The sequence below is a fragment of the Alteromonas stellipolaris genome (assembly GCF_001562115.1).
Classification (GTDB): domain Bacteria; phylum Pseudomonadota; class Gammaproteobacteria; order Enterobacterales; family Alteromonadaceae; genus Alteromonas; species Alteromonas stellipolaris.
On record NZ_CP013926.1, the window covers coordinates 3,344,949 to 3,575,634 of the forward strand.

Sequence of the window (230,686 nt, forward strand, 5' to 3'; positions counted from 1 at the left end):
CAGTAAGGTACTTCGCTACGAACAGCGTTTTGAAGATTATAAAGCTTGGCAAGAAGAGCAAGCTGAAATGAAGAAAAAACAGACCGAGGAATAAGTTAAAACAGGGCTCATAAATCTCGCTGAACTTAACTCCATGTCATGCCTAATACGGCATGACATGGAGTGGATAGCACGTAGATTAAGGAGCTCTTACTTATGTTGGTAAACTGAACCCTTAAATTCCTGTTACCGATATTTACCGCTTCTTGGTGATAGGAATAACCCCATTGCGACTTTCTACCAACTCTTCTAATGCCACACCGGGGTCTTCTTCCCCAGCCACTGACGTAGCATAGGGACTAGCAGCCTCGGCTTCAGCATCTGAAACGGGTGTGACGTTTGTATCACCGGTGCCACGGGTGCCATTGCTTTTGCCGCTATTAGCTTGATTTTTATCTTTTAAACCACGCATTAATTCCTCCAAATAGGGTACAAACTCTAAGGCTAGTGCTACCAATAGCACCGTAACTAAATACCATGTGGGTAAAGGGTCTTCTTTAAGTTGAAGGGCGAAATCGGCGGGGATACCGCCGATACCAAACAGCGCGGTGAAATGAGGCCAATGTCGGCCCACCACTAAAACTAAGGCCAACAGCGGGATCATTTCTAAAAAGCTATGAACATGCTGTTCAATGGGCCCTACACGGCGCTTAGTTACCGCGTAAGAGACATCCCACATGGCGGTAGCTTCATGCACAAAAAAGAGCACGATACTAATAGCGATGATTAAGCTGTTTACTTCGAAGATCAGCACCATGAATAGTGGGATGCCAACTTCGGCGAACATCAGCAAATGAATGAATGATTCTTTTGCGCCGCTGGTTCCAGAAATATTACTCCGCCTATGACAAAACCAGTCAACAATACCTGCCAGAAACCAGATAGGAATGATGAAGTACATTAGGATAATTAGCGTAGGATCGTCCATAGAAACTTGCCTCTCCTCGGAACATGGCTTACGTCAAGTGACGTAAGCGAAGGTGTATGAGGTTATAAACGGGCAAGTAACCAGAACAGATTAGCAGTTCATTAAACTTTTTTAACATTTACGGATGGAAGCGAATTATTTTATCGTTAACGACACCCAAACCATTCTATGGTCAGAGCTTGCTTGCCTGTCTTTTACCAGCCTATATAAATCACTGTCTTTGGTTGGCCAAAATACACCAGCGTCTTTTACGTCAAACCCATATTGTGAAGGCAGCACATAATCGGCTCTTGCCCCCCAGTAGGCAGTGAAACGGTTACTGAAATCTTCGCTGGAGGCTTCTGCACCACCCGCACTTGTGGGAATAAGGCTATTGTTCACTAACGGGCTTTCAGTTAATTGCTCAATCACATCGGGTCTGTATTTATCGCCAATATCAGCAGCATTAAAATCGCCGACCAATACGAATCGGTCATTGTCGTTTAAGCTAACCTGCTCGCCAGCATCGTCATAAATATAGCCACCACGATTTGGCGTTAAATAATCTGCCATTAGGCGAATTTCATCGTGATTACGGGTACCGTTTCTATCTTCCTCGCCATCAAAATTTGGCGGTGTGGGGTGCATGGCTAACACATGCACTATTTTTCCGTTCACATTGACCGGAATATCCCAATGAGATTTTGAACTTAAACGAAAGGTCTGCCACTCTTCTTCTGAATACCAATGCGTACCTGCATCTTCAGTACTGGCAGCAGGTAGCATAGGCTGTTGGGCATCAGGCATATCTTGCCATTTGAAAGTTTGAAAAGTACGTGCATTAGCATGATCAATAGGATACTTAGACAATACCACCATGCCATATTGGCCTGGGTATAACCCATAACCATAAGCATCACCGCCGTATTGTTCTTTTTTGCCATTGTTGTCTAAATCAAAATGCGTGGGCTCGCCCGTATTCACGGTATTAGTATAAACATAGCCATAATCCACTGCTTTTTGACCAACTTGTGAAACATTTAAATAATGCTTTATAAAATTCTCAATTCCTACTGACTGGTCGGCGATATAATCAAACTCATTGAGTAGCAGAATGTCGGGGTTAACACGTTGAATAATTTCAGCAATATTCTTAACTTGCTGGTTTTCACCATTAGATAGCACTTGCTGTAAAACCTTAGCACTAGGCGCTAACCCAAGCGCTTTGTAGTTAGTCGATTCCATGCTTACGTTAAATGTGGCTACTTTTAGTGTTTGCGCTACTTGTTTGTCTTGAGCTTCAAGAGATTGTAGTGCTTCGGCGTGTAGGGCAAACGGTAGCAAGGTAAATAGCGATAAAAGAAGCCTGTGTTTCATGGGTTTACTCAGTGGTTATTCTACTTTCTATAAGACTACCAATATTACGGTGATTACCAAGCGGTTTTAACTCATTTATTCGTCGCTTGAAATCTTAGTATCAGCTAACATTTTTTACTCGCTAAATCAGATGCAGTATAGTGAACGTCCATTTTTAGGTAGTAAATGAATGTCGATTAACCTGCGTAAAACCAGCCGCAATTTTCACTTGTGGCTTTCATTGGTCATTTTTATTCCTGTCGTTGTTGTGATTGGCAGTGGCCTTTTGCTGCAGGTAAAAAAAGAATTCGACTGGCTACAACCGCCTACCCAAAAAGCACTTGGCGATGCGCCATCTATTAGCTTTGATAACATTATTGAAGCGGTAAAAAATGTCCCCGAAGCTAAACTGAACAGTTGGGGCGATATCGACCGCTTAGACGTGCGCCCCGACAAAGGCATTATAAAAGTACGCGGTAAGAATCATTGGGAAGTTCAGCTAAATGCAACCAATGGCGAAGTACTTCAGGTTGCTTATCGGCGCACCGATACCATTGAAGCTATTCACGATGGCAGCTGGTTTTTTGAAAGCGCCAAACTATGGCTTTTTTTGCCCGCCGCCATTTTGCTTTTCATTTTGTGGCTGACGGGCTTAGTCATGTTGTTTACTACGCTAAAAAGCAAATATTTAAAGCAATATTACCGCTCACAGCAAAAAGGTTAGTGCGAGCTGCACGCTTTCACCTTGAGCAAATGCAGCTTTATCGTCGGCACTCACATAATATTGCTGATTAGTAAGATTCCGCCAACTCGCTTGCACCGACATACGTTGATTGAATTGCCATAGCGCGCCAATATCTATGGTGGTTACATTGCCGAGTTCCTTTTCACTATCACCAATATCTCGCTTGCTTGCACGATGAACCAATGTTGAAAATAGCCGAACATCTTCTAGCTCATACCCTAATGTTAATCGCTGACTATTAGGCGGAATATCGGAAATAGCGCTTCCCAAAGTATCTTCGCCGTCAATCCAGGCTCCATTTAACTGAGCAAACCAATACCCTTGCTCTGTTGCTTTATTTTGCGCTTTATTTACAGCTTGTGACTGCTGCCAATCTAGCTGATAGCTTATGCCTCGAATCGTCGCACTGTCTAAATTGCTATAAACCTGCACATTTTCAGATACCGTAGTACGTTCAATATAGTGATTAATTTTCTGATGAAACACTTCAACTGAGCCCGTTAAATCAATGCTGTTGTACGATAACGAAGCCTGTACATTTGTGGCCTGCTCTGTTTCTAAATTGTCATCACCTAAGACAGTGCCCCGAGGGGTTTCTCCCGAAAAATAACGCTCGGTTAAAGAAGGATTTCTAAAAGCGCTAGATAAGTAAACACTTGCCGACCATTGAGGCGAAAGCGTATGGCTGGCCCCAATAAACCCGCTAACGTTGGTATTAGTAACATCATCAGCATTGTTAGACTGCTGCTGCCAATCAAGCCTGCCTCCAAAGGCTAGCGAAGTAGCACCAAAGGTACGCGATGCATCGGCAATACCTGCCACTGTGGTTTCACTAGCATCCAATGTACGAAGTTCGTAAGCCAATTCAGAAGTAAAGAATGAGTCAGTTAGATTTGAAGCTTCATCTAAGACAGGTTGATTTATAAGAGATTCATCTACAGTCAATTCACTAGCAGAGGAAACCAAGGTGAACTCTCTTTCATCAATAATTACCCCTTCTCGCCCCATTAATTGAACTTGCCAGTTTACTTGCCAATTATTTATGCGTGCGTTACTGCCAACATCAAGCCCGAAGTCTAACGCCTCGCTTTCACTTTCGTTTATCCGATCTTCTGGCCTTAAAATGTGGGTGTCCAATGTGGATTGGTGCCACCAAAGGTTGCTAACTAGGTCTGTGCTAGATGTGTCAGGGCTAGCCATGTCATCGCTAAATAAGTCAGAGCTAAATATATTAGAAAATGCAAAAGTCATTTTGCCTAACCAATGCGTATTTTCTGGGTAGGTAGTTACTCTATCTTCAGGAAAGTCACTACTCGACTTACCAATATCACTGTTGTCTGAATACAAGGTCCAGGCTTCTTTCAGCACCCCACTTACCGGACGGTGCCTTATGAATAGCGCGGATTGTTCGAATTTATCAAACAGAGTATTACCTTGCGCGTCATTACCGTTATTGCCTTTACGGTACGACAGGTTCCAGTCCGTATTGGCTGCGTAATCGGCATAACTATAGTCTTGTGCCTGTTGGTTACTGCTCCACCCTATTTGAAGGTTAGATTCTGTGTTATATGGAAGTAACAAATCTACAGCGCCACCAATAGCGCCCGAGCCTAAATAGGTAGATGCAGCCCCTGGAATGACGGCAACACTTTGAATAAAAGAAGGTGGAACAAAGCCAACACTCGCCCCCGCTCGGCGGTCACTCACAATAGGTACGCCATCAAGTAAGGATTGAATTCGCCAGCGAGAGAAGCCGCGAATATTAATATTTTGAATTTGCCCACCTTGCCCATTTAAATTAACTGACGGCGATTGCAGCAAAATGTCATTGATGTGAGGGCTACCCACAAGGTTTGATTTATCGTAGCTATATTGGGGAAAAATGCTGTTTAAAGTTTGATTGTAATACGGGCGCTCTGCGGTGACCGTGTACCGCTCTAGCGCTTCAATACTCTTATTGTCAGTGCTCTCGTTGTCAGTGCTCTCGTTATCAGCGTTCAGGCTCTCGGTACTTGTATTTGTGCTGGCACTGGCCGAAAAAACGGGGGCAGCTAAAAATGAAATGGTTAAAAATAGCTTAAAAGGGGCTAATCCAAAAGTTGATAACTTAGCTGAATGTAATTCAAAAAACTTTGAACGAAATATAAAACAGAAAAAATACGACAGGCTTTTCATTGGGTCTTGCTACGGTAATAAAGCTAATAAAAGGAAGGGTAAGAATAAAAAATGCGGCAGCGTAATGCTGCCGCATCTGTTTTTACTAACACTCGTTAGTTTGTAATTACCGGAATGCCAGCGGTCCAAGGGCCACCTTCATTCACTACGGCTTGCTGTAGTGCAGGCACTGTGGTTTCTTGCAGTGTTTTAATACGTGCACTCACTTGGTTTAATTCATCTTCAGCATAACCAAGTTGGTCTTTATGCTGTTGAGTAGGCCCGTAAGATGAACCCAGTGCCGATCTTGCATAGCGTAAACGACTCATAATATTCGCCGGTTTAATGCCTTTGCGATTACGCGATTCTAAGCCACTAAACGCCTTGTTAATGTCGTTCAATTCACGTTGAATACTCGCAAACTTAGCTTCAAGCTGGCTTACATCACTAGGGGTACGGTCAATAGCAACACGAAGCAATTCCATTGTCTCTTTCACTTGCCCTAGTACAGTAGTTGCAGACATTGCACGTTTCTGCAATTTAGTAACAGCGTTCCCATACGCTGTAATGTCCTCAGCAGAGGCCCCTTTCAAAGCACCTTCATAAATAGACTCTAGCGTAAACTCAACCGGCTCTGCTAGCTGAGTAACAGTTGCACCCTCGCGCTTAAATAACGTAGCGCTATAAGTGCCTGGCAATGCCATTAAGCCATTATTTTTGCTATCTTTCTTAGTAAGCGGTGTGGTGTTTGAATACTTCATGTCCCATGTAATGCGGTGAAGTCCTTTCTTAGTGCTACCCGCTACGCGATTTATTACGTCGCCCGCATTGTCACGAATTTCAACATAAACTGCAGGTTCTGGCTCTTGAAGTTCAGCTTCAATCGCTTCCCAACTTGGATACTTAGGATATTTGTCATCTTCAAGTAGCTTTTTCTCAGCTTCTTGACGCTTACCCTTCGCGGTTTGCAAGCTGTCTTTCAAGAAATAAGTTAACGTAGCACCATGAGCTGGGTTCTCTGCCACAAAACGGTCATCGCCGTCTGAATCAGAATGCTTGGTGTCTAGCTTAAACCATTTCACGGGGCGGCTAGGCGCGAACAACAGTGCATCTTGCTGCATCGACTTTTCAGTTAATGCACGAAGCGGGGCGTAATCATCTAGAATATAAATTCCACGGCCAAATGTACCGGCCACTAAGTCATTTTCTCTGCGCTGTATTTTCACATCGCGAGTAGAAATGGTTGGCATACCGCCATCAAGTTCAACCCAATTTTTACCGCCGTTAACCGTAAAGAAAACGCCAAATTCGGTACCAATGAACATCAAATCTTTGTTCACATGATCTTGAACAATACGCCAAACAAGGTGTTTTGCAGGTAAGTCATCGGCAAGTGATGTCCACTTTTTACCTAGGTTAGTCGACTTGATCAAGTAGGGTTTGTAGTCGCCATATTTGTGGTTATCTAAAGCAACATATACGGTATTCGGATCGTATAAATCAGCGCGAATATCATTCACATAAGCGGTAGCGGGAATACCTTTGATATCGTCTAATTCAATTTTCTTCCACGACTCACCGCCGTTGGTAGTGACTTGAATAATGCCATCGTCTGTACCTGCCCAAAGAATATTCTCATCCACTGGGCTTTCAGAGAAGTTAGCAATGGTGTGAAATTCTGTCATGGCATACAAATCCCAACCCGCTTCTACCGACCACGTTCTGCCCATCATAGGCATATGCATACGGTTTCCGTCTTGGGTCAGGTCGCCAGAAACGGCCGTCCAGCTATCGCCGCGGTTGTCTGAACGCCATACGCGCTGGGAAGCAAAGTAAATACGCGCAGGATCGTGGCTAGACACATTAATTGGAGCATCCCAGTTGTAGCGCTCTGCTGGGTCGCCTGGCAGTGGCTGCGGCTTAACGTAAACGCCTTCTTTGGTGGTCATGTCTACGCGGGTAAGGTTGCCCTGTTGCCACTGAGAGTAAATAATATCTGGGTTACCCGGCTCAACTGCAGGCTGATGCCCATCTCCGCCTAGAGTTAAGAACCAATCTTTGTTCTTAATGCCATCTGCGCGTCTAGTACGTGATGGCCCGCCTTGGGTCGAGTTATCCTGTGCACCCGCATAAATCATATAGAAAGGTTTCGAATCATCCGGTGCTACTTTATAAAACTGGGTTAGCGGCAAATTCGCCATAAAGTGCCAATTCGCCATTCTGTCATGAGACATATAAATACCACCGTCTGATCCCATCAAAACAAAATCAGGATCAGTAGGATGGAATGCCATAGCATGGTCATCTACGTGCTTGCGCTTAGTATTGATTGGCGTCCACGTTTTACCGCCATCGTCAGACACTTTACTGTAGTTACTGGCAATATAAACACGGTCGAACTGGTGTTGGTCAGCAAAAATTTCTTGGTAATAATGAGGGCCTGTTCCAGCACCTATCTCATCAGACACTTTGGTCCAACTTGCGCCTTGGTCGGCTGAGCGATAGAAACCACCTTTGCGGTTATCAGTTTCGATAGTAGCGTAAAGCACATCAGGGTTCATAGGCGATATCGCCATACCTATTTTACCCATGTTGCCTTCTGGCAAACCGGTTTTAAGTTCTGTCCAAGTTTCACCGCCATCGTCAGAGGTATGAATGCCTGCGCCTTCATTGGTCCCTACATATACGGCAATAGAACGTTGGCGAGCCCACGTGGCGGCATAAAGTTTATCAGGATTTCGCGGGTCGATAAGTAAAGAGGTTACACCGGTCCATTTGTCAGCAGGCGTTAGCACTTGCTTCCAAGTATCACCACCGTCAGTCGTTTTGTACAAACCACGCTCGCCACCGCCAGACCACAATGGCCCTTGAGCTGAAACCCACACAATGTCAGGGTTTGTTGGGTGAATAATAATGTCAGAGATATGTTCAGACTTCGCTAAGCCCACATTTTTCCATGTTTGACCGCCATCGACAGATTTGTATACGCCGTCACCAAAGCTGATATGGCGCCCGCCGTTATTCTCTCCTGTACCTACCCAAATAATATTTGAGTTACTAGGCGCAATGGTCACATCGCCAATTGAATACACTGCTTGGTTATCGAAAATGGGCGTCCATGTGTTGCCTGCGTTCGTGGTTTTCCACACGCCACCAGAACCTACTGCGGTATACCATGTTGAAGGATTATTTTGATCAATAGCAATGTCTGCTATCCGACCAGACATGTAAGCGGGTCCAATATTTCTCAGCTCCATTGCTTTAAAAGTTGAACTGCTAAAAATAGATTTGTCGTCGTTAGGTTTTTCTGCAAAAACAGTCGAGCATGAGAGTGCAAGAGATACAGCTACTGCAGCTTTAAAAAGCTTATTCATTATTATTGTCCACAGAGTGTTTATTTGAATTTAGAATTATAGGAAGTAACACTATATAGAGTTACTAATAAACCTATGAAGTTTCAATAAACACACGACCAACTACCTAATATAGAGGTTAAAAAATAGTCGTGAGTGGAAAAGGATTTTTGGTGGGATAATAAGAGAAAAATACTTTACCCAGTTGAGTGGCTACCATTTAAAAAAGAGCCAAGCTTCTGATGAAAACTTGGCTCTTTTAAGATCGTATGCGCTAAGCAGAACTAAGCTGTTTTTAGCAGGTACAGCCTGAGTATAAGTACGTGCTTATTTAAGCGCCTGATTTTATCAAAAAGTGACGATGTCATCATTTATTAAATGGCCTACCACAGAGCTGTTCTCAGCATCGATAAAACCATTATCAATTGCTTTAGCACGGCCACGTGTGACCTTACGGTAGTTAGGATGCGTGTAAATATACGTCTGTTTTGAACGTAAAGCTTCCAATACGCGCTCGGCCAACATCGATACAGGAATTCCAGATTCCACGGCCATAGTGGCAGCTTTGGCCCCTGCTTTTAGTTTTTCTTTATCGATACGCTTTGCAGTGGCTACCGCATACTTTTCTTGTCTATTACGATAAGACTCATGAATACGGGTTTTTACGAATGCAGGGCACAACACCGACGTATGAATATTGAAAGGTTCTAGTTCTGGCACCCAGCCTTCTGTCATCGACACTACTGCAGCCTTAGAAGCACAATACGCACCAGCATACGGCATACCCAACATGCCCGCCATCGATGCCACGTTTAACACCCAGCCCCCTTCACCGTGCTCTTTTATAGCAGGCACGCAAGCTTGAGCACCGTATAGAACGCCCATCACATTCACGTCCATCACCCAGCGCCAGGTTTCAGCTTCTGAGTCTTCTATTTTTCCAGGCGAACCACCAACACCCGCGTTATTGATGATCATATGTATTTTGCCGAACGCTTCTTTGGCTTTCGCAACAACCTCTTCCCACTGGGCATAATCGGTGACATCAAGTGAGCAGGTTATTAGCTTATAACCCTTAGCGCGTAAATCTTCGCTAGATTGTGCAAGAGCAGCCGCATCAATATCGCCCATCACAATATTCATTCCCTGCGCCGCTAATGCTTCACTTAGGGCTAAGCCAATTCCACCCGCTGCGCCAGAAATAACTGCGGTTTTACCTGAAAATTCATTAGACTGAGACATCTGCTCTCCTGTTGTCTTTATTAGCGCAGCAAATACGATTGTTGCAACGCCTGCTTGCCGCTACCACTACGACCAGATCAAAGTAAGGTCAACAAAGAAGCGGAGCTCAATGAGTTATATAATCGATAAGTAGAGTAGTCTGCGGATGTAAGGGTAGATACTTTATTTGGCTAATTTCAGATACTTCATGAAATCAATAATGTGAAGAAAATAGACTACTGCTTTTTAGTGAAACTAATAAAACCAACGCGTTTTTATTATTTCAAAATATGACTTCTTAATAAAATATGACTGATATTCAAAATATATTTAGGTTGTAAGCCACAATTGAGTGCTTCTACTCATCGCAAAAATCGGCTTACTTAACCGTTATCCCAACTTACTTCGTGCAAGCCAAATCACGCGGAAAAACAAAACATTAAATTAACAAAATCGAATCTGAGCGGTGAGTTAACTATACAAGTCGAATGCACACGCCCAATTTACCGAGCTTTCAACTAACAGCAGCACCTCTACTCTCAACCCTATTAAAGATTAATTATTTGTTAACACGCGTGAAAATCGAAAGTTTTTATTGAGGTGCGTTTTAATAAAGTGGGCATACTCCCCCTTGAGATAAATAGAATTAATCATTACTCTCCCTCGCTGAAATAGCGACTCAAGTTCATTTGATTGCCCCGGCAATTTTCGAGGTTTTTTTACTTAGCATGGCTAATCGACCCCCTTCAATTGATGTTTTTCTGCAGCCTGCTTTCGCAGCGTTTGTGCAGAAGCTTCAACGCTACACAACAGGTGTAGGGGTATTCCTATGGATTGCAAACGCAGCCTTATTGCTTAACGTAGCGTTGATAGCCAGCGGCACAATGGCCGACTCAGGCGAGTTTGTTAGTGCACTCCACGACAATATTGTTATTGAGCCTTTTTTCATTGCCGCTTTTAACCAAGCGCTTTCCCTGTTTTCTCTTCCTACCATTATATTGGTGCTGGTTGGCCTTCAAGTTCATGCTTGCGCCACCGCTAGAGCCCATTTTATTGGTAATGATCAACCTGTTCCTTTCGTTTTTCACGAATACCCTCACCCCTTTATTCAAAAAATTGGTAGCCGAGCCCCTCCTACTCTTAGCTAACCGTTTTTGATGTCGATGTGTAAACACTAATCGTTACCCGAAAACGCTAAATTGCGTGCTTGTCTTTGCGGATTAATCACCACGGCTATCGATTGTCTTCGATGTGCATATCCAGGCTTTTGTTCTGGTTATCGGTGCTGTTTAATCGCGGAATTCCCTTGAACTTACGGGTTATAGGAAAAATGTTTTTGTCTATTCGTAACCTCTTGAAACTAACTTTTACCACAATCGTGCTGATGCTGGCCGGTTGCAGCGGCGGCGTACTCGATCCTAAAGGGCAAGTAGGTGTGGATGAAAAGAATCTAATCATTCTTTGCACCATTCTTATGCTCATTGTTGTGATCCCCGTCATTGTGCTAACACTTTATTTCGCTTGGAAATATCGCGCCAGTCGCGACTTTGAAATTTACACCCCGAAATGGGCCCACTCTACCAAAATTGAAGCCTTGGTATGGTCGGTTCCGGTACTCATTATTATTGCGCTAGGCGTTATTACTTGGCGTTCAACACAAGCGTTAGACCCCTACGCGCCGCTCGAAGGCAAAGGTGAGCATCTCACTGTAGAGGTGGTGTCCTTAGACTGGAAGTGGCTATTCATCTATCCAGAGCAAGGCATTGCTACGGTTAACGAATTAGTTTTTCCTGCTAACAAACCCATTGCTTTCAAAATTACCTCTGAAAACGCCATGAACTCGTTTTTCATTCCTCAGTTGGGCAGTCAAATCTACTCAATGGCCGGAATGGAAACCAAGCTACACCTCATTGCAAATGAGCCGGGTACGTTCAAAGGCATTTCATCCAACTACAGTGGCGCTGGCTTCTCCGGCATGAAATTCGATGCTATTGCCACCCCTACTGAAGCTGATTTCGACGATTGGGTACAAAAGGTTAAGCAAGAAGATACAGCATTAACTTCTGGCTCTTACAAAGAACTTGCAGAGCCCACCGAAAATCATCCTGTGACCTACTACGGCGATGTAAGTGATGGGTTGTTCCACGAAATACTAATGAAATATATGAAAGACCACGGCTCGATGGATTTTTACAGCAAGCCTGATAACGCTGCCACAGGCATGCGAAAAGCTATGCCGGATATGCACAAAGGTCATCATGAAGAGGTTAACGAATAATTATGTCTTTTTTAGGTAAATTATCAATAGAGTCAGTGCCTTACCACGAGCCTATTATTATGGTTACGTTGGCAGTGATTGCTGTAGTGGGTACTGCTATTGCGCTGCTCATTACAAAATACAAGCAGTGGGGAACACTGTGGAATGACTGGATCACGTCTGTGGATCATAAACACCTAGGCATTATGTACATTGTACTGGCTATGGTGATGTTACTACGTGGTTTTGCCGACGCTATTATGATGCGTACCCAGCTTGCGGTAGCAACGAATGGCGCACCAGGCTATTTGCCACCGGAACACTACGACCAAATTTTCACTGCCCACGGCGTGATTATGATCATCTTTATGGCCATGCCATTTATGATTGGTTTAATGAACATTGTGCTGCCACTGCAAATTGGTGCCCGTGATGTGGCCTACCCTTTTTTAAATAACTTAAGTTTTTGGCTTACCGCTGGCGGCGCCATTCTCATAAATATTTCATTAGGTATAGGTGAGTTTGCAAAAACAGGTTGGGTAGCTTATCCGCCAATAGCGGGGCTTGAATTAAGCCCGGGGGTTGGCGTCGACTACTACATATGGGCCTTGCAGATATCAGGGCTCGGCACGCTACTTACTGCGGTTAACTTTCTAGTGACTGTATTTAAGATGCGTGCACCGGGCATGAAATTGATGCAAATGCCAATCTTCACGTGGACATGCACATGGGCAAATATCCTTATTGCTGCGTCGTTCCCTATCCTTACGGCAGTGCTAGCTATGCTAACACTAGACCGCTATCTAGATTTCCACTTCTTCACTAACGAAGCTGGTGGTAACTCTATGATGTACATTAATTTATTCTGGGCATGGGGCCACCCTGAAGTTTACATTTTGGTGCTACCTGCTTTTGGTATTTTCTCAGAAGTTATTTCCACCTTTACGGCAAAACGCTTATTTGGTTACACCTCAATGGTGTATGCATCGGGTGCAATTGCTATTTTAGGCTTTGTAGTATGGCTGCACCACTTCTTTACTATGGGCTCAAGTGCCAATGTAAATGCGTTCTTCGGTATTATGACCATGGTTATCGCTGTGCCGACAGGGGTGAAACTATTCAACTGGTTATTCACCATGTACCGCGGCCGTCTCGTACTTAGCGTACCTGTTCTATGGGCGTTGGGCTTTATGGTGACCTTTACCATAGGCGGAATGACAGGTGTTTTATTAGCCATTCCTGGTGCCGATTATGTACTGCATAATAGTCTGTTTTTGATTGCTCATTTCCACAACACCATTATTGGTGGAGCGGTATTTGGTTACTTGGCAGGTTTTGCGTTTTGGTTCCCGAAAGCCATGGGCTTCAAGCTTGATGAAAGAACCGGTAAAGCTGCATTTTGGTGCTGGCAAATTGGTTTCATGATGGCGTTCTTACCACTGTATGTGCTGGGCTTCTTGGGCATGACCCGCAGACTTAACCATACCAACAACCCTGACTGGAACTTATGGTTATATATTGCTGCAGTAGGGGCGTTTATTATTGCCTTTGGTATTTTCTTCCAGCTATTACAGTTGTACATAAGCTTCAAAAATAAAGACAAGCTTGATGACACCACTGGCGATCCATGGAATGGACACACACTTGAATGGTCTACGGCGTCTCCGCCTCAGTTTTATAATTTTGCGCACATTCCTCACATTAAAGATATTGATGCGTGGACAGACGCAAAAGAACGAGGCGACTCTTACCAAAAGCCTGAGAAATACGCACCTATTCACATGCCAAAAAACACCTCTGCTGGCGTATTCATGAGCATGAGTTTCACCGTAATGGGCTTTGCGCTTATTTGGCATATTTGGTGGTTAGCCGCTGCAGCGCTTATTGCTGGAATAGGTGTATTTGTTAAGCGTTGTTATACCTCTGATGTTGATTACTACGTTCAGGTAGATGAGATAGAAAAAATTGAACAAGCGCATTTAGCTGCCAATGCGAGAGGAGCGTCTGTATGAGCGCATTAGCAAATGATATAGCTCAGGATATACACGAAGAGCAAGCGTTAGAAAGCGGTCACAGCCACGAACATCACGAAAGCAATACGGTATTTGGCTTTTGGCTGTACTTAATGACCGATTGTTTGTTATTCGCGTCGTTTTTCGCAACTTACGCTGTGTTGTTTATGAACACGGCCGGGGGCGTGTCTGGAAAAGACATATTCGAACTAAACTTTGTGGCGGTTGAAACCGCCGCGCTACTGGTAAGTAGTATTACCTTCGGCTTCGCCATGATTTGTGCGCACAAGCAAAACAAACGTGGTGCATTGGCATGGCTTGCTATTACGTGGGTGTTGGGTGCTACCTTTATAGGTATGGAAGTGTATGAATTCCATCACTTAATCGTGCATGGTAACGGCCCTCAAGAGAGCGCCTTTCTTACTGCCTTTTTCTCACTAGTAGGCTTACATGGTATTCATGTTACGTCGGGGCTTATTTGGATGACCATTTTGTTTATCGAGGTGTCGCGCAGAGGTTTACCTGAGAAAACGGTCACAAGACTAAGCTGCTTAAGCTTGTTCTGGCATTTCCTCGATATCGTATGGATTTGTGTTTTCACCGTTGTTTATTTAATGGGGGCAATGTAATGGCGCATCAAGATAAACACACCACGGCTCATGCTGAATCGGCTCATAATAACGGCGCTCACTCACAAGATCATGGCGATGTGAAAACCTATCTAATTGGTTTTGTGCTTTCAGTGATTCTGACGGTTATCCCGTTTTGGATGGTAATGGAAGGCGACTTCTCAAAAGTGACCACCCTATGGAGCATCGTCGCTTTTGCACTTGTACAAATTTGGGTTCATCTAAAGTACTTCCTTCACCTTAACTTTGTAACTGAAGACGGTCGAGCCAGTACCATTTCGTTTTTATTCAGCGCACTCATTATCTTCATGGTAGTAGGGTTGTCGATTTGGATTATTTACGAATCAAACGCCATGATGATGTACTAGTGCTTCGCTAGTACTGCAGCACTGAAAAAAGGTAAACAGTAAGATGAACGTTATACTTCGCCGTTATTTATCGGTGACCAAACCCGGCATTATTATGGGAAATTTAATTTCCGTAGCAGGTGGTTTCTTACTTGCCGCCCGTGGGAATGTTGACTGGCCTTTAATGGTAGCGACCTTGGTTGGCCTGTCTTTGGTAGTAGCATCAGGATGTGCAGTTAACAACTGCATAGACAGCGACATCGACACCAAAATGCAGCGAACACGTACTAGGGTGACAGTTACCGGCGAAATGTCGTTGAAAGCAGCCTTCTGGCACGGTGTCGTACTAGGGGTTGCGGGGTTCGCTTTACTGGCTTTTTACACCAATCTAACGGCAGTGTTTTTTGCTGCCTTAGGCTATGTGGTTTATGTAGGCGTATACAGCTTATACATGAAGCGCAATTCTGTGTATGGCACCCTTGTGGGTAGCTTATCAGGGGCAGTACCGCCCGTGGTAGGCTACTGTGCAGTAACGGGTGAGTTCGATACGGCCGCTGCGATATTACTGGTTATGTTCAGCATATGGCAGATGCCCCATTCTTACGCCATTGCTATCTTTCGTTACAAAGATTACGAAGCTGCCAATATACCAGTACTTCCCGTAGCAGAAGGCATTGCAAAAGCTAAGCAACACATTGTGTTATACATTGCGGTATATGCCATGGTAACGCTGCTGTTACCCATTAGTGGCTATACAGGTGTGGGCTTTTTGGCCGTCGCCTTTTCCACTAGCTTATGGTGGCTGATAATGGCGCTACGAGGATATCGCCGCGATATTAATATTGAAGGCTGGGCTCGCCAAGTGTTCGGGTTTTCGATTATCAATATCACGGCGCTCTCAATTGCCATGGCTGTGGATTATCACAGCAATGTTTTAAGCCTTTTTTAGTTAAACTTTTTTACGTATCGATGTAGGTGCTAGCTCGCTTCTATGGGAGAGAGGTGGCGAATTTCAGGTGCTGTTGCCAAAATGGTTTCATACAGTGCAAATACCGACTTGGTATATTCTTGCGCGTAATGAAAATCTAAGTCGGCCTGGCGTTTAAAGTGTTCAACCAAAATATATTGGCCATTTTCTCTATCTTCAAAAACATCAAAACGAATACACCCTGGTTCACCTCTAGTGGGGATGAGAAGGCGTTGTAGTGCCTCGATTCCCTTTTCATAGTAGCGCGGCTGTGGTTGAATAATGGCAACAATATGCACCGGTTTGTCGGCTTTTGTCATGAATTTGATCCTATGATTTTTTGGGTTAATAATTTAATTGGCTTAGCAAGGCCATACGCAGCCACAAAGGCCATAGGGTAAGCCTTAATGAATGCTATTGACCAATCTGAGAAAAACGTATCTGTGATCCCTAAATTAATAAATGTCACCCAACCGGACATCAGTCCTGACAGACAACATGAAAACAGCGCAGTAAAGATTATTCTTTCCATCCAATCCTCCTTTGAGCGATGTTAGTGTATACATGTGTCGCTTGGTGAGAATAAACGAAATGGAAACCTTAGATTGCAGGAAATGATGTGCTAGATGACTTAACGCTTTTTATCGAAGTAATCCAAAGAGGCAGTTTCGCTAAAACGGCGGAAGATTTGCGTATATCTCCCTCAGCATTATCAAAACGTATCGCAAAACTTGAAATGCGATTTGGTGCCCCTTTACTGTCTCGTTCGTCTAGGGGCGTGGTATTAACTGCATTCGGTAAAATGATATACGATGATGTTGCCGATGTTATTTTACGCGTAAAACAAAAGGTGCAAGCATACGACAGCACACAACTTAATATGCTTAGTGTGTTATGCCCACAAAATTTGGTAGCCGGCCCATTATTTACGCCATTCAGTGAATTTCAATTTGCTCACCCAACATTACAACTGCGCATAGAGCCTAACAACCGCAACGTATTAACGAGTCAAAAGCAATTTGATATCGCGTTTCGGGTAGGAGAACAGCAAGATTCTTCATTAATACAGAGAAGAATGGGCAGTGTTTCCGTTCACATTGTTGGAAGGAATAATAAACTCAATACATCTCATCTTTTTGTACCCTACACCATCAAACAAATTCCCAACGCTGAGCAGTTTACTAATTTATCCGACACGTATGATAATGTGCATTTCGTGGGTGATATTACGCTAGCGAGACAGTTTGTAGCGTCAGGGAATGGGGCTGCACTGTTACCCAGCACTGAGATTCAGATACTCATAGATGATAAAACGCCTGATTTGCAGTTTCATAGTGAGCAGTTATTTGCTCGCCCCATCTATGCATTGTGGCCTAATTCATCTAGCCCAAGTATTCAAGCGGCTGAATTAATTGAAAACGTTCATCGCTACTGTAGTGCCACTCCATCGTTGTGCGGCGAGGCCTTGTCTACACCAAATGAAATTGACTATGCATACCTGAATCGCGAAGGGAAACAATAGCCTGATACGCCGCACTGTTGTACCACGCCTTTGCGCTTTCTTTGTCAGGAAACGCAATGACAGCTTTCATCGGATGCTCAGACTCACCATGTAATACCTCTATGTGACCTTTGGCAATAAATTCACCGCTAAACGGCTTTAATGTTTCGGCAGCTAAAGCGCTATATTCAGCTATGACGGTTTTGTTTACTGGGGTTAGGTCAACGACAACTAAACTTTGCATCTTTTGGTTCCTTATTAATGACTATTTAATAACTGCGTTTCATCTGTTTTCGTTGACTCAAGATAAACCCGTAATGCATATTGAACAATACACACTATTTGAACACTTTGTTTAATATTATGAACACCGTTAAAATGGCCCCGTTATTACTTATTTTTGTTGAAGTTGCGCACAAGCGATCGTTTACATTAGCCGCTAAAAAGCTAGGATTGAGCAAGTCGGCGATTAGCCAACAAATTACAAAATTAGAAAGTGAAATAGGGCAACAGCTCCTTATACGCAACACCCGTGGCGTAATTCTGACTGCCGTTGGCGAGAAGCTACTTGCACGCAGTGAGCTCCTTAGTGAGCAGATAGATCTCACCGTTCTAGAATTGGACAACGCAAAAAGCTACCCCAGTGGCTTATTTAAAGTATCGGTTCCCCCTTTTTTCGAAAAAGACATTGTTGTCCCTGCATTGAGACAGCTATGTATAGAATTTCCAAAGCTTAATCCACAATTATTAGTAACAGGTAGATGGCAAGATTTAATAGAGAATAAGTTGGATGCCGCCATCTTCGGCGGCAACATCAAAGATTGTGATTATCGAGCGCTGTCAATTGGTAAAGTGTCAGAAATATTTTGTGCTTCGCCTCGATACATAAAGCAGCACGGCAATATAAACAACATAGAAAAATTGCCAAATCACAAATTTATCGCCACCGAATGGCAACATGACACGCTACATTTATTTGATAATAACCATGCCAATGAAGCGCTAATTGACGTGAAGCATTATGCAAAAACCAACACCCCCACCACGGCCTTAGAAATGGTACTAAATGACATGGGCGTGGCTTTACTTCCTGAGTTTCTAGTTCACTCTCTTTTAGCCGAAGAGCAGATTAAAAGGGTGATACCAAGCGTTCGAGGAAAAGCGTGGCATTTTTATTTTCTTCACCACTATAAGGGAGAGAAGCCACTTCATGTGACACGTTTTTATCAACTTTTTAAACACTATTTTACTAAAGTAAATAATTAAGCTTATTTGCTAAGTATGTGCGATCAATGAGTGGGACATGTTGAACATTTAAAGTATATGGCAGCGGAAAGTTCTACACCCGCTGCCATATATACCGTGAAATTACACATATTAAGCTTGTAAGTCGTCTACGACGTTGGCATAACGTACACTTCCCGTACGCATGCCGAATCATTAGCTGAAAGGGCAAACAACACCGATTTGGCAATATCTTCAGGTTGTAGTTTGTCTTCTTTGGGCTCATCGAAAAATGGTGTATTAACCATACCAGGGCAAATAGTGGTGCATCTACCGCCCCACTCTTTCATTTCTTCCGCTAAGTTTTGCCCAAAGCCATAAGCAAACCATTTACTTGCGCCATATACAGAACCTTTTAGCGCAATGCGTCCTGCTACCGAACTGGTTAATATAAAGTGTCCTTTAGTTTGTTTAAGTAAAGGCAATGCTAGTTTAGCAGTGTATAAAAGCCCGTTTATATTGGCGCCCAGCATGCTTTGCCATTCTGCAACGTCGCCATTTTCGATACCAGCGCTTTTGGCTCCTGTACCCGCATTCGCAAATACACCATCTACCTGGCCGTAATGTTTATTGACTTTACTGAACGCCTTTTCTAAATCATCGAAATCGCTCACATCGGCAGTAACTGCGAATGCATTTCCATCGCCAAGCTCTGCCACTAGGTCGTTAAGCTTGTCTTCGCTTCGAGCAATTAAGGCAACTTTATTGCCTTCATCTACCAACGCTTGCGCAGTCGCTTTGCCAATCCCGCTTGATGCGCCGGTAATTACAATAACCTTTGAATCTGTTTTCTGATTCGACATTCCAACTCCTATCCAATCTATTTATTTACCCATCTAAATCTTTGCTAGTAAGTGCGTATCTCACCTACAAATCTTAAGCAATGAGCTGACTAATCTTCTCTACGAAAGCAGGAATATCATCAGGGTTTCGACTGGTAACGAGTTTGCCATCTTGTACAACTTGTTCATCTTTCCATGTTGCGCCCGCATTTATTAAATCGGTTTTAATACTTGGGAAAGAGGTAACCGTGCTATCTTCTGCCAGTTCAGATTCAACAAGTAACCAAGGCCCATGGCAGATAGCGGCAAGGGCTTTTATACGAGGCTCAGCGTGCGCTTGCTTTATAAATGCAACTGCGTCGCTATTGGTACGTAAAATATCAGGGTTAATTTGACCGCCTGGCAATACCAGCGCATCGTAATCGCTTGGCGCTACCGAAGAAACTTGGGCATCTACCGATATCTGTTTACCCCAATTGCCTTCATTCCACGCAGTGATACTGCTTTGATCGTCAATTGATAGTATCTCTACTGTCGCCCCCTGCTCTGTAAGCATATCTCTTGGCTGCACAAGCTCACTTTGCTCAAAACCATCGGTAGCTAAAATTGCGATTTTTTTGCCTTCTAAATTTTGTTGGTTACTCATAATGAAGCTCCTATTTCATATTCAACATTGTTGCCATTTTCTATTCAGGTGTCTGCGTAATGCAAAGCTGAAAAGTGAAGATTACTGGTGCGTATGCTTTTCTAAGCTGGCAACTCGGATAACTAACTTGTTTGTGTGGCTTTAAGACTGCAATAACCAAACCACTGCCATAAAAACCTTAAGCATCTGTTTATATTTAATTTTCTCTAATACATGAAAAGTTAAGGTGCTTTGGCCAGCACCTTGAGCGTGCGACTTTTTCAGTACTTATGAAGGTTTTACATGAGGATGAACCCTGCTACATGTAGAAGAACATCAACAGAGCACCAGCTATCATAAACAGATTTTCAGTTAGCGATACAAAGCCCAATGGCACATTACTGTCGCCACCTACACATGCACACTTTAGCTCCCGCTTGTCGATATACACCGCTTTAATAACTGAAACTGCTCCTACCGTGCCGATAAACAGAGAAAACGGCGCCACTAGCAATGCGGGCAATTGAGCCACCATTGCTATACCCGCAAAAGCCTCGATAAACGGATAGATATAACCGTAGCGAACCCATCGCATGGCGAGTAAATCGTAGGTGATAAATGAATTGGTAAAACTGAATAAATCTTTAAGTTTTTGTACTGCTAGTAACGTCATTGAAAACGCAATAAATAACATTAAAGTACGCAGTGAGAAATACGCACTCGCTACAGCATATTGAGATGCTAAAGCTAATAACGCTGCAACAGAGAATATGGCTATTACTGGGGTGTAAGTTGTACCGGTTTGGCCTGCCTCGCCTTTTCCAAAATACGTACGCAACTCATCGTACCCACCTATCCTCTCGTTGTTTATAAAAGCTTGTGGCGTAGTTTTTACATCGTGCTTAGTTTTAAACGCATCGGTTTCTTCTCTGGAAGTAAGCGGTCGATCGTCTATCTCATAGCCTTCTCTTTCGAGCAAATCTTTCGATCGTAAGCCAAATGGGCAAATATGATTGTCGGTGACCATTCTGTAAAGGATTGCCGTTTTACTCATGTTTCTCCCCTTTTTTCATCTTTGCTAATAGTGTTGGAACGATTGCATAAAACTCGCTAATAGCATCTTTTGCTAACGTTGCAGTGCAGTACTCTCAGCGAGTTGCTTGACAGTATGTGGTGATATGTAGTGATATTTACCATCGCTGTGAATGACGGCCGATGGTTGCGAAGCTTCACAAAAGCCAATTCAAATAAGCTCCATAAGAAACACTTACTTGATAGCATCCCTAAGCCTGTAAATTGCTCACACTTTAACCGCTCAATACGTCAACAGATAGGTAGTTACAATATTCGTACCGACTACACCGCGCACCACCGAATTGGTCGGTATAAGCGCAAAATTACTCTTCTATCCACGTTTAACTCACCTAAAAATAAACACAGAATTAACATTTGCGTTACCATTCAATTACAGATGGTTGAAAGGGAAGAACGACATGGCGTCAGTGCAACATGATGATATACCGCATTTTGATGTACTCATTATTGGTGCAGGGCTTTCGGGTATTGGCACCGCTTGTCATATTAAAAATACATTCCCCAAAAAATCTATCACACTACTAGAACGGCGAGAAACACTGGGTGGAACCTGGGATTTATTCAAATACCCAGGTATTCGCTCAGACTCTGACATGCTTACATTTGGCTACAACTTTCGCCCTTGGAACAAATTACATACGTTGGCCGATGGGCCTGCAATTAAACAATATATTTCTGATACTGCAGATGAATTTGGGGTAACAGAGAAAATTCAATTTGGCGTTAAAACGATAAGTGCTAATTGGGATAATGAAATAAGATGCTGGACGGTTATAGCGCTTCACGATAAATCGGGTGAGAAACGCAAGTACACCTGTGGGTATTACATAAGCTGCACCGGCTACTACAATCAAGATGCGGGATATTTGCCGGTTATTTAAGTACATGCAAGACAAGGAGTTCGAGGTAGCCGTACCTGAAGATCATGATAATTGCGCACTCGATGACGGTATCATGGATTCTTTGCAAGCCGGCTACGTGCAAAGAGGCAAACACCAACTCCCCCGCCAAGGTACTAAATACCCTTGGAAAGTCACTATGCACTACGGAAAAGACAGAAAAATGTTACTAGACGACCCCATCGAGGACGCTGCTTTGAATTTCTTTAAAAAAGAAAACAGTACGTATAAAGCCGCTCCCTTAAACAACATAACAACAAAAGAGGCATCAGCATGACCTTCGTTTTTTTACACGGCTCTGGTTGCACAAGTAACGTGTGGGAACATCAAGTTTCGTTTTTCAACAATAGCTTGGCGCTTAATTTTCCAGGCCACCCTGAAGGGGAAGCATTGCGCGATGTGAAATCTATTGCGAAGTGGGTACTTAACACCGTTGAACAACACGATTTAACAGACGTGGTAGTCGTGGGCCATTCTTTGGGAAGTGCTGTTGCCATGCAAGCTGCTCTGCTTGCTTTAAGCAACTCAACGACATTTGATGCCAATAGACTTAAAGCACTGGTGCTCATTGGGGCTGGCGCGAAATTAAAAGTAATGCCTCAACTGCTTACTTCGCTATCCACGCTTATAGAAGAAGGCGGAGAATTTCCCGATTACCTGCTGGCTTCAAACCAACAACTGCAAGAGCCTTTAAGAACCCAAGTGAATACGGCAATTATTAACAACGGTGTAGCGGTTATGTTGAACGACTTTACTGCTTGTGACCATTTCGACGCTATGCAAGAGATAGGCAGCATTAATTTGCCTGTACAACTCATTGTGGGTGATAAAGACATTATGACCCCCGTTAAGTACTCTGAATACTTACTCGCGCAACTGCCTAATGCCCAATTAGAGATTGTAGAAGCCGGCACCCACATGGTGTTTGCCGAACAATATGAAAAAGTGAATGCATGCATTCAACGTTTTGTTGATAGGTTAATCTAAGCAGTAATACGGTAAAAGCAAAAAAGGCGTTACCCTCACACAGGTAACGCCTTTTTACTTTGTAAATTAAGTGTTTGTTTGCAGCGTTTAGATCTAACTTTGCATCGCCAATTTTTGCTTGCGCTATTATTGAACGCTGTTTATAAGCACTTTTTAATTAAGCGTATCTTCAATATAGCCGTCAACTATTTGTGCTAATACATCTAATGGCACGGCACCATTTTTCAGTACTGCATCATGGAATTCACCTAGAATAAACTTATCACCTAACGCTACTTTCGCCTTTTCACGCAGTTCTATAATTTTCATCATGCCCACTTTATACGCAGTGGCTTGGCCCGGCATAACGATGTAACGTTCAATTTCAGAGGTTACGTCAGATTCGGCCATACCTGTATTCGCTAGCATGTACTCTATGGCTTCTTCACGCGTCCAGCGTTTCGCATGAATACCGGTATCAACCACTAGTCTTACTGCACGGAAGAGCTCGGCTTGCAAACGGCCGATATTGTCAAACGGATCGTCTTGAAACCCGAGTTCCCATGCCAAGCGTTCAGAATAGAGCGCCCACCCTTCGATATAAGCCACAAAAGGCGCAACCGTTCTAAAAATAGGTAAACCTTCTAGCTCCATTGCAATGGCAATTTGGAAGTGGTGACCAGGAATGCCTTCGTGATACGCAAGTGTTCGCATGCTGTAGGTAGGTGTTGCTTTAATGTCGTAAAGATTAGCAAAGAAAACACCAGGACGAGAACCATCGAAAGCAGGCGGTTGATAATATGCACCAGGCGCCGTTTTCTCTTTAAACAGTGGAATGCGTTTCACTTCCATACCCGCTTCTGGGCGTACTAAAAATGCATCGCCTAGGCCCGCATCAATTTCATCTAAAATAGTTTGGTAATCGGCTAGAATTTGCTCCCGTCCTTCATCCGTATCTTCATAATAAAAGCGCTCATCTTCTGCTAGCGTATTTATTGCCGCGGTAAAGCCTTGGCTAACATCAAACCCTTCTTGCGCTAAAATGGCTAAGATCTCAGCTTGAATACGATCAACCTCTGATAAACCCACATTATGAATATAGTCAGCAGAATAATTCGTGGTAGTGAAGAAACGCAGGGCAAGTTTATAAGCCTCATCTCCGCCGTCTAAATGCCATAAACCATCATCTGTACCCGCTTTTTCCTTAAGAGCAGTAAAGTAATCGATAAGCATTTGGTAAGTAGGATAAACCGTATTTTCTATTTCTGTAGCAACGTTGGATAAAAGTCCGTCGTAATCAGCTTTAACAATGGCTTCAGACTCTTCCATGCGGCGCTGAACCGAGGTATACAGAATATTTTCTTTCACTGGCTTATCGATAAAGCCCTGCATTTCATCTATTACCCTTTGAATAACAAAGCGTGGTGGAAGGATATTTTTCTCTTCCCGCAGGTACATACCTTCAAGCATTTGCGTGAAATAGCGCTTACTCTCACTTAAGCGATTAATGTAATACTCAACGCTTTCTACATCAGTAATAGGATGTTGACCATCCATGAAGCTCGGAAAGTTGCTTTGGGCTCCAGACATTTGATTAAACGGGTAACTATGATATTGATATTTTTCGAACCCGCTCAATGTGTTAAGCAAGTAAAGGGCGATGTCTTTGGATAATTGCTGATCTTCATCCAAATTTTCGTATTGCATAAGCACACTTTTAACCTGCATAAGCTCATCAAATGTGGCTTGTGACGAGGCTAAGCTGGCATCATCAAGGTGGGCGTTATGACCTGTAATACCCATGCCATCCAACACACCTATAGACGTTAACGTTTCTGGGCTCTTCAATGCCTGCTTGATAAGGGTTCTGTCTAGAAACACACGAAATGAAAGCGGCTTTTGCGCATTCCATTCATACGTTCCCCACGCAGCTGCACCCAGTATAATTACCAGCACACCTATGCCTAACCATTTAAAAAATGTTTTCATTCTGTCCCTTATTATTTTATTTGTTTTATAGAATATAGACGCTGAAGTTCGCGCTTTGCGAGCTCTACATTTATTCAGCGGCGCAGGAAAGTCAATAAAAAGGCTTTTGAGGTGTGGCTTTACGTTATTAAAATATCAATACACAGTGCGGTGACAACGATAGAGCGCCTCATGTCTAGTCGCTTACATCTAATTTAGTACTGTCACAGGGAAGATTCGATTTAATCTGACGGGCAGGAATAGACAAGGAGCGGACGTTCAGGTATTAATTCATGAGATTCTGCATTTTGCCAATTGCAGCCGTTTAAAAGAAGTTCTCTGGAAGGCAGATGTGAACCTAAGTGGACAGACGAGCGTTAAACCTGCCGAAGATGTTTATGTCATTTGCGGATCTTCATTCCACCTTGATTGAAATAGTGGCAATCGTAGCATTCTGGATAATCAGTTCCTTATTGGTGGACACACTATCCAGTGATCATTTTCAATTATTTTGAATTTTAAGACGAAAAGCACCGTATCTTCTTAAATACGGTGCTTAACAATCACACTTTCGTTGATTTCGAATGCATTACCCGATACAAAATAGGCAAAACGACCAATGTTAGAATGGTCGATGAGATGATCGGAAACAGATTTGGGCTGAGAAGAATTTAGCTCAAATCTAATCTGACGCTGGCACCAGAAAAACTGGGTAACTGTCAGATCAGGTCTGAGCTAGTACACTAAAGTACAGTATTTCCCAAGCTTATAATCTGCTATAAAAATGGGTTTTAACTCCTTTTTATATTTTGGAGTCCAAACCACTCTGAATTCATGTTGCCCCGAAAACTCGGGGCCTTTAATAAATGCCGGGTTCATTCCCAAGTTTTTACCGTCCCAGTGCTCTTCTCTGCTTTTGTAAACAACAGGCATCCAATTAACTCTTTTAATCAGAACCTTATGATTAATTGCAAGAGTAAGCGTTTCAATAAACCCTTTAATATCATGTATTCTGACGCAACTATTAGAGCCTTCCAGTTCTTTCAAAACATCTGTATCGCAACTCGTCGAAAAACAGAGTACATAGCAATCAGCTGCATTAACACTACTGCTATAGCTCAAATTTTTGACACTCTTAAGGTCATCTTCTAATGAAGTAACTGCTCCGTACTCATACCCGTTAACATCCTTTTGAAGGTAAGCAACCATATCTTCTCCATCTGGCCCTTTCATTTCAACTCGACGCCCTGACTTGACCCTACTCCCAGTCATATTAGTAAAAAGTTTTTTTGTTCCCTCAAATTGGTCTTGGATCCCCTTACCGTGTTCCATGCGTCTAAAATCGTATAGGGTTCCTATTCTTAGTATTCCTAGCGCACACAAACTAGTATTGAATCTGCGTTCTGTGAATCTATAAATATACTTCAACTTGTAATTCCTTTTAACATGGGCTCTCTACTCCTAGCAGGAAGTACTCTGTAATACACTGCTTATTTCGAGCTCTTCACTTCTAATCGGCGCAGGCCGCTAACTGATTATTAATTACTCTGCGTTCGCGGGGTTTAAATTCCAATTTAAAAATTTCTGTAATTTTAATGAACTTGTCTAAGTACTTGCATCAATAAGAATAGTTCGAAGGCATCCACTTAGAGGGTCACTTCGCCCCCTTTGATCGATTGGCTCTGGCATAAACAGCGATTGTGTTAATAGGGGCGTTCGCAAATTCTCTTCTTAGTACAAGTGGCCAACCATCAGCGCCATGCTCGTAACCCCACTTTAGAGGCACTATATGGTCAATATCAAGGTCATCATCGTAATAGACTTTATCAGTGTAGTAACTGTATATCTAGACAGACACCTAACTCTCAATAATGAAAATAGCTTGGTTAGCTATGGCAATTAAAGCAGAAGGCCGGTATCAGTCGGGGGGGCGTCAAAAATTCACGCACTGACGCCATCAAGTAATCAATGCGCTAACTTCCGCTGCACGTACACAGGAGCTGCACACGCAACCCCGTACAGCCAAAATTTCAATAGATTCCGATACTTCCAAAGCGTCGTCCACCTCGATGCCTGTCACCGACAAATGAGTCTGTTGATAAGCCATTTTTTTTTACATTTAGAGCGTTTGGTGTAATATCGCACCACCTCTAATAAGTTGGACATTAGTCATGCCTAGACAAAGTATTTCACTAACTGAAAAAAATGATGCTTGGTTAAAGCATCATGTAGAAGGCGCCAAAGAATATGCTAGTAAAAGTGAACTAGTTAATGAACTGATTCGCCAAGCACGACGGAATGAAGCCATTAATCAAAAGTTAATGGATGTGGAGTCTTCCAGGTTCGTCCACCAATCGAAAGAACAGATACTAAGCGAATTCAAAAGTGTGCTGAATTCTAAGTGAGCGATTATAAGCTCTCGGCAAACGCTAAAGAAGACTTAAAACGAATCTACATCTTTGAATTCGAGCACTTCGGTGAACAACAAGCTGATGTGCATTACGATGCGTTTTTTGATGCATTTGAGCGCATAGCAAGTAACCCCAATGCTTACCCATCAGTAGACAATATTCGTGCTGGCTATCGACGTTGTCCGTGTGGTTCAGATTCAATTTATTTTCGAATCCGCAACAATATTGTTGAGGTCATGGCCATTATCGGAGGACAAGATACGGACATGTGGCTCTAACCTTCGAAAAGCCACTCACGTCTCCATGGCTCCGTTGTGCCGGTTGCCAGAGCAACATTTATGATAATCAGCTTTTCACTCTTAGTCTGTTCAAATTAATCCAATAAATTGCCTATCCACCTTCACACAAGGCTCTCTGTTGGCGTCTAATAGAACGTCTATATAAGCAATGCTTTTCTTTCGTACTCCGCAATAGCGTTTTCTTCCAGTAATGTTCTTCCTATTTTATCTACTCCAGTTATCAAATTTTGTTTATGGTGAAGCGGAATAGCAAAACTGAAAACATCACTGTTAAAACGAACCTGCTGATTGCTTAAATCAACAAATACCAATTGGTTCGGATTCTGCCGACATTGCATTGCAATATCGTCAACCACATCGCGGGGTAACGTAATCGGTAAAATCTGATTATTAAGGCAATTCGCATAGAAAATATCAGCAAACCCTTTGGCTATAATCACTCTAAATCCAAAATCAGCGATAGCCCATGGCGCATGCTCACGACTAGAACCACAACCAAAATTTTCACCTGCAAGTAATATTTCAGCGCCAGCATACACAGGGTCATTGAGCACACAATCTGGGTTCAAAACGCTTTCATTGGAGTCGAGGTAACGTACATCATGGAGAAGATGCTTTCCAAAACCTTGACGCGTTATTTCTGTCAGAAATTGCTTTGGCAGTAGTTGATCAGTATCCACGTTATTTTCTACAAAAGGTATTGCCTTAGATTCAACCGTTATTAATGGCTTCATGGCTGCCTCCTTAATAGCAATCTAACATCGGTGAGTTTACCTTTTAGTGCCGCACCAGCGGCCATGGCTGGACTGACTAAGTGCGTTCTAGCGCCTCGCCCCTGTCTGCCTTCAAAGTTTCGATTGCTAGTAGACGCACAGCGGTCGCCTTCTTTAAGCACGTCATCGTTCATCCCTAAACACATTGAACATCCGGGCAATCGCCATTCAAACCCTGCATTGATAAACACGCGGTCTAGCCCTTCTTCTTCCGCAAGTTTTTTTACTCGCATCGAACCTGGTACCACAATAGCTTTTACTTGTTCGGCCACTTGTCCATTTAATACCACCGCAGCGGCTTCTCTTAAGTCTTCTATTCGACTGTTTGTACACGAACCAATAAATACATGGGAAATAGCAACATCGCCTATGTTCTGACCAGCGTTAATATCCATATAATGCAGTGCCTTTTGCATAGCGCTACTGTCGCCGTCAGAATAACTGTCAGGCAATTGAGGTACGGCTTCATCGATGCCGATAACTTGCCCTGGGTTAGTTCCCCACGTCACCTGAGGGGATAAACGAGACACATCAATGTCGACTGTTTTATCAAATTTTGCATCAACATCTGAAAAAAGCATCGACCAAGCGGCTTTCATTGCCTCGAACTTCTCTCCTTTAGGCGAAAATGCTTTTCCGTCTAAGTAGCGAAATGTGACATCATCCGGTGCAATCATGCCTGCTTTCGCGCCGGCTTCGATACTCATGTTGCAGATTGTCATTCGCCCTTCTATCGACAAACTCGATATCGCGTCTCCGCTATACTCCACAACAAACCCGGTTGCACCGTCGTGTCCAATTTCTCGAATTAAGGCTAAAATCATATCCTTAGCGAAGACCCCTTCGGGTAGCTCGCCATTAAAATTAACCCGCATATTCTTTGCTTTGGTTTGACGAATGGTTTGGGTAGCTAACACATGCTCCACATCTGATGTGCCAATGCCAAACGCTAGCGTACCCAAAGCGCCATGGGTAGCGGTGTGCGAGTCGCCACACACCACTGTCATACCAGGATGGATAAGCCCCATTTCCGGCCCCATAACATGCACAATACCTTGGTGACTATCTCCTACTGGATATAAGACGATATTATTAACTTGGCAGTTTTTAATTAATGTCTTTAACTGCAACGCGTTCTTTGGACCACATGCATCAAGACTCGTCGACTGCGTAGAAATGCTATGATCCATTGTCGCTATCGTTAAGTCAGGTCGTCTTACTTTTCTGTTGAACTGTTTTAAACCATCAAATGCCTGAGGTGAAGTCACTTCATGAATCAAGTGCCTATCAATGTAAAGCAACCCGTCACCATCAACTGAAGTAACAAAGTGCCTGTCCCAAAGCTTGTCATAAAGTGTTTTAGGCATGGTCGTCCTCCGCTTCTCTCTTAGCAAAATATGACGACACAGTGTCAAGACTGACAACTTCAGTATACTTTGCGTGTAGGTCGTGCAAGTTCGCTTTGTGAGCGTCAATGTTTCTGTCTCCGCAGGCTTCTTCGACCACCCATACAGGAAAATTACACGACAATGCATCTACTGCGGTTGCGCGAACGCAACCGCTGGTTGTTAAGCCACACACCACTACGCTGTCCACCCCGCCGGCTTTTAACTTCTCGTTTAGCTGGGTGCCAAAAAAAGCACTTGGGGCGGTTTTCTCAATTAACGTAGCATTATCAGAAAACGATAGGCGGGGGTCTATCTCAACCCACCGGCTACCTCGAGCAAGCATATCTAAGTCAGGCAAATGCTGTCTGAACACCGATTGCTGGCTGTCGTTGTCATACACAACTGTGGAGAAATAAACGGGTAAGTCTGCGCCATAGAAGTCCTGAATTAGTGCTTCAGCGGCGGTAATTTCACTATCAAATACACCGCCAAGAGGACTTTCGGGTGACGCAAAGCCTACTGTCATATCGACAACAATTAACGCAGGGCGCACGCCAAAGACGACACCTTGCGAGAGTAAATCGCTACTACTAAGCTGCATACTATTGTCTCGCAACGTTGAACGATGGTGATACAGGTGCGTCTAAGCCTGTTTCCTCTTTCGCTTTGGCTTTAATTTCTTCTATTGTTCCGCCACGATCAAACAGCGACACTTCACCTCGCTGTTCTTTCAATGTCGCTCGCAAGCGCTGGGTTTCGGTGTCGTTTACCGAACCATTTTCAATCACCACACCGTATCGACGCGCGCCTTCTAAAGACACTAATCCCCTGGCGACATCATCGGCTACCGCATTGGGGTCACGATCAAATGGATCGCCCCAACCGCCACCGCCCCATGTATCGAAATACAATACATCACCCGCTTTTACTGCAATGCCCTCACATTTGGCAGGCAGAACTTCTGTGCTGCCATCTTCTCGAATGAGGCGTTTTGTTGAACGTTTACCTGGCAAGCCCCCATTAACGCCCCAAGGGTAAGTTAACCACCTGTCATCATGAATAGCGATGGCGCCATCACACAGGAACCGATACCCCACCGACAAGCCATTACCTCCGCGATGCAAACCAGGGCCACCGGAGTCTGGAATAGTTTCATACGTTTCAACACGTAGGGGAAAATACGCTTCAATAAATTCGTTCGGTACGTTAGTAAAACCAGGCCATAAAGAATGTCCGTCTGGCCCATCACCCACAGGCCTGCCTGGGATACCACCAAAGCCAATCTGGAAGAGTTGGAACCACTCTCCTTTATCGTCATACCCAGAATAAAACAGATGGGGAGAATCAGAGAAACCAGCTGCATTCATGGCATCAGGCGCACCTTGCCCTAGTAGCCCTCCCATTACGTCAAAGATACGGCCTAATGCGTGCGTTCTTCCCGAAAGGGCGGCTGGAAAGTTTGGTTTAAGTAAGCTGCCTTGAGGAATACGCACGTCAACTAAGTCATAAAACCCATCATTGAACAGTATTTGAGGGTCCACCAAATTGATAGTAAATGAGCCGAAGAACATCTTGAACATGTCTTCATTTAAGTAGAAATTTATTGAGCTTTTCGCTTGCGGATCGGTGCCTTCAAAATCAAAAATTGCCTTTCCATTTTCCCGCCACATCTTGCAGCGTATTTTGTATGGCCCCATGCCCACACCATCGTCACATAAATAATCTTCAAATACGCGAGGCTCTTCTGGCACCAACATATTGATAATGGCTTCCATCGCAACATGGTTACGCTCGAGCATGATTTCCATGGTGGAATAAAACATATCGTCACCGAAACGCTCGGCTATTTCTTGGCAGCGTTTTGCCGCCGTTTTACATGCTGCCACAAGTGCGTTTAAGTCAAAACGGTTCCACTGAGGCGTTCGCACATTGTGCAAGATGAGCTCTAATATATCGCTTTGAAGCACACCTTTTTTATAGAGTTTTGTGGGTGGAATTCGAATACCTTCTTGAAATATGGTCTCCGCTTTAATGGGTATTGAGCCTGGCACCATTCCGCCGTTGTCTGACATATGACCAAACATGGCAGACCACGCAATGTGTCGCCCCTCTTTAAAGATAGGAACAAGAATAATCCAGTCGGGTAAATGAGAAACGGCTGCATTTGTCATGTAAGGGTCGTTGGTAAGGATGATATCCCCCTCTTCTAACTCGCCCTCAAATGCACTTAAGAAACCATGAATGAAAGAACCAAATTGCCCTACTACCATTTTGCCGTCTTTATTAGCAATCATGGGAAAGCAATCACCCTGCTCGCGGATCCCAGGGCTCATTGCGGTACGAAATAGCACCGCATCCATTTCCTCTCTGGCATTACGCAATGCATTCTCAATGATATCCACGGTAACCGTATCAACGTCAATTCTGGTCAACTCAGCTGTGTTGGTTTGTTTAATTTTATTATTCATAACGCCTCCTTATTTGCCAGTCGATTCAGGGTTGCTTAACGGGTTAAGTAATAGATTGCCTACCGAATCAACGGTTGCAACGTACCCAGGGAGAACCACTGTCGTTGAGTCCATTTCACAAATAACAGCAGGTCCCTTCACCGATAATGCTTCGTGAAGTTTTCTACGCTCGTAAATGACTGCATCGTGGTAGCTGCCTTCATAATAAATTTGGCTATCGGTTAACATGCAATCTTCAAGGGTATAGCTTGTATTAACGGGCGGATGAGTGGGAAGTGCTTTGCTTTTTGCGGTAGCGACTGCGCGCACCATCACAACTTCATGGCCCTCTTCTAACGCAAAGGTGAATAGCTGTGTATGCTCTGCATCAAAGTGCTTTTTAAGCAAAGAAAGGCCCTTATCTTCAAGATCTTGCTTAGAGAAAGGAACGCAAAGTTGGAAGGCTTGCCCGGTGTAGCGAACATCTGCTTCATAAGTAATAGTTTGCTCGTCCATCGAAATTCCATCGGCGAGCAGGGTAGAAGATGCTTTTTCTGCTAATTCGGTTAGTACTTGCTTAAATGCATCGTCGGTGAGGTTGTCGATAAGCGAAACCAGTGTTTGGGAGGCCTCATCACGTACCTGAGTGGTGGCATCACCATAGGCACATAATACGCCAGGACCAGGAGGAATAATGGCAGGCCACGCTTGTGTTAGAATACCCAGTGCATTGGCGTGTAATGGGCCAGCTCCGCCAAAACCTACAAGGGCAAACTCTCTTGGATCAAACCCTTGCTCTACCGACACTAACCGAAGAGCACCGAACATAGCTTCGTTAGCAATCTTAATGATACCTTCAGCCGCTTCTTCAACAGAAATATCCATGGCGTCTGCCACTTTTTTTACCGCCGCTACCGCAGCGTCTCGATTGATAGCCATTTTGCCACCAAGCTGCACATCTGAAGGAAGATAACCGAGTACCACATTGGCGTCGCATACCGTTGGTTCTACACCGCCTTTCATATAAGCCGCCGGGCCCGGTTTAGCGCCAGCTGACTCTGGGCCTACGCGCAGTGCTTTGGTCAGTTCAGGTACAAAAGCTATGGAGCCACCACCAGCGCCAACGGTTCTTACGTCTACCGATGGTGCGCGAACCGTGACATCTCCAACACGGGTTTCTCGTCTTACCCGAGCCGTTGCATTTTGAATAAGCGCAACATCAGTAGAGGTGCCGCCCATATCAAAAGTGAGTATGTCGTTAAATCCACCTTGTTTACAAAAATGGATAGCCCCCGCTACACCGCCAGCAGGACCAGACATGAGTAAATTAACGGGGCTTTCTGCAGCTGAACGCGCAGACGCCAGTCCGCCATCAGAGCGCAAGATAGACAGATGAATATCGCTGCCCATACGCTCTGTTAGCGCGCCATGTAAATTATCGACATATTTGGCTACTTCAGGGCGAACGTAACTGTTTACCACTGTGGTTTCAGTTCGCTCGTATTCTTGCAATTCAGGAACAACATCAGAAGAAATAGAGATTGGCATATCAGGGAAAACACGCTGTGCAACCGCTTGAGCTTGGCGCTCGTTCTCTCCGTTTACATAAGCGTTTATAAAAGAGATAGTGAGAGCAGTAAATCCACCTTTATCTCTTAATGCCTGTAAGCTTTGCGTGAGCTTCTCTTCGTCAAGGGCTTTAACAATGCTTCCATCTGCGCCCACTCTTTCACTTGCTTCAATAGTGAGTTCTAACGGTGCAAGCAAAGGCTTCTTCATGTAGCTTACCCAACCTCCAAGCCCCCCCGGACAGAATGAACGAGCCACTTGCAGCACGTGCTTGTAGCCTTGTGTGGTAACCAGTGCGACACTTGCCCCCTTGCCCGTCAATACCGCATTGGTTGCAACAGTAGTACCGTGCATAACACGAGCGATATCAGTAACATTAACACCTGACTCTTCACAAATACGGTCTATACCGTTAAGTACCCCAACGGAAGAATCGTGCGGTGTAGAAGGTACTTTTGCAGTAAAGGTTTCCCCAGATATTTCGTTAATTAATAGTAGGTCGGTAAAGGTTCCGCCCACATCAACCCCTAATCGATAACTCATTTGCTTCCCCTTTTATTTTCTTGTTGTTCTAACCAGGTTTTAGCATGTCCACCACGTGCTGTGCCTGTTAATGCCTTGGCTTTGTCCGACGCTGCAAGTAACAGGCCCATATCTATGCCTGTGCTATAACCCATTTGTTCAACCAGCAGCACCACATCTTCTGTCGCTACATTACCGGTGGCGCCCGGTGCAAATGGACAGCCACCCAATCCCGCAATTGATGCGTCAAATTGTCGAATACCCGCTTCAATCGCGGCATAAACGTTTGCTACGCCCATTGCGCGTGTATCATGAAAATGGCACGACAATTTGTTAGCGCCAAACTCCGATACCATTTTGCTCATCAGCACATGTACCTGATCTGGAGATGCCGCACCAATCGTATCGGCCACCACAATGTGAGCAGCCCCAGCATCTAATAATGCGGCTGATACTTTAATCACTTCATCCACGCTAATGTGCCCTTCAAAGGGGCATTCCCATGCTGTTGCAACATAAGCCTGCACTCTACGATTTAACTGTGTGGCCAGCGCAAGCACATCTGATGACATAGACAATGCTTGGTTAGTGGTCATACGAATGTTTTTTTCGTTCATCGTTGTACTTGCCGCCACCACCAATGACATAAGAGGTACATTCAGTTCCACCCCAGTGCTAAACCCTCTTTCGTTGGGTATAAGCACTGAGTACGCCACCTTATCTTTGGCCTCGAGTTGATGAATGACCTCATCTGTACCAGCCATAGCAGGAACCGCTTTAGGCGATACAAAAGCCCCGACTTCAATGGCAGGTAATCCAGCTGCAACTAATGCATTTATTAATGCAACTCGCTCATCCACACTTAGGTGCTTTTTCTGATTCTGTAGGCCATCTCTGGGGCCAACATCGTTGATGATGATTTTTCCTTTCGTTTTCATCAGCGAACTACCTTTTTCTCAAATAAAAGGGCTAGCTCACTTTCGCTCATGCCAACTAAACCTTGCAGCACATCTCTTGTGTGCTCGCCAACTTTGGGCGCAGGCGAGAATATTTCGTCGGTGGTACGCGAAAACTTAATAGGATTACCCGGCCCTTTGGTTTTGTTACCATCACCGGAGGTAAGCTCAACCACCATATTGCGGTGCTTCACTTGTTCATCACTAAGGGCTTGAGAGAACGTATTGACAGGCGCACAAGGAATACGCGCCGCTTCTAGCTTTTCAATCCAATAGTCAGACGTTTGTGTTTGCAGTGTTTGGTTAAGGGTTTCGTCGATAAAATCTTTCTTCGCCCACCGTCCTGGCTGGGTATCGAATTCGGGTAAGTCCAATGCATCTATCTTCACCACCGTTTTTAAGTTTTGCCAAAAGTTATCGGTGATAACCGCAATGACAATAAACCCATCTGCTGTTTTAAAGGTGTTGTAGGGCACGTGTACAAAGTGCGAATTGCCAATGGGGAATGGGTCTTTCTCTGACAGAAAGTACATTGTAGCCATGTAGTTAAGCAGTGATATCTGACAATCTAACATTGAGATATCAACGTCTTGTCCTTTACCACTTTTTGCCCGTTCCAAAAGCGCGGCTTGGATTCCCATGACGGCAAACATACCGCCGCCTAAATCGCCAATTGGAATACCGGCTCGAACAGGGTGATTTGGATCGGTACCAGTGATAGACATACCGCCACCAGTAGCTTGTGCCACTTGATCAAACGCTGGACGTTTGAATTTGGGTCCGTTGCTACCAAACCCCGTAATTGAGCAGGTGATTATTTCGGGGTTTATTTTACTTAACTGTTCATAGTCGATTTTTAAACGCGTTGGTACACCTGCACCAAAGTTGTTGACCACCACATCGGCTTTTTTTACCAACTCATAGAATACGTTTAAACCTTCTTCAGATTTTAAATCGATGCAGACACTTTTTTTGTTTCGATTCAGTGTAATGAAGTAAGCGCCCATACCATCCAACGAATTATCGGGATCGGTTGCGAGAAGCTTTCGAGTGCCTTCCCCTTGCAATGGCTCCACTTTAATCGTCTCTGCCCCTAAATCGGCGAGTATCATTCCGCAGTATGGCCCTGACAGCATATGCGTAAGGTCAATGACAGTAATGCCTGACAATGGTTTATTCATAAATTCATCCTGATTAAAATTCAATCTTCGAAGCGTAGGGATTAGAAGCTCATACTAAGTTCTAAACCGTAGGAGCGTAGCGCCGAGGGGTGAACAAACGAGCCGCCGAATTCTGGCGCAGGGATCACCTCTTGCAAATAAGCCTCATCTGTTAAGTTTTTGCCCCACAATGCGACCGTCCACATTTCACCTTCTATGGAAATGCGAGCGTTAACGGTGCTATATGCATCACGCTGAGCGTTACTGAAGTTTTGAGAGTGAGGGCCGGGAGGAACACCGCCACCTAGCGTGCCGAAGAAATCCCAGATAGTAGGCGTTTCTTCACCTTGCAGCGTATGGAAATGGGTTTCTCCCACATATTGATAATCAATTCGTGTGGTAAGTTGTAAGTCGCTGGTAATCTCGTGATCGTAAGAAATACCTAAGGTGTAAGAGGATTTTGGTGTTTGTGGTGCTTCATTGCCGACAGAAAGTGGTCTGTTCTTGTTCTCGATGATTTCACTATCAATAAGCCCCATTCCAGCAAAAACACTCAGATTGTCGTTAACCCGATAATTAGCGTCCATTTCGAAGCCCTGAATTTCTAGCTCATCAATGGTGGTAACCGCTCTTAATAATCCAAACGGACCAGCGAAAAACTCAAAGAACTGGTTATCTTCAACTTTGGTGTGAAACACCGCGCTGTTCACTTTTAATCGATTGTCTAAAAACGTTCCCTTGCCGCCGAATTCAATACTTGTGGTAATTTCCTTGTCATAGTTATCGGGTACGATAAGTTGAGCATCAACCGCATCACCGGGCGTACCGGCTCCACTTGCATTGAACCAAAAATCTAACGTGGCTTCAGTGCCGATAGAATTGAATCCACCACTTCTAAAACCAACGCCATAACTGGCATAAAGGTTTAGGGCATCGCTTGCTTCGTAACTAAAGGTTAGCTTTGGCTGCCACTGACTAAAGCTTTGCTCTCGATCGGGAATACCATCAGGGTTGGCCGTAAATGCAGGGTTGATAGGCCCTACTACACCGTCAACAATGGTATTAACATTAAAACCAGAGGCAGATACATTGGGTACATTATTTGCCACTTCTCGCGACTCGTTGTCATATCTGAGTGCGAAAGACACTTCCCATTTATCGTTAACGTCGTATTCAATTTGACCAAACGTAGATAGCACGGTGGTTGAAAACGTATCATCAAACAATAAGTCTGTAGGGTTTGGCCCGTCGGCCGGAACGTATGCTTGACGTAAGAAGCCTTGTCCTAAATCTGCACCGTAAGCTACAACAACATCTCTATCTATATTGGCGAAATAGACGCCCGCTATCCATTGCAGGGGCGAATCTGTGTCGTTCGATGTAAATCTAATTTCTCCGCTGTAATCTTGTTGGCTTCGTTCTTGATATTGATAACCATCACACGAAGATGGCGTATAAGGTCCATATACGCCTTGAAAATCTTGTCCTGGTGGAAGCACTACAAAAGGAGATAGGAAATCGCCAAACAAGTCGCTTCTTCCCGCGCCACCGAAATCAACTGGAAGGTTATTTAATGTTGCACGATCGGTTTGGCATTGCTCTGTCAATTCATAGCCATAAAATGAAGCGCTTGTACCATCTGATAACAGATATTCTTCTAGATTGTTGTACGCAACCACGGTAGTGACATCAAATCCCTCGTTGCGCCAATCGGCTTTTAACGAAAGCTCTGTGGTCTTTTGTTCATTTTCACCAGGTACGTTAAAAGCAAAGATAAACTCGTGATCATTCACGTCATTAAAAAACGCACTTTGACCAAAATCTTCTACAAAACTCGGTAGTGCGAACACGGCGTTGAAGTTTATTGCTCCGCCTTTAGCCTCGCTGTACGAGCCACGAAAATCGTAAGTAAGATCATCAGTCGCTTCCCAAATAAGCCGCCCTTTGACCGATGTATCTTCTAAGTAATCTACCGCGTCATCACGCCCCAGATACACATTTTCATAAAAGCCATCTGTAGTTGAATGCGCTACCACAATGCGCCCAAATACATTGTCAGCAAGTGGCCCAGTAAGCATTCCAGAATAGCGCTGCGAATTGTTATTACCAACGCCACCTTCAATTCTGGCCTCCATCACGTCTGAGGGCTTTTCCGTTGTTATCAGAATGGCACCGGCAACCGCATTTCTGCCATATAGCGCCCCTTGCGGCCCTTTTAAAACTTCAATTTGCGCAATATCAGTTAACCCTTCGTTAAAACTATTCGGATTCGTCTGCAACACCCCATCAACGACATATGCAAAAGTAGATTCTGCATCGCGTGTAGAAATAATTCCCCGGATATTTACTTGTGTATCACCCACGTTGGCCGCATCAACAATACTTACGTTTGGAATTAGGCTAATAAAATCGGAAGGACGCTCTACCCCCGCAGCCTCTAATTCCCTTGCTGACAACGCCGTTACCGCAATCGGCACTTCCTGAATACTTTCAGGACGCTTTCGTGAAATACTGATAATTTCAACGAGCTCAGACGTTGCTTGCTTTTCTTCTTGTGCAAAAGCAGGAATGGCTGAACTTCCTATGGTTAACGCGAGCGACACTTGTAATGCTAAATATGTTTTTCCGGTGGTTTGCATGACTATCTCCGAACACTAATTATTGTTGTGATTTATTGTTTTTAACCTTCGCCACAATGTGGTTTGGCTAATTCCTAAGTCCTGAGCTGCTTTACGTTTATCACCCTTCCATCGCGCCAATGCGGCTAGAATGAGTTCGTTTTCTTTTATTTTTATTATTCCTTTGTCTGCCAATACAGGCTGACGCCCCCCACTTAACTCTGGCGCAATTTGAGGTAATGCTGTTTGCAATCGACCAAGGTCGTTTACGGTATGAAGATAAGCCACGACGCGCTCTAACACGTTTTCTAACTCGCGTATATTTCCCGGCCAGTTGTGCGCAATGAAGCTGTCATTGAGATGTTCAAGAATGGTTGATGGGCTGTGTGAAACCCCATAACGATTTAATAGCTTTTCAAGCTTGTGCGCCGCAATGTGAAGAATATCGTCGGGGCGCTCGCGCAAAGGAGGAATAGAGATATTGAATACATTGAGTCGATAGTAGAGATCTTCACGAAACGCGCCTTCATTAACCATTTCCGATAACGAACGGTTTGAAGCGGCGATCAGTTTCAAGTCAACTTCTCGCTCTTGGTTTCCCCCCAAAGGACGGTAGCTTCTTTCTTGTAAAAACCTCAGCAATTTAGCTTGCTGATCTAGCGCCAGCTCGCTAATTTCATCAAGAAATAGTGCGCCGTTCTCGGCTTCCTCTATTAACCCTTTGCGACCACCTCGCTTTGAGCCTGTATACGCGCCATCCTGATGACCGAACAGTTCACCTTCAAACAACTCAGATGGGATAGCACTGCAGTTAAGGGCGACAAACTTGCCACCCGCATAGGGGCCTTGATGATGTATTTGTCTGGCAACTAGTTCTTTCCCCGTACCCGACTCTCCAAACAGCAATACGTTACTTGGCGATGTTGAAAACGCCTTTACCTGCTGCAACACCGCTTCAATCTCGTTAGATTGGTAAACTAAATCGTGGCGAGGAGACGCCGCTTGCTTCGAAGGCGTTTTTTTAAGTTTTTTGCGATAAAGTTGGTAAACAAATTTATTCGTACTGCCTTCGGATAACGTGTCTAGATGAAACCACCATTCCTCGCCGTTAATTTCACATTCGCCATCAGTTTCACGTTTTCCACCCCTTGGGTGAATAAGGGCATCTAAATCGACTTCTGCATTTGTACTTAGATTCAAGTGATGCTTAGCAGCGCTATTAAGGGTTAAGGCATCATCGCTCTCATCGACCATGATAATGGGGGTTTGAGATTTAGTGAGTAACCATGATACCAACGCTTGTTCTTTGGCTAACAAACGGGCTTTCTTAGCTTCGTCGATGGCGCTTTGAAGAGTTTTTCTACACGAGCGTTCTGTATAGATTAAGAATGAGGGAATACCTTTGCTATTCGCTAAACCACATACCAAGCTAGCTCCCACTACAGCTATGCCTTCAGACTGACTCGCAATATGAAACTGCTCTCTTGCTTGGTCGGCCGTTAAGTAAATCGACTCTACAATATCGATATTGAGGTGGGAATCAGCAAGTTTTGCTGCGCAAGATGCTTCTGCAAAAGAAATGATATGAATTGACTTTGAGACCTTAGAGGCTTTTTCAACCGCTTCGAATACGTCCCATTCTGTTGTTTGCATCGATACTACTGGAATAGACAATGCAGATTGTAGATATCGCGCATTTGAACCTGCGCTGACTATTACATCAGGGTCAAATTCTGAAATATGCTGTTGAATTTCTTTCGTACTTCCAACGATGGAATCTACAATCTTAAATTGGGCTTCACCGACGTATTCAGGTAGCACGCTCCCCACCAGCTGGCTAAATTCGTTATAGCCAACGATAAGGATACGAAGTTGAGGCTGATCCAATCTTACCGATTTCACGTTGTTGTTTTCCATCACATTTCTCCAATAGGTTGCCCCATGAAGTAACGTGAATTTTTATTATAGTTACACTGGGTATTGCACCAGTTGTGCCAACTTAATAAAAAAACAGTGTGCGGTAGGTTTCACGGGGGCTGTACAATAATCAAGCGCCCAGTGTAGTCATATCGATGAGAAAATAACCAGCATTAATATTTCAATTTGAAATAAATAAATTTCAATGTGAAATATTAATATGAGTGTAAATATTAATGCGTTTCACAAAGTTGCAGTATCGGACCGAATTCATAATCTAATGAAATATCTTGCACATACCAGTTGTCCAACCCTTTACGCATTTCACTATTGCGAGGGTTTCCCGTTAATCCAGCTAGCGTTTTTGAAAGATCGTCACTACCAAATGAAATGAGAAAAATACCTTCTCCTTTCTCTTCTAAAATCGACGCGATAATGCCGTTTTCATCAGTTGGGCTGACAAATACAAGCCACGTATCGCCTAATTGGAAACGCGCCGAATTAGCCCCGCGGCTAGAGAGTGGCTCAAATATGGGTTTGGTATTGGTGAGTTTGGCGAATTCCGCTACGGCTTTATCTAACTCTCTGACTAGAAAGTTAATGTGATGTATGTTTTGTACCACAGAGAAGCACTCCTACGTTATTTGATATATATAAATTGTTGCAACTTTAGTATTGTGCCCACCTTCTCTTTTGTGCTTAACTCAGCCTCATAAACGGAACCCGTTTATCACATCTAATAATAATAAGTCTAATCAGACAAATCGGCGTTTAGCTGTACCCCACATAAAAAGAAAGTAATCGCAATAACTGCGGTGCAGTATGCGTACCAGAAATACGCATAAAACAGACGCGCTTTTAGCGCCCTGTAAATGCAGTTTATGCTCATGTTGAAATACATTTATAAAAATTCAGGAACACACAATGCAACAGGCAAAATTTAACGCTTCTGCTTTTAAGCTTTCCTTAATCGCTGGCGCAATCGCTGCTATTCCTTTTTCGACTTCACCCTTCGCTCAAGAACAACAGAGCATTGACGAACAAGATGTTGAACAGATTCAAATTGTTGGTTCGCGCCGTGTAGGCCGCACTGTTAATGACTCTCCGGTTCCTATCGATATTATCGATGCGTCTTCTATTGAAGCCACTGGTTTAACCGAAACCAACATGATCCTCAATTCGTTGTTGCCAAGCTTCAACTTCCCGCAGCCTTCTGTTACTGATGGAACAGACCATGTTCGCCCCGCTCAGCTTCGTGGCTTAGCGCCAGATCACACACTGGTATTAGTGAATGGCAAGCGCCGCCATACTTCAGCACTCCTTAACCTAAACGGTTCTGTGGGCCGCGGCTCTTCTGCTGTGGATTTAAATGCTATACCCGCTAATGCGATTAAGCGCATTGAAGTATTGCGCGATGGTGCAGCGGCTCAATACGGTTCAGACGCCATTGCTGGTGTTATCAATATTGTATTGAAAGACGCTAGCGAAGGCGGTGAAGTATCAGCCACTTACGGTGCAAACGTAACTACTATGGACGGCGTGCCTAACCTTGAAGGCGTTAGTGCAGATGCTGATGGCAACCTTGCATTCAATACAGGTTCAGATCGTGAACTGACCGACGGTCAAACTTTTACTCTTCGCGGAAATATGGGTTTTGAGTGGGGCGACGATGGTTTTGTTAATGTTTCAGCTGAATACCGCGACCGTGGTGAGTCGAACCGTTCAGACTTCGATACTCGCGAAAATTATGCTCGTGATGCCGATGGTAATTTAGATGAGAGAGAATTCACGGTTAACCGCTACAACCACGTATACGGTAATGGCGAAGTAGAAGATTACGCCCTGTTCGTAAACGCGGGCAAAGCCATTAACGACAGCATCGAATTTTACGGTACTGCGGGCTTTAGTTCACGTGATTCTATTGGCGGCGGTTTTTACCGCAGAGCATCAGATAGCCGTAACATCACTTCTATCTACCCTGACGGCTTCTTGCCATCTATTCAAACCGATATTCAAGATATGTCGGTACTTGGCGGCATTAAGGGTTACGGCGATGTGTGGAACTACGATTTGTCACTTACCCACGGTGGCAATGCTTTAGAGTACAGCGTAGTGAATAGCTTGAATACCTCTCTTGGTCCAACAAGCCAAACAAGCTTTAACGCGGGTGAGCTGGAGTACAACACTACCATTATTAACGCTGATGCATCGCGTTTGGTGGATACAGGCTATTTCTATAGTGAAATGAATTTCGCTATGGGCGCAGAATACCGCCACGAAAGCTATGAGATTACCGCTGGTGAAGAAAACTCTTACATCCAAGGTACGTTTGGCCCAGGTGGCGTAGTTACCGACCCTGTTGATGGCCCTTTTGGCTCAGCTGGCTCACAAGTTTTCCCTGGCTTCACGCCAGAGTCAGCAGGTGAAAACACTCGTCACAACTATAGCTTTTATGTAGATGTAGAAGCCGATGTACTAGAAAACTGGAATGTGGCAGTAGCTGGTCGTTATGAAGACTATTCAGATTTTGGCAGTACCTTTAACTGGAAAATGTCACACCGGGTAACCATTACTGATGCCTTGGCTCTTCGCGCCTCTGTATCGACTGGCTTTAGAGCACCGTCGTTGCAACAGCAGCACTTTACTTCTATTGCCACAGTATTTGTGGATGGCGAGCCAACTGAAACGGGTACGTTTGCCGCTTCAAGTGATGTTGCACAGGCATTGGGTAGCCCAGGTCTTGATGCTGAAGAATCAGATAACTACAGCGCTGGTTTCACTTACTCGCCTACTGCCAATTTCAACCTAACCGTAGATTTCTACCGTATTGATATTGACGATCGTATTGTGTTGTCGAACAACCTATCGGGTGATGCTATTGAAGCGTTGCTTGAAGGCACTGGTGCTAACCAAGCTCGCTTCTTCTTAAACGCGATTAATTCTCGCACGGAAGGAGTAGATATTGTTTCTACTTACACGTTAAATACGGCTGATTTTGGTGCGTTTAACTTCAATGCAGGAATTAACTTCAACGACAACGAAGTAACCGATATTCTTGAAGCGCCAGAAGTGCTCCAAGGCGCAGGCTTCGATCAAAGTAACTTGTTTGACGATGTAGAACTGCGTCGTTTCGAGACTAGCTCGCCAGATAGCAAAGTGAACCTTGGTGTAACTTGGTCTTATGACCGTTATAACGCTACTTTGCGCACTACTCGCTATGGCGAGGTGGAAGACCCATCTTCAATTGAAGCACGTAACGAAATTATACCTTCTGAGTGGATCACAGATTTAGATGTACGCGTAGCCCTTACCGACAACTTGGCGGTGTCGGTTGGTGCGAATAACATCTTTGATGTATACCCAGAAGCTACACGCGATTTAGTTGATGACGTAACTACCTTCTCGATGATTTTCCCATACTCAGGCTTCTCGCCCTATGGATTCACGGGCCGTTATGTTTACGGAAAAGTGACTTATAGCTTTTAATTAATCTTGTAAGTTAAAACTCAAAAAAAATGCCGGATGTGAAAACATCCGGCATTTTTTATATGCTAGCAATATTAGCAGCCAAAATTACATTACAAAATCACATGCCATAAAACCGTATTTCGTTTTTGTATATAACAAGAACTATTCCCAAGGTCAGTTACCTTTGTTAGCAAGCATGAGTATTCTAAGTACTCCCACTTTTGGGTTAACACTTTTAGAAGGAATTAATAATGGAAGTGCTTACGAATAATGAGGTAAACCTTGTATCAGGCGGTTGCGCAGAACATTGCTGGGGCGATTTTAGCGTAGCAGGATTAGCTGCATCAATGGGAGCTGGAGCTCTAGGCGGTGTCCGTGGTGGTGGCTGGGTTGGTGCTGCTATAGGTGCTATTTCTGGTGGGTTAGGATATGCAGGTAGTAAAGTTGGCGACAAGATGTCCGAGCGCACCACATCCACAACTGATGAGTAATTTTAGGGCTAAGGCCCCTTATTAGGAGCCAATATGCTGAAGAATATTAAACAGATTATAAGCTATATCCTTTTTATGGCATGTATTATTGTTATCACCGTAACCACCGTAAAGATTGTAGAAATGATCTGGCCTTTAGAGAATGCTAAAACGCTCTTGGTGATTGTGGTCGTTTTTTTGACCACGTTAATTTGCACCCAAGTAGCAAAAAAGTATGGCTTATTTACCCGTTAGTTTCCGCTTTCGATAAACACTCGGCTCAAGCCCTTGGTCATTCTACTTTGCTATTCATACGTATGGTGACGGGTAACGCTAAAGCGATTTAAAATATGATGCATGACGTAAACGGCACTCAAACTAAGGGCAATGGCTACGGCCACAGAGCTAAAACGGTAAAGCGCGCTGTAAACTAAATCTTGGTTGGGTGTTAGCGAGTTTCCAAACAAAATACCAAACGTGGTTAGCACACCAAACCCAATGCCCGGCATCCCGCCACCTAAAATATGATAGCGGCTAAAAATGAACGCTAAAATCCACAACACAAGCACCGGAAAAAGTAAAAAATCACTGTGATTGTACAAAAACAATTGCGCCAGCAGTGCTAAATTACAACCAATGAGTGTACCAATAGCCCGTTGCCACCCAGCGAGACTTGCCGCTTTCCAGCAAAGCGAAAATAGAATAAGCACCGATGACGCCTGAGCTGATATCGAGTCTTGCAGATCCAACGCTTGAAACACCACAAACGATAAGGTTGCCACACTTGCACATAACAGCACTTCGTGACGAATACTTTCTTTCGCCTTAGGCGGTGGAACACGAGGTATGCGCGGTGCAACATCCGGAAATATGCCATGCATGAGAACCGCAATAACAATTGATAAAAGCGTAGCTGCACCGTTACTCACTATTAACGGGTATACAGTATCTACGCCGGTTACATAGCTTGAAAAGTGTAGCTGTATTGAAAGCCCTACTGCACCTAACGCTCCAAACAAAAAGCCGCCGCCACTGCTCATTTGATAGAACAAGATACAAAAGCATAGAAACACAATAAGGGTCATCACCACTGGAATGTGGGAAAACAGCCCTTGCAATACCAATACAATAAAGGCGCTAAACCCCGCGCTGGCGACGAACTGCTTTATCACTGGCTTGCTAATAACAGGTACTAACCCCAGCAACAACATGGGATAAACCGTAAAGAAAATACCATAAGGCCAGTTCATCAAGTTACTGATGGCAAAGCCAAGGGTACAGCCACCCGCTATACGTAATGCTTGGCGCAGACCGTTGGCATCTAACTGCGGCCCTTGGCTAACTGTTGTCGACATTTAGCCTCCGCTAGTAAATGTAATGCAGCCAACTAATGGCGTTAATTTGCAACGTACCAAACCACTGGCCTAATGTTGATTCAGGTAACAATTGAACTGTGGCACGGGCACCACTTGGCATACCTTCTACTAAGGCTTCGTTGTCTTGCAGGACAATATGAACCCGTTGACGCTGAGCATCTCGCACCCATCGATTACTTGTTTCGGTAACGCTTAACGTACCATTTGCACTTAACTGGCCATCGCTAACCCCGGCCTCAAACGAATCAATATGCGCATCAAATACTTCACCAGGTAAGCTATCGAACACCACTTTAGCAACACTGCTTTCGGCCATGTGCGTTAACGACTTTTCTCTAAAATCGGCTACCAAATCGGTCTCGCTGGTAACTATAGCAAGTAGCGGATTACCCTTTACTGCATAGGCCCCTTCACGTAGCTGCATGTTAGACACAACACCATCATTTCGCGCACGCACTTGGGTATATGATAAATTTAGTTTGGCTTCGGCAAGCTGGTTTGCGGCATGGCGAACAGTGAGGTTATTTTCACCCGAATCACCTCTTGCCAATAAGGCTTCAGATAACTGCGCTTCAAGGGCCGATTTATTGGCAACACTCGCTTCATAGTTAGCCCGCATAGCCTCAAGTTCTTGCTCTGAAATCGCGCGTTGCTTATATAACGCGGTGCTGCGTTGTTGAAGTAACTTTTGCTCGTGCAGCTTGGCACTAGCAGCCTTAATTTGAGCCTCTAGCGATTTAATATTGGTATCAAGTCGTTTGTTTTGTAATTTGGCATCATCTAACGCTAACTTTGCTTGCGTTAGCGCTATGTCGTAAGGCCCTCTATCAATTTGAAATAGCACGTCGCCAGCTTTTACCGTTTGATTGTTGCTAACAAAAACCTGTGTGACTTCGCCACTTAATTGAGGCGCTACTTGTACAACAGGATGATAAATTCGCGCTTGGGGCGTAACTGGCATAAAGGTGTCAGCAATGAGGTAGTAAATAAATATCAACACAAAGCCGACTAAGGATAACCTTACGTAGCGAGAAAATTTCTGATCAGGCGTCATTATTCATCTTCCTCTGTGTTACTTTTAGCTCGTTTCTCCTGTTGAGAAATGCAGGCTGAGGCATTTTGCTCTATTTGCAACAACGCGCGCGCCATTGCATCGAGCTGTTCATGGGTGAGTCCCGCATAAAACTGCTGTTTTACATCCGCTATTTTTTCATTTAGCGAATTCAAAACAACACGGCCTTCCTTGGTGAAATATAATTTTTTACTGCGCTTATCGTTGTCGTCAACTTGGCGGCTAATCAGCGACTGCTCTTCAAGCTGCTTTAATGTGCGGGTTAGCGAAGGCATTTCTATGCCCAAGCTTTGCGCTAGCGCTAATTGGGTAACCCCTTCTCCAATTAAATTGATGTGCATTAACGCAAGCCACCTTGATTGCGTTAACCCCAAGGGCTCAACAGTCAAAGTAACGGCCTCTCTGCACAACCGGTGTACTCGGCCCATATTTCCAATAAGCGTAAAATCTAACGTTTCGTGAAACGGCTTTTGTGCAGACATGCACACCCCAACTTACTTAGCATGCTAACTATAATAGCACTAGTTAGCATGCTAAGTAAATAAGGCGGAGTGATTTAGCCCTTCTATCAATAGATTTATCTGTCCAATTTATGATCGTTATAAAAGCCTAAACCTTACTCATCCTAGGTTCGCCTTATTTTGCAAGGTTGGAAACGGTAAGGATGGTAAGGGACGCATGACAATAGATAATGATAATTTTCTGCAGATACGCGGAGCACGGGTTCACAATTTGAAAGGCGTGGATGTTGATATCCCCCGAAATAAGATTGTGGCTTTTACGGGTATTTCTGGTTCGGGTAAGTCCTCACTTGCGTTTGGCACCCTATACGCTGAAGCGCAGCATCGTTATCTAGATTCGGTTTCACCTTATGCTAGAAGGTTAATCGAGCAAATTGAAACGCCCGATGTAGATAGTATTGAAGGCTTGCCACCCGCGGTTGGGTTACATCAGAACCGAGGCGCCCCCTCTATTCGTTCATCGGTAGGCAGTATCACCACTATTTCAAATAGCCTTCGTATGCTGTATTCCCGAGCAGGTGATTACCCTGCTGGTCAAAAGATTATTTATGCCGATGGGTTCTCGCCAAATACCGTTGAAGGTGCCTGCGGGCAATGCCATGGTATTGGTACTGTGTTCGATGTTACCGAAGATAAACTTGTTCCCGACCCCACCCTTACCATTCGTGAAGGCGCTATTGCCGCGTGGCCAGGAGCGTGGCAGGGTAAAAATCTAGTTAGGGTATTGCTGTCGTTAGACATTGATGTAGATATACCCTGGCAGGCGTTACCCGAATCTACCCGAGACTGGATTTTATACACAGACGATACCCCGCAAGTGCCTGTTTACAGAAACTACAATTTAGCGCAAACCCAAGCGGCGAAGGAAGAAGGCGAACCTGCCAGTTATAATGGTAAGTTTATTGGCGCTAAACATTATGTACTTGAAACCTTTAAAACCTCTCAAAAAGAAAAGATTAAGCAAAAAGTCGCCCAATATCTTGCCGTTTCAACCTGCCCACAATGTCATGGAAAGAAGCTAAAACAAGCTTCACTTTCGGTGACGCTTTGTGGCTTAGACATCACCGCCTTCTCTCGGCTTTCTTTAAGCGACGTGGTGGAACATTTACAAACACTTCTTGAAACCGCCGAAGCGCAAAATAACGAACGGGCGCTAGTTATCCGCAATATTGGCAAAGACATAGTAGCGCGTATTAAACCTATTATTGCCCTTGGGTTGGGGTATCTTTCTCTAGAGCGAAGCACCACGACTATTTCAGCAGGTGAACTACAACGGTTGCGGCTAGCCACCCAAATAAAATCAAAATTGTTTGGTGTGGTATATATCATGGATGAGCCTTCGTCTGGCCTTCATCCTAATGATGTAAATGCGTTACTAGAGGCATTTGATGCACTGGTAGAGGCGGGAAATAGCGTATTTCTGGTTGAACATAACCCGCGAGTCATTAAACACGCCGACTGGGTTGTTGATATAGGCCCCAATGCCGGCACAAATGGCGGGGAATTAGTTTTTAGTGGGCCAGTAGGTACGTTACAGCAAGCATCTAATTCAATAACCTCGCAGTATCTATTCGATAACGCACTAGCCCTTAGGCACCACAACCGCAAGCCCACTGGCTGGCTTTCATTAAAAGCCATTACCAAAAATAATCTTGAAAATATGGACTGCGCATTTCCTCTGGGGACTATTACCACAGTAACGGGCGTATCGGGGTCAGGTAAATCGAGCTTGGTCAGCCATGCATTGGTAACGCTGGTGAAAGCGTCACTTGATGCGAGTAAAGCATCAGATAAAAACTCAACGGTTAAAAACGCGCCCACTGAAAAAAAAACGACGGATATTACCGAAGCTACTTTGTTAGAAAGCAACGACGAGCAGCCCGTAAATGGCTATATTGATAATGCTAATAAAAATGATGTAGAAAAAATAAAACGTTTAGTAGTAGTAAACCAATCACCAATTGGCAGAACGCCCCGTTCGAATTTAGCGACTTACACAGGCCTATTCGACCATGTGCGCAAACTATTTGCCGCCACACCATTAGCAAAAAAACGACGTTACGATGCAGGTCGATTTTCGTTTAATACTACCAAAGGAAGGTGCGCCAACTGCGAGGGTGTAGGCTTTGTATCGGTGGAGTTACTATTTATGCCATCAGTGTATTCCCCCTGCCCCGTGTGCGACACAAAACGCTACAATCAAGACACCTTAGACGTTACTTGGAACGAATTATCGATAGCCGATGTACTGTCGCTAAGTGTGGCCGAGGCACATAACATATTCGCCAATGAAGCTCCTGTTTTTCGTGCACTAGATGCGCTGGTAAAAGTCGGCTTAGGCTATTTGCGATTAGGCCAACCCGCCACCGAACTTTCAGGAGGAGAAGCGCAGCGAATAAAGCTAGCTACCGAGCTAAAACGCGCCGAAAAGAAACACACGCTCTATGTACTAGACGAACCCACAACTGGGCTTCACCCCGCTGATATCGCACTACTCATGAAGCATCTAAATACGTTAGTGGATGAAGGCAGCAGCGTGGTAATGGTAGAGCACAATATGCAGGTTGCTTCGGCCAGTGATTACTTAATAGATATCGGCCCTGGTGCCGGTGATGCAGGTGGAAAAATAGTCGCTAGCGGTACACCAAAAGATGTTGCTAGTTGTGCAGAAAGTAAAACAGCCCCGTTTATCACCCCAGTTTAGCATTGCTAGATGCGATACTGGTGCGTGTTAATTGTAAGTACAAATGAGCTAGCAGTTTTTTTTATAATCTGACTTGTCCTGCGCTCTGTATAAACATTATCAACGAGCAAAGTGAACTGCATTACATGAGCACAACGCAATCTACTCAGGCAGAGTCTGCTTTGGGATTAACGCTAAAAAACTGGTGGAGTATTGTTAAACGAACCTTTACCAATATCCAAAGCCATAACATTCCACTTATTGCCGCAGGCGTTGCGTTCTACTGCTTGCTGGCAATATTCCCACTTCTTGGTGCAACCATTTCTTTATATGGCTTAATGGTGTCGCCGGAAGAATTACAAAACCACATGGCCTTATTGGTTAACGTAGTACCTAGCGATAGTAGCTATATTATTGAAGAACAGCTTAAAAATCTTACCCAAAAATCGAATTCAGCACTGGGTTGGGGCTTCTTTCTTACGCTCTTTTTATCATTGTGGAGTAGTAGCAAAGGTGCCAACGCACTTATTACTGCATGTAACATTACCTACATCGAAGATAATGGCAGAGGCTTTTTTAAAGGCTTGCTTGCCCGCATAACCGGCACCATCAGTATGATAGCTACCGTTATTGTTGCGCTAGTTTGCATTACGGTACTGCCGGAAATGATAAGTTGGGTGTCTGGCGGCTTAATAAGCTTTAAGCAAGCTTCATGGATAACCTGGCCTGTGTTGCTATTGCTCTTTAACATCGGACTATCGGCACTATACCGTTACGCACCGCATAGGCGTTCAGCGCAGTGGCGATGGGTTACACCAGGATCTTTATTCGCTACCTTATTGTGGATTGCCGCATCTTATGGGTTTTCTATTTATTTGAATGAATTCGCCAGCTACAACAAAACCTACGGTTCGGTAGGTGGCATTATTATTCTACTTATGTGGCTGTACTTAAGCGCCTATATCATACTTATTGGCGCGGAAGTAAACTCGTCCATTGAGCTTCAAACCTCGGCAGACAGCACCGTAGGCGAAGACAAACCTATGGGTGAACGAGATGCCGTGGTGGCAGATAACACGCCGGAGGATTTGAGGGGAAGTTGAAGCAACTAATGAATTTTAAGTTTGGATTAGTTTGTCAGGTTCCTAGCTTCAAACTTTGGGCATGGGTAGAGGATGCAGCACTATTCAATAGGGACTTTCATTGATTGCCTTCTCTCATCCCAGAGGGAGCTAAATCTGTGTAAATAGTCTTTTCTTTCCGATGCGCACTTTACGAACACAGTCATATCTCCGCTATTGTTCATACAGTCCGGTGATTCTTTGTAAAAATTATCCCAGGCTTCTCGTTTTGCACCTTTGAAATTGTGATAGCTGCTTACTGAGAAATTGCGGGTTGAAGGATATTTGCGAACACTCGATTGTTGAGACCTACTTGTGTTTCTGCGTACATTCAAATTTTTCTGCGTGTAAACCTGTGTTTTAACGCTACTATCGCGACTATTTACACTTCCTAAACAAGCCAAAAACGTAGATTTAGCGTCGCGATGTTTTGAACGTCGATATTCCGTCACTTCATGCCTTAAGAGCCCATTCCAATGATCTACAGCCGCTTTCTCCTCAACGCATGTTTCGACTGCGAATGCGCTAAAAGAAAAGGTGATTATTATTAAAAATAAAGAAAAATACTTAAGGCAATCCATGCTTATAATTCCTTGTTCTACTACTTAGGCAAGTTTGCGGTGAAGTAACACTGCACCGAAAAAACGGTATCATCTATGACGATATTCATCATTATAGTAAAAGCCTACATTCGATTATGTCCAGCAATAAGAATAAATATTTTACTACTACTTGTTTGTTTTAAAAGACTTATTAGAGAATACATACCAAGAGCCATGTACAGAATGTGCCAACTAATAGCTTTTGCGCAAACGCATCTTTTATTGCTGTATCATAACCTCAAATACATCAAGGCTATGCGCAGCTAAATGACCACAGACTACTCTTCACAATTACAAAACCTGTTTGGATTTCCCTCGTTTCGCTCCGGCCAGCAAGAGGTTGTAGATGGTCTGTTAAATCAGCGCTCATCGCTTGCCATATTTCCTACCGGTTCTGGGAAGTCGTTGTGTTATCAGTTTGTGGCAACCCAACTGCCCCACTTAACCTTGGTGGTATCCCCGTTATTAGCCTTAATGAAAGATCAGCTCGCTTTTCTACATAGCAAAGGCATTGCTGCCGCGAGCATCGATTCAACACTAACTGCTGAGCAAAATAAGCAAGTCATGAACGATGTTCGCTCTGGTGAGTGTAAAATTTTAATGGTGTCGGTAGAACGTTTTAAGAACGAACGTTTCAGGCAGTTTATAGAGTCTGTTGCGGTTTCAATGTTGGTTATCGACGAAGCGCATTGTATCTCTGAGTGGGGGCACAACTTTCGCCCTGATTATTTGAAACTGCCAGCCTATCAACAAGAATTAAATATCCCTTTAGTGCTGCTGCTAACCGCAACGGCCACTAAAAAAGTGAAACTCGATATGGCACGCCGGTTTGATATTGCGCCCGAGAATATTGTCCAAACCGGTTTCTACCGCCCAAACCTTAATTTGAATGTGCTGCCGGTGGTAGAAGCAAATAAAAACCAAGCGCTATTAGATGAACTTAAGCGCCAGAAAGGCGCAGGCATTGTATATGTAACACTGCAACAAACCGCTGAACAAGTGGCCCGCTATTTACAACAAAACGGCTGTGCAGCAAGTGCATATCACGCGGGGCTAGACAGTGATGTGCGCCAGAACATTCAACAAGATTTCATGGCGAACAAGCTACAAGTGGTAGTGGCCACCATTGCGTTTGGCATGGGCATTGATAAATCTGACATTCGTTTTGTTGTGCATTACGATTTACCTAAGTCTATAGAGAACTACAGCCAAGAAATTGGCCGTGGTGGGCGCGACGGACAAAACGCGAATTGTACTGTATTGGCTAATCTTGATGGTCTGGTGACTATTGAAAATTTTGTTTATGGCGATACGCCAGACAAATCCGCTATTGAGCGGGTAATTAAGGACATTGCCAGTCAAGCGCCAGAGCAAGGCTCTGGCGCTTCAAGCAGTACTGCAAACAGTGCATCGGACAAAGGTATGTATCAATGGGAAACACAAATTAATAGCTTATCGACGTTAAGTAATATTCGTCAGCTACCCCTTAAAACGCTGTTAGTACAGTTGGAACTAGCCAAAGTTATCCGTCCGTTATACGCCTATTTTGCTGAATTCAAATACCGCTTTAATACCGAAAAAGCCGATATTCTCAACTTATTTGGTAAAGAACGAAGCGATTTCCTAAACGCCGTTTTCACCCATACCGATATGAAAAAAGTATGGGGCGTAGTGAATTTCGACAGTATTTTTGAGCATTACGGTGCCGAGCGTTCAAGAGTGGTGACGGCGTTAGAATATTTACACGAACATAATCATATCGAACTCGCCTCGCGTTTAATCACCGATGTGTACGAGGTGAATCAACAAGCACTGTTAGCAGATGATCTATCAGAAAGCTTGGCCGAAAGCCTAGCCCGGTATTTTGCTGAAAATGAGCTTAAAGAAGTAAAACGTATTGCTGCTCTGGTACGGTTCTTCGAGCTTAATAGCTGTTTAAACTATAACTTATCGGCCTATTTTGATGACCAACAGGCGCCAAAAGAATGCGGCCATTGCAGTGTGTGCAATGGTAAAGTGGCCAAACTAGACTACTCAACACCTATTCCCTTACCAAATAAAACCCAAGTAGCCGAGTCGATGGCAGCGCTTAATGCTCACCTTAAAGGTAAGTTTAACGAAACCATTACTGAATCTATCTATTGCCGTTTTTTAACCGCGATGACTATGCCTTTATTTACTCGTTTAAAAGTAAGGCAAGTTCCAGGGTTTGGAAGTTGTGAGTTTTGCAGGTATGGGGATGTGAAAGCCGTAGTTACTGAAATTTTAGATGAGGGCACAAGGCTTTAATACCTGTTACCATATGCAATAAATAAGCGCAGTAAATAAGTGCTGTAAAAAGGCAGTGCAAGAAATTTTATACTTGTACAAAAACGCCAAATGAATATTAAGATAAAAATAAAACTAGCGTTAAGCATTACATAACGCACTTGGCATAATACTCAGGATTACCATGGCCCTTAAAGCAACCATTTTTAAAGCGGACATATCAATAACTGATATGGACCGTAATTACTACAATGAGCACAATCTCACTATTGCTCGTCACCCTTCTGAAAATGATGCACGCATGATGCTTCGCATCGTGGCCTTTATTGTAAATGCTCACGAACAATTACAGTTTACAAAAGGCCTATCTGATGATGAAGTGCCAGACATTTGGCAAAAGGACTTCAGCGACGTAATAGAACTGTGGATTGAGTTGGGGCAACCATCTGAACAACGTATTAAAAAAGGCTGCAATCAAAGCCAGCAGATGATGATTTATGCTTACGCAGATAACAGCTTCGATGCTTGGTGGAAGAAAGAACAGAACAGCTTGCGTACCAGAAAGAACTTATCGGTGTTTACCTTGCCTGAGAGCTTATCTACCACTCTGGCTAATGCCGTAGACCGTTCGATGCAAATGCAAGTAACGGTGCAAGATGGTCAAATCTGGCTAACTATCGAAAGCGCGGGCAATAGCGAATGTATAGAAGTGGAAATTGAAAAGCATTTATAACAATAAGGTGAGTTAACTCACCTTTCATCTAAATTATGTTTGAATGTAAGTACTAGTTTCTTAAATATCTCTTTTTCTTCATCGCTAACATCTTTAAGCATGTCAAAAAAAACGCGCTCTTCTATTTCTACGAATATCTCAAGTGCGCGTTTTCCACTTTCCGTTAGCGATAGAATTTGGCTACGTTTATCTTCTTCACTTTGTACTTTACGCACTAAGTCGTTTTCCACCAATTCCTTAATTAATCTATTTATCTGAGCCTTATCTCTACCCAAAAAGTCTGTCAGCTTTTGCCCTGTACAAGCATCTATTTGACTAATGATTTTTAACGACTTCAACTGCATTGGCGCCAATGCTAAAGGGGTATTTTTTATCTCAGATAAGATCGTATTACGAATAGTATTGAGAAGATTGAACAAGGCATCATTGAATTTCATAGTACGAACAGAACCCATTTAGTTGACATTGTCAACTTTTTTCATTAAGGTTGACATTGTCAACTAATAGAGTGAGCGTGGTCATCATGAACCATATAAAGAAAATCTTAATTCTGCTGCCGGTAGCTATGCTACTGATTGGATTACTAACAGCCATAATGACATCTGTGAGTATTCTACCAGAACAAGCATTCATTCCAACGTGGTTAAGTGCGTTTACGTTCGCATTCTTAATAATGCTCCCCTTCGGCGGCGTAACTTTTTATTTCGTTAACAAACTCGTTCAGCGTATTTTTTCCTCTCTTTCAGTGTTGCAGCGCAATGTAATTCACGGTTTGACCATGGCCTTTATTATGGAGTCGGTTCTAGCGCTGATCACAACGTTTAATAACCAAGGCTTTCCGTCGCTTGAGCTATTTGTAAAAGAGGCATCGCTAAGCTTACTTGCCGCTTTACCTATTGGCATAGCAATGGCGTGTTTGATGAGTTTGGTAATTAAGCCAAGATTAGAAGCGCATTTTTCCTCGGCTACTTAAAAGCACTCCACTTTGATAAGCACAGCTTATCTCCCATGTTAGATAGCATGCCCTTTGAAGCGCTGTTCTCACAAGTATCATCTGTTCCATTACTGTCAGCGCTTTCAACGTTAGCAATATTATCACCTTGTAAAGAATCTCGTTTTTTCGCGTAGTCAAAACTGCCTGCAAGCTTATCTTTTATTGCTATTAAATATGAAACCGCCCCACTTTTTTTCGTATTCACGCCACTAGCTCCTTGTCATTTAGTGTAGCTAGTGTCGCGATTAGCTCTTTACTAAACCAACGATTAAATCTAACTTATAAAATAAGCTGAACTTATATGATGGAAAATAATGGATAAGCGATTACGATGGCTAAATAACCTGCTTTGTTTTGAAGTAGCCGCAAGACATGAGAGTTATAGCAAGGCAGCAGAAGAGTTATATATTTCACAAGCGGCAGTTAGCCAACAGATGAGACAACTAGAAACCAATCTAGGCGTAAGCTTATTTCGTAGGCAATCACGAAAGATGATTTTAACTGGCCCTGGCAGAACACTTTATGCATCGTGTGAAAAAGGATTTAGCGAAATCGTTAATGGTATGAACCAAATACACGAAGAGCCTTTAGAGGGAAGCTTAACAGTTACATCTACTCAAGCTTTTTGTTCATTGTGGCTTATGCCTAATTTATTCGAGTTTTTTAATGAGTTCCCCAATATTAATATCAATATTCAAGCATCTAATCGCATTGAAAGTTTACATAAAGGCGATATCGACGTAGCCATTCGTTTTTATACCTCAACCACCGCATCTCAGGATGACGGCCTTATTACGCGAAAATTTGGTGAAAATGGCGTCGTACCTGCTTGTTCGCCTGCCTTTCAAACTCAAAAGCAACTGCATTCTGTTGAAGATATGCTAGGCACGCGCCTGCTAGCACTTGCTGGAGAAGAGAAAGCAAGTTGGGAGTCATACTTCGAACACAATAAAATAAATCTATCGAATAAAGTGTTGAGAAAAACAGTGGTGTCTTCTAGCGATCTGGCCCTTAGCGCAGCGCTGGCAGGTCAAGGCGTCATGTTAGCCTCTGATGTTATGATAGGTCAGTATTTAAAATCGGGGCAATTGGTGGTGCCCGTTGATATTCCACATCCTGTACGCTGGAAATCTCACTTTGTTTATCTTAAAAACTCGCCGAAGCAGCAACGTATCGCACATTTTTGCGAATGGCTTAGAAAGAAAATGGCAAACCACGAAGCACTTCAACTGCAATAATAGGGTTAAAAGCGCATTAGCCGGCGCTGAAGATTTTCGTTCTCTTCTGTCAGTTTTTCTTTTTGTTTCAGCAACTCGACAATCATCGCGACCGCTATCCAATCCAATTCTAATTGGGAATATAGTGTTATAGCTTTTTTCACCCACCGTACACTATTGGTATCGAATACCCAGTTACGCGTATTGTCGCCTGAAACGGGCTCAGCAATACCATAATCGATAACTTCAATAATCATGTCTTTGCTTAGCTGTTCAATGTGGCAAAGTTCTTCAAAGGAAATAATGAGCAAGGTTTCAGACATCTTTTTGACTCCATTTTGAACGAGGATCATCGTGCGCTAATTGCGCTAGTTGTTGCCACAAAGCCTTGTCTTCGTCGGTCGTTTTATCTGGAGTAACGATTTTTAAAACAGCAATCATATCACCAAGGCCAGTTTTCATTTTAAGCCCTTTACCCTTAACTCGTAATTTATGACCCGTTTGACTATTTGGCTTTATATTCAGGTTAATCTTTCCTGCCAAGGTAGGTACTTCAACTTTACATCCAAGTACGGCTTCCCAAGGCAATATAGGCACTGTGAGTACGAGATTGTGCCCTTCTACATCAAACAGTGGATGAGGCACTAGGCGAATGTGCAAATAAAGATCGCCGCTTCTCCCCTTCCCCAGCCCTTTGCCGCCTTGGCCTTTTAGCCTGATCCGCTCTCCGTCAACCACGCCGCTAGGTATTTTAACTTTTAGGGTTTTATTGACGTGTTTAACGTTTCCATCTTCTAATGATGGCATCGAAAATTGAATCGTTTTTGGCGCTTCTGAAAAAAGGTCCTCAAGAAATACGGGAACTTCAATTTCGGCGTCTTGACCCTGACTATTAAATCCTGAAAAATCGTCTGGCTGATGGCTACGCTGCCTTTGGTCGAAGCCTCCACCACCAAATACTGAATTAAAAAAGTCGGAAAAGTCACCACCGGAGTGAGCGCTATTAGAATCATTACTACTTTGCCAGCCAGGAGGGGGTTGAAAATTGTCGTGCGAAGCAGTGCCATATTTTTTCAATTCATCGTATTCAGCTCTGCGTTGTGGATCTTTAAGCACCTCATAAGCTTCGACTAATTCTTTGAATTCATCATCAGAATTCTTTTCAGGTTGCATATCTGGGTGCAGCTTTAACGCAAGCTTTCGATATGCTTTTTTTATTGCTTTTAAATCAGCATCTTCTTCGACACCAAGAACCTGATAATAATCTTTAAATTCCATGCAATGGTGCTCAGCGTAATGACTATAGAATTAATAATATAGCGGATGCCGACAATGCATCGTTTGATACTGATCAAATATCATTGCGACTGCAAATTAAACGTACTTTTTAGCATAAGAAGGTCAGATTAAGCTCAACAATAGCGCTTACGCATCGAAAGTCTGCGTAATAACTTACCTGAAATGGGGCGCCAATCAATAATGCTGTACGCCCCAGCTATACTTTGTTTGGTTATAAATCTTGATGAGGACCGAAAATTTCGTAATGTATATGCTCGTTTTCAACTCCTAACTCTAACAACTGCTTTTTCACAAATGCCATAAATCCTGCAGGCCCACATAAATAGAAATCGCCATTTTTAATCGGTAACTGTGCTTGTACTGCGGTTAAATCCATTTGCCCTGTAAAATCTACACCGCCACTACTTTGATTAAACCACGTCATAGTTTGCAAACGGCTATACACTGCACTTAATTCATTTAAATAATTTGAAAATGAGTGCTGCTTTGTATTCTCGCATGCATGTAAATAAACAATGTCTTGGTTGGTATTATCGCTTAATAATGTTTCGAGCATCGCTACCATTGGCGTTTGCCCAACACCTGCTGAAATAAGCACCACAGGGTTAGCACTAGTGCGTAAAAAGAAATCTCCCGCAGGCGGGTAGAGTTCAACTATGTCACCTTGAGCTAGTGAGTGTAGATGATTTGACACCATGCCAGGCTTTGGCATTAGCTCTTTCTTAACGCTAATGCGGTAGTTTTCACCATTGGTTTTTTGTGAAATTGAATACTGACGAATTTCTTCGTATTCAGCGCTCTCAGGCTGAACTTTAATACCCAAATATTGACCTGATTTATGAGCAACAACTGCTTTGCCATCTACGGGCGTAAGTGTAAAACTTGTTACAAATTCAGATTCGAGCTGCTTATTAGTTATTTCAAATTGACGCGTACCTGCCCAGCCACCAATAGTGTTTTTACTATGCTCATACAATGCAGCTTCTTCGGTTATGCATATTTCAGCAAGCAGAGCATAAGCTTCACGCCATGCGTATTCTACGTCTGGGGTAAACTGCTCAGGAATTAGCTCTTTAAGAGTGCCAATTAGATGTGCGCCTACAATCGGATAGTGCTCAGGTAAAATATTTAAACTGGTGTGTTTATGATTAATGCGTGCTAATGCCTCTTTTAATACCGATAAATTATCAATATTTTGAGCGTATGCGGCTAATGCGTTAAACAGCGCGAATTGTTGGCGTCCACTCTCTTGATTCGTCATATTAAAAATATTCCTGAGCTCAGGATGCTGGCTAAACATACGCTTATAGAAATGATCGGTAACCACCGTACCTGCTTGCGCTAATAATGGAACGGTACTTTTAACAATCTCAATAGTTTTATCAGATAACATAATGTATTCCTGTTGGTAAACTAACCACTGCGCCCATCGACGCGACATCGCGTTAATATAGGTGTGCAGTGAATTAAAAATAATAAGAAAGCCGCTAACCACAGCAAAGCGCTAACCCGCCAAGCGAAGTATGGGCCAATAAAATAAGGTAGAATTGAGCGAGTAATGCCTGCCACCAGCACAAGAACAAAAGCAATGGACATGTAATTAGGAATGATGAGCGCGCGTCCCGTGTGACCAAGCGATACTCGGGTCATCATGGCTAAAATCATCATTCCTACTGCACCAATAGTGATGAGATGCAACGCGTCTTTAAAAGATATGACACTTGTGTAAAAGCTCAATGCTATCAGTAATAAGCCAACACCTAGCGCAAGGTAAGAAAAGTGCAAAGACCACAACAAAGGTACTTTCAGCACTTTTTTATTCCACCAAATACCGGCTCTAATTAAGTGAAGCGAAGCAACGACTAACACAATTAACGCAGGGCTAATTGAATCTAAAAAAAACTTGCTGATAAAAAACAAAGTGATTCCTAACATTGATAAATAAAGCAGTGCTTTATCAATGTTAGGCGTGCGCACTTGCTCGCTCAGCGCTAATCCCTTAGCGGTGAAAAAGGGAAGCACTCTTCCTGTCACCACGCCAATAAGTAAACTAATAACGAGTACCGCAGTATCTACCACCGCCAGTGCGAGCTGAATGTTGTTAATTAAAACCAGAATTAAGTAGAGTATATTAAGTGCGCACAGCACGCTCAGAATGGCTAAAAACTGATAGTTATTTTTACTTCTCGCTTTTAGAAGCATATTAGCCAGCACACCGATTGCGCCTAACCACCATGCTAGTTGCAGCACAACAACAGCCAATAAATTAGCACTGGCAAAATTAGGTAATACAATAAAAAAAGCTAAACGGGCACTAACCCATATAAAAGTAAGCACCATAAGCGCCTTGCCATTAATACTAGGAGCGCCCGTCCATGTTTGTGCAGCAGTAAGTAAAAACCCCACAACTACAACACCGGTAAAGCCAAATAGCATTTCATGGGCGTGCCAGATTGTTGCAGGCATTGTTAACTGCCAAGTCACATAACCTGTTAAAATAAGTAGCCAATACCCTATCGACAAAAATGCAAGCAAGCCTCCGGCTAAAAAACCAGGTCTAAACGCACGCATCCACAGCGGCCATGTCGTGATTTGATGGATAGTCGAACGTGAATGCATCAACGAACTTCCAGCCCTAAACCATGCTGAGCAACACAGCGCATCACATAGCTCACCTTTAAAATAGCTGCCATCACGATAGTACTAATATGGGCTAATAACTGTGCATGCATCGAAAAGTACTCTGCATACGGATAGCTAATTAAAATACTCACAATGATAAAAGCGAAGCTAAGCCCCAATATGGTATTAGCTGCAAACAAGAGCGAATGAAAAAAAGAGCCTAACTCAGAATTTCTGCTGGCATTACTTATTGTCAGAGTGTTCATAACCACCTCAGTAACCGTTAACGTTACTTAGCTATTACACATACTGTGCCACTAAATTAAATGACTATTTATCAATACGTTAAATATATTAACTTTACATAATATGTCTTTATGACCTACTCTAATTTGAATCATAAACACACGTAAAGGTCATTTTGACATGAGCCAACAATTCAATCTCACCCAAGTCGCGCTAGAACTAGCTCAAAGCACTCTGCACGAGCACAGTTTCGACCAGTTATTGGCAACGGTTGAGCGTGTAATACCAAGTGATGCTAGTGCACTGCTTGCCCTACAAAGAGATCAACTTAAGCCTCTTGCTATTAAGGGCCTTATGCCCGACAGCCTAGGTCGGCGCTTTACAATATCTGAGCACCCTCGCCTACAAGCTATTTGCAGTGCAAACCACGCATTACAGTTTGCACACGACTGTCCCTTACCCGATCCGTACGACGGACTGCTGTTGGCCAAAACCGGCGATATTCCTGTGCATGCTTGTTTAGGTTTACCCCTTTACGATAAAAGCGCGTTACTTGGTGTACTTACGTTCGACAGCCTTGATGCAAATGCCTTTAGCAACATTAGTGCAGATACACTCAATACCTTGCAAACATTGTGCAGTGCACATTTTAAAACGGCCTTAGAACTTGCCCATTACAAGCAAAACGCTCAGCATTCGCATGCACTTGTGCAAGAACTAACACGCGATACGTTAACTCGCGATGGCGGCGAAATTATTGGCCAAAGCGGGGTAATGCAAACACTTAAAAACGAAATAAAACTCGTTGCTGCATCTAATTTTAGCGTATTGGTTTTGGGTGAGACTGGCGTAGGTAAAGAATTAGTAGCACGAAATATACATATGAATTCTGCCCGCAAAGATCAGCCACTTATCCATTTAAATTGCGCCTCACTTCCCGAAAACCTGGCAGAAAGTGAGTTTTTTGGACACGCAAAAGGGGCTTTTACTGGCGCACAAAATGCGCGCCAAGGAAAATTTCAGTTAGCTGATGGTGGCACATTATTCTTAGACGAAATAGGTGAATTACCGCTGGCAATGCAAAGTAAATTATTACGCGTATTGCAAAGCGGTGAAATTCAAACAGTAGGTGAAGATACCCCAAAATATGTAGACGTGCGCGTAGTAGCCGCCACCAACCGTGACTTAAAAAACGAAGTGGCACAGGGCCGGTTCAGGGCTGACTTATATCATCGCTTAAGTGTTTACCCTATTACCGTGCCAGCACTTAACAAGCGCGAGCAGGACGTGACTTTGCTTGCTGGTTACTTTATTGAGCAAACAGCACGTAAATTAGGTATTAAGCAATTAAAACTGAGTGCAGAGGCAAACCTATTGCTGAACCAGTACAATTGGCCGGGTAATGTTCGCGAACTTGAACATGTGATTAGCCGCAGCGCACTGAAAGCTAAACAAAGCCAATGGCAAAACCCAATAGTGACTATTACAAGTGAACATTGCGACTTAACGCCGCAACCAAACGCAACCATGCTAGTTAGCGCTAAAAACACTATTCATACTATTACCAATCAACCTTTAAAACAGGCGGTCGAGTCATTGCAATTTGCGGTTATAAGCGAGCAGTTAAAACAGCATGATTATAACTGGGCCGCAACAGCACGAGTACTTTCGCTAGATCGGGCCAATCTAGTACGTCTTGCTAAGCGCTTAGGCATCGAAGTAAAAAAGACGATATAAGGCATCATGAATTACCCGTTCAACCCTTCAGAGTTAGAGCACTTTATACATAATGAACGCTGCCTCTACAAATTATGCTTCCGGCCCTTCTACAGTAAATACTAAGTGCCTTCGCATATCTTTTAAAATAACCCCTTTTTTTACCATAGCGGCACTTAACCGCTTTCGCCATTTTAATAATTCCGGCTCTGAAGCTGCTAGGGCTTGCTCATTTTCAAACTGAAAGCGCAGCAATAAAGAGCTTGGGAAAAGCTCATATTTCATATCAAACCAGCATTGCACCATGCCAGGAATTTCAGCGCGCCCTTGCTCTTCAAGCATATTGGCAACATCAAGGACAAGTGCTTGTTGTTTAATTTGCACTTTAGAAAGCTTTTTCATCTATGGTGTCCATCTTAAGGATTAGCGTTCACAGGCGCTAAACTTAAACGAAAACCTAGACGAATACCAAGAAAGCAGAGCTAATCAAAGCAAAAAACTCACTGCAGAATATTCTTAACATACCTTTTAGCTGCGTAAAACAGAACTCAACTCAATATATTCCAAACTCACTCAAATCTTTCAACCAATTGAATAATTTATACTTTCCCACCCCGTAAGTTTGACTTCATGAAGTATTTTCAAACCGTTAAGTTTCCGTAAGTTCTTTTTCTTGGTATCCGACAATACTCATTCCAACACCAATCGCTTTAAAGGCGCAGGTTGATGTCGCGACAAGAAGGATTGGTCTTTTCCACCCTACTTTAAGGAATGAACATGAAACCGTTAATGCTAGGTTGTTGCGCAATAATCTTGGTATTTCCTACCTGGGTAAGCGCAGTTACACATACAGATAATCACTATGCTGCCAATAAAAGCAATGGCTATGTTGCCTATATGAGTGAGCCAGAAACTCTGGTTATAGAGCTGGGAACCAGTACGTCTAAACGTGAAGTTCACCTTCCTCGTGTTCAGCAAGCCAGTGAGTTTAGTTGGTCGAATGACAATCGCTATCTTACCTTTACGACGCATAACCAGCACCTGTGGTTATATGATACACAGCTTGCCACGCTCCGCCTTATTGAGTCGATGCCAAGTACAGCATCAAAAAGCAAATACTCCCCCCAATGGTCAAACGCAGGAAATTGGTTGCTGTTTATATCGCACAACCAAACGGAAACTCGCCCTCGCGTTTATTCACCGTTACGTAAACACAGCTATGCCTTGCCCATCTCAGCCGATGATTTCACCCATATTGCGTGGGCCAATCACAAAAACGAAATAACCTTATTGGATTTCGTTGGGAAGCGTGAGCGACTTGCCTCATTTAAGTTGTTTGGCATCACCCTTACCGCCACTGATGCTCGCAGTTTAATGGCCTTAAAAAATTAACTTAGACCCTAAATTTACTATCGAAATTTATAGAAAAAGGAAACGATAATGAAAAACGTCATTAGAAAAGCAGCCTTTAGCCTACTTCCTGCAGTATTCCTATTCACGGCCGTTCAGGCAGCAAATTTTAACGAGTTGAACAAAGTGGGTGTGGTGAATAACAATCTAGATGCGCCGCAGCAAATGGTTATTTATAACAGCGATGAAACTAAGTGCTTGTCGACCTACGGCCATAATCGTAAGGGCACCAATGTATTAACTTATGAAACCTGCCGCATAGATAGTTACGATACTTGGACAATAACAAGCTCTGGCAAGATTAAAAATCAACGAAGTGGAAAATGTCTAACTTCACCGCAAGGCAGAAGTACCTTAACGCTTGCCCGATGTAATACGTCCATTAAACGCGGTTACACCGCTTACGACTTCGTTATTCTGAATCACTTAGACACTCCCACAAACAATAGCATCGAAGTAGCCCAGCTGGATTAATCATGGCGTATTGGCTTCTGCCGCAGAGTTTTTTGCGGCAGGGCTCAACCTACTTAAAACCTTAGAATCGATGAATAGTCTTGCAAACTCACCCGCTCGGTTTAGACTTATACATGGCAAATTGATGACCCAAAAAAAAGAACCATCAAGGGGTTGGAGTTCAGTCTGTCTTGGATATGGGATATCTGTAGACATGAGCGAAACCTTTCAACTTGGTGACTGGGAAGTCAATACATCGCTGAATTCCCTGTCTCGTAACAACACATCTGTTCACCTAGAACCTAAGATGATGGACGTGCTTGCCTACCTGTCAGCCCATGCGGGCGAGGTGATAAGTACCGAACAACTGCTTATAGAATTCTGGCAAGGTACGTTTTATGGCGATGCCCCGGTACAAAAATGCATTGCTATGTTACGCAAGAAGCTTGGCGATAATTCAAGGCAACCTTCATACATAGAAACCGTTCAGCGCCGAGGCTACCGTATTATTGCGAAGGTGGTGCGATTAGACGAACGTCAGCGGTGGGGCAACCTTCAAAAACTCACTCAGTGGAACCAAGGCTCACCGTATCTGGGATTACAAACTTTTCAACCCCAGCACGCGGCTATTTTCTTTGGTAGAAACAAAGCTATTGCTGAAGTGGTTCATCACCTCAACCAAGCAATGGATGATAACTTCAGCTTCTTATTATTAATGGGGAAAAGCGGCAGCGGTAAATCATCATTGCTGCGTGCTGGCGTTATTCCCTTTATTACCCGAAGTGAAGGTTTGGCGGGTATAAAAGTGCAGCACTACACCGTTATCACCCCTACCCGCGGCAAAGCCAGTAGTATATTCAGGCAGTTATTAGGTGCCCTTAACGATATGGGCATGCTGGTTGATACTTGGAATTTAGACGCCCATGCCTATGACCTAAGCCAACACCCGTCCCACTTAAAAGCACTGCTTAAAGAAAATGATAGCAATACTGAATTAAACGACAATGCGCCATCAACTCAGCCAGTAGCACGCCCTAACAATCTAATTGTTATCGACCAATTTGAGCAAGTGTTGCAAGACGCAAACTTGTCGAAAGATGACGCGGCTAGCTTAATTAGCTTTTTAACCGTGCTAGTAAAAACCCAGCGCCTTATTCTAATTGTGTCGTTACGAAACGACTTCTACGCCAACAGCATGGAATTAGAGGGGTTCGCAGGGCTTAAAGACGAAGGCCAGCAATACGATCTTCAACCTCCAAATGCTACAGATATTGCCCGTATGATACGCCTGCCGGCACTTTCCGCAGGGCTTAGCTTTGAAGAAAACCTACAAACGGGAGAAAAGCTTGATGAGGTATTGCTAGAAGCGGCGATTGGGCACCCCGATGCACTGCCCTTAATGGAGTTCACCCTAGACTTGCTTTACCAGCGTCGCGACAAAGAAAACACGCTGCTGTTTTCTGCCTTTGCCGACATTGGCGGTTTAGAAGGCGCAATAGCGCAACAAGCCGAAAGTACTTACCAAGGTATGAGCGACACAGCTAAAGCGAGTTGGAAGAGCGTAATGCACGAGTTGGTAAGCGTTAACGATGTTAATCAAACCGGCTTAATTGCTAGAAAAGTACCGTTTGAGCAATTCAGTGATGAGAACGACTTAGCCTTTATTCAGCAGTTTGTTGATGCTCGATTATTTGTTACCGAGTCTGACATTGCAGCCAATGAACATGCTTCTAATAATCCGGCCCCTGATGTGAAAAGCAATAAGCGCGTTTGTGTTGCCCATGAAGCCTTATTAAAACACTGGGATCGCATTACCGACTGGGCACAAAAAAACCGTGCGGCGTTGCTAAAAAGAACGGAGCTAATTACAGATTGCAGTCGCTGGTTAAATGCGGGCAAACCTCAAGACATGTTGCTGCCCTCTGGCAGAAAGTTAGACGACGCTCGCTGGATGGCCAAACAACCCCACTTGCACTTAACACCGCAGGAAACACTATTCATTCGCCTGTCTGAAGGCCAGCATAAAAAAACGCAGCGCTATAAAACCACGGCCATCGCCGCGCTAGCGATATTGGCTGTGGCCACAACGGGCCTGGCTATTTATAGCAATAATCAAACTCAGCTAGCCGTTGAACAAAGTCAACAAGCACAGGTACTGCGAAACAAAGCTGAAAGCTTAGTCGATTACATGCTGGGCGACTTACGCAGTCAGTTAGAGCCCATAGGAAAGCTGGACGTACTCGAAGGCGTTGGGCAAAAAACATTAGATTATTATGCAGGTATTGAAACCGGTGATGGGCTAAGGCAAGCCAACTCGTTGAAGCTTTTAGCCGAAATAAACATTAACCGAGGAGAGTTCGATCATGCCGGCGAACAGTTATCTCAAGCGTTAAATATTTTGAATAAGCAGGACACTCTGCCACTAAAACCGTCCTTTGGCTTGTCGCAAGAAACGGCACTAGATGGCATAGTTTCAGCAAATGCGACTTCACAAGGTACAGCACAAACTAGCGAGCAGGTGCTGTTCTTAAAAGGGAATATTCATTATTGGATTGGCGTCATCGCCTACTTTAAACAAAACTATACCACTACCATTGAAGAGTGGACGAAGTACCTTAACTACTCACAACAACTGTTAGCGCTTGATGAGCTAAATCCCAAGTGGATGCTGGAAGTGAGTTCTGCTCAACACAATATTGGTAGTTTAGCGCTTCGTATTTCCCAATACCAAAAAGCCAGCCAAAGCTTCCGTGATTCCATCGCTTTAAAACGCAAAATGCTAATTTCGCAACCTAATCATAGTGAAGTTCAAACTTCGCTGCGAGGTTCTTTATTGGGGCTAGTGGCTGTCGCCTTTCAAACTTTTGAATTTAAAGACGCCGAGCAACTGGCACAAGAAGCCTATACCCTTGCTGGTAAGTTGCTACTAGAAAACCCTGAAGACTACAACATTGCCTATCAAACCTTGTCATCTGCTAATTTGCTGATACAAGCCCAAATGGCGGTTGGCAACAAGCCTGGTGCAGAAAAAACAATAAACGACGGTGTAGTACTGGCACAAAAACTGGCTAAACAAGAACCTGAAAATGAAGCCTGGATGACCAAAGTTGCTACATTAATGTTCTTCTATTGGGATTATCATTTGCTCTTCGACACACAAGAAAAGAAACCTGACCCAGAACTGCTTAACCTCACTCGTGGTGCATATAAAAAAACTAAAAATCTGCCTATAAAACAAAAAATTTACAGTGTGAAATTGGGGTTCGAAGACCGCGAACATTCACGGGTGATATTAGATATTGCTAAGCCATCCCTAGACTTCAATAGTGAGTCTACCCCGCGCCTACTTTGGGAACTGCATTTAAAATGCAGTTATCACTCCTGCACTATTGGTAAGGATACCGGGAAAGATGTAGGCAAAGGAGAAAGTGAAAGCTTAGCCCTCGCACATTTCACATCAGCGCACACTAACAAACCATCGAAAGATATGAATGATTCATTAACTGAATTCTATTTTTTACTTGTGTCATCTAAGCGAAGTGCGGCTAAAGATGTGCTGCTAGGTCTGCAAAAACAAGGGTATTTACATCCTCAGTTAACAGACGCCGTTAATCGCGCTCAAGACGACATTTAACCCCTGAAAGGAGTTTCAGATGAACCATCAAGATGATCTTAGTCAAAAAAAGGCGCACAGCTACACCTTATATTTATCAGTATTTACCGAAAACCTTTTAGCTCAGACATTAAAAGAGGGCGAAGGCACTGAAGAGGGGGAAGCCTACTTTTTCAAATACGAAGGAGAAGACTATACAAACGGAAAGTTAATAATACCGCAAAGCAAGTTTGACGAGGGGTATGTGAAAATCACTATCATATTAAATCAAACAGCATCGGGTAATAAGCTCGAGAAATCCGGCTATAAATTCGCTTGGATCCATGCTCGCCGAGCTGGTGAAAAAGAAGACTACATTGGCCGAGGCCAGAGATTCGAAATGCAAAGTTGGGAAAACCACAGCGTTTCATTCTTCTTAACCGATAAAATGCAATATAAAACGGCGAAAGGTTGGAAAAGCCTAAACTCCTGCGCGCTGGCGCTGGATGTATGGGTACAACATACTTACCAATCGCAACTCACCAAGAAACTCACTGTTGATAAAATTAACTGCGACCCACAAATTGAGATTCAACCTGTGTAACGATGAGATTTGTTAGAACAAAAACTAGTGGGTGAGAATAATACTCTTTACACTTTAAGGGTTATTTAAGCTAGACTGGCAATATCAAATATTAGTTATATAAGCTAGCTGCATAATCTGGTTTTGCGCTAATAGATGAATGCAACATTTTTACTAACCTTAATACTTGCACTAAATTCGGCAAAAGGAGTTTCACCATGAAAAACAAAGCAATTGCGTTAGCATTATTACTTACTATTGTAGGCTGTTCTGAGTCAAACGAAGAGTCAGCAGAAGAAGCCAAAAAAGAAGCCATGATGGAAATGGAGAAAGCTGGCGACGCGACAGCTGAAGGCTACAAAGAAGCAAAAGAAAAAACAGTTGATGCTTGGGACGAGACTAAAGATTCAGCATCAAGTGCTTATGAAGACGGCAAAGACATGGCCTCTGATGCGTATGAAGATGGCAAAGATATGGCGTCTGACGCGTATGAAGATGGTAAAGAGAAGGGTGCAGAGATGATGGATGCTGGCGCTGAGAAAGTGCGTGAAGCATGTATTGCAATGAAGAAGAAAATGGGTGGTGACGTAAGCGAATGTGATAGTAAAGACTAACTTTACGCCCCCAACATTGTGTGTTTGGTACGTTTGTTACCAAACACATAATGCTTTCTTGCCTTTCTTATTTAGGCTAATGTCTCAATCAGTGCACCAAGCAATTTTATACTCTCAGTGCGAACTTCCTGTGAGCCGTCAATAAAGTTGAAGCGTAAGCAATTTCGGTACTTCCCTGTAGCCGAAAAAAGCTGCCCTGGCGCAATATAAATACCATATTCTTTGGCTTTATCTGCCAGTTTAACCGCGTCATATTTCGTATTTAATTCAACCCAAAGTACGTAGCCACCTTGTGGGTAACTCACACAGGTATCTGTGGGGAAATAACGCTTTATATCTGCCCTAAGTGCATCTCTTGCACTTAAATAATAGTGGCGCATTGCACGTATGTGTTTATCGTAACCGCCTTGCTCAATGTAGCTTGCTATAGCTAACTGAGGCAATGTGGGGCACATGGAACTGCTAACATACTTTGCATGAAGTACTTTGTTCCTGAAGCTTCCGGGAGCTATCCACCCTACTCTAAACCCCGGCGCCAGCGTTTTTGAAAACGACGAACACAGCAATACTCGACCATCCTCGTCAAACGATTTAACCGTTCTGGGCCGCGGATATGAATAGGCAATGTCGCCATAAATATCGTCTTCAATAATAGCGACATCGTATTCTCGTGCCATATCGTAAAGCGCTTTTTTCTTATCATCAGGCATAACAAAGCCTTGAGGATTATTGACGGTAGGGGCTACTAGAATAGCTTTCACAGGCCACTGATCTAGTGCCAGCTTTAGGGCATCTAAACTCAAGCCAGTTTCGGAGTCGGTAGGTATTTCTAGTGCTTTTAAATTCGCACCTTTTATCGCTTGCATGGCACCGTAAAAGCCTGGTGATTCAACCACAATCACATCACCCGCATCGGCTACCGCACGAAGGCATACCGACAATGCTTCTTGGCAACCAGAGGTAACAATGAACTCGTCAGACTGTAGTCTGCAACCCGAGGCTGCGGTAAGTCGGCTAAGCTGCTTCCTGAGATTGCGATCGCCCTTCACATCACCATACACCATGCCATCAAGTGGCCGGTTTTTCGTTAGCTCATGCAGGCGCTTTGTTAGTGGCTTAAGGGTTTTAGCGGTCATATTAGGCATGGCGTGCTGGAACTGGCATCGCGTTTCAATATCACTGTCTTTGTTGAACGTATTCAACAACATGTTGAGTACATCTTCCCACTGAGACACATCCATAGGCCGTTGCGGCGGCTTGGTCATTTTAGGCGTGTTATTCAATGTGGAATTTGACGATACGAAATAGCCTGATTTAGGCTTCGCTTCAACGTACATTTGAGACTCTAAAACCCGATAGGCTTCTTGCACGGTAGCGATGCTAACGTGATGCTCTGCAGACAATTGCCTTACCGAGGGAAGCTTATCCCCTTCCCCAAATAGGCCGCGATCTATTTGCGCTTTTAGTTCACTCGCAAGCGACTCATACAGTGTCATTTATATTTCTCAATACAGACTATCCCCATACAGATAACTATACCTTAAATTATCACCATAATTTACCATACAGTTGTAATGGTTATAGAGCATACAGTCGCCTAAAACGCGTATCTGTATGGCAAACTTTTAGCACTTTTGGCTCTAATGCATACACACATTTCACCGTACTATTCTTTGGCGTTATGAGTAACGCTGATTAATCTGCTACTCAACTGTCACTTATTAGTTTGAATAAAGAATAGAGAAAGGATTACCATGGAAACTTCGTTACTTTTTGCACTGGCCACGTTTGCTTTTGTTAGCACAGTAACGCCGGGGCCCAATAACCTAATGCTATTGGCATCAGGGGCGCAGTACGGTTACAAAAAGTCGATTCCGCATATGATCGGAATTGTTATTGGCGTAGCAGGCCTAATGATTAGTACGCTGTTGGGTGTAGGGGCACTTTTCACCTTATTTCCCGCCTTGTATACCGTACTAAAAGTACTGGGCATTACTTATTTATTGTGGCTGGCTATAAAAATTGCTACCGCCCCTACTGATGAAATTGAAATTAAGAAAACCACCCGACAAGGGCCACTAAAATGGTGGGAAGGCGCATTATTTCAATTAATTAACCCTAAAGCGTGGATGATGGCATTGGCTAGCGTGGGCACATTTACGTTACCTGGCGAACACTATGCAGAATCTGGATTAGCTATTGTGTTAGCGTTTGCCTTAATCGGTTTTCCGTGTATTTCAATATGGGCTGCCGTGGGCGCAAAAATTAAAATTTGGCTTAGCTCGCCCATGCGCAGAAAGCGTTTCAACTTCACCATGGCCGCAGCCACCGCTGCTACCTTGTTTTTGATTGTGTGAAAAGCAGTAAAGAACATGAGAGTATGTTAACGACTAGACGATGGACTCCCCCATACCAACGCCCTGATAAAAATGGTTTAGCCGCTTTGGCTTGCAAGTAAGCTAAGGATAACTTGCTGCGGCTAAACCCGTTTTAAAAAAGCATTAAGGCGCGAAAAAGAAGCCTTTATCTACCCCACTAAAATTGTTTTTATGATTCAACAAGTACCTTTTGTTCTTCGCGCCATCTATCAATCGTAAAATATTGTTCTGTGAGTCGTTGTTAGCCATATTGCTGATACTAAAATTCAACTGCGTAACATTTTCTGGCATACCGAGAATTTCAAAGATAAACACCGACAAATGATCATCGAGTTTTATTTTGCCTTCGCCCAAATGTAATTGGCTTTTGATGACTTCTTGCGTTTTTTCACCTCGGCTAAACGCCTTCACATCAAAGGCTTGTTTAATGTGGGCCACTAATCGTTGCTTATACGCCGTGCTGTCTTTTGATATTGTCTTTAACTTGGCCTTGTCGCTACTGCTGGCAATAAGCGACTGGTCGATACCGTACAGTGGCGTCATTACTTCATATATCCAGCGGCCATCATCTAAATGACGAATTTGAAAAGTGGCAATATTGCTATCGTGCGCATTACTTACGCCTGAAAACATCAATGCACAAATCAATAAGATAAATTTAACTTTTTTACGCATTTGCAGCACCTGTAAGCCTTATGCCGATATATCTAAGGGCATAAGGCATCAATTTGAGGTTATTGAACAGAGAAGTCGTTTCTATCGACGTAGCTTCCCATCAAACAGACCGGTACAGTTGGCGCCCCCGTTTCTAATGCATGGTAATGGTATGCGCCATCTGGGAACTCTTCGGTGGCATGGGTATGGCCATTACACTCATCAATAGTGGCTACATCAGCAGGAAGGGTGTTGGTCCCGTCAATCAGATCGTAAGCAGCGTAGATAGGAAAACCGTCTTTCGCTAAGCCCGCAAACGCAGCGTGATCTTCGTATTCAATATAAGTATTGGTACAACTAATGCCGTACAGATTAGTGAAGTTGTATTCTGGTGCATCGAACACCGTATTGATAGATTGAGGAATAAAGTGCCAATGATAATACCCGGCAGGATCAGCATGACCACCGCAATGATCTAACGCGGGGATGTTTCCGCTACCTGTGCCACCAATACCCGCTTCAGCAGTTGTCACACTGGGCGGATCGCCTTTAATTGGAATACCATTAATACCTAAACCGATACTGCCAACGGTAGGAATATAATAGGCTTCAGAGCGAAATTCTGGGGTGACGGGAATTAAATACGTTACTGTTAAACTTGAGTCGAAAGCCATAGATAAACAGTAACTGAAGTCGCCACCGCCACCAGAGCGAATATTCCCATCCTCATCAACAATATCGTAGCCGTCTGCGTCCATTCCTTGTGCCGCATCAACTAGCGATTGAAAGCCAGGGTTGGTTTCACCGTCGTAAACTCCTAAACCAGCTTCAATTCTAGGCGTAGATATGGAATCGGGGCAATAAGGCCCAACGGTCCCCTCACCTTCGGTATCACCCACGGTATTGGCTGCAAAGGTTAGCTCATAACAGGTGGTTTCGCTGCCGTTTTCAAGGGTACAGCTCACTTCGTTCTCGGTAAGTGGTAATACGGTAAATAAATCTACGTTGTAGTAAGTAGTTATCTCGTCATCCACTGTGTCGTCTACAGAATCATCTTGCGTATCATCATCGACAATGACCTCATCCACAACACTTGTATCATCACTTGACCCACCACAACCAACTAAGGTTACAGAGAATATGAACGCAATTAGAAACACTTTAACACTATGCATATTGGCAAACCTTTTAATTCCCAGAATGAGATGGTATGCCTAATTTTTTAGTTTTGGGAGTTTGAAAGGAAAACTTCACAGTAATTGCACATTTCGTAAGTGCTGTAACGCACATGACTGATCAATACGTGACTAAGATATGATGGCGGCACTGGCGGGTAAATACTTCTGACATACTGACATTCTGTCGTGAGAACTTATCGGTAAGGATTTTCGCCCATAGCAACCACAACACAAAACAAACGTAAATCTAGTTCTAACTGGTGGTAATCCGGCTCCATATAACAACAAAGTTGATAGAAGCCCTTGTTGTGATCTTTTTCTTTGAAATGAGCAAGTTCATGTACCACTAGCGCCTTTAATAATGGTTCGGGGGCGTGCAATAAGTCGCTGTTAATGGCTAAGTCATGTTTACGTGTTTTACCCTGCATACGATAGGTATGCGTACCTAAGGCATTAGTAACCATATCACCTTGCTTTTTAAAGGCCGCTCGGCCAAATGGGGGCGCATTTTTTACATAACGCTTTTTAAGGTCGGTAGCATAATTATAAAGTAACTTATCGGTCGTTATAGTATGCGCATTGGGGTATTTTTTAACGAGGTAATTGCTTAACTTGTTGTCAGCTATTAGTTGAAGTGCTTGCGCAACAACACTTGCAGGGTAGCCATTAAAATATCGTGCGTAGTCACTCACTTCACTTTCTCCTTAGTACGCACAATTATAAAGGAATCCCAATCAAGCCTCTATCGAATCCCCACATTAATTTAAAGTTACTATATAGTCAGGTCTATCCTGATGTGGCAGTATTTATTTAATTCGAAGGCCTGCGTTTTGTTGGCCGACTAGATAAGGGAAATCTATGCTGATGAACGCGCGTAAATATACTGGTATTGCTCTTGCAGTAACTGTTGCCATTTTAAGTGGTTGTGGCGGCGGAGGGAGTGGCGGTAACACAGTTACACCCGTAACAACTACACCACCTGTTAGCAGCGGGCCGTCATGGGAGCCCGGTGTTTTTGAATCACAGTCAACGTTCATCGCAAAGTGTGAAACACCAAGAACAGGCACAGATCCTTTTACGGGTAGTGCTTACCCTGATTCGCAAGGCTCAGCACTAGAAGAAAAGTTATGGCTACGTTCATGGACTAACGATACCTACCTTTGGTACGACGAAGTTGATGACAACAACCCAGATAACTTTTCGGTATTAGGCTACTTCAATCAATTAAAAAGCAACGAATTAACCCCAAGCGGAACTGCAAAAGATAACTTTCACTTTTCTCAGGATACCGCTGAATACAACGAACTAACCCAAACCGGTGTCTCTTCTGGCTACGGCTTTGACTGGGAGTTTGTTGCTAACACTTCGCCCCGTGAGCTTGTGGTTCGATTTACTGAACCAGACTCTCCCGCAGCGTTAGCCAATGTTCCTCGCGGCGCTTCATTGATTACAATTAACGGGATTGATTTCGTTAACGACAACAGCCAAAGCGGTGTAGATGCCATTAACGCCGCACTTTTCCCCGACAACGCAGGCACGGTAACTAGCTTCGAGTTCGAACTTATTGATGGCAGTCCACTGGTGGTAGATATCACATCTTCTGATATAAGCGTAGCGCCGGTGCAAAATGTGAACATTTTTGACACTACAAACGGTAAAACTGGCTACTTTCAGTTCAATACGTTTATTCGCACGGCCCAAGATGATCTTATCGATGCGTTTGACTTATTCGTAAACGAGAACGTAACCGAACTGGTTATAGATTTGCGTTACAACGGTGGTGGCTTGTTAGCACTGGCTTCTCAGGTTTCTTATATGGTTGCGGGGCCAAGCCAAACCAATAACGCTATTTTCGAAACCACCCGCTTTAATGATAAGAGCACAACAACGAACCCAGTGACCGGAGAGGCGCTACAATCCACACCATTTTACCGCAATGAAATAGACTACAATGCAGGCGTATTAACCAGTACCTTGTTGCCTAGCTTGTCACTCACTCGCGTATATGTGATCACCACAGGTTCAACATGTTCTGCCAGTGAAGCGGTAATGAACGCCTTACGTGGTATAGATGTAGATGTGGTTCAAATAGGATCCACTACCTGTGGCAAACCCTATGGTTTTTACCCTACCGACAACTGCGGCGAAACCTATTTTACTATTCAATTCCAAGGCGTGAATAATAAAGGGTTTGGTGATTATGCCGACGGCTTTATGCCAACAGATTCACCAAACTTCGACTTTGAACTACCAGGTTGTGCTGTAGAGGACGACTTTACAGCAGCACTAGGCAACCCCGAAGAAGGTATGTTGGCAGCAGCGTTAGGATATTCTGCGACAGGAAATTGCCCAGTAGTGACTTCAGTAGAAGATTTAGCCGATGCTTCGACCGGTAAAGAGAATATGGCGAGTACTTCGGAAAACGCTCAAGCTCAAGGAAGCGCTTTGCTAGCCATCGACAACCCAAACACACAAAGAGAAACGTTAATTTTACATAATAAAATTAACGAACCTGTTATTGAGGAGCGCAAATAATGGCGCTTAATAAGCCCCTCATGATTAACGCTGTAATAGGTTTAGTTGCCATTCCACTTGCCTTCGCAAGTGGTTGCGCAACCACCGCGCCCAACCAAGAAATCGACTTAGTTGTAGCTTATGCTAGCAACTTGAACTTAGCGCAAAAACAGCAAATTGAGAGTAAAATAAGCAGTTGGTTTGGCGGGCTAAAAATTACCCTTGCCGACGATGTTTTTTCTGAGTCTTCGCTGGTCAGCATTGAGCGTAAAGCACATATGGATGAGCGAAGATTACCTATTGAAGGAAGGCACAACAACCCTGCGTTTACGTTTACTTTGCTGACCGATGGTAAGCATTGTATTTTACGCAACAATCAAACCGGTGAAACCGAAACGCTTTCTGGTATAAGTTGCAAATAAAAAAGGGCAAAAATGGGATCAGAGTACTTTTCAAGCAAAGCAATAACGTACTCTGACACCATTAATTTAGATTCTTACTAACCGCAGCACTTCTTATACTTTTTGCCGCTACCGCAAATACAGGGTTCGTTACGTGCAGGAACTTTCTCTACAGTTACAGTGCCCTTTTTATTAAGAAGCACTGTTAATTCTTGTATAGATTCTACCGCGCCTTCCTTTGTATCAACGGTAATATCGGCATACAAACCAGCTTCAGCCACTAATGCATCTACTTCTTGTTTTCGAGCTTCATTGGTTACCACTAATTTAAGCGGGTATTTTTTACTGCCTGCAATACGGCTAGCGTTTCTTTCATAACCGTATGTTAGGGTCGTTTGACGGGCGTCTTTACGACCTTTAAAAAAAAATTTATCTGACATTTGGTGTTCCAAATATTTAAAAGTAGAAAGTGGGTATCATCATTCAATCGTCACAAAAATTAGCTAACTAACCTAAACCTTGGATAAGGAATATCAAAACGCAGTGATTCCGACCAAACATTTCAATTAGTGAACTATTGGCTATCTATTTTCAATCCATGCTGGGCGGTAAAAACAGAGAGGAAAACTTGGCTTACAGGCGTTGCTTATCTGAAATTAAGGTTAAATAACACACCATAATTACTAAGTGATGATTTGCTTATGCGTATTCTACTACAAGTGCGAAGCTCACACACAATCTACCTGCGATTAACGTAGCCTTTATAACAAAATACAAGCGGGAAGGAAGACTATGGGAAGGCAGATCTTCAAGCCTCGACGCTGTTGAATAAAACGCAAATTTCATCTAAAGCGCTCTGACTAATGTACTCAGCTGATGTATTCGGTTAATGTGCGTGGTTACTATATTCTGAACCCATTAATTCTGGAAATAAGACTACAACATGCAACCACACGACCACTCACCGCTAGATGACTTTATTGAATATCCAGAAAATGAAATGATGTCGCGCAGCGCTGATTTCTTGCAAACCATGCAACGCAGGCACAGCATTCGCCATTTTAGCGACAGGCCTGTAGACAAAAAAATTATCGAAAATTGCCTACTAACGGCGGGCACTGCACCGAGCGGCGCCAATCATCAGCCTTGGCATTTTGCGGCGATTAACTCTTCTACCGTGAAACAAAAAGTAAGGGAGCAAGCTGAAGCCCATGAGCGTGGGTTTTATGAGGGGCGTGCTGGAGAGCAGTGGCTTCAAGACCTCAAACCATTAGGCACAGACGCAAGCAAACCCTATTTGGAATTGGCACCTTGGCTTATTGCCGTATTTAGCCAGAAGTCTGGTGAAACAGAAAGCGGAGATAAGCGCCAGAATTATTACGTTCACGAATCGGTAGGCATTGCGGTTGGAATGCTGATCACTGCCTTGCACAATGCGGGTTTGGCTACGTTAACTCATACCCCAAAGCCCATGAACTTTTTAACGCAAGTGTGTAACCGGCCAGAAAATGAACGAGCTTATATGCTAATCATTGCCGGCTATCCTGCAGCCGACGCCACCATTCCGGCTCACGCTAAGCATAAGAAATCACTTGAAAGTATCGCCAGCTTTCTTTGATAGAATGAATAAAATGGGGGCAGAGTACTTTTACAAATAATTGACTCTGACCCCATTATTTATCTACTTGTTGGGAACAATAAGGTATTTCTCGCCTGTTTTCTTAGCATTGTATAAGGCCACATTTTCAGGCTGTAGTGCTTCCTCAAGGGTTAACTCTTTGGTATATGAAGACGCAAAAGTAGTGTTAATTTCAGCAGCAACTTTCTGATAAAGTGCACCTACACGTTTTTTGTCTAGTTTGCCTAAGAAGCGCATTAGCAACCAGCCACCAATTCCCCATGTCATGCCAAATGCGCGATTTAGAATAGTTGGAGAGAAGTCTAAGCCGCCGTAGATATAAACTTGCTTGTTGCTGTCTGAACCATAAGTATTGAAGCCTTTAGCATCTTTACTGCCAGACGCTTCCATCATGGTAAGAATGTCGCTGACTAATTCGCCGCCGCCAATAGCATCGAAGGCCAGCGTAGCGCCCGTTTTATCGATGGCTTGATAAAGCTCTGCTTTGAAATTCTCACTGGTAGAATCAAGCACAATTTTAGCGCCTAAATCTTTAAGAATATCGACCTGTTGCTGACTACGCACAATGTTAACCAAATCTACGCCTTCTTCTAGGCAGATTTTGTTTAGCATTTGGCCCAAGTTAGATGCCGCTGCGGTATGTACTAAGGCTTTGTGACCTTCCATACGCATGGTTTCTACCATACCCAATGCAGTCAACGGATTTACAAACGAAGACGCTGCTTGCTGCGCCGTTGTGCTTTCCATGTGCGGCAAACACGCCTGGGCAGGAACACATGCATACTCTGTGTACGCGGCACCAGTAAGAATAGAAACAGTTTTGCCCATTAACGCCTGAGCTTCAGGGCTATCGCCAGCCCCAACAACCGTTCCCGCACCTTCGTTACCGATAGGTAAAGTTTGATCAAGGCGCGACTTAATACGCATCAACATTGATTTATGGACCGGTGCCACCAACGCATTTTTGCTGGCATCAAAGGTGGCTTTATCAAGGCTGGCAGGGCCGAACATGGGCCACATATCAGAAGGATTGATAGGAGAGGCTTCCATACGAACGATAACTTCGTGGGGCTTAGGCTCAGGGACGTCTACCTCTTTAATAGATACCTCTAGTTCGCCTTCCGACTTGATAAGAGTAAAAAGCTGTTTGGATTTATTCATTTTGGTTGTCTCGCTATGTTAATCAAGATCTACGTGTGAGCTAAGCTAACATGTCGTTAACATCAGTAATATTTATATTGGTAATATATATAGGTGCAGATGAGTTATAGAAAAATAACGGGGTCAGAGTCCGTTTTATGAAAAAGTACTCTGACCCCATTATTTAATCCGTTTTGGGCGATCCATCTTCGTTAAATTCAGCAATTGCTTCGCCGGAACTCTCCCAACGTTCACGTTCTTCATCGGTCGCCTTTGGAGAAAACAGCCCTGTATACGCATAAAAAATGCCTATTAACGGTGCGGTCCAACATGCAAAGGCCAAGGGTATATACAAAAGATTTTCTAGATTATCGCCCGATACGCCAAGCCCCAGTGCAGAAATAACAAATGCCCCACCCGCATTCCATGGAATAAGTGGCGACATCAATGTGCCACCCTCTTCAATTCCCCTGGCAAGGTTCAAGGTAGAATATCCCATTCCACGATACACCGGTGAGTACATACGCCCGGGTAACGCCACAGACAAATAAGGGTCGCCAGCTACCAAGTTAGTCGCAAATGCGGTTCCAACTGCGGCAGTTTGTGTGCCTGCAAATGTGGTTGCTTTACTTTTTATTGCATTAATAATACTTCGCAAACACCCTGTAGTTTCAAGCGCGCCACCAAAGCCCAGCGCAATTAATACAAGCGAAATGGTCCACATCATCGACTGTATGCCACCGCGATTTAATAAACCGTCTATCTCTGCAATGCCGGTTTCAATTGAATATCCGTTATTTGCAAAATCAAAGACCGACTGCAAATTTTGCCCTTGGGTAATCATTGCCATAGCACTCCCCACCACTACACCAGCAAAAAGCGAGGGCAATGGCGGGCATTTCTTAAGTGCCAACGCCATTACAACAACAGCGGGTAATAGTGCCCAAGGAGAAATATAGAAATTGTCTTCTAGCGCGTTCGTAATACCCGCAATCTTCGCAAATGAAACGCTTTGTGTATCGATAACGAAAAAGCCAACAGCCACATAAATAGCCAGCGCAATTAACATGGCAGGAATAGTGGTGGCCATCATATTCTTAATATGAGAAAACACATCGGTGCCCGTCACTGCTGGGGCAAGGTTGGTAGTGTCAGACAACGGCGATACTTTATCACCAAAAAAAGCGCCGGAAACAACCGCTCCGGCGGTCCAATACATGGGAATATCGAAGCCTTCACCGATACCCATTAATGCCAGCCCTACTGTACCGACACTTCCCCAACTGGTGCCTAGGGAAACCGACACTACTGCACATATAATCATGCCAGCAGCCAAGAAAATTTCAGGAGAAAGCGCTTTTAGACCGTAATAAATGATGGTGGGTACGGTTCCGCTGGCTATCCAAACTCCGATAATCATACCAACGGTTATCAAGACCGATACCGATGGTAATGCAACATGAACAACGTGGAAGATACCTTCTCGGATGTCTACCCAAGTGAGGCCTAAATACATGCCAACTAAACTGGTTAGCGCTAAACCGAGGGTAAGAGGAATATGAGGCTCGAATACCCCGAAGTAGAAAATTTGTGTACCCAAAATAATCAGGGTTAACACCACAGGAGTTAAGGCAAGTAACAAACTAGGTGTGACAGGTTGCTTATCATTCATGTCGATGTCCGTTATTTAGAAATCCATTCCTAAATCAGATACGGGTATTAACTGTTAACAGATCGGCTGGAAAAAAGTGTCATTGCATCACTGCTCTTAGTTTTCAACACTGGTATACTAGTTAAGCAAATTGAATAAATACATAGAGCACCTTTATAAACAATGATGAAAACACAACACCATTTAGCAGGCAATGAGTGAAAATACCTAAACGCCTCCAACCTCTTGTCGATGATGGTTTAATCGATGAAGTACTAAGCCGCTTGATGAGCGGGAAAGAAGCCGATGTTTTTGTTGTTCGCTGCGGTGAACATATTCGCTGTGCAAAGGTTTATAAAGATGCCGTTAAACGCAGCTTCAAAAAAGCGGCGCAGTATCAAGAAGGCCGAAAAGTAAGAGGCGGACGCCAGGCACGCGCCATGGGTAAACGTTCTAGCTACGGTCGCCAAATAGAAGAAGAAATTTGGCAAACAGCAGAGGTGGATGCCCTATCACGCTTGAACGAAGCGGGCGTGCGTGTACCAGATACATACTGCTGTATAGACGGCGTGCTGCTGATGGAGCTGGTGTCGGATGAACACGGCGATGTAGCCCCCCAATTAGGGCACGTTAGCTTTAGCAAAGAAGACGCCATAGAACAGCATAAAATCATGATGCACAACATTATGCTCATGCTGTGCGCGGGTATTATTCATGGCGATTTATCCGAATTTAATGTACTTGTTGACAACAACGGGCCGGTGATCATCGATTTGCCCCAAGCGGTTAATGCTTCGGCCAATAATAATGCCGAGGCCATGTTTGCCCGCGACGTTAACAATATTCGTCGTTATTACGGCGAGTTTGCCCCCGATCTTTTGCAAACTAATTACGCGAAAGAAATGTGGGCGCTGTTTGAAGAAGCCAACCTAACCCCTAACTCGGTGCTTACCGGTGAGTTTGAAGATGACAGCGAGGATGCTGACGTAGACGCAATACTAGAAGAAATACAAGCCGCTGCTGATGAAGAGCAAGAGCGCTTAGCCCGCATTAATTTTTCAGATGATGATAACTAATAGACGGATAAAACAATGAGGCAGAATCATTTTTTAAAAGAAATGTACTCGGCCTCTTTGGTCTACGCTCTATAAATTTCACCGCCCTCCGCTACGCCTACCCCAAATTGATTAAATTTAATACAATCAATAACTTATACTGTCAGCTTTACTTACACATTTTTATCATTCACATCAAATGATAAAAATTACCTATTATAAATCAGATAGTTACCTTGTGGCATGGAATTCGCTATCTCTCGGCGCGCTACACCATGAATAAAAACAAAAAATTAACTATAAGGATATAATTTATAATGAAATTTAAGAACACACTCCTTGCCGCCTCTCTCTCTTTTGCTGCACTCTCTTTTCAGTCTCACGCTGACGTTATTATCTCGGGCATGGGAGGCGAAGCTGGCTATGGTTCCGACCAAACGTTTTCCGAGTTTGCTCCTACGTTCAACCTCCCTTTCGATGTAAATATAGATGGAATAAACTTCAACACATTTAGAGCATTTACAAACGGAAACGTCGATTTATTTGGCGGTGAGTCAAACTTTGAACCAATGGTAACTAGCCTGACTGTGTTTGAGGCTCGAGGGAATTACGATTGCGCCAGCTGCGGTGACACTTATATTGGCTCACCGTCAGAGGGTGTTGTCGCCGTTACTTGGTTAGACATGAGCACAGATGCATTTTATAACGGCGACGACGAAACCAATCGTCAAAATACCTTTCAAGCATTAATCATCGACCGCTCTGACGATACAGGCCAAGCTGGCGACGTAGATATAGAGTTTCGCTACGACGAGCTTTCATACCGCGATGAAGGGTTCTCGCTTGATTCGTTTACTTTTGGGCAATCAGAAGCTGGATTTTTTCTACCTAACGAAGAGTTTATCGCGTTGCCAGGCAGCGGTACTGCTGACATTTTAGAACTCGTTAACACCTCAAATGTTGGTGAGGACGGTATATGGGCATATTCTGTCCGTAATGGCGAAGTAACGCTAGCCACTGCGCCAACAGGTAGCGAAGGTACAGGAACTGAGCTTGACCCTTTTATGCCTTCAGATGATGTAGATGGTAGTTGGGAATTCGAGTTTAGTATTTCAGATAATGAAGTGGTATTTATCGACCCTGACGTAGCGATTGGTTACGACTATGTGGTGGAGTCTGGCCCAAACATGGCATCCGTTATTTTGCCTACTGGCTTCGATGCTGATTACGAATTGTGGTTGAACGGCTCTGCTGGCTGGGAGTTCACTGACAACTTAACAGCTGAACAAGAGTACTTCTTTGGTCCTGACGGTGTAACTGAATTTCGCGTTTTAGGTATCGACACTACGAACATGATTGACCCAGACGATGCATTGGCATTTGTTACCGGTTTATCATTTGTTGAATCTGGCGATGTGGTTATGACGCAAACACCTATCACTGAATTTGTTGCCAGCCCAACATCAGTCAGTGAGCCTAGAATGTTTTTCGTTCTGCTAACAGCTTTTGGATTATTCGCCATCCGTGCTCGTAGGAAAACTAAATAAACTGCTAGCAGTTTATATTATTTGCATTTTTTGGGGCTTTACAGCCCCTTCTTTTTACCCTGGAAATTGTCAATGAGTTACATATTATCGCAAAGCAAAGTTGCGACATTAGCCGCCCTTTTTCTCTTCTTCACCCTAAACGCTGGGGCTCAAACTTCCCCCAACTCAAGCTCTACATCAACTGATGCCCCAATGCCTTCGAAGAACAGTGTTTCAGAAAGGTGGAGCTATCAGTGCAAAGAGAAGCATTGCTTCATTAGCCAAGTATTGATTGCTCGCAACAACGAAAAGGCCGGCGTTGTAGGTGCTATAAACATTGCACTTTCCGCACAAAAACAACCTATTCTTACTCTAAGATTTAGCAGCACTGCAAAGAAAGAGTTCGGTTTAGGAATAAAAATAGATGAAGGTAAGCCGGTTCGAGTTAGCATTCAGCAGTGTGACACTAAAGTGTGCGAAACCAACATTGTTGTAGACGAAATCATGCTAGCAGAACTTAAAAAGGGCGAGCGCTTTATGGTTGCTTTTATGAATGCAGAAAAAGAACAAACCACTCTCCCCTTTTCTTTAAGTGGCTTCACACAAGCCTACGAAAAATTGCTAACTCACGGTAACTAATAACAATTAAGAAACAGGCTAAAACAGTAGATATAGATTTTATAGGCCTGAATGCCCATTACGCGTTTTAACGGATTGGTAGGTAATTAAAGCCCGAATTACTCGGGCTTTTTTGTGCTCTTTCAATTTAATCTAACACATTTTTACCTGCTAATTATTCGGCTGAAGTTTTATTAAGCGGCCGCCTTCTTTGTCTTCAAGTACGTATATGTTGCCCATATCATCTTGTTCCACTTCACGAACCCGTTTACCCCATTCGTAACGCTCGGCTTCTTCCACACTCCACTTTTGACCGTCTTGACTAAACGTAACACGCACTAACGCTTCAGATGATAAACCGCCTATGAAGCCATTGCCTTTCCAGTCTTTATGTAAATCACCTTTATAAATAATAAAGCCCGCCGGACTTATGGCAGGTACCCACGCATTTTCTGGTGCTTTATAAATAGGAAACTCTTCGTGGTTTGGTATTTTAACGCCTGAATAATGGTCGCCTTGCGAAACGATGGGGTAACCATAGTTGCGCGCTTTTTCAACAATATTGAGCTCATCACCATGACGGGGGCCCATTTCGTGGGACCACAAGTTTCCCTCCTCATCAAAATCGATACCGAGGGGGTTGCGGTGCCCTAGCGTCCATATTTGTTCTGTCACGCTACCGTTACCATAAAAAGGATTATCTTGGGGCACACTACCATCAGCGTTTAAACGCAATATTTTTCCCAAATTCATTGCCATATTTTGGGCTGGCGTAAATTTTTGTCTGTCTCCAGACGTAATAAACAAGTAGCCATCCGGCGAAATTACCATTCGATGCGAATAGTGCCCATTTCCGGTTACTTTGGGGGATTGGTGCCAAATAAGCTCTCTGTCAGACAAGTTTGCACCGCTATCAGAAATGGTTAGCGTTGCGCGCTCAATCACTGCCCCGCTGTAGGCATCGTCTTTAGGATCGCGCTCTATGTAAGAAATATAGATGGTGCTATTCGTTTTAAAATCAGGGTGAACAATGACATCCCCTAAACCGCCCTGCCCTCGCGCGGTAACGTCGGGAGTACCGGTTACTGCAAAGCGTTTCTGTTGGCTCTTATCAAGCAACCACAGCGTGCCAGCCTTTTCTGTTACTAAACTATGTCCATCAGGCAAAAACGCCATTGCCCAAGGGTTATTAAATGAGGCTATGGCTTCTCCACCAATTATAGTGCCCTTACTACCTTTCATTTCAACCTTAACGGGCAAGTCTGACTGAGCCAATGCAACGAAGGAGGTTGCTAGCATAGTAATAAGAAGAGTGATTTTTTGTCGCGTGATACGTTTTCGCATAGTCGTGGTTACCTTATAAAAAAGGTTCGCGTAATACTCGTCACACCATAATGTGGCACGCAAATAATAATTAATAACGGTGTTTACGCGTGTTTATTGGCTACGGCTCACTTGCGCTAACATCGGCTAATTTTGCTTTGTTTCATCGCACGCTATTCATCTACCGATACGATGATGGCGGGCTGTTGTGATATCTAGCCCAAAGGCGCCTAAACTGCCTTGAGTCTTCAAACCCACAGCGCTGAGCTATTTCTTCTACTTGCAACGGCGAGTGCTGCAATAATTGCTGGGCCAAACTTAATCGCAATTTGTAAATATACTCTTTACTGGTAATGCCGGTGCTGTCTTTAAATATGCGCGCAAAGTGGCGTTTACTGCAGTGCCCTAAATCAGCCAGTTCGTCTACACTCCAATTTTTCGCAGGGTCTTGCTGAATTTTATCTTGAATTCGATGTATTCTTTGCTGTAAATGGTTTCTGTGCTCCAAATACGGTGACAAACTAGGATCTTGCATACCACGGCGAATAAACAATACCATCTGCCTAGCTATCTTTGCTGATATTTGGGGGCCAACTTGCTGCTGTACCAAGTGAAGCGCCAAATCAATTCCAGCCGATACGCCAGCGCTGGTATAAACATTACCATCTTGCACAAACAAACGATTTTCGAGTACTTGCTTAGCGGTAAGTAAAGCAGATAACTCATTGCAATGCATAAAGTGCGTGGTGCATTTTTTATTATTTAACAGCCCCGCTTTCGCCAACACTAACGCCCCCGCACAAACACTGATCACTTTGGAAAATTGCTGCTGTGCTAACCACCCACATACCTTTTTCATCAGAGTCGTATCAAGCTTGATTTCGTTACCCACCATGCCGGTGACTAAAAGCCAGGCGTTCGGTTCAACGGTTATTGGTAGAGGGTCTACCGTTAAGCGCATACCAAGGGAGTTTTTAAGCGTGGTTTCTGGCCCAACAAAATGTAGTTTAAAATGGTTTTTTCCGTAGCGATTAGCATAAGCGAACACTTCTGCGGGCCCTACCACATCTAACATCAAAAGTTCTGGTAGTAATACTATATAAATGGGAATAGTGTCATTTTCGGTGCAAGTATTGGCATTTGTACTTATGCCAGCGCCGAGAATGCCAATATCGAGAGCGCCAGAACCGAGAGTGCCAGCTTCAGAAGTATGAGCTTCATGAGTGTTACCAGACTCAGCCATCACACAGTCACTGCTACTTTACGGCGAAAACGACCACCAAAAGTATTAAGTAGCAGGCCAAATAAAACCAAAATAATGCCTAACCACTGCATGGGCGTTATGCTTTCATTAAGCATTAGCGCAGCAGAGCTTAGCCCTACAACAGGAACCCCTAACGACAATGGGGCAATTTGGCCAGCGGGGTAACGAGTTAGCAGGTAACTCCAAAGCCCATATCCCGTAATAGTGGCCCCAACCGCCAAATACAATAACGCGCCAAACGACACCCAACTAAACCCACTTAAACTGGTGATAATTTGCTCGGGCCCTTCAATAAAATAACTGCCGATGAAAAATGGTATAGGCGGTACCCATGCACTCCACACAACTAAATTAACGTTCGAATTAAAACCCCGATTGCTAATGCTTCTCGCGCTAATATTACCCAAAGCCCAGCTTGCCGCGCCAGCCATCGTTAAGCCGAACCCCAGCGCAGTAATGCTGTGTTCATCTTTACTCAGTGCAATAAAAGTTAAGCCAAACGCAGCAATAAAAAAGGCCCACACCTGATAATTTTTTATTGATTCTTTCAAGAAGAACATCGCAAAAATCATGGTAAACAATGCCTGTGCTTGTAGTGCAAGCGACGCTAATCCGGCGGGCATACCATACGCCATAGCAGAAAACAGAAATGCAAATTGCAGGAAGCTTATGGGCACGGCATAGGCCACCCACCATATAAATGGGGTGTTGGGTCGTTTGAAAAACAACGCTCCCACCGAAGCTACCAGTAAGAAGCGTAAACCGCCCATTAATAAAGGAGGCATACCTTCTAACCCCCAAGCAATGGCAACGAAATTCACGCCCCATATCACCACGATAAATATTGCGATCAATAAATCTTTACCTAACATACCCTTCCCTTTTCGCTGCCATTAATTGATTAGCGCTGATGCGCCGGAATATGTCTCATTTTGTCTACAAATGTAGTGATCTCTTGGTCGCTACGTTGCCCTATTACCCTCTCTTCACTTGCACTGTGATGCTGTAAACCCAGCCCTGGCCGATAGGCTTTTTCAGGGCGTATAGGCCTTCTTTGCAAGTCACCGCCGCAGTTAGGGCAAACCCCTTGCAATATTCCCCTTAAACAATCTTCACAAAATGTACATTCGTAAGTGCAAATGTAAGCTTTTAATGAGTTTGCAGGTAATGAAGCATTACAACATTCGCAATTAGGTTTAAGTATCAACATACTGGTATGCCTAGATGATTGTTGATAAAGATATTATGCCTGTTTGCACATGGATGGTAGGGCAAAAACTTAATCTTAGCGGGTCAAAAAGGACATAACTAAGAAATGATGAGTTAGAAACAGGATTACAGAAACAGAATTCAAAAGAATAGTCTTCAAGTAGAAGCAGCGCAGAAATGAAACCTGAGTAATTTTAAGTAGAGTAAGAACTTTTTGGGAGATAACGTACTTTTGGCTAGCCAGTGTACTATGCCCCCTATATTCAAGTATCATGGCGCCAATTTTAAAGCGTTGTAGGGTTCCCTCTTATGTCATTTAGCGATTTAGGCTTATGTACTGAACTTTTAAACACCGTTGCTGAAAAGGGCTATACCTCAGCCTCCCCAATTCAGCAGGAAGCCATTCCAGCAATATTGAGTAAGCAAGACCTTATCGCGATTGCACAAACAGGAACGGGGAAAACCGCGAGTTTTTCATTACCCATTTTGCAGCTATTGGTAGACAAGCCGCGCCTAGAAACCAAGGGTATAAGGGCGCTTATTATTGCCCCTACTCGCGAGCTTGCCGCGCAGGTTGCTCAAAACGTTGAACAATATAGCCAAAATCTAAACATTCGCTCAACGGCTGTATTTGGTGGCGTGCGAATTGAGCCTCAAAAATATGCGTTAGCGCAAGGTGTCGATATTCTTATTGCAACACCAGGGCGCTTGCTAGATTTATATGAACAAGGTGATATTAACTTCGACCATCTTGAAATATTGGTGCTAGATGAAGCCGACCGCATGTTGGACTTAGGCTTTATTGACCATATTCATCACATACAAAAGCTACTGCCTAAGCAACGTCAAACGCTACTCTTTTCAGCCACGTTTTCAAAAGAAATTAAAACACTCGCCACCACGATGCTAAATACCCCTGTGACTATTGAGTTAGCCAGGGCCAATGATCACATCGAAAAGATCACGCAAATATTGCATCCGGTAGACAAGGAGCGAAAAAACGAGCTTCTTATTCATCTTCTTGAAAATAATGACTGGTCTCAAATATTGGTATTTACGCGCACCAAACGCGGTGCGGATAGCTTAAGGAACGAGCTTGAAGCGAAAGGCATTGCGGCAGAGTCTATTCATGCAAATAGAACGCAGCAAGCGCGCACATTGGCGTTAAATGGTTTTAGAGATGGCAGCCTTAAGGTTCTGATTGGAACAGACCTTGCCGCTAGAGGTATCGATATTCAGCAATTGCCCTGTGTTATTAATGTCGACCTGCCCTATGTAGCTGAAGACTATATTCATAGAATTGGTCGTACAGGCAGAGCGTCGTCAGAGGGCTTGGCTATTTCGCTATTCAGCGACGACGAAGCCAAACAGTTAAGGTCAATAGAACGCCTTCTTGGCAGACAGTTTAAAAAGACCTTTATTTCCGGTTTTGCGCCAAAACCAAAACCGAAGCCACCTGCAGCTAAGGTAGAGGAAGACTTATACGGGAATTTTGAAGCTGACGATAAGCCTAAGGGTAAAGGCAGATCGAAAGGACGGAGAAAGCGCCGCTAGCTTATAGAATCAAGAAAAAATGGGGGCAGAGTACATTTAACAAGTAAAAAATGGGGTCAGAGTACATTTAACAGGTAGAGCACTTTAGATAGCCTAAGAAAAAATGGGGTCTAAGTAATGTACTCTGACCCCTTTATTTAGCGCTCAAAAAAAACATCAACCAAATCGGCAAGGGTTTCTTCCAACTCTTCTTCGAAAACATCAATATCAATATCGAAGCTGTTCATATACTTGTCAGCATTCTCTCGCGATACCGTAATGTTTTTCATCTGGAACTCTAGCTCGGGAAGTGATTTGTCGTAACGAGGTTTCACAACCCAACGTAAACAATGACCGCGGTTGTCTTTCAGTTTTTGTTTGGCGAAAACGCAAAATTCCTCAACGTAGTCTGTTCCTTGAGGCCCAAGACAGCCAGGTTCAATACGGCACATCACCAACAACTTTTTGTACAGAGGGAGTCGAGTTTCCATTATATCTTTGAATAGTTTAAAGATTTGATTATCAGCAAATTTTGTTCATTTTTCCAGTATGGAATAGAGTCAATGTTAATTTTGTAAGTATTGAGTCCGCGAAATGGCTTCTGACCTTATAAAGTAAAGACTGTGAGAAAACCCTTTTCTTTTCTTTTAATTTCAAACCGGCTTCCTACACCTAAGGTATAAGTAGGCGTAATGCGATTTGTCAAACTTCTTTACAATTAATTTTAAAACTCAAATAAAAACACTACAAATCAATGCTTTAAACAATGGTACACTTCATGCTTAAGGTAAAATTAAAATATAATAGAGTATGGCTTAAATGTTGTCGTTGAAGCAGTTGTTATGTGTAGTTTTATGTGTATCGTCAGCAAATGTGCTGGCTACGGTCAGAGTTGTCGATTTCGATTTGGATGCAAATTTAAATAGAATTCAAAATGGACAGGTTATCGATGATGAATACGCTGATTGGGGCATATTAATCTCAAGCTGTAATACAAACGGCGTCGCCGCTGCTGGTACAGACAGAGTTACAGGCGTATGTAATGACGACCCTAATGCTGCAAACCCTGACTATAGCAATAGACAAGCAGCTTTCAATACGCAAGCTAACAACACACAAGACCCTGACCTTGAGTTTGATAAGATTAACGGCAGCTGGGTAGGCAGTATTTCGGGCGATGAATACGATCAGCTCACAGATTACAAAAGCTACTATGCTGATATTAAAGCTCAAGCGGGCACCGGGGGCGGTTTATGGTCTCGCCCAGGCAATGCGTTAATTTTAAATGAGCAACCGTGCAATGCAACAAGCTGTACAAACCCTGACGACGAAGGAACACGTCCTGGTGGATTCTTTGTATTCGATTTTACCGATGGCCCAGTAGATATCCTTAATTTAGACTTTTTCGACGTTGAAGGCGTTGAGCGTACAGATACAACATCTCCTCAAAACCTTATCTACTTTTTCTACGCAGACGGCACGTCAGGTAGCACCCAAGTGCTAGCGCCGGGTAACAATGAATACGCAAGGAAAGACTTTGTTTCTACGGAATTGGCGTCGCTGTACACTAATGTGACTAAATTGGTTGTTAACCTTCCAGGCTCAGGTGCCATCAATAACCTTATTGTAAAAGCCACAGAGGTTCCTGAACCTGCTGGCATAGCGTTATTTTTAAGTGCTGGTGTTATTTTACTACGACGTAGAAAGTCGAAGTAGCTTGCTATGAATTAAACACAACGGCGCTGTAAAGCGTCGTTTTTGTTTATCCACTTTACCTTTTTTCGTAAACTGAAATCCCCCTTTAGGCCAAATGGTTGCTCCATGTATTACAATCGTATTGTCATAATCACCTTAATGTTTCTACTGTTTTCTATATCGAGCAATGCCATTGAGGTTGAAGAGCAGTATTTTGAGTCTGCTTTGGAGTCTATGTCACAACAAGACTCGGAAAGCGCATATATTCATTTAAAGAATGCACTTGCGGCCAATCCAAACCATGTGCCCTCGAAGATATTGATGGGGAAGATCCTTTACAAAAAAGGCTTTTTTGATGCTGCGCTACAAGAGTTACATGATGCAGAGCAACTAGGAGCAGATAAAAACCTTACCGCTGTGACAATTGCGCGAGCGTTACTTGTATTAAAAAGTTACTCACGTATTTTGAGTATTGATACTGCTAGTTTGAAGCAGGATATTGCATTTGAAGTACTTCTTATTAAAAGCAGCGCGCAGCATCAATCGCCAAAACCTAAAGAGGCTATTCAGTATTTAAACCAAGCGAATGAACTACAGCCCAATAGCTTACGCGTTATACAAACTTATGCGTCGCACTATCTCAACCTAAATGATTTCGAGAGAGCCAAATCTTATATCCAAAAGGCATCGAGCAAATATGGAGAAAACCCTCAAACACTTCATTTACGTGGCCAGTTAGCTTATCGACAAGGTGATACACAAGAAGCGGTGAGTTTCTTGGAACGCGCCCACTCTTTATCTGCGGAAAACCCTATTATTATGCGCTCGTTGGCAAGTGCCTACATGGCTATCGACAATAATGATGACGCATTAAAAATTGTACAAACAATAGTAGATCAAACCCCTGGAGACCCTTACGTTAAATTGCTTTTAGGGCAGCTTCGCGCTAAAAATAATCAAACCGAAATAGCCAAGCAAGTATTCGATGAACTTTTAGCGGCACTAACTTTATTGCCTGAAGATATTATGCAAAGCAGCCAAGAGCTGCAATTTATCAATGCATTTGCGTCGTACTTAAATGAAGATTATGAAAGCGCCGTGAAGGCATTTTCTACTTACCTTGCTAATAATGAAGACAGTGTAAAAGCGCTAGCCTTGCTAGCTGATACATATATTAAGCTAGATACGCCGAAAGATGCCCTCACGCTATTAGATAGACGGCAAACCTTGGTTACTCGCAATATACCTCTGACGGTGACCTTGTGTAATTTATTTATTGAAAACAATCGCAGTTTTAAATGTGACAGGCTTATTGAACAAGCAGAATTCATTCATGGGCCACAAGCAACGTTCAGTTATGTACGTATGAACTCGTTAATAGAGCGCAGCCGTTTTGACGATGCCTTATCGGTATTTAACGAAACCTTTAGCGAAGCACAAGACGAGAAACTAAAGCTGTTGGGCATCCAATTAAAAATGCAGACGTCTTCATATCAAGCGGCTTTGGATGACATTAAAGACCTTTATCCTACGACCGAAGATATGAATCGGCTTAAATTACTTGAAGCAAAAGTTCAGGATAGTTGGGGTAATTTAGAAGCGGCGAAAGCCATCACGCAAGAGATTGTAAAACACAATCCCAACGCACCGGGAGCTTTAATTTTACATACGGAAGTTTTGCTCAAGCTGAATGAAGTTGACGAGGCGCTAGTCATTGCTGAACAGCTATTCCAACGCAACCCCAACCTTGCACATACTCTACTCTTAGGCGAAGCGTTGGCAAAATCTAATAATATCGAGGCCGCATTGTCACTCTTACTTGCCGCCAAAAGGGATATACCGCAAAGTACCCCCATTTCAGGCTTACTGTTAGAAATTTACATCAATTCTGAACAGCATGAAAATGCACTGATAGAAGTGGGTGAACTGCTGAAGCAAAACAGACTAGATCAAACTGCATTGGTTGCAAAAGCTTCGCTTTTAACAAAAATGGGACAATATGAAAAAGCCAGGTTAGCGCTGAATATTTTATATGGCCTTTGGAGCGACAACCCTAGGCTTTTGGTTAAGCTTAGTAAATTACAGATTAACGCAAATGATCTAACTGGCGCACGTACCTCGCTAACCGACGCTAAAACTATTGCACCAGACAGCGTAACAATAGCATTAGAAGAAGCTAAACTTAACTTAATGGCTAATCAGCTTGATGGTTTGGAAAAAACAATTGACGCTATTCAGGCCAAGGCACCTAACAGTCCTGAAGTTTATCTATTAGCCGGCAATTTTTATAATGCGACAAACGATAAACAAAAGGCGTTCAGCGCATTTTCCCACGCGTTTGAACTTGACCCTCATACATCTATACACGCAGCCTCACTATTTCAAAGTGCGAGCAGTGAAAGTATGTTTATAGCCTTTGAAGAACTTATGCTTCCTTATGTTGAGAAATATCCCAACGCCTATTTCCATAAAAGACTATTAGCAGATTTCTATTTAATCCAAGGTGAACATGATAATGCAAAGACGCTATATGAATTTTTATCAAAGATAGACGCACTTTTTGACAAAGCCACCGTCTTAAATAACCTTGCTTATATAGAAACGAAAGACGATTTACCAAGGGCACTAAAATACGCAGAAGAGGCGTTATCACTTTCACCAAATACACCACAAATTTTAGATACATATGGTTGGGTTTTGGCACTTCAGGGAAATTACACCGAAGCGCTGCCTAATTTAAGAAAGGCCTATTCTTTCGATGCCGTCGACCCTAATATTATGTACCACCTAGGTTTCGTTTTGTTTAAACAAGGGAAGCATCAGCAGGCTAAAGTAGAACTTGCCAATGCACTTGCGTCAGACTTGCCTTTTGCAGAAAAAGAAGAAGCCAGAGCTTTATTCAACTCTCTTTAACGCATATATGCTTTACATCCTTTATTGCCAGCATATTGCTTCAGTCTGCTTGTTTTTCCCAGTAATAGCCCACACCAGATTCGCCAAAGGTAACGATTAGTGTTTCTTGACGTTGAGGGAGAGGAATTTGATCAGTACATCCTTCAATCATCCAATAGCCCTGTTTGGTTTTTGTTGAAATGTTCGCTAAACAAACAACGAAGGGGCCTTCGGGAGTAGCCGTGTTGAAGACTCCTCGAGAATCGAGAGATGTTATTATCCACCCCTGCTGCGCTAACTGAACGGAAGACTCAAGCTGTTGTATTTTGGCTATATCGAACGACGAGTTCTGGTTTTTTCCATAATCGCCCCAAAATGTAGTCAGTGTTTTTGGTTCGTTAATAACCAATATATCCGCGTTAGAATAAAACTGATTAGCCATGGAAGAGACATCGCTGACATACTCAACTTTGCCTGAAAGTATAGAGGGGGGGGCAGAAAGAGCGGCTTGCTCTGGGTGTATATTTGTCTCTTCACTACATGAGAAGATGACAAAGATACCAATGAGAAAACCGCCCTTCAACTTCATTAACATGTCGGCCAACGCGTTACCACCTTAGCCGCACCTTACTAATTGACTGCACAGGCTGAACGAGTACAAGCGAGAGTACAGAAGCGTAAGTCAAGTGCATTGATAACACCGTCATCGTTCATGTCACATTTCGCACCACAACTACTGCCATCAGTCGGCTTACCGAGATCTTGTCTTAGCAACAGGATGTCATTGCGGTCTACATCACCATCGTTATCCGCATCACCTTTAATTTGTTGCTGGATCAGGCTTACGGAAATGGAAATTGTATCTTGTGCAGACAAGCCACCGCCATCAGTACAGTTCATAGTGATGATATGTGTACCTTCGCGAAGACGACGAATACCAGACGCATTTATTCCAGTCCCCAATTCAGTTTGAATGGTTTCTCCGTTACCCAGATTGCCATCTAAGTTACTGCTCCATTGAATATTACTCACTGTACCCTCTTCGGTATCATGAGTAAATACGCTTAGATTGATAGGCTGCACACCTACAAACGACGCACCATTTACAGGAGAGGTTATCTGGCAAGACGGCGTTGTATTTGGCGTAGTAAAGATACCATCAGACTCATCAGTATCAGACAGAAAACCATCAGAAGCAATTACGCGTACCAGCCCCTGTGTTGTCTGACCCAGGTCAAAAAGAGATACGTTGAGCGTATTTCCTGAAAAGTCTGTCACCAATGTTTCCCACGTTGTGCCCGAATCTGGGCTGAACTGCACAGTATGTGTGAGCACGTCAGAAGGGTCATCATCACTGCTAGTCCAAACAATATCCACGTCAGGTGGGTTTAATATTTCTCCACCATTTGGGAAGGTAACTTCCACCACAGGGGCATTCTCACTTGCCGTTTGTGTTCCAACAACATCATTATTGGTTGCACGTCTGACAGTGATCGTAGAAATATCTAAAGAACTCATGATTGGCACTAACATGAGAGCTGTGCCATCGTCGGGCTGACCTGAGCCTCCACCAGTTTCACCGTCGCCTTCCAGCATCGCCGGTGTAAATAGCACTGAATCTATAATGTTACCCGATGAATCTTTAACTTCGAGGATGTAGTCCGTTCCGTCTTGGTTAGGTGGGATCACCCCTGCTGGTAGCTCAAATGGTAGCGCAGGTAAGAACTGAATCGAATAGTTATCCAAATCGATAATACCCCGAATCAACTTCCACTGAGTGAAACTCGCCACTTTTGTCGAAAAGCTTTTCACAGCAATTGGAGATGGCGCAATAAGGCTTGCCGTTGAAAAGTTCGTGTTAATGTAAGAGCGGATACCTTCGTAACTGAAATCTGAAGGCCAGCGGAAACCACTACAATAGCTCATCATCGCAAAAGTTTTATTTGGGTCGACGACTGAATTACGTTGGCTATCCCAGCCATAAACCAACTTGTTATCGCCTGAACTCATTGGACCAATAGTTGCGCGCTGTGCTCCCGATACATTGAAGATATTCGGGAAATTGGGCGCACTTACTTCCGCAAATGAACCACAAGCTCCTTTTTCATAGGTTTGGGTTCCAAAAACTTGTGTACCAACTAATGCCGCGTTTGAAGCATGGTGGCGCCCCATGGTATGAGCAATTTCGTGTCCGTGACGGTTACGGCCGTAGCTATTTCCATCTCGAATCACCCCCGCGGAAACTGCTCCAGGAATACCGTTGGCTTTTCCGCCAGTGCCACTCCCGCTTGCTGTTAGAAGACTACCGGTTTGATCAACTGCACCGTAATAAAGACGTTCACATCCGTACAGATCCCAGCAAAAGTCTAAGAAGCGCATGGACTCAAGACGGCTAAGCACATCATCTACTTTCGGATCGCCACTGGCGCCCATATCTAAGGTACCGGTAGTGCGGTCAATTTTAGATGTTGGGAAAGTGGCGAGTAAACGTTGTTCTAACTCGTTTAAGTCGGCATTACTTGGCTGGATTGTGGAACCCGATTTTTCATATTTCACTTTAACGAATTTCACTTCAAGCTCAGAGCCTTGGTTGAAGGTAACCGTAGACATACAATCATTTGCAGTTGGGCCTGCACTCTCCATACATTCAAGAGTGCCACCAACCGCCTCAAGCTCCAGTTCTACAGTACCAGAGAGCCAAGAGTCAGGCAGTTGAAAATTCAGGCTGTCGCTTAAGATGTCGCGACGAGATAACGCATCAGGTTTAGCCACAATTGAGCCACCAGAGTTGCTGGCTGTTAATGGCGAACCTGGAAGATCTACTCCACCACGGGTGCCTTTCAAGCGCGCGGTTGCTTTTACAGGGTCAGTACCGTCTTTGGGTTCAATGTAGGTTCTGACTAAGGTTTTCTTTTCCTCAATCAGCATCACTTTGTTATCCAAATCTTGAACAACTTGTGTAACTTCCATACCCACAAGTTTCAACGGTTCACCCATACAAAGTGAGCCAACGAAACCTGCAAACTCGGTAAAGCTCGTAACGACGAACACTGCTCCCCCGCCGAATACATGCGGTTCATAGTTGTTAATCGCGTCACTCTCATCAAAGAAAGGTGGATCTTCTATAGCGATCACACTGAAACGGTCAAGACTAAAATTAGCGCTTTGCGCATTGCTTATTGCGCTTGGAACAGTAGCGCCTGTATTGCGATTACCATCGGTAGATAGACAGTAGCTTTGGAAATCATCCTCCAAGGCGCCCATTGAGATAAGATGACTTGTTGCGGTGTTTATTCCGTTACCAGGCCCTGTTGACCCACTAAACTGACTCATTGACTGAACGGCAGAAATTGCAGCTTGCGCGTCCGCTTCTGAGTCAATGAGACGATATGGGAACTCTAACCGCGTCGAGCTAGCAAACTGGACGACAGCGATTGAAACACTTCCGTCACGTGGTACAACAAGAGTATCTTGGATTGCAGCAACAATACCTTGTCTCTGAATATTCCAGTCACTACTGTTAATACTGCCGGAGCCATCAACAATAAACACGAGGTCGGTTTTGGCGTTAGCAAATGTTGCCGCGCATATGGCGATCGCGATAAGCAGCGATTGGCAACACCGTTTAAATACATTCATGGTGATATCCTTATTTCTCTTTTGTCGGCACAACAGCCCCCAAATCACACGATTCCATACTGTGTGTGGGTTGCTCGCACTTTTAGAACGGCTAAGACAAAGTAGACTGCGAGAACAGTGCCTATTAAACGCTATTTATTGATGCTCTACGACGGTATTGCCGTTAGCATCGACATAAGTTATCTTCCAACTTAGCGTGGGTGGTTCGTCTGCAGCCCACTGAAGATTGACGTATCTACCTTCCTGAGAACCGGCTGATAAGTCACCGTAATTAAGTTGTGGGATTTCATCAAAGCTAGGTTCAATGATGACGTTATAGATGGGTTGGGTACCGATATTCTCGGCAAGTAAATTGAATTCCACTTGGCTACTAGACTTAGCAATCACATCGAAGCTAAGGCCAATAGAGTCGGCAGAGGCAGCTATAGTAACGCCGGACAACAACACTCCAGCAACGGTTTTAGTGACGAAATGTTTCATGATCATATTCCTTCATGAAAAAAAGTCGCGTATGCCTTATGACACACGGCGACGGCGATTGGTTGCGAAAAGTCCAGCAACCAAAGTGAGTAGTAATGCTCCTGTAGCAGGCTCAGAAACGGGGGTCGGTCCGTTAGTGACGCTGACGCTAGTGGTGTTTAATGCGGTAATATCAATCAATCCTGTATTATCTGAGTTCGAGAAACTAGATGATAAGGTGTCGATAGTGAACCCCCCAGTACCCATGTTTATCGCTTGAAATGTAATAGAGAACATTGTGAAGCTTGCTGGCTGGTTGATATCTAAAAATGTGGGCGTTTCAAATGTTGAATCTAATACGCTCACAATTCCCGGTGACACTAAAGGAGGTATAAACTCTGCAGGGCTGTTTAATGAAAAACCCAAATCCGTACTGTAGTTAAAAACACTGACGAAGTTAAACAATGCATTATTAAACAATGCATCAACAAAGTAGGCCGATAGGCTTGGTGCACCGCCAGATGCTAAATCACTAATAACAAAATCGATGGTTACATTGTCGCCAACATTCAAGATTGAAGAGCTGGGCGTTAGTGTAATGATGGCGGCATTAGCAGTTGTACTGAAACCTATTAGCAATACAAAAGAAAGTATTGTTAGACGGAGCTTAGACATGCTTTTTGAGATAGACATAGTTATTCCTTTTTTAACTAGTTATTCCGAGTTGCGCGTTAGGGCGATTGAGAGAGCAGGCGGAGGTTTAACCAAACTACAGTAGCATTCCGTTGCTAAATCCATTCAAAGGCTTGATTTATATGTGCGCAATCCGCGAATGACTATGCATTACGCAGACCAAATCGGTGAATATTTGTGCAGGCAACATAGTTAATTTGTAGAATTAGGTTTTCACAAAGGGGTTTATACGATTGAAATTAAATAGAATTTCTATCCATGTTAATGAGATTTAACTTTTGAGTTAAAAATAATTTTTAATGAATGGGCAACATAATTGGCGCTCTGAATTAGCGCTTTACTAGGTATAATCGAGGATAATTGTCAGCCTTTTTTACGTACATAGGCCAATTGCAAAAAAACTAACTAACACTCTGCTTTTAATAGGTTTATTAGCATTTAGATGCTAAGGCGACGTTAGTCTAATGTCGCAGTTCTTTACATTGGTGATCCAAAACTATCCTCTTCGGTCTTGCCTATCGTGAAGTAATGAGAGCCCCGTTTACTTACTTCCCTCCCCCTATTGCTGGTTAGTGAACTTAACCCAATAATCACCGTTTAAAACCTTGTGCGTATATTAATTTTTAGCACCGTGGTTTCGTTCTAGTAAACCTAATCTAGCGCGCAAACCTTCGCTATCATTTACACAAGGATTTAAAATGAAACATTATGCTATTAACACAGAAGTAGAGTGGGAATGGGGAAAAGGTAGCGCCACAGGCAATATTCGAAAGAAGTATACCACCGATGTGGAGCGCACAATTAAAGGCTCATCTGTGAAACGAGATGCCAGCGAAAAAGACCCTGCTTATCTTATCGAACAGGACGATGGTACTGAAGTACTAAAATCGCACAGTGAACTCAATAAAACGTCCTAACTTATTTTTAGATTATCGTGCTTAGTATGATAACCCTTTCTTTTTCTCTCATAGCGATGTAGTGAGCATACCGAAGCATTTGCTAGGCAAATATTTATACAGTGAAATTGGGCAAGAGTATTAAAAGATTAAGTACCCTGCCCCCTTAATTTACTCGTCTGTTTGCGAAGCGTAATGATTCTGCATTAACCATGCATAAGCGGAAGTAAAGGCAGGCTCTTGAAACTGCTTTAAACCTGTTTCTGCAAAAGGCACTGCAATTGGGTTTCGGCGTAAAGATTCTTTAATATCAGTTGGGCTATATACAACAACATCTAACCCTTCAATTAATTCAATAGCCGCTTCTAATTTAAAGCCAATAGCGCTGCCAGCAAATTTACCTTTGCTTTGACGCTGACGGATTATTACAGCATCAATTTTGTAGTCGGCAACAAGTTTAGCGAAAGTACTTTGAAAACTTTTTAAACCTTTAGCACTACTATCGGCTAACGTTAACCGACGCGTACGGCAGTCGGGCACATGAAACAAACCATCTATCAGCGACAACAGACATACATTCGCTTCATTACCTTTTAAATCTACACCACAGACTTTCATATCAATTCCTATTCACATTTATAAATCATTATAACGTGTTTCACTGATGATATTTACCCACACTCAATTTTCTTTGGCTACTCAATATTTGTTTTTCCCAGAAATAGTGTCGAAAAATAGCAAGAAACAGGGAGAAATAGCAGGAAATAGGATCAGCGTGCCTTTATATCAATAAAGTACACTGACCCCATTATTTATATTTTCAAAAATCACAAAAGTGTTTTGTTATTAACGCTGTTTTTCACAAACAAATTTATCGTCACACTGTGTGCACTTAAATAACAGCTCTTTTGAGCCACTTTTGTGAGGATTAACAATGCCTATTGCATTATTTGCGTTAACGTTAAGTGCGTTTGCTATTGGTACTACCGAATTTGTAATTGTGGGATTAGTACCCACGATAGCGTCAGATCTTGGCGTAACCCTACCCAGCGCGGGATTACTCGTCAGTCTTTATGCTGTTGGCGTGGCTGTTGGCGCCCCTGTATTAACCGCATTAACCGGTAAATGGAACAGAAAACATGTACTGCTAAGCCTTATGGCTTTGTTTGTTGCCGGTAATATTCTTGCCTGGCAGGCACCTAGTTACGAAAGCCTAATAGTGGCGCGTATCTTAACTGGCCTTGCCCATGGTGTGTTCTTTTCAATTGGCTCTACTATCGCCACCAGCTTGGTTGCTAAAGAGAAAGAAGCCAGTGCCATTGCCATTATGTTTACCGGCCTTACCGTAGCCTTGGTAACAGGTGTACCGCTTGGCACATGGATTGGACAAAGCTTTGGATGGAGAGCCACATTCTTAGTGGTATCTGCCCTAGGAACCATTGCGCTTATTGGCAGTGCGTTACTTGTGCCAAACAACTTAAAACAGAGTAAACCTGCTACGTTAAGCGAACAAATGAAAGTGTTGGTTCAGCCCCGTTTAGTATTGGTATACCTAATGACCATTCTAGGTTACGGCGGCACCTTTACCGCGTTTACTTACCTTGCGCCTATTTTGCAACAAGAATCAGGGTTTGCTCCTTCTGCGATCAGCTTGATTATGCTGGTTTACGGTGTCTCGGTTGCCGTTGGAAACATATATGGCGGTAAATTAGCTGATAAAAAAGGCCCTATTCGCGCGCTCACTATTATCTTCAGCGCACTGGCCATTATTTTATTCGCCCTAACCTTCACCATGGGTCACAAAATTGCGGCAGTAATTACTATTCTAGTGTGGGGGGCGTTTGCATTTGGAAACGTACCTGGCCTTCAAGTATATGTTGTGCAGCTTGCTGAAAAATTCACACCAAATGCGGTAGATGTTGCTTCAGGGCTAAACATTGCAGCATTCAACATTGGTATTGCGTTAGGTTCAATTGTTGGCGGTGCCATTGTTGAGGGCATGCAACTGTCTGACACAGCTTGGATAGGCGCTGCTATTTCTGTGTCTGCGTTAGTGGTAACAAGGTACAGCGGTTACTTAGATAAACGTGATGCTTCCGCTACGATAAATGCGTAAGGGCGCCATTATGACTACCAACACGTTTGATAAACTAGCAGCGCACAACTTTTCAGTAGGCGTAGAACTTCCACTAGATAACGACTGGGCATATTTTGATGCTACAAAAGGTACGCCGTTTGGCGTACCTGATTTAACTCAACATCACAGTCGTATCCAATTGGCAGACAAATTAGGTTTTAAGGTAGCTTGGGTGCGCGATGTGCCTATATATGACCCAAACTTTGGCGATGCCGCACAAGTTTTTGAAACCTTCACTTACCTTGGCTATCTCGCAGGTATTACTGACAATATTTTACTGGGTACAGCGGCCGTCGTACTGCCCTTACGCCAACCCTGGTTAGTAAAGAAAGCCGCGGCGAGCGTACAGAAGCTTAGTGGTAACCGGCTTATTCTTGGCGTGGCAAGTGGCGACCGCCCCGTTGAATATCCGCTCTTTGGTGTCGACTTTAACACCCGGGGTGAGCAATTTAGGCAGTCGCTCGACATTGTAAAACACGGCAATGCGCAATTAACCAATGGTATGGCAGTACTTCCTAAATCGCAGCCTGAGTCATTGCCTGAATTATTCGATACGCCGCTTTACGTTGCTGGGCTTGCACAGCAAAGCCCGCAGTGGGTTGGGGAAAACATGGACGGTTGGCTCGCCTACCCAGGTACTCCAAACGATCATATAAAACGCGTAGCCTTATGGCGGGAAGTTGCAGGCAATAAACCTTACGTTAGCTTTATCCACCTTAACTTGGTTGAAGACGACGAAGCACCGATAAAACGCCACCGATTCGGGGTTGAAACTGGCGTAAACGGGCTTATCAAAGAACTTAAGGCAATGAAAAGCGCGGGCGTTAACCATATTGGCCTTCACTTCAGGCGAAATACTCGACCGGTTGAAGACGCAATGCAGCGAATTGCTGAGCACGTGCTACCGCATTTTCATTGGTAACGGAAATTAACAAGGAGACATCATGCCTAACGTAAATCAGTCGCAGACTAAAATTCCTTCTCTGGGAGTAGGCACATTTCGTTTAAAAGACGAAGAAGCGTATAACAGCGTGACGATGGCGCTAGAAGTAGGTTTCCGCCACATTGATACCGCACAAATTTATGGCAATGAAGAAGCCGTGGGCCGAGCTATTAAAGACAGTGCCGTAGCACGTGAAGATTTATACGTTACCACCAAAGTGTGGAACGATAAGCTAAACAAAGCGAGCTTTATTGACAGTGTAAAAGAAAGCTTGGCGAAACTTCAGCTAGATTACGTAGACCTACTGCTTATTCACTGGCCGTCACCAGAAAACGGTGAAAGCATGGAAGAATACTTAGGTGAGCTACTAAAAGTAAAAGAGTTAGGCCTTACCAATGAAATCGGTGTTTCTAACTTTACAGTGGCTCAAGTTGAACAAGCCGTAGGTATTTTAGGTGAAGGTGTTATTGCCACTAACCAAGTTGAAGTTCATCCTTATCTGACCAATGATAAAGTGCGCGCTGTGTGTGACAAGCATGGCATTGTTGTTACCGGCTACATGCCATTTGCTGTAGGCAAAGTGTTAAAAGACGACACCATTGTTGCCATTGCAGAGAAACATGGGGTGAGCGCAGCTGAAGTGGTAGTCGCTTGGGAGCTTGCCAACGGTCTTGTCACTATTCCATCGTCTACCAAGCGTAAGAATTTAGAAACCAATTTCAAAGCACTTAACTTAACACTTGATGCACAAGACATTGCAAAAATTGACGCACTAGACTGCGGCGACCGTCAAGCTACTCCTGATTTTGCCCCTGAGTGGGATTAGAAGGCGTTATGCAAGCGAAGGTTTAGTGGTAAAAACACCCCAAGTTTTTGCTTTTGAAAACCTTAACGACGCGCTTCGTTATTCTAAAGAAGCTAAACAAAAAGCAGTGGTGACTGTTACCTAAATAAATGGGAGGCAGAGTATTTTTCTAAGGAAATAGATAAAATGTACTCTGCCCCTTTATTCGAGAAATATTTACAGCTTTATTCGGTAAAATAGTCATCCTCTCTAGCCGTTACATATATTACGGCGCAAAAAACGCACTCTCTTTTCTGGGTAAAACCAAGCTACAAGCCCTATTTTGTCTGCATTTTAGAAAATATCTTAACGATATTTTCGAAGTAGGCCTACGGTTTGCAACTTACAACTTAAGTATTAATCACATTAACTCACAAACTGAAGGGATACATTATGTTACGTTGGGCTTTAATATTTTTAGTAGTTGCATTAGTTGCAGCAGTATTAGGATTTGGTGGAATTGCTGGTTCTGCAGCGGGTATCGCCAAAATTATATTTGGTATTTTTGTCATTCTACTGATCATTTCAATTGTGATGAACATGGTCAGGGGCAAAAGGTAGCCAACCACCAATGTAAAAATTGGTTTTAGGGCTTGTAGTAAGTCTGAATTAAACAGCTATTAGTCATTTGATTAATGGCTGTTTTTTTTAGCTTTTTGCTTCATCAATGAAATTAATGGAGAACGTTATGAGTAATAAACAACTAATTACGAACGTAGGTATCGGACTTGCCGCTGCATCCGCAGGCATTCTAGCAAGAAAAACGTTACAAAAGTCGTGGGAGAAGGTGACCAATGAACCAGCTCCAAAAGACAAAGGAAGTGAAGATACAGACCTTAAAGAGGCCGTCACTTGGGCAGTAGTGTCCGGCATTGGCGCCGGTATTGCTAGAATGGCGGTGCAATATGCGCTGGATAAACGTAAATCTAAATAGCGTTTACGAATTGATATCTCTTATGAACATCTGCATTTATAAGAGGTATCAAATCGCTGGCTGAGTACGTAAAACCTGGCTGAGTACGTAAAACTAAATACATTGGGCTGAGTACATTAGACTAAGTATATTAGGCTGAGTATATTAGGCTGAGAAGATTGGCGTAAGCATAACGGGCTAAGCCCAACAGTTTCTTTGCCGCTCTCATCTTTCTATTGATACACGAGTAGAAATAACACTCTGCGTTTCTCTTCACTACTTTCATTACACTATTCACGCTTAACTATTCACCATTCACTATTTCCCACTTAGTTATTTACGCTGGACTTTGTTTATCTCCCTTCTGGTATAAAAAAACGCAATAATAGCGCTTAAAATAACGACGGTAACAATGGTGTAGAACATAGACACCATGGGATAGCCCCACACTACAATCAGTACATAGTTTATTGAAGCGGGCACAACCAGTTGACGAGCAATGCCTAAATACATAGGAAACATGGGCTTTTGCATTGCCTGCAATATAGCCACACTTTGAAATAAAACCACGTAAGCGTAAAAAGCTAATGTATCAATTCTAAGGTAGGTTACACCTGTATTTTTAATTGCACTGTCGCTGGTAAAAAGGCTCATTGCCAATGGCGATAAAAAATACATCACGGGAATAGACACTACCGCCATAAAGAAGCCGATTAACAACCCTTTGCGATACGTTTCACTAACGCGGTCGTAACGGTTAACGCCCATATTTTGACCCGCTATCGCCATTACCGCACTATTTAACCCTAAAGCTGGAAGCAACAACACTTGCTCTAGGCGCAGCCCAACGGTATACCCTGCTACATGTTCACTACCAAATTGACCAATAAGCGCAACGGTAATAAATCCACCTAATATGATGGTGAGCATATTAAAGCTAGCGGGCAGTACTTGTTTAAGTAACGCCTGCCAGCGTTCTTTATCAAAGGCTGGCATAACCGATATGTTTAATCGCTTCATCAGCACACGGAACAAGTAAAACGCAGTGGCAAACTTGATTACTACAGTGGCCAGCGCTATACCGCTTACCCCTAAATCGAGAAAGAAAGTAAAGAATGGGTTGAGCCCAAAATTCGCGAAAAAACCAATCATGAGCGCGTTTCGGTTAGATTTTGTATCGCCTAGCGCCATTAGTGCACCCGCAGCACCGAAAGATAAAATGAAACCTACCGACCCTGCCAGCGTTACCCATAAGTACTCCATTGCAAGGGGTTCTATGTGAGATTCTGCGCCAAGCAACACAACAAGAGGCTGTGCAGCAAAGTAACCTATCACACAAGACAATGCGCTAAAGGCGATGGCCAGGCCACTAACATTATCTAGCCATCCTTTTACTTCATGGGTCTCCCCTCTTCCGGCGCCCGGTGCGATCATTGCCGATGCCCCAGTTTGAATGCCAATACCAATAGATAGCAATAAGAAGAAAACGCTAGATGCGATAGATAAACCGGCAAGTGCATTATCTGACAGATAGCCAGCAAACCAAATATCAGTCAGGTTATACAATGTATTAAAAATCATGCCCGTTGATGCAGGGATAGCAAGCCGCACCATGTGGGCGATAATAGAGCCTTCCGTTAACGATGGTTCAGATTTGGTTACTTCTTGCATCACGCTTCCTCGGCTACAACGAATACCCGCAACAACATACCGATTTTTAAGCCCACTGGAAAAGTTTTCTTGTGAGAAAGCGGTTAAGAGTGGAGTCAGGATAGTTTTAAAGGGTAATGCACTCTACCCTTTTACTTCAAAGCTAGTTTACTGCACTGGTTTTCCCTATACTTTCGCAAACTGTTGAAAAAAGGAACAAGGAATGTATCGATTTGGAATTGTGGGCGCCGGTATGATTGCAGATTTTCATGCTCAGGCCATTAAAGCTATACCCAACGCACAGCTAACAGGAATTTATTCACGTTCAGTTGATAAAGCGAATACGTTCGCTCAAAAACACAATTGCACACCTTTTGACGATTACACTTCTTTTATAAACTCTCCCGATATTGATGTGATTACTATCTGCACGCCCTCAGGTTTTCACTTAGAGCCTATAGCCGCTGCGGCAAAGGCCGGTAAACACATTATTTGCGAAAAGCCCCTTGAAGTTACCACTCAACGAGTGGATGAAATGATAACCGTATGCGCTGAAAACAATGTGATGTTGGCGGGCATTTTCCCCCGACGTTTCAATGCATCATCGCAACTACTAAAAGCGGCTTTAGACCAAGGGCGCTTTGGCAAGATTGCCATGGCCGATGCTTATATTAAATGGTGGCGTACTCAAGAATATTATGAAAGCGGCGCTTGGCGTGGAACTTGGAAGCTAGACGGCGGAGGCGCCTTGATGAACCAATCAATCCATACCATCGATTTATTGCTTTATGTGATGGGCGACGTTAAATCCGTAAGGGCAGAAACGAGACTAGTTGCTCATAAGGGAATAGAAGTAGAAGATGTTGGCATAGCAATGGTGGAGTTTGAAAGTGGCGCATTGGGTGTAATTCAGGGCTCAACAGCGTGCTGGTCTAAAAACGGACACCCCGCAGAAATACAAATTACAGGCTCTCAGGGTTCTGTTTTCATGAGCGATGATAAATTCCGACTATGGGAATTTGCTAATGAAAGTGAGCATGACAATGAAATAAGGCAGCAATATGGCCTTGATGAGAGTGAAGCCGGAGCAGGAGCTGCCGACCCTTCAGCCATTGATTTTGTTTGGCACCAAAGAAATTTCGAAGATGTGTTGAAGGCACTTGAGAATGCCACTACCCCATTGGTTGACGGTTTCGAAGGTCGCCGCTCTATTGCATTGCTTAACGCCATCTATCGCTCAGCGGCAAAAGGTGGTGAAAAAGAATTCGTTTAAACCTCCTATATATAGGAATGGGCTCAGAGTACTTTTATATAAATTAAGTACTCTGACCTTACAATGCTGCCCTCTTCAATTCCAAACGGAGACTGATTGACGAAGTAATTGCAGGAACGTACTCTGACGTATCAACACGTAATGGAATACTTAGATGAAAACAACCAAGATAATTACCTCTCTCGCGCTCTCTATTTGCGTAGCTTCATTGTTGGGCTGCACAAAACCTGAAACTTCGCAGCTAAATATCCCTTCAACAAAAGACTCTACGGAAGCCGAGCTTTTACTAGTCGGCCTTGCAGAACGAATTCGTATTGAAGGGCAAGAGGTTGATTTTCAGTCTTTAGCGCAGCGGCAAGCCCTTTATAATGTGCCAGGGGTTTCTGTCGCTTATATGAAAAATGGGCAGCTAGCTTGGACGTTAGAACATGGCGTTAAAGATGTAGCCTCTGGATTAGTTGTTGATGAAGATACAGTATTTCAGGCCGGTAGCATTTCTAAACCCGCCTTTGCCACGGTACTGATGAAATATCGCCAAGATAACCCGCTAGATTTAGATACAGACGTAAACAACTTACTCACCAGCTGGCAACTCCCAGAACATGAATGGACTGGACAAGAGGTGGTTTCATTACGTAGGTTGTTGAGTCATACCGCTGGCACTACAGTGCATGGTTTCCCTGGTTACGCGGCCGGTGAACCGGTGCCTACTTTGCAGCAAGTGTTAGATGGTGTGGAGCCTGCTAATACCAGCGCGGTAGTGGTTGACCTTCGACCCGGCACGCAAATGCGCTATTCAGGTGGTGGTACTACGCTCGCTCAACTTACCTTACAAGACATAGCCAACGAATCCTTGCCGACAATGGCACAACGGCTTTTGTTTAAGCCGTTAGGTATGTCGCGCTCTGGTTTCGAACAGCCCATATCGCCTAAGTTATCGAACAATATGGCTACGCCCTACAATGATGACGGTAGCCCAGTAGAAGGTGGCGCTCATACTTATGCGACGCTTGCAGCTGCGGGCATGTGGAGTACACCATCAGATATGTTGAAAATGGCAAGCGGCGTACGTAGCGCATATTTAGGGTTAGAAACTGATTGGATAACGAAGGCTACTGCACAAGAAATATTAACCAATAATACGCCAAGCAATAAAGCGCCCAATGTAGGAATAGGCTTTTTTATCAATATGGATGAAGACGGTGAAATTGTCGGCTTTGGGCATGGCGGCGCAGATAAAGGTTTTATGTCGCAGTTATATATTGAGTTAGGTACCGGCAACGGCTACGCCATCATGACTAACAGCGATAACGGTAGCCAGTTAATTAGCGAATTAGAAGTTCGCCTAAAAGAAGCGCTGGATGTGGGGTACTCGCAAGCTGAAGTTAAACCTTTAGTGCCAATCAGCCAAACACAGCTGAGTAAGTATATAGGTATTTACGTGGTAACAGACCCTGTTGATGTTGAAATGGTATTGCAGGAAGCAAAAAACGGCTTCGTGCTTAATGCTTTACCGTACATTGAAAATGAAAGGTATTTTCATGAGGGTGATGGCCGCTTTTTTGCCAAGAACGGAAGTAGTATCAGCTTTGAGATTGACGACAACGGAATCGTTAAGACGATTGTGATGGATGGTGACATACGGGGTGAGAAGAAAGAGTAAGAAAAATGGGGCAGAGTACTTTCTAGAGATAATGTGTACTAGCTCAGACCTGATCTGACAGTTACCCAGTTTTTCTGGTGCCAGCGTCAGATTAGATTTGAGCTAAATTCTTCTCAGCCCAAATCTGTTTCCTACCTTTTGGTTTGTTTAATAAAGATTCGACACCTTTATCAAACTGGGTAACTCTCATCTTTTCAAGTCGATGTGTCAGATCTGGTCGGAACTAATTCAGATAATGTACTCTGCCCCTTTTATTCATCATGTTCATCTGCCTATCTTTAACTCTCTATTGAGTAATTTGAGATAGGCAGTTACACCAAATTAGTTCACTCTCGGCAGGTTTCATGCCGTCGTCGTTATTAGGCCATCATGTAATGGTTTTACTGTTATTGCGCTTCAGTCAAAAAGACAGTTTGCAACATTTAGTCGCAGGTATTTATCCAAGACTTTGGCACTTCTATTTCATTACCTATGTAACGGGTTTCTCCATCATAATAAAGGCTTCCATTAGACATAGATACTATCTTCATAAAGGCGTTACTTGACCCAGTATAGGTAAGCCTGCCTCGTACTGTGTTTCTTTCACCAGAATTAAACAGTCCCTTTCCGACAAAGTTCACTTGCGCGCAATCCCCCGCTTTCAAACCAAGGCTAGGATCCATCAAATTAATTATTTGATCAAATTCATTTTGTGTTTCATAACGAAAAACGCGAGAGTTGACCTCGTCTTCATCATTGCTATCAAACCAAACCCATTTCAATTCGTTGTCGTTTATTCTTGATATTATAAGCTTCCCACCATCAGTGCATTTTCCTACGCCTCTGGTAATACTCTCTCTAAAAACCATTTTATTTGTCGATTTTGAAATTAACGTTAAAGGCCCTCCGCAAGCTAATGATGGGTAATCGATGCGATAATCACCCTCATTCAAAACTACCTTAATTGTCCATTTAGATCCGCTGCTCTGATACCCTACGCCTGCCCAAGAACCTAAAAAAGAAAACTCCACAGAAGCATTCTCCTTAATGGTATTTTTGTTTACTTGCTTTTTATTCGACGCATCAAATATCAAAAAATAATATGCCACCCCAATAATTAGTAGGGCAAGTGTAACGACAGTGAGGTTTCGAATTGTATTGTTGGGCATTTGGGCTTTTAAATCTTGTTCGGTTTCGCTTGCCAACAACTCTTGCTTAAGTTTCTGAAATTCGCATTCAGACAATGCGCCGCTTTCTTTTAGCTTTACAAGTTCCTTTATTTGTTCGACTTTTCCATTCATTTACTTTTCTCTAATTTAAATATTGCGATATCGGCGTGAATCATAAAACTATAGGTTTACATAATAAGCAAGACCGTCATCTTTAGAAATGGAAAAATGACATGCGTGACGACTCTGCTCTAGGTTATTGATGCAGATAACTTTACCTGTTTTGAGATTGTCTTTAAAAGTAGATGTGTGCGTAAGTCTGATTTTTACTTAACGGTATTTATCCTTTTACTCGCGTGAGGTAACAATAAATCTACCAATTCAGGCGCAACGCTACCCCAGTAACTGCCTAGCAACCTGTCTCCCCTGAATCCGTTGCTGATGTTGATTATTAAGAATAAGGGGTCAGAGTACTTTTATTTTGTATAAATGCCTACCGACCCAACTTTTCATCACTGTCTTTTAGATTAGTTTTAACTGGTACAGGGTTGTAGCTAAAGCTGAATTTATCCATCGTGATAAATAACAATCCAATATGGCAGATTTAGAGATGGCCAGGAAAAGACGACTAGCACCAGCAGGCTTTGCACAACACGTTATTCAAAGAGGTAATAACCGGTCCATTTGTTTTGTCTGTGAAAGTGACTACATTGCTTACATCCACTGGTTGAAGAAATTTTCCCTACAATTTGATGTTAGCATTCATGCATGGGTGCTAATGACTAATCATACCCACCTCCTTTGTACCCCTAAATATGATAACCGCGGTGTGAGCGCTATGATGCAGCCTTTAGGGCGCATGTATGTTAGGTACTTTAACCAAAAATACAAGCGGACTGGAACCCTGTGGGAAGGTGGATTTACCTCTAGCTTGGTAGATTCAGAAGAATATCTGCTTACCGTATACAGATACATTGAACTCAACCCTGTAAGGGCGAAAATGGTGTTAGACCCAGCGGAATATAAATGGTCTAGCTACACAATAAACGCGTTAGGGGTAAAATCGACACTATGCTGCGCCCACAGAGTATATTTATCTTTAGGGAAAACTGAAACTGAGCGCATGAAAGCCTACCGTACACTTTTCGAGACTGAAATCTCCCAAACACTTATTGGCAATATTCAATACTGCTCAAAAAAAGAGTTAGTATTAGGTAACAATAAATTTAAACAACAAATTGAAAACCTAACCGGTATCGCCCTAAAAAACGAAAAATTAGGGCGCCCACCAAAAAGTGAGGACTGAGAATTTTGAAGGATAATGTACTCTGACCCCTTTATTTAGATAAACCAGTTTTTAACTTAACAGTCCCAAAGGCTCTTGCTGGTTTTAAATTGGCAGAGTTAGCAGTAGATGCATCACCTGAAGGCACATTAAATCCAGAATACTTTCAATATAGGTTATTGAATTTGCATGAACTATTAAAAGTTAGCTTTATGAGGATAGCACCTGGATTTAAAAAATTATAAACGGCCTAAAACAAATTTACATACGATTAGTTTGAAGCAATTTAGCAGCTTTAATATTAAAGCTTAATTACAGTATATGCTTCAGGATTTATCAGGCAAGTTCGCATCGCTAATTAAGCCCTTTTCTCCATTTTTTTCCGTTTTATCAAACCTTTTTACTAAGAAATAATCATCTTCTTTCAAAGAAGTTGCAAGATCATTATCAACCACTATTATTTGATAATTATCCTTAAGCGTTAATTCACTCAGATCAACCATAGCTTTATAAATTTGTTCATATATTGCAGGGTCAGACAAACTACTATCATCTCCCTCTCGTGCATATTTTCCTATATTTTGTCCTGGAGTATCTAAAAGTAATGTCGTTGGCAAGTAACCTCCATTTTCTATAAGGTATTTTAACCTCGAAATATACAAATAGACTGACATTAATGTCCTCACACCACCCGAGGAGTTTTTAGAATATGAACGTTTTCTAAAGTTCGGCATAAACTTTTTATCGATAGATGAGCCATAGATCCTTGTCAGTTTAGAATCGTTCATTAAGCGATTAAAATGCGTAGATAGTTTATTTATAATATCATCAGTGGATATTAGTTGAGATTCAACTTTTTCCAAATCGCCTTTCAATTTTTTAATATGCAATTCTTTACTTTCAATTCGAGAATACATTTCATTCAGTTTCTTCAGCAACTTGGAGTTTTTTTCTAACTCTACTAATTTGCTAGTTAATGAGCGCCTCAGAGCTTCAGCTCTTGAAATCATCTCTATAATTGGAGATAAGGCTTCTAAATTATTAAGTTCAAAATCACTTCTTATTTGCTTTAAAGTTGTTTTTCTTTCTATTAAGTCTTGATCTAAGAGAGTGATGTCACTTTTAACCTTATCAATTGCTTTTGTACAACCAGATAATCTATTTCTTAAGGAGCGCTGTTCATGCTCTAATTCTTCATTAGTTAAAACATCATCATTTAGTTGAATGGTTCCATTACAAGTAGGACAACTTACATCTTTTTTGAGTAGCTCATCAGTACTTAAGTTATTCCTCATTATAATTGATTCTTTAATACAACTTAAGTCTTTTTCATATGAAGCCTTTAAACGCTTATAATCAGTTAACTTAACTTTTAAGGAATCTTTTTTGGCTTCTAGTGTTTGAATATTTTCATCTAAAAGCTTTATTTCTGAACTAAATTCACTTGATGTAGATGATGCGAGGTTACTATCATTTTTTAATAAATTAATTTCCTCGTCAATTCCTTCTAACTCTTCACGTAAGCTAGAGACTTCTTCATCATAATTAACTTTTGAACCTGTAGCCTGTAAAAAAGTATCAACTGATTTTGCTTGGTTACTCAGTGATTTAAACTCTACAGACTCCTCTTTAATCTCTTGATTTAATTTAGATACCTGATCATCATGGACCCCATATATAAATTTTTGTACTTCAACATTTCTGTTAAACTTAAAACCATTAGCTAAATCCATTAAATTATCACTTGCAACACGCTTCTGCTTTAAATGGATTAACTTCATCAAATCACGAAAGCTCAAGCGGCTACTATCAGAATCGTCGCGAGTTTTTGATTGTTTAAGTCTAACCTTTGGGATTTCTAAATAATCTAATAATAGATTTGAAATCCAACCATCAGGCTCAGTACCTTCAGGTGAAGCTGAACACAACATAGGATAATGGTCATTGACACTTTCATAATTGCAATCATAAACTTTAATAAGGTTTACTTTTTCGCCCAATACTCGGCATAGAGTAACGACTTTACTATTTAACAACACCTCTAAGCATACTGTTCTTCCATAAGTCGTAATTTCATCATTATCTAGATCTCCAAACTTTCCTCCTAAAGCAAAATTAATAAGATTCAAGATGCTAGATTTACCTGAATCAAGATCTCCCCATATTAGGTTTAATCCTGTTTCAAATCGGCAACAATATTCACGATCAATACCTACAATTATTAATCTTTTAAATTCCATTTTTACTTTGTTCATGAATTCTCCGATACAACCTTAATCAGCTTAGCTTCAGTTAACGAGGCTAGTTTTTTAAATATTGGTAAATTATTATTCAGATATTCTGACGAGGTACTTATATTAGTTAACTCTTTAATTTCAATAAAACCATCTTGACTTAAGCCAACTTTGTTCAATTCTTTTAGAAAAACAAAGGGAATGAGTGCTTCACTTCTATCCCTTATATCTGAAAATTGATATCCTTTTTCATATAAATCCTGCTGATACCCTTCAACATTTCCTAAGTTCAATACATTAGATATTCTTTTTAATAAAAAAGGGTTATTAATAATAAAATACAATATTTCTAGCTTTTCAACCGATAATACTTTCTTTCCTGTCCTATTTTTAGATAAATTAACTATTAAGAAAGTAACTAAAAATATTCGGTAATATCTTTCATTTCTATAATCAAACAAGCTACATAACCTCACTTTCAATAGCGTTTATAGTTACTTTTTCACACCAGTTAATCTTTAGATTCAGCTTATTAGCTTCTTGATGGAGAATTCCTTTTTTATGTAAAAAGTTAAGATAATCCACAATACAATCCAATGAACTTTTGTCTAATTCAACTATTTTACTATGTATTTCTTTAACGACTTCACTATTAGACTTTATCCCCTTACAAGAACCGTAAGTTCTATATAAACTGATAACTTTAGTCTTGAGCTCATTAAAAGTTTCAAGCTCACTTTTCTTAGCAGATTTCATTATCAGTTCAGCATGGAAGAAAGACTCTTTCGCATCTTCTATTAACTTTTCTTCAATTGAAGCTAAAGCCATTTTAATAACAAATATTTCTTTATCATAAGAATGTTCACTGGAGTCATACTCTGTTTGCGTCAATTTCTTTTGACTATGACTATGCAAAATATCTATCAAATATTTGTTTACTGCTTTATAAGTTTGACTTTTAGAATCAGTAGGCTTACAAATTTCGCTATGACTTACTGGTAAGGTTTTAGATTTGAATTTTTTAGTAGTATTTGGGGTTGCACTTAATTCCCCGACACATTCATCATGCTGTGCTTCAATGTAATAACTTTTTGGCAGGTTATCAAATTTATCTACCCAAAGGTCATTTAACGTAGTCATGTCCTTATTTAGAGGCTTTAATTCTTTAGAATTTACATTGATGGGGCCTAGTATTAATGCTGGAAATGCTCCCCTATGTGGAGTAGCTAACGATATGTAACCTATGACGGGCAAATTAATATCATCATATTCATCAGCTAAATGATTCAAAATGAAGTTCTTTGCAATTAAGCCTCCCATACTATGACAAATAAAGACAATGCTATCATAGCCTTCTGATTCAACTTCTAAAAAAGTAGCTAAAGCGTTTGTTAAAGAGTCAATAGATGAGTTTTTACGAATTTTTGGCTTATTAAAATTAAGACCAGGGACTTTATTGATTAAGCCTACAAATGAGTTAGTAACTACGTTTTGAGTCAGGTTTACGATCTTCGTAAAGTAATCAAATTCAATAAGATCAACCTTGTGTCTTATTTTATCGTTTTCTGCTAATAAATCAGGGAAGGCAGCACCACTCTCTTCATTTACCCAAGTTTTATCACCACCAGTAAGCCCATGAACCATAACTACAAGTGTTTTACTCATCTACTATCCTCGCTCATATAAAATTGCCAGGATCAATAACCTTTAAAGCATATCCTGTTGCTATATTAAGTTTACATTTAGTATCAATAGTCTAACCTAGAATTTAAGACTTAAAAATAAGTAACTAACATTTAAAGGAAAAATAATACTCTCTTTAAATCTAGATCAATACATTAATATGAAATATGGCGGCATTACTCCAATCTTTAACTGATAAAAGTAATAGAAACAAAAAAGCGAGCTTATTAGCTCGCTTTTCATTATTTTTACTTTCAAACTTTATTCGAAAGTGACATCAACCAGCCCTACCCCTCAATATAACTCTCTATACTAGGGCAAGAACAAATCAAATTACGATCCCCGAACACATCATCAATGCGGTTAACCGAAGGCCAGAATTTGTTTCTGTGTACTTCTGGTACTGGGTACGCCGCTAGGTTGCGGTCGTAACTACGGTTCCAGTCGTTGTCACAAATATCGGCTAGGGTATGTGGTGCATTGTGTAGTGGGTTGTCGGTAGCATCCCACTCGCCGCTTTCTACTTTCGCAATTTCTTGGCGAATGCTGATCATGGCATTTACGAAACGGTCTAGCTCGTACTTAGCTTCCGATTCAGTGGGCTCAATCATTAGCGTGCCCGCTACTGGAAAGCTCATAGTAGGCGCGTGGAAACCGTAGTCGTTTAAGCGTTTTGCTATATCTACTTCGGTTACACCGCTGGCTTCTTTTAATGGGCGCAGGTCAATAATACATTCGTGCGCTACGCGGCCGTTCTTACCTTTGTACAGTACGTTGTAATGCCCTTCTAAGGCATTGGCTACATAGTTGGCGTTAAGTATGGCTACTTCGGTTGCCTTACGTAGGCCAGCCGAGCCCATCATTTTAATGTACATGTAGCTTATTGGCAGAATAGACGCACTGCCCCATGGAGCTGCCGAAACCGCGCCGCAGTCTTTACCTGCTGTTTCAATATTCACTACCGTGTGGTTTGGCAAGAAAGGCGCAAGATGCGATTTCACTCCAATAGGCCCCATACCTGGGCCGCCACCACCGTGTGGAATACAGAAGGTTTTGTGTAGGTTTAAGTGCGATACGTCTGAACCAATAAACCCAGGTGACGTAATGCCCACCTGCGCGTTCATGTTCGCGCCATCCATATACACTTGGCCGCCGTACTGGTGCACAATTTCACACATTTCACGAATGGTTTCTTCGTACACACCGTGGGTAGATGGGTAAGTGATCATGGCGCACGATAAGTTATCGCCCACTTCTTCGGCTTTCTTGCGAAGGTCGGCAATGTCTACATTACCGTTGTTGTCACATTTTACTACCACTACGTTTAGGCTAACCATTTGCGCAGATGCGGGGTTAGTACCGTGTGCTGAACTTGGAATTAAGCATACGTTTCTGTGCCCTTCGCCGCGGCTTTCATGGTAACGCTGAATGGCCAATAAGCCTGCGTATTCACCTTGTGCACCTGAGTTAGGTTGCATAGATAGGTTGTCGTACCCAGTCACGTTGATTAACCACTCGGCTAGCTCGGCAATCATTTCTTGATAGCCCACCGCTTGATTTAGTGGTGCAAACGGGTGAATTTGGCCAAACTCTGCCCAAGTTACGGGAATCATTTCCGCAGTAGCGTTTAGCTTCATGGTGCACGAACCCAATGAAATCATTGAGTGGTTCAAGGCTAAATCTTTATTCTCTAGGCTTTTAATATAACGCAGCATTTCAGTTTCTGAATGGTACTGGTTAAACACTTCGTGAGTAAGAATATCGCTAGTGCGTACTAGGTTTTCTGGAATAGCATTAGTAGGCTGCGTGGTAACTTCGGCATCAAGCGCATCTACACTTAAGCCGTGGTCGCTACCTAGAATAACGGTAAACAAAGTAGCAATGTCTTCACGGGTAGTAGTTTCATCAAGCGAAACCCCTACAGCGCCTTCTAAATCGGCACGTAGGTTTAGGCCGTGTTCGTAGCCTTTGTTTAGTACAGCGTCTTTGTTATCTACCAATACAGTTAGGGTATCGAAGTAGGTGCTGTGTTTAAGGGCTGCACCTTTTTTCGTTAGGCCTGCCGCTAGAATACTGGTTAAGCGGTGTATGCGCTGAGCAATGGTTTTTAAGCCTTTAGGGCCGTGGTATACGGCGTAAAAGCTGGCCATGTTAGCTAGCAATACTTGCGCGGTACAAATGTTCGAGTTAGCTTTTTCGCGGCGAATATGTTGCTCACGCGTTTGCAGCGCCATACGTAGTGCTGGGCGGCCACGGGTGTCTTTACTTACGCCAATAATACGGCCAGGCAATGAACGCTTGTAGCTGTCGCGTGTTGCGAAGAATGCAGCATGTGGGCCGCCGTACCCCATTGGCACACCAAAGCGTTGTGCGCTGCCTAGGGCAACGTCTGCGCCTAGTTCACCGGGCGATTTTAGCATTACCAAGCTCATCAAGTCGGCGGCTACTGCCACTATGCCTTTTTTGGCTTGTACTGCAGCAATAATATCGGAAATGTCGGTTACTTCACCGGTGGTGCTTGGATATTGTAACAACGCACCAAATACATCGTGATTTGCCGCATCGCTTGCTGGGCCGGTAATAATACCAAAACCAAACATTTCAGCGCGTGTAGCTACTACATCGTGGGTTTGTGGGTGTACGTCATCAGCAATAAAGTAGCTGCTGGCTTTTTTGTTTTTAGATACGCGTTTAGCCAATGCCATGGCTTCAGCCGCTGCGGTGCCTTCATCAAGTAATGAAGCAGACGCTAGCTCTAAGCCGGTTAAATCAATGGTCAACTGTTGAAAGTTTAAAATGGCTTCCAAACGGCCTTGGGCAATTTCTGGCTGGTAAGGCGTGTATGCTGTGTACCAACCTGGGTTTTCTAACACGTTGCGTAAAATAACATTGGGTACGTGGGTATCGTAATAACCCATACCAATAAACGAGCGATTAACCGTGTTTTTGCCAGCCACTTTTTTCAATGCTGCTAATGCATCTACTTCGGTTGCCCCTTCGCCTACTTTTAACGGCTCAGGTAGCGCAATGCCAGCCGGTACGGTTTGCGCAATTAAATCGTCTAACGATGTTGCGTCAATAGCCGACAGCATTTGCTGAATTTCTTCTTCGCCTGGGCCTACGTGGCGGCGAATGAATGCGTCTTTTTGCTCTAGTTGAGCTAATGTAGGAGAAGTATTCGACATAACGTTGTTAAGCACTCGCAATGTATTGCCCCGAAAGGCAGGATAAAACACAAATAAAAACGTAAAGATAAAAAGGGGCTAATTAGAAGCCCCTTTTTAATAATTACTGGTTACTACGCTTCCATTTAGAAGCAACTAACGAATTACTCTTCGTCAATGCTGTTTTCATAACCTTCAGCGTCTAATAAGCCTTCAACTTCTTCGGCATCATCCGCTTTAATTTTGAATAACCAGCCATCGCCGTAAGGGTCTGAGTTTACAAGCTCTGGTGAATCTTCTAGTTCTTCGTTAACGCCAACTACTTCGCCGCTAATAGGGGCGTAAACGTCTGAAGCCGCTTTAACCGATTCAGCAACAGCGATATCGTCGCCAGTGCTCACGGTGTCGCCAACGTCTGGCAACTCTACAAATACCATATCGCCAAGCAAGCCTTGAGCGTGCTCAGAAATACCTACTGTAAATACACCATCGCCGTCTGGACGAACCCATTCGTGGGTAGATGCGTAACGTAAATCTGTTGGAATGTTGCTCATAATCGTTCCTGTTATTCTCTGTTAACTTATAAAACACTTTTTCCGTTGCGAACAAAGGAGGGCTTAACCACTTTTACTGTAACCCACTTTTTGCGCATTTCCACCTCAACCGTTTCACCAACATCTGAAGGTACTCGTGCTAACGCAACAGAGTGGCCTAATGTAGGTGAAAATGTACCTGAGGTAATAATACCTTCGCCGCTTTCGGTTTTAATTTTTTGACCGTGGCGCAACACGCCTTTCTCTGTCATTACTAAGCCAACTAACTTGTCGGTACCGGCTTCGCGCTGTGCTTCTAATGCGCTGCGGCCAACAAAGTTACGATCTGCTGGTTCCCACGTAATAGTCCAGCCCATGTTAGCGGCTAGTGGTGATACAGTTTCATCCATATCTTGGCCGTACAAGTTCATGCCTGCTTCTAAACGAAGGGTATCGCGCGCGCCTAAACCACACGGTTTAACGCCTGCGTCTAGCAAGTCTTGCCAGAAGCTGGCTGCTTGCGCGGTAGGCACCATAATTTCGTAACCTGCTTCACCGGTATACCCTGTGGTAGCAATGAATAAATCTTCAGCTTGTACGCCGAAAAACGGCTTCATGCCTGCAACTGCTTCTTTTTGCGCGGCGCTGAAAAGCGTTGCTGCTTTTTCTTTGGCATTAGGGCCTTGCACAGCAATCATGGCGAACTCTGGGCGTTCGGTAATAGATACGTCGAAACCTTCGGCGTTAGTATTTAGCCAGTTCATGTCTTTTTCGCGTGTGGCTGAATTAACTACTAGGCGATAGTTAGTTTCATCGAAGTAATACACGATTAAATCGTCTACCACGCCGCCTTCTTCATTAAGCATGCCGCTGTATAGCGCTTTGCCTTTTATTTGAAGTTTAGCAACGTCGTTTGCAAGAAGGTGTTGAAGGTATGCTTTAGCTTGTGTGCCTTTAACATCAACAATGGTCATGTGCGACACGTCGAACATGCCTGCATCTTGGCGAACAGCGTGATGCTCTTCTATTTGCGAACCATAGTTAATTGGCATATCCCAGCCAAAGAAATCAACCATTTTGGCACCAGATTCTAGGTGCTTTGCATGTAGGGCGGTGGTGTTAGACATTCCACTTTCTCTTAGGTAAGGGTAGAAAACGCTATCGAGTATAGTGAGTGAAATAAGGCGCAACAAATTGAAAATTCTTATCAATACATTTATAAAGGTAATGTATACGATTTACTACATCAGGAATTCAAATCTTAATGAAGCAGCTATCGCTAGATAATTTGCGCACTTTTGTGAGTGTTATAGAGCTTGGCGGCTATGCTAAAGCCGGTGAATTCGTGGGTCGGTCGCAGCCCGCTATTAGTTTGCAAATAAAAAAACTAGAATCCCAACTAGAAAGAAAGCTGTTTACTAAGGTAGGCCAACGGCATTTACCTAGCGCCGATGGCAATTGGCTTTATCCTAAAGCAAAAGAGTTACTAGAACTTAACGACAACATCTTTAAAAGCCTAATTCCTGCGCCTTTAAGTGGCCGTTTGCGCTTGGGTATTCCAAACGAATTTGCATCAACGTTACTGCCGGGGCTTATTGGTGAATTTTCGAAGCGCTACCCTGATGTGTCGCTAGAGGTAACATCATCGCTAAGCCGCGATTTACTACACCCCAGCCAGCGGGATCATTTCGATTTAATTTTAGCGCTGGTAAACCCTAATGAAGATACTGAAGGGGAAGTGGTACTGGAAGATGAAATAGTGTGGGTGGGCGATGCCACCCGCCCTTTAGTAGGCGATAGCATCCCGCTGGTGCTGGCCCCCGATGGCTGTATGTACCGAAGCCGTGTAATTGAAGAACTAAAACAACAAACCTTTGCATGGAAAATTACTTACACTAACGCCGATTTAGGTGGCTTAGTGGCGGCTATTCAACAAGGCTTAGGTATTACCGCCCTCGCCCGTTCAAGTTTGCCGCAAAACGTTTCGCCGCTTAATCACCCAAAACTGCCCAAATTAGGTAGAGTGAATATCTGCCTTTTCAACCAAGACACCCAACATCCTGTCATTAGTAAAACCTTAGCAGAGTTTATAACCAGTAGATTACGGGCTTAGCCTAGTTAAAAACTGATGGCGTTAGGTAAAATTGAACTGGGGTTAGCGTGAAAAAAAGCCGCAATTTATATAAATAAATGCGGCTTTTGTTTTTAAATCACGCACCATGTTTTACGTAAAGTGGATGACATGTGTTGTTAATAAATATCCAAATAAAACAAAGACTGTAACGTCATAGTCTCATCTTGAAGGTAGCTTGGGTTTCTATCGCAGGTATTTTCAGTGCCATCAATAATACCCGCTAATACTTGTCCGCCATCTTCTCTGCATACCGTGCGCTGGTGAGGGCGTTCGCTTCTAAGGTTAGGATTTGTTGAACCGGGAAAAACGTCATCAAAACCCACTGAATCAAGGTGTTGCGCTACGGGTGACCATGTTTCGCCCGGCCCTCGGGGATCTTTCCAGTAATAGCAGTAGCCACCCGTTAAAAAGGTCCAACTATCTGCGCTAGCCCGTGATCTTTGGTCGTGATAGTTACCATGAGAATATTTCCCCACATACACAACAGGATGCTCACCATCTTTTTCAACTGTTTCAGCAGCTTTAGTATAGCGCCCGTTGTGCTGCCAGTAAGTCACGTGCTCTAGCTCATGATTTACTACATGAACGGTAATCGCCTCCCAATCGTCTGCGTGCCCACTATCCCACGTGGTACATCCGTTTTGATCGCCATAATAATTCCAGTAGGTAATTAATTTGTGTGTTTTACCGTTAACGTCTTCTTCGTACGCTTCCCAGAAAACAGGAACCGTTGTAGTTTGATATTCACTTCGAGTAACGCATTCCCCGCTATTTGTTCCATTGGCAGGGTTAGTCGGCCAACATTCGTTATCTGTTCTTAACTTGTACACAGGTTTGAAGTCATTCACGTCATCTGCATAGGTATTTTCAATTTGCCCAGCAAGTCCCACAACAACGCAAATTAGGCTTACATAGAAATGTAGTTTCATTTTATGTCCTTTTCTGTTTAGGTTATTTATTGGTTGTACACGCCTATCTCAAATAGCTTTTCGAGATACCAAGAAGAGTTCTGCGCTAAGCATATTGGGGACAACAAACAGCATGAAATTTATGTGACAGAGAGTGATGTAACCGCCACCCGAAACAAGAACTTAAGCAAGATGAAAGGCATACCGGTATTACCACAACGGATTCTGGTATGGCATTACTTAAAAAACAGGTATAGTTTCTTTTTTTAACGACAAAAAATGCAAGAGCCCATAACTAAATGGTGACTATCAAAGATGTAGCCGCCCATGCTGGCGTAGCGTTTAAAACGGTATCTCGCGTTGTTAATAACGACCCCACTGTAAAGCCGGCCAATCGTGACAAAGTATTAGCGTCTATTGAAGAACTAGGCTATCGCCCAAATCGTGCTGCGCAAATGACTAGGCGGAAAAAATCGGGAGTAATTGGATTTATTGCTGATGAGCTTTTGCGTGTGCCTTACACTTTCGATCTTATTCGCGGCGCGCAAGACTTAGCCTGGAAGAATAATAAAGAGCTTATGGTACTTAACGTTAATGTTGATAAATATAGCGTAGAAGGTGCTATCAATCATTTGTTGGGGCATAGAGTTGAAGGCATTATTTATGCGGCAATGTATCATCGGGAAGTAACGCTGCCTGAACAACTTACCCCTGTTCCCACTGTATTAGCGAATTGTTTCGACCCATCAAAGCGATTTGCCTCAATCGTGCCTGATGAAAAAGAAGCTGCCAGAGAAATTACTGCCAAAATGCTGAATAAAGGCTACCGTCGTATTGTCTTCTTAAACTTGAATGAAAATATTATTGCGGGGCAGCAGCGTAAAGCAGGTGCTGAACAAGCTTTTGCCGAACATAAAGGGAAAAATTGCGAACTGCATATAGAGTCAGTCATTATTGGTGAAGAAGGCAATGAGCGCTCAGTAACGCGCCAACGGGCAGCTGAACTTATCGAAAACTTTAAACCCGATGCAATTCTTTGCGGCCAAGACCCAATGGCAGTAGAAGTCTATTTTGTGGCACAATCTTTAGGTTTAAAAGTGGGCGAAAACATTGGTATTGGTAGCTTCGATGACTGGGATATTATCCCCACGCTATTGCAACCATCTCTTACCACCATGGCACTCCCTCACTACGACATGGGCCAATGGGCCATAAATTATCTTTTAAACGAAAGAACCGATATCGTTAGTCAAACGGCAAAATTCAACTTAATTAATCGCGACTCATTTTAAGGTTTGGTTGTTGAAGTGCCGGCGTCGCCTTGTTTTTATCTTCTAACACCCGCCAAGATATCGCTACGTTTAGGGTTACCACTATACCTAGTACCAAATACGCATTGGCAAAACCAAACGTATCGTACATTTCACCCACTAGCGACGACAGCGCTGTCGTTACCACCTGCGACATCACATTAAATCCAATTAAGTAAATCGTTGCAGAGAGCCTAGCGTCGAAGTTTACCGTTATGTATTTGAATATACTCACTAACAAGAGGGGTAATTCTACGGCATGCAGAAGCTTCACCATCGATATTGAAATTGTGTCGTCAACTAAGCCTGATGCAAGAATACGTAGCGCCATAATAGCGCCACTCAGTAACAAGCCATTCTTTGCACCAATCTTGTTTACCACATATGGCGCCACAAACATCAGGCCCGCTTCCACAAACACTTGAGTCGAATTTAAGTACCCATAGAATCGGTTACCCTCTTCTACACTGGGGAACATTGCTGCAAAATAAATAGCAAATTGCTGGTCGTAAATTTGATACAGACAAGACACGCCCATAACGTAAAAGCCTAAGCGCCAGAATGAACCTAGCTTCAAAAGCGCAAATACATCCATTGAAGAGATACTGGTTCGATGCGACGATTGTAAATCAAATTCGTTTGTTGGAAGTCGAAGTACACAAACAAAAAATGCTGCGCCACTCACACTCGCAATCCAAAAGTTGACCTGCGGGCTAATGTTGAAAATTATCCCTGCAGCAAATGTTGCCACCGCCCAGCCTAATGAACCCCACAATCTCGCTTTACCAAACTCGACACCATGCTGACGCCCTATACGCTCAATTAGCGCCTCTAATGTACCTACCGCAGCACCAAACGCTAAGGCGCTGTAGAGTGCGCCAACACAAACTCCCGTAAAAAAATGATGGGTGAGTAAAGGTTGGTAGACATACACAAAAAATGGCCCAACTGCGATGGTCAATAAAGCTAAAATACGGAGCAATTGCTTACCGGTACCCAACTTGTCTTGCACTACGCCATAAACCGGCATAGCAAACAATGCAGCTAGCGCGTTTGCGGCAAATACAATACCGGTTTGTTTGCCAGATAACTGTAACGTTTGGTTTAGCCAAAGTGGGAAAAGCGAGTAAGCGAACGACCACGTTAAGAAAAACGTGAACAAGGCCAGTGCTGAAGACCAATACGCGGTACTAGGCCGCTGCCGTAACATGCAACCTAGTACTGACGTTGAATGGGCTTTATTTGTTAGCATAAATAGATGCTAAACGCGCACCTAACACTGAGTGAATTTCAGTAGTATCATCGTTAGTTTTCAGCGTAGTGTAAACCGATTTCGGAAAGACCAGCGCTGTCATAACAGTCAAGCCATCATCAATGAATACTTCAACTGACCCACGATCTGCAACCACAGTCACGCTAATTTCATCTCCTTCGTAGTTAAGAAGCGCGTGTTGCGTACTGCCAAACTCGCTATGAAACTCTGTTTTACCCGACAAACTTCTATCTAACTTAACGACATTAGCTTTGGTATCTATTACTAGGCCAATACTCTCACCTTCATCGTTTGCCAAGGTTATGCTAGAAATTGGGTTGTTTTTACTATCAATATTAAATGAGAAAATAGATGCCGTGTTGCTTCGTTTTCCGACCGCTTCTTTTACTATCAGAGAATCCCCAGCAGTAAGTGTCTTCAAACCCGTCTCTTGTTGTTTCAGTTTATAGACTTCTTTTGCCAACTTGCTTTTAACCCGCAAACCATGATTACTATTAACCAGTATCAATTCCCTGGGCAATGTCATGGCACTTCTAAAATTACTTGAAGGCACTTCATTGGCATATAGCCAGTTGCTCATCCAACCCATAAACACATGACGCTGTTCATCACTATTAGGTGCTTTGAAGAACGTAACCCCTGCATAGTTATCGGTTCCGTAGTCTAACCAAACGGCTGGTTCAATTTGATTTCTAGCGGGGTGATCTGAAAATACAAATTGATCAACCAACACATGACCCCAACCTCCGGTTTCATAATCAATGATTTGAAGTTGAGCATGTTGGCCTTCATACGCCGCAACATCCCAGCTCACATTGCGTAATATATTACGGTTCTTACCCGTTGCCGACATCACCACTTTATTGTCGACTAACAGATTAACGCCCACTTTTTCCGTGTGCTGCCCACCTGCCAATTTAAAATTAATAAACGGTTTTTCTATCAAAAACTTCGGTGATGTCAGAGAACCGGTAGATAAATCGCCGTCTTTAAAACTATTAATAAGATGCTGCCCTTCAAAGCCTTCCGGCATAGGCTGAGCACCGTGTGAGCCCGCGGTGGGACCACCATTAAAAGCATCACCTTTTGTGTGCCAATCGTTAATTTCCTGTTCAAAGTCGGCAAATACAGTGCCCTCTGGAAACTCTGCTGGCGTCTGAGCTAACGCTTGCTGCCATGTATCATCAAGGACGAAGTTTTTACCATCAAAGTCGCCCACGAAGTACTGCGTAGCTGAACCGCCATTTGGACCGCCCGGCATGATGCTTACAAGTAGTACATATCGATATTCATCGGTGCCAGCTATTGGCATAAGAATCAATTCAGGGCACTCCCATACGCCGCCGTGACTCCCCATGTTTTCACCGAAAGTACTTTCTAACTTCCACTCTTTTAAATTCTCTGAACTGTAAAACCCAATATGGTCTTTTTGTGCCAGTGCCATAATCCACTGCTTAGAGCCCTCATGCCACATGACTTTGGGATCTCTGAAGTCGCGAATGCCTGGATTTTCCACCACTGGGTTTTGAGCGTACTTCTGCCAAGTTCGCCCCTTATCTAAACTGTAGGCCATGGCTTGCGTTTGAAAATCAATACGCCCCGCTTTTTCAAGCTCTGGATTGTGATAAGTGTACAGCGCCACGATGGGTGGATTTTCCTTTGTTCCTAACCCGCTAGAATTGTTCCAGTCGACCACGGCACTTCCCGAGAAGATAGTCCCCTGTTCATCGGGGTAAAGCGCAATGGGCAAATGCTCCCAATGCACTAAGTCTCGACTAACAGCATGCCCCCAATGCATGGGCCCCCAAACCGAAGCATTTGGGTTATGCTGATAGAAAAGATGATATTCCCCATCAAGATAAAACATACCATTTGGATCGTTCATCCATTTTTCTGGTGGCGTGAAATGGGCCTGCGGCCTAAATTTTTCGTTGTACATGGGGGCCAATCCTGTTGTATCTGTAGTGCGATTCACTACCGAGCTTTGCATTGAACAACCAACTAATGCAGTTGAGATTAAAACGCTAACTAAATATTTCATTGAATTTTAATTTCCTATTCCGATAACTCAGAAGCCACATCTTCTAATGTGCGTCCTTTGGTTTCAGGCATCATGAAACGTACAAATATAAGTTGTAGGAACATGGCTAAAGTAAAAAAGAAGAAGACTTGAGATGCGCTGAAGGTGGCTAACACTTGAGGCATCGCCAAGGTGATGATGGCAGCAAACACCCAGTGAGTTCCGCTACCCAGAGACTGGCCTTTAGACCGCACAGAATTGGGGAATATCTCGGCAATAAACACCCATATGACAGCACCTTGCCCTAACGCGTGTGAAGCAATGAAAACAAAAATAGCGACAACGACGAGTGTGCCCCCCACATCACCGTAAAAAGCCCAACTAACCGTTGCTAAAGAAAGGATGTAGCCAATTGAACCAACGTACATTAATAGCTTACGTCCACATTTATCAATTAAGCTTATCCCCACCATGGTGAACACTAGGTTCACCAACCCAACGCCGGCGGTAGACAATAACGCATTACTCGCATCAAGCCCTGCCATTTCAAAGACCCTTGGTGCGTAATAAATAATAAAATTAATACCCGAAAGCTGATTGAATGCCGCAATCAAAAATGCCAACGTAATCGGCAACTTATATTCGCTTTTAAACAGTGAAGTGTTGGGCTGACGTTTTGCAGACTCGCGTACCTGAGTAATGGTATTGTCAATATCATCACTACCGAGTGCTTGCATTATTTCACGAGCTTCCTGCTCCTTGTTGTGTTTAAGAAGTAACCAACGAGGACTCTCAGGTGCTTTAAGTACTAGAAGTAAGTAAACCAAAGCGGGAATGGCTTCTATTCCCAACATGACTCGCCAGTCTTGAGGAATGATGCCAGTCAGTAAATAGTTAGATAGAAAAGCGATGAGGATGCCAAATACAATTTGGAACTGATACGTTGCAACTAACCGACCTCGCAGGTTGGCAGGAGCAATTTCAGAAATGTAAGCCGGAACAACAATAGAAGAAATTCCTACGCCCACACCGCCAATAAAGCGCAGAATAGCAAAGGTATAAGGGTCTTGTGCTAGTGCAGAGCCAATAGCAGACAAAAGATAAAGCACACCAATAATAACCAGTGTTTTTTTACGCCCCAACTTATCGCAGGGGATGTTTCCGGATAATGCACCAAGTACGGTTCCCCACAGTGCAGAAGACATAACAAATAAGCCATGTACCAGCGGTGAAGTTTCCCACAGCGCTTGTATAGCTTGGTCAGCACCAGAGATGACGGCAGTATCGAATCCGAATAAGAACCCGGCAACTGCAACAGTAACCGACCATGTAATTATTTTATTCATAGTTATATGTACAACAAGTAAAGCCCCCTTATTAGGAATAATCTCTAATAAGGGGGGCGGCTGAATTAGTAGCCTGGGTTTTGAATGTAAATACCGCCGCTCAAGTTAATCTGTTGATTAGGAATAGGCAGGTATTCGTGCTTGTTTTTGGTGAACTTAGCATCAACTAAGTAGGGCTTGCGGCTTTGCTCCACACTAAGGTATGAGTCGATGGTTTCTTTCGCGATACCCCAACGAACCAAGTCGAAGAACCGATGCCCTTCAAGGCCCAATTCTAAGCGACGCTCAAAACGAAGCGCTTGGCGTGCTTGCTGTTTTGAAGTGAACGCCGTATAGGTGCTAATACGGTATAAACTGGCGTTATTGAGTCTCTCGGTGCTGTTTGCGGCACGCTCACGAATTCGATTAATTATCGGTAACGCTTCAGCAAACCTATCTAGTTCAATTAATGCCTCTGCTTTCCAAAGCAAAACGTCTGAATAACGAATAATAGGTGTATTCAACGAGAAAATTGGGAAGGGGCCGTTCGCTCCGCGGCAATCACACTCAGGGTTTTCCATGTCTTTTATGGCGTTAAAATTGCCGTAAATAGCAGGCGCACGAGCCCAAGAATCGCCACCGTGAATGTAATTTTCATCATATTTGAAGGGCTTGCCTTCCATTGCAACGGTGTGATCTAAGCGTGGATCAACATAGTCGGTCTCTACACGATAATTTGCATCGTTGTACGAATCGAACTGTGGCAAGCCATCTTGGTCGGTTTTAAACGCATTAACAAAGTTTTCGGTTGGCACATGAAAGCCACAACAACCAAACCCACTTTCGCTTGAAATAGGAGCATTTAGCGCACTAGGCCAACTGCCTCGGCCATCTGGTGAGCCATCGTTAAGCGAACGCTGGATTGCAAATACCGACTCTTGCCCATTCTCAAATTCAAACAGAAAATTCTCTGCATAGTCATCGGCTAAACTAAAAACACCACTGGCTTCAATTTCATCAACTAAGGCAACCACTTCATTAAGCTTGTCTTGATTGATATTGACCACGTTGTGCAGATCGTCTTGCTCGTACGCTTGATAAAGTAAAGTTTTGGCTAAAAATGCTTTCGCAGATAACGCTGACGCTCGGCCAACATCCACTTGTACATCTGGTAATGTTTCAGCACCTACACGGAAGTCTTCCGCTATTTTGTCCCACAACTGCTGATCGGTAAGATCGCGGTTGCTAGCAGACAGAATATCTTCCTGTGTCATGGTTTCATCAATCCAAGGGATATGTTTATGATGAATTTTCAAGTCAAAATAAAAGAAACCACGAATAAACCTAAGTTCTGCAGACTGCAAATTACCATTAGGTAGCTCGGCGGCAGGCGTTTCATTAATAATTTTAAGCGCAGCGTTCACCCGCGAAATGCCGGTATAGTTCCGCGTCCACTTTTTATCATTTAAATCGATAAGATCGGGAGGGAACGATTCCATATCGGGTACCAACGGCTCGTATAGCGACAAGGCATGGTAGGCGAATATATCTGAGGGACCATTCCCGCCTTTATGTGCATCGCCCGCGCGTAAGTTTCCGGTAGGCCAAAGAAAATTAGGTGCTGTATAGTGATCATTACCTATATAGGAATACGCCGCTATCACGAGGGCATCTACGTTTTCTGCGGTAGCAACCTGCTCTTCAGTGAGCACTGCTTGGGGTGCCGTATCTAATTGATCACTGCCGCCGCAAGAGGCGACCGACAGCGCGACTAAACTACTTGCTAATAACTGTGTTACTCGTTTCATAATTCAAATCCGTAAAAATAGGGGCGCTTAGAAAGACAAATCCATACCAAGGGTGATTCGACGCGGTACTGGGAATACCTCATTTGGCGTTTCAGGATCTTGGCTTAACGTGCCATCTGGCGTGATGGTAAGTAGGTTTGAGGCTTGCACATAGAAGCGAGCATTGCTCAGTCCAAAGCGCTCAACAAAATCAAGTGAAGGGGTGTAGCCAACGCTGATGTTACGTAGTTTTAGATAAGTGCCATCTTCCCAAAAGAAACTCGATTGACGGCCTTCACCGTTGTTATCCACCAAAGTAAGTGCCGGTACAGTGGTATCGGTATTTTCCGGTGTCCACGCATCTAACGTTCGAGAACCATAGTTTGAACCAATATTAAGCGAGGTAAAGTCGGTAAATAAGCGCCAGTTGTTGCGAATTTGACCACCTTTTACGCCCTGCCAAAACATGTTGAAATCCCAGTCTTGGTAGCGGAAAGTAAAGTTCATTCCATAAATGAAATCTGGATCGGTGTCGGCAAAGAAATCTTGATCGTTCTCGTCGATAACACCGTTTCCGTCAAGATCTTTCCAGCGAATACGACCTAAACCAGCGCCGGCTTGTGCGGCGTGTGAATCTATTTCTTCTTGGTTTTGGAAAAGTCCGTCTGCTACGTAACCATATACAGAGTTAATGGAATGCCCTAAGATGGTTTTATCTTGACCATTACCGCCAAACGAATTCACCACATCTTCCGGTAAAGCCGTTACCGTGTTTTTGGCGCTAGAAATATTAAAACTAATATCAACTTCTAGTTCATCGTCAAGAAAACCGGTGTCCACCCAACTTTCATAACCAAGCACCAGTTCTACACCTTTGTTCTCAATGGTGCCGCCGTTCACCCAACGCTGGGCGCCTTCTCCTAGCGTAGCGACAGGCTGAGTGAGAGTTAGAATGTCGCGGGTTTCTTTTTCGAACCAATCAATGCTTCCGTAAATAGTTCGTTCGAATAGTTCAAAATCGAGCCCTATATTAACTTGGGTCGATGTCTCCCATTTTAAGTCTTCATTACCCGTTTGTGCTTTTACAAACCCAGATGGCAATGTTCCGCCATTGGCACCCGTTACATCGTATGCGGTTCCTTCGTCTTGAAGATCTGTGAAGAGTGATTGAGTTGCATAGCGTGGAACATAGGTAGTGAATGTGGCATTTGACGCAATTTCCTGGTTTCCGGTTTCACCTATACTCGCTCTAAGTTTCAACGTATCAATAGATTCAATATCGAAAAACTCTTCGTTTGTGATAACCCAACCTACCGATGCCGCTGGGAATGTTCCGTATTCATTGTTTTTACCAAACCGAGATGAACCATCTCGTCGCACCGTTGCTGATGCTAGATAGCGATTGTCGTAGTTATAATCTACCCGCGCAAATTGTGAGTCTAAGGCCCATGAATCGCCCTCTCCTTCAACACGAACATTTTCCGTCGCTTGCGATAAATATGCGAACGCGCGGTCATCAGAAGCAAAGCCAGAACCAAACCCTCTAGACAACTCGTTTTTAGCATCAATTTGTTCAACGCCAGCTAAAAAATTAAACTTATGTTTATCATCTAAAACAAGCTTGTAAGTAGCCGTAGCGCTGGTAATAATACTTTGGTTCCAGCTGTCTTCTACACTGAGTAAATCATCTGAAGATAAGAAGCCTGCTGTGTAAGCACGTCTAAAATTACGGAAGTAATATTGACCGTAATCCACACCTACCGAACCTCGAAGTACTAAATCTTCAATGGGTTCATATTCAACATAAAAACTACCCATAATTTTATTGTAGGTGCTTTCGTTATCACGGTTTTGCTCAATAATACGAACCGGGTTATCGCGATCGGTAATGCCGGCAACAGGCCCTCCCCAGTTACCTAAATCGTTATAAACTGGAACGATAGACTGCTGTTCAATAGACAAGCCCACAATATCGCCGGCAAGGTCATTGATTAAGTTGGCTTTTTGGTCGGTAATTAAAAAGGTTTGCCCCACTTTCAATTTATCTTCAATAATCTCGTAGTCTGCATTTACACGGAACGACATACGAGAAAACTTAGAGCCATCAACCACGCCCTCTGCGTCGTAGTAGCCAATTGAGCTGTAGAAACTAGCGCGATCAGTCCCACCTTTTACGGATAGGTTCATATCTTGAATTTTGGCAGTTTGCGTGACTTCATCAAACCACTGGGTGTCGGCGGCTTGCTGCACGCCTTCAGGATCGGTGTACTGAGGAATAGAGACACTGTTTAACTGTGGATTTGTGAAATCCCCGTTCCAATCGTACGTATATAGCGGACTGGCAGAGTTAGGATCGGTACCGTCATTCACGGCAGCTCGCCACACAACTTCGCCACGTTGAAGAGTGTTAAGAGGGTTTAAGTCAAAATCATATTCTTCAAACGATTGATTGTAGCGGAAATTGAAATCAAGGCCGTCATGACCACGCTTCGTGGTAACGACGATGACGCCATTTCCAGAACGAGCACCGTAAATACTGGCGGCGGCCGCATCTCGCAATACCTGTATATCAGCAATGTCATTACTGTTTATTTCTTGCAGGCCAGATTTAGTAGGAATACCGTCGATAATGTAAAGGGGATCGTTGTTACCTAATGGACCCAATCCTTGCCCTCGAATCCTTACCGTTGCTGATGAACTAGGATTACCATTAGTCGTAATTTGCAAGCCAGGCACACGACCTTGAAGGTTTTGCATAATGTTGCCAGACGGTAAATCGACAACATCTTTAATATCGACTGATGCGATTGAACCGGTTAAATCGGTTTCTTCTACCGCACTATATCCGTAGGATATTTGAATGACTTCAACGTCATCTTCAGAAATGGCATTTTCCAACTCCGCCTCTTGTGCAACACCAATAGGGGCATACATGTAACAAAGAAGCGAACAGGCAGGCAACGCCGTACGCACTTGTCGGGCTAACGGGTGTAATTTGATATTTTTCATTTCACATTCCAAGTCTGTGGTTGTGTTTTTAATTTAAATAAACAACGTTGTCTTTTTAATTTATACATTTTGTTTAAGTATTAATCAACATATAATTAACATATAATTTCAACCCACAAACTGAAACGATTAAGCCCTTTAAATATCAACAACTTAAAATTACAAAAACAAGAATTTATTTAACCTATTTCATCAGGTTTTATGACTTATTTACGTGAATGTATGATTTTTGTTACTGGCGCCGCACCGTCAACACCTTATCTAGTGGAAATTTCGTCAGCCTCTGTCGATGACCGTCTGGCCATAAAATTTCTAGGTAATCGACTACGTCGTTTTGAGGTATGCCAAAGTGTGCCGTCATAAAGTCATTTGATAAATAGTTCGACCCTAAACGGAGCTCCCTAACTTGATTTAGTGACGCAGTTTTTAGCCATAATTTAGCGCCAATAGCGTCGGGATTTTGTTGCCCTGCGACTAGTTTCACTGTCAAAAAGTGATTTGCATTTTTCAGCGTATTTTTATAATACGTAGGCGCCGCACCATTATTTGCAATGAGAATATCAATGGTTCCATTTCCGTCAAAATCAGTACAACTGACTCCCCTGCCTTGCGCAGTATGAGTTAAACCTAATTGACGAGACTTTTGTGTAAATGTGCCGTCACGATTGTTGATAAACAACCTACTGGGGTCATCATAAAACTGACCTACTTGTGATTCTTCGGCGATCGTACCGGTACGCATACCATTTGTATGAAATATATCTAGCCATCCATCGTTGTTAAAATCAGCGAAGCAGGCGCCCCAGCCCCAGTAACCCTCTCTTACACCGGCAACGTCAGTCACATCAGTAAAAACGCCCGTACCATTGTTTTGGTATAGCCGGTTGCCTGAATCGCCACCTATGTACGTTTTCTCCTCTATTGGGTTTGAAATAGCGGTAACAAACCAATCAAAATCACCATCGTTGTCGAAATCTCCCACTGCGGCACCCATGCCATTTTCATCGCTTATCACCGAATGGGTTTTATCCTTAAATATACCCTCTTCGTTAACCATCACCTGAGATGTTTCGTAGTCGGCCGCTATCAATAAATCGAGATCGTTGTCCATATCAATATCGGTAAAAATGGGAGTGAAATTAACATCTAGATTTGGATACAAGGGCGAAGGACGCACATCAGGCAACCGAGAACTTACGTCTTGATAGCGTCCTTTACCGGTATTTTCCCATAAATAACCTTTTCGATTTTTTGTTCGCGTATCTCCCCAATGTGAGGCAAACAAATCGAGATCGCCATCCTTGTCAAAGTCGCCAGCCGATAAAGAGTGGGTAAAGCGAGAAAAATTTATACCGCCTTTAGTAAACGAAGCAAACTTACCACTAGGAAGTTGGTTGAACACCCTAAAATAGCCTTCAAAAATATCGTCTCCCACTAGCAAAAGGTCTTTTCTTCCATCGGCATCATAATCGATAAACAGTGCCCCTAATTGTCTGCCCGATAAATCTCCTAGTAGCCTTGATGTCTCATCAGTAAAACCGCCTTTTTGATTATTGATAAAAAGCTTACCAGGCTGCATGGCATGGCTAATAAATACATCTGGCCATCCATCTTTGTTAATATCATCTACCGCAACGCCTCCGCCCATCAAATGATATTCATCGGTAAATTCAGCTTGCGGCAGCTCATAACGCAGCCCACTATCGATTGAAGCGTCAATGAACCACGCATTTAATGCTTTTTCCTTATCATCAATAGCCCTAACTTGCTCGTCACTGGCACTATTTTCAGGCTCTTGCGCAAGATTTAAATTGCTCACACTATTTATTTGAGATGCGCTAAATTCAGGCCTTAGTAAATTAAACGTTTGTTCTTGCTTGCTTGATACAGGGCTCCAAGGCTTTAAGCAGTCTGAAGAATTTATGCACGGATCAGTTAAGCTCTTAAGAAATGCGACTAGCGCATTTACGTCTTTTTCTTCAACGAGCCCTGTTTGTAATTTACTGCTGTCTTTGTTATCAATGAATTGCTTTAACACGCGGTACGATAAGGTTTTATTACGTTCTTGATTTACCTTTACGCCGGCAAACTGGGGGAGATGACTCAAGCTGTAATCAAATTCAACTACCGAGGCTTCGGGTGCCATATGGTGTTTAATAACATCTGCCAACGAATGGAAAGCCCCAGAATGTCCATACGGCCCTGTCACATCTATATTCAATAAGATAGGTGTTCTGAAAGCATACTTATCGTGAACATTAAATGTGTGCAGTAAACGCCCATGATCATTGCCATCAGTATCTTTTCCTCGGCCAATTTGTGGCATCGCAATATTATGAAATTGTTCATCGGTAAACGCACTACCACTATGGCAGCCGTTGCACGAATACCCTCCATTCGAGGGTTTACTAAAAAATAGCATTGCACCACGCTTCGCTTCATCGCTTAACGCTTCGCTATTTCCGGCCAAATACTCAAACCATGGGTTGTCAACAAACCACATAGAACGCTGAAAAAATGCCAGCGCGGTAGATATTCTATCAATAGTAATAACGTGCTCGGGGTCAGTACTTGAGTCGTCAAAGGCGGTTTGAAATAGAGGAAGCCAAGGGTTATCCCGTCCCGTATCATCAACCTCCAAAAAACCTGCCAATACTTGCTGCCTTTTGGCATTGTTAGTTTTTCTTTTATCTGGTCCATGACCAAACATTTCATGAATGGCGGTAATCGGAAACTTTGCTTGAGCTTGAATAAAATCATCTGCTACCGAGGTATCAGGTAAATTCATTCTGCTATCCGGGGTACGTAACATGGAAACACCCGGGGTTTGAACATCATCTTGTATAATTTCCACTCGCCCATCCCAAAACGCTGCTTTTTTTAAAAGCTGGATATTGAAAATGGTAGAGGCGTTTCTTGGTACATTGGGCGAACCGTCGGCTCTGCTATCAACCAACGTATTCCCATCATGGGTTCTCCCAATGCCTAATAATTCAGGGTTTACTGCGTCAACTCCCACGGGTAACGAAAGCCCATCGCCTCCCCCTAGCTTAGGATGATGACAACTAACACACGCTACATCACCATTAGCACTTAACGTCTTGGTGTAAAACAAGTTTAAGCCTAGCTCAAACATAGGGCCAGACGGCACAGGGACGTCTTTGCTACTAGGTATAGTTGCTTTCAAAGCTAATGATTCAATCAACGCTGCTAAGTTAACGTCTAGCTCATTCTTATTTGAATAAGGAGGTGTATTGGATGGAGAAAGAAAAGTGTGTACTGCCGGAGCAGAAGTAGCAACACTAGCTGTCACTACAAAAACAAATATTGCACTCAAACGCCAACAGTGCGTGATGTAATTAGCCATACCGACCCTATGAATTTCAATAAAAATCTTGCCAAACCAGATTGACAACGTTGTCTTTAATGAAACTTAAAGTGCTAACACATCGAATGCAACAAGTATTTTACAATAGCATCGTTTTACAAAGCCTCTTAAGTAGAGGCCTTGCGTGTGACCTTATACTAACGGTACTAAACGTCCCAAAGGTTTAGTTAAGCTTTCTGGCGGCTCGGTAAAGTAAACGGGGGCTTTGTCTGTCATGTATAGGCAATCTTCTAAGCGAACGCCAAATTTTCCGGGTATGTACAAGCCAGGTTCGTTCGAAAAGCACATGCCTTTGTTAAGTGGTGTAGTTTCGCCACGCACAAAGTTCACGCTTTCGTGCCCCTCCATACCAATACCGTGACCGGTACGATGGCTTAAACCAGGTAGAGCATAGTCTTTATCGTAGCCTTGCGTAACGTAATAAGCGCGCACCGCATCATCTACTTCACCTGCAGGCGTACCAATTTTAGCAGCCGCAAACGCCACGTTTTGGCCTTCACGCACGGTATTCCACACATCTACCACCTGCTGCGATGCTTTGCCGAATACCAAAGTACGGCTAATGTCCGACTGATACCCATGTACGCTACAACCACTGTCGAGCAATATCACTGAGCCTTCACTAATGGTTTGTTTTGCATTCGTACCATGAGGATAAGCACTGGCATCATTAAATAATGCTAAACACCATGCACCGCTGCCGCCAAGTTGCTGCTGAGCGCTATTCATTAGGCCTTTTACTTGCGCTTGGCTCATGCCGATTTCAAGTTTGCTAAAAACATATTGGTAAGCCTTAAGAGTTACTTCATTGGCTTTATGCATAAGAGTAAGCTCGGCAGCCGTTTTATACATTCTACAACCGCGAGTAACCGGCTCTGCCGCCACTATGTTCATATTTGGCAGTGCGTTAGTTACGCCAGTTACGACAAAGTAGCGAACACTGCTTTCAAAGCCAATATTGCCTTTGGTAATACCACGAGATTTCAAAATGCTGGCTACAACATCAAACGGGCTTTCGTGCTCTTGCCATACGCGAACATCGTCGCCTACTTTCAAGCTTTCCAAAACACTGGGTTGCTCAAAATAAGGCGTTACCACACCAATCTCACCTTTTTGCGGTATAACTAACGCGGTGAGTCGCTCGCTTCGCCACCACTGAATACCTGAGAAATAGTCCATGGCTGCACCCGGCTCTATTATCAGTGCTGCCATATCATTTTCTACCATTAACGCCTGCGCCTTTTTAATTCGCGCTTCGCGCTCGGCGTTGGTAATAGGAGAAACGCCTGAGGTAATTGGCTGTAACGATAATGAATTGCTTTTAGTGCTAGCTGCTGCATTGGCAGCGGCAAGGCTGGTCAGTGGCGATAACGCCAAAGGGGCTAAAGCTGCCGCGCCTGAAAGTCGAAGAAAATCGCGTTTTTTCATTATCATTCCTTTAGTAATAAACGTGGTAAAGGCTTGGCTTACGCCCACATAACAAGTACTGCGGCAATCGCAATCAAAAATAAACCAGCTATTTCCTGAACAGTCACTTTATGTTTAAGCCAATAGTGCGCTAGCAATAGGGTTAACAATACTTCTAGTTGCCCTAATGTTTTCACCAAAGCCACATGCTGAAGTGCCATAGCAGTAAACCAGCATATAGATCCTAGGCAGCTCACTGAACTGATAACCAACGTATGGGTGAATCGGTCAAATAGCTGTTTAAAAACATTTGGGTTAGTAAAGAATATATACGTACTTAACCCAATGGCTTGTGTACATAGCACCCATAAAAGCACCCATGCGGCGCCATGCACAAATGGCATGGCAAGCATATGACTGGCCTCTCTTACGAATAACGAGGTAAGTGCAAAGCACGTTCCGCACGCTATACCTATCATTAAAGTTTTTAAGCTTAAGCCTTTTGCCCTATTCCCGCTACTTAATACAAATACGGCCACGGCTCCGATACCAATGCCTATCCAGCCAAGCAAGGTTAAATAGCTACCAAAGAAAAGCATACCCAGCACAGCGGCTACCAGCGCTTCACTTTTGGCTAGCCCTGCACCTATGGCAAAATTCTTTTGTTTAAATAACATAACCATAAATGCCGTGGCAGCTATTTGCAGCACCGAAGCTAGTAAAACCATAATAATAAAAGCGTGGCTAAAGCTAGGTATCTGCTGTGGCGATGTTATATGAAGCGCTACTACGTAAATAAGGGCAATAGGTGGCGCGAATAGAAACCGAGAAAGCGTGACACCCACGGTATCTACGTGGGTGCTTAATTTGCTTTGCAGGGCATTACGAACGGTTTGCATAATTACCGCGCCTAGGGTGTAAAAAACCCAGCTCATAGATAGTTGTTCACTTCTGTGTAGATGTTCTGAAACGGCTATTAGTGCTATTGAGCACTCGCATCAGGTCTGGGGTCAGGTCTGTCTACTAAGCGCCTATTCTTAAAATCAGACTCACGCTTCCAATAAGGCCATGCTTGGCTGTTTGCAAAATCTGACATCATAGTGCCGATTAACGCTAAGTCTTGCTGTACACCACCTAGTGTCCAGCTTGGCAAGTAGTCGTCGTCGGCTTTGTGATAGCGATTGGCGATGAAATCAGGATCCGTATCACCTAGGCTCATAAACAGTAACGATGGCACACCTTGGCGGGCCAGCGCAAAATGATCGGAACGAAAGAACAGTCCATTTTGCGGGCGAGGATCGAGCTTAACCGAGCGCTCTTGTGCTGCGGCTCCAGTACTTAAGTCATCTTCTAGTGAAGAGTAGCCTTCTCCGTACTGCAAAATGTAATCAACGGCATTATTCACGTTCATGCCGTCTATATTTAAAAACGCCACCATGTTTGCAGTTGGAATAGGCGGATTTTTGGCAAAGTGATCAGCCCCCAGCAAGCCGGTTTCTTCGGCAGTAAAAGCACTGAACATTAATGTGCGTTCAAACGGGGTTTGTTTGCTTTGTGCTACCAAACTATTGGCCAAGGTTAGCACACCTGCCACGCCCGAGGCATTGTCTACCGCGCCATTGTAAATTACGGTTTTACCGTTTTTCTCACTTTTACCCAGATGATCCCAATGGGCGTGTAACATTACCCACTCATCAGGTGCGGACGCGCCAGGTAAAATCGCTGCTACGTTTTGTGACTGAGCATGAGTGATGGTATTGGAAAAGGTCAACGAAGCTTTCACTTTCATAGGAATAGGCTTGAACCCAGGCGTAGATGCTTGTTCTTTCAGCGTGCCGTAATCTAGCCCAGCTTGTTCAAACACCGTACGCGCGGTATTAAGATGTAGCCACCCCATTACGCCAACTTGAGACAAGTTCTTATTGTTATCAACTAACGCAAACTTGGTATTCGAGTTCGAGTTTTCAACCACCCCCCAGCCATAGCCGGCAGGCATGGTTTCGTGAACAATAAATACCGCTTCTGCACCTTGGCGGGAGGCTTCTTCGTACTTGTATGTCCAGCGGCCATAATAGGTCATGGCATTGCCTTGAAATAAATTCGGGTCTTTTGAAGCAAAACCTGGGTCATTTACTAACATGACCACCGTTTTACCTTTTACATCTAACCCTGCGTAGTCATTCCAATTGTATTCTGGGGCATTAATGCCGTACCCCACAAAAATTACATCGCTGTTTTTTAATGTAATTTCTTTAACTATTCGCTGGGTTCTGGCGGTAAATGCGCTGCCACCAGCAAAAGTATGTTGACCCAAGGTTAACGCCATATCACTTGAAGGCGTAATTTTTGCCAAGGGCACGGGCTGGGTGTAGCTATCGCCAAAGGCGGGTTTTAGCCCAAGGGCTTTGTAGGCTTCAACTAAGTAATTGACGGTAAGTGTTTCACCTGCTGACAAAGGGCCGCGGCCTTCAAACTTGTCGCTTGCTAACGTACTAACATGGGTACGGTATAAGTCTAAGTCGGCATCAGTAATGCTAGCTGTGATATCGATAGTTTTTGCGGGATCGCCGCTCTTAGAAGCTGATATTTCTGCGTAAGCTAAAATGGAAAAAGAAAGCGAAGTACAGATCGCCATCAAAGATGAAAATGCGAATTTATGAATAAACTTTTGAATTATCATTAATTTAGGCGCTTTTATAAAACGGATAGCTTAAGAGTATCGTTATAAAGCGCCTAGCTCAATGTTTGACGTGCATTTGGCTGCTCTTATTTGCAGCCATTTGCAGCCAATTTAAAAATTGATAAAGGTGAACTTGTATTTATAAACCCATTGCGTGGCTAACAAATGCCTGTTTAACCGCGCTAAGTTTATCAGTAGCGGCTAGGCCTAACCCTCGAATTAGTTTTTTAAGCGGGTCGTCGCCATCGAATAAGAACTTAAACCCATCCATAGCGGCAATCATCTTCATCGCTTCGGTTTTACGTGCTCGCTCATAGGGGCGCAAGTAGCGAAGCTGACCAATGTCTTTTTGATCATCTAGCAAGGTAATTAAGGTTGCAGCCAATGCCAAAGCATCTTGCATGCCTAAGTTAGCGCCCTGCCCTGCTAATGGGTGGATAGTATGGGCAGCATCGCCCACCAGCACTATGCCCTCTTTAGCCCATTCACGGGCATAACGCATAGTCAGTGGAAAGGCTGTTCTAGCTGTTTCTAACGTTACAGGACCTAATGCATTATTGCTTGCTGCTAATAGTGCATTACAAAATTCGCTATCGGAATACCCTTGTAAAGTTTTGGCGGCATCTGGGGTTTGTGACCATACAATAGAGCACACGTTAGGGTCGCGCATAGGCAATAATGCTAAGGGTCCGGTTGGCGTAAATGCTTGGCGTGCCACGTTTTCATGAGGTTGCTGAGTACGAATATTGGCAACAATGGCGGTGTGTTCGTAATCGCGAAACGTAATAGGAAAGTTTGCATGTTTGCGCACAAAGGAATTAGCTCCATCGGCGCCTACTAATAATCGGCAAGAAAGCGCATCGCCGTTTTCTAGCATTAGCATGTTTTGCTGCGGGCTACTTAATACGCGCTCTATGGTGGTATCTATTACCACAACGTTATCTTGCTTTAACACCGAATGGGCTAAGCCATTTATTAAAGCCTGATTTTCAATAATAACGCCCAGGGTATCGCTTTCCAGCTCCCCCCCAGTATCGTTACCCGCAAAGTGAATATCACCAAAGCTGTCTTTATCCCACACATGCATTGCATTGTAAGGGTTAGCTCTGCTTTCATCGATATGCTGCCAAACGTCGGCTTTTTTCAACGCGTTAATATTGGCCTGATTAATGGCGCTAACCCGCGCACCTGGCTTGTCGCCAAGGGGCTGGTCTATAGCGCCTTTATTTATAATAGCGATGCGGCACGGCGCGTCTTTTAGCGCTGCGGCTAGGGTTAACCCTACTATTCCACCGCCTACAATGGCGATATCAACATGTTGCATATCGGCTCTCTTATTCTTTCATCATTTCGCTAATCTTACGGCGACAACTTTACGGTGCTAACGGGTATCACCGCTTATGTACTGCGCCCATATCCAGTGGTTTGCTGCACAAAAGCACGCTTGGCCGCTGGCATCACATTAAGTGCAGTTAGTGCCAAGTTTCTTGCTGCCACTAACGGAAAGTGTCGATTGGAAAACGTACGTACTAATGTGTCGGTCAAGGTAATGGTGGCGGCTCTGTCTTTGCTTCGCTTAGCAGCGTATTCACTAAGTAAGTTAAATTCCCCCGGATCGGTCACGCCTTTAAGCGTATTTACTAGGGTAATAATATCGCGAAGACCAAGGTTAAACCCTTGCCCTGCAATAGGATGTAATGCTTGGGCAGCATTACCTACTACTACTGCACGGTGCGCGGTTAATGCATCGGTGTAACTTAAGGCTAGTGGGTAGCTGGCTAATTCACTGATTGCGGTAATTTGCCCCTGCCTGTAACCAAATTCTTGCTGTAACTTATTAACGAAGGCTTCAGGGCTAAGCTGAATAAGTGACTCCGCATGCTCTTTTGCAACCGTCCACACCACGGAAAACCCTTTTCCTTTCGCCACATGGCCATTAATTTCACTGTCGAAAGGCAAAAACGCTACAGGACCGTTTTCGGTAAAACGCTCGTAGGCTTTGTTGTAATGAGGCTCGCTAGTATGGGCATTGAAAATAATGGCCACTTGCTGATAGTCGTCACTATGTCGGGTAAGCCCCACTTGCTGAGCAAGTGAAGAGCGCCCGCCATCGGCAATAACCAACAGCTTGGCATTAATGGTACTGCCGTTATTAAGGGTAACCACCGTAGTGTCGGTTTCGCGGGCTAAATGGGTGACCGTGGCTGGCGCAATGTGCTCATACTGCTTACTTTGCGACATTACATTATGGGTAAGCGCACTTAGCGACACCACTTGCCCGAACGTGTTAATACCAAATTCACTGCACGATAAATTCGTTAGGCCAATACCGCCTTTATCGCTTACTTCAATGTGTTCAATTTTGCCTTGGCTTTGTTTTGCCAGCTCTGCTAGCCCCACGCCCATGGCATTTAATTCATTTACTGTTCGTCTAGCAAGGGCGATTACACGCGTGTCGGTTAACGGGTTAAAGTTGCTATTTGTATTAGAAGAGCTGGCGGTATTTGAAAGGTCGGAAGCATCAACTAAGGTCACCGAAAGACCTGCTTGTTCAGATAAACCTTTCGCTAATACGCAGCCAACAATGCCTCCACCTACTATCACTACATCTTGCTGGCTCACGCTTTTGAACCTTCTTGCTTACTTTTTTTATTGGCTGGCTGCATCAGCGCTTCGATGTCTTTTACGGTTTTAGGTACATCGGCAGTTAGTATGTCTACCCCTGTTGCCGTAATCACAACATCATCTTCAATACGCACGCCAATACCTTTGTATTGTTCAGGTACATCGCTGTCGCTGGCAATATAAATACCCGGCTCTACGGTAAGCACCATACCGGGTTTTAATAAGCGGTCTTGTCCATTAATTTTGTAGTTACCTACATCGTGAACGTCTAAGCCTAAAAAGTGCCCTAGCCCGTGCATGTAAAATTGCTGCCATGCTTTATCGTCAAGATTTTCAGCTACCGAACCTTTTAGTACACCAAGGGTGACTAAACCTTCAGTAATCACTTCAGCGCTATGCGTCATGGCATCCGTTAACGTGATACCCGGGCCCAGCATAGCCAATACGCTTTCTTGCGCTTTTAGCACCAGTTCGTAAATATCTCGCTGGGGCTTAGAGAATTTCCCGTTAACGGGGAAAGTGCGGGTAATGTCAGCAGCATAACCCTGAAATTCAGCGCCTGCGTCTATTAGCACTAAATCGCCGTCTTGGGTTTGAGATGAATTTTCGGTGTAATGCAAAATACAGGCATTTTCACCGCTACCTACAATCGTACTGTAAGCCGGTGCGCGAGCACCTGCCATCGCAAATTCATGGTGAAGTTCGGCTTCAAGTTGATATTCGAAGCAGCCCGGCTTGGCAAATTGCATAGCGCGCTTGTGCGCACTGGCGGTAATTTCTGCCGCAGCTTTCATCATGGCTACTTCACAAGCCGATTTAAACACCCGCATTTCGTGCAAAATGGGGCGAACATCAGTAATAGAGGTGGGTGCTAAGGCTTCTTTAGGCGCATTGCGCAGGGTTGCAAGAACACTATTGACCTGTGCATCAGCGTTATCGTTTTCACCTAAGGCGAAATATAGATGGTCTTGCCCTTGCAGTGATTCAAGCAAAGCATCGCCTAATTCAGACAGTTCAAACGCTTCGTCTAAGCTAAAGCGTGCTAGCGCAGCTTCCGCACCTAAACGTCTGCCTTGCCAAATTTCAGCGTCTTTATCTTTGGGTAAGCACACCATAGCCCGATAGCGTTCGCCATACCGAGGATGATTCGACAATATTAACCAGGCGTCGGCTTCTTCAAATCCGGTTAAATACCAAAAGTCGCTGTTTTGTCTGAACAGGTATTCCGTATCTCGGCTTCGGGTTACTAAACCTGCAGCCGGAATAACACAAACACTGTTAGGTAAACATTGCGCCAACAGCCTATCTTGACGAGCGATAAATTCTTGCGCACTAATCATCTCATTCGCCTTTCTTCATCAATATTATAAAACTCATGCATCTAATGATGATCATGCTATTTGTGACATCTACACTGACTGTCACTTCACTTGTGCTTATCTAGCCCATGATTCACAAGTACGGGCTCATATATACCCGCTTTTGCATACCAGGTTGTATATACGAGGTTATATATACGAGCATTGCTGACTAAAGATTATTACCTTAGTGAACAGATGGCTTATCTTGCTGATCGTCAAGTAGCGACTGACCTAATTCGCTGAAACACAAAATAGCGGAAATCTTCACGTATTCCATTACCTCAAATAAAGCTCGTTCAGACTCTTCATCAGCATCCATAGGCTCTTCCATACGGGCGATGTCGCCAAAGTCTTCCAACGCTTCTTTCACATCGGCAGAGCATTGCATTAAATCTTGCTGGTGTAAGCCGAACCCTAACATAAAGCCGTGTACCCAATTAATTAGCGCTTCGCCTCTGTCGTTAATAGGGGCTTGGTCGTCAGGTAGCATTAGCTGTAAGGCGAATTCAGGTTCAAGTAACTGCTGACACGTTTGGTTAAACAATGTGTTCAGTAGATGAGTGGTGGCATCGTTGAAGTTTTCACCTTGGTGAATAGTGTCACTTAATGCAGAAAGCCACTTTTGATCGGTTAGCGACATGCCGCCACACAACATGCCACATAAAATTCCGTGAACTTCTGCGCCATCTACTACTATGCCGTGTTGCGATAATTTATTGCTAACGCTGTCGTAATCGAGCTGTTTTTCCACAAATAGGTTTCCTTTTTCGTTGAATCTTAATATTAGCAAAATAGCGCTGTAAAACACACTATTGGTAATTTGGTCAGATGTTATTCAAGTAGTACTGGTCTTATGGGTTTTAACTGGCAACCTAGTATTAATTGCTCTATGATCGACGTTATTGGATATGGAGCTTCCTTTGCAGCAGATTAAGGTAAATCAGTAAGAAGCTTACTTAAGCGAAGCAAATTTGAGCTTAAGTGAATAGCGTGTATAATTGCTGACCAACTGGTCAAGATTTATCGAATCTCATCAGTAATGGTTAAATTAGCTACGCAAATAATTCATTGGCGCTTTGGTGATCTACTTCACCCCACACCGCGTTTGATATACCCTGTTGCGTTATACAATAACAATGTTTCCTGGAATGTTCGCCAGTTCACTCTTGTCCCTGGCCGATGCTATTAAACTAGGAAGTTGAAACCATGGCTACTGTGCAAGCTCGACTCGTATCGAGAAGCCTACGGCCATAGTGATGCTTCCGCCCTGAACTTTCGGTTCACGGGCGAACGATGAACAGCGGCATTTCGGGAGACGCCCTCTTTCGACGGAAGAAGAAATGGCAATAATAAATTTTGGCTCTATAAATATCGATCATGTTTATCAGGTAGATCACTTCGTTCAACCTGGTGAAACCCTTGCGTCTACTCACTACCAACAACTGCTTGGTGGTAAAGGTGCGAACCAGTCAATTGCCCTAGCGCAAGCAGGTGCTGATGTTCGTCATGTAGGCAGCATTCATGAAAATGACGCAACGTTTAAACAAACGCTAATTAAAAAAGGCGTCGATTGCCGTGGCGTTAAATGCTCTGAAACCCCTTCAGGCCATGCCATTATTCAAGTAACGCCCAGTGGTGAAAATGCTATTGTGTTATTTGGTGGCGCAAACCAAACCATTACTGCCGATACGGTAAACAAAGCGTTGTTAGATACGTCTTCTTCGGATTGGGTATTAACCCAAAACGAAACCAGCAGTATTGCTGACGTACTTCGCTTAGCAAAAGAACAACAGCTTAAAGTTGCCTTTAACCCTGCGCCTATGAGCGAGTCGGTTAAAGCCCTTCCTTTAGATTGTATCGATTTACTGATTGTAAACGAGACGGAAGCAGCAGCATTAACAGATAAAGAAGCGCTTGACGATATTCTTAACGTTTTCAAAGAGCAGTGGTCTCATTGCGAAGTTATCATTACACTAGGTAAAGCGGGTGTGATGATGTTAAGAGGAAGCGATACTATTGAAGTGGAAGCGTTTTCTGTTGATGCAGTAGATACCACAGCCGCTGGCGATACGTTTATAGGTTACTTCTTGTCTGCTTACAGTACTCACACTGATGCCAAACGTGCATTAATCAGAGGCTGCGCAGCATCTGCAATTGCGGTTACCCGTGAAGGCGCTGCGCAAAGTATTCCTACGCAAAAAGAAGTTGACCGTTTTTTGGCAAAGCACACTAAATAAGAAAACGCACTAGAGTATTATTAATGGCACATAAGATAATTTTAGATACGGATCCTGGCATCGATGATGCGATGGCAATATTTTTTGCGTTTCAATCTCCAGATATCGAAGTTCTTGGTTTAACGACTGTTTACGGAAATGTACCGGTCACCATGGCGGCACAAAACGCCCTTACGCTTTGCGAAATTGCGGGTAAAGATATTCCGGTAACCAAAGGTGTTGGTATGCCTTGGGTAGGTCCTGAATCAACTTACGCGCATTTCGTACATGGCGACTATGGTTTTGGTCACATTAAACCTGAAGCGCCTAAAACTGAGCTAGACCCTCGTAGTTCTGCACAGTTTATTGTAGATATGGCCCGTAAATACCCAGGCGAAATAACGCTTGTGGCTATTGGCCCATTAGGCAACTTAGCGCTAGCACTACGTTTAGAGCCTGAACTGCCTAAGTTAGTGAAAGGCGTCACCATCATGGGTGGTGCTGCATTTGTACGTGGTAACGTAACACCACTTGCCGAAGCTAACATTTGGAACGATGCCTACGCTGCCGAAATTGTATTTGGTGCAGATTGGGACTTAACCATGTTTGGTTTAGATGTAACGAACGACACACCGTTTTCTCCTTCTTTCGTTGAAACCCTTGAAGCGAAAAACGAGAAGCTTGGCGGTTTTGTGAAAGACACAGCTCAGTTCTACATGGATTTCTATTCAGCTAATCGTGAAGATCGTGTTTGTTTCTTCCATGATGCTTTCCCACTTGCACACTTACGCCACCCAGAGTTATTTGAACTCACCGAAGGTCATGTGCGTGTTGGTACTGGCGAGCTAGATCGTGGTCAAACAGCAGTGGCACCTAAGGGTACAACCCCTAGTCCACTGTGGAACAATGCGAACACCATTAAAGTGGCTACAAAAGTAGATCACGCTAAATTGGAACAATTGTTCATAGACACCTACGCTTTATAGATGTGAAAGGAGGCTGTTCTACGGTAGTCAGCCTCCTGCTTTCACATTTTAGTTGAGGTAATGTGAACGAATGATCCCTGCCAAGGTTCCAGAGAACGAAGAACAGCGCCTTAGAGAGCTATTAAGCTACGATGTACTCGATACAGACGCCGAGCAACTCTTCGACGACTTAACTCAACTTGCGTCGCAAATTTGTGACGCGCCCATTGCATTAATTAGCCTAGTTGACCCCGACAGGCAATGGTTCAAATCTCGTGTAGGGATTGAAGCCACAGAAACCTCTCGTAATATCGCCTTTTGTTCTCACGCCATTTTACAGCGTGAAGTATTTGAAGTAACCAATGCAAAAGAAGACCCGCGCTTTCACGATAACCCTCTTGTAACGGGCGAGCCCAACATTCGATTCTACGCAGGCGCCCCGTTAATGACGCCTTCAGGGCATGCTATTGGTACGCTATGCGCCATAGGCCATCAACCTAAAACCCTCACCAATCTACAACGCAGTGCACTAAAAACACTGAGTGAATCAGTGGTTGCGCATTTGGAACTAAAACGTAAGAACAGAGAACTTGAGCGAACCAGCCAGTTTAAATCTGACTTTCTTTCCTACATTAGCCATGAAATTAGAACGCCCCTAAATGCGATAAACACGTTCAGCAACTTGCTTGAAGGCGAGGCCAAGCAATATTCACTGCCCGCTAACTTTAGCGATTCCTTGGGGCATATAAGCAAAAGCGGCGAGCGTTTGCTTGAAATAGTGAACTCAGTGCTGGATATGAAACAAATTGAAGCGGGTAAAATGCGCGTTATGCCCCGCCCTGTAGCTACAGCCGACTTTTTCACTCATTTATTCTCGTTAACCCGAATTCGCGCTGAAGATGGCAATGTTATTTTTAATGCTGTGATTGATGACAATGTTCCCCACTCGCTTAATTTTGACGACACTAAATTTGGTCAAGTTGCCCTAAACCTGTTATCGAATGCCATTAAGTACACGCATGCCAACAAGCACGTTTCCATTCAAGTGAAGTACAAGCAAGGGAGGTTGTTGCTGGCGATTAAAGATGAAGGCATTGGCATTAGTGAAGAGGAACAAAAAAAGCTCTTCGCACCATTCGAGCGAATGGAAAATGCGCATCAATTTGATGGTACAGGTTTAGGCTTAAATATTACCAAGAAGCTAGTAGAGCTGATGGATGGTTCTATAAAGCTTAGTAGCAAGTTAAACGAAGGTACTCGTGTAAGCGTAGCCATTCCTGCCGAAGAGGTTAGCGCCGATACTATAGAGCACGACCCGGCGCTTTTGCAGCCACAAAAGCTAAATGTTCTTAGGGACTCTCACGTATTGGTAGTGGAAGATCATTATATTAATCAAATAGTGATTAAAACCATATTTGATAAACTTGGTTTGCCAATATCGGTTGTAGGTAGCGGTGAAGAAGGCGTAGAGTATGTAAAATCGAACCCTGTAGATTTAGTGCTGATGGACATCAACTTACCGGGCATTGACGGAACAGAAGCCACTCGGCAAATTAAGCAAATTCGCTCAACACTGCCTGTTATTGCCTTAACCGCAGATGTTATCACGCAACGAGAGCTGTTATTAAATAATGGCTTAGACGACCTACTCACCAAGCCTGTGGAAAACGCAGAGCTTATTAGGGTACTTAATCACTATTTAGGGAAGTAAGACAACGTGGAGCCACTGAAAGCCCGCTGTATGGTAGGAAATACATCACACAAGACGTCACGAAAGACGCTACGAAAGACATTAAGAGCATTGCGCAACGGATTATCTGATTCACAACACCAGCGTGCTTCATTGACAGTACGCGATAACCTTTTATCATTGCCCGACATTATGAGCGCATCATCTATCGCTTGTTACCTGCCTAACGACGGTGAAGTGGATTTACGCCCCTTTATGCACGCATGCTGGGCGCTGAACAACGCATCTGCCCTTCATACTTCTTTGCCTGTATTGCATCCAGTTTGCAAAGGCCACCTGCTTTTTCTTCGTTACTCAGAGAAAACAGCAATGCGTGTGAATAAATACAACATTGAAGAGCCAATATTAGCCTGCCATGATGTTATTCCTACCTTTCAGCATCAGGTAATACTTATGCCCTTGGTGGGATTCGATGCTAATGGAAATCGTTTGGGCATGGGCGGTGGCTATTACGACCGCACGTTAGCCAGCATTCAAACTCAAACGTTAAGGCCAAAACTCATTGGCATCGCCCACGATTGCCAACAAGTAGACGAACTTCCGGTTCAGCCTTGGGACATTCCTGTAAACGCTATTGTCACCCCCACACAGCAATTGAGCTTTAATCGTATATAACGCACCGTAAATTCCTCTATGACGGTGGGTTAGCTAAGGGTTTTCCGGTAGACTGATGAAAATTTAGTTAGGAGAGTCACTATGGATCAGAATGCAAAGAAGCAAGCAGTAGCTAAAGCAGCCATCGAATATGTTGAAAATGGCAGTATTGTTGGTGTAGGTACTGGCTCTACGGTTAATTTTTTCATTGAAGAACTCGGCAAAATTAAAAATAACATTGAAGGGGCAGTATCCAGTTCTGATGCCTCTACCAAGTTGCTAGAAGCCCTAGGCATTGAAGTATTCGCACTAAACGATGTTAGCAATATTTCAGTGTATATCGACGGTGCTGATGAGGTTGCCGAACACAAACATATGATTAAAGGCGGCGGTGCAGCCCTTACCCGCGAAAAAATTGTCGCCGGTGCGTCAACCACATTTGTCTGTATTGTAGATGATAGCAAGCGCGTGCCTATGCTTGGTAAATTCCCTCTTCCGGTTGAAGTTATTCCAATGGCGCGATCTTTTGTGGCTCGTGAGTTGGTAAAACTAGGCGGCGACCCAGAATACCGCCAAGGCGTAGTGACAGATAACGGCAATGTTATTTTAGACGTGCATAATCTTGAAATACTAAATCCAAGAGAGCTTGAGCAGTCGATTAATAATATTCCAGGTGTGGTCACCAACGGCATATTCGCCCTACGTGGCGCAGACATCGTACTGTCGGCCACCGATACCGGTGTTGAAACCTATAAATAATAGCTTTCAAGTTAAACTGATTTCTGTTAGATTTCCGTTTAGACGTCTAGATGGCCTTTCGAGAGTGTGAGGCTGGTGCTAGTCGGGGTAGGTAAGACTTCCGCAAACACGCTGTGAACCCATCCATGGGAGCTCCGCCGCCGCATCCATGCGGCGGAGGGTTTGCTCCAGTCTTACCTACCCCGCCTGCACTAGCCTCGAGCTCTGTAAATACTAATACTTTTTAAGAGATAGCAAATCCATGAGCAAAGTTTCACTAGAGAAGGATAAGATCCGGATATTGTTGTTAGAGGGTGTGCATCAAAGTGCATTAGAAACCTTTAAGAATAATGGATACACCAATATTGAGTATCTCAAAACGTCCCTTCCTGAAGAAGAGCTTGTTGAGAAAGTGAAAGATGCCCACTTTATTGGCCTTCGTTCACGTACTCAAATTACTGAGAAGGTAGTCGATGCTGCTCAGAAATTGGTAGCTATTGGTTGTTTCTGTATTGGTACGAACCAAGTTAATTTAGAAGCAACACAGCGCCGTGGTATTCCGGTATTTAACGCACCGTTTTCTAATACCCGTTCAGTAGCAGAGCTTGTGCTTGGTCAGCTTATTCTTTTGCTTCGCCAAGTACCTAGTAAAAGTGCAAAAGCGCACCGCGGTGAGTGGGAAAAAACTGCCAATGGTTCGTTTGAAGCCCGTGGTAAAACATTAGGTATCATTGGTTATGGCCACATTGGTACCCAGCTAAGTATTCTTGCTGAACACCTTGGTATGCGTGTACAGTTTTTCGATATTGAAGATAAGTTGGTATTAGGTAACTCTACGCAGATAAAGTCGTTAGAGAAGCTATTAAACACCTCTGATGTGGTATCGCTTCACGTGCCTGAAACTCAGCAAACGCAAAACATGTTTGCAGCTGAGCAATTTGCACAAATGAAGAAAGGAAGCATTTTTATTAATGCGTCTCGCGGTACGGTTGTAGATATTGATGCCCTAGCCGACGCGCTTGAAAGCGGCCAGTTAAATGGCGCAGCTATTGATGTATTCCCTGTTGAACCTAAGTCGAACAATGAGGAATTCCAATCGCCTTTACGTAAGTTCGATAATGTTATTCTTACGCCGCATGTAGGTGGTAGCACCCAAGAAGCACAAGAGAATATTGGTATTGAAGTGGCCGGTAAATTGGCGAAGTACAGTGATAATGGCTCTACCTTATCTGCTGTTAATTTCCCTGAAGTATCATTACCAGAGCACACTAACCGCTCTCGCTTACTTCACGTACACAAAAACCAGCCTGGTATTCTTACTCAAATTAACCAAGCGTTTGCAGAGAAAGGCATCAACATTGAAGCCCAGTACCTTCAAACTAACGCAGAAATTGGTTATGTAGTAGTAGATGTTCAGCAAGACAGAGCCTATGACGCGCTTGCACAACTACAGCAAATTGACGGTACGATTAAAACCCGTATTCTTCACTAATGCTCTGTATGACGGTGGTTTAATACCGTCATACACTTTTAAAGACATAAAAAAACGCTGCCAATTGGCAGCGTTTTCTGTTTCTACAATCGTTAATACGATTTTAGAAGAAGTTGTAAACTAGCGTTACTGCAGTTTCAGTATCTAGCTTTTCTACGTCGTCAGATACGTTAGAGTTGTGGTCTACCTTAAATGACAACTTCATAGAAAGGTTACCGCTAATGGTAGCCGTAAGCGCCGATTCAGCACGAGATTTCGTGTTGTCAGAACCCACTTCCGTACTCACTGTTTGCGTGAATTTAGCCGTATCTGAAATTTTCCAAGAGTATGCACTTGAAGCACGAACAATCATGCTGTTCTGCTCTTCGCCTTCTTGCGTTTCAGCAAACGAGTAACCAGGACCGATTGAGTACTCTAAAATGTGACGTTTATTTTCAAGTACTTTTTGGTTCCAACCCACAGCAAGTGTTGATTGATAGTCGAAGTTACTTAAACGGTCATCTTCATACGACGCGAAACCAAATAAACGGTAATCAGGGTTATCTAGCTTGTAGTTACCCTGTGCAGAACCGTAAAACTTTTGCGCTGATGTGTACTCTTCTTCGGTACCATCGTCGTTATCAACAGTTTCTTTTTTGTAAAGACCTTCTAGAGTATAGTCGTTGCTCCACTGCTCTAATTCTTGGTGAGCAGTAATACCGGCACTGATTGATGACGTTTCGGTGTTACCTGTTGTTGCGATAATACCTAGCTCACCTTCCATCGTGAAAGGTTTAACGTCGTCTTGAGCAAAAGTAACAGAAGAGAAAGACAAGGCCAAAAGTGATGCGAGAAGCTGTTTTTTCATTAGCAATCCTAGTAGTGTTTTATCCTTTGCCATGCTGTGAAAACCTAGCGTAAGCGCTAGCCAGCATAGCCTGAAAAATCTGCGCCAATAGTACCTACCTAATAGTGCGAGTCAATGAGGGTCGAACAAAAATTAGACTATAAGACGTAAAATTTACACTTATTGATAAGCTTTAAGCGTAATTGTTAGAAGAATTGATAAACCAAGGCAACCGAGGTCTCGGTACTTAACCCATCTACATCTTCGGTAGTATCGGTTTCGTGATTCAAAATAAACGATAGCTTCATGGCTAAAGAGCCGAAAACATTGGCCGACAAAGATGTCTCGGAACGAGATTTAGTATTTTCGTCGCCCGCTTCCGTGCTTACAAATTGTCGAAGGTTAGCACCTGAGGCCCAATGATATTTGTATTCAGCTGATGCACGTACAATTACCCCGTTGTTAATATCTTCTTCGAGGGGTTCTTCTAGCTCAACAAAAGCATAACCCGGCCCAACACTGTAACGGAACTCGCTGACTTCATCTCGCCAAACTCGTTGTGACCAACCGGCAGCCAGTGAAGCACGATGATCATAGCCGCTGAAGGCATCATCTTCATAATCGCCGTACATGAACAAGCGTCGACCAGGCTGGTTTAATTTGTAATCGAACTGAGCACTGCCATAGAAGCGTTTGGCCGACACATCGCGACCAGTGCCATCGGTGTTACTTTCTTGATAAAGCATTTCTGCAAAGTACAGACTGCTCCAATTTTCAGTTTCATGGTCGGCGTTGATACCCGCTTTAATACTCGCTGCTGATGTATTACCCGTGTTTGAGAGTATACCTAACTCACCATTTAACGAAAATCTAGGCACTTCGTCGTCTGTGTCTGGCGTAAAATCAGCGTGATAAAGCGTTTGAATTAAGTCGCGATCTGCTGCGAAGACGGCAGTACTTATGCCAAGAAGACAGCATACTGCACAGAAAATTTTTGTTAGATTAAGCATAATTTTTAATAAATTTTTATTGGTTTGGTGTTGTTATGGCATAGCCATTTAACACCCTATTATGCCCTTCCATGGGTATTACGTTAGCTATGTGGTTTTTTACCGCTTAGTTGTACGATTGAACACTTGTAAAGCGGTTTCTGAACTTACATTCAACAACCATCAAGCTGCCTTGGCTAGATAAAGCTCAAGGCTACTTATCCATTGATTTACCTCATTACCGGTAAATCAATGGATAAGCATGGAAATTTTTGCTGTTTCTCTGTCGGCGAACTCTATGGCATTTGCCACGTCATCTATATTCACACCACTATTATTGGCTATGTCTTCTAAAAAAAGTTCAATGTCACCGTCAGTTTTTTTATTTTGCTGCATGGTAGTAACCCTTGATGCTAATGCCAGTAGCGCAATATCGCTATCTGTTGCCTGTCTAGACATATCATTAGCGTGCATAACCGGATAATAGAGCACAAGAGGAAGCTTCCAATTTTCTAATATGGTACCGCTACAGTTTGAAAAGGTAAAACCAAAATGTTGAATTTGTCTTGCCCCGAGAAGCATATCGCTATCTTGCTCAATATAGCTTTTATAAAGCTCTGGCGAACGTTTAGCAATGACCAACTCACTGAGGTTTTGCAATATCCCCATAACGAAGAAACGCTCACTACCACGCATATTGCTGGCCTTAGCCAAATGTTTCGCCACCATTCCACAATAAACAGAGTTGAACCAATGTTTATCAAGGTTAATAAGCTGGGTATCAAAGTATTTAAAAGCGGTATTGGCGGTTTCTGCAACCACCAAATTATACAAAGCTTCACCACCAATGACATTGATGGCTTTTGAAACAGACTCTACTTGTGATGGAAACCGGAACAGTGAACTGTTTGCCAATCGCAGCACTTTGGCTGTTAATGACGAATCTAAACTGATTAAATCGCCAAGGTCGCTTGCACTTGAACGAGGGTTATCTAATACCGAGCGGATACGAATACATATATCTGGCAAGGTAAATGACTTTGTTGCAAACGACACATATTTATCTAAGGACATGCAAAGGTTCCACTTTTATCATCTGCATTAACAGCTATCGCGAGGTCAGTCTCACTGCTTATGCTTTATCAATTGTCTCGAAAGGCACATCAAACATATTTATTTGACTAGGCTCTCGTACTTCTATTGGTTTTTCATTTTGGCGACGGGCTCTACTTAGCGCCGCTTGCTTTCTTCGCTGACATGCCCCAATTATCTTTCGGCGAGTTCCATCATCAATCTTAAGCCAATACAGCCGCTCTTCTCGGCTGCGGTAACATCCTTTGCAATACCCTCGCACTCCAGACTCACAAACACCAATACAGGGACTTGGAATTTCAAAGAACTCCAATTGCTGTGCTGGCGGTGTTTGGTCTGTCATGTTTACCTGTATGCGCTTGCTAACACGCGTTTCGTTAAATTAAAAACACCCTCTTATTGCCACTAACGCATTGTTATTGGCAACCTAATCTGGCCACGTAATTTAAGATAGCTTTACATTACTCCAGTATATTTTGGGCAAACTCACCAAAATAGCAACTCTGTAATAATACATCAGTATTAATCTACTAGTGTATAGTCAATAGTCGAAACTACCCGAACCTGCTTAATATGGGGGTGATGATGGTCTCTGCTAGCGATTGAAAACCGCCCTTGATTAGCCCGTTTTATTTTCCCTAACGTACTTTTCGAGTCCTGCGCGAACTTTTCAGCAACCTCTCTGGCATTAACAGTGGCTTCCTCGATCATTGCCGGTTTTACTTCATTTAAACGCGTAAATACATAGTCGGGCTGTGCTTGATAGTGTTGATTCGTTAGCACAACACCAGACTTTAATAAGCTACTTATCTGGCTCATGACTACACGTACCTTTTCGACCTCGTTTGAAAATACGGTAATGGTTTGCACTGCGGTGTAACGAAATGGCGCTTTTTCTGTACCGCCATATTGCTGAGCTAGTTTATCGGTAATGTCTGGCTTACCAATGGTAATACCCTCTTTGGCAATCCCTTTGCTCTGTAAGAAGTTAGACACTTTCATGCTGTTTGTTTCTATCTGGTTGTAAAGCGCGGGTAAATCATTGCCTGCATCAACAAATTGAATAGGCCAAATCACTCGATCTGCCACGTACTCCCTTTCAGACAACCCTTTAACGGTAACTACCCTGTCCCAAGTTTGCATGTCGTTTAGCGCCGAAGACACCTGTTGACCCAATATGCCAAGCGCACTCACCATGCCTATTGCCACTACCACTGCTGCACCTATCTTCATAACTCTCGTTCCAGTTTTTATTGTTGATAGTGCTAGCTTACGTTCAGTTGGAGTCGAATTTAGGGATGAAAAAAGCCGAGATTGTTGATACTTAACGATACATAATGACCAATTGTGGCCGCAAAGAGGCTGGAGAAATGGATTAGCGTTTATTCCCATCAACTATCATTTTGCGCGCTCTCGCATCCGAATTTCGAATCATATCGTCAATCAAAGCTGTTTCGGGCATATTCTTCCAGTACTTTTTGGGCATTGAGCTTAACATTGCGCTCTTTTTGATGCGGGCGGGATTAAAAATATTAGCGTAATAAGTGAGCCAATATTTTTCGATACGGTCGTCATTAGGAAACACACTCGGATCGGGATTATCTTCTAAAACTAGCTTTTCAGTATCCCAATGGGCAGCCCGATAAGGCGTTAATATTGACCACCGCATATTTTTAAAACGAGTTTGGAAGAAGTCGAGCTTAATCTCTAAGCTAAAATGTTCCGGCTCATACCAAGCGATAAAGTGCTCTTGTCCGTCATGATTAACTTCTCGAAACCTCAAAAAAGCACTTATTTTATATGCATCGCGTTTTACCGCTTTGGCTAACGTAACAAGTTGCATGATATCTTCATCAGTTTTTAACTGAATAAGGTTTTTGTTTTCGAAAATAACACGCCATAACACCCGATAACACAATGCGAAGCGGCTAGCATCTTGGTGACACAACGCATATTTGATAAGCGTTAAGACTGACTTGGGAATGCTGTGTTTCGCTTTTGGCTTACTGGCTGCTATAACTTGTTCCCCACCGCCAAACAGGTCGTCTTGTATAGACTCTGAAGTTTGCCAAATAATATTTTCGGGGGGGATAGCTTGCGCCAAACATTCTCTTGCTGCTATGCGCCACTCATCGTACCCAGGCACTGAAATGATTGTAATGGTTTTCATCTTTATGCCATTTCAATTAGGCGCTAAATAGCTCGAACTGCTTCGGCTGTTTGAACTGTAACTCAAAATTATTGCTATCGAGTAAATGAATATTAGGCGAGTAGTCGCTCACGCTAATAAAAGGCTTCAGCTTTTGTAGAGGCAGGCGCATTTTAGTAAGATCCATCCAACTAAGCTTTGCATAACGGCGAATAGTCAGAATTTTTTGTACAGTGCGTGCACCAAGGCCTGGTACCCGTAACAACATCAGTTTGTCGGCTTTATTTAAATCGATTGGAAACACATGACGATTGCGCAATGCCCACGCAAGTTTAGGATCATGATCCATATCAAGCATGTCATCGTGCAATATTTCATCAAGCTTGAATCCATAAAAACGCAAAAGCCAATCAGCCTGATAAAGACGATGCTCGCGAATTAAAGGCGCTGGTTTTAGCGGTAAAACTTCTGATGCATCGGGTATTGGCGAGAATGCAGAGTAATAAACGCGACGTAGCTTTTGTTGGCTATAAAGTTTTACGCTCGTGCCCAAGATAACTTTATCATTAGAACCATCGGCCCCTATTATCATTTGAGTAGACTGCCCGCCAGGGGCAAAGCGAGGAGGACGTTTACCTGTATGGGTTTTATCTACCTTATGCTCAGCTATTTTCTCTTTCAGTGTATTCATCGCGTTATGAATAGCGCCGAGGTCTTTTTCGGGCGCGTACTTATTTAAAGAAGGTTGGGTTGGCATTTCTACATTAATGCTTAGTCTGTCGGCGTATAAGCCAGCTTCGGCCTGCAATTCAGGTGAGGCATTGGGAATTGTCTTAAGATGAATATACCCCTTGAACCCGTGATCCAGACGTAAAGATTTTGCAATACGCACCATACTTTCCATTGTAAGGTCTGGAGAACCCACAATGCCTGAACTAAGAAACAGACCTTCGATATAGTTACGCTTGTAAAAATTCAGTGTTAGGTCTACGGTTTCTTTCACAGTGAAACGGGCACGTTGAACACTACTCGATACTCTATTAATGCAATAGTGACAGTCGTAAATACAGTAGTTCGTCATTAGTATCTTTAACAAAGAGACACAGCGCCCATCAGGGGTAAAACTGTGACATATACCCGTACCACCGGTAAGAGAGCCTATGCCCGTTTTATCGGTTTTGCCAGCCTTTCGTTTACCTGCAGAACCGCTTGCACATGAAGCGTCATACTTGGCTGCATCTGAAAGAATTTCGAGTTTTTGTATCAGTTTGTCATGCATCGCAGATTTGTACTTTCTCTTAGCAAATACACAGCGTCAGTGGGTTCAGTAATAAATGATGAAAAAAGACGTGTGTATCGGCAATATCGTTTTCAGTATATAAAACGTTATATCATGTATAAATATACAGTACAAATGCATTTTGCTATCAACACTCTGCTACCAAAAAGCAGAGCGCAATAGGTTTGAGCCACTGCCCCCTTCTCCCTAAGGACTGGCATAAAAAAAGGCCACTTAAACAAGTGGCCTAAAGTGCCTCCAAAGTACGAGGAGGAGGCAACGCTTGGGTAAACGGGAGAGTTAACCGTTACGTTTCAACAAATAGTAAAATACAGGAGTAAGAATTAAGCCGAACACAGTTACCCCAATCATGCCTGAGAACACTGCTACGCCCATGGCTTGACGCATCTCTGCACCTGCGCCTGTAGAAAGTACCATAGGCAACACACCCATAATGAAGGCTATAGACGTCATTAGGATTGGGCGAAGACGCAACTTACTGGCCTCTTTAATGGCTGATAGTGCATCCATGCCGTTGTCTTGTAGCTCTTTGGCAAATTCCACAATAAGAATGGCGTTTTTAGTCGCCAGCCCCACCAGCACAATTAAGCCAATTTGGGTAAATATGTTGTTGTCACCACCATATATCACCACACCAATTAGTGCGCTTAGCAAGGTCATGGGGACAATCAATATAATGGCCAGCGGTAAGCGTAAACTTTCATACTGCGCTGCCAATACTAAGAACACCAAAAGCACCACCAGCGGGAAGATAAAGGCCGAGGCGTTGCCTGCCAATATTTGCTGATAAGTTAGCTCGGTCCATTCGTAGGTCATGCCTAACGGCAGGGTTTCATCAAGAATTTGCTCTATCGCTGCTTTAGCTTGATCTGAACTGTAACCCGGCGCCGGAGAGCCGTTAACTTCAGCGGTGACATAGCCGTTGTAATGCATCACTCGGTCTGGCCCTGCGCTGTGCTCAATATTAAGAAATGAACCTAGCGGGATCATATCGCCTTTATCGTTTCGCACTTTAAATTGGGTGATGTTTTCAACATCTTGACGATACTGAGCATCGGCCTGAACATTTACCTGATAGGTTTTGCCGAAAAGGTTAAAGTCGTTCACATACACCGAGCCCAAATACGCCTGCATGGTGTCAAACAAGGTACCTATGTTTACACCTTGGCTAACGGCTTTCTCGCGATCTACATCCACATTTAACTGAGGTACGTTAACCGTAAAACTGGTGAAGTTACCGGTTAGCGCAGGGTGTGCCCACGCTTTGCCAATCACTTCTTGGGTTACTTTTTCAAGTTCAGCAAAACCTAAGTTTCCTCTGTCTTGCACTTGTAGCCTGAAACCACCAATGGTGCCAAGGCCCATTACCGGTGGTGGCGGGAAGATAGCCACATAAGCACCTTTAATAGAGCCAAATTGCTGGTTCAATTGCATAGCAATTGCACCGGCTGAAAGCTCAGGGCTTTGACGCTCATTGAACGGTTTAAGCGGCGTAAACAACACACCCGAACTTGGGCTGTTGGTGAAGCCGTTTATGTTCAAACCTGGAAATGCCACTGCATCAGAAACACCAGGGTGTTCCATCGCAATACGCGACATTTCACGCACGACTTCCTCAGTTCTATCTAACGACGACGCATTAGGAAGCTGTGCAAATGCAATAAGATACTGCTTATCTTGAGGCGGTACATAACCAGTTGGCGTGTTAGCAAACTGGAAGTAGGTTAACCCTAGCAAACCAGCGTAAAGCACGACTACCACACCGCTTTTGCGAATAAGCCCACCTACAGCGCCAGTGTATTTTTTCGCACCGCGATCGAACATTTTATTAAATGGCGTAAATACAAAGCGCCCAAACACTTTATCCATACCTCGGCTTAGCCAATCTTTCGATTGCCCATGAGGCTTCAATAACAAGGCCGATAATGCAGGGCTTAAGGTTAACGAGTTAATTGCCGAGATGAAGGTAGAAATAGTAATGGTTAACGCAAACTGCTTATAGAACTGACCGGTTAAGCCGCTCATAAAGGCAGTAGGGATAAATACCGCAGCCAATACCAAGGTAGTGGCAATAATAGGCCCTGTTACCTCTTTCATTGCTTGCACGGTAGCATCGAATGGCGCTTTGCCGTCGGCAATATTCCGCTCAACGTTTTCCACCACCACGATGGCATCATCAACCACAATACCGATAGCCAGTACCAAGCCAAACAACGATAGCGCATTTAACGAGAAGCCCATCAATTGCATAAACGCAAAGGTACCTACCAATGAAATGGGAACCGCTACTAAAGGAATAATAGACGCGCGCCAGGTTTGTAAAAACAGTACTACTACTAATACAACCAATAGCACAGCTTCAAGTAACGTATTTACCACGGCTTCAATTGAGCCACGTACGAATACGGTAGGGTCGTAAACGATGTCGTATTCCAACCCTTCTGGAAACATCTTTTCAAGTTCTGCCATGCGAGCACGCACGTCGTCAGAGATTTGAATAGCGTTTGAGCCTGGGGCCTGAAATATAGGTAATGCAGCTGCTGGATTATTATTTAGTAATGAACGCAAGGTGTAATAATCGGCACCTAACTCAATTCGGGCTACGTCTTTTAACCGGGTAATTTGACCATTATCGCCCGTTTTGACGATGATATTTTCAAATTCACTTTCATCTTCAAGGCGACCGCGCACATTAATAAGTAGCTGAAACTCACTGGTGCCCGTTGGCTGTGCGCCTAGGCTACCTGCCGCTGCTTGTTGGTTTTGCTCGGAAATAGCCGCAACCACATCGCCTGGGTTCATTTGCAGTGAAGCTAACTTGTTTGGATCTAGCCAAACACGCATGCTGTATTCACCAGCGCCAAATAAACGAACTTGCCCTACCCCTTCAACTCGCGCGAGCTCATCTTTTACGAATTGGTCGGCATAGTTCGACAAATAAAGCATGTCGTAACGTTTATCAGGTGAGGTTAAATGCACCACCATGGTTAAATCTGGTGATGATTTTTCGGTAACAATACCTAAGCGCTGTACTTCCTGTGGCAATCGCGGTGTCGCACGGTTAACACGGTTTTGAACCAGCGTAGTAGCATCATCAGGATCGGTACCAATAGCGAACGTGATGGTAAGCGTCATACGGCCATCAGATGTGGCCTGTGAAGACATATAAATCATGTCTTCCACGCCATTAATCTCTTGCTCTAAGGGCGTAGCAACGGTTTCGGCAATAACTTTGGGGTTAGCGCCAGGATAGTTAGCCGTTACCACTACCGTAGGCGGCACCACTTCTGGGTATTCTGTTATAGGTAGCTGCCAAACAGCTATCGCACCACCAATGAAAATGAGCAGGCTTAGTACACCTGCAAAAATTGGGCGGCGAATGAAAAATTGCGAAAAATTCATTAATTAATTCCAGTGCCAGCTACGCTACTTGTAATAGCGTCTGCGTTAGCCAAATTTGTTACGTTATCTACACGAGACTGCCAGTTTTGCAGGCTTGCTAGTGCTTCTTTATCACCCATATCAACGTGGTTTGGCGCAACAACAGCACCTGGGCGTACGCGCTGCAGACCATCTACTACAATGGTATCGCCTGCCACTAAGCCACTTTGAATAATGCGCATGCTGCCTACTTTGTCACCCAAGGTAACGGCTCGGTATTCCACTTTATTTTCGCCGTTTACCACCAACACAAATTTGTTGTTAAGGTCGGTACCAATGGCTTTTTCTTTAATTAAAATGCCTTGTTCGTTGGTATCACCCGCAAGTTTTAGATGGGTAAATAATCCCGGCATTAAACGACCATTTTCATTGTTGAAAACCGCGCGAACACGAAGGGTTCCGGTATTGCCATTAACTTGGTTATCTACGAAGTCGATTTGTCCCCAATGGCCATAATCTTGCTCATTGGCAAGACGCATAGCCACGGCTTGGTCGTTAACCGCTGAGTCGGCTTTATCATCACTGCTCACGTAATTTAGGTACGTTTGCTCATCAATATCGAAGTAAGCGTAAAGCTGATGGGTAGATACAATGCTGGTGAGCTCAGACTGCCCTGCCGTTACATAGTTGCCTGCAGTTATATTTGCGCGAGAAACACGGCCAGAAATAGGCGCTTCCACACGGGCAAAACCGCGGTTCAAACGGGCAACTTCTAACGCCGCTTTTGTTTGGTTAATGCTAGCAAAAGCTTGATTCTTACCCGCTAAACGCTCATCTAGCACTTCTTGCGAAACCGCTTGGGTTTTTCGAAGCTTTACGACTCTGTCGTAGCTTTGCACTGATAAATCGTAACGGCTTTTTGCTTCTTCAAGTTGCGCGGTTAAACGCTCAACTTCTGCTTTAAAAGCGCGGTTATCAATAAGGAACAAGGTTTCGCCCTGCTCTACATATTCGCCTTCCTCAAACGCTACAAATTCAATGTAGCCTGAGACACGTGGGCGAAGGGATACGGTTTGCGGCGCTTCTAAACGGCCAGTAAAGCTGTCCCATTCGGTTAAACGCTGCGAGACCACTGGCGCAACATCTACAGGAATGCCCACATTCGCATGCATTTGCTGGCCAGGATCCGTATCGTCGCTACCACATGCGGCGACAAGTGCTGTTAGGCTTAGAATTGCCAAAAATCGAGTTAAAGTCGTCATTGCAAGAGTCTCTAAAAGTGTGAAGGCGTGCATTATGCACATGGCAATACAATAAAAATAATTATATTTTCGTATGCAACACATCATAAAATGATATATATTGAGAAGTATGAAATTTAGGCTATTTCGCTCAAGGTGTTACCTGTAATTTGGCAGCACAACATGAAGCAAATAAATGTGGTGATAATACTTAAACGCGCTGTTTAGCGATAAACTCACGTGATAAAAAGCGACGGATTCACACGTGTTTATGCAGTATTTCCTCTGCTCGGCCTAGTATACTGGTACAGAACTAATTTACGAATAACCGGAGAGACTGATGCGTCCACATGATTTAAATTTATTGATGATATTTGATGCCATCATGACAGAGGGCGCGATTACCCGAGCTGCTGATAGATTGTCGATGACCCAACCAGCTGTCTCGAACGCCCTTTCTCGCATGCGTACCGCGTGGAAAGACGAGTTATTCGTAAAGGATGGGCGTGGTATTCAACCTACGTCATTTGCCACCAACTTGTGGAGCCAAATTCAAGGCCCATTAGGACAACTTGAAGTTGCCGTCAGCCCGGCGGAATTTGACCCTGCCACGGCCAAGCGAACCTTTCGTATATCGGCCACCGATAGCATTGTTGCTATGGTGTGGGGGCCGCTTCGCAAGGTAATTGAAAATGAAGCTCCAGGCATTAATATTCACGCTATTCCCAGTTACGATTTAGGCACTGATAAGGTTTTAAAAGACGCAGAGGCTGAACTGACCTTTTCTAAATATCATCAACCCGATGCGGTAATACGCACCGAGCACGTTTTAGACCCTAGTTGGGTAGTGGTGATGCGCCCCGATCACCCACTAGCAAAAGCGCAGCTTACCTTGGAAGACTTTATTGCCGCAGATCACTTATTGGTGTCGGTAACAGGCGATGTTACCGGCCCTACCGATCAAGTATTAGCTAACATGGGGTTAAAACGCCGTATTGCTATGTCGGTCAATCAGTTCTACAACGCCACGCCGCTGCTAAAAGAAAGCAACTTAATATGTGTTGCACCATCACTGGTCGTTGAGAAGGAGATTTTCTCTGGTGAGCTCGCAGTATTTGAAACGCCGATTGAAATAAAAAGCTTGCCAATGTCGGTAATGTGGCACAAACGCCAAGACTTAGATGCAGGGTTACAATGGTTGCGTAAGCTTGTCGTGAAGTTTATTCGCGAACGTGTTGAGCGACATGAAATGCTACTTTCTCAATGTTGCCGTAAAGCCTACTGCGCTGATACCGTTAAGCGATTCTTGGCGCAGCGTAATATGGACAACAGCGACTTTTCACCAGCGCATATTAAGCACGACGAAACGTTGGATGCTGCTGAAACAGCAGATATTGTGGACTTAGATAAAGCCGTGAATGATGCGAAGGGAAAAGTAACCGCATAGTGTTTTGATAAGCCCTCTTCGTACCTTTTGGCGTTAAAACCCAGCGGTGCCTCTTGGCGATAAGCCCCAGCGATGTCTCTTAGCGAAAGGCCTAGGTGGTGCCATTTGGCAATAGGCCACTATTTCCCCTGTGATAGGCAGCTTTTCACCTACCTAGCATTACTTGTATTTACACCCTTTACTGGCAAGCCACGCTAATCCATCTTTTTCATCAACACAAAAGAAATAGTCGATATCTGCTGCCAAATACACCCGCTCAAACTGACTTTGCACCAGCGCTGGAATGTCAGCGTTGGTAACAACTAGAGCGCAGGCTGACATACCGTATATTTTGCGAAGTTTAATTGAGTCTATCAGGATAGTTTCTGCTGCAGGGGTTAAAATACCCGTGCCAAGAACAAAGCCAAGAAAGCCCCACTTTTGCCCATTGAGGCTAATAACTATATCTTTAACGTCTTCGTGATATTGCTTTAAAATCTCTTCATTAACCACGCCTCGTCCGTCTACTCGTAGCACACTACCTATGAGCTCAATATCATATTCGGCGTGTTTAGTTTCTGCATGAGAGGTGTGTTTTCCAATAGTATGAATGTTGCTCGGAACCATTTTGTCTCGTTTAAAACTAACTGCTAATTACCTGCTCTAATAATAGGCGCTACATTCGCATTACGCCAAGTTAGCTTCGCTAAAAATAAAAAAACCCGCCATCTGGCGGGTTTTTGCGTTAACTATTAAGCTAACTTACTTCTTTTTCTTTGCCTTAGCGTTAGGCAAATCGGTAATACTACCTTCGAAGATTTCTGACGCTAGGCCGATTGACTCGTTTAGCGTTGGGTGAGCGTGAATAGTTAATGCAACATCTTCAGCGTCTGCGCCCATTTCAACAGCAAGACCAATTTCGCCAAGCATTTCGCCTGCGTTAGTACCTACCATTGCGCCACCAAGTACACGACCGGTGTCTTTTTCGAAAATCATTTTAGTCATACCGTTAGTTGCATCAGAGGCAATAGCGCGACCTGAAGCAGCCCATGGGAATACGGCTGTTTCGTAGCTTAAACCTTGCTCTTTTGCTTCTTTCTCGGTAACACCAACCCAGGCAACTTCCGGCTCAGTATAGGCTACTGAAGGAATACCACGTGGGTCGAAGTAGTGTTTTTGTCCGGCAATAACTTCAGCAGCAACATGACCTTCGTGAACCGCTTTATGCGCAAGCATAGGTTGGCCAACTAAGTCGCCGATAGCGAAGATGTGTTCAACGTTAGTACGCATTTGCTTATCAACGTTAATAAAGCCACGGTCGTCAACGTTAACACCAGCAGTGTCTGCGCCAACCATTTTACCGTTTGGACGACGTCCAACAGCAACTAATACTTTGTCGTAGCGTACTTGCTCTGAAGGTGCATTTTTACCTTCAAATGTTACATACAAGCCGTCTTCTTTTGCTTCAACCGCAGTTACTTTGGTTTCAAGCATGATGTTGAATTTTTCTTTATAGTCTTTCATAAAGACTTTCATGATGTCTTTATCAGCAGCTGGAATAAGCTGATCTAAAAATTCAACAACATCGATTTTTGAACCTAGTGCTTCGTACACTGTACCCATTTCTAGGCCAATGATACCGCCACCAAGTACTAGCATTTTCTCTGGAATATCTTTCATTTCCAAAGCGCCAGTAGAATCGATGATACGATCGTCTTCTGGAATAAACGGCAAGCTTACTGGCTCAGAACCCGCAGCAATAATCGCTTTTTCAAACGTAATAGTAGTAACGTCGTCACCATTTTTTACTTCAAGGGTATTAGCGCCAGTAAATTTACCGTAACCTTTAACGTGCTTGGTTTTACGCATTTTAGACATGCCGCCAAGACCGTTTGTTAGCTGTTTAACAACGCTGTCTTTGTATTCACGAATTTTATCTAGGTCGATTTTTGGCTCACCAAAAGTCACACCATGGCTAGCCAAGTGCTTCGCTTCTTTCATTACTTTCGCTACGTGAAGTAATGCTTTTGAAGGAATACAACCAACGTTAAGGCATACGCCGCCTAGCACTTCACGTGAATCAACAATAACGGTCTCGATGCCTAAATCGGCAGCACGGAATGCCGCAGAGTAACCGCCAGGGCCGCCGCCCAGTACCACTAATTGCGTTTTAATTTCGCTCATTGTGAACCTCAATCCTATTTTTTGTTATCTATCACCTTGTGCGTGATAGCATAACCTAAATACTGCCCCATGGGCTTATAAAATCACCGAGAATGTTAATGATATAACAAACATTCTCGTATTTTGATTTAAAGTATAATTCTACGCAAGTCAGTCAAGTTTGCCGCCACTTCTGTGGAGAACCTTGCACCTACTGCACCATCAATAACCCGATGGTCGTATGACAAGCTTAATGGAACCATAAGACGAGGTTCAAACTCGCTACCATTCCACTTCGGTTTCATATCAGACTTAGACACACCTAAGATAGCAACCTCAGGGGCGTTAACAATTGGCGTAAACGCTGTTCCACCTATGCCGCCTAAGCTAGAAATAGTGAATGTGCCGCCTTGCATGTCTGAAGACTTCAGTTTTCCGTCACGGGCTTTCTTCGATGTCTCAATCAGTTCTTGAGACAGCTGCTCAATACCTTTCTTGTTCACATCTTTGATAACGGGAACTACCAAACCACCAGGCGTTTCCACCGCAATACCGATGTTGATGAATTTCTTGATAATCAAGCTTTCACCGTCATCAGAAAGAGAAGAGTTAAATACTTCGTATTTCTCTAACGCTTTAGCAACTGCTTTCATGACGAATACAAGTGGCGTAATTTTAAGGCCAGACTTAATTTTCGCATGGTACGCATTTTGTTCCTTACGGAACGCTTCTACGTCGGTGATATCAGCCTCATCAAACTGTGTTACATGAGGGATAGTCGCCCAGTTGCGGTGTAAGAATGGACCAGAAATCTTCTGAATACGCGAAAGCTTAACTTCTTCAACTTCACCAAACTTGCTGTGGTCAATAGGTTTAACCGGCACAATTTGAAGTACGTTATCGCCTGCTGGCGCAGCTACACTGCTTGCGCTGCCTTTAGGCTTAGCAAGCTCTGCTTTCACATAAGCCTGAACGTCTTCTTTTAGAATACGATTCTTAGGACCCGAGCCACTAACAAGGGTAAGGTCTACACCGAACTCTCTGGCTACACGACGTACAGAAGGAGAAGCATGTGCTTTGCCATTGCCTTTAGGCGCTGGCGCTTCTTGTGCTGGTACAGGTGACTTATTTTGCGCTGTTGGTTTTTCAGCCGCTTTTGGTTCCTCAGGCGCAGATTCCACTTTCTTCGGCGCAGGGGCATCGCTACTTGCTGAACCGCCATTTCCGGCAGTTTCTAGCTTAATAACTAACGTACCTTGCTTAACTTTGTCACCGGCTTTAATGAAGACTTCTTTTACTGTACCTGCATGGGTAGAAGGCACATCCATTGTGGCTTTATCAGTTTCAAGGGTAATAAGACCATCTTCTTTCTCAATGGTGTCACCTACAGAAACTAATACATCGATAACGTCTACTTCGCCGTCTTCACCAATATCAGGTACTTCAACTTCTACTACACCACCGGCTGATTTCTCTGAATCTGACGACTGGGCAGATGAATCAGCCGCAGGTGCCGCTTTTTCAGAACTTGATTCAGCAGGCGCATCGCTGCTTGCCGTTTCACCACTTCCAGCGGTTTCTAGTTTAATAACTAGCGTACCTTCTTTCACTTTATCGCCAGTACTGATGAACACTTCTTTCACCGTACCTGCGTGAGTAGAAGGCACATCCATAGTCGCTTTGTCGGTTTCTAGCGTAATAAGCCCATCTTCTTTCTCGATGGTATCGCCTACTGAAACCAATACATCAATAACGTCTACTTCGCCATCGTCACCAATATCAGGAACCGCAACTTCTATCACTTCACCGCCACCAGATGATGCTGGTGCCGCTTCGGGCTTACTTTCTTCTTTTGGTGCTTCTTTTGACGCTTCTGGCGCAGGCGCTTCTTGAGCTGGCTCTTCTTTCTCTTCAGAAGAAGCTTCTTCGCCACCTGCTTTTTTCATTTCACCGATAACATCGCCTTCTTTTATCTTGTCGCCAACAGCAACAGATAAGCTAACGATCTCACCTTCAAATGGTGCAGGAATGTCCATAGAGGCTTTGTCACTTTCAACGGTAACAACGCCTTCATCTGCATCAATGGTGTCGCCTACGGCAACACATAGCTCGATAACTTCAACTTCGTCACCGCCTACATCGGGTACGATAATCTTTTGAATATCTGACATATGTAAAATACCTTATCTGCCTGCGGCTACGCGTAAAGTGGGTTTAGTTTTTCAACGTTAATATCAAAACGTTTAATCGCTTCGGCAACATCTTTCTTATCGAACTCACCGCGTTGCGCCAATTCGTACAATGAAGCTACTACAATGTATGCAGCGTTAACTTCAAAGTGAGTACGCAAGTTTTCACGGCTATCACTTCTACCAAAGCCATCAGTACCTAGGCAGCGGTAATCAGTATCGATAAATGCACGAACCTGATCAGAGTAGTTCTTCACGTAGTCGGTCGCCGAAATAGCAGGACCTGCATCTTTCGTGATTACCTGACCAATGTAAGCTGTTTTCTGATCGGCTTCTGGGTTCAACATGTTCCAGCGCGCCACTTCTTGACCTTCGCGAGCCAATTCGTTGAACGAGGTAACCGAGTAAACGTCTGAAGAAACATTGTAATCGTCACAAAGAATCTGTGCCGCTTTACGTACTTCATTCAAGATAGTACCCGAGCCCATTAACTGTACATTGGTCTTGGTCTTCTTGTTTTCAACGCGTTCAAGCTTATAAATACCTTTAATGATTTGATCTGCTACGTCATCACCTTCAGGCATAGCTGGGTGTTGGTAGTTCTCGTTCATCAATGTTAGGTAATAGAAAACGTTTTCGTTGTTGCCATACATGCGGCGTAAACCGTCTTGTACGATAACAGCCACTTCGTATCCGTAAGTTGGATCGTAAGTTACACAGTTCGGGATAAGGTTCGCTTGAACATGTGAATGACCATCTTGGTGCTGTAGACCTTCACCGTTCAATGTTGTTCTACCTGCAGTAGCACCTAACAAGAAGCCTCTTGCTTGGCTATCGCCAGCTGCCCACGCTAAGTCGCCAACACGTTGGAAACCAAACATTGAGTAGTAAATGTAGAACGGAATAGTCGTGGCGTTACAGGTTGAGTAAGATGTACCTGCTGCTACCCACGATGCCATTGCACCTAATTCGTTAATACCTTCCTGCAATACTTGGCCTTTTTTATCTTCACGATAGTAAGCCACTTGGTCTGCATCTTGTGGAACGTACTTTTGGCCTTCGTTAGCATAAATGCCCACTTGGCGGAAAAGTCCTTCCATACCGAATGTACGTGCTTCATCAGGAATAATTGGCACAATACGCTTACCAATTTTCTTGTCTTTCAACAACGCATTAAGTACGCGAACAAAGGTCATAGTAGACGATACTGAACGATCGCCTGAGCCTTTTAAGATTGCATCGAAAGCTTTTAATTCAGGTACTTCAAGTTGTTCTTCAGCTTGTTCTCTACGAGAAGGTAAGTAACCGCCTAAAGACTCACGACGCTCGCGCAAGTACTTCATTTCTTCACTGTCTTCAGGGAACTTGAAGTAAGGTAGCTCTTCAATCTTCTCATCAGCGATTGGAATGTTGAAACGATCACGGAACACTTTAAGTGAATCAACGTCCATTTTCTTCACGTTATGCGCAATGTTCAAGGCTTCACCAGAAGCACCTAAACCAAAGCCTTTAACTGTTTTAGCAAGAATAACCGTTGGACGACCTTTGGTCTCTTTCGCTTTTTGATAAGCAGCAAAGACTTTAACTGGATCGTGTCCACCACGGTTCAAGCGCCAGATGTCATCATCAGACATGTTCGCTACAAGTGCAGCCGTTTCTGGGTACTTGTTGAAGAAGTTTTCGCGAGTGTATTTACCACCCTTCGCCTTACAGTTCTGGTACTCACCGTCTACGGTTTCGCCCATTAACTGAATAAGTTTGCCTGATTTATCACGGGCAAGAAGCTCATCCCAGTAACTGCCCCAAATAACTTTAACCACTTCCCAGCCTGCGCCGCGGAATGTGCCTTCAAGTTCTTGGATAATTTTGCCGTTACCACGTACCGGGCCGTCTAGGCGCTGTAGGTTACAGTTGATAACGAAAGTTAAGTTATCTAGGCCTTCGCGTGAGGCAAGACCAATAGCACCTAATGATTCTGGCTCATCACACTCGCCGTCACCCATGTAGCAGTATACGCGCTGTTCAGAACAGTCTTTGATACCACGATTAGTAAGGTACTTAAGGAAACGAGCAGTATAGATGGCTTGAAGTGGACCTAAGCCCATCGATACTGTTGGGAACTGCCAGTAATCTTTCATCAAGTGAGGGTGTGGGTATGAAGATAAGCCTTCACCAGCACATTCTTGACGGAAGTTGTTTAGCTGTTCTTCAGAAAGGTTACCCTCAATGAAAGAACGGGCATAAATACCTGGAGAGATATGGCCTTGAGCAAAAATAAAGTCGCCGCCAGCATTTTCTGTAGGCGCTTTAAAGAAGTGGTTAAAACCAACATCGTATAGCATGGCAGATGACGCAAAACTACCAATGTGACCACCAAGCTCTAAGTCTTTCTTAGAAGCACGTAATACAATCATCAATGCATTCCAACGAATGGCTGCACGAATACGTGCTTCAATCGTTAGGTCGCCAGGCATTTTTGGCTCTTGCGCTGAAGGAATTGTATTGATGTACGCTGTGGTGGCGTCGTACGGTAAGTGCGCTCCGCTACGACGAGCCTTATCAATCAGTTTCTCGAGTAGATAATGGGCGCGTTCTACACCTTCCTCTTCCAAAACAGATTCAAGAGCGTCAATCCACTCTTTAGTTTCTTGAGGATCCACATCTTGGTGCATCATATCAGTCATGGTGCCATCCTATTTTTGCTTTATATATAGAGAATTCTTCCTTCGACCTAATTATCGAAAGAAGAATGACCAAATTACGTTGTACTCGCTGTGACCCTTAATGGCTCACCTGTGCTTTTTGCCTATTGCAGTAGCTAAAATTCTCTTTAAGCCTCTGCTTATATAATCACGCCTCATAAAACTGGGTAAACAAGAAGGCGTGTTAAATTTCCAATCGTCGTAACGCGCGTTGTACACGAGTGTCACGCTGATTAATGGTTAATAATGTCTTTTCAATGAACGCAAGGTGCGTATTACACGCTTGACGTGCCGCTTCTGGATCCCGTGCGGCGATAGCCTCAACTATTTCTCGTCTTTGACGAGCAATATCGGCCACTGCATCGGGGTGAGTCGCTAACATATCAAAGTTACGTTCAATGTTTTCCACCAGCATACTCTGCATGGTGCTCATTACATGTAAAAGCACCATATTATGAGATGCTCTTGCCATAATGATGTAGAACTTACCTAGCGCTTCAGCTTGTTCCCGCTTACTTTCTTCGGGTGCTGGCGTGGGTAGTTCATTAAGCGCATTTTTTAGTGCTTCATAATCTTCAGGTTGCCCACGAAGCGCTGCGTAATACGCCGCCATACCTTCTAAGGCATGACGAAACTCAAGTAAATCAAACTGAGTTTCAGGCCGTTTACTCACCAGCGCCATCAACGGATCTTTCATGGCTGAGTTAAGGTTGCGATTCACAAACGTGCCGCCCCCTTGCTTGCGCTCAACCAATCCACGCGCCTGGAGATTACCAATGGCTTCTCGTAACGAAGGACGCGATACCTCAAATTGAATCGCAAGTTCACGCTCTGGTGGCAATTTCTGACCTGCCAATAAGCTCCCATCCAAAATCATGGATTCAAGCTGCTCGGTGATAACATCGGCAAGTTTTTTTCGCTGCTGACGCATGCGTGACTATATTCCTTCGTTTACTTGAGTATGCGACTATTTTGTAAACAAGTAAGGTTTACAGTCACAATTGGTAATACCATTTTACCTATACAGTTTAAGATAGATTGAAACCGAGGTAAATACTCTCAAGCATAGCAAACTTGTAAGGAGTTGCTTGTTGTTAAGCTTTATTGTTGAATTTGTTGCAAAAATTTAGCAAACCCACACTGGTCTGATGAGGTGAGGTAGCCAGCATATAAGACGTGAAATGCCTGATCTATAAATGAAAAATTTATAGACCAGGATAGAATGGTAATACGTTTGTTAATGGGAATAGTTAGGCAAGGGTGCCAATAACGGTAAGCGCAGAGGTAATTACAAGCAGAAAAATAACATTACGTTTTGCTAACTTGACTAACACTTTAGGCTCTACAGCCGCGTTTTCTGATTGAGCTTCATACTCTTCGGGCGTTAACATCTCGGCTTTCGACGATACTTGTGTAAGCAAGTCATAGGCAGAGACATTCAATGAAAAGGCGTGTTTCAGCCATTCAGGCAATGCACGAGAAAAATGCCCCATCATGAGCATACCGAAAGCAGTAATCCGTACCGGAATGAAATCAAGTGCGTACATTAGTTTTCCCGCCGACATAGACAACGGATGTTGAGATGCACAGAAGCGCTCGGTAGCACTTCTACTAAAACAGTAAAATACGGCGCCCGGTGCACCAAATGCAATAAACCATAGCATGACTGCTGCATAATGCTGATAATTCAACCAAGTAAGATGTTGCCCGAAACTCTTCCCTTCAGCCAACGCTGTACCATCACTAGCCCGTTCACTTCCACAATGTCCTAATTCGTCTGTGTACATACTGCAAGCTTGCAAATCGCCACGGTCTGCAGCATTTAAAAAGCATTTATAAGTGGCCCGCAATACGGGGCAGCCTATACATAGAAACAGAATCACACTTTGTTCTATAAAGGTAAGAAAAGCGCCGAACAGCCAGTGTTCAATTAGCCCTATTATTAATGCTGGCAGTAACATGTATAAATAGAAGGCTACGGATGACGTGCCTTCTTCTAGCCATTTTCGCTCGTAAAGCCAGTTTTGATAGGCAACTGCATAACGCTCGATGTGCCATACCGGTGTCTTAGTGATAAGCCTTTCAAGACTTAAAACCAACAGTAAACTCATTAGTATCATGTTTATTCCCTACCGTAGAAATGCTGAATTATGGGGTAATGGACAGGCGGTTAAACGCCCTATTTACCTTTTCTGTTTATGATGTTTCTTAAGGTGTTGGTTAAATCGAGTGACTGTCTGTAGCGTGGCCAATCGAACGCAACACCCGGATCGGTTTTTCGCCCTGGCGCAATATCATTATGGCCTACTATACGCCCTAACGAAATTTGCGGGTATTGTTGCAATATAAACTTACTCAACTTCGAAAGTTGTTCATATTGGGCATCTGTGTAAGGTAGCGTATCGGTGCCTTCTAATTCGATACCAATGGTAAAGTCGTTACAACGAGAGCGCCCCTGAAATGTCGAGAACCCTGCATGCCACGCCCGCTTATTAAAGGGCACGAACTGCTCTACTTCGCCAGTACGGTAAATAACACAATGAGCAGACACTCTAATACCTGCTATTTCTTTATAAAACGGGTGTTCATTTGGGTTTAATGTACCCGTAAACAATTCGCGAATACCTGATGTACCGAACTGTGAGGGTGGCAACGAAATATTGTGGATAACCAACACACTCACGTCGGTTTCGTCGGCCCGTTCATCATAATGGGGGCAATCAATTTGCGTCGCGGGCTCGTATAACACCATATAATTTGAAAATTCGTTGCGTTGTTTTCATTAATAACAGTGTGACACCAGCCGCCCACTGGCACAAGCTAAACACATTGCGTATGGGTGGTAAAGCACGCCGTGAATCCATCCATGGAGGCTCGTCTGCAGCATCCATGCTGCAGACGGCTTTACCCCCAAACTCACCTTACACTTATATAGTGTTACTAGTATTTTTTGAAAACAGAAAAGAATGCTGCCTTCTGCTGGCAAGGTATAAATGGTTACGAACTCTATTAGTTTGGTCGATACATTTATATGTACGTAGAAAGGCGGTATAAAGGGAACGATAAAAAGAAGTGAGATGTTTTATATGAGTGAAGATGATTCTGTGGGCGTGAGTTCTGCCGGTAAGTATATGGTGGTGCTGGCGTGGATTTGTGGGTTTGCCCTGCTGGTCTATGTTTTTTCTGGCTTGCTCGACAAGCAAGTTAACCCAAATAGCGAACCTCAGTCACAACGTATTGGCTCGCAAACTGAAGTACGTTTAAAGCAGAATCGTGCGGGGCACTATGTTACTTCTGGCTATATAAATGGTGAAGAAGTGGTGTTTTTGGTGGATACTGGCGCTACCGATGTGTCTATTCCTGCCCATTTAGCCCAGAGGCTTCAACTACAAGCGGGTCGCAAAGGTTTAGCCAATACCGCTAATGGTACGGTTACTGTGGCTGAGTCTTCTATTGATACCCTTCGTATTGGCGACATTGTCTTAAATAACGTTAGAGCAAATCTAAACCCTGGTATGCAAAGTGAGCATATCTTGCTTGGAATGAGTGTTTTACGGCAATTAGAGTTTACTCAGCGCGGAGATTGGTTAATATTGCGTACCCTTTAATTCTAAACAGCGATCATCATGATTTCACCCGACATTAACGCCATTCGCGAACAAGTTTCTCTCGCACTAATTGAAGATTTAGGTGGCGAGCTTAACGCGCATAACGACATTACTGCGAACTTAATAGATGAAAGCGAAAGCGCGACTGCCACTATTATTACCCGTGAGCATTGTGTTATTTGCGGCGTAGCCTGGGTTGAGCAAGCGTTTGCGTTAATTGATGAGAGCCTAGAATTAGTATGGCAAGTGAAAGACGGCGACACCGTAGAGGCCGATACTACTCTGCTTACCTTAACAGGCTCGGCTCGCGCCATTCTTACCGCTGAGCGTGTAGCACTTAACTTTCTGCAAACCCTTTCTGCTACGGCGACAGTGACGGCAAGCTACGCGAAGTTGTTGGCCGGAAGTAATACCAAAATTCTTGATACGCGCAAAACCCTCCCTGGTCTTCGCATGGCACAAAAGTATGCGGTACATTGTGGCGGCGGGCAAAATCATCGTATTGGTTTGTTTGATGCGTTCTTAATTAAAGAAAACCACATTTTTTCCTGCGGCTCTATAGAGAAAGCAATAAGCCGCGCCAAAGAAATGAAACCTGGTAAGCCTGTTGAAGTAGAAGTAGAAAGCTTAGAAGAATTGCAACAAGCACTTGTTGCAGGGGCTGACATCGTTATGTTGGATAACTTTACCAACGAACAGATCCAAAAGGCAGTAGCGCTAACCCAAGGGCAATGTAAACTGGAAGTGTCAGGTAACATTACCGATGAACGGTTATCGTCGCTAGCAACACTGGGTGTAGACTATATTTCATCTGGTGCACTAACCAAGAATGTGAAGGCAATTGATTTATCGCTAAGAGTGAATTTAGCGTAAAACAGATTTGTCGATTAGCTTGCGTTAAGTTCACATGTAACAGTTCAAATGACGTGCTTGGGTATAAAATTACTTTACTACTTTATAGGCACGTTTCACCGGTTTCGTTCTAGGTAGTATAGTTATCTATACGTACGAAAGTTGCAAATTCATACCAAAGTTCAACAACATAGGGCTGAAAAGCCCTTTTTGAATGTGTCATACTGAAAAAGTCAGACATAGGTATTTTTCTGCATACTTGTCTCTGACCAATAAATTTATATACTTAGATTCAAGTACCAGGGGCGTTTAAGGACGACTCGGGTATAAACGTCAATTTGAATTACATTTAAACTTAACGTGCTATACACGTCCCGGAGAAAACCATGATGAACATGAATAATAAAAACCAAAAGGGTTTCACCCTAATCGAATTAATGATCGTTGTTGCCATTATCGGTATTTTGGCGGCAATCGCTTTACCTGCTTATCAAAATTATGTGAAAAAAGCTAGGTTCTCAGAGCTTCTTAATGCATCTGCTGCAGCTAAAACCGCTGTTGAGGTTTGTTACCAATCAAATGCTGCTTTAACAAATTGTAATTCTGGAACAAACGGGATCCCTGCCGCTATAACTGCTTCGGGTGATATAGTCGGAGTTTCAACAGCAGCAGGCGTTATATCGGTAGCTACGCATGCTGATCACTCTAGCTTGTCTAGCACAACTGCTACATTTACTCCTACTGTAACAAGTAATCGTTTAACTTGGACAATCACATGTAGTGACGATTCACTTTCGAACAGCTGTACAACTGCAACAGCAACTCCTACCTCTTAACTATATTTGATTTGAACAGCCCAGTGAATACTGGGCTTTTTTGTCTAGCTAAATGGAAACTCAAAATGGCAAAGGCAACATTAGTATTTGAATGGCAGGGGAAAGATAGAAAAGGTAATAGCCAAAAAGGCGAACTCTCCGCTATCAACATTGCTGAAGCTAAATCTCTACTGCGCCGAAGAGGAATTTCCGCCAACAGGGTTAGGAAACAAAGCGCCTCACTGTTTAAGCGTAAACAAAAAATCAAAGCTGCAGATATATCGATTGTATCTCGCCAAATTGCAACAATGCTTTCAGCGGGCGTTTCTTTAATTCAGTCCTTAGAAATGATTTCACAGGGTCATGCCAATCCAGCAGCCCGGAAACTCCTATCGGAGATAACTGATGAAGTTCGCGCAGGTAATCCACTTTCTTCAGCGCTACGTAAACATCCAGACTATTTTGATGATTTATACTGTGACTTAGTTTATACCGGTGAACAATCCGGTGCTTTAGAAACTATTTACGACCGAATAGCCACTTATAAAGAAAAAGCGGAAGCCCTTAAATCTAAAATCAAAAAGGCCATGTTTTATCCTATTGCTGTGGTTGTTGTAGCGCTTATTGTAACAACCATATTATTGATTTTCGTAGTTCCTCAGTTTGAAGAAATATTTAGCAGCTTTGGTGCGGAACTCCCCGGATTCACTCTATTAGTACTGGGAATTTCAAATTTTGTCCAAAGTTATGGGATATTCATAGGCATTTGCATTAGTGTAGCTGGCTACTTGTTTATGCGGGCTCATAAGAAAAGCCAAAGCTTTCGCGATAGAGTTGATAGAGCGGTTCTTAAAATTCCCGTTATTGGGGAAATACTCAAAAAAGCCAGTATCGCAAGATTTACTCGCACCCTCGCAACTACTTTTGCTGCCGGTGTACCTTTAATTGGCGCACTTGAATCGGCTGCTGGCGCGTCGGGCAATGCGGTATTTAGAGACGCTATCTTATATATTAGAAAAGAAGTGGCTGGCGGTATGCCAATGTTTATCTCCATGCGCGCCACCAATGTATTTCCCGATATGGTCACGCAGATGGTCGCCATTGGTGAAGAATCTGGCTCGGTTGAGGAAATGCTCAGTAAAATAGCAACAATATATGAAGCCGAAGTAGATGATATGGTCGACGGCTTAACCAGCTTGCTTGAGCCAATGATCATGGCTGTGCTAGGTGTGGTGATTGGTGGACTTATTATCGCCATGTACCTTCCCATATTTGAAATGGGTAATGTGGTATAACCTTTTACGCCAGCTGCTCCTTGTTTGTTCGTACACTACACATGATTAGGCTTGCCCAGCGCAGGCCTTTTTTGCATTATTAACTAAAATAAAAAAGAGAACGCTATTTTATGGAAGCGATATTGCTTACCAGCCAATTATACCCGTGGTTATTCTACCTATTTGTTTTTGTAGTGAGTTTAATGGTAGGAAGCTTTTTAAATGTGGTTATTCATCGCTTGCCCATTATGATGGAAAACAGTTGGAAGCAGGAATACGCCAGTTACTTTAGTGAAACTGATAGCGATGCAACAAATAGCAAGAAAAACGCTGTTTTAGATTCTAGTGCACAAACTTCCCCTGAAACGTTTAATTTAGCCAAGCCAGATAGCACCTGTCCTAGTTGCGGCCACAAAATTCGGGCATGGGAAAACATTCCTATTATTAGCTATTTATTCCTTCGCGGGAAATGTTCAAATTGTAAAACCCCTATTTCTATTCGCTATCCGTTAGTTGAGTTATTCACTGCCCTAACCTGTACATTCGCCGCCTATTATTTTGGCCCAACACCGCAAGCAATATGGGCGGTGATATTTACTTATATTCTTATTGCCTTAATTTTTATCGATTTAGATAAAATGTTGCTTCCTGATCAACTTACCCTACCCTTACTTTGGCTTGGTTTAATACTTAGCACACAATCCATTTTTGTAGGCCCTGTTGACGCTATCATTGGTGCCGCCGCCGGATATTTGAGTTTATGGTCTGTATTCTGGTTGTTTAAAATAGTCACCGGGAAGGAAGGCATGGGATATGGCGACTTCAAAATATTGGCCGCCCTTGGTGCTTTCACAGGCTGGCAGGGCTTGCCTATCATCATTTTACTGTCTTCAATTGTAGGGGCTTTTGCTGGTATTGCCATTATGCTATTCCAAAATAAAGGCAAATCATTGGCTATCCCCTTCGGGCCATATCTTGCCGTCGCAGGTTGGATAACACTCTTTTATAAAGACACGATTATTACCCACTATATAAAATGGGCGCTACAGTAATGGACGCAACTAAAACAGCAGAAGTTGAAAAAAAAGTGCCTTCGAAAGCAAACGATAAAATGGTGGTTGGCCTTACCGGGGGAATAGGCAGCGGGAAGTCTGCCGCTACAAATAAATTCGCAGCGTTAGGCATTGATATTATTGATGCCGATGAAGTGGCGAGAGATGTTGTTACTCTTGGCAGTGAAGGATTAACTAGAATAACCGAGCATTTTGGCCACGCTATTTTGTTAGAAGATGGCACCCTTAACAGAGCCGCGCTACGAGAACGAGTTTTTAATAACAGCGAAGAAAAGCAATGGCTCAATCAATTGTTACATCCGCTTATCCGCAAAACTATGCTGCAACAAATAGCTGATGCAACCAGCCATTATTGTATTTTATCGGTTCCATTGTTGGTTGAGGGCAACCTCACAGAATTATGCGACCGCGTAATTGTGGTAGATTGTCCAGAGTCTATGCAGCTTGAACGAGCCATGCAACGCGATGGCAGTACTAAGCAAATTATTGAAAGTATTATGGCATCGCAAGCGACGCGAAAAGAACGATTGGCAGCTGCAGATGATGTTATCGATAATAGTAAAACCCTCGCGTTTTTAAATGAGCAAGTACTCACCCTACACAGTAAGTACACCGGTCAGTAACTGGTAAATACAGTGCAAATAACGAAAATTCTCCGTAAATCCGGTTTTACTGCAACTTTTTTCCTTAAAACTCGTCAAAAGTTTAATTGATTATGAAAGTAGGCTTGGCTTAGGGCAGTTCATGCATTAGGCTTTAGGGTTAAGTCTATGTGTTTTAAGGATATCCATGAGCGAAGCTGTATTCGAATTTCCCCTAAAGGAAAAAGTGCGTAACTATCTGCGCGTAGAGCAGCTTCTTGGGCAGTTAAAAAGCACCGCGAAATCTGACAGTGTTCCGCTGCAAATGGTTTTCTTTGAGCAGTTATTTGAGTTACTCGATTTAATTGAGCGATTAGATTTGCGCTCAGACATGAGCAAAGATTTAGATGCCCATGAAAAAAATCTCGTTTACTGGTCACAGCACCCTAAAATTGACAGTGCCGCATTAGATCAAGCACTTAAAACGATTGTTAATCTTAAGCAAAAGCTAAAAACTGACCGCCGCTTTGGCAGTGCGCTTAAAGAAGATAAACTGCTAAGTGCCATTAGGCAGCGTTTCGCTATTCCAGGTGGTTCGTGTAGTTTCGACCTACCCAATCTTCACTTCTGGCTGCAACAACCAGCCGAAACTCGCCAACATGAAATCGGCCAATGGCTCGACACCTTGAGCCTACTAGACGACACCATAGCCGTTAGCTTGTCTTTTATTCGAGAACGCGGACAATTCAAAACGGTTACCGCAGACAACGGCTTCTACCAAGGTGCTGCTGAAGATAAAAACGAGCTTATCCGTATTAAGTGCCGTGTAGATGAAGGCTACTACCCTACCCTTAGTGGTAATAAATACCGCTACGCCCTACGCTTTTTATGGTTCTCTCCTGCACAAGGTCAAAACGCTGCCGTTGAATCTAATATTCAGTTTAAACTGGCAGCCTGTTAAACTACTCCCATTGTATTTTTATTGTGCCACTGGAGTAATTCATGGTTGTAGATTGCCCGATTTGCGCGAAGTCGGTTCCCTGGAATAACGATAGCGAATTTCGCCCCTTTTGTAGCAAAAAGTGCCAACTTATTGATTTAGGAGAATGGGCCTCAGAGGAAAGGAAAATTGCTGCAAAGCCTTCTGAACAGCCTTCCGCCCAAGAAGTCGATATTGAAGAAATAGAAGCAATGCTTGCTAAACAGTCTGACGACTTTTTTAAACACTAATAGGAAGTATATGATTAATAAAATTGCGCTTGTTGGTGGAACCCATGGTAATGAAACCAGTGGTATTCAGCTTATTCATAATTGGCAATCTGAAGGGTTTTCTGACGAGCAATCATCGCGATTTTCATCATTGGATATTTCGCTGACCATTGCTAACCCAGATGCCCTAAGCGCTAATGTACGGTTTGTTGAAGAAGATTTGAATCGTCAATTCACGCTAGAAGCGTTAGAAAAAAACAGTGCTGCTAAAGAGGCTAAGCTGGCCAAACAGCTTAACCAACAATTTGGCCCGAAAGGCGACTCTGCCACTGACTTGGTGATTGATATCCACAACACCACCAGTAACATGGGTGCAACGCTTATCATTTTAGAAGCTGATGACTTCCACGTTCAGCTTGCTCGATTTGTAAAACATCACATGCCTGAAGCGAACATTCTATTGGAAGACGAAAAGCCGTATTTAGAACACGGTTATTTGTGTACCACAGGCAAACGTGGCGTCATGATTGAAGTAGGCGCACAGCCTCAAGGTGTATTGCGAGAAGACGTTTATTTGCTTACCCAAACCATGGCTGAAGTTATTCTCGATTTTTGCCAAGCCTACAACACAGATAGCCTTGAACAATATCCCGAGTGCGAGGTATTTAGACTAGGGGAAAATATTAAATTCCCACTAAATGCCGAGGGTAAACGTACAGCGATGATCCACCACTCATTGCAAGACAATGACTTTGCCCCGCTCATTCCCGGCGCACCTGTATTTCGCTCTTTTGACGGTAAAGACATTGAATGGCAAGAAGCACAAGAAACCTATCCTCACTTCATTAACGAAGCGGCTTATCACAAGCTTGATGTAGCCTTTGCCACCGCAACACGGATTATGCTGTAGCCTCTAGAAGTCCGTATTTCAGCACGTGACACAGAGACAAAAAAGGGCGGTCCATGAAGACCGCCCTTTTTTATTTTGAAGTATATTTTTAAGTTAGAAGCCAGCCGCTACTTTGAATATTTCTTATGAAGCGCATCGATAATAGCCACGTTAGCTGCTGGAAATTCACTGGCTTCCAATGCACTGACTTCAACCCAGCGCGTTTGTTGGCTTTCCTTACCTTCAGGTTCACCGCCAAACGCACTCACAGCGTGCACATCAAGCTTAACCAGCTTATCGCCATAATCATGCTCTATTACCAGCAAAGGCTCGCTAGATTGCACTAGAATGCCAATTTCTTCCTGCAACTCTCGGCGTAATGCATCAAGTGCGGTTTCATTGGCTTCCACTTTACCTCCTGGGAACTCCCACTTGCCGCCTTGATGTGCGTTATCAGCTCGCAGGCTGATAAACACTTGTGTGCCGCGAACTACTACCCCAACGGCAACATGTACAATTTTCATTAACTTAATTTACCGTGGCACTGCTTGTACTTTTTACCTGAACCACACGGGCAAGGATCGTTACGACCTACTTTAGGACCGTCACGCACTTCGGTACGTACTTTATCGCTTGCTGCTTCTGGTGGTGCTTCTGTGGCAGATGCGTTTTCGTGCTCAAATTGCTTAGGCACATTATCCGCTTGGCGACGCTGTTCTTCTACTTTCTCAACGTCTTCTTCAGCTTGTACTTTCACACGTGAAAGAATAGTAATAACTTCAACTTTCAACGCTTCTAGCATTTGTGAGAACAAAGCAAACGACTCACGCTTGTATTCTTGCTTTGGATTCTTCTGCGCATAGCTGCGTAGCCCAATACCTTGACGAAGGTGATCCATTGCCGCTAAATGCTCTTTCCAATGGCTGTCTAGGTTTTGTAGCATCACTGCTTTTTCAAACTGTCGAAGAACTTGTTCACCCACTACACTTTCTTTTTCTTTATAGCTAGAAACCACTTCATCGTGAATTCGCTCGCGAAGCTTTTCTTCGTAAAGCTTATCGTCGTTTTCTAACCAAGTTTGAATAGGTAAGTCTACGGCGAAGTCAGCGCGTAAACGCTCTTCTAAGCCTTTAACGTCCCACATTTCCTCTAGAGATTGTGGTGGAATATATTCATCAACCACACCACTTACCACATCTTCGCGGATTACTGCGATGGTTTCACTAATATCGCCTTCATCAAGCAACTCATTACGTTGCTCGTAAATCACTTTACGTTGATCGTTTGCTACATCATCGTACTCAAGTAATTGCTTACGAATATCGAAGTTACGACCTTCCACTTTACGCTGGGCGTTTTCGATAGCACGGGTTACCCATGGGTGCTCAATGGCTTCACCTTTTTCCATCCCTAAGCGCTTCATCATATTGCCCATTTTTTCAGAGGCAAAAATACGCATTAAGGCATCATCTAGTGACAAGTAAAAACGGCTTGAACCTGGGTCGCCCTGACGACCTGAACGACCACGTAGCTGATTATCGATACGGCGAGACTCATGGCGCTCTGTACCAATAATATGTAAACCACCTGATGCTAAAACGGCATCATGACGCACTTTCCACTCAGCCTTAATCTTATCGATTTGTGCTTGAGTAGGGTTTTCAATTTTTTCAATCTCTGCTTGCCAGTTACCACCAAGCACGATATCCGTACCACGACCGGCCATGTTTGTTGCAATGGTGACTGCGCCAGGCTTACCTGCTTGCGCAACAATGTCGGCTTCGTGTTCGTGGAACTTAGCGTTAAGCACTTTATGTGGAATTTTGCTTTTCTTGAGTACTCGAGACAACAACTCAGAATTTTCAATAGATACTGTCCCTACCAAGGTAGGCTGACCGCGCTCAACACACGCTTTAATATCTTCTACAATAGCATCGTATTTTTCTTCTGCCGTTAAGTAGATAAGGTCGGCCTTATCTTTACGCTGCATAGGTTTATTCGTTGGCAACACAACCGTTTCTAGGCTGTAGATATGCTGGAATTCGAATGCTTCCGTATCGGCTGTACCTGTCATACCCGCAAGTTTGTTGTACAAACGGAAATAGTTTTGGAAGGTAATAGACGCTAGAGTTTGGTTCTCGTTTTGAATCTTCACACCTTCTTTTGCTTCTACAGCTTGGTGTAAACCTTCAGACCAACGACGGCCTTCCATTGTACGACCGGTATGCTCATCAACAATAACAATTTGGTCTTCTTTAACGATGTAATCTACATCTTTCGAGAACAACTTGTGGGCACGAAGCGCTGCGTTAATGTGGTGAAGTAATGAAATGTTACCCGCAGCAAATAACGATTCGCCTTCTGGTAATACGCCTGCACGATGCAAAATTTCTTCTACATGGCCCTGGCCACGTTCAGTTAAATGAATTTGTTTTGCTTTAAGGTCGATAGTGTAATCACCGTCGCCTTCTTTACCTTCTTCATCTTCTTCTTCTTGCTGAATCAATTCAGGAATAACTAAATTAATACGGCGGTAAAGTTCAGAACTGTCTTCTGCTTGGCCTGAAATAATCAGCGGAGTACGAGCCTCATCAATTAAAATTGAATCCACTTCATCCACCACAGCAAAATTAAGTGGGCGCTGAACGCGGTCTTGCGGGCTAAACGCCATGTTGTCACGCAAGTAATCAAAGCCGAACTCATTGTTCGTGCCATAGGTAACGTCTGCTTGATAGGCATCGCGCTTTTGCTCGTGCGCCATACCAGGTACGTTACAACCTACACGCATACCCAAGAAAGTGAACAGCTGATTAGCCCATTCAGCATCACGCTTAGCAAGGTAATCGTTCACGGTAATAACGTGAACACCTTTGCCTGACAAGGCATTTAAATAAGTAGGCAACGTAGCGGTAAGGGTTTTACCTTCACCGGTACGCATTTCTGAAATTTTACCTTCGTGTAATACTTGGCCGCCCAGCATTTGCACGTCAAAGTGGCGCATACCGTACACACGTTTACTTGCCTCACGTACGGTAGCAAAAGCTTCGTACATAAGATCTTCAAGGCTTTCGCCTTTTTCAATTCGTTGTTTAAACTCAGCCGTTTTTGCTTTTAACGCCTCATCAGAAAGCTGTTCATACTCTGCTTCCAGTGCATTGATGGCATCTACATTTTTTTGTAATTTTTTTAATAGACGGTCGTTTCGGCTACCGAACACTTTTCTAAGGATGCTTGAAAACATTAGCTTGTTATTTCCACTACTTGTCGAGACGCCGCACGGTAAGAGCACAGCTGCGATTAAACGTAAAAGACACTATCTAATTAAGATAATGCCAAGCGATTACTAATTGTTGCGTAAGCTGAATGCTTACTTACCTGGCTGCTGCCGTGTTTATTTTTTATAAACGTATGGCAGAGGATCGATTTGCTTACCGTTTCTTATTACTTCGTAGTGAACATGAACGCCAGTAGAGCGCCCTGTATTGCCCATTTTAGCGATAGATTGACCTTTGGTCACCACATCGCCTATTGAGACAGTCAAAGTTTCATTGTGCCCATAACGGGTTATAAAACCATCACCATGTTCTATTTCTACTAGATGCCCGTAACCGCTACGTTCGCCTGCCCAGGTAACAATACCTGCAGCAGTCGCTAAAACGTCATCACCCGCTTTGCCAGCGAAATCTAAGCCTTTATGCATGGCTGTTTCACCAGTGAAGGGGTCGGCGCGCATACCATAATAAGATGACAACCATCCCGATGCTATCGGTCGACCAGATAATTGACTCTGCTCATGGATATGGTGACCCCTCACCAAACTTTCAAGCATAGAAAGCTGCTGAGATTTTACGTCGAGAGATTGCTGGAGCTTATTAATCTCGCTGAGTAAGGGATCATCTTGGAGGTTGTCCGGTATCGATACAGGTACAAAAGCGTCCAGGTCAGCCGCTGTCATACCTAATTCTGTTGCTATCTGTTTTCCTTTATCATCGAGCATAGACGCTTGTGCTGAAAGCTCGGCAATATGGGAAATCAAAGTTTGTAATTTAATAGTGGTCTGTTGTTTAAGTGCTTCAACGTCTTGTTGCGTTTCATTCACTTCAGATTGTGCTAGGCGAACCCTAGCCACATCTTCAGACACAGATTCTGTGGAACGACTAGACACTAACATGAATATCGACGACAACACGGTCGCGCTCACCAGCGTACGTACACTGATGCTATGACGATAGCGTTTGTTCTTGCCTGATAGCGTTATTGTTAGCTTCATACCACAAATAGGAAATTTCTGTCGTGCTCAGTGAACTTCCAATACCTGTTTGCTAACAAACATAGCCACGGCTGTTGGCCGAACTGGAACGTAAAGAAGTTATGGCACATTAATTATAATTATATAGATTGCTTACTTTATCATTGTTTAGTCTAAAAGCTAAACGAAAAAAAGCCGCCATGTAGGCGGCTTTTTATATACCGGTTTACGCTAATACTGGTTGAGCGTAATGTATAGGTGCTTTATCTTGAGAATCGTAAGTTATAAATTCCCAGCAGTCTTTCTGCGCAAGCACGGCGTTCAATAGTTTGTTGTTTAAGCCGTGGCCTGTTTTATAAGCACGCAATTCACCAATAAGGCTATGCCCACCTAAGTACAAATCACCAATAGCATCTAAAATTTTATGCTTTAAAAATTCGTCGTCGTAACGTAAGCCTTCAGGATTCAACACGCGAAATTCATCAAGCGCAACCGCATTTTCCATGCTGCCGCCTAATGCTAAGTTGTTAGCATTCATGTATTCAAGGTCGCGCATAAAACCGAAGGTACGTGCACGGCTTACTTCGTTCACATAAGAACATGAATCGAAATCCATGGTCATATGTTGACGAGTTTGGCTGATAACTGGGTGATCGAAGTCAATCTGGAAGTCAACACGGAAACCATCATATGGCACTAATTCGGCCCACTTATCGCCATCTTCAACGCGAACAGTTTTCTTAATACGGATAAAGCGCTTGAGCGCGTTCAACTCTTCAATTCCTGCTGATTGAAGCAAGAATACGAAGGGGCTAGCACTACCGTCCATAATAGGCAGCTCGTTGCTATCAACTTCTACAATGATGTTGTCGATACCAAGCCCTGCAAGCGCAGATGCCAAATGCTCAACGGTTTGAATAGTTACGCCGTCTTCATTATTCAAACAGGTACACAGCATGGTATTACCCACCGCGTTTGCACGCGACGGAATATCAACATGAGGTTCAAGGTCAACACGCCTAAACACAATTCCCGTGTTCGCAGGCGCAGGCCGGAGAGTCATTGTGACCTTTTCCCCTTTATGAAGCCCAATTCCGGTTTCTTGCACCGGGTGCTTGATTGTACGTTGTCTAATCATCTGCTTATGCTTTTACCTATAAAAAAAGCGGTCGCGAATTATAGTGACTTACCACTTATTTGTCAAAAATACGCAATTTGAACCATTCGCTAATCCAAAAATTTACGCGCAAGTCGCCACTCTGGTCATTAATCTGAAAAATTTCCAGTTTAAAACCTACCAGACAAATAGTGCCCTTAATACCGTTCTGACAACGGTATTTCAGAAAAATTCACTTCAATTTCAGCGAGGTGAATTAGTCTGCTTGCTTACGCAAAAACGCTGGAATGTCTAAATACTCTAAATCATTACCAGGTTGCGCTTCATCTTCAGCTTTAAGTGCTTGGTTGCCTTCAGTGCCACCAACCGATGCTGAACGAGGTTCAGACGCTGTTGTGCTACCGTACTCTTTAGCTGGCGTTGTTAAACGCGAACCTTCTGAGCTTACTAGCGAAATGTCAGGTTTACGCTCTGCGCCAATACCGGTTGCAACAACCGTTACGCGAAGCTCATCTGTCATTTCCATGTCGATAACCGTACCCACAACCACGGTTGCATTTTCAGAAGCAAACGCTTTAACAGCATTACCCACAGTTTCAAACTCATCGATAGCGAAATCTGGGCCAGCTGTGATATTCACAAGAATACCGCGGGCACCTGATAAATCGATATCTTCTAGTAGCGGGCTCGCAATTGCTGACTCAGATGCTTCTTCAGCACGGTCTGGACCACTTGCTGAACCGCTGCCCATCATGGCTTTACCCATTTCAGACATTACTGTACGTACGTCGGCGAAATCCACGTTGATCAATCCAGGGCGAGTAATTAGCTCTGCAATCCCCTGAACAGCACCACGTAATACATCGTTCGCTGCACTGAATGCTTGAAGTAGAGGCGTACCTGGACCCATCACTTTTAACAATTTCTCGTTAGGAATAGTGATAAGTGAATCTACGTTGTTAGCCAGTTCAACAATGCCCTGCTCTGCAAACGTAGTACGCTTTTTACCTTCGAATGGGAATGGCTTAGTAACAACAGCCACAGTAAGAATTCCCATTTCACGGGCAATTTTTGCCACTTCAGGTGCTGCACCAGTACCTGTACCACCACCCATACCTGCGGTGATGAAAACCATATCTGCGCCATCTAATGCTTGGCGAATGGTTTCTCTGTCTTCATGTGCAGCGTCACGCCCAATGTTAGGATCGGCACCTGCGCCTAAACCTTTAGTAACACTAGAGCCAATTTGTAAGGTAACGTCAGCATTTGAGCTACGTAGTACCTGTGCGTCGGTGTTTATCGCAATAAACTCTACGCCTTCAATGCTTTGAGACACCATGTGCTCAACTGCATTTCCGCCGCCACCACCAACACCGATGACTTTGATTACGGCTTCTTCGCCGTGACTATCCATTAATTCGAACATACTTACTCTCCGGTTGTACGTCTTCTATGCTTTGCTACGACACATAGTCGATTATCTGCATCCTGCGAATCGTGATGCCGTAGCTATAGCGACCCCAAAAAATTAAAATTCACCTTTAAACCAGCTTTGCACGCGATGAAATAAACTTTCACCGGTTTTTTGCTTACTGGACTTCTTATTATCTGCTTGCACTTTGCCGTATTGCAGAAGCCCTACGACGGTTGCAAATCCTGCATCATCAACGTATTCAGATAAGCCTTTAACGTTGATTGGGTTGCCTACTCTTACAGGCATCTGGAAAATTTCCTCGGCAAATTCAACCGCACCTTCCATTTTGGCGGTACCACCGGTTAGCACTAAGCCGGCAGCAATTTGCTCTTCCAGACCACTGGCACGAATTTCATCATGTACCAGTTCAAAAAGTTCTTGGTATCGAGGCTCAATCACTTCAGCTAGCGTATGTCGCGACATTACCCGCGCGGCACGCCCGCCTACACTTGGCACTTCAATACTCTCTTCCATACTGACCATGTCTTTCAGCGCGCAGGCATAATTAACTTTAATTTCTTCTGCGTTGCTAATTGGCGTACGGAAAATCTTAGCGATGTCGCTGGTAATCTGATTGCCGGCAACAGGGATAACAGCGGTATGCCTAATGGCACCGTCTGTGTAGATAACGATATCCATGGTGCCACCACCAATATCAACTACACACACACCTAATTCACGCTCATCATCCGTTAGCACAGCATAACTTGATGCCAATGCTGAAAATATCAATTGGTCGGCGTTTAGTTCGCAGCGCTCAACACACTTCACTAAATTTTTCGCCATATCGTCTGCACACGTAATGATGTGTGCGTCGGCTTCCATTCTTACGCCTGACATGCCAATTGGGTTCTTAATTCCTTCTTGCACATCAATAGTAAATTCTTGTGGTAAAACATGAAGTAACCTGCGTTCAGCTGCAATAGGAACACTGCGTGCTGCATGAATAACGTTGTCTACGTCTTCTTGAGTTACTTCTTGGTTATTAATCGGCACCATACCGTTTTCGTTTTGGCATTTTACGTGACGGCCTGAAATAGACATGAAAACTGAAGAAACACGGCAATCTGCCATTAGCTCCATTTCATTTACCGCACGTTGCACCGACTTAACCACTAGGTTTAAGTCATTTACACCGCCTTTATCCATGCCTTTTGCAGCATGCGTACCGACACCAACGATACTGATTTGATCGTCGTCTAGCAGCTCACCCACTACAGCCTTTACCTGGCTAGTGCCTATATCTAAGCCTACAATCAAATTACGTTCAGCAGGTTTTGACATGGTTTCCTTAACTCTCTTTGTTTGTTGTATCACTGCTGCTGTTTTCCCAGCCAACCGCGACACCTGTATCGTAACGAAGATCGATATATTTCACCGTCTTCTCTTGCTGCGCAAGTAAGGGATATACATCGATAAAACGTTGTAATCTATCGATAAATTCCTTGCGCCCTAAATTCAATTCAATACCATTTTCAAGTTGAACTTGCCATGCGAAGCGCTCGCTCAACGATAATTCTTCAATATTCATGGCGGTAGTGGCCAACAACGCATGCATGGAGTTATACCCTTCAAGCGCGGTCTTCTCGCTACCACCTGGGCCGTATAACCTTGGCAACGCTAAATCATGCCCATCGGCGTTAAACGTGTCGCCGTAGGGATTTAGCAGCAAATCTTCGTTCCATTTGGCAACGGGTTGCTGCTCAACCAAATATATCTTTAACGTGTTTGGCCATTTTTTACGTACCGACGCCCGATATACCCATGGTTGTGCTTCTACCAACTCAAACACTTCATTTACGTCTAGGGCGAAAAAACTGCCCGGCTGTGACTTTCTTATCAGTTGCTCTAGCCTGCTAATATTCACATGCTGGTAATCGCCTGAAAAATCAATTACCTGAACAGGCATTTGCTGTTCATCTTGCATATAGCCGTTGGCCTTCACAGCACCAAACACCAATGCAGCAATAACAAACAATAAGAACACTACACCGCCCCACAAAGATGCCTTGTCTTTGGTTGGTTTACTTTTTACAGCGCTTGCAGTGTTCGTCTTACTTGTCATTGCGTTTTATGCTCTGCTGTCAGGGTCAAAACTGGTGGCCAATATTGCCAACACCAGTTCGTCAAAACTTAACCCTGCCACTTTGGCCGCTTTAGGCACCAAGCTTTTTTCCGTCATTCCCGGCACCGTATTCGCTTCAAGCAAATAAAAGTGCCCGTCACTATCCTGCATCACGTCAATGCGACCCCAGCCAGAGCCAGAAATAGAATCGAATGCCTGCGTCGATAGCTGAGCAAGATGTGCTTCTTGCTCGTCAGACAAACCACTTGGACAAAAGTATTCGGTGGTATCGTCTTGGTACTTTGCAGCATAATCATAAAACGTATGAGGAGTAGACATGCGGATAGACGGCAATGCCTGCCCCTGAATTACTGAAACCGTAAATTCAGGGCCATTTATGTATTGCTCTAACAGAACCTGATTGTCATAGTTAAAGGCGTCCTGTATGGCATTTTCGAGTTGTTCAGCGCTTGTCACTCTTGCCATGCCAATACTCGACCCTTCTCGGGCCGGTTTTACCATGACTTCATTCCCCAACTTTTCCATTATAGCGCTGCACTTACCAGCTTCAAAGCGCCTTTTATCAGCAATTTCATATTTAGCAGTAGGTAAGCCAAGGCTTTGCCATACTTGCTTGGTGTGAATCTTGTCCATCGCCAATGCAGAACCTAAAACCGGCGTTCCCGTATAGGGAATTTTAAGCAGTTGAAGTGCCCCTTGCATTGAGCCATCTTCACCACCTCGGCCGTGTAACATGATAAGCACTCGGTCGACTTTTTCGCTGATCAAATCAGTCAGTGGGCGCTTAGCTGGATCAAAAGCAATGGCATTCACATTTTGTCGTAAAAGTGCTGCAAGCACTGCGTTGCCTGAGTTTAGCGACACTTCACGTTCAGCAGAATCGCCGCCAAACATGACCGCAACTTTTCCAAAGGCGGCAGCATCATATTTTGTTACGTTGCTAAAAAGGCTCATGCATCGCTCTCCTGATGCAGCGCTTTTGGCTCCATCTCACGGCTAGCTAGCAACTTAGCAATTTGACCAATGTTCCCAGCACCTTGCGTCATCACGATATCGCCCTCTACCAAAATATTGGCAAGAATGGCGGGAAGCGCTTCTTTGCCGCCCACGTAGACGGGCTCAATTTGGCCACGTTGACGGATAGAACGACACAAAGATTTACTGTCAGCGCCCTCAATAGGTTGTTCACTGGCCGGATAAACGTCTAACAATAGCAACACGTCTACCGTAGAAAGCACGTTAACAAAGTCTTCGTATAAATCACGAGTACGGGTGAACCTGTGTGGTTGATACACCATGACTAAGCGATTCTCGGGCCAATTAGCCCTTGCAGCCGCTATCGTGGCTTTCACTTCTGTAGGATGATGACCGTAGTCGTCAACCAAAGTAACGTTACCCACACTGGTATCAAAATCGCCAAGTACTTCAAACCGACGGCCAATACCACCAAAGCTTGCCAATGCAGCCACAATGGCGTCATCATCAATGCCTTCGTCAGTCGCTACCGCAATGGCTGCCAATGCATTTAGCACATTGTGATTACCGGTAAGGTTTAGTGTTACCTTCAACGGCTCGCGCTCTGGACGTATAACAGTGAAATTAGCTTGTCCAAACGATAAAGTAATATCCTGGGCACGCACATCGTTGTGCGCTTCAAAACCATAAGTAATGATGCTGCGGCCAATACGAGGGCTAATCTCTTGTATGTTGGCGTCGTCGCCACACACGATTGCCTGCCCGTAAAATGGCAAATTACTTAAAAACTCAACAAAGGTGTCTTTTACTTTCGAGAAGTCACCACCATAAGTATCCATATGGTCAGCTTCAATATTCGTGACTACCGACACCATTGGCTGCAAGTGCAAGAACGATGCATCGCTTTCATCGGCTTCAGCTATCAAATAACGGCTTCTTCCCAAGCGTGCGTTAGTACCTGCACTATTTAACAAGCCGCCAATCACAAATGTTGGATCGTACTGCGCTTGAGCAAAAATGGTCGAGATCAAACTGGTTGTTGTGGTTTTACCATGAGTTCCGGCCACAGCAATTCCATGGCGAAAACGCATTAATTCCGCTAACATTTCCGCACGACGTATAATTGGAATACGTTGTTCTCTGGCGGTAATAATCTCTGGATTAGCTTCGTTAATAGCGCTAGAAACCACAATCACGTCCATACCATCAACGTTTTGTGCTTTATGACCAATTTTTACATCTACACCCAAATCACTTAGGCGCTGAGTCATAGGCCCTGAATTTATATCAGAGCCAGCAATGTCGTAACCTTCATTAAGCAGTACTTCTGCAATACCGCCCATACCCGCACCGCCAATGCCGATAAAAAATATTTTCTTCACCCTGCGCATTTGCGGGCTCTCAAATGGGGTCTTAAAAACCATTATTCCCCTACTCCTACTACTGCCATGCAATGGCTTACTACTTGTTCTGTGGCGTGAGTACTGGCATGTTGCCTTGCTACTGCACCCATTTTTAGGCAATCGCTAGGGTGTGTTACCCAGTGCCGAACTGCCTGCCTTAAATTGTCTTCTAATGCTGATTGCGCAACCATAATGGCTGCGCCATGTTTCACTAACGACTGCGCATTTTTGGTCTGATGATCGTCTACCGCGTGAGGCAAAGGTACAAACAATGCTGCCCTGCCGGCTGCCGCCACTTCTGCAACGGTAAGTGCGCCTGCTCTGCAAATTACAAAATCCGCCCACTCATAGGCTGCTGCCATATCATCAATAAAGTCGCTGACGTCAACGGGATTGGCCGAACCTGCATAAAGCGCTTCTACCGAAGCTTTATTGCCTTTTCCGCATTGATGACGAATAGATAAACCGTCTAGCGCCGCACAAGTGTCGGGCACAGTATCATTAAGTACTTTGGCCCCCAAACTTCCTCCAACAACCAATAGATTAAGTTTGCCGTTTGTTGACTCATCTGTAACTTGTTCTTTCGGGTTAACCTGCCAAATTTCGTCCCTCACAGGGTTGCCCACGGTGTACACTTTAGACGCAACGTTAGCAAATTGTGGTTTAGCATCTTCAAAACCAAGTAGCACCCGCGTAGCGACTTTGGCTAATAGCTTATTCGTCATGCCTGCGGCCGCATTTTGCTCGTGTATAACCACGGGAATGCCTAGGGATTTTGCCGCAATACCGCCAGGTCCGCTGGCATAACCACCAAAACCAAGCACTAAATCTGGTTGCACCCGTTTAATGATACGGCGAGCCGAAAATAAACTTTTGATCAGTGCTATACCGCCCGACAGTTTTGCTTTAAGCCCTTTACCACGAATACCTTTCACGGGGATAAAGTGAATGGGAATACCATGTTTAGGTACAACGTCGGCTTCCATTCGCTCGGCAGTACCCAACCATTCTATTTCCCAGCCAGCGGATTGCAGCGCGTGCGCCACAGCTAATCCAGGGAAAACATGCCCCCCAGTGCCACCCGCCATAATTAAGCAACGCTTACTCACTCGTGGCCTCCTTAGATACTCGGGCTAAAATAGCTTTGATGCCCGCTTTTCCTTCGTCTTCAGGAGAAATGCTATTAGATGATTTTTTTGCCCCAGCGCCTTTTGATGTCGCTGCTGACGCTTCTTGATCAGCCCCTTTTACATCAAGCACTTTCGCATCAGCAGCTTGGTTATAATCAGCATCGGCGTCAGCAAAAGGTTCAGCATTGGTGTGCTTTGTTTTCACTGGCGGCGTAGCCGCTGACTTAGCGGAAGACTTTGCCTTCGCTTTACTGGTTTTCTTATTGTCGCCACGCCCTAAAGCTTGAACACCGTCTACGCGCAATTCAAAATCGATACGCAACAATAAAGCCACCGCAACAGACATAACGATAAGCGATGATCCGCCGTAACTCACTAATGGCAGCGTTAATCCTTTGGTGGGCAGAATACCTGCACTAGCACCAATATTTACAGCGGTTTGAAAACTAAACCAAATACCTACGCTGTAAGCTAAATACCCTTCAAACGGACGTGATTTCAATAACGCTTTGTTCCCTATTTGTAGGGCACGCACCACCATCCATAAAATTAAGCCGAGTACGGCAAGTACACCCACAAAGCCAAGTTCTTCGGCAAGAATAGCCATGACAAAGTCTGTGTGCGCTTCGGGTAAGAACTCTAACTTTTGTAGGCTGTTGCCCAAACCTTGGCCAAACCAATTGCCTCGCCCATAAGCCATTAAGGATTGGGTTAACTGATAACCCGCACCAAATGGGTCGGCCCATGGATCAAGAAAAGAAGTCACCCGCTTCATGCGGTATTCTTCAAATACGATAAGGGCAACAACCGCCAGCACGCCGGCGAATACCAACGCAAAGAACTGCCACAAGCGAGCGCCGGCTAAAAATAGCAGCCCAATGGTAGTGGCAAACATCACAACCACAGTACCTAAGTCGGGTTGTAGCAATAGCAACATGGCTAAGGCGAAGAACACCACTAAAGGCTTGATGAAACCTTTTAAGTTTTCGGTTACTTCTTCATAACGGCGGACCAAGTAGCCCGCCAAATAAGTAAAGAAAAAGAGTTTTGCAGGCTCTGCAGCTTGTATGGTGATGGGGCCTAGCGCCAACCAACGAGTACTACCGTTCACGGTACGCCCAATAAGCAGAACTGCCACCAACAGCCCAATGGCCGCCAATAATAAATAAGGGTTTGCCGTACGCCAAAACTGCATAGGAAGTTCTAATACCACCATGGCAGCAATAATCGCCCCCACAATGTAAATGCCATGGCGAATAGCAAAGTAAAAAGGGTTATCGTGAATTCGTTCAGCAACCGGCATCGACGCTGATGTCACAATAATAATACCAATGGTCATTAGCGCTAACGCAACAATGATTAAGCCGATATCGTAGGGGCTTTGGAGATTTTTTTCATCGTGACGGGCGGCAAACAATGCACTTAATTTAGTGTCTGTTGACGACGTACTTTGTGTTTTTTGCGCGCTATTTGCGTGGGAAGCATTTGCAATCGTCATGATGGCAATCCCCCTGCTTCTTTCGTTGCGCCTGCATCACGAGTAAATTTCACACTTGCGGTAATATGTGCTACTGCGTCAGTGAATACTTGTGCGCGGTGCATATAGTTTTTAAACATGTCGATACTTGCACAAGCCGGAGACAGTAAGACAATATCACCGCTAACAGCACGTAAGTTAGCTGCCGACACTGCCATTTCCATTGAACTAACTAACGTAGTGTTATCAAAAATCGTACTGAATTTTTCTGCATCTTTTCCAAGAGCTATCACTTCACTCACACTTTCAACCAGCGCTGGTTTCAATGCACTTAAGTCTGCTCCTTTGCTATCACCACCAGCAATGAGAATAATCTTTCCTTTGGTGATAGGTGCAAGCCCTTCAATAGCGGCGATGGTGGCACCCACATTAGTGGCCTTTGAATCATCTATCCATTTCACGCCATTAATGTTGGCAATTTCTACGCAGCGGTGCGGCGCTGAAGTGAAGCTGGTCACTGCAAGTGCAGCTTTGTTAAGCGGTGCACCAAACGCCTGACATAACGCCAGCGATGCCATTACATTCAGAATATTATGCATACCCGCCAAGCGGATATCAGCGCTATTGAGCAACGCTTCACCGTCAAAGGTAATATTGCCTTCCCTTAAACCAAAACCGGTATCGCTAGCATCAAGGCCATAGGTTATGGTGTTTTCACAAGCCGAAATTGGTTTTACTTGGTAGTCGCCTCGCCAAACGACTGCGGTATCACAATGACTAAAAATACGCTGCTTGGCAGCTGTGTAGTGCTGCATATCGCCGTGTCTATCTAAATGATCATCACTAATATTTAAAATAGAGGCAGCGTTTAACTTCAAGCTAGAAGTCGTCTCAAGCTGAAAACTCGATAGCTCTAAAACAATGACATCCAAAGGCTGTGTTTCTCGCTGACTCACAGATTCCGGAAGGGTTTCAAGCACAGGACGGCCAACATTACCTGCTTCACACACCTCGTATCCACAGGCTCTTAGCATATGGGTAGTAAGTAGCGTAACCGTGGTCTTTCCGTTCGACCCCGTAATGCCTATCGTTGGCGTACTGTTAAGACGTGCAAATAATTCCACATCACCAATCACTTCAACACCACAGGCTTTGGCATGTATTACTTGTTCAATATCAAGAGATAGACCCGGACTAAGCACCAAAGTATCAACGCCTGCGAAGAAGTCACGAGGCAATGACCCAGTGGTGACGCAGATATTTAATGGTGCTGACACATTGAAAGTATCACGGGTATCGAAAGCTTTTACCTTCGCCCCTTGTTGCTTTAGAAAACGCACGCACGCCTGACCTGTTAATCCAAGGCCGCCTACCACATAAGAATGTGCACGTACGTTATATGTCATTACCTAAGCTTCAATGTTGCCAGCCCAACAAGGACTAAAATGATAGAAATAATCCAGAAGCGCACTATAACTCGTGGTTCTGGCCAACCCTTTAATTCGTAATGGTGATGGATAGGTGCCATTCTAAAAATGCGTTGTCCACGCAATTTAAATGAACCCACCTGCAAAATGACCGATAGCGTTTCTACTACAAACACGCCGCCCATAATAATTAGTACAATTTCTTGGCGAACTAGCACGGCGAGCACGCCTAATGTTCCACCTAACGCCAATGAACCTACATCACCCATAAACACTTGAGCGGGATAGGTGTTGAACCATAAAAATCCTAGCCCAGCACCAACAATGGCCGTACACACAATAACCAACTCACTGGTAAGTGGAATATGCGGAATATTCAAATAATCGGCGAAATTTGCATTACCGGTCACATAAGCAAAAATAGCGAAAGCGCCTGCCACTAAAATAGTGGGCACGATGGCTAAACCATCTAGGCCATCAGTTAGGTTTACTGCGTTACTTGTGCCCACAATGGCAAAGTAAGTAATAATGATAAAAAAGGCGCCTAGTTGCGGAAACACTTCTTTGAAGAAGGGGATAAGCAACGAGGTTTCAGCACTTAACGTGGCACTGCTATATAAGAAAAAAGCCACCCCAATAGCCACCACCGACTGCCAGAAATACTTCCAGCGAGCAATCAAGCCTTTTGAGTCTTTGCGAATAACTTTACGGTAGTCATCAACAAAGCCAATAATGCCGTAAGACACCACCACGGCTAAGGTCACTAATACGTAGCGGTTACTTAAATCTGCCCACAGTAAAACACTGACTACGATAGCCGCTAAAATCAGTAAGCCACCCATAGTAGGTGTACCCGATTTAGATAAGTGACTTTGCGGGCCATCATCACGAACGGTTTGTCCTATCTGCATAGTTTGCAGATAACGAATCATTTTAGGGCCAATTAAAATAGCAATGAGCAACGCCGTTAACGTACTTAAAATCGCTCTTAGGGTAAGGTATGAAAATACGTTAAACCCAGTATCAAATTGTGTCAGCCAGTCAGCTAGCCAAATTAACATGCAATACGCTCCCGACGGCGTTCAAACTTTCCCAGCGAAGAGGCCTCAATCGCCTCTACCACGCGTTCCATACGAGAACTGCGTGAGCCTTTTACTAAAATTGAAATATCTTGTTGTTCTACTTGTAAGTCCTGCTCTAGCGCTTGCATTAAACTGTCGATGTCGGTGAAATGGCCGCTGTTTTTTCCAACCACATTTTTTCCTGTAACATCATCAAACACGGCACTTGCAGCCTGGCTTAGCACACCAAACGAATACAGGTAATCAATGCCTTTACTTAATGCGTAATTACCTACTTGCTCATGATAAAAGCGCGCTTTTTCGCCCAGCTCTTTCATGTCGCCCAATATCAAAACATTAATGCCCGAGAAGGTACTTAGTGTATCTATAGCCGCATTCACAGAGGCAACGTTGGCGTTGTAGGTGTCATCAAGCAAACGTACTTGGCTGCCTAATGTCTTAACATTCAAACGCCCTTTCACTTGCTTCATCGCAAGCAAACCGTCACGTACATTCTCAAGGGTGGCACCTAATTGCATGGTAAGGGCCGCAGCTACTAGCGCATTTCCCACATTGTGGATACCTGGAATAGTTAATTGAATAGCAGCTTCACCTTCGTTGCTACACAACTGAAATGCAGCGCAACCATCAAGGCCTACAATGATGTCTTCTGCCGTAAAGTCGGCTTCGTTCTTTTGCATTGGCGAGAAAGTTAACACCCGCTTTTGCTTAAGCTTACCTTGCCAAAAATCGGCAAATTGGCTGTCTAGATTAACAATGGCAGTGCCGCTATCGCCTAAGCCTTTAAATATTTCGCTTTTTGCACGCGCTACACCTAACAAACTTCCGAACCCTTCAAGATGAGAAGCAGCGGCATTTACAATAGTGGCAACGTCTGGCTTAACCAGATTAGTGGTGTAAGCAATTTCACCTAGGTGATTTGCACCTAATTCCATCACCGCATATTCGTGGTGTTGCTCTAGGCGAAGTAAAGTAAGCGGAACCCCAATATCATTATTGAAATTGCCGTTTGTGGCGAGTACTGAACCACGGCGTTCAAGTATGGCCGCACACATTTCTTTCACGGTAGTTTTACCGCTACTCCCTGTAATAGCGATGGTTTTAGGTGCCACTTCGCGTTTTACGGCAGCGCCTAAAAGACCTAAAGCCAGTTTAGTGTCTTCAACATACACCACAGGAATGGAGACATTCACAGGTTCGCTGGCGATAATTGCACTTGCGCCTGCTTTTTCAGCGCTTGCTGCAAAGGCGTGACCGTCAAAGTTCTCGCCTTTTAATGCAAGGTACACAGAGCCCGAATCTAAGGTTCGCGTGTCTGTACTTACTGCATTAACTTCACAATCTTGTCCGTCAAGTTTGCCGTCTATTTGGCTGGCTATCCACGACAGTGTTGTAGTTATCATTTTTTGTACTCCTGCTGTAGTCGAGCCACAACTGTACGTTCGTTATAGTCTGTCTGTTGGGTACCAATAATTTGGTAATCTTCATGACCTTTACCGGCCACCACAATAATGTCGTTTTTATCTGCATTTTCTAAGCAATAGCGAATAGCTTTTTCTCTATCTGCTTCTTCTACTGCGTCGTTAGCACGTTGCAAACCCGACTTAATATCACTAGCAATGCTTTCAGGCGACTCACTGCGACTGTTATCAGTTGTAATGACAATGACATCTGCATACTGCTCAGCCGCCGCTCCCATTAAGGGGCGTTTGCCTTTGTCGCGATCACCACCACATCCAAACACGCACCACACTTTACCCGCGGTATGTGTTTTAGCGCTTTTCAGCACTTGCTCTAACGCGTCGGGTGTGTGCGCATAATCAACAACCATGCTGGCACTGCCTTCAACGGGAAACACTTCCATTCTTCCCGGTACAGGTTGTAAGCCATTCAGTACCCGCACTACATTTTCAAAGCGTTCGCCTTGCGCCAATAAGCATGAAATAGCGCTTAACGCATTGCTCACGTTAAACGAGCCAAACAATGCTAATTCAATAGGCGCTGTACCCCATGAAGAAACAAGGTCGAATCGAATTCCTGAGGAATGGTATGAAACATTTGTGGCGAAACAATGGCGATCTTGTGGTTGTTTGTGCGTGGCTATAATGTCTTCAGTAGGTTCAAACCCTGCCCATACTCGAATAACGCTCGGCTTTTTATCTTCGCGTCTCTCTAACCCTTTATGCTTAGCTGCATTTGTATCTAAATAGTTAGCCCAATTTTGGCTTTCGCTATCGTTTACATTCAACACTACAGCTTCAAGGCCAGGTTGATTTAATAACAACCGTTTTGCCTTCGCGTACTCTTCCATGGTGCCGTGATAATCTAGATGGTCACGGGTTAAATTAGTGAATACCGCGATATCTGTTTTCACTTGGCTTAACCGGCCTTGCACTAATGCATGAGAACTGGCCTCAAACGCCGTATGTCGCACTTCGCATTGCACAAAGTCTGCCAACACGTACTGCAGACGAATAGCATCGGGGGTGGTGTTAGCCGCAGCGGTTGTTACCCATTGAGTATTTTCACCTTCATATACGCTACTACCTAGGGTTCCCACACTGGCGCTGCGCGTACCCAAGGCATCTTTTAACTGGGTAAGCAATTGAACTGTAGAGGTTTTCCCGTTAGTTCCCGTTACTGCCACTGTCATCATTTTCAAAGCAGGATAGTCATAAAACGCAGCCGCTAATGCCGATAACATGCTAGGTAATTGATATAACGAAATAATCACCGAATGGTCGCGCATTTCCAACTGACCATGGGCCTGACTGTCGTCAGTTTGCGCCAGAATTACACGTGCCCCTAAACTAATGGCTTGAGGTATGAAATCTCTTCCATCACGTTCGTGACCTTTAACCGCAATAAATGCGATTTTAGTATTCACTTCGCGGCTATCTAAGGTTAACCCTTCGATACGAATATCGGGTGCATCGATACCAAATTTCGCCAGCAGCGCACGGGCACTTTGAATAAAGGAATTAACTACCATGGTTGCCCCCTTTTAGCCATGCGCCTGAGGTTACATGCTTATCATCAGGGGTTACGTTCAGCATATGTAGTGCGCCGCCCATAATTGACGAAAACACGGGTGCTGCCGTGTCACCGGCATGATACAAATCGCCGCCAGGCTCATTAATAAGCACAATAGTCACAAGTCTGGGGTCAGAAACAGGGGCAATACCCGCGAAAATATTCACATATTCTTCGCCATAACCGCCCGCCACTGCTTTACGACTCGTACCGGTTTTTCCTGCTACGCGGTAACCTGGTACGGCTGCTTTTTTCGCTGTGCCGCCACGCTGGGTTACGCTTTCCATCATTTGTACTATCGCTTTAGCATTTTCTTCGCTTATTACCCGTTCTGGCTGACCTTGCCATCCCGTTTGCTGCGGCGACTTAATAATATTCAATGGCTGCTTGATGCCGCCATTAGCTAAAGTGGCATACAACCTGCCAAGTTGTGCGGTAGTCACGGAAATACCATACCCAAATGACAATGTTGCCAGTTCGAATTCAGACCAGCGGCTGCGGTCGTAGAAAATACCACTGCTTTCACCAGCCATATTTAGGCCCGTATCTGACATCAAACCAATGTTGTAATACGTATCGAGTAGAAACTGTTTAGGCACAGAAAGCGCTAATTTCGAGGTACCCATATTGCTTGAATGCTGAATTATTTCTTCAAGGGTAAGCTCGCCATAATTGCGCGAATCTTTAACTAAGCTGCCGCCTAAGCGCATCCAACCAGGGTTGGTATCCACCACATCTTCGGCTTCTACTTCACCAAATTCCATGGCGGTTAATACGGCTAACGGCTTTAATGCAGAACCGGGCTCAAATGCGTCGGTGATAACCCGGTTACGCATGCGGTGTGGTGAAATATTGCTGCGATCGTTAGGGTTAAACGATGGCGCATTTACCATGGCCAGTACATCACCTGTTTTTACATCAATCACAACTGCAGAAGCAGAACTAGACTGATAATAAATCATGGCTTCTTTAATTTCTTTGTACGCTAACGCCTGAATACGTTGGTCGATAGTTAGTTGCAGATTGCCCGCATCTTCACCAGTAGTGGTTTCTAAAATTTCTACCTGACGGCCTTTGGCATCTCGTCGAATTTTACGTGAGCCAGGCGTTCCAGTTAGCCACTCATCGTACATGCGCTCTAAGCCTTCAACACCGGTATCATCAACATCGGTAACACCGATTAATTGAGCCGACACTTCACCGGTGGGGTAATAACGACGGCTTTCGCGGCGTAAGTAAATACCTGGAATATCAAGTTTATCTACGTACTCAGCCATAGCCGGGGATACTTGGCGCTGCAAATACACAAAGCGACGTTTAGGATTGCTCACTTTTTCTTGTAAGCTATCTACCGACTGCCCTAACACATCGGCCAGTGCTTGCCAGCGACGAGGCTCAGCAAGGCCATCATTCTCATGAATAATTTTAGGGTCGGCGTAAATGGCACGAACCGGTACGCTGACGGCTAATTCAACACCATTTCTATCTGTCACTAACCCGCGATAGGTTGGCATGTTACGCGTACGCAAAGTACGGCTGTCGCCTTGTTGAATAAGCTCGTCAGGCTCAATAACTTGAATAAACGCCGCGCGGGCAGCCAGTGCTGCGAAAACCGAGATAACCACGATAAGCACAACCACAAAGCGCCAATGCACCAAGCTTGGTGTGACGTTCTGTTTTGCTCCGCTCGCTTTGCGGCTACGTTTAACGGTTTGCGTGGTCATTTAAGTCTCACCACCACTTCGTCATCGGCTGTTGGACGGTACATATCAAGTTGCTTTTCAACCAAGGTTTCAATTCGGTTATGTTCGGTAAGCGCACGTTGTTCTAGCACTAAATTGCGCCATTCAACATCAAGCTCGTCTTTCTGTTGCATCAGGTCTTCAAGGGCAATTACTTGCTGGCGATTTTGGTGGCTTCCAAGAATAACCGCCATGCCACTAAGCAGAACCGCTAAATACAACAAAACCCGCAACTTGTTGCGGGTTAAATCTGACACAATAATCAGCAGTAAACTGAAGTTTGTATTTGCCCTGTCAGGCTTACCTAACGTCATAGCTTTTCGGCCACCCTTAACACGGAACTGCGTGAGCGAACGTTGTTCGCAATCTCCAATTCAGAGGGTTTGATGGCCCGACTTAAGGCTTTTAATACTTTGTCGGCGTCTATTTCCGCTTGGGTGATAGGCAAATTATGCGGTACTGATTTGCCTTTGCTTTGATCTTTTATAAAGCGTTTTACTAATCGGTCTTCTAGAGAATGAAAAGAAATAACCGCCAAACGCCCTTCTTTGGCTAATACTTGAGTAGCTGCTTTTAGGCCAATTCGCAGCTGCTCTAGCTCAGCGTTAATGTAAATTCGAATACCTTGAAATGCACGAGTTGCAGGGTGCTTGAATTTGTCTTTTACTGGCACGGCTTCGTCAATAAGTGCGGCTAACTGGGCGGTACGAGTAATCGGCGTGGTTTCACGGGTATTTACAATGGCGTGCGCAATTCGTTTGCCAAACTTCTCTTCGCCAAACTCTTTAATCACTTGGGTAATGTCTTGTTCTTCCGCGTGGGCTAGCCAATCGGCAGCACTTTCACCGCGTGAAGTATCCATACGCATATCTAGCGGGCCATCACGAAGGAAACTAAATCCACGTTCGGCATCATCAAGTTGAGGGGACGAAACCCCCAAATCCATCAATACACCGTCAATCTTTCCGGTTAAACCAAGGGCTTCAATTTCTTCGGCCATGTCGCCAAAAGGAGAATGAATAATACGGAAACGGCTATCATCAGCAAAACGCTTGGCCGCTTCTATGGCCTGTGGGTCGCGATCAAACGCGATTAGGCTACCATCACTACCCAACGCATCAAGAATATGCGCAGAATGGCCTCCACGGCCGAATGTGGCATCAATATAAATACCGTTAGGTTTGATAGCCAGGGCTTCTATGCACTCGTCGAGTAACACGGAAACATGTTTGAATTCGTTAGATTGGCTCATAAGGAAAAGTCCTGTAAACGTTCGGTGAGTTCAAATTCGCCTTTGCGTTCGGTATCCATATCAAGCTCAACTTGTTCAGCCCATACTTCGGCATCCCAAATTTCAAACTTATTCAACTGACCAACTAACATGACTTCTTTTGATAGGTGAGCATGAAGGCGTAGAGGAGTAGGAAGCAGAATTCGTCCGCTTTTGTCCATTTCACCTTCTGTAGCATGACCCAGTAATAAACGCTGCATGCGTCTTTCCGCCGGAATCATGCTTGAGAACTTAATAAGTTTAAGCTCAATTTCTTCCCATTCGGGAAGTGGGTAAAGCAGCAAACAACTTTGCTGTGTATCGACCGTACAGACCAGCTGTCCATTACAATCATCCAGCAACGACTGCCGATACTTTGTTGGTATCGCTAGTCTGCCTTTTGTATCCAGATTGATTGCGTTAGCGCCGCGGAACATTCCCCTAGCCTTCTATATTTTGCTCTTGGTTTTCTTGTTTTTTGAGTACTGATCTGCAAAACAATGATGGTTCGATCCACTATTCGCCACATTTACCCACTGATTGACAGTTTAGGTATCAATGATCCCCACTGTCAAGCTAAAAAGCATAGTGAAGGCCACGTATTTACTGGCTTTAAACTGTGGTTACATACAGTGTTTTGGCGAAGTAGTTGATAACCCCTAAGAAAAGAGGGGCAAAATAAATAGGGGTTAGAAAAAAGTACAGACTTTAAATACGAAAAACCGATACTCGTTTCCCAGTATCGGTTTTTTGTCTAGCTTAGCGGTTTACATCATCCTGGTGGATGATAAAGCCTATGCGCTTGGCGCTTCAGCTTGTGCTTCTTCAGGCTTAACAACTGACAATTGCATGCTGCGAATTGGGTTGTCTGTACCGTTTGAAAGCTCAACCAAACGGTTCAATTGACCTGCTGACATCATTACAGCGTACATGGCGCCTAAGAAACCAGACTTGTGAAGCTCAGTTACTTTCTCTTCTGGCAACTCAAGTACTTTCTTTTCATTGATGCTTAGCATACCAGTAACGTTACGTTGCTGGCCGCTTTGATAAGTAAGACGAATTTGAATTGGATCTAGCAGGTCTAGGTCAACAACTTGTTGAACAAAACGCTGAGTCATCATTTCGCTGTTAGCAAGGTCAGCTAAGAACTGCTGACGGTTTTGCAAGAATTCCGTTGGCTCACCAGCGTCAGTAAATAGGGCTTCGCCCTCTTCACCGATTAAATCGCTGTTTTCATCTATGTATACACCTAACTTATCGCCATCAGGGCGAACATCGAAAGGGTAACGAAGAATATTCATTGGAACGTGAGGGCCCTGCCATTTGTCGCCAGTAAGAAACAGGTTTTTGTTCTGTTCCATACCAAGCATTGCAACAACATGGTGGCGTTTAGCATTAGCATCTTCAATAAATACTAGCGGCATAGTAGCAGCTAATTGAGCAAACTCACGGATAGTGGCTGCAGCAAGGTGCGTATCTTTCGCAAACTTAAAGGTATTGCTAACCGCGACTTTTAAGTCTTTGTGTTTTTCTTTATCTAGCGGTACAAAATTAATAGCCATTTTCTTTCTCATACTTGTTTACTGTGGCCCCTGTAAAATAACTGAGAAGTGAGGGGTGCCACGAAAAATTATGTAGGCCGCGCGGATGAACTCACTCTCATCCTATTCGGCGACGCGCTCGGGAGTATCCCGCATTCGCGTTATGAAGTCACGCGTCCACACAATAACAAGTTTTAAATTTTTATTGCAATGTAAAATTAAAGTGAATGGTAGTAACCGCTCTAAAAACGCACAATTTTACTGTTTTTAGCGGCTTGGGGAATGAAAAAGCCCGAAATGAATGGAAATTAGAATAAATAAAAGATTAAGGCGTTTGGGGCATTGTAGGTATCAAGGTTTTCTTTTAGTCTTTTGTCTTACAACAACGATAAGGAAAAAACAGAATGAAGGGCTTCTTCCCGCTAAAATCTTGTGCACTCGCAATTTCCACTCTACTTTGCGCATCAGCCATTGCTGATGATGCCCCCACTTACACTGCAGGTGAAAAAGCGGTAAAAATAGCCCACGAAACAATTATTGTTGATGGCCACATTGATGTGCCTTATCGCGTTAAAAACGCATGGGTAGATGTAACCGAAGCCACAGAAGGTGGAGACTTTGATTACCCTCGCGCTGTAAAAGGCGGCTTAAACGCCCCTTTCATGTCTATTTATGTACCTGCGAGTTTAGATAATTCACCGGAATCTACCCAGCTTGCTCATCTGCTTATCGACTCTGTGGAAGCCATTGTGGCGCGAGCACCTGATAAATTTGCTATTGCAAAAAGCCCGTCAGACGTAAAAGCACAGTTCGAGAAAGGCATTATTTCCTTACCTATGGGGATGGAAAATGGCTCTCCTCTTCAAGGCGATTTAGCTAATCTTGAAGCATTTCACGAACGTGGTATTCGCTACATTACACTTGCGCACAGTCAGTCGAACCATATTTCAGATTCGTCTTACGATTTGCGCCGTCAGTGGAACGGGTTAAGCCCGTTTGGTAAAACACTGGTTACTGAGATGAATAACATCGGCATCATGCTTGATATTTCTCACGTTTCAGATGATGCCTTTTACCAGGTTATCGAGCTCACAAAGGTGCCCGTTATTGCTTCTCACTCGTCGCTTCGCCGCTTTACACCGGGTTTCGAGCGCAACATGAATGACGAGATGGTAAAAGCATTGGGCGACAATGGCGGCGTTATTATGATTAATTTTGGCTCAAGCTTTGTGACAAAAGACGCAGGTAAATGGCGCACCGGGCTAACACAAGCCCGCAAAGCATTGATAGCCGCTGAAGGTGAAGATAGCCCCAAACTGGAAGACTTCGAAGCTAACTACCGCAAAGAAGTGCCTTACCCATATTCAACACTTGATGAAGTACTTGATCATATTGACCATGTAGTAGAATTGGTTGGTATTGAGCATGTGGGGATTGGTTCTGATTATGACGGCGTAGGTGATTCGCTGCCTATCGGCCTAAAAGATGTGGCTAGCTTCCCTAATTTAGTTCAAGGGTTACTCGACAGAAAATACAGCCGTGCAGATATTGAAAAGATTTTGAGCGGTAATTTGTTGCGTGTATGGACCCAAGTGGAAGATTACGCCAGCAAGCACTAAGCACTAAATTAGGTACTAAGCACTAATAGTGCCTTAGCTTTCATTTTTAACTAATGGAAGTACACAATTAAATTAAGCAGTGCAAAAATACAAAAAGCAGTTAGCTTGATCTAACTGCTTTTTTGGTTTTTCTTTTGGGTTCTTAAAGTCGCTGTGCCTATGTTCAGCTTTCCCTCACGAACGTCGTTTTAACTGCCTCACCTGAATTAGGTAAAACAGAGTAGGTAGCACAAACAGGGTGAGTATCAGCGCACTTACCATACCGCCCACCATAGGGGCTGCAATACGCCGCATAACTTCAGCACCGGTTCCTGTTGCATACAGCACGGGCAATAAGCCGATAATAATAGACAACGCCGTCATCATTACTGGCCTTACACGCCGAGTAGCACTCTCGGTAATCGCCTGCTTAAGCGCTTGTTTTATTTGCTTTTCAGATACTTTAGCATTCAGAGTAGAGCACGCTTCCTCATCAAAAATTTTAACCCCTTGATGCAGGTACACCAGCATAATAACGCCTATTTCTACCGCGACACCTGCTAAGGCAATAAACCCCACGGCAACAGCCACCGAGAAGTTAAACTCCAATGCATACAACAGCCAGTAGCTGCCTATCAATGCTAACGGTAAGGTGACCATAATAAGGGCTACGTCGGCAATTCGCCTGAAGCTTAAATACAGCAGTACCACAATAACGACTAACGTTAAGGGCACCACAACACTAAGCCTTTCTTCAGCCCTTTCTAAGTACTCAAACTGCCCTGCCCACGTTAGGGAATAGCCTGGGGGTAAGGGGACTGTTTTGGCAATATGCTGTTTTGCACTTTTTACGTAACTGCCTAAGTCACCGCTTTCAATATCGATAAATACCCAACCGTTCAATCGGGCATTTTCACTTTTTATTGCCGCAGGCCCACCCTCAATGGCAATAGTGGCTACCTCGCCCAACGCAATATTAACGCCGCTTGCTAATATGATAGGGAGTTGCCTAAGTGCCTCTGGAGAGTCTCTATACTGCTGCGGGTAACGCATACTAATAGGAAACCGCTGTCTTCCCTCTACCGTTTCACCCAGTGTGCGTCCACCTATTGCAGTGTTGATAACCTCTTGAATATCAGTAATATTGAGCCCATATCGTGCAGCCCTGTCGCGACTAATATCAATAGTGATATAGCGTCCACTTGCAACTTTCTCGGCAAATACCGATGCCGTATTTTCGAAGTCTTCTAGCGCAGTTTCTATTTGTTTTCCCACCTGCTGAATGCCAGCCAATTCTGGCCCCGCTATTTTAATACCCACCGGAGTTTTAATGCCGGTAGCAAGCATATCGATACGGGTTTTGATTGGCATCACCCAAGCATTGGATACTCCTGGGAATTGTACTTGGCTGTTTAATAATTCCTTTAGTTTTGATGTCGTCATGCCGGCACGCCATTGCGATTTTGGCTTTAATTGCACGAAGGTTTCTATCATGGTTAAAGGTGCAGGATCGGTAGCTGTATCTGCCCTACCTACTTTACCAAATACGCTTTTCACCTCAGGTATTGTGGCAATCAGCTTATCGGTTTGTTGAAGTAACTCTCTCGCCTTCCCCACCGAAATACCTGGGTAAGTGGTAGGCATATAGAGCAAATCACCTTCATCTAAAGATGGCATGAACTCGCTCCCGATATGTTGCATGGGCCATACCACAGACGCTAAAGCAATCAGGGCCGCGAACAGTATTTTTCGAGGATGTTTCAGCGCAGCCGTTAGCGCTTTCACATACCCTGTTGAAATAGCCTTGTTTAACGGATTCCTATGCTCCGCTTTTAGGTTTCCTGTAACGAAATAGCCGGCTAACACTGGTACCAAAGTAATGGCTAACGCCGCTGCGGCTGCCATGGCATAGGTTTTCGTGAAGGCAAGTGGGGCAAACATACGCCCTTCTTGTGCTTCTAAAGTAAAAACAGGAATAAAAGACACGGTTATAATCAACAATGAAAAGAACAATGCGGGGCCAACTTCGGTGGCCGACTTCACTACCAGTGCCCAACGGGCTTCACCCTTTACTGGCTCTCCTTTCACTGTTGCTTGCTCAATATGCTTGTGCAGGTTTTCAACCAACACAATAGCGCCATCCACCATAGCACCAATGGCAATAGCGATACCGCCTAAAGACATGATGTTCGCGTTGAGCCCTTGGAATTTCATCACAATAAAGGCCATTAAAATGCCAATAGGTAAAGTGATTATGGCAACCAGCGATGAGCGCACATGAAAAAGAAACACTAAGCACACTGCACCTACCACGAAAAGCTCTTCGACAAGCTTGCTCCATAAGGTATCAACGGCATTATCAATAAGCGTGGAGCGATCGTACACAGGTACTATGCTTACGCCATCAGGTAAACTGGCTTTTAACGTTTCAAGACGCGCTTTTACATTTTCGATGGTCGCCTTAGCATTTTCGCCATAGCGCATGACTACTATGCCACCTACCACTTCGCCGTTTCCGTTTAGCTCAGCGATCCCTCTGCGCATAAGGGGTGCCTCGATAACATTCGCAATATCACCTATCGTGACCGCCACGCCGTTGTGAGCGATGCCCAAAGGAATACTAGCAATATCTTCGGTGCCCGAAAGATATGCGGAAGATGTCACCATATACTCGGCTTCAGCCATTTCTATCACTGACGCACCAGCTGCATTGTTGCCTCGGGCGAGTGCCGTTTCAATATGACGCAAAGGCACGCTATACGCTTGCAACTTTTGCGGATGAAGTTGCAGTAAATATTGTTTAACCATGCCGCCTACAGAGGCGACTTCCGACACCCCTTGCACGCTTTGCAGTTCATATTTCAAGAACCAGTCTTGCAGAGCCCTAAGCTCGCCAGCATCGTGGTTATTTAACTTATCGACTAGTGCATACATGTATACCCAGCCTACCCCAGTAGCATCAGGGCCTAGCTTGGGTACCACCCCATCGGGCAGCGTTATTTGGCTTAGGTATTCCAGCACTCTGCTGCGTGCCCAATACATATCTGTGCTGTCATCAAAAATAACGTACACATAAGAGTCTCCAAAAAACGAAAATCCTCGAACTGTTTTTGCACCCGGCACCGACATTAAGGCCGTGGTGAGCGGATAGGTCACTTGATCTTCCACTACCTGAGGCGATTGCCCTGCATAGCTGGTTTTTACAATCACCTGCACATCAGATAAATCAGGGATGGCATCAATGGGGGTATGTTTTACCGCTATTACCCCACCAATGGATATAAACACCGTTACCAGCAACACCAATATGCGATTGGCCACCGACCAGCGTATTATGGCTTCAATCATGGTGCATGCCCTCGTGGTGCTTGGCCGCATTGTTCTTCGTCTTTTGGTGCTCCGCACTAGGCTGACTAGACTCGTGAGACATGCCATCGTGTGACATGCCATCGTGTGGCATGCCTTGGTGGTGCTTGGTCTCTTGATGCATTTCCGGGCGATTCATTTCACGGTTGTGCGTTTCTTGGTCAAGAGGCGACTGCATACGTTTGAAATCTGATGCTTTAGACGACTCTGAATCAATCAAGAACTGCGCCGACACTACTACTTTGTCACCTTCGTTTAAGCCTTGAGTTATTTCAATGAACTCCCCTGCTTTTCGCCCAACGCTGACACCAATAGATTTAAAGCTTTCTTCGACGTTCATAACGATTCGGTTTTGGGTTTGAGCTGGGGCGAGATCTTGATTTTGACCCTGCGACTGAATTTGAATAACGCTTTGATAAGGCGCATACAACACAGGCTGTTCGGTTTGCTTGGTAAAAATCACATTGGCAAACATATTGGGCTTAATGTCACCGCTGTCGTTCTTTAAAGTAACTCGCACCTTAAGCGTGCGGGTTTCAACATCTAATGCTGGGTAGATAAAATCGACTTTTCCTGTGAATGTCTTACTTGGTAAATAGTCGAACGTAATCGATGCCTGCTGGCCAAGCGTTACTTTAGGAACATCTTGCTCAAATACACGGGCTTCAACCCATACACTGTCTAAGCGAGCAATACTAAGCACTGTGGTGCCAGGTTGAACATAGAAGCCTTCGCGTACGCCTAAATGCTCGACCACGCCATCTTGGGGGGCAAAGAAGGTAATGGTTTGCGAAACTTCGCGAGTTTTTTCGAGTTGTGCGATAAACCCAGCAGATAAATGCAGTGCTTTAAGGCGTTGTTTAGCACCTGCGGTTAAACGTGTATCTCCTCGCTTTAGCGCAATCACAAACTCTTCTTGGGCAGTCACCAGCGCGGGCGAATAAAGCGTATATAATTTTTGCCCTTGGCTAACAGCTTCACCTTCCGTCTTAATAAATAGCTTATCAATCCAACCCTCTACTCTGGGGTGAATATGCACTAAGTAGTCTTCGTTGTAGGTAACATTTCCCACAGCGTTGAAGGTCAAATCCAGCTTTCCTCGTTTTACCGTGGTAAATTTAACGCCCATATTTTGCTGTACCTGAGGCGAAATTCTCACCTCTCCATCATCACGTTTTTCGCTGCTACCCGATGCTGCAAATACTGGTACTAAATCCATACCCATAGGAGACTTACCCGGTTTGTCTCGGCGATAAGCATCATCCATTGGCGCAACCCAATAAAGGGGCGTTTTATTATTTGATTTATTATCACCGTTGGTAGCCAACGCTTCAACACCGGAATTGCCATGTATATGTGTATTCCAAACAAACACAGCTGCTGCACCACCAAGTAACCCGACTATAAGAATAAATAACGTCTTCATTGTTGCGCTCCTATAGCTGCGGTTGTGTGGGTGTCTCTTTTTGAATCTATGTTTGAACCAGCAACTGGAGTTGCAGCTGATTGGTGGGTGTCCATGTTTGAATTTGTATGACTGTCCACGTAAGTGATTAGTTGTTCACTGTTTAAATTAGAGGTTTGAAGTGGGTGTCCATAACCGAATTGATAGCTGAATAAGGGGTGCGTTTGCCTGTTTAAGGTATGGGTGTCTTTAATTTGTGGCGCGTTTATTAGGCGGCCTAATGTGTGGGTGTCCATATTTGAATCTAAATGGGTGTCTTTAGGTTTTTCTTTTACTAGCGGATAATACAGATAAGCGAGTTCGGCTAAATTTTTTGCTATGTCAACATGAAGTGCTAGCGCATCTAACTTTGCTGAAATGTGCGATATACGTGCACGCATTACGCCATCAAATGTGCCCTTATCGGCCATGTAAGCATTAAGCACGGATTCGGCTAAACTCTCTGACTGTGCAAGCAATGCGGTATCAAATAACTGCTGCCTAGCAATTAAGCTGACAAGCTGTGCTTCACTTGCTTCGGCAAGGGCTGCTAATCGTCTCACTTCTAGTCGTCGCTGTGTGGATGTCACCCCTAACCTTGCCGCTGATGCCGATACATTGGCATCTTGCCGCTTACTGCTAAACAAAGGTAAATCAACTTGGACACCCACACTAATAAAGTCAGCTTGGCTCATGCCATTCTGGGCATCTTGCCGATATCCGTAGGCGGCTTCGAAAGCCCACATAGGTTTGGTTTGCTCTTTCGCAAGACTCAATTTCTGTGTGGCGACTAACTCGTCTTTGGCAAGCAATTGCACAGAAGGGTGAGCGTCAATAATATTTAGTAAGTCACTTTCTTTAACCTGCCTAGCGAAGGATGTATTAAAAGGATATATGTCGTGATGATTGAGCGTTTCGGGCACAGAAAAACTAACTTCATTAGAGAAATCGAACCACCTCGACAACTTCGCCAACGCCACCGATGCGGTTTGCTGTTGCTGCAAAAGTGTATCTTCTAGGCGTAAGCGCTCAAGGCGTATTTGAATGATATCTTGTTGCTGCGTGCCACCCACACCACTTCGGTATGACGATTCAACCATTTCGAGCAGTTGCACTGTCGACTGCATCTCTTCACGCAATAAGGTTACGGTTTGTTCCGCTTGATACCACGCCAACCAATCCATCGACACTTCTCGCAACAACCACGCTCGCCTAGCCGCTCTTTTCACCGGTTCTTTTTGGGCTTGTTCAATAGCGATGGCTCGGGAAAGGCTGGCAGAATCTCCTCTTGGCATAGCTTGTCGAATACCCAGTTTCAACTGAGTCATGGGCTCTTGATTAAATGAAAACCCATCTGTTGGCACGCTTTGCAGTGTAGTGGTGATAGTAGGGTTATCCCAGCTATCAGCCGCATCACTGTCGTGGTGATACGCAGCCTCTTCAAGTTTGCTGCCTTGAAAATAAACGTCTTGGTTGAGCGCGAGCTGTTGTGCCTCTTGAAGGCTAAGGGTAGTAGCGAAGGAAGGCGCTCCCACCAAAAATATCAGTATTCCTAGCCAAGCGCGCGGAAGGTAACCAGTTCGAGCGCGACCTTGGATTAGGCAAGTAAAAATCATACCCAGATTAAAATTAAACATGCGAAAACCACATTAATTCCCCTGTGCACCAAGGGAATAAAAAGAAAAACGTGGGTGCTATATGCGCCCGCCAGATACAACTATCCTGCGAAAGCGAATTTAGGTGGGCGAAATTGGGTGTTGGGTATAGTGTGAGGGGCTTGGGAGTTTACAAAAAGCACCAAAGGAGCATGAGCAATAACCGCTACCGAGACTTCATTATTTATTACTGCATAAACAGCGGCGCATACGCCTGCAGGGCATTGACACTGAACGTCGCAGCACGAATCAGGTGTGTCACCGTGCATGCTATGTTCCATTGATTTCACAGCTTCTCTAGGAGCGCTTGAGACGCTATGAGTGGCGTGGTCATTTTTTGCGGTTGATTGAATGCTTGAAGGCGTAATTAAGTCGCTTGTCGAAGCGTGACTAGCTGAATGGCACCCACTAGCACTAAATTGCATCGTTTTATTGGCGAGACTTTCTGCTGATGAATTGTTCTCAGAATTTGCATCCATAGACATTACATCCATAGACATTAGCGCAGGCTTTGGCATAGCCGTTGGCATAGCCATTCCCGGCGACAATTGAGTCACCAAGGAAATAACCATTACCAATATTACGACATAGCCGCGTCGGTGCTTTTTCAATTTATCTATCATGCCTTAAAGCTTAACCGCATTTGTTATGGCTGTAAAACGCTAGAATTGTTGCGCATAGGTTTTTAGCATCATTGTCATGGTTGAAAATAAAGGGTTTGCTTTAGGTACTGCACATTCTTCGTTTTCATTTACCATGACCTTATTAAATTTCATATCATGTAACATTGACGTATTCACCACAAGGTCGGCGTGGCACAACGCATAAGATGCATCGATAACAAAAAACGTATTCGGCCCTGCGCTATTTTCCATCAGGTTTTCTACACCGTGAATAGGCGTGGTGGCATCAGCTTGAGAGTGCGCAGCAAAAAGAGGTACTTCAATACGCTTGCCGTCTTCGAAGTCGTCGCGGATTTTTTCGATAATATCCATCAATTCCAACCCCGCAAAGCCTGCGACATTTGGATATTTAAAAGGGTTGGGACCGTGGGTGATATAACTACCATCCACAATTTTAGCAACCCACTTGATACCCCAAATACGTGACATACTCTCGGCATTTTCTGAAAGTGCCAATGCACCAGAAAACAACATAAGTCCATCGATGTTGTCACTTGCATCTAGGTACTGATCCGCCGCCAATGCGCCACCAGTAGAAAATCCACCCACAATCAAAGTATCGCCCATATCATCAGCTAACGCGATAACCTCATCGACATGCGATTGCCAACGCTCCGCTAAGTCGCTGTCACTCATTGCACCATCATCATCTCGCAAACCATGTCCAGGTAATAGCGGAACAATAACGTCGAAACCTTCGTTAAATAAAATATTGGCAATTTCTCGCATAAAAAATGGCGAGTCACTAAGCCCGTGTACTAACACGGCCACTTTCTTTGCAGGGGTATCGTGATGCAGCACATAGGGAGCATTACCTTCGTTGCGAAGTACGTTACCACATACGGTGTAGCGGTGCAGTTTAGAAGATTTACATCGCTGGGTTTCGCCCCACTCTTGCTTATAAAAATCAGTAAATCGCGTTAATGCGTCTTGTGTTTCGAGGGAGCTAGCCCCTGCAGCATTAGCGAATAATGTACTTATTAATGTACCTATTAGTGCACAGCACCTTACGGCAAAAGGAAGTATGGATAATTTTGCGAAAGCAAACTTTGAGAGCACGTATATTCTCCAAAAGGCATTACGTATGGTCAATAATAACAAAATAAGGCCATTAAATAATGGCCTTACACTATTACAGTTTCACTGTGACGCTATGCTGTTTTAACTACCTACGGTTTAACAGCAAATGTTGTTCTAGTAAGCGCTTAGATACCGTCAATACTTGTATTTAGCTAAAATACAATGCTAAGTCGTCTGACCCGCCAATATGCTTACCACCAATGAATACTTGAGGTACCGTGTCACGTCCCGTCACTGCGCTAAGGCTGGTTAACGAGGCATCTTTGCCCAGTACAATCTCTTCGTAATCGTAACCTTTGTCGGTTAACAATGCTTTCGCTTTTGTACAAAATGGGCAATTTGGCTTAGTGAATAGCGATACCGGAGCTTTTGTCTCAGCGCCTGGTGCAATATAAGCAAGCATAGTGTCGGCATCAGAAACCTCAAACGGGTCGCCAGGCACGTCAGGCTCAATAAACATTTTCTCTACAGTGCCATTTTTAACCAACATAGAGTAGCGCCAGCTGCGCTTTCCAAAACCTAAGTCAGCTTTGTCTACCAACATGCCCATGCCGTCAGTAAAATCACCATTACCATCTGGTATTACGGTTACATTTTCTGCTTCTTGATCGGCTGCCCATGCATTCATGACAAATGTATCGTTTACAGATATGCATAGAATGTCATCAACGCCATGCTGTTTAAATACTTTAGCAAGCGCGTTGTAGCGAGGTAAGTGCGTAGAAGAACATGTTGGCGTAAACGCGCCAGGAAGTGAAAAAACTACCACAGTCTTGTTACTAAACAATTCTTCAGTAGTTTTAGTTGCCCATGTCTCGCCTTCGCGAACAGGAATAGATACGGAAGGTACTGGTTGACCTTCTTTTGAAATAAAACGACTTTCTGACATAGAGTTCTCACTACGGGCAAATAAATGAAGTTGCTAGGATAGAGAAATCTAAGAAAAAAGAACAGCCTCGGTTCACCCAATCTCAACAAAGGTATAAATTAGCATGCGTAACCTCTAATATTAATGCGTATCAAATCACATTAATACTTTTCAACACCATGTCTCTCGCTATATTCTTATTCTACGTTAGACATTAGTTTTAACTGGTCAGGGAACGATTCCGCCTTACGCTTCCGCCAAACCGAGCTCAAAAATAAGCATAACTGTTTTATTTAATGTGTAAATTCCGATGGGAACAGGTACTCTCTGCGCCGAATTTATACTTTAGTCTAATGCCTGATACGTTATTTCTTCGGGTTGTTCGCCATAATAGTAGTGATACGAATTGACTGCTGATAACGATATTAGTACTTCAGCTTTACTCATAAACTTCCGTCCTTCTTCTTTTTAAAAGGGAAGGCCAATAAATGCGTAGTCGTAAGGAAACTTCTATAATGCCCAGACAGTCGGCTCGGCGTTTTGCCACCAGCATTGTCACCGTTTCGCTACTTTTTGCTCTAGTGGGTTTTTCTTTGCCTACAAAAGCAGTTTCTAATGCCCTTACTCAAACTGTTCAAGAATTCGTTCAAAGCGGTGCTTTCGAAGAAGCCGAGCGTCAAACCCTACTTGCTATTGAACAAGCTCACCAAAGCGGCGTATTGTCGGTAAGTACATTGTCGGCCAGTACATTCTTTGAGGTTGGAGTATTATTACAAAGTGCATCTCGTTTCAACGTTGCAATCGATGCACTGTACGTTGCGTTAGATGGCTTCACCCGCCACGGCCAACTTATTGATATGGCAAAAACCTTACACCATCTTGGTACCGCGCAACGCTTTCTAGGGAACTATGAGCAATCTATTGGCTACCTGCGACGTGCACAATCTATTGCGCAAACACAAGGGATCCTCCCGTTAAATGCGACCATTCAAATGGAAATTGGTCTTGTCCAAAAAGAACAAGGCCAAGTACAAGCGGCACTCTACACATTAAAAAAAGCATTGGGTTTGTTTCGGGTACAACATGACGATAAAAGTACCGGCCAAGGTCTAGCGACTATTGGTGACATCTACGCCACATTAAATCAGTTTTCTGAGGCCAATACCTATTATCAAGATGCACTACAGATAGCGAAAACCAGCGATGATAAGCCGCTTACAGCACAAATATTGGGTAAGATTGGCGCTTTACTATTACTTAAGGGCGATATTGAAGAAGCCTCAGAAGCGCTTAAGTACGCACTAGCCCTTTTAAAAGAGAATGGAGAATCGAGTGAAATCTCCACCACCCAGGCGTGGTTAGGCGAAGCGTTGGTAAAAACCGGCGACACAGAACAAGGCTTAATGCTACTTGAGGAGTCACTCGCGGTAGCGAAATCTACTGGTCAGCAAAAATTACTCCAACAATCTCGCCTTGCACTGGCCAATGCGATGATGTCTTTGCAACAATTTGACGATGCACTGGCGTATGCTAAAAATGGCACTATTGAAGCAAGACGGCGTGGTGATTTGCGCAGCCAGTTGAACTTCTTATCGATTCAAGTGAAAGCCTTAGCAGCCAAGGGAGAGTTTAAGCGCGCATTAGATATTCAGTCGGTGTTACAAAATATAAGAGAAGAAGTGCTAAGTTCGGGTAGCGAGGTTGCTATTGCACAGCTTCAGGCCGAAATAGAAATTGAGCGACAGGCACAGTCAATTCAAGTACTGCAGAAAACCAAACAACTCGCACTGGCTGAGGCCGAACAACTCAACCTGCGCACAACATTGTTTTGGAGCACGTTAATTGCCGGTTTGCTAACACTATTTCTGATTTGGAGCAGATATACTCAGCGCCAGCAAACCATTAGGCTTCGCCGTGAAGTTAAGCAGAGAACGAAAGAGCTTGAACAAAAAAACTCGGAGCTACAAACAGCCTATAAAACCCTTGAGCAAGTCAGTCTTCATGATTCACTGACCGGTTTGTACAATCGGCACTACCTTGAATCTCAGTTGCCAGGTGAACTTAAGCGCAGCTCTCATGCAAATAAGCATCAGCAAGGCCACAACGAACGTAACCAAGACCTGCTTTGCTTCTTAATAGACATCGACCATTTCAAGCGTATTAATGACGAACATGGCCATTTAGCGGGCGATAAAGTATTAAGTCAGTTTGCCGATGTGCTTCGTGAAGTTTTCAGGCAAACTGATTTACTCATCCGCTGGGGCGGCGAGGAATTTTTGGTGATATGCCGTCACTCTATGCGAGACGATCTTCCTCAACTGGCTGAACGTTGCCGCGCCGCAGTGAGTGATAAAGTATTTCATATTGACGATACTCGCTCACTTCGTGTTACCTGCAGTATTGGCTTTAGTATTCTTCCCCCTGTTGAACATGTGTCTTTCGAAGAAAGCTGGAAGAGCACCTTTTCAGTGGTTGATTATTGTTTATACGCCACCAAGATGTCTGGCCGTAATGGTTGGATTGGGGTTATTGATACTAATAAAGCCCTGATTGGCGACGTGCAACAAACCCCGCTTGATAAGAAATTTCATTTTAAGCAGTCATACATTTCTACATCATTTAACACGCTGTCGAGCATAAATTGGCCCGATGAGTAGGAGCGTACATTATGTATAAAGGTAGTTGTCAGTGTCAGGCCGTGCAATTTGAGTTGCCTGATATTAGCGAAGATGAATTGGACGTTGAAACATTATCTTGCAGCGAAACGCTAAACCTCACTATTGCAGGGGCACGTAAGCATTTAGTCATAGATTGCGCCCCCTCTATGCTTGGGGAATTACAGCTATCACCAAGCCGTAAACAGTTTTTCTGTAATGAATGCTCCACGCCAATTTTCACAGAAGATGAAGATGGTAACATTGGACTACATGTCGCCTTTTACGGGCATGATTTATTAGCAAAACATCACAGCCAATACCATATCCCCTAAATTGGCAGTCCAGCTTCAATGCTTTAGAAGCCACGACATGAGTTTTGATTCATGTGAGTTGTCGCAACGAAGTTGTCGCAACGAAGTTGTCGCAACGAAGAAGTTGTCGCAACGAAGTTGTCGCAACGAAGTTGTCGCAACGAAGTTGTCGCAACGAAGTTGTCGCAACGAAGTTGTCGCAACGAAGTTGTCGTAACAAAGTTGTCGCAACGAAGTTGTCGCAACGAAGTTGTCGCAGTGAAGCTATCGACACAGAGCCGTAACCACGACTTGCATGCTCAACTAAGCTTGTCGTAACAACAGGCTTTACCAAAAACGAAATAGTGGCCTTATAGGGTATCGCGCTGAATGATGCGATGCGCAGAAGAGTCGCACCAAACCGCGCTTTTCCTGATTAATCTCACGCCGAACTTTTTAAGTCATCCAAGTGGTATTTATCAATAAGTGAATACAAGGTTGGACGAGTAACACCTAGCAATTCAGCGGTTTTAGACATATTTCTATCCGCTTGGTGGTACGCTCTACGAATTGCCTTACTTTCAGCAACCTCGCGTACCTCGCGAAGATTCAATGTTTCAGACTCTCCACTACCATCAACCGCGAACAAACCTAAGTCATCAGGCTGTATAACGGTGCCTTCGGCCATGATCACTGCCGACTTAAGCTTATTCTGCATTTCACGAATATTGCCAGGCCATTTGTGAGCCAGCATGGAATTTATCGCAGATTCAGAAAAGCTCTTAGCCTTAGCATTAAACTCTTCTCGATAAATATTCAGGAAGGTACGCGCAAGCAAGATAATATCTTGATCTCTATCTCGCAGTGGCGGGATCATAATGGGAATTTCACCAATACGATAATATAAATCTTCCCTAAAACGCTCTTCCGCCACCATGGTTTGTAAATCTCTGTGGGTAGCACAGACAACCCGAATATCCACGGGAATTTCGGCTCGCCCCCCCACTCGCTCAATAACACGCTCTTGTAAAAAACGTAGCATTTTGGCTTGCAGCCCGATTGGCATATCACCAATTTCATCTAGAAATAGCGTGCCACCTTGAGCGGTTTCAATTTTACCTAATGTGGTTTTATTGGCTCCAGTAAATGCACCTTTCTCATAACCAAAAAGCTCACTTTCTAGCAAATTTTCTGGAATAGATGCACAGTTAATGGCAACAAACGGTTTATCTTTGCGAGGACTATGTTCATGAATGCTGCGAGCAAACACTTCTTTACCGGTTCCACTTTCACCTAGCAGTAAGGTACTAACATCCGTATTCGCTATTTTTTCAGCTTTACGTACTACCGTTTGAATAGACTCACTGTTGCCAATGATACGGCTCATACCTGTGCGAACTTTGGATAAGATACTGTTTTCAAGCTCTAATTTACCCAAATTAAGTGCGCGATTAACAAGTAACTTTATGGTGTCTGAATCTATGGGTTTTTGATAAAAGTCATAGGCACCAAAGTTTATAGCCTTAAGGGCATTCTCTTTTTCGTTATTTCCGGTGACAACAATGACCTTAGTTCTAGGCGCTAAGGCGATAATATCTTGTAATATTCTCAAGCCTTCAGACGCATTAGCTGGGTCGGGTGGCAATCCTAAATCTAGTGTAACGACTTTAGGCTCATAACGGCGCAGTTGCGCAATTGCCGAGGTATGATCGTCAGCAAAAACAACATCGTAGTCGGTTAAGCTCCACTTTAATTGTTTCTGAATACCTAAATCGTCATCTACCACTAAAACGGTATCTGTCATCAGTTTGTTCCTGTGTTACTTCGTCCGTATCAACATAGGTTGGTTGTCATAGCTCACTTTGCTCAATGAAGCGTGAATGCTAGCGTAAAACAACTTCCTTTCCCTGGTTCACTTTGAACGCTTATTTTACCACCAATAGATTCAATATACGTTTTCGCATCGTACGCACCAATTCCCATTCCTGCATTTCCTTTCGTGGTATCGAAAGGTTTAAACAAGCGGTTTTCGATGAAGTCTTGATCCATCCCGGTTCCCGTATCCTCTATCATTACATATTGAACACGGTTTTGGATGTCATGCGTTAATACTATATCTATTTCGCCGCTATCTTTGGTTGCTTGCTGCGCATTACTTATTAGGTGATAAAAAACATTGGCAACTTTTTCTTTATCAATTAATACCTGCTCTTCGCTGCTGCAGTGCACTTTTGGAGTGGGAGAAAGCCCCATACATCGATTTGCCACCACATCTTTAATAATATGCGATAACGAGCACGATGTGTGAGCCCCATCATCATTAATCTTTTTATCGGTTAATTGCTTTAACATTTTATCCATACGCGCTTTGGTATGTTCCAATGTTTCAAATGTGTCTTCAATAAATTCAGGGTTATGTTTATGTTGCTGCGCATTCGCAAGGATCAAATCGACTTGCGCCATGACATTCTTCAAATCGTGAACAACAAACGCAGACATTCTATTGAATGCAGCAAACTGAGCATTTTCTGCCACCAGCTTTGAAGCCTCATGATGGAATACAAACATACTCACTTGCTCGGTAATAGCATTAAGATAATCTCGAACTTCCCAATTTAAGCTCAGTCGTTCATTATCCCCAGCCGCAAGTACAGCAAAACCCCAAATTTCATCATTTTTATAAAACGGCAGGTAAAGCTGATAACCCCAGTCTTTTAAGGTATTTCTTTCGATTTGCAGCCCTTTGTAATGAAATGGCTTGGCCTGGTATTCATGTACATCAATTAACCAGGTATTAGACGCGCAATACTCTGTTAGCGTTCGAATGATGGTTAAATCATCATGGGTGTCTGGTAACGGGTTAACTTGTGCCAACTGCTCGAAGTCGTTATTCACTCGTTTATATAATTTGCCAGAGTCATATTCGATAGCTTCCAGTATGCCGCGAAGTGCACTTTCGTGAACCGTATTAGGGGCATCCATTGAGCTAGAAAGTGTTTTTGTTAGTTTTATCCACTCTACGCGGTAATCAAACTGGTTGGCGAAAAAGTGCTTGGTGATAAAAACCTTACACTTGGTTCTAAATGAATTCGACAAAAATACGGTAACTAGCAAGGCAAGGGACAATACCACCAAGATGGTTTGTACCATGGCGCCCCAATTTCCACCTACGTAGCTGATGGCATACCCAATGATAGCCATAATGAAAAGGTAAGCGCCCGCTACCAGCAATAAAGAGCTGTGTAGTACTACATCCCTGGAGATAAATATATCGACGCCCCAGTGCTTTATACGCCGAATGGCAATAACCAAAAATGGAATAAGAAGGAAATAGATATAGCCCCGAGCGGCAATGTAACTAACCTCAACCTGATTCACCATGGTGGCATTGGCGTAAGTAACAAAATCAAAAAGGTGGGTAGCGCCTAAATATAAAATTAACGGCTTATAAGCCCATTGGTCTGCATCCGCTTGACGGTAAATAACTTCCAATAAGATAAGGACTTCAAGCGCCAAAATAATCAGCATAAGATAACGCCACGAAGCATCAATCCACAAGACATGGGGCAGCACTAAAGCTATGCAGCCGGGGAGTAATATAAAAAGGGTCGTGGGGCGGCGCAGAACATCAAACAAATTGGTGAAATTATTTTTTAAACAACCTGCGAGGAAGAGCAACCAAGCCACCTGCCTGATTGCATCAATGGTAAGCAACCAAGAAAGGCTGATGGGACCAAACAGCGCCGTTATCATGCTAGTAGACCAGAACAGCGTAGTGGCTGTGGCCAGTACCAACAAGTGATTGGCTAACCCAGGCTTTCGTACTGCAAAAAGTAATAGCATTAACAGTAAGTAAGCCAAACTGTTAAGGGCATAGCCTATATCTGAAATCATCCCTATTTATTCTCACCCAGCTTTTTATTGTTTTTGAGGTTCTGGTGCAATCAGGTGGCGCTGACAGTAAACTAGGTTACTGTCAGCTTTAGCTAAAGGCCTACCGTTTTTTTAGTAACAATGACCCAATTGAATAGCCTGCCCCAAAGGAGCACAACACACCAACATCACCGGCCACTAAGTCTTCATGGTTTAAGCCAAAGGCAATAACCGATCCTGCTGACGCCGTATTCGCGTATTCGTCTAACACAATAGGTGCTTCATCAGCGTTAGCATCACGCCCCAACAAACGCTTAATGATTAGCGTATTCATGTTGATATTCGCTTGATGCAACCACCAACGTCTTACGTCAGTTGCCGTTAACTGATGTCTGTTTAAGTGGCTTTCTATGTGACTTGCTGCCATTGGGCAGACTTCTTTAAATACTTTGCGCCCAGCTTGATGAAAGAGCTTGTCTGCACCATATGGGTCTACATCTTCTGTACGTGTAACGTAACCAAAGTTTGAGCGAATGTTGTTGGAGTACTTAGTTACCGCGTTGGTACTCATAACATCGTAACTGTGTTCGCTATTCACAGTGTCGGCAGTTTCTAATACCGTGGCTGTCGCAACGTCACCAAAAATGAAATGGCTGTCTCTGTCGGTATAGTTAATTTGCGGTGACACTAATTCAGGATTGATTACCAATACACACTTAGCGTTACCGGCGCTTAGCATTTCGTATGCGCGGTGCATACCAAAAGTGGCAGCAGAACACGCTACTAGCATGTCGAAACCAAAGCCTTCAATACCTAGCGCTTCTTGCACTTCAATTGCAATAGCTGGGTAAGCACGTTGGGTATACGCGCAAGATACAATAACGGCATCAACGTCTTGGGCGGTTTTATTTGCAGAAGCCAACGCCAACTTGGCTGCTTCTACTGCTATTTCTGCTTGGTGAGATAGCGCTTCATCTTCGCGAGCTTCAATTTTTGGTTTCATGCGCGAAATATCAAGCGCGCCTTCTTTTTGGTAAATATACCGACTTTTAATTCCTGACGCTTTTTCAATGAACTCGGCACTTGAATAAGGTTTTGCAGTAACCTGTTGCGCTTCTATTTCTGCTTTATGCTCTTCGTTATACGAGTCAACATACGCATTATAACTGTCTACCAGTTCCTGATTTGTAATACTGCTTTCAGGGTGCCAAACACCCACACCGCTAACAACGATCTGTTGAGACATCTGCATTCTCTTTTTCTAATATTTCTGTTTAAGCCCTACGGCCATGACATAACGAAGAAATAAGATAAGTGAAATCCGACAGACTGTTAGCAGGCAACCACAATCTGTACTCAGACAATTTGAGCGCTACTGCGCTGCACTTATCGTTTCAATGTTAATACGTATAGTTATAGCTTAACTCAAACCATCCCGTATGTAATCACCGCTCGACGATTTACCCTAGCCACAAAATGTACACGGTTTTTACTTAAATAAAAAAACGGCGCCAAGGGCGCCGTTCCATTATAGGTTTTTAGCTAGCGTTTTTGCTTAGCATTGCCTATCTAGCATGTTTCACTTAGTTTTGAGTAATTTGCCATACCGTTACGGTGCCACTAACTTCGTTTCCTACAAGCAACAAAGGAACGCCGCTTGCGCTATCGTCCGCACTTACAAATACTAGGCTTTCTGGCGCCAAGTCGCCAATAACGTCGGTCGCTACTAGGCCTTCTGTTAAGTCGCGATTGATAATGTAATCTGCAAATTGCACATCGTAAGGGTTAGTTACATCGTAAACGAATATGCCGCCCATGCGCTCAGTTCCAACAAACGCATAAGTTCTATCGCCAATAACACCAACGGTTAATGCTTCAGGCTCTGGGCCTTTATTCTCAGAGCGCGAATCGCCTGCGTTTTCGTCATCACCATTGTTAAACGATGCACCGTGAACCGAGGCGGTAATACGCTCAAAATCATCACCTGAATCGTAAACCGCTAAGCCGTTTTGATCCCAAATCGTAAATGAACGTGAGCCGTACGTATAAGCGGCGTCATATTCACCGCTTCCATCCACATCACCCATCGCGCTAGTGACACGCAAATTATCTGCTTCCCCAGTCGCTTGTAAGTCAGCAAGTTCAGAGTTCGCCTCTGCCGTTAAGTCTTCAACCTTAACTTCATCGGTGTAAGCTAAACAGCCATCGTCTGCATCAAACTCTAATCCACCTTCACTTAGGCAGGTTGCTTCATCAGCAGAATCAAAGAAATATTCACGTGCGTCACCTTCGTTAGCAGTCACGATGAAAGTGGCATCTTTCCACGAATAATTGGCAATAGTATCGGGCTGATACACGCCGTAAAGTCCATCATACTGACCAAAACTCACGCTGCTATCTTCTTGAATATCAATATTCAAATCAGACCAGCTTTTCACACCTAGCCCAACAATTTCTACAGTTAGTTCTTCAAGATCAAGAATCGCTAAACCGTTGTTTTCTTGAAGGCTAACGTACGCAACATCATTAGTCGCCGTGATATATTCTGGTTCTAAGTCTTGAGCCACAGTGGTAGCAATATCAACGCCTTTAATCGTACGGCCACTTGGATTAGGGAACATCATTCCCTGCGCAATTAAGTCGTCTTGACTGCCGTTAAAGCCCGTAAAGCTTACAGAGGTTGCTGTTTCTTCAGGCTCTCCGCTTGCAAGGATATTAATGACCGAAATAGAACCTTCTGGGTCAACCGTGTAATCATCTGAAGGCTCACCTTCGTTAGCCACCAATACTTTCCCGCCATCTGGCGTAAATGTCACCATGTCAGGTAGTGCACCAACAACCACAGAATCTAAAAACACGGGGGCAGAAGTATCTAAGCCATTATAAAAAAGTACGTAGCCGCTGTCGGTTTTCACCTCAGCAGGCACGGCAACGGCCATAAGGTCGCCACTAATAGCAATACTAGTGAGGCTTCCTAACGTTACGCCGTCAATATCAGCAGGTAGCGTAATATTACTGACCGTAAGGTTGGTAGTATTGATTGGGTCGCTCATTGCAGTAGTGCTTACAGTATCAGCGGCAATAACTGCGATGGCGTTGGTTTCACCGTTGGTGGCATAGATAGTTTGGGTGTCAGCATGATATTGCACGATTTCTGCCGACGTTAGGTTACCCAAAAAGGCACGGGCAACAACATCAAGAGAAACACCTAACGATGCATCGCTACCGTCAACGCCATCGGCGCCATCAGAGCCCGCTTCGCCTTGCTCGCCCTGAGGACCTTGGGCACCTGTTTCACCTTGTTCACCATCGTCGCCATCTAGACCACAGCCAGTAAGAGCCGCTGAGATAAGTAGCGCTAAGACGCCGAATTTGAATTTTGACTGCGCAGACATTTAATTTCCTTTTTATCATGTTGTTACGCCAAACCTTAGCTTGCCAACAGGCCTACTCAATTCTCGCCTTTAGCGCGTGAACTAACCTATGACATACAATGCAGATTTAGCTATTATTTTAATTACATCTGTATATAAGCTAGAGCCAGTGTATGACACAAATATTAATTTGGCAAAAGGGTAAATTTACAAATGAATAACACCACAATTTGTAGTATTAATAGAAGCTAATATTGGTCTGCTCTTGCGCACTATACGTAACAAATCATATGGGTCGTAACTCACTAATATTTCTCTATTTCGCAAAAACAAGGATTAAAATATGAAATTGAGGTTTACCGCATCAATCGCCGCAGTAGCTCTAGCAGTGACAGCTTGTGCTACATCGCCTACAGGTCGTAATCAAGTACTCTTATATTCTGAGTCTCAATTGGCAGAAATGGGCGACCAAGCATTTAGCGGAATGAAAGAAGAACTCAAAATTTCAAACAAAGCGGTTCAAAATAGCTATGTTGAATGTGTGGCAAATGCCATCACCGCGAAAGTCCCCAACAGTGTGTTCGATGGTACATGGGAAGTGGTGGTTTTTGACGATGAACAAGTTAATGCCTTTGCTTTACCTGGAGGTAAAATTGGCGTTTATACCGGATTATTAAATGTTGCTGAGAACCAACATCAGCTTGCGGCGGTTATCGGCCATGAAGTGGGTCATGTTATTGCAGAACATGGTAATGAGCGAATGTCTCAATCCACGCTTATCAATATGGGCACCCAAGCAGCAGGTGCAGCTTTGGCAATGAACGAAGTGTCTCAAACTGCGCCAATTATGGCAGCCATTGGTTTAGGTTTACAAGTTGGGGTTCAACTACCGTTTAGCCGTACCCACGAGTCTGAAGCTGATGTTATTGGCCTTCAACTTATGGCTATGTCAGGCTTTGATCCTCGTCAATCTGTAAACTTATGGCAAAACATGGATGCAGCAAGTAGCGGCGAACGTCCTTTAGAATTGCTTTCTACTCACCCTGCTCCGCAAACGCGGATCAGTAACTTACAAGCAAACATGAACGCTGCGTACAATGATTATCAGGCCTCTGCGTATAGACCTAGCTGTGGCTAGTTTATTGCCATCGCCAACGTAAAATAGAGCAAAAAAAAACGCCACATTAATGTGGCGTTTTTGTATCAGAGAATAAAAGATTATTCGCTGTCAGTTTTGTGAAGATGAACATCCATTTGTGGGAATGGAATTGAAATACCTTCTTGGTCGAAACGTAGTTTAACTTGCTCAGTGAAGTCGAACTTAACGCCCCAGAAGTCAGACGCTTTACACCATGGACGAACCACGAAGTTAACGCTGCTATCAGCCAATTCAGAAACAGCAACTGTAGGTGCTGGCTCGCTAAGGATACGCTCATCAGCACGAACCATTTCATTTAGAATTTCTTTTGCTTTACGCAAGTCCGCGTCATAACCAATACCAACTACCATATCTACACGACGTGTTTCTTTCGCTGAATAGTTAGTAATGTTATTGCTGTAAATACCACCGTTAGGAACAATAATTTCTTTGTTATCAGGTGTAGTCATTGTAGTCGTAAAGATACCAATCTTGTTGATTGTACCCGCCGTTCCAGCAGCTTCAACGAAATCGCCTGATTTGAAAGGCTTGAATACAAGAAGCATTACGCCAGCAGCAAAGTTCTTCAATGAATCTTGCAGTGACAAACCAATAGCTAAACCTGCAGCACCTAATATTGCAACAAGTGAGGTTGTATCAACACCAAGCTGGTTTAACGACGCCACGATAACAAACAACATCAAAATAGCGCTTATAATGGCTTCTAAGAAGTCCACTAACATTGCATCGTACTTTGATTTTGCCATTAGACGGCGGAATAAAGATAGAATGAATCCTACAACGATTCGACCAATAACGTAGATGACAATCGCCATGGCAATATTAATGCCCCATGGAATTGCATAATCGTTAATATAGCGTTCTACATCACTCGATGAGAATAATGATAAATTTTCTTCCATAATTTTGTCCTTGTTTTATCAAACATAATAAAGCTGAAATAAGGTAGCAGGCTTTTAGAATTACGCCAACGACTTTGAATCACAAACAGCCATTTTAGGTCAAAAGTCTAATATATACGTGGCCTACAGCGAATAAATGTTATCCTAAAGTCGACTTTTTTCCCGCTAATTTTTTCTTCAAAATTAAATTTCAGCTATTTAAGCGTCTTGTCGTAAATTCGTCATTAGGGTGTCATTTAAGCAACCTAATCTCACTACCTCATCATGTTAATTAGTAACCCAGAAAAACGAATCAGCCATAACGGACTATCGAAAAATTTTACGAGAACTGATGATTTTTTGGTCCAATTGGTGTAAAATTTTCCGTCAAAATAAGCAGGATGCTTTATATAGACTGCAAAGCGCTGAAATACATTCAAAAAGAATGTGAACCGGATATGACGTTAGCAGGTATTGCTATTGTCAATTTTGTACAGCTTAGCAAATAGAATAAAAGGAATAATCTATGTTTTACATTATATTACTGGCAATTATCGTAGCAGCATTGTTCTTGTATTCTTTAAGAACAGATAAAGGTGAACACACCAAGTATGCACGAAAGGACGGGCAAGCAGTACCTCCTCATCAAAACGAAACGCAAAACACCACTTCAACACCTTCGGCAGCTTAACTAGCCCTAGTGCTAATCTAATAAGGCTATCGTAAATCTCGACAAAAATAGCTTTTTACAACGCATTGTAGCGATTTTCAGCTACGATGCGTTGCATCCACTTGCTCAAGCCACGTATCATATCTACATTATCCGCCATTTTTAGTTTCCCAATGCGCATACCAAGAATTTATTACCCTAATCCAATTCCTCTTGAAGAAGAATTTCAGTTAACTGAAGAAGCTGGGCATCATATTGCCAGTGTGCTTCGTTTGAAAGCGAATCAT

The 230,686-nt window shown here is 43.7% G+C and carries 193 protein-coding genes and 1 other RNA gene (2 of these 194 only partly in view); 73 read left to right on the plus strand and 121 right to left on the minus strand.

Going from position 1 to position 230,686, the window contains the following annotated elements; all coding sequences use genetic code 11:
* Window positions 1-94, plus strand: partial view of a M1 family metallopeptidase gene (locus tag AVL57_RS14315; RefSeq protein ID WP_057790269.1) — the final stretch only. It extends 1,643 nt beyond the left edge of the window; the window shows 94 of its 1,737 coding nt (coding positions 1,644-1,737); its start codon lies off the left edge, out of view; its stop codon occupies window positions 92-94.
* Window positions 95-235: 141 nt separating this feature from the next.
* Here AVL57_RS14315 and AVL57_RS14320 read toward each other — a convergent pair whose 3' ends face one another.
* A complete protein-coding gene (locus AVL57_RS14320) occupies window positions 236-967 on the minus strand; it encodes a hypothetical protein (protein ID WP_057790268.1) in 732 nt (243 codons plus the stop codon).
* Window positions 968-1,102: 135 nt separating this feature from the next.
* Entirely contained in the window at window positions 1,103-2,323 is a 1,221-nt protein-coding gene (locus AVL57_RS14325) for an endonuclease/exonuclease/phosphatase family protein (protein ID WP_057790266.1), read from the minus strand.
* 169 nt (window positions 2,324-2,492) lie between these two features.
* On the opposite strand from AVL57_RS14325, the gene AVL57_RS14330 reads away from it, so the two are divergent.
* Complete coding sequence (locus tag AVL57_RS14330; protein WP_057790264.1) at window positions 2,493-3,026, plus strand: PepSY domain-containing protein; 534 nt, start codon at window positions 2,493-2,495, stop codon at window positions 3,024-3,026.
* Here AVL57_RS14330 and AVL57_RS14335 read toward each other — a convergent pair.
* From AVL57_RS14335 to AVL57_RS14345, 3 genes are all read right to left on the minus strand, one after another.
* Window positions 3,009-5,222 (minus strand): TonB-dependent receptor plug domain-containing protein, encoded by a 2,214-nt coding sequence (locus tag AVL57_RS14335; protein ID WP_057790262.1) that lies wholly within the window; start codon window positions 5,220-5,222, stop codon window positions 3,009-3,011. The genes AVL57_RS14330 and AVL57_RS14335 overlap by 18 nt on opposite strands.
* Before the next feature lie 95 nt (window positions 5,223-5,317).
* Window positions 5,318-8,575 carry a WD40/YVTN/BNR-like repeat-containing protein gene (locus tag AVL57_RS14340; RefSeq protein ID WP_057790260.1) on the minus strand — a complete coding sequence of 1,086 codons (3,258 nt, stop codon included), beginning with the start codon at window positions 8,573-8,575 and terminating at the stop codon, window positions 5,318-5,320.
* A 327-nt stretch (window positions 8,576-8,902) separates the two neighbouring features.
* On the minus strand, window positions 8,903-9,796 hold the full coding sequence (locus AVL57_RS14345) for an SDR family NAD(P)-dependent oxidoreductase (RefSeq protein WP_057790258.1): 894 nt from the start codon (window positions 9,794-9,796) through the stop codon (window positions 8,903-8,905).
* Between the two features lie 707 nt (window positions 9,797-10,503).
* On the opposite strand from AVL57_RS14345, the gene AVL57_RS14350 reads away from it, so the two are divergent.
* The 6 genes from AVL57_RS14350 to cyoE all read left to right on the plus strand — a co-directional run bounded on the left by AVL57_RS14350 (window position 10,504) and on the right by cyoE (window position 15,969).
* On the plus strand, window positions 10,504-10,923 hold the full coding sequence (locus AVL57_RS14350; protein ID WP_057790256.1) for a hypothetical protein: 420 nt from the start codon (window positions 10,504-10,506) through the stop codon (window positions 10,921-10,923).
* A 188-nt stretch (window positions 10,924-11,111) separates the two neighbouring features.
* Entirely contained in the window at window positions 11,112-12,053 is a 942-nt protein-coding gene (gene cyoA, locus AVL57_RS14355; RefSeq protein WP_057795991.1) for a ubiquinol oxidase subunit II, read from the plus strand.
* 2 nt (window positions 12,054-12,055) lie between these two features.
* Window positions 12,056-14,044, plus strand: a complete 1,989-nt coding sequence (cyoB, locus tag AVL57_RS14360; protein ID WP_057790255.1) for a cytochrome o ubiquinol oxidase subunit I — start codon at window positions 12,056-12,058, stop codon at window positions 14,042-14,044.
* Window positions 14,041-14,673 (plus strand): cytochrome o ubiquinol oxidase subunit III, encoded by a 633-nt coding sequence (cyoC, locus tag AVL57_RS14365; RefSeq protein WP_057790252.1) that lies wholly within the window; start codon window positions 14,041-14,043, stop codon window positions 14,671-14,673. The genes cyoB and cyoC overlap by 4 nt, the downstream gene beginning before the upstream one ends.
* Window positions 14,673-15,041 carry a cytochrome o ubiquinol oxidase subunit IV gene (gene cyoD, locus AVL57_RS14370; RefSeq protein WP_057790250.1) on the plus strand — a complete coding sequence of 123 codons (369 nt, stop codon included), beginning with the start codon at window positions 14,673-14,675 and terminating at the stop codon, window positions 15,039-15,041. The genes cyoC and cyoD overlap by 1 nt, the downstream gene beginning before the upstream one ends.
* Window positions 15,042-15,093: 52 nt before the next feature.
* Window positions 15,094-15,969 carry a heme o synthase gene (cyoE, locus tag AVL57_RS14375; protein ID WP_197427708.1) on the plus strand — a complete coding sequence of 292 codons (876 nt, stop codon included), beginning with the start codon at window positions 15,094-15,096 and terminating at the stop codon, window positions 15,967-15,969.
* Window positions 15,970-15,998: 29 nt separating this feature from the next.
* Here the strand turns inward: cyoE and AVL57_RS14380 are convergent, their stop codons facing one another.
* On the minus strand, window positions 15,999-16,307 hold the full coding sequence (locus AVL57_RS14380; protein ID WP_057790246.1) for a putative quinol monooxygenase: 309 nt from the start codon (window positions 16,305-16,307) through the stop codon (window positions 15,999-16,001).
* Window positions 16,304-16,519: a DUF2798 domain-containing protein gene (locus tag AVL57_RS14385; protein WP_057790244.1), complete on the minus strand. Its 216-nt coding sequence runs from the start codon at window positions 16,517-16,519 to the stop codon at window positions 16,304-16,306. The genes AVL57_RS14380 and AVL57_RS14385 overlap by 4 nt, the downstream gene beginning before the upstream one ends.
* Window positions 16,520-16,606: 87 nt before the next feature.
* On the opposite strand from AVL57_RS14385, the gene AVL57_RS14390 reads away from it, so the two are divergent.
* Window positions 16,607-17,509, plus strand: coding sequence for a LysR family transcriptional regulator (locus AVL57_RS14390; RefSeq protein ID WP_057790241.1), 903 nt, complete (start codon window positions 16,607-16,609; stop codon window positions 17,507-17,509).
* On the opposite strand, the gene AVL57_RS14395 is transcribed toward AVL57_RS14390, so the two are convergent.
* Window positions 17,457-17,732 (minus strand): DUF1330 domain-containing protein, encoded by a 276-nt coding sequence (locus AVL57_RS14395; RefSeq protein ID WP_057790239.1) that lies wholly within the window; start codon window positions 17,730-17,732, stop codon window positions 17,457-17,459. The genes AVL57_RS14390 and AVL57_RS14395 overlap by 53 nt on opposite strands.
* A gap of 134 nt (window positions 17,733-17,866) precedes the next feature.
* Between AVL57_RS14395 and AVL57_RS14400 the strand changes: the two genes are divergently transcribed.
* Window positions 17,867-18,754, plus strand: a complete 888-nt coding sequence (locus AVL57_RS14400; protein ID WP_231518171.1) for a LysR family transcriptional regulator — start codon at window positions 17,867-17,869, stop codon at window positions 18,752-18,754.
* Between the two features lie 128 nt (window positions 18,755-18,882).
* Here the strand turns inward: AVL57_RS14400 and AVL57_RS14405 are convergent, their stop codons facing one another.
* The 3 genes from AVL57_RS14405 to AVL57_RS14415 form a co-directional block, all read right to left on the minus strand.
* Window positions 18,883-19,575, minus strand: coding sequence for an SDR family oxidoreductase (locus AVL57_RS14405; protein ID WP_057790237.1), 693 nt, complete (start codon window positions 19,573-19,575; stop codon window positions 18,883-18,885).
* A gap of 73 nt (window positions 19,576-19,648) precedes the next feature.
* A complete protein-coding gene (locus AVL57_RS14410; protein WP_057790235.1) occupies window positions 19,649-20,200 on the minus strand; it encodes a type 1 glutamine amidotransferase domain-containing protein in 552 nt (183 codons plus the stop codon).
* 298 nt (window positions 20,201-20,498) lie between these two features.
* Entirely contained in the window at window positions 20,499-21,233 is a 735-nt protein-coding gene (locus AVL57_RS14415; protein ID WP_057790233.1) for a MauE/DoxX family redox-associated membrane protein, read from the minus strand.
* Window positions 21,234-21,672: 439 nt separating this feature from the next.
* Here AVL57_RS14415 and AVL57_RS14420 point away from each other — a divergent pair, with 439 nt between their 5' ends.
* The 3 genes from AVL57_RS14420 to AVL57_RS14430 are packed head-to-tail and all read left to right on the plus strand — an operon-like array spanning window position 21,673 to window position 23,160.
* Window positions 21,673-22,155 carry an NAD(P)-binding protein gene (locus tag AVL57_RS14420; protein WP_057790231.1) on the plus strand — a complete coding sequence of 161 codons (483 nt, stop codon included), beginning with the start codon at window positions 21,673-21,675 and terminating at the stop codon, window positions 22,153-22,155.
* A gap of 4 nt (window positions 22,156-22,159) precedes the next feature.
* Window positions 22,160-22,450 carry a hypothetical protein gene (locus tag AVL57_RS14425; protein ID WP_057790229.1) on the plus strand — a complete coding sequence of 97 codons (291 nt, stop codon included), beginning with the start codon at window positions 22,160-22,162 and terminating at the stop codon, window positions 22,448-22,450.
* The gene (locus tag AVL57_RS14430) at window positions 22,447-23,160 is read left to right on the plus strand and encodes an alpha/beta fold hydrolase (RefSeq protein ID WP_057790227.1); all 714 of its coding nucleotides are present in this window, start codon (window positions 22,447-22,449) and stop codon (window positions 23,158-23,160) included. Before AVL57_RS14425 ends, AVL57_RS14430 begins: the two co-directional genes overlap by 4 nt.
* A gap of 153 nt (window positions 23,161-23,313) precedes the next feature.
* Here the strand turns inward: AVL57_RS14430 and AVL57_RS14435 are convergent, their stop codons facing one another.
* From AVL57_RS14435 to AVL57_RS21520, 3 genes are all read right to left on the minus strand, one after another.
* Window positions 23,314-25,128: a DUF885 domain-containing protein gene (locus AVL57_RS14435; RefSeq protein WP_057790225.1), complete on the minus strand. Its 1,815-nt coding sequence runs from the start codon at window positions 25,126-25,128 to the stop codon at window positions 23,314-23,316.
* Window positions 25,129-25,842: 714 nt separating this feature from the next.
* Entirely contained in the window at window positions 25,843-26,439 is a 597-nt protein-coding gene (locus AVL57_RS14440; protein WP_057790207.1) for a hypothetical protein, read from the minus strand.
* A 322-nt stretch (window positions 26,440-26,761) separates the two neighbouring features.
* Entirely contained in the window at window positions 26,762-26,953 is a 192-nt protein-coding gene (locus AVL57_RS21520) for a GmrSD restriction endonuclease domain-containing protein (protein WP_082604856.1), read from the minus strand.
* Between the two features lie 325 nt (window positions 26,954-27,278).
* Here AVL57_RS21520 and AVL57_RS14445 point away from each other — a divergent pair, with 325 nt between their 5' ends.
* Window positions 27,279-27,512 carry a ribbon-helix-helix domain-containing protein gene (locus tag AVL57_RS14445; protein WP_057790205.1) on the plus strand — a complete coding sequence of 78 codons (234 nt, stop codon included), beginning with the start codon at window positions 27,279-27,281 and terminating at the stop codon, window positions 27,510-27,512.
* On the plus strand, window positions 27,509-27,796 hold the full coding sequence (locus AVL57_RS14450) for a type II toxin-antitoxin system RelE/ParE family toxin (protein WP_057790203.1): 288 nt from the start codon (window positions 27,509-27,511) through the stop codon (window positions 27,794-27,796). The genes AVL57_RS14445 and AVL57_RS14450 overlap by 4 nt, the downstream gene beginning before the upstream one ends.
* A 158-nt stretch (window positions 27,797-27,954) precedes the next feature.
* On the opposite strand, the gene leuD is transcribed toward AVL57_RS14450, so the two are convergent.
* The 10 genes from leuD to AVL57_RS14500 form a co-directional block, all read right to left on the minus strand.
* Complete coding sequence (gene leuD, locus AVL57_RS14455; RefSeq protein WP_057790201.1) at window positions 27,955-28,551, minus strand: 3-isopropylmalate dehydratase small subunit; 597 nt, start codon at window positions 28,549-28,551, stop codon at window positions 27,955-27,957.
* Window positions 28,548-29,957: a 3-isopropylmalate dehydratase large subunit gene (gene leuC, locus AVL57_RS14460; RefSeq protein WP_057790199.1), complete on the minus strand. Its 1,410-nt coding sequence runs from the start codon at window positions 29,955-29,957 to the stop codon at window positions 28,548-28,550. Before leuC ends, leuD begins: the two co-directional genes overlap by 4 nt.
* Window positions 29,950-30,579, minus strand: coding sequence for an isochorismatase family protein (locus AVL57_RS14465; RefSeq protein ID WP_057790197.1), 630 nt, complete (start codon window positions 30,577-30,579; stop codon window positions 29,950-29,952). Before AVL57_RS14465 ends, leuC begins: the two co-directional genes overlap by 8 nt.
* 1 nt (window position 30,580) lies before the next feature.
* A complete protein-coding gene (locus AVL57_RS14470; protein ID WP_057790195.1) occupies window positions 30,581-32,446 on the minus strand; it encodes a hydantoinase B/oxoprolinase family protein in 1,866 nt (621 codons plus the stop codon).
* A gap of 9 nt (window positions 32,447-32,455) precedes the next feature.
* Window positions 32,456-34,537, minus strand: coding sequence for a hydantoinase/oxoprolinase family protein (locus tag AVL57_RS14475; protein WP_057790193.1), 2,082 nt, complete (start codon window positions 34,535-34,537; stop codon window positions 32,456-32,458).
* A complete protein-coding gene (locus AVL57_RS14480; RefSeq protein WP_057790190.1) occupies window positions 34,534-35,454 on the minus strand; it encodes a hydroxymethylglutaryl-CoA lyase in 921 nt (306 codons plus the stop codon). Before AVL57_RS14480 ends, AVL57_RS14475 begins: the two co-directional genes overlap by 4 nt.
* Complete coding sequence (locus AVL57_RS14485; protein WP_057790188.1) at window positions 35,454-36,653, minus strand: CaiB/BaiF CoA transferase family protein; 1,200 nt, start codon at window positions 36,651-36,653, stop codon at window positions 35,454-35,456. The genes AVL57_RS14480 and AVL57_RS14485 overlap by 1 nt, the downstream gene beginning before the upstream one ends.
* Window positions 36,654-36,694: 41 nt before the next feature.
* Window positions 36,695-39,271, minus strand: a complete 2,577-nt coding sequence (locus tag AVL57_RS14490; protein ID WP_057790185.1) for a TonB-dependent receptor — start codon at window positions 39,269-39,271, stop codon at window positions 36,695-36,697.
* Window positions 39,272-39,286: 15 nt separating this feature from the next.
* Complete coding sequence (locus AVL57_RS14495) at window positions 39,287-41,167, minus strand: sigma 54-interacting transcriptional regulator (protein WP_057790184.1); 1,881 nt, start codon at window positions 41,165-41,167, stop codon at window positions 39,287-39,289.
* Between the two features lie 233 nt (window positions 41,168-41,400).
* Window positions 41,401-41,790, minus strand: a complete 390-nt coding sequence (locus AVL57_RS14500; protein WP_057790182.1) for a VOC family protein — start codon at window positions 41,788-41,790, stop codon at window positions 41,401-41,403.
* Window positions 41,791-42,091: 301 nt separating this feature from the next.
* On the opposite strand from AVL57_RS14500, the gene AVL57_RS14505 reads away from it, so the two are divergent.
* Together AVL57_RS14505 and AVL57_RS14510 are read left to right on the plus strand one after the other, a co-directional pair.
* The gene (locus AVL57_RS14505; RefSeq protein ID WP_057790180.1) at window positions 42,092-44,653 is read left to right on the plus strand and encodes a TonB-dependent receptor plug domain-containing protein; all 2,562 of its coding nucleotides are present in this window, start codon (window positions 42,092-42,094) and stop codon (window positions 44,651-44,653) included.
* Window positions 44,654-44,886: 233 nt separating this feature from the next.
* Complete coding sequence (locus AVL57_RS14510) at window positions 44,887-45,126, plus strand: hypothetical protein (protein ID WP_057790178.1); 240 nt, start codon at window positions 44,887-44,889, stop codon at window positions 45,124-45,126.
* Between the two features lie 284 nt (window positions 45,127-45,410).
* Here AVL57_RS14510 and AVL57_RS14520 read toward each other — a convergent pair whose 3' ends face one another.
* From AVL57_RS14520 to AVL57_RS14530, 3 genes are read right to left on the minus strand one after another with little or no spacing between them, the layout of a single operon-like run.
* Window positions 45,411-46,460 carry a DUF2955 domain-containing protein gene (locus AVL57_RS14520; protein WP_057790174.1) on the minus strand — a complete coding sequence of 350 codons (1,050 nt, stop codon included), beginning with the start codon at window positions 46,458-46,460 and terminating at the stop codon, window positions 45,411-45,413.
* Window positions 46,461-46,470: 10 nt separating this feature from the next.
* Window positions 46,471-47,535: an HlyD family secretion protein gene (locus AVL57_RS14525; RefSeq protein ID WP_057790172.1), complete on the minus strand. Its 1,065-nt coding sequence runs from the start codon at window positions 47,533-47,535 to the stop codon at window positions 46,471-46,473.
* The gene (locus tag AVL57_RS14530) at window positions 47,535-48,035 is read right to left on the minus strand and encodes a MarR family transcriptional regulator (RefSeq protein ID WP_057790170.1); all 501 of its coding nucleotides are present in this window, start codon (window positions 48,033-48,035) and stop codon (window positions 47,535-47,537) included. The genes AVL57_RS14525 and AVL57_RS14530 overlap by 1 nt, the downstream gene beginning before the upstream one ends.
* 196 nt (window positions 48,036-48,231) lie before the next feature.
* Between AVL57_RS14530 and AVL57_RS14535 the strand changes: the two genes are divergently transcribed.
* From AVL57_RS14535 to AVL57_RS14555, 4 genes are all read left to right on the plus strand, one after another.
* Entirely contained in the window at window positions 48,232-50,778 is a 2,547-nt protein-coding gene (locus AVL57_RS14535; RefSeq protein ID WP_138118258.1) for an excinuclease ABC subunit UvrA, read from the plus strand.
* Window positions 50,779-50,903: 125 nt separating this feature from the next.
* A complete protein-coding gene (locus tag AVL57_RS14540) occupies window positions 50,904-51,860 on the plus strand; it encodes a YihY/virulence factor BrkB family protein (RefSeq protein ID WP_057790168.1) in 957 nt (318 codons plus the stop codon).
* An 887-nt stretch (window positions 51,861-52,747) separates the two neighbouring features.
* On the plus strand, window positions 52,748-54,769 hold the full coding sequence (locus AVL57_RS14550) for a RecQ family ATP-dependent DNA helicase (RefSeq protein ID WP_057790164.1): 2,022 nt from the start codon (window positions 52,748-52,750) through the stop codon (window positions 54,767-54,769).
* 163 nt (window positions 54,770-54,932) lie between these two features.
* Window positions 54,933-55,481 carry a YaeQ family protein gene (locus AVL57_RS14555; protein ID WP_057790162.1) on the plus strand — a complete coding sequence of 183 codons (549 nt, stop codon included), beginning with the start codon at window positions 54,933-54,935 and terminating at the stop codon, window positions 55,479-55,481.
* 17 nt (window positions 55,482-55,498) lie between these two features.
* Here AVL57_RS14555 and AVL57_RS14560 read toward each other — a convergent pair whose 3' ends face one another.
* Window positions 55,499-55,918, minus strand: a complete 420-nt coding sequence (locus tag AVL57_RS14560) for a MarR family transcriptional regulator (RefSeq protein ID WP_063457271.1) — start codon at window positions 55,916-55,918, stop codon at window positions 55,499-55,501.
* Window positions 55,919-56,004: 86 nt separating this feature from the next.
* On the opposite strand from AVL57_RS14560, the gene AVL57_RS14565 reads away from it, so the two are divergent.
* Window positions 56,005-56,454, plus strand: coding sequence for a DUF2798 domain-containing protein (locus AVL57_RS14565; protein ID WP_057790158.1), 450 nt, complete (start codon window positions 56,005-56,007; stop codon window positions 56,452-56,454).
* On the opposite strand, the gene AVL57_RS14570 is transcribed toward AVL57_RS14565, so the two are convergent.
* On the minus strand, window positions 56,447-56,680 hold the full coding sequence (locus AVL57_RS14570) for a hypothetical protein (RefSeq protein ID WP_057790155.1): 234 nt from the start codon (window positions 56,678-56,680) through the stop codon (window positions 56,447-56,449). The two genes, AVL57_RS14565 and AVL57_RS14570, sit on opposite strands and share 8 nt — an antisense overlap.
* Window positions 56,681-56,789: 109 nt before the next feature.
* Between AVL57_RS14570 and AVL57_RS14575 the strand changes: the two genes are divergently transcribed.
* The gene (locus AVL57_RS14575; RefSeq protein ID WP_057790153.1) at window positions 56,790-57,713 is read left to right on the plus strand and encodes a LysR substrate-binding domain-containing protein; all 924 of its coding nucleotides are present in this window, start codon (window positions 56,790-56,792) and stop codon (window positions 57,711-57,713) included.
* A gap of 5 nt (window positions 57,714-57,718) precedes the next feature.
* On the opposite strand, the gene AVL57_RS14580 is transcribed toward AVL57_RS14575, so the two are convergent.
* The 5 genes from AVL57_RS14580 to AVL57_RS14600 form a co-directional block, all read right to left on the minus strand.
* Window positions 57,719-58,015 (minus strand): chaperone modulator CbpM, encoded by a 297-nt coding sequence (locus AVL57_RS14580; protein WP_057790151.1) that lies wholly within the window; start codon window positions 58,013-58,015, stop codon window positions 57,719-57,721.
* Window positions 58,008-58,970: a DnaJ C-terminal domain-containing protein gene (locus AVL57_RS14585; RefSeq protein ID WP_057790149.1), complete on the minus strand. Its 963-nt coding sequence runs from the start codon at window positions 58,968-58,970 to the stop codon at window positions 58,008-58,010. Before AVL57_RS14585 ends, AVL57_RS14580 begins: the two co-directional genes overlap by 8 nt.
* Before the next feature lie 232 nt (window positions 58,971-59,202).
* The gene (hmpA, locus tag AVL57_RS14590; protein WP_057790147.1) at window positions 59,203-60,384 is read right to left on the minus strand and encodes an NO-inducible flavohemoprotein; all 1,182 of its coding nucleotides are present in this window, start codon (window positions 60,382-60,384) and stop codon (window positions 59,203-59,205) included.
* A gap of 20 nt (window positions 60,385-60,404) precedes the next feature.
* Window positions 60,405-61,610: an NnrS family protein gene (locus AVL57_RS14595; protein WP_057790145.1), complete on the minus strand. Its 1,206-nt coding sequence runs from the start codon at window positions 61,608-61,610 to the stop codon at window positions 60,405-60,407.
* On the minus strand, window positions 61,610-61,879 hold the full coding sequence (locus AVL57_RS14600; protein WP_057790143.1) for a hypothetical protein: 270 nt from the start codon (window positions 61,877-61,879) through the stop codon (window positions 61,610-61,612). The genes AVL57_RS14595 and AVL57_RS14600 overlap by 1 nt, the downstream gene beginning before the upstream one ends.
* A 160-nt stretch (window positions 61,880-62,039) precedes the next feature.
* Between AVL57_RS14600 and norR the strand changes: the two genes are divergently transcribed.
* A complete protein-coding gene (gene norR, locus AVL57_RS14605; RefSeq protein WP_057790141.1) occupies window positions 62,040-63,596 on the plus strand; it encodes a nitric oxide reductase transcriptional regulator NorR in 1,557 nt (518 codons plus the stop codon).
* Window positions 63,597-63,668: 72 nt separating this feature from the next.
* Here norR and AVL57_RS14610 read toward each other — a convergent pair whose 3' ends face one another.
* Complete coding sequence (locus AVL57_RS14610; RefSeq protein WP_057790139.1) at window positions 63,669-63,977, minus strand: hypothetical protein; 309 nt, start codon at window positions 63,975-63,977, stop codon at window positions 63,669-63,671.
* Window positions 63,978-64,352: 375 nt separating this feature from the next.
* Between AVL57_RS14610 and AVL57_RS14615 the strand changes: the two genes are divergently transcribed.
* From AVL57_RS14615 to AVL57_RS14640, 5 genes are all read left to right on the plus strand, one after another.
* Window positions 64,353-64,967: a hypothetical protein gene (locus AVL57_RS14615; RefSeq protein WP_057790137.1), complete on the plus strand. Its 615-nt coding sequence runs from the start codon at window positions 64,353-64,355 to the stop codon at window positions 64,965-64,967.
* Window positions 64,968-65,015: 48 nt separating this feature from the next.
* Window positions 65,016-65,459: a ricin-type beta-trefoil lectin domain protein gene (locus tag AVL57_RS14620; RefSeq protein ID WP_057790135.1), complete on the plus strand. Its 444-nt coding sequence runs from the start codon at window positions 65,016-65,018 to the stop codon at window positions 65,457-65,459.
* Between the two features lie 193 nt (window positions 65,460-65,652).
* Complete coding sequence (locus tag AVL57_RS14630) at window positions 65,653-69,072, plus strand: nSTAND1 domain-containing NTPase (protein WP_057790131.1); 3,420 nt, start codon at window positions 65,653-65,655, stop codon at window positions 69,070-69,072.
* Between the two features lie 19 nt (window positions 69,073-69,091).
* Window positions 69,092-69,634 carry a hypothetical protein gene (locus AVL57_RS14635; RefSeq protein ID WP_057790129.1) on the plus strand — a complete coding sequence of 181 codons (543 nt, stop codon included), beginning with the start codon at window positions 69,092-69,094 and terminating at the stop codon, window positions 69,632-69,634.
* Between the two features lie 197 nt (window positions 69,635-69,831).
* Window positions 69,832-70,227, plus strand: a complete 396-nt coding sequence (locus tag AVL57_RS14640) for a hypothetical protein (RefSeq protein WP_057790127.1) — start codon at window positions 69,832-69,834, stop codon at window positions 70,225-70,227.
* Between the two features lie 71 nt (window positions 70,228-70,298).
* On the opposite strand, the gene AVL57_RS14645 is transcribed toward AVL57_RS14640, so the two are convergent.
* Window positions 70,299-71,723 carry an aminotransferase-like domain-containing protein gene (locus AVL57_RS14645; RefSeq protein ID WP_057790126.1) on the minus strand — a complete coding sequence of 475 codons (1,425 nt, stop codon included), beginning with the start codon at window positions 71,721-71,723 and terminating at the stop codon, window positions 70,299-70,301.
* Between the two features lie 258 nt (window positions 71,724-71,981).
* Here AVL57_RS14645 and AVL57_RS14650 point away from each other — a divergent pair, with 258 nt between their 5' ends.
* Window positions 71,982-72,584 (plus strand): LysE family translocator, encoded by a 603-nt coding sequence (locus tag AVL57_RS14650; RefSeq protein WP_057790124.1) that lies wholly within the window; start codon window positions 71,982-71,984, stop codon window positions 72,582-72,584.
* Between the two features lie 144 nt (window positions 72,585-72,728).
* On the opposite strand, the gene AVL57_RS14655 is transcribed toward AVL57_RS14650, so the two are convergent.
* The 3 genes from AVL57_RS14655 to AVL57_RS14665 all read right to left on the minus strand — a co-directional run bounded on the left by AVL57_RS14655 (window position 72,729) and on the right by AVL57_RS14665 (window position 75,129).
* Window positions 72,729-73,280 carry a hypothetical protein gene (locus AVL57_RS14655; protein WP_057790122.1) on the minus strand — a complete coding sequence of 184 codons (552 nt, stop codon included), beginning with the start codon at window positions 73,278-73,280 and terminating at the stop codon, window positions 72,729-72,731.
* 59 nt (window positions 73,281-73,339) lie between these two features.
* Complete coding sequence (locus tag AVL57_RS14660) at window positions 73,340-74,434, minus strand: YHYH protein (RefSeq protein WP_057790120.1); 1,095 nt, start codon at window positions 74,432-74,434, stop codon at window positions 73,340-73,342.
* Window positions 74,435-74,631: 197 nt separating this feature from the next.
* A complete protein-coding gene (locus AVL57_RS14665; RefSeq protein WP_057790117.1) occupies window positions 74,632-75,129 on the minus strand; it encodes a M48 metallopeptidase family protein in 498 nt (165 codons plus the stop codon).
* Between the two features lie 172 nt (window positions 75,130-75,301).
* Here AVL57_RS14665 and AVL57_RS14670 point away from each other — a divergent pair, with 172 nt between their 5' ends.
* Both AVL57_RS14670 and AVL57_RS14675 read left to right on the plus strand, forming a co-directional pair.
* On the plus strand, window positions 75,302-76,972 hold the full coding sequence (locus AVL57_RS14670) for a S41 family peptidase (protein ID WP_057795984.1): 1,671 nt from the start codon (window positions 75,302-75,304) through the stop codon (window positions 76,970-76,972).
* Window positions 76,972-77,373, plus strand: a complete 402-nt coding sequence (locus AVL57_RS14675; protein ID WP_082604853.1) for a hypothetical protein — start codon at window positions 76,972-76,974, stop codon at window positions 77,371-77,373. The genes AVL57_RS14670 and AVL57_RS14675 overlap by 1 nt, the downstream gene beginning before the upstream one ends.
* A 77-nt stretch (window positions 77,374-77,450) precedes the next feature.
* Here the strand turns inward: AVL57_RS14675 and AVL57_RS14680 are convergent, their stop codons facing one another.
* Window positions 77,451-77,792, minus strand: a complete 342-nt coding sequence (locus AVL57_RS14680) for a PBPRA1643 family SWIM/SEC-C metal-binding motif protein (protein ID WP_057790115.1) — start codon at window positions 77,790-77,792, stop codon at window positions 77,451-77,453.
* 503 nt (window positions 77,793-78,295) lie between these two features.
* On the opposite strand from AVL57_RS14680, the gene AVL57_RS14685 reads away from it, so the two are divergent.
* Entirely contained in the window at window positions 78,296-78,970 is a 675-nt protein-coding gene (locus AVL57_RS14685; protein ID WP_057790113.1) for a nitroreductase family protein, read from the plus strand.
* Between the two features lie 63 nt (window positions 78,971-79,033).
* Here the strand turns inward: AVL57_RS14685 and AVL57_RS14690 are convergent, their stop codons facing one another.
* Complete coding sequence (locus AVL57_RS14690) at window positions 79,034-80,152, minus strand: zinc-binding dehydrogenase (protein WP_057790111.1); 1,119 nt, start codon at window positions 80,150-80,152, stop codon at window positions 79,034-79,036.
* A gap of 163 nt (window positions 80,153-80,315) precedes the next feature.
* Window positions 80,316-81,803 (minus strand): Na+/H+ antiporter NhaC, encoded by a 1,488-nt coding sequence (gene nhaC / locus AVL57_RS14695; protein ID WP_057790108.1) that lies wholly within the window; start codon window positions 81,801-81,803, stop codon window positions 80,316-80,318.
* Between the two features lie 197 nt (window positions 81,804-82,000).
* Between nhaC and AVL57_RS14700 the strand changes: the two genes are divergently transcribed.
* The 3 genes from AVL57_RS14700 to AVL57_RS14710 all read left to right on the plus strand — a co-directional run bounded on the left by AVL57_RS14700 (window position 82,001) and on the right by AVL57_RS14710 (window position 85,002).
* Entirely contained in the window at window positions 82,001-82,858 is an 858-nt protein-coding gene (locus AVL57_RS14700) for a PA4780 family RIO1-like protein kinase (RefSeq protein ID WP_057790106.1), read from the plus strand.
* Window positions 82,859-83,154: 296 nt separating this feature from the next.
* On the plus strand, window positions 83,155-84,384 hold the full coding sequence (locus AVL57_RS14705) for a nidogen-like domain-containing protein (RefSeq protein ID WP_057790104.1): 1,230 nt from the start codon (window positions 83,155-83,157) through the stop codon (window positions 84,382-84,384).
* 72 nt (window positions 84,385-84,456) lie between these two features.
* On the plus strand, window positions 84,457-85,002 hold the full coding sequence (locus AVL57_RS14710) for an invasion associated locus B family protein (RefSeq protein ID WP_057790103.1): 546 nt from the start codon (window positions 84,457-84,459) through the stop codon (window positions 85,000-85,002).
* Window positions 85,003-85,152: 150 nt separating this feature from the next.
* Here AVL57_RS14710 and AVL57_RS14715 read toward each other — a convergent pair whose 3' ends face one another.
* The 4 genes from AVL57_RS14715 to AVL57_RS21055 form a co-directional block, all read right to left on the minus strand.
* Entirely contained in the window at window positions 85,153-86,325 is a 1,173-nt protein-coding gene (locus AVL57_RS14715) for a PQQ-dependent sugar dehydrogenase (protein WP_057790101.1), read from the minus strand.
* Between the two features lie 160 nt (window positions 86,326-86,485).
* Window positions 86,486-87,547: a GlxA family transcriptional regulator gene (locus AVL57_RS14720; RefSeq protein ID WP_231518245.1), complete on the minus strand. Its 1,062-nt coding sequence runs from the start codon at window positions 87,545-87,547 to the stop codon at window positions 86,486-86,488.
* Window positions 87,547-88,440 (minus strand): EamA family transporter, encoded by an 894-nt coding sequence (locus AVL57_RS14725; RefSeq protein ID WP_057790099.1) that lies wholly within the window; start codon window positions 88,438-88,440, stop codon window positions 87,547-87,549. Before AVL57_RS14725 ends, AVL57_RS14720 begins: the two co-directional genes overlap by 1 nt.
* 29 nt (window positions 88,441-88,469) lie before the next feature.
* Complete coding sequence (locus AVL57_RS21055) at window positions 88,470-88,778, minus strand: DUF1272 domain-containing protein (protein WP_082604851.1); 309 nt, start codon at window positions 88,776-88,778, stop codon at window positions 88,470-88,472.
* Between the two features lie 308 nt (window positions 88,779-89,086).
* On the opposite strand from AVL57_RS21055, the gene AVL57_RS14730 reads away from it, so the two are divergent.
* Window positions 89,087-90,331: a DEAD/DEAH box helicase gene (locus tag AVL57_RS14730; RefSeq protein WP_057790097.1), complete on the plus strand. Its 1,245-nt coding sequence runs from the start codon at window positions 89,087-89,089 to the stop codon at window positions 90,329-90,331.
* Between the two features lie 137 nt (window positions 90,332-90,468).
* Here the strand turns inward: AVL57_RS14730 and AVL57_RS14735 are convergent, their stop codons facing one another.
* The gene (locus tag AVL57_RS14735) at window positions 90,469-90,801 is read right to left on the minus strand and encodes a hypothetical protein (RefSeq protein WP_057790095.1); all 333 of its coding nucleotides are present in this window, start codon (window positions 90,799-90,801) and stop codon (window positions 90,469-90,471) included.
* Window positions 90,802-91,129: 328 nt separating this feature from the next.
* Between AVL57_RS14735 and AVL57_RS14740 the strand changes: the two genes are divergently transcribed.
* Both AVL57_RS14740 and AVL57_RS14745 read left to right on the plus strand, forming a co-directional pair.
* Window positions 91,130-92,026 carry a PEP-CTERM sorting domain-containing protein gene (locus AVL57_RS14740; RefSeq protein ID WP_057790093.1) on the plus strand — a complete coding sequence of 299 codons (897 nt, stop codon included), beginning with the start codon at window positions 91,130-91,132 and terminating at the stop codon, window positions 92,024-92,026.
* Between the two features lie 105 nt (window positions 92,027-92,131).
* Window positions 92,132-94,918, plus strand: a complete 2,787-nt coding sequence (locus tag AVL57_RS14745; protein WP_057790091.1) for a tetratricopeptide repeat protein — start codon at window positions 92,132-92,134, stop codon at window positions 94,916-94,918.
* 40 nt (window positions 94,919-94,958) lie between these two features.
* Here the strand turns inward: AVL57_RS14745 and AVL57_RS14750 are convergent, their stop codons facing one another.
* The 4 genes from AVL57_RS14750 to AVL57_RS14765 form a co-directional block, all read right to left on the minus strand.
* The gene (locus AVL57_RS14750; RefSeq protein ID WP_061093593.1) at window positions 94,959-95,501 is read right to left on the minus strand and encodes a hypothetical protein; all 543 of its coding nucleotides are present in this window, start codon (window positions 95,499-95,501) and stop codon (window positions 94,959-94,961) included.
* 26 nt (window positions 95,502-95,527) lie between these two features.
* Entirely contained in the window at window positions 95,528-98,536 is a 3,009-nt protein-coding gene (locus AVL57_RS14755) for a VWA domain-containing protein (protein WP_057790088.1), read from the minus strand.
* Between the two features lie 135 nt (window positions 98,537-98,671).
* Entirely contained in the window at window positions 98,672-99,016 is a 345-nt protein-coding gene (locus AVL57_RS14760; RefSeq protein ID WP_057790086.1) for a hypothetical protein, read from the minus strand.
* Between the two features lie 36 nt (window positions 99,017-99,052).
* Complete coding sequence (locus AVL57_RS14765) at window positions 99,053-99,688, minus strand: PEP-CTERM sorting domain-containing protein (protein WP_057790085.1); 636 nt, start codon at window positions 99,686-99,688, stop codon at window positions 99,053-99,055.
* Window positions 99,689-100,386: 698 nt separating this feature from the next.
* On the opposite strand from AVL57_RS14765, the gene AVL57_RS14770 reads away from it, so the two are divergent.
* Entirely contained in the window at window positions 100,387-100,605 is a 219-nt protein-coding gene (locus AVL57_RS14770) for a hypervirulence associated TUDOR domain-containing protein (protein WP_057790083.1), read from the plus strand.
* Between the two features lie 150 nt (window positions 100,606-100,755).
* On the opposite strand, the gene AVL57_RS14775 is transcribed toward AVL57_RS14770, so the two are convergent.
* A complete protein-coding gene (locus tag AVL57_RS14775; protein WP_057790081.1) occupies window positions 100,756-101,202 on the minus strand; it encodes a DUF3010 family protein in 447 nt (148 codons plus the stop codon).
* Between the two features lie 316 nt (window positions 101,203-101,518).
* Between AVL57_RS14775 and AVL57_RS14780 the strand changes: the two genes are divergently transcribed.
* The 5 genes from AVL57_RS14780 (at window position 101,519) to AVL57_RS14795 (ending at window position 105,442) form a co-directional block, all read left to right on the plus strand.
* Window positions 101,519-102,700, plus strand: a complete 1,182-nt coding sequence (locus AVL57_RS14780; RefSeq protein WP_057790079.1) for an MFS transporter — start codon at window positions 101,519-101,521, stop codon at window positions 102,698-102,700.
* A gap of 10 nt (window positions 102,701-102,710) precedes the next feature.
* Window positions 102,711-103,643 (plus strand): TIGR03571 family LLM class oxidoreductase, encoded by a 933-nt coding sequence (locus AVL57_RS14785; protein WP_057795978.1) that lies wholly within the window; start codon window positions 102,711-102,713, stop codon window positions 103,641-103,643.
* Between the two features lie 22 nt (window positions 103,644-103,665).
* Window positions 103,666-104,490 (plus strand): 2,5-didehydrogluconate reductase DkgB, encoded by an 825-nt coding sequence (gene dkgB / locus AVL57_RS14790; RefSeq protein WP_057790077.1) that lies wholly within the window; start codon window positions 103,666-103,668, stop codon window positions 104,488-104,490.
* Between the two features lie 411 nt (window positions 104,491-104,901).
* Complete coding sequence (locus AVL57_RS21060) at window positions 104,902-105,069, plus strand: DUF1328 domain-containing protein (protein WP_082604849.1); 168 nt, start codon at window positions 104,902-104,904, stop codon at window positions 105,067-105,069.
* A 127-nt stretch (window positions 105,070-105,196) separates the two neighbouring features.
* Window positions 105,197-105,442, plus strand: a complete 246-nt coding sequence (locus AVL57_RS14795; protein ID WP_057790075.1) for a DUF4235 domain-containing protein — start codon at window positions 105,197-105,199, stop codon at window positions 105,440-105,442.
* A 312-nt stretch (window positions 105,443-105,754) separates the two neighbouring features.
* On the opposite strand, the gene AVL57_RS14800 is transcribed toward AVL57_RS14795, so the two are convergent.
* Window positions 105,755-107,092 (minus strand): MATE family efflux transporter, encoded by a 1,338-nt coding sequence (locus tag AVL57_RS14800; protein ID WP_057790073.1) that lies wholly within the window; start codon window positions 107,090-107,092, stop codon window positions 105,755-105,757.
* Window positions 107,093-107,294: 202 nt separating this feature from the next.
* On the opposite strand from AVL57_RS14800, the gene AVL57_RS14805 reads away from it, so the two are divergent.
* Complete coding sequence (locus tag AVL57_RS14805; RefSeq protein WP_057790071.1) at window positions 107,295-108,344, plus strand: Gfo/Idh/MocA family protein; 1,050 nt, start codon at window positions 107,295-107,297, stop codon at window positions 108,342-108,344.
* Between the two features lie 154 nt (window positions 108,345-108,498).
* Window positions 108,499-110,007 (plus strand): serine hydrolase domain-containing protein, encoded by a 1,509-nt coding sequence (locus AVL57_RS14810; RefSeq protein ID WP_057790069.1) that lies wholly within the window; start codon window positions 108,499-108,501, stop codon window positions 110,005-110,007.
* 422 nt (window positions 110,008-110,429) lie between these two features.
* On the opposite strand, the gene AVL57_RS14815 is transcribed toward AVL57_RS14810, so the two are convergent.
* Entirely contained in the window at window positions 110,430-111,287 is an 858-nt protein-coding gene (locus AVL57_RS14815; protein WP_057790059.1) for an SHOCT domain-containing protein, read from the minus strand.
* 478 nt (window positions 111,288-111,765) lie between these two features.
* On the opposite strand from AVL57_RS14815, the gene AVL57_RS14820 reads away from it, so the two are divergent.
* On the plus strand, window positions 111,766-112,461 hold the full coding sequence (locus AVL57_RS14820) for a transposase (RefSeq protein WP_057795976.1): 696 nt from the start codon (window positions 111,766-111,768) through the stop codon (window positions 112,459-112,461).
* A gap of 305 nt (window positions 112,462-112,766) precedes the next feature.
* Here AVL57_RS14820 and AVL57_RS14825 read toward each other — a convergent pair whose 3' ends face one another.
* The 6 genes from AVL57_RS14825 to gcvT all read right to left on the minus strand — a co-directional run bounded on the left by AVL57_RS14825 (window position 112,767) and on the right by gcvT (window position 121,181).
* Complete coding sequence (locus AVL57_RS14825) at window positions 112,767-114,695, minus strand: ATP-binding protein (protein ID WP_057790058.1); 1,929 nt, start codon at window positions 114,693-114,695, stop codon at window positions 112,767-112,769.
* Window positions 114,692-115,135, minus strand: coding sequence for a hypothetical protein (locus AVL57_RS14830; RefSeq protein WP_057790056.1), 444 nt, complete (start codon window positions 115,133-115,135; stop codon window positions 114,692-114,694). Before AVL57_RS14830 ends, AVL57_RS14825 begins: the two co-directional genes overlap by 4 nt.
* 1 nt (window position 115,136) lies before the next feature.
* Window positions 115,137-116,339, minus strand: coding sequence for an ABC-three component system protein (locus tag AVL57_RS14835; RefSeq protein ID WP_057790054.1), 1,203 nt, complete (start codon window positions 116,337-116,339; stop codon window positions 115,137-115,139).
* A gap of 305 nt (window positions 116,340-116,644) precedes the next feature.
* A complete protein-coding gene (gene gcvP / locus AVL57_RS14840) occupies window positions 116,645-119,542 on the minus strand; it encodes an aminomethyl-transferring glycine dehydrogenase (RefSeq protein ID WP_057795974.1) in 2,898 nt (965 codons plus the stop codon).
* A 143-nt stretch (window positions 119,543-119,685) separates the two neighbouring features.
* Entirely contained in the window at window positions 119,686-120,075 is a 390-nt protein-coding gene (gcvH, locus tag AVL57_RS14845; RefSeq protein ID WP_057790052.1) for a glycine cleavage system protein GcvH, read from the minus strand.
* A 26-nt stretch (window positions 120,076-120,101) separates the two neighbouring features.
* The gene (gene gcvT / locus AVL57_RS14850; RefSeq protein ID WP_057790050.1) at window positions 120,102-121,181 is read right to left on the minus strand and encodes a glycine cleavage system aminomethyltransferase GcvT; all 1,080 of its coding nucleotides are present in this window, start codon (window positions 121,179-121,181) and stop codon (window positions 120,102-120,104) included.
* 137 nt (window positions 121,182-121,318) lie between these two features.
* Here gcvT and AVL57_RS14855 point away from each other — a divergent pair, with 137 nt between their 5' ends.
* Window positions 121,319-122,167: a LysR family transcriptional regulator gene (locus tag AVL57_RS14855; RefSeq protein WP_057790048.1), complete on the plus strand. Its 849-nt coding sequence runs from the start codon at window positions 121,319-121,321 to the stop codon at window positions 122,165-122,167.
* Window positions 122,168-122,304: 137 nt separating this feature from the next.
* Here AVL57_RS14855 and AVL57_RS14860 read toward each other — a convergent pair whose 3' ends face one another.
* Window positions 122,305-123,117: a hypothetical protein gene (locus tag AVL57_RS14860; RefSeq protein WP_057790046.1), complete on the minus strand. Its 813-nt coding sequence runs from the start codon at window positions 123,115-123,117 to the stop codon at window positions 122,305-122,307.
* 278 nt (window positions 123,118-123,395) lie between these two features.
* On the opposite strand from AVL57_RS14860, the gene AVL57_RS14865 reads away from it, so the two are divergent.
* On the plus strand, window positions 123,396-124,388 hold the full coding sequence (locus tag AVL57_RS14865; RefSeq protein WP_057790044.1) for a LacI family DNA-binding transcriptional regulator: 993 nt from the start codon (window positions 123,396-123,398) through the stop codon (window positions 124,386-124,388).
* Here AVL57_RS14865 and AVL57_RS14870 read toward each other — a convergent pair.
* The 13 genes from AVL57_RS14870 to AVL57_RS14930 form a co-directional block, all read right to left on the minus strand.
* Window positions 124,369-125,658: an oligosaccharide MFS transporter gene (locus AVL57_RS14870; protein ID WP_231885058.1), complete on the minus strand. Its 1,290-nt coding sequence runs from the start codon at window positions 125,656-125,658 to the stop codon at window positions 124,369-124,371. The two genes, AVL57_RS14865 and AVL57_RS14870, sit on opposite strands and share 20 nt — an antisense overlap.
* On the minus strand, window positions 125,645-127,720 hold the full coding sequence (locus AVL57_RS14875) for a glycoside hydrolase family 32 protein (RefSeq protein ID WP_082604847.1): 2,076 nt from the start codon (window positions 127,718-127,720) through the stop codon (window positions 125,645-125,647). The genes AVL57_RS14870 and AVL57_RS14875 overlap by 14 nt, the downstream gene beginning before the upstream one ends.
* A gap of 14 nt (window positions 127,721-127,734) precedes the next feature.
* On the minus strand, window positions 127,735-129,045 hold the full coding sequence (locus AVL57_RS14880; RefSeq protein ID WP_057790042.1) for a sugar porter family MFS transporter: 1,311 nt from the start codon (window positions 129,043-129,045) through the stop codon (window positions 127,735-127,737).
* Window positions 129,046-129,110: 65 nt separating this feature from the next.
* Window positions 129,111-130,832 carry a RagB/SusD family nutrient uptake outer membrane protein gene (locus tag AVL57_RS14885; RefSeq protein ID WP_057790040.1) on the minus strand — a complete coding sequence of 574 codons (1,722 nt, stop codon included), beginning with the start codon at window positions 130,830-130,832 and terminating at the stop codon, window positions 129,111-129,113.
* Between the two features lie 27 nt (window positions 130,833-130,859).
* Entirely contained in the window at window positions 130,860-133,820 is a 2,961-nt protein-coding gene (locus AVL57_RS14890) for a SusC/RagA family TonB-linked outer membrane protein (protein ID WP_057790037.1), read from the minus strand.
* Window positions 133,821-134,052: 232 nt separating this feature from the next.
* Window positions 134,053-137,187 (minus strand): FG-GAP-like repeat-containing protein, encoded by a 3,135-nt coding sequence (locus AVL57_RS14895; protein ID WP_057790035.1) that lies wholly within the window; start codon window positions 137,185-137,187, stop codon window positions 134,053-134,055.
* Window positions 137,188-137,340: 153 nt separating this feature from the next.
* Window positions 137,341-138,636 carry a M24 family metallopeptidase gene (locus AVL57_RS14900; protein ID WP_082604845.1) on the minus strand — a complete coding sequence of 432 codons (1,296 nt, stop codon included), beginning with the start codon at window positions 138,634-138,636 and terminating at the stop codon, window positions 137,341-137,343.
* 38 nt (window positions 138,637-138,674) lie between these two features.
* The gene (locus tag AVL57_RS14905) at window positions 138,675-139,550 is read right to left on the minus strand and encodes an EamA family transporter (protein ID WP_057790033.1); all 876 of its coding nucleotides are present in this window, start codon (window positions 139,548-139,550) and stop codon (window positions 138,675-138,677) included.
* Between the two features lie 47 nt (window positions 139,551-139,597).
* Window positions 139,598-141,295: a M28 family metallopeptidase gene (locus AVL57_RS14910; RefSeq protein WP_082604843.1), complete on the minus strand. Its 1,698-nt coding sequence runs from the start codon at window positions 141,293-141,295 to the stop codon at window positions 139,598-139,600.
* Window positions 141,296-141,434: 139 nt separating this feature from the next.
* Window positions 141,435-142,619, minus strand: coding sequence for an FAD-dependent monooxygenase (locus AVL57_RS14915; protein WP_057790031.1), 1,185 nt, complete (start codon window positions 142,617-142,619; stop codon window positions 141,435-141,437).
* A gap of 74 nt (window positions 142,620-142,693) precedes the next feature.
* Entirely contained in the window at window positions 142,694-143,917 is a 1,224-nt protein-coding gene (gene ubiH, locus AVL57_RS14920) for a 2-octaprenyl-6-methoxyphenyl hydroxylase (protein WP_057790029.1), read from the minus strand.
* Window positions 143,914-145,260 (minus strand): Xaa-Pro aminopeptidase, encoded by a 1,347-nt coding sequence (gene pepP / locus AVL57_RS14925; RefSeq protein ID WP_057790026.1) that lies wholly within the window; start codon window positions 145,258-145,260, stop codon window positions 143,914-143,916. The genes ubiH and pepP overlap by 4 nt, the downstream gene beginning before the upstream one ends.
* 205 nt (window positions 145,261-145,465) lie before the next feature.
* Window positions 145,466-146,032: a UPF0149 family protein gene (locus AVL57_RS14930; RefSeq protein WP_057790025.1), complete on the minus strand. Its 567-nt coding sequence runs from the start codon at window positions 146,030-146,032 to the stop codon at window positions 145,466-145,468.
* Window positions 146,033-146,418: 386 nt separating this feature from the next.
* On the opposite strand from AVL57_RS14930, the gene ssrS reads away from it, so the two are divergent.
* The 7 genes from ssrS to serA all read left to right on the plus strand — a co-directional run bounded on the left by ssrS (window position 146,419) and on the right by serA (window position 153,036).
* Window positions 146,419-146,600, plus strand: a non-coding RNA gene (gene ssrS / locus AVL57_RS14935) — 6S RNA.
* A 21-nt stretch (window positions 146,601-146,621) separates the two neighbouring features.
* Window positions 146,622-147,518, plus strand: a complete 897-nt coding sequence (locus tag AVL57_RS14940; protein WP_057790023.1) for a ribokinase — start codon at window positions 146,622-146,624, stop codon at window positions 147,516-147,518.
* Window positions 147,519-147,541: 23 nt separating this feature from the next.
* Window positions 147,542-148,483 (plus strand): nucleoside hydrolase, encoded by a 942-nt coding sequence (locus AVL57_RS14945; protein ID WP_057790021.1) that lies wholly within the window; start codon window positions 147,542-147,544, stop codon window positions 148,481-148,483.
* 70 nt (window positions 148,484-148,553) lie between these two features.
* Window positions 148,554-150,173: a hybrid sensor histidine kinase/response regulator gene (locus AVL57_RS14950; RefSeq protein WP_057790019.1), complete on the plus strand. Its 1,620-nt coding sequence runs from the start codon at window positions 148,554-148,556 to the stop codon at window positions 150,171-150,173.
* Window positions 150,174-150,179: 6 nt separating this feature from the next.
* Window positions 150,180-150,827, plus strand: coding sequence for a 5-formyltetrahydrofolate cyclo-ligase (locus tag AVL57_RS14955; RefSeq protein ID WP_232363269.1), 648 nt, complete (start codon window positions 150,180-150,182; stop codon window positions 150,825-150,827).
* Between the two features lie 81 nt (window positions 150,828-150,908).
* On the plus strand, window positions 150,909-151,565 hold the full coding sequence (gene rpiA / locus AVL57_RS14960; protein ID WP_057790017.1) for a ribose-5-phosphate isomerase RpiA: 657 nt from the start codon (window positions 150,909-150,911) through the stop codon (window positions 151,563-151,565).
* Between the two features lie 241 nt (window positions 151,566-151,806).
* Window positions 151,807-153,036, plus strand: a complete 1,230-nt coding sequence (serA, locus tag AVL57_RS14965) for a phosphoglycerate dehydrogenase (RefSeq protein WP_057790016.1) — start codon at window positions 151,807-151,809, stop codon at window positions 153,034-153,036.
* Window positions 153,037-153,139: 103 nt separating this feature from the next.
* On the opposite strand, the gene AVL57_RS14970 is transcribed toward serA, so the two are convergent.
* The 9 genes from AVL57_RS14970 to AVL57_RS15010 all read right to left on the minus strand — a co-directional run bounded on the left by AVL57_RS14970 (window position 153,140) and on the right by AVL57_RS15010 (window position 164,035).
* Window positions 153,140-153,883, minus strand: coding sequence for a DUF481 domain-containing protein (locus tag AVL57_RS14970; RefSeq protein WP_057790014.1), 744 nt, complete (start codon window positions 153,881-153,883; stop codon window positions 153,140-153,142).
* 185 nt (window positions 153,884-154,068) lie between these two features.
* Window positions 154,069-154,872, minus strand: coding sequence for a DUF481 domain-containing protein (locus AVL57_RS14975; protein ID WP_057790012.1), 804 nt, complete (start codon window positions 154,870-154,872; stop codon window positions 154,069-154,071).
* A 228-nt stretch (window positions 154,873-155,100) separates the two neighbouring features.
* Window positions 155,101-155,925 carry an HDOD domain-containing protein gene (locus AVL57_RS14980; protein WP_057790010.1) on the minus strand — a complete coding sequence of 275 codons (825 nt, stop codon included), beginning with the start codon at window positions 155,923-155,925 and terminating at the stop codon, window positions 155,101-155,103.
* 58 nt (window positions 155,926-155,983) lie between these two features.
* A complete protein-coding gene (locus tag AVL57_RS14985) occupies window positions 155,984-156,286 on the minus strand; it encodes a DUF1289 domain-containing protein (RefSeq protein WP_057790008.1) in 303 nt (100 codons plus the stop codon).
* Window positions 156,287-156,465: 179 nt separating this feature from the next.
* Window positions 156,466-157,176, minus strand: a complete 711-nt coding sequence (locus tag AVL57_RS14990; RefSeq protein WP_057790006.1) for an SIMPL domain-containing protein — start codon at window positions 157,174-157,176, stop codon at window positions 156,466-156,468.
* Window positions 157,177-157,318: 142 nt separating this feature from the next.
* Window positions 157,319-158,113 (minus strand): TIGR03915 family putative DNA repair protein, encoded by a 795-nt coding sequence (locus AVL57_RS14995; RefSeq protein WP_057790004.1) that lies wholly within the window; start codon window positions 158,111-158,113, stop codon window positions 157,319-157,321.
* A gap of 16 nt (window positions 158,114-158,129) precedes the next feature.
* The gene (locus AVL57_RS15000; protein ID WP_057790002.1) at window positions 158,130-159,371 is read right to left on the minus strand and encodes a putative DNA modification/repair radical SAM protein; all 1,242 of its coding nucleotides are present in this window, start codon (window positions 159,369-159,371) and stop codon (window positions 158,130-158,132) included.
* A gap of 300 nt (window positions 159,372-159,671) precedes the next feature.
* Window positions 159,672-162,794, minus strand: coding sequence for an efflux RND transporter permease subunit (locus tag AVL57_RS15005; RefSeq protein WP_057790000.1), 3,123 nt, complete (start codon window positions 162,792-162,794; stop codon window positions 159,672-159,674).
* A complete protein-coding gene (locus AVL57_RS15010) occupies window positions 162,794-164,035 on the minus strand; it encodes an efflux RND transporter periplasmic adaptor subunit (protein WP_057789997.1) in 1,242 nt (413 codons plus the stop codon). Before AVL57_RS15010 ends, AVL57_RS15005 begins: the two co-directional genes overlap by 1 nt.
* A 319-nt stretch (window positions 164,036-164,354) precedes the next feature.
* Here AVL57_RS15010 and AVL57_RS15015 point away from each other — a divergent pair, with 319 nt between their 5' ends.
* Complete coding sequence (locus tag AVL57_RS15015; protein ID WP_057789995.1) at window positions 164,355-165,461, plus strand: LysR family transcriptional regulator; 1,107 nt, start codon at window positions 164,355-164,357, stop codon at window positions 165,459-165,461.
* A gap of 159 nt (window positions 165,462-165,620) precedes the next feature.
* Here AVL57_RS15015 and AVL57_RS21430 read toward each other — a convergent pair whose 3' ends face one another.
* From AVL57_RS21430 to ampD, 7 genes are all read right to left on the minus strand, one after another.
* Window positions 165,621-166,067, minus strand: coding sequence for a hypothetical protein (locus AVL57_RS21430; RefSeq protein WP_231701224.1), 447 nt, complete (start codon window positions 166,065-166,067; stop codon window positions 165,621-165,623).
* A gap of 135 nt (window positions 166,068-166,202) precedes the next feature.
* Window positions 166,203-167,624, minus strand: a complete 1,422-nt coding sequence (gene lpdA, locus AVL57_RS15025; protein ID WP_057789993.1) for a dihydrolipoyl dehydrogenase — start codon at window positions 167,622-167,624, stop codon at window positions 166,203-166,205.
* Between the two features lie 128 nt (window positions 167,625-167,752).
* Complete coding sequence (gene aceF / locus AVL57_RS15030) at window positions 167,753-169,774, minus strand: pyruvate dehydrogenase complex dihydrolipoyllysine-residue acetyltransferase (RefSeq protein ID WP_057789991.1); 2,022 nt, start codon at window positions 169,772-169,774, stop codon at window positions 167,753-167,755.
* 26 nt (window positions 169,775-169,800) lie between these two features.
* Window positions 169,801-172,476, minus strand: coding sequence for a pyruvate dehydrogenase (acetyl-transferring), homodimeric type (gene aceE, locus AVL57_RS15035; RefSeq protein WP_057789989.1), 2,676 nt, complete (start codon window positions 172,474-172,476; stop codon window positions 169,801-169,803).
* Window positions 172,477-172,678: 202 nt separating this feature from the next.
* The gene (locus tag AVL57_RS15040; RefSeq protein ID WP_057789987.1) at window positions 172,679-173,425 is read right to left on the minus strand and encodes a GntR family transcriptional regulator; all 747 of its coding nucleotides are present in this window, start codon (window positions 173,423-173,425) and stop codon (window positions 172,679-172,681) included.
* 319 nt (window positions 173,426-173,744) lie between these two features.
* Window positions 173,745-174,614, minus strand: coding sequence for a beta-lactamase regulator AmpE (ampE, locus tag AVL57_RS15045; protein ID WP_057789984.1), 870 nt, complete (start codon window positions 174,612-174,614; stop codon window positions 173,745-173,747).
* A 59-nt stretch (window positions 174,615-174,673) separates the two neighbouring features.
* The gene (gene ampD / locus AVL57_RS15050; protein ID WP_057789982.1) at window positions 174,674-175,246 is read right to left on the minus strand and encodes a 1,6-anhydro-N-acetylmuramyl-L-alanine amidase AmpD; all 573 of its coding nucleotides are present in this window, start codon (window positions 175,244-175,246) and stop codon (window positions 174,674-174,676) included.
* Between the two features lie 325 nt (window positions 175,247-175,571).
* Between ampD and AVL57_RS15055 the strand changes: the two genes are divergently transcribed.
* The 9 genes from AVL57_RS15055 (at window position 175,572) to AVL57_RS15095 (ending at window position 182,816) form a co-directional block, all read left to right on the plus strand.
* Complete coding sequence (locus AVL57_RS15055; RefSeq protein WP_138118214.1) at window positions 175,572-176,102, plus strand: retropepsin-like aspartic protease family protein; 531 nt, start codon at window positions 175,572-175,574, stop codon at window positions 176,100-176,102.
* 18 nt (window positions 176,103-176,120) lie between these two features.
* Window positions 176,121-176,975 (plus strand): carboxylating nicotinate-nucleotide diphosphorylase, encoded by an 855-nt coding sequence (nadC, locus tag AVL57_RS15060; protein WP_057789980.1) that lies wholly within the window; start codon window positions 176,121-176,123, stop codon window positions 176,973-176,975.
* Window positions 176,976-177,340: 365 nt separating this feature from the next.
* Window positions 177,341-177,790, plus strand: coding sequence for a pilin (locus tag AVL57_RS15065; protein WP_057789978.1), 450 nt, complete (start codon window positions 177,341-177,343; stop codon window positions 177,788-177,790).
* Between the two features lie 65 nt (window positions 177,791-177,855).
* Window positions 177,856-179,064: a type II secretion system F family protein gene (locus AVL57_RS15070; RefSeq protein ID WP_057789976.1), complete on the plus strand. Its 1,209-nt coding sequence runs from the start codon at window positions 177,856-177,858 to the stop codon at window positions 179,062-179,064.
* Between the two features lie 110 nt (window positions 179,065-179,174).
* Window positions 179,175-180,095: a prepilin peptidase gene (locus AVL57_RS15075; RefSeq protein WP_057789974.1), complete on the plus strand. Its 921-nt coding sequence runs from the start codon at window positions 179,175-179,177 to the stop codon at window positions 180,093-180,095.
* 59 nt (window positions 180,096-180,154) lie between these two features.
* A complete protein-coding gene (gene coaE, locus AVL57_RS15080; RefSeq protein WP_057795957.1) occupies window positions 180,155-180,739 on the plus strand; it encodes a dephospho-CoA kinase in 585 nt (194 codons plus the stop codon).
* 166 nt (window positions 180,740-180,905) lie between these two features.
* Window positions 180,906-181,658, plus strand: a complete 753-nt coding sequence (gene zapD, locus AVL57_RS15085; protein WP_057789972.1) for a cell division protein ZapD — start codon at window positions 180,906-180,908, stop codon at window positions 181,656-181,658.
* A 41-nt stretch (window positions 181,659-181,699) separates the two neighbouring features.
* Complete coding sequence (yacG, locus tag AVL57_RS15090; RefSeq protein ID WP_057789970.1) at window positions 181,700-181,927, plus strand: DNA gyrase inhibitor YacG; 228 nt, start codon at window positions 181,700-181,702, stop codon at window positions 181,925-181,927.
* Window positions 181,928-181,937: 10 nt separating this feature from the next.
* Window positions 181,938-182,816 (plus strand): aspartoacylase, encoded by an 879-nt coding sequence (locus AVL57_RS15095; protein ID WP_057789967.1) that lies wholly within the window; start codon window positions 181,938-181,940, stop codon window positions 182,814-182,816.
* Between the two features lie 107 nt (window positions 182,817-182,923).
* Here the strand turns inward: AVL57_RS15095 and mutT are convergent, their stop codons facing one another.
* From mutT to AVL57_RS15195, 20 genes are all read right to left on the minus strand, one after another.
* Window positions 182,924-183,319, minus strand: a complete 396-nt coding sequence (gene mutT, locus AVL57_RS15100) for an 8-oxo-dGTP diphosphatase MutT (RefSeq protein WP_057789965.1) — start codon at window positions 183,317-183,319, stop codon at window positions 182,924-182,926.
* Window positions 183,319-186,036, minus strand: a complete 2,718-nt coding sequence (gene secA / locus AVL57_RS15105) for a preprotein translocase subunit SecA (protein ID WP_057789963.1) — start codon at window positions 186,034-186,036, stop codon at window positions 183,319-183,321. Before secA ends, mutT begins: the two co-directional genes overlap by 1 nt.
* A gap of 150 nt (window positions 186,037-186,186) precedes the next feature.
* Window positions 186,187-187,065, minus strand: a complete 879-nt coding sequence (locus AVL57_RS15110) for a M23 family metallopeptidase (protein ID WP_057789962.1) — start codon at window positions 187,063-187,065, stop codon at window positions 186,187-186,189.
* Window positions 187,066-187,270: 205 nt separating this feature from the next.
* Entirely contained in the window at window positions 187,271-188,182 is a 912-nt protein-coding gene (gene lpxC / locus AVL57_RS15115; RefSeq protein ID WP_057789960.1) for a UDP-3-O-acyl-N-acetylglucosamine deacetylase, read from the minus strand.
* Window positions 188,183-188,417: 235 nt separating this feature from the next.
* Window positions 188,418-189,587 carry a cell division protein FtsZ gene (gene ftsZ, locus AVL57_RS15120; protein WP_057789958.1) on the minus strand — a complete coding sequence of 390 codons (1,170 nt, stop codon included), beginning with the start codon at window positions 189,585-189,587 and terminating at the stop codon, window positions 188,418-188,420.
* Between the two features lie 102 nt (window positions 189,588-189,689).
* Window positions 189,690-190,919 (minus strand): cell division protein FtsA, encoded by a 1,230-nt coding sequence (ftsA, locus tag AVL57_RS15125; protein ID WP_057789956.1) that lies wholly within the window; start codon window positions 190,917-190,919, stop codon window positions 189,690-189,692.
* Between the two features lie 7 nt (window positions 190,920-190,926).
* Entirely contained in the window at window positions 190,927-191,700 is a 774-nt protein-coding gene (locus AVL57_RS15130) for a cell division protein FtsQ/DivIB (RefSeq protein ID WP_082604840.1), read from the minus strand.
* Window positions 191,701-191,706: 6 nt separating this feature from the next.
* Window positions 191,707-192,675: a D-alanine--D-alanine ligase gene (locus tag AVL57_RS15135; RefSeq protein ID WP_057789954.1), complete on the minus strand. Its 969-nt coding sequence runs from the start codon at window positions 192,673-192,675 to the stop codon at window positions 191,707-191,709.
* Window positions 192,672-194,120: a UDP-N-acetylmuramate--L-alanine ligase gene (gene murC, locus AVL57_RS15140; protein WP_057789952.1), complete on the minus strand. Its 1,449-nt coding sequence runs from the start codon at window positions 194,118-194,120 to the stop codon at window positions 192,672-192,674. The genes AVL57_RS15135 and murC overlap by 4 nt, the downstream gene beginning before the upstream one ends.
* On the minus strand, window positions 194,120-195,208 hold the full coding sequence (gene murG, locus AVL57_RS15145) for an undecaprenyldiphospho-muramoylpentapeptide beta-N-acetylglucosaminyltransferase (protein WP_057789950.1): 1,089 nt from the start codon (window positions 195,206-195,208) through the stop codon (window positions 194,120-194,122). The genes murC and murG overlap by 1 nt, the downstream gene beginning before the upstream one ends.
* Window positions 195,201-196,727 (minus strand): cell division protein FtsW, encoded by a 1,527-nt coding sequence (gene ftsW, locus AVL57_RS15150; protein WP_231751130.1) that lies wholly within the window; start codon window positions 196,725-196,727, stop codon window positions 195,201-195,203. The genes murG and ftsW overlap by 8 nt, the downstream gene beginning before the upstream one ends.
* Entirely contained in the window at window positions 196,724-198,112 is a 1,389-nt protein-coding gene (gene murD, locus AVL57_RS15155) for a UDP-N-acetylmuramoyl-L-alanine--D-glutamate ligase (protein ID WP_057789948.1), read from the minus strand. Before murD ends, ftsW begins: the two co-directional genes overlap by 4 nt.
* Entirely contained in the window at window positions 198,112-199,194 is a 1,083-nt protein-coding gene (mraY, locus tag AVL57_RS15160) for a phospho-N-acetylmuramoyl-pentapeptide-transferase (protein WP_057789946.1), read from the minus strand. The genes murD and mraY overlap by 1 nt, the downstream gene beginning before the upstream one ends.
* Complete coding sequence (locus AVL57_RS15165; RefSeq protein ID WP_057789944.1) at window positions 199,188-200,618, minus strand: UDP-N-acetylmuramoyl-tripeptide--D-alanyl-D-alanine ligase; 1,431 nt, start codon at window positions 200,616-200,618, stop codon at window positions 199,188-199,190. Before AVL57_RS15165 ends, mraY begins: the two co-directional genes overlap by 7 nt.
* A complete protein-coding gene (locus AVL57_RS15170) occupies window positions 200,615-202,207 on the minus strand; it encodes a Mur ligase family protein (protein ID WP_057789942.1) in 1,593 nt (530 codons plus the stop codon). Before AVL57_RS15170 ends, AVL57_RS15165 begins: the two co-directional genes overlap by 4 nt.
* Complete coding sequence (locus AVL57_RS15175) at window positions 202,197-203,972, minus strand: penicillin-binding transpeptidase domain-containing protein (RefSeq protein WP_057789939.1); 1,776 nt, start codon at window positions 203,970-203,972, stop codon at window positions 202,197-202,199. Before AVL57_RS15175 ends, AVL57_RS15170 begins: the two co-directional genes overlap by 11 nt.
* Window positions 203,969-204,304, minus strand: coding sequence for a cell division protein FtsL (ftsL, locus tag AVL57_RS15180; RefSeq protein WP_013782930.1), 336 nt, complete (start codon window positions 204,302-204,304; stop codon window positions 203,969-203,971). Before ftsL ends, AVL57_RS15175 begins: the two co-directional genes overlap by 4 nt.
* Window positions 204,301-205,242, minus strand: a complete 942-nt coding sequence (gene rsmH, locus AVL57_RS15185; protein WP_057789937.1) for a 16S rRNA (cytosine(1402)-N(4))-methyltransferase RsmH — start codon at window positions 205,240-205,242, stop codon at window positions 204,301-204,303. Before rsmH ends, ftsL begins: the two co-directional genes overlap by 4 nt.
* A complete protein-coding gene (gene mraZ / locus AVL57_RS15190) occupies window positions 205,239-205,697 on the minus strand; it encodes a division/cell wall cluster transcriptional repressor MraZ (RefSeq protein WP_057789935.1) in 459 nt (152 codons plus the stop codon). The genes rsmH and mraZ overlap by 4 nt, the downstream gene beginning before the upstream one ends.
* 357 nt (window positions 205,698-206,054) lie before the next feature.
* Window positions 206,055-206,822, minus strand: coding sequence for a SapC family protein (locus AVL57_RS15195; protein WP_057789933.1), 768 nt, complete (start codon window positions 206,820-206,822; stop codon window positions 206,055-206,057).
* A 383-nt stretch (window positions 206,823-207,205) separates the two neighbouring features.
* Between AVL57_RS15195 and AVL57_RS15200 the strand changes: the two genes are divergently transcribed.
* Window positions 207,206-208,420 (plus strand): dipeptidase, encoded by a 1,215-nt coding sequence (locus tag AVL57_RS15200; RefSeq protein WP_057789931.1) that lies wholly within the window; start codon window positions 207,206-207,208, stop codon window positions 208,418-208,420.
* Window positions 208,421-208,594: 174 nt separating this feature from the next.
* Here the strand turns inward: AVL57_RS15200 and AVL57_RS15205 are convergent, their stop codons facing one another.
* From AVL57_RS15205 to AVL57_RS15230, 6 genes are all read right to left on the minus strand, one after another.
* Window positions 208,595-211,747 carry an efflux RND transporter permease subunit gene (locus AVL57_RS15205; RefSeq protein WP_057789928.1) on the minus strand — a complete coding sequence of 1,051 codons (3,153 nt, stop codon included), beginning with the start codon at window positions 211,745-211,747 and terminating at the stop codon, window positions 208,595-208,597.
* The gene (locus AVL57_RS15210) at window positions 211,740-213,191 is read right to left on the minus strand and encodes an efflux RND transporter periplasmic adaptor subunit (RefSeq protein WP_057789926.1); all 1,452 of its coding nucleotides are present in this window, start codon (window positions 213,189-213,191) and stop codon (window positions 211,740-211,742) included. Before AVL57_RS15210 ends, AVL57_RS15205 begins: the two co-directional genes overlap by 8 nt.
* Window positions 213,188-214,846, minus strand: a complete 1,659-nt coding sequence (locus AVL57_RS15215) for a TolC family protein (protein WP_057789924.1) — start codon at window positions 214,844-214,846, stop codon at window positions 213,188-213,190. Before AVL57_RS15215 ends, AVL57_RS15210 begins: the two co-directional genes overlap by 4 nt.
* Window positions 214,847-214,926: 80 nt before the next feature.
* Window positions 214,927-215,487: a hypothetical protein gene (locus AVL57_RS15220; RefSeq protein WP_057789921.1), complete on the minus strand. Its 561-nt coding sequence runs from the start codon at window positions 215,485-215,487 to the stop codon at window positions 214,927-214,929.
* A gap of 39 nt (window positions 215,488-215,526) precedes the next feature.
* Window positions 215,527-216,606 carry an alpha/beta hydrolase gene (locus AVL57_RS15225; RefSeq protein ID WP_082604838.1) on the minus strand — a complete coding sequence of 360 codons (1,080 nt, stop codon included), beginning with the start codon at window positions 216,604-216,606 and terminating at the stop codon, window positions 215,527-215,529.
* Between the two features lie 169 nt (window positions 216,607-216,775).
* A complete protein-coding gene (locus AVL57_RS15230; protein WP_057789919.1) occupies window positions 216,776-217,516 on the minus strand; it encodes a glutathione peroxidase in 741 nt (246 codons plus the stop codon).
* Between the two features lie 494 nt (window positions 217,517-218,010).
* On the opposite strand from AVL57_RS15230, the gene AVL57_RS15235 reads away from it, so the two are divergent.
* Together AVL57_RS15235 and AVL57_RS15240 are read left to right on the plus strand one after the other, a co-directional pair.
* Window positions 218,011-220,152: a GGDEF domain-containing protein gene (locus AVL57_RS15235; RefSeq protein WP_057789917.1), complete on the plus strand. Its 2,142-nt coding sequence runs from the start codon at window positions 218,011-218,013 to the stop codon at window positions 220,150-220,152.
* Window positions 220,153-220,163: 11 nt separating this feature from the next.
* A complete protein-coding gene (locus AVL57_RS15240; RefSeq protein WP_057789915.1) occupies window positions 220,164-220,484 on the plus strand; it encodes a GFA family protein in 321 nt (106 codons plus the stop codon).
* Window positions 220,485-220,884: 400 nt separating this feature from the next.
* Here the strand turns inward: AVL57_RS15240 and prsR are convergent, their stop codons facing one another.
* The 4 genes from prsR to AVL57_RS15260 form a co-directional block, all read right to left on the minus strand.
* The gene (gene prsR, locus AVL57_RS15245) at window positions 220,885-222,246 is read right to left on the minus strand and encodes a PEP-CTERM-box response regulator transcription factor (RefSeq protein ID WP_057789913.1); all 1,362 of its coding nucleotides are present in this window, start codon (window positions 222,244-222,246) and stop codon (window positions 220,885-220,887) included.
* A 62-nt stretch (window positions 222,247-222,308) separates the two neighbouring features.
* Window positions 222,309-224,336, minus strand: coding sequence for an XrtA/PEP-CTERM system histidine kinase PrsK (gene prsK, locus AVL57_RS15250; protein WP_057789910.1), 2,028 nt, complete (start codon window positions 224,334-224,336; stop codon window positions 222,309-222,311).
* Between the two features lie 100 nt (window positions 224,337-224,436).
* On the minus strand, window positions 224,437-225,561 hold the full coding sequence (locus tag AVL57_RS15255) for a beta-ketoacyl-ACP synthase III (RefSeq protein WP_057789908.1): 1,125 nt from the start codon (window positions 225,559-225,561) through the stop codon (window positions 224,437-224,439).
* A gap of 337 nt (window positions 225,562-225,898) precedes the next feature.
* The gene (locus AVL57_RS15260) at window positions 225,899-227,710 is read right to left on the minus strand and encodes a choice-of-anchor I family protein (protein ID WP_057789906.1); all 1,812 of its coding nucleotides are present in this window, start codon (window positions 227,708-227,710) and stop codon (window positions 225,899-225,901) included.
* A gap of 322 nt (window positions 227,711-228,032) precedes the next feature.
* On the opposite strand from AVL57_RS15260, the gene AVL57_RS15265 reads away from it, so the two are divergent.
* The gene (locus AVL57_RS15265; protein WP_057789904.1) at window positions 228,033-228,827 is read left to right on the plus strand and encodes a M48 family metallopeptidase; all 795 of its coding nucleotides are present in this window, start codon (window positions 228,033-228,035) and stop codon (window positions 228,825-228,827) included.
* A gap of 80 nt (window positions 228,828-228,907) precedes the next feature.
* Here AVL57_RS15265 and AVL57_RS15270 read toward each other — a convergent pair whose 3' ends face one another.
* Window positions 228,908-229,750, minus strand: coding sequence for a mechanosensitive ion channel family protein (locus AVL57_RS15270; protein ID WP_057789902.1), 843 nt, complete (start codon window positions 229,748-229,750; stop codon window positions 228,908-228,910).
* Window positions 229,751-230,255: 505 nt separating this feature from the next.
* Here AVL57_RS15270 and AVL57_RS21205 point away from each other — a divergent pair.
* Window positions 230,256-230,420 carry a hypothetical protein gene (locus AVL57_RS21205; RefSeq protein WP_156454644.1) on the plus strand — a complete coding sequence of 55 codons (165 nt, stop codon included), beginning with the start codon at window positions 230,256-230,258 and terminating at the stop codon, window positions 230,418-230,420.
* A 152-nt stretch (window positions 230,421-230,572) separates the two neighbouring features.
* A protein-coding gene (locus AVL57_RS15275; protein WP_057789901.1) for a 16S rRNA (uracil(1498)-N(3))-methyltransferase crosses the window boundary here: on the plus strand, window positions 230,573-230,686 show its 5' end (the start). 615 nt of this gene lie beyond the right edge of the window; 114 of the gene's 729 nt are visible here — the first part of the coding sequence; it begins with the start codon at window positions 230,573-230,575; the stop codon falls past the right edge of the window.

Excerpts from the sequence above, each read along its gene's own strand:
- AVL57_RS15170 (WP_057789942.1), bottom strand. The coding sequence starts at position 202,207 with ATGGTAGTTAATTCCTTTATTCAAAGTGCCCGTGCGCTGCTGGCGAAA.
- AVL57_RS14420 (WP_057790231.1), top strand. The coding sequence starts at position 21,673 with ATGGCGTCAGTGCAACATGATGATATACCGCATTTTGATGTACTCATT.
- AVL57_RS14675 (WP_082604853.1), top strand. The coding sequence starts at position 76,972 with ATGGCGCTTAATAAGCCCCTCATGATTAACGCTGTAATAGGTTTAGTT.
- coaE (WP_057795957.1), top strand. The coding sequence starts at position 180,155 with ATGGTGGTTGGCCTTACCGGGGGAATAGGCAGCGGGAAGTCTGCCGCT.
- AVL57_RS14870 (WP_231885058.1), bottom strand. The coding sequence starts at position 125,658 with ATGCTAACAAATAAAGCCCATTCAACGTCAGTACTAGGTTGCATGTTA.
- mutT (WP_057789965.1), bottom strand. The coding sequence starts at position 183,319 with ATGAAAATTGTACATGTTGCCGTTGGGGTAGTAGTTCGCGGCACACAA.
- AVL57_RS15010 (WP_057789997.1), bottom strand. The coding sequence starts at position 164,035 with ATGACGACTTTAACTCGATTTTTGGCAATTCTAAGCCTAACAGCACTT.
- lpdA (WP_057789993.1), bottom strand. The coding sequence starts at position 167,624 with ATGAGCGAAATTAAAACGCAATTAGTGGTACTGGGCGGCGGCCCTGGC.
- norR (WP_057790141.1), top strand. The coding sequence starts at position 62,040 with ATGAGCCAACAATTCAATCTCACCCAAGTCGCGCTAGAACTAGCTCAA.
- AVL57_RS14715 (WP_057790101.1), bottom strand. The coding sequence starts at position 86,325 with ATGCGAAAACGTATCACGCGACAAAAAATCACTCTTCTTATTACTATG.
- AVL57_RS14730 (WP_057790097.1), top strand. The coding sequence starts at position 89,087 with ATGTCATTTAGCGATTTAGGCTTATGTACTGAACTTTTAAACACCGTT.
- AVL57_RS14340 (WP_057790260.1), bottom strand. The coding sequence starts at position 8,575 with ATGAATAAGCTTTTTAAAGCTGCAGTAGCTGTATCTCTTGCACTCTCA.
- AVL57_RS14330 (WP_057790264.1), top strand. The coding sequence starts at position 2,493 with ATGTCGATTAACCTGCGTAAAACCAGCCGCAATTTTCACTTGTGGCTT.
- serA (WP_057790016.1), top strand. The coding sequence starts at position 151,807 with ATGAGCAAAGTTTCACTAGAGAAGGATAAGATCCGGATATTGTTGTTA.
- AVL57_RS14535 (WP_138118258.1), top strand. The coding sequence starts at position 48,232 with ATGACAATAGATAATGATAATTTTCTGCAGATACGCGGAGCACGGGTT.
- AVL57_RS14795 (WP_057790075.1), top strand. The coding sequence starts at position 105,197 with ATGAGTAATAAACAACTAATTACGAACGTAGGTATCGGACTTGCCGCT.
- aceF (WP_057789991.1), bottom strand. The coding sequence starts at position 169,774 with ATGTCAGATATTCAAAAGATTATCGTACCCGATGTAGGCGGTGACGAA.
- AVL57_RS14415 (WP_057790233.1), bottom strand. The coding sequence starts at position 21,233 with ATGAGTAAAACGGCAATCCTTTACAGAATGGTCACCGACAATCATATT.
- AVL57_RS21430 (WP_231701224.1), bottom strand. The coding sequence starts at position 166,067 with ATGGTTCCGAGCAACATTCATACTATTGGAAAACACACCTCTCATGCA.
- AVL57_RS14975 (WP_057790012.1), bottom strand. The coding sequence starts at position 154,872 with ATGCTTAATCTAACAAAAATTTTCTGTGCAGTATGCTGTCTTCTTGGC.
- AVL57_RS14505 (WP_057790180.1), top strand. The coding sequence starts at position 42,092 with ATGCAACAGGCAAAATTTAACGCTTCTGCTTTTAAGCTTTCCTTAATC.
- prsR (WP_057789913.1), bottom strand. The coding sequence starts at position 222,246 with ATGACAGATACCGTTTTAGTGGTAGATGACGATTTAGGTATTCAGAAA.
- AVL57_RS14855 (WP_057790048.1), top strand. The coding sequence starts at position 121,319 with ATGAAGCAGCTATCGCTAGATAATTTGCGCACTTTTGTGAGTGTTATA.
- AVL57_RS14630 (WP_057790131.1), top strand. The coding sequence starts at position 65,653 with ATGAGCGAAACCTTTCAACTTGGTGACTGGGAAGTCAATACATCGCTG.
- AVL57_RS14400 (WP_231518171.1), top strand. The coding sequence starts at position 17,867 with ATGGCCCCGTTATTACTTATTTTTGTTGAAGTTGCGCACAAGCGATCG.
- AVL57_RS14970 (WP_057790014.1), bottom strand. The coding sequence starts at position 153,883 with ATGAAAAAACAGCTTCTCGCATCACTTTTGGCCTTGTCTTTCTCTTCT.
- AVL57_RS14345 (WP_057790258.1), bottom strand. The coding sequence starts at position 9,796 with ATGTCTCAGTCTAATGAATTTTCAGGTAAAACCGCAGTTATTTCTGGC.
- AVL57_RS14765 (WP_057790085.1), bottom strand. The coding sequence starts at position 99,688 with ATGTCTATCTCAAAAAGCATGTCTAAGCTCCGTCTAACAATACTTTCT.
- ampD (WP_057789982.1), bottom strand. The coding sequence starts at position 175,246 with ATGGTGTTATACGAGCCCGCGACGCAAATTGATTGCCCCCATTATGAT.
- AVL57_RS14325 (WP_057790266.1), bottom strand. The coding sequence starts at position 2,323 with ATGAAACACAGGCTTCTTTTATCGCTATTTACCTTGCTACCGTTTGCC.
- AVL57_RS14555 (WP_057790162.1), top strand. The coding sequence starts at position 54,933 with ATGGCCCTTAAAGCAACCATTTTTAAAGCGGACATATCAATAACTGAT.
- AVL57_RS14710 (WP_057790103.1), top strand. The coding sequence starts at position 84,457 with ATGAGTTACATATTATCGCAAAGCAAAGTTGCGACATTAGCCGCCCTT.
- AVL57_RS14690 (WP_057790111.1), bottom strand. The coding sequence starts at position 80,152 with ATGAATAAATCCAAACAGCTTTTTACTCTTATCAAGTCGGAAGGCGAA.
- AVL57_RS14860 (WP_057790046.1), bottom strand. The coding sequence starts at position 123,117 with ATGAAACTACATTTCTATGTAAGCCTAATTTGCGTTGTTGTGGGACTT.
- AVL57_RS14550 (WP_057790164.1), top strand. The coding sequence starts at position 52,748 with ATGACCACAGACTACTCTTCACAATTACAAAACCTGTTTGGATTTCCC.
- AVL57_RS14770 (WP_057790083.1), top strand. The coding sequence starts at position 100,387 with ATGAAACATTATGCTATTAACACAGAAGTAGAGTGGGAATGGGGAAAA.
- AVL57_RS14685 (WP_057790113.1), top strand. The coding sequence starts at position 78,296 with ATGCAACCACACGACCACTCACCGCTAGATGACTTTATTGAATATCCA.
- AVL57_RS14745 (WP_057790091.1), top strand. The coding sequence starts at position 92,132 with ATGTATTACAATCGTATTGTCATAATCACCTTAATGTTTCTACTGTTT.
- rsmH (WP_057789937.1), bottom strand. The coding sequence starts at position 205,242 with ATGAGCCAATCTAACGAATTCAAACATGTTTCCGTGTTACTCGACGAG.
- AVL57_RS15000 (WP_057790002.1), bottom strand. The coding sequence starts at position 159,371 with ATGCATGACAAACTGATACAAAAACTCGAAATTCTTTCAGATGCAGCC.
- AVL57_RS15110 (WP_057789962.1), bottom strand. The coding sequence starts at position 187,065 with ATGAAGCTAACAATAACGCTATCAGGCAAGAACAAACGCTATCGTCAT.
- pepP (WP_057790026.1), bottom strand. The coding sequence starts at position 145,260 with ATGATTAGTGCGCAAGAATTTATCGCTCGTCAAGATAGGCTGTTGGCG.
- AVL57_RS14720 (WP_231518245.1), bottom strand. The coding sequence starts at position 87,547 with ATGGCTGAGTCTGGTAACACTCATGAAGCTCATACTTCTGAAGCTGGC.
- AVL57_RS15255 (WP_057789908.1), bottom strand. The coding sequence starts at position 225,561 with ATGTCTCAACAGATCGTTGTTAGCGGTGTGGGTGTTTGGCACCCTGAA.
- AVL57_RS14755 (WP_057790088.1), bottom strand. The coding sequence starts at position 98,536 with ATGAATGTATTTAAACGGTGTTGCCAATCGCTGCTTATCGCGATCGCC.
- AVL57_RS14575 (WP_057790153.1), top strand. The coding sequence starts at position 56,790 with ATGGATAAGCGATTACGATGGCTAAATAACCTGCTTTGTTTTGAAGTA.
- AVL57_RS14335 (WP_057790262.1), bottom strand. The coding sequence starts at position 5,222 with ATGAAAAGCCTGTCGTATTTTTTCTGTTTTATATTTCGTTCAAAGTTT.
- AVL57_RS14530 (WP_057790170.1), bottom strand. The coding sequence starts at position 48,035 with ATGTCTGCACAAAAGCCGTTTCACGAAACGTTAGATTTTACGCTTATT.
- AVL57_RS15065 (WP_057789978.1), top strand. The coding sequence starts at position 177,341 with ATGATGAACATGAATAATAAAAACCAAAAGGGTTTCACCCTAATCGAA.
- AVL57_RS14900 (WP_082604845.1), bottom strand. The coding sequence starts at position 138,636 with ATGAAAAAACGCGATTTTCTTCGACTTTCAGGCGCGGCAGCTTTAGCC.
- AVL57_RS14680 (WP_057790115.1), bottom strand. The coding sequence starts at position 77,792 with ATGTCAGATAAATTTTTTTTTAAAGGTCGTAAAGACGCCCGTCAAACG.
- AVL57_RS14435 (WP_057790225.1), bottom strand. The coding sequence starts at position 25,128 with ATGAAAACATTTTTTAAATGGTTAGGCATAGGTGTGCTGGTAATTATA.
- AVL57_RS14915 (WP_057790031.1), bottom strand. The coding sequence starts at position 142,619 with ATGCAACATGTTGATATCGCCATTGTAGGCGGTGGAATAGTAGGGTTA.
- AVL57_RS15130 (WP_082604840.1), bottom strand. The coding sequence starts at position 191,700 with ATGACAAGTAAGACGAACACTGCAAGCGCTGTAAAAAGTAAACCAACC.
- AVL57_RS14670 (WP_057795984.1), top strand. The coding sequence starts at position 75,302 with ATGAACGCGCGTAAATATACTGGTATTGCTCTTGCAGTAACTGTTGCC.
- nhaC (WP_057790108.1), bottom strand. The coding sequence starts at position 81,803 with ATGAATGATAAGCAACCTGTCACACCTAGTTTGTTACTTGCCTTAACT.
- AVL57_RS14595 (WP_057790145.1), bottom strand. The coding sequence starts at position 61,610 with ATGCATTCACGTTCGACTATCCATCAAATCACGACATGGCCGCTGTGG.
- AVL57_RS15205 (WP_057789928.1), bottom strand. The coding sequence starts at position 211,747 with ATGATTGAAGCCATAATACGCTGGTCGGTGGCCAATCGCATATTGGTG.
- zapD (WP_057789972.1), top strand. The coding sequence starts at position 180,906 with ATGAGCGAAGCTGTATTCGAATTTCCCCTAAAGGAAAAAGTGCGTAAC.
- AVL57_RS14815 (WP_057790059.1), bottom strand. The coding sequence starts at position 111,287 with ATGAATGGAAAAGTCGAACAAATAAAGGAACTTGTAAAGCTAAAAGAA.
- ftsA (WP_057789956.1), bottom strand. The coding sequence starts at position 190,919 with ATGTCAAAACCTGCTGAACGTAATTTGATTGTAGGCTTAGATATAGGC.
- AVL57_RS14865 (WP_057790044.1), top strand. The coding sequence starts at position 123,396 with ATGGTGACTATCAAAGATGTAGCCGCCCATGCTGGCGTAGCGTTTAAA.
- gcvP (WP_057795974.1), bottom strand. The coding sequence starts at position 119,542 with ATGTCGAATACTTCTCCTACATTAGCTCAACTAGAGCAAAAAGACGCA.
- AVL57_RS14780 (WP_057790079.1), top strand. The coding sequence starts at position 101,519 with ATGCCTATTGCATTATTTGCGTTAACGTTAAGTGCGTTTGCTATTGGT.
- AVL57_RS14425 (WP_057790229.1), top strand. The coding sequence starts at position 22,160 with ATGCAAGACAAGGAGTTCGAGGTAGCCGTACCTGAAGATCATGATAAT.
- AVL57_RS15220 (WP_057789921.1), bottom strand. The coding sequence starts at position 215,487 with ATGATAGATAAATTGAAAAAGCACCGACGCGGCTATGTCGTAATATTG.
- AVL57_RS15200 (WP_057789931.1), top strand. The coding sequence starts at position 207,206 with ATGAAGGGCTTCTTCCCGCTAAAATCTTGTGCACTCGCAATTTCCACT.
- AVL57_RS14470 (WP_057790195.1), bottom strand. The coding sequence starts at position 32,446 with ATGAATAATAAAATTAAACAAACCAACACAGCTGAGTTGACCAGAATT.
- AVL57_RS14725 (WP_057790099.1), bottom strand. The coding sequence starts at position 88,440 with ATGTTAGGTAAAGATTTATTGATCGCAATATTTATCGTGGTGATATGG.
- AVL57_RS14645 (WP_057790126.1), bottom strand. The coding sequence starts at position 71,723 with ATGACACTGTATGAGTCGCTTGCGAGTGAACTAAAAGCGCAAATAGAT.
- AVL57_RS14655 (WP_057790122.1), bottom strand. The coding sequence starts at position 73,280 with ATGCGTAAAAAAGTTAAATTTATCTTATTGATTTGTGCATTGATGTTT.
- leuC (WP_057790199.1), bottom strand. The coding sequence starts at position 29,957 with ATGCCTAAAACACTTTATGACAAGCTTTGGGACAGGCACTTTGTTACT.
- AVL57_RS15015 (WP_057789995.1), top strand. The coding sequence starts at position 164,355 with ATGCGTCCACATGATTTAAATTTATTGATGATATTTGATGCCATCATG.
- AVL57_RS14585 (WP_057790149.1), bottom strand. The coding sequence starts at position 58,970 with ATGGAATTTAAAGATTATTATCAGGTTCTTGGTGTCGAAGAAGATGCT.
- AVL57_RS14565 (WP_057790158.1), top strand. The coding sequence starts at position 56,005 with ATGAACCATATAAAGAAAATCTTAATTCTGCTGCCGGTAGCTATGCTA.
- AVL57_RS14995 (WP_057790004.1), bottom strand. The coding sequence starts at position 158,113 with ATGAAAACCATTACAATCATTTCAGTGCCTGGGTACGATGAGTGGCGC.
- AVL57_RS15040 (WP_057789987.1), bottom strand. The coding sequence starts at position 173,425 with ATGCGTCAGCAGCGAAAAAAACTTGCCGATGTTATCACCGAGCAGCTT.
- AVL57_RS15215 (WP_057789924.1), bottom strand. The coding sequence starts at position 214,846 with ATGTTTAATTTTAATCTGGGTATGATTTTTACTTGCCTAATCCAAGGT.
- AVL57_RS14990 (WP_057790006.1), bottom strand. The coding sequence starts at position 157,176 with ATGAAGATAGGTGCAGCAGTGGTAGTGGCAATAGGCATGGTGAGTGCG.
- AVL57_RS21055 (WP_082604851.1), bottom strand. The coding sequence starts at position 88,778 with ATGTTGATACTTAAACCTAATTGCGAATGTTGTAATGCTTCATTACCT.
- AVL57_RS15070 (WP_057789976.1), top strand. The coding sequence starts at position 177,856 with ATGGCAAAGGCAACATTAGTATTTGAATGGCAGGGGAAAGATAGAAAA.
- AVL57_RS14465 (WP_057790197.1), bottom strand. The coding sequence starts at position 30,579 with ATGCAGCTTAGTAGTAGCGATTTACTCTCGCAAGGTGTCGTCTTTGGC.
- AVL57_RS14525 (WP_057790172.1), bottom strand. The coding sequence starts at position 47,535 with ATGACGCCTGATCAGAAATTTTCTCGCTACGTAAGGTTATCCTTAGTC.
- AVL57_RS15270 (WP_057789902.1), bottom strand. The coding sequence starts at position 229,750 with ATGGAAGAAAATTTATCATTATTCTCATCGAGTGATGTAGAACGCTAT.
- AVL57_RS14735 (WP_057790095.1), bottom strand. The coding sequence starts at position 90,801 with ATGGAAACTCGACTCCCTCTGTACAAAAAGTTGTTGGTGATGTGCCGT.
- AVL57_RS15230 (WP_057789919.1), bottom strand. The coding sequence starts at position 217,516 with ATGTCAGAAAGTCGTTTTATTTCAAAAGAAGGTCAACCAGTACCTTCC.
- rpiA (WP_057790017.1), top strand. The coding sequence starts at position 150,909 with ATGGATCAGAATGCAAAGAAGCAAGCAGTAGCTAAAGCAGCCATCGAA.
- AVL57_RS14910 (WP_082604843.1), bottom strand. The coding sequence starts at position 141,295 with ATGATAATTCAAAAGTTTATTCATAAATTCGCATTTTCATCTTTGATG.
- AVL57_RS14945 (WP_057790021.1), top strand. The coding sequence starts at position 147,542 with ATGGCACATAAGATAATTTTAGATACGGATCCTGGCATCGATGATGCG.
- mraY (WP_057789946.1), bottom strand. The coding sequence starts at position 199,194 with ATGTTAATTTGGCTAGCTGACTGGCTGACACAATTTGATACTGGGTTT.
- AVL57_RS14350 (WP_057790256.1), top strand. The coding sequence starts at position 10,504 with ATGGCTAATCGACCCCCTTCAATTGATGTTTTTCTGCAGCCTGCTTTC.
- AVL57_RS14825 (WP_057790058.1), bottom strand. The coding sequence starts at position 114,695 with ATGAACAAAGTAAAAATGGAATTTAAAAGATTAATAATTGTAGGTATT.
- AVL57_RS15165 (WP_057789944.1), bottom strand. The coding sequence starts at position 200,618 with ATGATAACTACAACACTGTCGTGGATAGCCAGCCAAATAGACGGCAAA.
- AVL57_RS14885 (WP_057790040.1), bottom strand. The coding sequence starts at position 130,832 with ATGAAACGAGTAACACAGTTATTAGCAAGTAGTTTAGTCGCGCTGTCG.
- AVL57_RS14580 (WP_057790151.1), bottom strand. The coding sequence starts at position 58,015 with ATGTCTGAAACCTTGCTCATTATTTCCTTTGAAGAACTTTGCCACATT.
- AVL57_RS14490 (WP_057790185.1), bottom strand. The coding sequence starts at position 39,271 with ATGCAAACCACCGGAAAAACATATTTAGCATTACAAGTGTCGCTCGCG.
- gcvH (WP_057790052.1), bottom strand. The coding sequence starts at position 120,075 with ATGAGCAACATTCCAACAGATTTACGTTACGCATCTACCCACGAATGG.
- AVL57_RS15075 (WP_057789974.1), top strand. The coding sequence starts at position 179,175 with ATGGAAGCGATATTGCTTACCAGCCAATTATACCCGTGGTTATTCTAC.
- AVL57_RS14705 (WP_057790104.1), top strand. The coding sequence starts at position 83,155 with ATGAAATTTAAGAACACACTCCTTGCCGCCTCTCTCTCTTTTGCTGCA.
- AVL57_RS14620 (WP_057790135.1), top strand. The coding sequence starts at position 65,016 with ATGAAAAACGTCATTAGAAAAGCAGCCTTTAGCCTACTTCCTGCAGTA.
- ftsL (WP_013782930.1), bottom strand. The coding sequence starts at position 204,304 with ATGACGTTAGGTAAGCCTGACAGGGCAAATACAAACTTCAGTTTACTG.
- AVL57_RS14980 (WP_057790010.1), bottom strand. The coding sequence starts at position 155,925 with ATGTCCTTAGATAAATATGTGTCGTTTGCAACAAAGTCATTTACCTTG.
- AVL57_RS14410 (WP_057790235.1), bottom strand. The coding sequence starts at position 20,200 with ATGAGTAACCAACAAAATTTAGAAGGCAAAAAAATCGCAATTTTAGCT.
- AVL57_RS14510 (WP_057790178.1), top strand. The coding sequence starts at position 44,887 with ATGGAAGTGCTTACGAATAATGAGGTAAACCTTGTATCAGGCGGTTGC.
- AVL57_RS14480 (WP_057790190.1), bottom strand. The coding sequence starts at position 35,454 with ATGAAAACGAAAGGAAAAATCATCATCAACGATGTTGGCCCCAGAGAT.
- AVL57_RS14810 (WP_057790069.1), top strand. The coding sequence starts at position 108,499 with ATGAAAACAACCAAGATAATTACCTCTCTCGCGCTCTCTATTTGCGTA.
- mraZ (WP_057789935.1), bottom strand. The coding sequence starts at position 205,697 with ATGTTCCGCGGCGCTAACGCAATCAATCTGGATACAAAAGGCAGACTA.
- AVL57_RS14615 (WP_057790137.1), top strand. The coding sequence starts at position 64,353 with ATGAAACCGTTAATGCTAGGTTGTTGCGCAATAATCTTGGTATTTCCT.
- ampE (WP_057789984.1), bottom strand. The coding sequence starts at position 174,614 with ATGATACTAATGAGTTTACTGTTGGTTTTAAGTCTTGAAAGGCTTATC.
- AVL57_RS15235 (WP_057789917.1), top strand. The coding sequence starts at position 218,011 with ATGCCCAGACAGTCGGCTCGGCGTTTTGCCACCAGCATTGTCACCGTT.
- aceE (WP_057789989.1), bottom strand. The coding sequence starts at position 172,476 with ATGACTGATATGATGCACCAAGATGTGGATCCTCAAGAAACTAAAGAG.
- AVL57_RS14890 (WP_057790037.1), bottom strand. The coding sequence starts at position 133,820 with ATGAAAAATATCAAATTACACCCGTTAGCCCGACAAGTGCGTACGGCG.
- yacG (WP_057789970.1), top strand. The coding sequence starts at position 181,700 with ATGGTTGTAGATTGCCCGATTTGCGCGAAGTCGGTTCCCTGGAATAAC.
- AVL57_RS14650 (WP_057790124.1), top strand. The coding sequence starts at position 71,982 with ATGGAAACTTCGTTACTTTTTGCACTGGCCACGTTTGCTTTTGTTAGC.
- AVL57_RS14805 (WP_057790071.1), top strand. The coding sequence starts at position 107,295 with ATGTATCGATTTGGAATTGTGGGCGCCGGTATGATTGCAGATTTTCAT.
- murC (WP_057789952.1), bottom strand. The coding sequence starts at position 194,120 with ATGGTTTTTAAGACCCCATTTGAGAGCCCGCAAATGCGCAGGGTGAAG.
- cyoB (WP_057790255.1), top strand. The coding sequence starts at position 12,056 with ATGTCTTTTTTAGGTAAATTATCAATAGAGTCAGTGCCTTACCACGAG.
- AVL57_RS21205 (WP_156454644.1), top strand. The coding sequence starts at position 230,256 with ATGTTTTACATTATATTACTGGCAATTATCGTAGCAGCATTGTTCTTG.
- AVL57_RS14835 (WP_057790054.1), bottom strand. The coding sequence starts at position 116,339 with ATGAGTAAAACACTTGTAGTTATGGTTCATGGGCTTACTGGTGGTGAT.
- AVL57_RS15195 (WP_057789933.1), bottom strand. The coding sequence starts at position 206,822 with ATGGCTATTAATTTTGTACCGCTAGATAAAGAAAAACACAAAGACTTA.
- AVL57_RS14475 (WP_057790193.1), bottom strand. The coding sequence starts at position 34,537 with ATGAGTTATCGATTAGGGGTTGATGTGGGCGGAACCTTTACCGACCTA.
- AVL57_RS21060 (WP_082604849.1), top strand. The coding sequence starts at position 104,902 with ATGTTACGTTGGGCTTTAATATTTTTAGTAGTTGCATTAGTTGCAGCA.
- cyoD (WP_057790250.1), top strand. The coding sequence starts at position 14,673 with ATGGCGCATCAAGATAAACACACCACGGCTCATGCTGAATCGGCTCAT.
- AVL57_RS15055 (WP_138118214.1), top strand. The coding sequence starts at position 175,572 with ATGTTTTATATGAGTGAAGATGATTCTGTGGGCGTGAGTTCTGCCGGT.
- AVL57_RS14760 (WP_057790086.1), bottom strand. The coding sequence starts at position 99,016 with ATGAAACATTTCGTCACTAAAACCGTTGCTGGAGTGTTGTTGTCCGGC.
- AVL57_RS14320 (WP_057790268.1), bottom strand. The coding sequence starts at position 967 with ATGGACGATCCTACGCTAATTATCCTAATGTACTTCATCATTCCTATC.
- AVL57_RS14895 (WP_057790035.1), bottom strand. The coding sequence starts at position 137,187 with ATGGCTAATTACATCACGCACTGTTGGCGTTTGAGTGCAATATTTGTT.
- AVL57_RS14520 (WP_057790174.1), bottom strand. The coding sequence starts at position 46,460 with ATGTCGACAACAGTTAGCCAAGGGCCGCAGTTAGATGCCAACGGTCTG.
- AVL57_RS14405 (WP_057790237.1), bottom strand. The coding sequence starts at position 19,575 with ATGTCGAATCAGAAAACAGATTCAAAGGTTATTGTAATTACCGGCGCA.
- AVL57_RS15260 (WP_057789906.1), bottom strand. The coding sequence starts at position 227,710 with ATGTCTGCGCAGTCAAAATTCAAATTCGGCGTCTTAGCGCTACTTATC.
- AVL57_RS15005 (WP_057790000.1), bottom strand. The coding sequence starts at position 162,794 with ATGAATTTTTCGCAATTTTTCATTCGCCGCCCAATTTTTGCAGGTGTA.
- AVL57_RS15210 (WP_057789926.1), bottom strand. The coding sequence starts at position 213,191 with ATGAAGACGTTATTTATTCTTATAGTCGGGTTACTTGGTGGTGCAGCA.
- AVL57_RS14445 (WP_057790205.1), top strand. The coding sequence starts at position 27,279 with ATGCCTAGACAAAGTATTTCACTAACTGAAAAAAATGATGCTTGGTTA.
- AVL57_RS14985 (WP_057790008.1), bottom strand. The coding sequence starts at position 156,286 with ATGACAGACCAAACACCGCCAGCACAGCAATTGGAGTTCTTTGAAATT.
- AVL57_RS14395 (WP_057790239.1), bottom strand. The coding sequence starts at position 17,732 with ATGCAAAGTTTAGTTGTCGTTGACCTAACCCCAGTAAACAAAACCGTC.
- AVL57_RS14785 (WP_057795978.1), top strand. The coding sequence starts at position 102,711 with ATGACTACCAACACGTTTGATAAACTAGCAGCGCACAACTTTTCAGTA.
- AVL57_RS14880 (WP_057790042.1), bottom strand. The coding sequence starts at position 129,045 with ATGAATAAAATAATTACATGGTCGGTTACTGTTGCAGTTGCCGGGTTC.
- AVL57_RS14635 (WP_057790129.1), top strand. The coding sequence starts at position 69,092 with ATGAACCATCAAGATGATCTTAGTCAAAAAAAGGCGCACAGCTACACC.
- AVL57_RS14905 (WP_057790033.1), bottom strand. The coding sequence starts at position 139,550 with ATGAGCTGGGTTTTTTACACCCTAGGCGCGGTAATTATGCAAACCGTT.
- dkgB (WP_057790077.1), top strand. The coding sequence starts at position 103,666 with ATGCCTAACGTAAATCAGTCGCAGACTAAAATTCCTTCTCTGGGAGTA.
- murD (WP_057789948.1), bottom strand. The coding sequence starts at position 198,112 with ATGACATATAACGTACGTGCACATTCTTATGTGGTAGGCGGCCTTGGA.
- AVL57_RS15175 (WP_057789939.1), bottom strand. The coding sequence starts at position 203,972 with ATGACCACGCAAACCGTTAAACGTAGCCGCAAAGCGAGCGGAGCAAAA.
- secA (WP_057789963.1), bottom strand. The coding sequence starts at position 186,036 with ATGTTTTCAAGCATCCTTAGAAAAGTGTTCGGTAGCCGAAACGACCGT.
- AVL57_RS14485 (WP_057790188.1), bottom strand. The coding sequence starts at position 36,653 with ATGAATAAACCATTGTCAGGCATTACTGTCATTGACCTTACGCATATG.
- AVL57_RS14640 (WP_057790127.1), top strand. The coding sequence starts at position 69,832 with ATGAAAAACAAAGCAATTGCGTTAGCATTATTACTTACTATTGTAGGC.
- gcvT (WP_057790050.1), bottom strand. The coding sequence starts at position 121,181 with ATGTCTAACACCACCGCCCTACATGCAAAGCACCTAGAATCTGGTGCC.
- AVL57_RS14775 (WP_057790081.1), bottom strand. The coding sequence starts at position 101,202 with ATGAAAGTCTGTGGTGTAGATTTAAAAGGTAATGAAGCGAATGTATGT.
- AVL57_RS14380 (WP_057790246.1), bottom strand. The coding sequence starts at position 16,307 with ATGACAAAAGCCGACAAACCGGTGCATATTGTTGCCATTATTCAACCA.
- AVL57_RS15135 (WP_057789954.1), bottom strand. The coding sequence starts at position 192,675 with ATGAGCCTTTTTAGCAACGTAACAAAATATGATGCTGCCGCCTTTGGA.
- AVL57_RS14600 (WP_057790143.1), bottom strand. The coding sequence starts at position 61,879 with ATGAACACTCTGACAATAAGTAATGCCAGCAGAAATTCTGAGTTAGGC.
- AVL57_RS14940 (WP_057790023.1), top strand. The coding sequence starts at position 146,622 with ATGGCAATAATAAATTTTGGCTCTATAAATATCGATCATGTTTATCAG.
- AVL57_RS14385 (WP_057790244.1), bottom strand. The coding sequence starts at position 16,519 with ATGGAAAGAATAATCTTTACTGCGCTGTTTTCATGTTGTCTGTCAGGA.
- AVL57_RS14800 (WP_057790073.1), bottom strand. The coding sequence starts at position 107,092 with ATGCAAGAAGTAACCAAATCTGAACCATCGTTAACGGAAGGCTCTATT.
- hmpA (WP_057790147.1), bottom strand. The coding sequence starts at position 60,384 with ATGTTATCTGATAAAACTATTGAGATTGTTAAAAGTACCGTTCCATTA.
- ftsW (WP_231751130.1), bottom strand. The coding sequence starts at position 196,727 with ATGACGATTGCAAATGCTTCCCACGCAAATAGCGCGCAAAAAACACAA.
- AVL57_RS14495 (WP_057790184.1), bottom strand. The coding sequence starts at position 41,167 with ATGGAAAACAACAACGTGAAATCGGTAAGATTGGATCAGCCTCAACTT.
- ftsZ (WP_057789958.1), bottom strand. The coding sequence starts at position 189,587 with ATGTTCGAATTAATGGATAGTCACGGCGAAGAAGCCGTAATCAAAGTC.
- leuD (WP_057790201.1), bottom strand. The coding sequence starts at position 28,551 with ATGAAGCCATTAATAACGGTTGAATCTAAGGCAATACCTTTTGTAGAA.
- AVL57_RS14950 (WP_057790019.1), top strand. The coding sequence starts at position 148,554 with ATGATCCCTGCCAAGGTTCCAGAGAACGAAGAACAGCGCCTTAGAGAG.
- AVL57_RS14660 (WP_057790120.1), bottom strand. The coding sequence starts at position 74,434 with ATGCATAGTGTTAAAGTGTTTCTAATTGCGTTCATATTCTCTGTAACC.
- lpxC (WP_057789960.1), bottom strand. The coding sequence starts at position 188,182 with ATGATTAGACAACGTACAATCAAGCACCCGGTGCAAGAAACCGGAATT.
- AVL57_RS14430 (WP_057790227.1), top strand. The coding sequence starts at position 22,447 with ATGACCTTCGTTTTTTTACACGGCTCTGGTTGCACAAGTAACGTGTGG.
- AVL57_RS15240 (WP_057789915.1), top strand. The coding sequence starts at position 220,164 with ATGTATAAAGGTAGTTGTCAGTGTCAGGCCGTGCAATTTGAGTTGCCT.
- nadC (WP_057789980.1), top strand. The coding sequence starts at position 176,121 with ATGATTTCACCCGACATTAACGCCATTCGCGAACAAGTTTCTCTCGCA.
- AVL57_RS14875 (WP_082604847.1), bottom strand. The coding sequence starts at position 127,720 with ATGAAATATTTAGTTAGCGTTTTAATCTCAACTGCATTAGTTGGTTGT.
- AVL57_RS14820 (WP_057795976.1), top strand. The coding sequence starts at position 111,766 with ATGGCCAGGAAAAGACGACTAGCACCAGCAGGCTTTGCACAACACGTT.
- AVL57_RS14610 (WP_057790139.1), bottom strand. The coding sequence starts at position 63,977 with ATGAAAAAGCTTTCTAAAGTGCAAATTAAACAACAAGCACTTGTCCTT.
- AVL57_RS15265 (WP_057789904.1), top strand. The coding sequence starts at position 228,033 with ATGAAATTGAGGTTTACCGCATCAATCGCCGCAGTAGCTCTAGCAGTG.
- cyoC (WP_057790252.1), top strand. The coding sequence starts at position 14,041 with ATGAGCGCATTAGCAAATGATATAGCTCAGGATATACACGAAGAGCAA.
- AVL57_RS14740 (WP_057790093.1), top strand. The coding sequence starts at position 91,130 with ATGTTGTCGTTGAAGCAGTTGTTATGTGTAGTTTTATGTGTATCGTCA.
- AVL57_RS14540 (WP_057790168.1), top strand. The coding sequence starts at position 50,904 with ATGAGCACAACGCAATCTACTCAGGCAGAGTCTGCTTTGGGATTAACG.
- AVL57_RS14440 (WP_057790207.1), bottom strand. The coding sequence starts at position 26,439 with ATGGAACACGGTAAGGGGATCCAAGACCAATTTGAGGGAACAAAAAAA.
- AVL57_RS15095 (WP_057789967.1), top strand. The coding sequence starts at position 181,938 with ATGATTAATAAAATTGCGCTTGTTGGTGGAACCCATGGTAATGAAACC.
- AVL57_RS14560 (WP_063457271.1), bottom strand. The coding sequence starts at position 55,918 with ATGAAATTCAATGATGCCTTGTTCAATCTTCTCAATACTATTCGTAAT.
- prsK (WP_057789910.1), bottom strand. The coding sequence starts at position 224,336 with ATGATTTCAGATATAGGCTATGCCCTTAACAGTTTGGCTTACTTACTG.